The sequence below is a fragment of the Streptomyces stoeckheimensis genome, assembly GCF_045822005.1.
Taxonomy (GTDB): domain Bacteria; phylum Actinomycetota; class Actinomycetes; order Streptomycetales; family Streptomycetaceae; genus Streptomyces; species Streptomyces stoeckheimensis.
The window spans coordinates 8,596,915-8,821,844 of record NZ_CP169550.1; the positions used below are offsets into that span (position 1 = coordinate 8,596,915).

Genomic DNA, 224,930 nt, shown 5'->3' on the forward strand with positions numbered 1-224,930 from the left:
CCTGGTACGCCATCGACCGGCTCGAACACCACGGCACGCCCTTCGTCGTGGCCTGCAACGACTTCGGCGGCCCCGAGCACACCCCGGAGCAGATCCGCGCCGCCCTGGACCTGCCGGACGCCATCCCGCTGGTGTTCTGCGACGCCCGCTCCCGGGAGTCCAGCAAGCAGGTCCTGATCTCCCTCGTCCAGCACCTCCAGACGGCCGCGCTGTCGAGCAACCGGCCGAGCCTCCAGCCGAGCCCCCTGTCCCAGACCCCGGAGCCCACCCCGTGACCTGCCCCGCCGCCCCCGAGCACCAGCCCGTCTACCTCGGCGGCCCCCGGTTCCAGACCGACCCCGCCGAGCTGTACCGGGAGATGCGCCGCGACCACGGCGCCGTCGCCCCGGTCGTCCTCGACGGAGACGTACCGGCCTGGCTGGTCCTCGGCTACCGCGAACTGCACCAGGTCACCAGCGACCCCGTGCTCTTCTCCCGGGACTCCGAGCTGTGGAACCAGTGGGAGCGCATCCCCGCCGACTGGCCGCTGCTCCCGATGATCGGCCGGCGCCAGCCGTCGATCCTCTACACCGTCGGCGAACGCCACCGCGAGCGGGCCGCCGTCATCTCCGAAGCCCTCGAAGCCGTCGACCCCTTCGAACTCAAGGGGCACGCCGAACGGTTCGCCGACGAGCTCATCGACGACCTGTGCGGCAAGGGCTCCTGCGACATCGTCGGCGAGTACGCCATGCTGCTCCCGCTGCGCGTCCTCGCCCGCCTCTACGGGTTCTCCGACGCACAGGGCCCCGGCCTCGTCCACGCCATGAACGAGATGATCAACGGGCGGGAGGGGGCCCTGGAAGGCCAGCGCCACCTCGCCGAGTCGATGTTCGCGCTGCTCTCCGCCAAGCTCGCCGAACCCGGCACCGACGTGGTCTCCCGGATGCTCGCCAACCGGTCCGGCTTCACCGTGGAGGAAGTCGCCCAGGACCTCATGGTCATGATGGCCGCGGGCCACCAGCCCACCGCCGACTGGATCGGCAACTCCCTGCGCCTCATGCTCACCGACGACCGCTTCGCCGCCTCCCTCGCGGGCGGCCGGCACAGCGTCGGCGAGGCCATGAACGAGGTGCTGTGGGAGGACACCCCCACCCAGAACGTGGCCGGCCGCTGGACTTCCCGCGACACCCACCTCGGCGGACGGCGCATCGGCAGCGGAGACCTCGTCCTGCTCGGCATCGGCGCCGCCAACGCGGACCCGCACGTGCGCACCGACGCCGGAGAGCTGACCGGCGGCAACAACGCCTTCTTCTCCTTCGGGCACGGCGAACACCGCTGCCCCTTCCCCGCCCAGGAGGTCGCCGAGGTCATCGCGCGCACCGGCATCGAGGTGCTCCTCGATCGGCTGCCCGACGTGGACCTCGCCGTGCCCGCCGGGGACCTGGCCCGCCGCCCCTCGCCCTGGCTGCGCGGCCTCACCGCCCTTCCCGTGACCTACACCCCGACCCCCGCCCTTGGAGCCACCCGATGACGTGCCCGATCGACCACAACGGCCCCGCGGCCATCGTCCTGGACCCCTTCGTGGCCGACCTCGACGCCGAGAGCGCCGCGCTGCGCGCCGCAGGTCCCCTGGTCCAGGTGGTCCTCCCCGGCAACGTGGCCGTTTACGCCGTCACGCACCACGCCGAGGCGCGCAAGCTGCTCACCGATCCCCGGATCGTCAAGGACATCGACGTGTGGGGCGCCTGGCAGCGCGGCGAGATCCCGATGGACTGGCCGCTGATCGGTCTCGCCAACCCCGGCCGCTCGATGCTCACCGTGGACGGCGAGGACCACCGCCGGCTGCGCACCCTGGTCGCGCAGGCCCTGACCGTACGCCGGGTCGAGAAGCTGCGCGCCGGCATCGAGGCGCTGACCACCGGGATGCTGGACAAGCTGGCCGGGCTGCCGGCCGGCGAGACGGTGGACCTCAAGGCGCAGTTCGCGTACCCGCTGCCGATGAACGTCATCAGCGACCTGATGGGCGTGGACGCCGAGGAACACCCGCGCCTGAAGGCCCTGTTCGAGAAGTTCTTCTCGACGCAGACGCTGCCCGAGGAGGTGCCGCAGATGATGGCGGACCTCGGCGCGCTGTTCTCCCGCATCGTCGAGTCCAAGCGCGAGAACCCGGGCGACGACCTCACCAGCGCCCTCATCGAGGCCTCGGAGGACGGCGACCACCTCAGCACCGAGGAGATCACCAACACCCTCCAGCTGATCGTCGCCGCCGGCCACGAGACCACCATCAGCCTGATCGTCAACGCGGTCGTCGCCCTGGAGACCCACCCGGTCCAGCGCGGCCTCGTGCTCAAGGGCGAGGTCTCCTGGGAGAACGTGATCGAGGAGACCCTGCGCTGGTCCAGCCCCACCTCGCACGTCCTGATCCGCTTCGCCACCGAGGACGTGGAGGTCGGCGACCGGATCCTGCCCAAGGGCGAGGGCCTGATCGTCTCCTTCGGCGCGCTCGGCCGCGACGAGGCCCAGTTCGGCGAGACGGCGGGCGAGTTCGACGCCACCCGCACGCCGAACCGGCACATCTCCTTCGGCCACGGCCCCCACGTCTGCCCCGGCGCGGCCCTCTCCCGCCTGGAGGCCCTGGTCGCCCTCCCGGCGCTCTACGCCCGCTTCCCGGACCTCTCCCTGGCGGTCCCCGCGACCGAACTCCGCAACAAGCCGATCCTCACCCAGAACGACCTCTTCGACCTCCCGGTCCGCCTGGCCTGATCCGCGGCTGCCCCGCCCCCTCGAACCGAGCGCGGGCGGGGCGGCCTTTTAATCGGATGTGCTTACGGGGCACGGTTGTTAGGTTCATCGTGTGCCGAAGCTGAATCAGATCATCGCAGTCGAAAAGGGCGTCAAGTCCAAGGCCCTCCAGGAGCTCACCCAGGCTCACCAGGACGTGCAGAAGCCCGCCCTGCTGGCCGGCATCTCCCGGACCTACCAGCCCAAGGACGAGGAGGGCGAGCAGCTCCCGCCCGAGTCCACCCGGGTCCAGATCAAGGCCGAGGACGCCCTGCGGGCGACCGCCTCGACGCTCACCCGGCTCTTCGACGTGACCGCGACGAAGGACTGGGCGAACCGGTCCGCGGCCGCGGACGTGGTGGTCGACGGCCGGGTCCTGCTGCCCCAGGTGCCCGTCCCGTACCTGCTGTTCCTGGAGAAGCAGCTCACCGACCTGCACACCTTCGTGCGCAAGCTGCCGGTGCTCGACGCCTCCGAGTCGTGGAGCCTGGACCCCTCGACCGATGCGTGGAAGACGGACGCGGTGCGGACCATCCGCACGAAGAAGGTCCCGCGCAACCACGTGAAGGCCGAGGCCACGGAGAAGCACCCGGCGCAGGTCGAGGTGTACTACGAGGACGTGGCGGTCGGCTACTGGACCACCGTGAAGTTCTCCGGAGCGCTGCCCGCCCGTCGGGTCAACGAGCTCCTCGACCGGGTCGAGAAGCTCCAGCAGTCCGTCAAGTTCGCCCGGGAAGAGGCGAACAACACCGAGGTCACCGACCAGCGGATCGGCGACGCGGTATTCGGCTACCTCTTCGGGTAGCCCCACATTCGCCCCCCGTCGCGAGCGGGGGGTGCGCGATGAGCGCAAGCTGAAACTGATGTTGAAGCTGATCATGGGGTGTCAGGTGGGGGTTCGAATCCCTCCCCCCGCACACGTGCGGGGGTGGCCCAAGTCCGGTAGAGGCGGCCCCGTCAAACTCAGATTCTCGCTCCAGTCTCAGTATTCGCCGCCGAACACCGGATCGACCGAGCGCGGGCGAACATCGACGGATGGGGGTTCAAGTCCCCTCGGCGGCTCTCTCGTGCCGCTGTAGTTCAAAGGCAGAACACGTCGATCTCAATATGACCCGCGGCTCTTAAACGCCGCCGGTGTGCGCAAATGGGTGGCAAGCTGGAGCCCGGGAGCTGGACATGCTCCCGGGCTCCGTCACGTTCGCCGGCCCGCCGTCACGCGGGCATGGGCACCGAGACGAACGCCGTGCCCGACTCGTTCTCCACCAAGACCGCCCGGACGTCCGCCGGATCCACCGCCGCCGAGCCGTCCAGCGCCGCGCCCTTGCCCTCGCCGTGTTCCGCGGTGCCCACCACCCAGCCGCCCGCGGTGGTGCGCGTACCGTCCCGGGAGACCACGACGATCCGGCAGCGCTCGCCCGCCGGGATGCCCGCCACCGCGGCGTGCACTCGCACCCACTTGGCCGCCGGCGTCACCTGTACGGTCATCCGCGCGCCCGTGCCCGCATCCGTCGCGGAGGCCACCTTGGTCCCCGCCGCCGGGGGGGAGGGCTGGGCCGAGACCGTCGGCAGCGGCCGGGCCTCGACCTCGACGTTCTCGCCACCCAGCTGCGTACCGGCCCAGAAGACGGCGGTCAGCGAGGCCGCCACGGCCAGTCCCGTGAACGCGGTCCGGCGCCGGCGCGCCCCGTCCACCTCCTGGCGCATCTGGCGCAGGGTGCGCTGGAGCAACAGGTCCCCGCCCTGCGGCGGACCGTCGAGGAACGCCTCGGGGGGCACCTCGCCCAGCGCCGTCTCCATCTCGCGCAAAGCCGTCACCTCCTGACGGCACTGCACGCAGCCGTCCACGTGTTCCTCGACCCGGCGGACCTCCGCGTCGTCCAGGACGCCGAGAACGTACGGGCCGAGCAGTTCCTCCTCGTGCCGCTGCCCGTTCATGCCACCACCTCCTGCAGTCCGCCGGGCCGCGGAGACGGGCCGCCCGTGCGCGTGCTTTCCCTGAAGACTTCTCTGAGCGCCTTGAGCGCGTAGTGCGAGCGCGATTTCACCGTGCCGGCCGGGATGCCGAGGGTGTCGGCCGCCTCGGCGACGCTCTGCTGCCGGTAGTACAACTCCGTCAGCACGTCCCGGTGTTCCGGCGACAGCTGGTCCAGGGCCCCCAGCACGGTCATCGTGTCCACCACCGCGTCGGCGTGGTCCGCCTCCACCGGCGGATGCGCCGGCGATCCGGACACCTCCGGCGGCCGGGCCGCCTTCGCCCGGTACCGGTCGGTGACGATGTTGCGGGCCACCGTGAGCAGCCAGCCGCGTACGGAACCCTTCCCGTTCACCAGGACCTCGGAGTGGCGCCAGGCCCTGATCAGGGTCTCCTGGACGATGTCCTCGGCCGCGGCCCGGTCCCCGGTCAGCCGGGTCGCGTACGCGAGCAGGGCGTGACCGTGCTCTTCGTACACGGACTTGATCAGTGCTTCGTCGGTCGAGCCCCGCCGAGTGCGGGGCCACAGTGGTCCGGCCATCTCACCCTCTCCGTCTTCCTCGCTTACGTGGTGCGGTCACAACACGCCGGCCACGGGCACCGGGTTCACGTGACCTGCGTCACCCGGGAGCCGCCGGTGCGCGCGCCGCCGCTCAGGTCCGGCAGGTGCGGCCCTGGTTGAGGCAGTCCACGACCTCGTCCATGCGCGGGCCGGACATCACGTTCACGAACATCCCGTGGTCCGTCTTGGGGCTGTGCCGCTGCTCCGGGAAGGAGTCGAGGGCGATGGGCGTCCCCGCGGGCACCTCGTAGGCGAGGGAGATCCGCAAGCGCGGTACGGGGAAGGTGTCCTGCGGACAGACCCCGTTCGCCGCGGGGTAGCGCAGGTGCGCGCGGTGTCCCGGGGCAGTGGTGTCCAGGCCGTTCCAGCAGCTCGGGAAGGTGAGCGTACGGGTGATGCGCTCGCCCTGCGGGCAGCGCGGGTAGCGGGTGGTGGACCGGTCGGGGGAGCCCGAACAGCCCCATCGGGCCCGCACGTCCTCGTCGGAGTCCGCGGTGAGGGCCACCGCGTCGCCGGTCATCGCGCGCAGGAACCGGGGCATCGCCACCACCTTGCTCACCGGACTGCCGAGGAACTCCACCGACACCGCCGCCTCCGGCAGGATCGCACCCGCGTTCCCGTGGCCCGCGGTTTCCTCGTGCGGCCTTTCGCCCGGCCGGTCGGTGCGGCGCAGCACCGGCCAGTAGTACGTGGAACGGTCCCCGCCCGCACAGCTGGTGGCGGCCGCGTCCAGGGAGGCATCGGTGGAGAAGGCGTCGGTGGACAGGTTCCCGACGTAGCCGTGCGTGTGGTGGGCGCCGGAGCGCAGTCCGGGGGAGACGACGAGGTTGTCCTCGTTGTAGTGGCCCTCCGCGTTGCGGCCGCAATCCACCGACACCCGGCCCGCGGAGGCCTGCGGACCGGCCGCCGGGGGCTCGGCGGGTTCGGCCGGGACCTCCCGGAAGTCCACGAAGTCGCCGGGCACGGGACCGGCTCCGGTCGGCGGCGCGCCGGGCCCGCCGGTGCGCGCGGCCCCCAGCACGGCGGCGGTCAGCCCGGAGCCCAGTACCAGGCAGATCAGCAGCGTGAGCAGTCGGCGTTCGTTCCCCATGCGGGTCACGGTTGCCGCCCACCCCCGCCTCCGTCAACCGGGCGTCCGCAGGACGGTCACCGCCCGGCCGGGGCGCCGGAATCCGTCGAAGGCCTCGCGCGCACGGGCCCCGTGGCCCGGGGCCCGCAACCTTTGCCCCCGTTTGGCTGTTCCCACGGCAAAGCAACCTTCTCGAGCGACCCGCATCGCAAGGAAGGACCACCGCCGTGCCCGCTGCCAACCACCTCCTGCACCGCCTGATCAGGGAAACCGGCTGGACCTACGAAGCCCTGGCCCGGCGGCTCAACACGAGCGCGCAGGCGGTCGGCCTCACCACCGGCTACGACCGCACCTCGGTCGCCCACTGGCTGCGCGGCAGCACCCCGCGCGACCCCGTCCCGGGCCTCCTCTGCGAGATCCTCGCCACCCGGCTGAACCGGCCCGTGAGCCCGGCCGACATCGGCATGCACCGTCCCGCGACCGGCCCGCCCGGCCTCGATCCGGGCCCCGGACCGCACGCCCTGGCGGCGGAGCTCCTCGCCACCGTGCCCGGTCTGCACCCGCACCGCAGGCCCCGCGGCGGCGGCGAGGCGCACCGGGTCCCGGAACAGCGCGACCGCGTCGCGGCCCCGCCCGGCGCCGGGCCCGGGGCCGGCCAGGTGCCCGCCCTGTCCCACACCGAACTGCGGCGGGCCGCCGAGAGCTTCTTCACCGGCCAGGTCGACGCCCTCGGCGGGGACGCCACCGCGCCCGTACTCCTCGCGTACCTCCGGAGCACCTTCCGCACGGCCCTCACCGCCACCGGGGACGAAGGCTCCCTGTCCGCCCTGGAGATCGGCCATGCGGCGCGCACGGTGCTGCTCCTGGCCCGCAGCTACGCCGACCAGTGCTCCTTCGCCGAGGCGCGGCGGACCCTGGGCCGGGCCGCCGCCCTCGCGGAGCTGGCGGGGGAACCCTCCACCCAGGCCATCGCCCTGCGCATGCTCAGCCAGGACGCCCTCGACCAGAACCAGCCGGCCGTCGCGCTCTCCTACGTACGCCGGGCGCTGGAGATCGCCCCGCGCGCCCCCGACGCCGTCCGGGCCTTCGTCGCCGCCCAGGCGGCCCAGGTGCACGCGGTCCTGGGGCACCGCGGCGAGGCCCTCGCCTGGCTCGACGCCGCCGACCGGGCGCAGGGCGCCGCCGCGGGCGAGGCGGATCCCTTCCACACCTACCGCCCGGCCGCCCTGGAGTTCAAGCGCGCGGTGGTCCTCGGCCTGCTCGGGGACCATCCCGCGGCCCACGCCGCCCTGGACACCTCGCTGGCCTCCCGCCCCGCCCAGCAGGAACGCGCGATCATGCTCACCCACGTGGAACGGGCCCGGCTGTACCGGCTGGGCGGCCGGGAGCGGGAGGCCGCCGCCGCACTGCGGGATGCCGAAGCCCTCAACCGGGGCGTGCACTCCCCGCGCGCGGCCCGCGAGATCGAGCTGCTGGGGCCGGGCGGCGCCCGCCTCGGCTGAGCCTCGGGTCAACGGCGGCGCCTGCGATCCTCAGGCCAGCGGCGCCGCGTCGAGCTCGATCACCTCTGCGGGGCCCGCGCGGAACGCGGGGCTCGCCGCGTCCGCCTCGATCATGTGCGGGGTGACGTCGTGCGCGGCGAGGGCCTCCCGCGAGGACCACTCCTCGACGAGGGCGAACCGGTCCGGATCGCCGCTCACTTGGTGCATGTCGTAGCGGATGCAACCCTCCTCGGCCCGCACGGCCGGCGCGAGGCGCTCGTAGGCCTCGATCTGCTCCCGGCCGCGGCCCGGGAGGGTGGTGATGAGGATCAGGAGTCGAACAGTCGATGGCATGAGCCGCATGCTAGATCGACGAGGCCGGGGAACGGAAAGGCTTTTCCGCAGGACGGGTTGCACGGCCCGCCCCGCCCGTGGCCGTTCCGCCACGCATGGCCGGTCCGGTCCTTGCCCGGTACGGGCCGACCGCGCAGAGTGGCCCGGTATGACACCCGAAGACCTCTTGCAGGCACTCGCCCGTACCCGCGCCTCCCTCGACGGATCCGAGGTCACCTTCTGGTGGACCGGCGACGTCCACGCCTGGGCCCCCGGTGAGCCGTACCGGCGACTCTTCGGCTTCGAAGGCCTCAACGTGGCCCGGCTGGTGGAGGACGAGGCACCGGGGACCTACCAGCTCCTCACCCGTGAGGCCGCGTTCTACCTGGACCCGCTGACCCGGGAGATCCTGGAGACCTGGGAGGACAAGCCCGTGGTCCACGTCTGGAACGACCCCGCGAACCAGAAGTGGCGCCCCTTCCCCGTCCCCATGACCGCACTGGGCGACGAGCTCTGCTTCAGCCTGGAGATCCCGCTCGCCTACCCCTCCCCGCTGCCCGTCGCGCAGTACCCCGCGAACTCGGCCGACGACACCTACCGCGCCCTGGAGCTCTTCCAGTTCTTCGCCCCCGCCTCGGTCCTCGCCACCAGCGAGCCCAGCGTCCCGTCCACCATGTCCTGGACCCGGATGTCGCCCTGGCTCCCCTGGATGGAACAGGGTCCGCGCCCCGGCGGGCTCACCTTCCACTGTCGCGGCCGCAAACTCGCCTCCTACGCGGAGGTCCCGGAACGGACCCGTGCGTACATCGCCGCCCGCCACCCGGAGTTCGCCCACGCCCCCGAGAAGTGGACGGAGCCGAACGAGACCAGCTGGACGTACTTCCGCAAGCTCAACCCGCCGTCGGACCGGCCCGGCGCCTGAGCCGGTCCGGTCCGGTCCGGTCCGGGGCGGCTCGCGAGGCGGGTCCTTCCCGGCACCCCCGGCGAGGGCCCTCAGCCGGCGGCCGCGAACCGGTCCAGGGCGCCGAGCACGTGGCCGAGGGTGGCCGTTCCGCCCAGGTGCCCCGCCTCCTCCACCACGGTCAACTCCGCGCCGGGCCAGGCACGGGACAGCTCCCAGGCCGTGTCGAGGGGGCCGGCCATGTCGAGCCGGCCGTGGATCAGGACGCCCGGGATCCCGGCCAGCCGGTGGGCCCCGCGCAGCAGCTCGCCCTCCTCCAGCCACGCACCGTGCGAGAAGTAGTGCGAGCAGATGCGGACGAGGGCAAGCCGGGCCGCGGGCGGGCGGCCCGTGTACGGCTGGGAGGAGCCCTTCGTCTCGCCGGACAGCACGGCGTCCTCCCAGGCGCACCAGTCCGCCGTGGCCTTCGCCCGCACCTCCTCGTCGGGATCGGCCGCCAGGCGCGCGTAGGCCCCGACGAGGTCGCCGTCGCGCGGGGTGCCACCGGATCCGGCGACGAAGCGTTCCCACGCCTCGGGGAAGAACCGGCCGACGCCGCGGTAGAGCCAGTCGATCTCCGAGCGGCGGGTGGTGGTGACGGCCGCGATGACGATCTCCGAGACCCGCTCCGGGTACCGCTCGGCGTAGGCCAGGATCAGCGTGGAGCCCCACGAGCCGCCGTACAGCAGCCAGCGGCCGATGCCGAGGTGCTCGCGCAGCCGCTCCATGTCGGCGACCAGGTGCCCGGTGGTGTTGTGCCGCATGTCGGTCGCCGGGTCGCTCGCGTGCGGGGTGCTGCGGCCGCAGCCGCGCTGGTCGAACAGGACGACCCGGTAGCGTGCCGGATCGAAGAGCCGGCGGGCCTTCTCGGTGCACCCCGACCCCGGACCGCCGTGGACCACGAGGGCGGGCTTTCCGTCCGGATTGCCGCAGACCTCCCAGTAGACGGCGTTTCCGTCGCCTACGTCGAGCATCCCCTTGTCGTAGGGCTCGACGGGCGGGTGGAGCTCTCCCACGTCCGGACCTCCTCATCTCCCCGTCCCGGACGCCCGTTCACCGGGGCCGTCGGGGTCCCGCCACCCTACGGGGGGTCCGGCAGGGTGCGGACAAGGGTTTTCCCCGTATCGCGTTCATCCCCGCTTTGCCTACTGTCTGCCCACCGGCGATCCTCCCGTCCGAACAGCCCCCGCGCCCACCCCACATGGCGTGAAGCTCTAGGGCAGGTCCTTCACCGGTGCCACCGTTGCCCAGCCCCGACGCTGCGGCGGGCGACGACGTGGTGTGCAGCAGCGGTGGCCGGGCGGGTTTGACCAGCTCGTTCCGGTCCCGCCGCCGCCGGTCAACCTCCCACACTGCACCAACCGGCCGCCCCGGCCCGTTCTGTGGCGGCCCGCGAAAGGGAACACCGTGCACGCATCCAGACGACGCAGGCTCATATCCGTGGTGGCGATGTCCGTCACCCTGCTCGCCGGCTCCGCCACCACCTCCCTGGCGCTGACCGCCGCGGATCCCGCCCCCGCCTCGACCCTCCCGGCTGCCGGCGCCCCCACCGCCGTGGCCCCCGTCGAGAACCTCATCGTCGGGTACAAGTCCTCGGCCGCAGAAGCCGGCTCCAACTCCGCCGCCGCGGCGGACGCGGAGGCCAAGGGCAAGAAGGCCTCGAAGAAGGCGAAGTTCGACCGCCGCCTCGGCACCGGAGCCGCCCTCGTCTCCCTCGGGGCCCCGGCCGACGCGGCCGCCGTCATGGCCCAGTTCCGCGCCGACCCCGACGTCGCCTACGTCGAGCCCGACTCCCGCGCCTACGCCCTCGCCGTCACCCCCAACGACACCGAGTACGCCAAGCAGTGGGACCTCTTCGAGCCCACCGCCGGCATGAACGTTCCGGCAGCCTGGGACACGACCACCGGCTCGGGCGTCACCGTGGCCGTGATCGACACCGGTTACGTCGCGCACTCCGACCTCGCCGCCAACGTGGTCGCGGGCTACGACTTCATCTCCAGCTCCACCGCCGCCCGTGACGGCAACGGCCGCGACAACAACCCCGCCGACCAGGGTGACTGGAGCGCGGCCGGCGAGTGCGGCACCGGCTCCAAGGCCAGTGACTCCTCCTGGCACGGCACCCACGTCGCCGGCACCATCGCCGCCGCCACGAGCAACTCCAAGGGCGTCGCCGGCATCGCGTACGGCGCGAAGATCCAGCCCGTCCGCGTGCTCGGCAAGTGCGGCGGTGCCACCTCGGACATCGTCGACGCCATCACCTGGGCCTCCGGCGGCACCGTCTCGGGCATCCCGGCCAACGCGACCCCGGCCAAGGTCATCAACATGAGCCTCGGCGGCTCGGGTGCCTGCACCGCCACGTACCAGAACGCCATCAACGCCGCCGTCGGCCGCGGCACGACCGTCGTCGTCGCCGCCGGCAACAGCAACTCCGACGCGGCCGGCTTCTCGCCCGCCAGCTGCAACAACGTGATCAACGTCGCCGCCAGCAACCGCACCGGCGACCGCTCGTTCTACTCGAACTACGGCGCGATCATCGACGTCGCCGCCCCGGGCGGTGAGACCCGCCGCGCCACCGACACGCCCGGCACCATCACCACGCCCGAGAACGGCATCTGGTCCACCCTGAACACCGGTGCCACCACCCCCGGCGCCGAGAACTACGAGCCCTACCAGGGCACCAGCATGGCCGCCCCGCACGTCGCGGGCCTCGCCGCCCTGCTGAAGTCGGCGAACTCCTCGCTGACCCCGGCCCAGATCGAGTCCGCGATCAAGACGAACGCCCGCCCGCTGGCCGGCACCTGCACCGGCGGCTGCGGCACCGGCCTCGCCGACGCCGCCGCGGCCGTGGCGGCCGTGACCTCGACCCCGCCCACCCCGGGCTTCGAGAACACCACGGACTTCGCGATCGGTGACAACACCACCGTGGAGAGCCCGGTCACCGTCACCGGTGTCACCGGCAACGCCCCGGCCACCCTCAAGGTCGGCGTCAACATCGTCCACACCTACATCGGTGACCTGAAGGTCGACCTGGTCGCCCCGGACGGCACCGTCTACACGGTGCACAACCGGACCGGCGGCAGCGCCGACAACATCAACCAGGTCTACACCGTGAACGCCTCCTCCGAGGTCGCGAACGGCACCTGGAAGCTGCGCGTCAACGACAACGCAGGCGGCGACACCGGCAAGATCGACTCCTGGAGCCTGACCTTCTGAGCCGGGCCTACTGAGTCCCCTCCGGGCCGGATCCCCACCGCAGCCCAACTCGGCCTGACGGGGCGATAGTACGGACCAACAGCCCGTCCGACCTGCTGATACATCGTGTATCGGCAGGTCGGGCGGGTTTTCCTGTCACGTGACTGAATTCTGCGTCACAATCCCGGCCCGCCGGGCATCCGACCTCGTATTGTCGCGTCTCACAGGAAGGGCACAGGGATCGGGCAAGCGAGAGGCTGGTGGCTGTGCGTGGTGGTGGCGACGGGGAACGCCGACACGACCGTCGGACACGGTGAACTGATCAAGGCGGTCGACCGCGCGCTGACCACGCACGGACGCGCCCTGCTCACCGGGCCCGCGGGCTCCGGAAAGACCGAGGTACTGCGCGCCCTCACCGAGGCCGCCGCGCTGCGCCACGAGACCGTGCTCCAGCTCGCCCCCGGAGCCGCCGACCGGTGGATACCCGAGGCGGCCGCCGCCGCCCTCCTCGCTTCCGTCCCGGCCGCCGCGCTGGAATGCCTCTCCGGACCGCAGCGCACCGCCATCGCCCTGCTGCGGCGGGAAACCGACGCACCCCGCGTCGGCCGCGACCACGTCGCCCTGCGCCTCGCCGTCGTCGAAGTGCTGCGCACCCTCGCCGCCCGCGGCCCCGTCCTGCTCGCGCTCGACAACGCCCAGTGGCTGGACGCGGAGAGCACCGACCTGCTCCGCTTCGCCCTGGGCCTGACCCCGCCCCGGGTCCGGGTCCTCGCCGCCGAATGCGTCCAGGGCGGAACCCCGCTCTCCGAGCCCCTCTGCGGACCGGACACCCCACAGATACGGGTGCCCCCGCTCGGCACCGACGAGATCGCCGAGCTGCTGATGCGCCGGGGCCTTCCGGCCCGTCTCGCCGGCCGGATCCACCAGGCCAGCGGAGGCAACCCGCGCCTCGCCCTGGCGCTCGGCCGCTCCGTCGCCGAAGCCGCCGGGTCCCGCGACGGCGGTGCCCACCACGCCGATCCGCTGCCCGTCTCCGGGCAGGCCCGCGAGGTGGCCCGCCGCCTCCTCGGCGTCGTGCCCGTCCAGGCCCGGCGCACCCTGCTCTACGCCGCCCTCGCCGCACGCCCCACCACCGCGCTGCTGCGCCGGGCCGGCCGACTGGCCGCGGAGGCCGAGCTCGCCGTGGCCGAGCGGGCCGCGCTGGTCACCGTAGAAGAGGACGGCACGATCCGGTTCATGGCCGGGGCCCTGCCGACCGCGCTGGCCGCCGACGCGGGCTGGCCCGAACGCGCCGCCGGGCACGCCGCGCTGGCCACCGCCGTGGACGACCCCGTCCAGGCCGTACGCCACCGGGCGCTGGCCGTGGATGCCCCCGACCAAGCGCTCGCCGCCGAGGTCACCGAAGCCGCCGCGTCCTGCAGGCGCCGTGGCCAGCGGGCGCTGGCCGCCGAACTCGGCCTGCTCGCGGCCGACCGGACCCCCTACCACCTGCCGGGAGAGGAGCTCGCCCGGCTGGTCGCCGCAGCCGAGGACGCGGGCTGGGCCGGCCGTGCCGACCTGGCCCGCCGCGCCACACGCGCCGTGCTCGCCCGCGACGCCTCGCCGGGCGACCGGGTGCGGGCCCGCCTTGCCGTCATCGACGCCGCCGGTCAGGCACTCGGGGCGCTCGACGAGACCTTTGCCTACGCCATGGCCGATGCCGAGGGCGACCCCGCCCTCCAGGCCGCCGTGCGGCTGCGGACCGCCTGGAAGCACAACCTCAGCGACGGCGACCCCGTCCGCTCGCGGGACGCCGCCGCGGAGGCCGGCGTACTGGCCCGCAGCGGCGGAGACCAGGTCGCCGAAGCCATGGCGCTGACCGTACGGGCCCGCATGGGCCGCATCCTCGGGGACCCGGACGCCGAGGAGATCCTCGCCGAGGCACTCGCCCTGCCCGCACCCGAAGTACCCCTCGGCATGCGCAACGCCCCGCAGTACCTCGCCGTCCGCCACGCCCTCTTCGACGACCGCAACGCCGACGCCCGGCGCCAGCTGCTCGTGCTGCTGCCCGCGGTACGGCGCACCGGCTCCGCCGAGGACGTCTTCGAGGTGCTGCGCAGCCTCACCGAGGTGGAACTGCGCCGGGGCAGGTGCGCGGCTGCCACCGCGCACGCCCGTGACGCCCTGGAGCTGACCGTCGAGGCCGGCCTCTCGCCCGGCCCCGCCTGGTACCTGGCCGCCCTGGCCGAGGCCATGGGCGGGGGATTCGCACGGGCCGCCGGATACGCCCGGCGCGGCATCCAGGCTTCCGAGGAGGAGCACGACCAGGTCTTCCTCTCCCGCGGCCTGTACGTGCTCGGCCTGGTCGAACTGGCCACGGGCGAGGCCGCGAAAGCCGTCACCACCCTGCGCCGCGTGGCAGAACTGGAGGCCGCCCAGCAGGTGGTCGACCCCTCGATCCTGCGCTGGCACGGCGAGCTCGCCGAGGCCCTGGTTCTCGCCGACGTGCCCGAGGAGGCTGCCGATCTCCAGGCCAGGGTGCGTACGACGGCCCTCGCGCTCGGCCGCACCAGCGTGATCGCCGCCCTAGACCGGGCCCGGGGCCTGTGCCTGTCGGCGCAGGGCGACGCCGATGCGGCCGTAGCCCTGCTGGAGGACACCGCGCAGCGCTTCGAGCTCCTCGACCTGCCCCTTGAGCGGGCCCGTACGCTGCTGGCCCTCGCCCGGGTGGAACGCCGCCGACGTCGGCGCGCACCGGCCCGCGCCGCACTGGCGGCGGCGGCCGAGGCCTTCGCCCGGGCCGGCGCAACGCCGTGGGCCGAGCTGGCGCGGGAGCCGTCGCCGTCCTCGCCCGGGAGCGAGGGCGGCGGCGGGGCCCGGTCCCTGGCCGCCCTCACCGAGGCGGAGACCCGCCTCGCGGTGCTGGTGGCCCAGGGCGCCAGCAACCAGGAGGCGGCCGCGAAGCTCTTCGTCAGCGTGAAGACAGTGGAGGCCCGGCTGACCCGGATCTACCAGAAGCTGGACGTCCGGTCCCGGGCCCAGCTGGCCACCATGCTGCGGGTGGGCTGACCGGAGCGGTGAAGAGCCGCCTCAGCAGCTCAGGTTGTTCCCCGGGGTCACGCCGAGGATCTGGGTGAAGCTCTGGTACTTGTTCACCCGGCTCTGCACCTGAGCCGGGTTGCCGCCGTTGCACTCCAGGGCGCCGTTGATGGAGCGGATGGTCTCGCCGAAGCCGGCGCCGTTCACCATGGCGGCGTGGGCGGTCATCGTGCCCGGGCCGTTCTGCGTGTTCCAGTACCAGAGCGCCGTCTTCATCGCGACGGCCGGGTCCTGCTCCACCAGGTAGGGGTTGGCCAGGAGGTTGATGCCCAGGGCGTCGCCGGCCGCCTTGTAGTTGAAGTTCCAGCTCAACTGGATGGGACCGCGCCCGTAGTAGGCGGCCTGCCCGGCGGGACAGCCGTAGGGCTGGTTCGCGTCGCAGTAGTGCGGGTAGTTGGCGGTGTTCTGCTCGACTATGTGCACCAGCCCGCCGGTCTCGTGCGAGACGTTGGCCAGGAAGGCCGCCGCTTCGCGCCGCTTGACGGTGTCGTCGCCGGTGGTGGCGAAGCCGGGGTAGGCCGACAGGGCCGCGACCAGGCCGTTGTAGGTGTAGAAGGGGTTCCGGTTCGGGAACATCTGGTTGAACTGGGCCTCACTGACCACGAATCCGGAGGGGTTGGGGGTGGTCGGATCCGGGTTCGGAGTCTGTCCGCCTCCGCAGACGCCCTGGTCCGACCAGACGCCCCACTGGCCGGTGGTGCCGGGGGTCTCGCCCTGGGTCCACCACTTGGCCTGCCAGTTGTGGCCCCCGTACGAGGCGCTCGTGCCGCCGGTGTAGACGGCGGAGGCCGCCCACGCCCCGGCGCAGGCGGGAGCCGCGGCGGCGGGGGAGGAGGGAAGGGCGATCGCGAGGCCGAGGGTGACGGCCGCGGTGGCGGCCAGCGAGAGGGCGCGGCGGCGCAGGGTGCGCTTCACGGAAGTTCTCCTTCAGTGGGGGGAGTTGCCGTGGGGGCAACGGGCAACGGACAACTGCGCCCACTGAAGCGAGGATGGTCTGGACCTGTCAAGGTCTAGACCAAAACGAAGCGCCGGTGCGCCGCCCCGAAGGGCAGTGCACCGGCGCTCCGTTGGGGGGTCAGCTACCGGCGGAGAGGTTGCCGGAGAGGACCGGGATGTTGTCCAGGATGTGCGAGGCGGTCTCGTCACCCTTGGCCTGGGTGGAGTTCTCGGCGCACTGCTGGTTCTGCGGGTTGGACGCGATCGGGATGTCCTGGACGCCGACGTTGATCAGCGCCAGGATCGACTGCGCGTTGACCTTCGCGGGCAGGCCGACACAGAGCTTGTTCAGGGAGCCCTGGATGGCGGCCATCTGCGGGCTCATGGCGCCCTTGGTCTCCTGGTTGCCGTAGAGCTGGGAGGACTCGTTGCCGTTGACCGTGTTGACGCCGTTGTCGTTGCCGATCGCCATCGCCGGGGAGGCTACGGCGGCACCGGCACCCAGAACGGCGGCGGTGGCGGCTGCGGTGGCCATGAACTTCTTGAGCATGTGGGGGATCCTTCTTCTGTCGCACTGTCGCATGAGATAGCTGCCCTCGGCGGGACGAGCTGCTCAACTGCCGTGGACACCGGGGGTTATCACCCATCACCCGAGTGGCTCAACCTTGCACTCCACGGGTGCGGTCCTGTGTCGGCCGATTGACCGAACGCCGACGGGCGCGACAGGCGGGCGGATCTCATGCCCGGAGTGCGTACGTGCGCGTGCGCTCCGGGTTCGCGCCCCGTGCGCGGGGCGGAGGTGCCGCCCCCGACCGGATCCGGACCGTGGTGCAGGTCCCGGACCCGGCCGGGGCCGGCAGGGGCGGTGTCGCGGCAACGCGACGCCGCCGCGGTCAGCCGGTCTTGCGGCGGACCTTCTTGTTCTTGCCCCCGGGGTTGCCGCCGGCGCCCTGGATCTTCGCCCGGCTCTGGTGTGCCTGCTGCGACTGAGCATTGGCGGCGTTCCGCTCCAGGGCCTCCTTGAACTTCCGCTTGGCCTCCTCGGCCGGCGATTCGTTCTGCGGGGTGTCTGATTCTTCTGACATGCGTCCTCCTGGAATGTTCTGAAGCCGTTGCAGTCTGTCAGGTGGCGTTTCCCCTGGCCAACGTGTTCGCGCGGAGCGGCCTCGAGTCGGGTCCTGAGTAACTCGGGGGCAGGTCTGGAGTAGCCCCGGAGAAGCTCCGGGGCGGTCTCAGGCGTCCTTCTCCAAGGTCGGGCGCAGTCGCTCCAGCAGGGCGTGGAGGGTCGCGCGCTCGGTGCCGTCCAGGACGTCGAGGGCGCCGTGCGTGGCCTGCATCTCCTCGCGCACCCGGCGGATCACCTCGCGGCCCGCGTCCGTGGCCACGACGTTCTTGACGCGCCGGTCCGCGGGATCGGGCTCGCGGCGCACCAGCTCGCGGGCCTCCAGCCGGTCGACGATGCCGGTCACGTTCGAGGCGTCGCACACCAGCAGGGTGGCGAGGCCGCGCATCGGGAGCGGTCCGTTCAGCTGGGCGAGGACCTTCGCCTGGGTGGAGGTGAGGCCGTGGTGGGCCGCGGCCGCCGCGAAGTCGCGCCACTGGGCGGTGCCGATCGCGGCGAGCAGCTCCAGCAGCTCCAGCTTGGTCGGGACGGCGTGGGGGGTGGTGGCGCTCATGCCCCGGAGCGTACTCAAGGTGCTTCACATTATCAACCTTTTACTTGACCACCTTAACTATTGAGGTCTACCGTCTGCTGGAGTCGAAGTACTTGATGACGTCAAACATCTGCGATCTGAAGCACTGAGAAGGTCTTCCCTGCCATGAGCACCACCACCTCCGCCACCGCCCGGGCCGGCGGCCACCGGAACGAGACGGTCATCGTCTTCGCCCTGAGCCTGGCCGCCATGGTCGTGTCGATGATGCAGACGCTGCCGGTCCCGATCCTGGGCCTGATCCGCAGCGATCTCGGCACCACCACCGCCAACGTCAGCTGGGTGACCACCGCCACCCTGCTGTCCGCCGCCGTCTTCACCCCGCTGCTGGGCCGCTTCGGCGACCAGCACGGCAAGAAGCCGACGCTGGTGGCCGTACTCGGCGTCATGGTCGCGGGCTCCGTCATCGCGGCGCTGGCGTCCTCGCTGCCCTTGCTCCTCCTCGGCCGCGTCCTGCAGGGCGCCGCCACCGCGATCTTCCCGCTCGCCCTCTCCGTGCTGCGCGAGGAGGTCCGCCCGCAGAAGCTCCCCGGAGCGATGGCCCTGGTCAGCGGAACCCTCGCGTTCGGCAGCGGCCTCGCGCTCGTCGCCACCGGCCTGCTGACCTCCGGCAGCGACGCCGACTACCGCAACGCCTTCTGGATGGCCACCGGCTTCGCCGTGCTCGCGCTGCTCGCCGTCGTCTTCCTGGTTCCGGCAACCCGGCACAAGACCGGCGGCCGTACGGACTTCCTCGGTGCGCTCACCTTGGGCATCGCCCTGCTGCTGCTCCTGCTGCCGATCTCCCAGGGCCACGAGTGGGGCTGGGCCTCCGGCCGCACGCTGGGCAGCTTCGCGGGCGCCGTCGTCATGACCGCCGTCTGGGTGTTCACCGAGCTCAAGGTCCGCGAGCCCCTCGTCGACATGCGGATGTTCGTCCACCGTCCGGTCCTGATGGCCAACCTGGCCGGCATCCTCGTCGGCTTCGGCATGTTCGCGAACTTCCTGGGCGTCTCCTACCTCGTCCAGATGCCCAAGGCCCTGACCGGCTACGGCTTCGACGCCTCCATCCTGCGCGCCTCCGTCGAGTTCCTGCTGCCCGGCGCGATCGTCTCGCTCCTCGCCTCGCCGATCGGCGGCCAGCTGGTCCGCCACCGCGGACCGCGCGCCGCACTGGCGGTGGCCGCGGCCCTCGGCGCCGCCGGCTTCGGCTGGCTGGCCCTGGACCACGGCCACACCGCCTCGGTGATCGGCGCCGGCCTCATCGTCGGCGCGGCCGTCAGCTTCGGCTACGCGGCCATGCCCGCCGTGATCATGGCGAGCGTCCCGCACCACCAGAGCGGCATCGCCAACGGCATCAACTCGATCTCCCGCTCCACGGGCAGCGCGATCGGCAGCGCGATCGTGACCACCATCCTGGCCTCGAAGACGATCGAGCACCTCCCGGCCGGAGTTCCCGCCCTGCCGGCCGAATCCGGCTTCACCCTCACCTTCGCCATCGGCGCGGTGGCCTTCGGCCTGGTCGCGGTCATCAGCGGAATCGGTCTGCGCGGAACCCACGGGCCGCGGACGGCCGCCACGGGTGCCGCCGCGCCGGTGGCCGCCTCGACCGGCACCGCTCCTGCGGCAACCGAGCCGGCCGCCGCTGCGGCGTCCGCCGCGAAGGCCGACGCCTGACCGGTCCGCACCGCATCAGCGGAGCGACGCTTTCACCGAGCCGCCCCCGGGTCCCGCCGCACGCACGGCGGGACCCCGGGGCGGCTCCACGCGTTCACACGCCGGACGTCCCCGCACCGTCGTGGGCCCGAGGCCCCCGGATAGGCTCGACCGGGCCCGGAAAGGATCTCCCGGGCCCGGAAGGGTGCCATGACCAGCGAAGAACCGATCCGGATCCTGCGGGCGGCCGACCGCCCGGCCGCCCGGTGGAAGAACGGCGGGGGAGTGACCCGCGAGATCGCTGCCGGACCCGAGGGCTCCGGGATGGACGACTTCGGCTGGCGGGTCAGCCTCGCGGAGGTCACCGCGGACGGCGCCTTTTCCGTGTTCCCCGGCGTCGACCGCACGCTCACCCTCGCGGAGGGCGCCGGCATGGACCTGGAGATCGGCGGCGTACGACGCCTCGTGGACCGGCGGTACGTCCCCCAGCGCTTCCCCGGTGACGAGCCCACCGGCTGCCGGCTGCTGGCCGGACCGGTGGTGAACTTCAACGTGATGTACCGGCGGGGCGCGGTCAGCGCCGAGACCGCCGTCGTACGGGGCGACCTCACGCTTGCCGTCCGGCCCGGCGAGAACCTGCTGGTCGTGGCCCTGGAGGGGACGGCCGAGCTGGCGGGCTCCGCGGAACTGGGCCCGTACGACGCTGCCCTGGTCAGGGTCCCGGGCGAGATCGGCCTACGGAGCGCAGGTCGCGCGGCGGTGGTCCGCCTCGCCCCGGCTCCGCGGCCGGCGGGCTAGGCGGCCGCGGCCCCGGAGCGCGGGAAGAGTACCTCCTCGTAGGGGGCGAGGGCGCCCTCCGGGTCCCCGGGACGGGCCGCGAGGGCCGCGGCGAGCTCGGCGCCGTCGAGCACGGCCGGGTGGTGCCCTCCCCGGCGAAGGGGGACATCAGGTGCGCCGCGTCGCCGATCAGGGTCACCCCCGGGGGCACGGGTCCAGCGGTGGCCGACGAGCGGCGCGCGGACGGGCCGGGCCGCCAGCGGGGTGTCACTCCCGGCGACGAACGCAAAAAGGCCGCAACCCGTGAGGCCCTCGCCGACGCCGCCCTGCGGCTCTTCCTGGAGAAGGCTTCGACCCGGCGGCGGCCCGCTACGTCATGGAGATTCCCGATCTCGCAGGCATGCGTCCGGACCCGCGGCGCGCCCTGGACACCGCTTCGACCACCTGCAACGCGGCCGGCACGGGGTGTGATCGGAAGCCCGCTCCGAACTGCCCTCTGTGCGCGAAGCGTTGACAAAGTCGTCATCTGCTAGAAACCTGTGGCGCCATGACCGCATAACTGCGATCAGATCACTCAAAAAATTAATAACGGTGCGCAAGTTTGCGGCAGGCGCGGCTGCGTCGGGCCGGGTCCCCTCATGGAACAGAGGACAGCATGAGATGGAAGCAAAGCGGTCGGCTGATGGTGGCCGGCTCGGTGGTCGCGGGACTGGTGTCGGTCGGACTCCTCCCCGTCACCTTCGCGGCCGCCGCGGGCGGACCCAACATCGCCCTGGGCAAGTCGGTCAGCGCGAGCGGATCCCTCGGCGGGTACGGGCCTCCGGGAGTCACCGACGGCAACCAGGGCTCGTACTGGGAGGGGCCCTCGGGCACCTTCCCGACCTGGGTCCAGGTGGACCTCGGCAGCAGCGTCGCCGTCGACCAGGTGGTGCTGAAGCTGCCCGCCCCGTGGGAGGCCCGCACCGAGACGCTGACCGTGCAGGGCAGCACCGACGGGAACACCTTCACCACCCTGTCCGCTTCGGCGGGGCGGGTGTTCAACCCCGCCCAGTCCAACACGGTGACCATCGGGTTCACCGCGGCGACGGTCCGCTACGTGCGGGTCAGCGTCAGCTCCAACACCGGCTGGCAGGCCGCGCAGATATCCGAGCTGGAGGTGTACTCCGCCAACGGCAGCGGTGATCCCGGGGACCCGGGTACTCCGCCCCCCGTGGGCGTGAACCTCGCCAAGGGCAAACCGATCGAGGCCTCCTCCACCACCCAGTCGTTCGTCGCGGCCAACGCCAACGACGACAGCGTCACCAGCTACTGGGAGGCGGGCGGCCAGCAGTCCACGCTGACCGTGAAGCTCGGCTCCAACGCCGACGTCACCGGAGTGGTCCTCAAGCTCAACCCCGACCCCGCCTGGGGCAACCGCACCCAGAGCTTCGAGGTCCTCGGCCGGGAGCAGTCGGCGAGCGGGTTCACCACCCTGAAGGCCCGCGCCGACTACGCGTTCAGCCCGGGCGGAAACCAGAACACCGTGACGGTCCCCGTCACCGGCCGCCTCGCCGACGTCCAGCTGAAGTTCTCCGGCAACACCGGGGCCGGCGGCGGCCAGGCCGCCGAGTTCCAGGTCATCGGCGCCGCCGCCCCGAACCCGGACCTGACGGTCACGGACCTCGCCTGGTCCCCGGCCGCCCCCTCCGAGAGCGACGCCGTCACCGTCAACGCGACCGTCCGCAACGCCGGTACGGTCGCCTCCCCGGCCACCACCGTCAACGTCAGCCTCGAAGGCGCGGTCGCCGGCAGCGCCCCGGTCGGGGCCCTCGCCGCCGGAGCCTCGGCCACCGTCCCGGTCTCCGTCGGCAAGCGCCCGATGGGCAGCTACACCGTCTCCGCCGTCGTCGACCCGGCCGGAACCGTCCCCGAGCAGAACGACACCAACAACAGCCGTACGGCCGCCGCGAAGCTCGTCGTCGGCCAGGCACCGGGCCCCGACCTGGAAGCCCTCTCCATCACCACCAACCCGGCCAACCCGGCCGTGGGCGCCCCGGTCTCCTTCACCGTGGCCGTCCGCAACCGGGGCACCTCCGGGGTGAGCGCGGGCACCGTCACCCGGCTGGTCGCCGGCGCCACCACCCTGAACGGCCCCACCCCGGCGATCGCCGCCGGCGAAATCGTGAACGTGCCGATCAACGGCACGTGGACGGCGGTCAGCGGCGGAGCCACCCTCACCGCCACCGCCGACGGGACCGGCCTCGTCGCCGAGACCAACGAGACCAACAACAGCCACTCCCGGGCCGTGGTCGTCGGCCGCGGTGCGGCGCTCCCGTACACCGAGTACGAGGCGGAGGCCGGCAGTTACACCGGCACCCTGTTGCAGAGCGACGCCCAGCGCACCTTCGGGCACACCAACTTCGCCACCGAGTCCTCGGGCCGCGAGTCCGTACGCCTCTCCTCGGCCGGCCAGTACGTCCAGTTCACCTCCACCAACCAGGCCAACTCCATCGTCGTGCGCAACTCGATCCCCGACGCCGCGAACGGCGGCGGCGCCGACGCCACGATCAGCCTGTACGTCAACGGCAGCTTCGCCCAGAAGCTGAACCTCTCCTCGAAGCACAGCTGGCTCTACGGCAGCACCGACAGCCCCGAGGGCCTGACCAACACCCCCGGCGGCGACGCCCGCAGGCTCTTCGACGAGTCCCACGCCCTGCTCGCGCAGAGCTACCCGCCCGGTACGACCTTCCGGCTCCAGCGCGACGCGGGCGACACGGCCTCGTACTACGTCATCGACCTGATCGACCTGGAGCAGGTGGCCCCCGCGGCGCCCAAGCCCGCCGAGTGCACCTCGATCACCGACTACGGTGCGATCCCGAACGACGGCATCGACGACACGCTCGCCATCCAGAGGGCCGTGACGGCGGACCAGAACGGGCAGATCGCCTGCGTCTGGATCCCGCAGGGCCAGTGGCGTCAGGAGCAGAAGATCCTCACCGACGACCCGCTGAACCGGGGCCAGTTCAACCAAGTGGGCATCAGCAACGTCTCCATCCGCGGCGCGGGCATGTGGCACTCCCAGCTCTACACGCTGACCGAGCCGCAGAACGCGGGCGGCATCAACCACCCGCACGAGGGCAACTTCGGCTTCGAGATCGACGACAACACGCAGATCTCCGACATCGCGATCTTCGGCTCGGGCCGGATCCGCGGCGGCGACGGCAACGCCGAGGGCGGTGTGGGCCTCAACGGGCGCTTCGGCAAGAACACGAAGATCACCAACGTGTGGATCGAGCACGCCAACGTGGGCGTCTGGGTCGGCCGCGACTACGACAACATCCCGGCCCTGTGGGGACCCGGCGACGGCATCGAGTTCAACGGCATGCGGATCCGCGACACCTACGCCGACGGCATCAACTTCGCCAACGGCACGCGCAACTCCACCGTCTTCAACTCCTCCTTCCGCACGACCGGTGACGACGCCCTCGCGGTGTGGTCCAGCAAGTACGTGAAGGACCAGTCCGTCGACATCGGCCACGACAACCACTTCCGCAACAACACCATCCAGCTGCCCTGGCGCGCCAACGGCATCGCGATCTACGGCGGTTACGGCAACACCATCGAGAACAACCTGATCTACGACACCATGAACTACCCCGGCATCATGCTGGCGACCGACCACGACCCGCTGCCCTTCTCCGGGCAGACCCTGATCGCCGGCAACGGTCTCTTCCGCACCGGCGGAGCGTTCTGGAACGAGGACCAGGAGTTCGGCGCGATCACCCTGTTCCCGTCGAACCTGCCCATCCCGGGCGTCGTCATCCGCGACACCGACATCCACGACTCCACCTACGACGGGATCCAGTTCAAGACCGGCGGCGGGGTCATGGCCGACGTCAAGATCTCGAACGTGACCATCAGCAAGTCCAACAACGGGTCCGGCATCCTGGCCATGGGCGGAGCGCGCGGCAACGCCATCCTGTCCAACGTCACCATCACCGGATCCGCCCAGGGCAACATCCTGATCGAACCGGGATCGCAGTTCCTGATCAACGGGGGCTGACGGCGAGCGGGTTCACCGCTTGCCGAGCTTGACCCACTTCGCCGCGCCGGGGACACCCTTCGCGTCGAGGAGGAACAGCATGTAGTACCCGGGCGGGGCGTCGGCCGAGGTGGCCGGCGCCCGCAGCCCGATCGTGCGGCCGCGGACGCCGGTCATCCGCAGCTCCAGATGGCGCTGACTGGTGTTCACCGCGTGGGTGACGGTGGTCGGCGCCAGCAGCACGGCCCGCCGAACGCCGGTGGCCGTCGAGCTCTCCACGGAGAACTCCGCGTCATGGGCGATCTCGCCCGCCGGGACCCGGTCCAGTACGGGCCGGGCTCCCCGGTGCAGGTAGGCGGGCTCGTAGATCTCGATCGAGCCGTCCATGCCGTCCTTGATGTCCGGGTCGTTGGCGATCTGCTGGAGCTCGTCCCCGGTGACCATGACCCGGCCGTCCGGCAGCACCAGGGCATTGGAGTGGTAGCCCCGCGGCAGCCGCTGGGCCGGCCCCAGCCTCCACCGGCCGTCCGCACCCCGCAGTTCGGTCTGGCGGAACTTCAGGTCGGCCTTCGGGTTGAACGGCCCGAACCCGTAATCCCTGGTGTCCTTGGCCCCGTTGACCGTCAGCAGGGTCCCGCCCGGCAGGATCAGCGTGTCGTCCTGGGTCCGGCCGAAGGCGCGCGGCTCCTGCGCGGTCCAGGCGCCGCCCGACAGCCGGTAGGTGTTCGGGTCCAGCGGATCCCCGCCCAGCACCAGCACCGAGTCGGGCCCGCGGAACCCCGCCGGCAGCGGCACGGCGGAGCCGTAGCCCCGGAAGTCGGCGGGCCGTCTGGGCAGGTCCGTACGGGTCTCCGCGCGCGGGTCGAAGAGCCACTGCTGGTCGGCGTCGCGCCCCAGGCCGTAGATCATGCCGTCGCGCAGCGAGAACAGGTGCGGGTAGTCGTTGCGGAAGGGCGCGTCGGAGCGCATCCGCTGCACGGAGACGTCCAGCGGGATGTCGTACGGGCGCCAGGGCACCGGCTGCCCCAGCGCGGGGAACCGCTCCACCACCGGGGTGGGCGTTCCCGTACCGCGCTCCGACTGGCCCGACATGATGATCTGGCGGCCGTCCGCACCGGTCACCACCGACGGGTACCAACGGCCCACCGCCATGTCGCGGTTGCGGTACCAGCCCTCGGTCCACGGGTCGAAGACGAAGGACAGCTTCGCTCCGCTGCCGCCCTTGCCGCCCGTGTTGCCGCCGAACACCCCCAGCATTCCGTTGGGCAGGAAGGAGTGCCCGGCACAGAAGAACGGGGCCGGGCGCGGGGCGTGCGTCCGGTCGGGCATCAGCACGACGGGCGGGGTGACCTTCTTGAACGCTCGCGCGCCGGTCCCCTTCGCCGGATCCCAGAGGTAGGCGCGGCCCGCGTTCGAGGGTCCGATCCGGTCCGTGGGCCCGGTCTCTTGGTGGGGTCGGTCTCCACCCGCGAGAAGGAGAAGAGCAGCACCTTGCCGGTGGGCAGCTGGGCGACGTGCACGCCGAAGTCGGGGGAGGGGAAGTATTCGGCGAACCGCCCCGAAACCGCCGCCTGAAAACCGGAGTTGGCCTCGCGCTGCGAGGCGGCGAGCGAAGCCAGGCTCGCGTTCCGCCGGGACTGCGGGTACTCCACGGCGCCCTTGGCCGCCCGGCGCAGCTCGGCGTGGGCGCGCGCGTGGCCGACGCCGATCACGGCGGCCTCGGCCGGATCGGTCCCGCCGTCCGTTCCGTGTCCCGGCGCTCCGGCGGCGGGCGGTGCGGCCGCGAGGACCAGGGCGCAGACGGCCACGGTCGCGGAGAGCAGGGCGGACCGGTGCAGGCGGCGCATGGGGGCTCCTCGGCGCGGGCGGTTCCGTAGGGCGCTCATCATAGAAAATACCGGGAGGAATCGGGGCATCCCATGTGCTCGGCGCCCCGCCGATGAGCCGATCGGCCCTCCCCGAAGGGCTGCCCGAACGTTTCTCCGGTGAAAGGGCCCGGCCATCGGAGTGAGACCGCGCACCCGTTCACCGATCGGCGGGGTACGGACCGCTTCCATGGCCGGGTGATCAGAACACTGCGCACCGCGCTCGGCGCCGTCCTCGTGACCGGCGGCCTCCTCGCCCTCCTGCCCGCCTCCGCCGCCGGGGCGGCGGGCGGCCCGGCGGCCCCCGCCGCACCGGAAGACCGGGTGACCGTAGACGTCGCCACGGTCAACGGCTCGGGCTGCCGTCCGGGCAGCGCCACCGTCGCCGTGGCCGAGGACAACTCGGCCTTCACCGTCACCTACAGCGAGTACCTGGCCATGGCGGGCGGCAACAGCGCCCCGACCGACGGCCGCAAGAACTGTCTGCTCTCCCTGCTCGTCCACGTCCCGCAGGGATACACCTACGCCGTCGCCCAGGTCGACTACCGGGGATTCGGCAGCCTCCAGCAGGGCGCGATCGGCACCCAGAAGGCCAGCTACTACTTCCAGGGCATGAAGCAGACCGACTACCGCACCCACAAGTTCCAGGGCAGGCTCGACGACAACTGGCAGGCCACCGACACCACGGGCATCGAGGCCCTGGTCTTCGCCCCCTGCGGCGAACTGCGCAACTTCAACATCAACACCGAACTGCGCGCCGAGGTCGGCACCTCGGACCCGTCGACGACCAGCTACATGGCGCTCGACTCCACCGACGGCAGCATCAACAGCGTCTACCACTTCTCCTGGAAGAAGTGCCCGGCCCGCTGAGCCGGCCAGGCCCGTTCCCCGCGGGCGGTCGTGCGGGGCTCCCGTTCAGGAGTCGTCCCGCGCGGCCGCCTGCCGCTGCCGCTTGCTCATGGGGGCCAGCGTGAGGTCCTGGGCCTGCGAGCTGAGCCGCTTGAAGCCGTACCCGCGCTCCGTCAGCCAGGTCTCCGCGGCGAGCTCGGCGTGGGCGGTCGCGTCCAGGATGTCCTCCTCGGCCTCGCCCTCGGCCAGGAAGCGGAAGGTGAAGAAGGGCCGGGCCGCCACGTCGTACGTGAGGTGCCCCTCGGGGGTGAACTCGGCCGTCAGCATGTCGTGCCGGGCCGCGTCCGCGAGGAGCGCGGCGCGCTGCTCTTCGGTGAGGCCGTCGAAGGACCCCCGGACGGTGATGCGGAAGGTGCGGGTGCTCATCCCGTCACCCTAGGCCGGACGCCGAGCCGTCCGCACCGGGATTTCCGGGGGCCCGCCACTCCGACGGCCCAATCGGCGCGCGACCTCCGCGACCCCGACGTCACCCGGTCGACGCGGCTGAGACCTGGGGTTTCGCGCAACTGCCCGGCGTGCCGGGCGTGTCGCGCCCCGCTAGCGTCGGCAGCGTCCGGAGTCCTCGGATTCCGCGAGGGGGGTCCTGCTTTCCGCCTGTGCGAGAGGCCGAGCCGATGCTGAAGGACGCTCCGATAGCCCAGACGCCCCCGATAGCCAGCCTGATCCGCGTGGAGAAGGGCGTGGCCGCCCCCGAGGAACTCGCCGCGATCGCGGTGGTCGTCGCCTGCTTCGCCCGCCGCAACTCCGCCGGAGCGGAACCGGCCCCCGGAGCGGGAACGGCCCCCGCCGGTGCCGCCCGGCGCCGGCGCCCCGCGCACCACGGCTCCGGCTGCTGGGCGGGCTGCTGGGCCTGCGGCTGACGCGGACCGGCACGGGGTCCGCAGCCCCCATGAACGCCCCTGCCCCCGGCCCGCTTACGGGCCGGCGGCAGGGGGACCAATCGGCGAGGGCAACCAATCGGCGTACGGGCCGGTCGCCGGTCAGGACCGGCGCAGCACCGTGGACAGGGCCTCGGACAGCGCGGCCTCGGCGTCGTCCGCCGGACCCTGCGAGCGCCACGCGACGAACCCGTCGGGCCGCACCAGCACGGCGCCCTCCGGGGACATGGCGTGCACCTCGCTCCAGTCGGATCCCTCCTCCTGCACCAGATCGGCGCCCGCTGCGCCCGGCGCCCCGATCGCGTACGCGTCCAGCTTCACCGACAGCCGCTCGGCCACCCGGCCGGCGGCCGCCCGCCAAGGCGAGCCCGCACCGCAGAGCAGCACGAAGGCGCGCTCGTAGAGGTCCAGCGTGGAGACCCGCTCGCCGTCGGCCCGCGTCAGCCACATGTGCGGGGCCCGCGTACCGGGGTCGCCCTTCATGCGCATCCCCTCCGGGATGACGGGCCGGTCCGGAGAGCCGCCGACGAAGGCGCCGCTCGGGTACGCGTAGGCCATCGCCGTCGTCAGGACCCCGCTGCCCGGTCCGCCGCCCATCGTGGGCGGGGGCGCGTACCCGGGGTGGCTGTGCTCCGCCGAACGGGCAGAGGCGCGCTGGGCGGTCGCCACGGCCACCGGGTGCCGCTCGGCCCCGTAGGTCTCCAGCAGTCCCGCGCCCGCCGATCCGTTCAGGACCGCCGCGATCTTCCACGCCAGGTTGTGCGCGTCCTGGATGCCGGTGTTGGAGCCGAACGCGCCGGTGGGGGACATCTCGTGGGCCGCGTCGCCGGCGAGGAACACCCGACCGGAGGAGTACTGCGTGGCGATCCGTTCCGCCGCGTGCCAGGGGGCCTTTCCGCCGATCTCCACGTCCAGGTCCGGCACGCCGATCGCGGCCCGGATCTGCTCCCTGCACCGCTCCTCGGTGAAGTCCTCCAGGGTTTCCCCCTGGTCCGGGTGCCAGGGGAGGTGGAAGACCCACTGGGTGTCGTTGTCCACCGGCAGCAGCGCCCCGTCCGCACCCGGCTTCATCAGGTAGCAGACGATGAACCGCAGATCGCCCAGCACCTCGACGAGCCGACGCGAGCGGAAGGTGACGCTGACGTTGTGGAACAGCTCGCCGCTGCCCGTCTGGGGGATGCGCAACTGCTCGCGCACGGGGCTGCGCGGGCCGTCCGCCGCGATCAGGAAGTCGGCGCGCACGGTGATGTGCTCACCAGTCTCCCGGTCCTTGACCAGCGCGTTCACCCCGGTCTCGTCCTGGTCGAAGCTCATCAGCTCGGTCGAGAACCGCACGTCGGCGCCCTGGGCACGGCTCTGCGCGGCGAGGATGGGCTCGATGTTGTTCTGGCTGCACACGCACCAGCCGGTCGGACTGAACTTGCTGAGCGCTCCGGACGGGTCGATGGCCTTGACCAGCCACTTGTGGTCGCCGCCGAGCAGGGACTCCGTCTGCAGGATGCCCATGTTGTTCTCCAGCGCGGACGCCGCCTGCCGGATGGCGCCCTCCGCCCCGGCCACCCGGAACAACTCCATGGTCCGGGCGTTGATACCGCGCCCGCGCGGGTGGTCCGAGGTGCCGGCGTGCTTCTCCACTACCAGGTGTCTGATGCCGTGGCGGCTCAGGAACAGCGAGGTGGACAGACCCACGAGGGAGCCGCCCACGACGAGAACCGGTACGCGAACATCTGCCGTGTCTTCCATCAGCTGCGAGCTCCTGAATTCTGTGTGGGGGGAGTGCACTCTTTTATGCCCCCGATCGCCGCCCAAGCCCAGGAGATACGCCGGTTGTCACCCGCTTGATCCGGAGATGTAGCGGTACGTCCCCACCCGGATGACGATGAGCGACAGCGGTTCCCCCGAAGACACGCCGGCCTGCCGTCCCCGCGACGGCCGCCGGTCCGGGCGGTCACCGCCGATGACGGACGAGGGGTCCGTACGCGATGAACATCCCCGCCCTCCCCCAGGGCCCTCACGAAGGAGTGAGCAGATGACGACCACCCTGTCCGAACGGGTGTCACAGTCCGCCTTCGACGGATCCATGCTCCGGGTCGTCCTGCTGATGGACCTCCACGAAGGAGCCCAGCAGCGGTTCTTCGAGGCGTACGAGCAACTGCGCCACGACATCGCGTCGGAACCGGGCCACATCAGCGACCAGCTCTGCCAGTCCTTCGAGAACCCCTCCCAGTGGCTCATCACCAGCGAGTGGGAGAGCGCCCCGCAGTACCTCGCCTGGGTCAACAGCGAGCACCACGCCGAGCAGGTGCGCCCGCTCGGCGCCTGCGCCCGCGCCATGCGCCCGCTCAAGTACACCGTCCTGCGCGAGACCGGCCGCGGCTACCAGGACGCGCAGCGGCCCACGGGTGCCCGGCTGCAGGAAGCACCCCGGCTCGGCGCCGGCGTCGTGCGCCACGCCCTGACCTTCACGGTCAAGCCCGGCAGCGAGAAGGACGTGGCCGCGCTCCTCTCCAGCTACGCCTCCCCGGAGGCGAGGGTGGACGGACACACCCGGCTCCTGCGGACCTCGCTCTTCATGCACGGCAACCGGGTCGTGCGTACGGTGGAAGTCCGCGGCGACCTGATGGCAGCCCTGCGGCACGTTTCCGAACAGCCCGAGGTACGGGCCGTCGAAGAGGCCATCAACCCCTACCTGGAGCAGGACCGCGACCTCGGCGACCCCGAGTCCGCCCGGATGTTCTTCATGCGGGCCGCACTCCCCGCCGTCCACCACGTCGCCGCGCGGGAGGCCGGCGAGGTCGACCGCTCCGACGTACGGCGCCACGCGCTGTTCTACCCGGCCAAGCCCGGCTGCGGACCGGCGCTGGCCCGGTTCCTCGCCCGGCAGGACGAGGAGGCCGCCCACCGGTCCGACGCCCCGACCGTGAGCAGCAGCATCTTCCAGCGCGACGACATCGTCGTACGCCTCATCGACGTGCGCAGCCCGCACGGCGCCGGGCTGGAAACCGCCTTCGGCATCCGGGGACCGCGCAAGGCGGCCGTCCTCGCCCGCCTGATGGCAGGCCCCGTCAGCAGCGCGGACGGCTCCGACGGAGCCGTCTCCGCCTCCGCGGTCCGCCACACCATGAGCCTGATCACCGACCGCCGGGCCCCCGCCGAAAGCTGACGCGCAGCGGCCTTCCGCACCGGCCCGCACCCCTGGACCACTCATCTCCGGACGCTCCGGCTCCGGACGCCTCATCCCTGGACCCCCCACCCATCAGCCCCGTCCAGGCTCCCCACCGCCAGGAGGAACCCCCGCCATGACCAGACAACGCCCACCGCACATCGTGGACCTCAGCGAGACGCAGCCCAACACGCGGCGCGGCGGCGACCTGAGGGCCGTCCTGACACCGACCTCGGTGGGCTGCACCAGCGGCTTCATGGGGCTGGCCGTCATGGCGCCGGGCGAGCACATCGCCGAGCACTACCACCCGTACTCCGAGGAGTTCGTGTACGTGGTCGCCGGCGAGCTGGAGGTCGACCTCGACGGCGAGGCCCACCCGCTCCTCACCGACCAGGGGCTCCTCGTCCCGATGAACGTGCGCCACCGCTTCCGCAACGTCGGCGGCACCGAGGCCCGCATGGTCTTCCACCTCGGCCCGCTCGCCCCCGACCCGAAGCTCGGGCACGTGGACACGGAGGAGGCCGTCCACCCGGAGGGCTCCGCCTGGGAGCGGCCCCCGGACCGCGCGGGAGCGGTCTCGTGACCCGCCGACGCGTGGCCGTCACCGGGGTCGGCGTCGTCGCCCCCGGTGGGATCGGCGCCTCCGCCTTCTGGGAGCTCCTCTCCAACGGGCGTACGGCGACACGTGGCATCACCCTCTTCGACCCGACCGGCTTCCGCTCCCGGATAGCCGCGGAGGTCGACTTCGACCCCGCCGCACACGGCCTCGGCGCCGACGAGGCGGCCCGCGCGGACCGGTACATCCAGTTCGCGCTGGTCGCCGCAGCCGAGGCGGTGCGCGACGCCGGACTCGACCTCACCACGGACGAAGCCTGGCGCACCGGAGTCTCCCTCGGCACCGCCGTGGGCGGCACCACCCGCCTGGAGCACGACTACGTGGCCGTCAGCCAGTCGGGCGACTGGTGGGACGTGGACCACCGGCTCGCCGCGGCGCACCTGCACCGCGCCTTCACCCCGGCCACCCTGGCCTCCGCCGTCGCGGAGAAGACGGGAGCCCGCGGGCCGGTCCAGACCGTCTCCACCGGCTGCACCTCCGGACTCGACGCCATCGGCTACGCCTTCCACTCCATCGCCGAGGGCAAGATGGACGTCTGCATCGCCGGCGCCTCCGATTCACCCGTCTCGCCGATCACCGTGGCCTGCTTCGACGCCATCAAGGCCACCTCGCCCAACAACGACGACCCCGCCCACGCCTCCCGGCCCTTCGACGCCGACCGTGACGGCTTCGTCCTCGGCGAAGGCGGCGCCGTCCTCGTCCTCGAAGAGCTGGAACACGCCCGCGCGCGCGGTGCGACCGTCTACTGCGAGATCGGCGGCTACGCCACCTTCGGCAACGCCCACCACATGACGGGGCTGACCACCGAGGGCCTGGAGATGGCCCGCGCCATCGAAACCGCCCTCGCCCAGGCCCGCACCGACGCCCGCGACATCGACTACGTCAACGCGCACGGCTCCGGGACCAAGCAGAACGACCGCCACGAGACCGCGGCGGTCAAGAAGGTCCTGGGAGACCACGCCTACAAGACGCCGATGACCTCCATCAAGTCCATGGTGGGGCACTCGCTCGGCGCCATCGGGGCGATCGAACTGGCCGCCTGCGTCCTGGCGATGACCCACCAGGTCGTCCCTCCCACGGCCAACTACGAGACCCCCGACCCCGAATGCGACCTGGACTACGTGCCGCGCGTCGCCCGCGAACGCACGCTGCGCAACGTGCTCTCCGTGGGCAGCGGCTTCGGCGGCTTCCAGTCCGCGGTCGTCATGACCCGCCCCAAGGAGGAGGTGGTCTCGTGAGCGTCCGTACGGTCATCACGGGCATCGGAGTCGTCGCGCCCAACGGCATCGGCGCCGAGGCCTTCTGGAAGGCGACCGAGTCGGGCGCCTCGGTCCTGGGCCGCGTCACGCGGGAGGGCTGCGAACACCTCCCGCTGCGCGTGGCCGGCGAGGTACGGGGCTTCGACGCGGCCTCCATGGTCGAGGAACGCTACCTCGTCCAGACCGACCGCTACACCCACCACGCCCTCGCCGCGGCCGACCTCGCCCTGGAGGACGGCCGGCTCGGCCGGGCCGACTACGAGGACGACCCCTTCTCGGTCGGCGTGGTCACCGCGGCCGGATCGGGCGGCGGCGAATTCGGCCAGCGCGAGCTGCAACACCTCTGGGGTCAGGGACCGCGCTACGTCGGCCCGTACCAGTCGATCGCCTGGTTCTACGCGGCCAGCACCGGGCAGATCTCCATCCGCCGGGGCCTCAAGGGCCCCTGCGGGGTCGTCGCCGCAGACGAGGCGGGCGGCCTCGACGCCTTCGCGCACGCCGCCCGGGCCATCCACCAGGGCAGCAAGGCCATGCTGGTCGGAGCCACCGAGGCGCCCCTGGCCCCGTACTCCATCGTCTGCCAGCTCGGCTACGAGGCCCTGAGCACCCACGAGGACCCGGAGCGGGCCTACCGGCCCTTCACCGAGAAGGCCTGCGGCTTCGTCCCCGCCGAGGGCGGCGCCATGTTCCTCGTGGAGGAGGAGCAGGCGGCCCTGCGCCGCGGCGCCTCCGTCCGGGCCCTCCTGGCCGGGCACGCGGCGACCTTCACCGGCCCGCACCACCCCGAACGGGCCGACGCCTCCGCCGAAGGCCTGGCCCACGCGATCAAGGGCGCCCTGCGGGACGCGGGCCGCGCCCCCGAGGAGATCGACGTGGTCTTCGCCGACGCGCTCGGCACCCCGGAAGCAGACCGGGCCGAGGCGGCCGCGATCGTCTCCGCCCTCGGGGCACACGGGCGCAAGGTGCCGGTCACGGCACCCAAGACCGGGACGGGCCGGGCCTATTGCGCGGCCCCCGCCCTCGACACCGCCGCCGCGGTCCTCGCCCTGGAGCACGGCATCGTCCCGCCCACGCCGAACGTGTTCGACGTGTGCCACGACCTCGACGTGGTGACCGGCAGCGCCCGTCCGGCGCAGCTGCGCACCGCGCTCGTACTGAGCCGGGGCCTCATGGGCTCCAACGCCGCGCTCGTCATCACCATCCCCTCCTAGAGACAGAAGGAGCCGCTCATGTCCGAACGACTGACCGTCGAGGAGCTGGCCGCCCTGATGAAGTCCGGGGCCGGCATCACCGTGGACCCGGCCGACATGAAGAACCGCCCGGACTCCCTGTTCGACGACTACGGCCTCGACTCGCTGGGCCTGCTCGGCATCGTCGGGCTGCTGGAGAACCAGCGCGGCCGGGCCCTGCCCACCGACGCGGACCGCTGCAAGACCCCCAAAGAGTTCCTCGACCTCGTCAACACCAGCCTGATGACCGGAGCTTGAGATGGCAGGACACACCGAGAACGAAATCGTCGTCAAGGCGCCCATGGAGACCGTCTGGGAGATGACCAACGATCTCCCCAGCTGGCCCGGGCTGTTCAGCGAGTACGCCTCGCTGGAGGTCCTGGAGGAGGACGGGCCCACCACCCGCTTCCGCCTGACCATGCACCCCGACGAGAACGGCACCGTGTGGAGCTGGGTCTCCGAACGCACCCCCGACCCCGTCACCCGCACCGTGCGCGCCCGCCGCGTCGAGACCGGCCCGTTCGAGCACATGGACATCCACTGGCAGTACTTCGAAGTTCCCGGCGGCACCCGGATGGTGTGGACCCAGGACTTCGCGATGAAGCCGCAGGCACCCGTCGACGACGCCTGGATGACCGACAACATCAACCGCAACTCCAAGGTCCAGCTGCAACTGATCCGGGACAAGATCGAACAGCGCGAACGCGAGAGCCGCACGCCCGCGGCCAGTCGCGTCTGAGACGAAAGGCGGCACACCGGATGCACCGCGCTCTCATCGTGGCCCGCATGGCGCCGCAGTCCGCCCCCGACATCGCCGAGCTCTTCGCGGCCTCGGACGCGGGCGAGCTGCCGCACCTCGTCGGGGTCACCCGCCGCAGCCTCTTCCAGTTCGGCGACGTGTACATGCACTTCATCGAATCGGACCGGCCCCCCGGCCCGGCCATCGCCGAAGTGACCGGCCACCCGGAGTTCCGGGAACTCAGCGACCGGCTCACCGCCTACGTCAGCCCGCACAACCCGGAGACCTGGCGCAGCCCCAAGGACGCCATGGCCCAGGAGTTCTACCGCTGGGAGCGTCCGGGCACCTCCCGTACGGGCTAGCCGTACGGAGCGCCCCGCGCCACGGGCAGGCCTCGGGCCCCGCACCCACCCGGGTGCGGGGCCCGCCACCATGCCACCGCCCCTCAGGCCGAGCCGCGCACCACCAGCGAGGTCGGGGTGATCACGGATCCGGGCACCCGGTGCGATTCCTGTGCCGGGTCCAGGGACCTCAGCAGCAGCCGGACCATCAGGCGCCCCATGCCCTCGATGTCCTGGCGCACGGTCGTCAGCGGCGGAACGGCGCTCTCCGCCACCAGCTCGGCATCGTCGAAGCCGACCAGCGCCACGTCCCCCGGCACGGACCGGCCCCGCTCGCGCAGCACGCCCAGCGCGCCGGTCGCCATCAGGTCGTTCGCGGCGAACACCGCGTCGAGATCCGGGCAGCGCTCCAGCAGTTCGGCCATCGCCCGTGCTCCGCCCGCCGGGGTGAAGTCCCCCTCGGCGATCAGCGCCGGATCCGCGTCGACCAGCACGTCCCGGTACCCGTCGAGCCGGTCGGTCGCCGACGTCTGGTCCGGCGGCCCGGCGATGTGCGCGATCTGCCGCCGCCCCCGGGACACCAGGTACCGTACGGCCTCGCGCGCGCCCCCGCGGTTGTCGGCGTCGACGTACGACAGCGGACCGTAGGGCGCGGCTCCGTCGGCCTGCCCGGTCCAGCCGGGCCGCCCTCCGTAGACGGTGGGCATGCCGATGCGGCGCGTGATCGCCGGCAGCGGGTCGTCGGTGTGCAGCGAGAACGCGAGCGCGCCGTCGACGTGACCGCCCGCCAGGTACCGCTCGATCCGGCCGTAGTCCCCGCGGTGCTCGACCAGGAGCAGTACCAACTGCGTGTCGTGCGCGGTCAGTTCCTTGCTGATGCCGCGGATCTGCCGGGAGAAGAAGGGGTCGGAGAAGATCCGGATCTCCGGCTCGGCGATGATCACGGCGACCGCGCCCGTGCGCCGGGTGACCAGCGTGCGGGCCGCGTGGTTGGGCACGTAGCCGAGGTCCAGGACGGCTGCGCGGACCTTGTCCACCAAGTGCGCACGGACACCGTCGCCGCCGTTGACCACCCTGGACGCGGTGGCCCTGGACACCCCGGCGCGCGCCGCCACCGCTTCCAGGGTGGGCCGGCCGGCGGGAACCTGTTCGGTCACGGGCGCTCCTCGTGCGTGTCCGGGGTCGGCGGCCCGGGCCCTGGGGGCCCCGGCCCTGTCGGACAGCAGGGTAACCGGTACCGCCGGGATCGCTGAGAGCGCTCCCGGCGGTACCGTTCCGGAGCGGGGCGGCGGCCAAGGACCGCGCATCTTTCGGTCGTTGCGGGCCAGAAGGCATCCATGAAGCGAAGCTGCGGTTCCTCCGTGCGCGGTGTCGGACCGATCCTGCTCCTTCCCGTGCAGGCGGCCCTGATGGTCGGGCTGGGACGGCTGGTCACCGGACCGGCGGCGGACCACTGGCCGCTGTCGGCGGAGGCCTCGATCGGGGAGGACTTGGCGGAGGGCCGGGACCCGTCCACGTCCGGAGTCGCGGAGTTCTTCTCCGTACTCGCCGGCACCCAGGCCGTCATCGGAGCGACCCTGGTCTGCATCGTCGTCCTGCTCGTCATCCCGCGCGCCGCCCTGCGCACCGAGGCGCTGTTCCTCGGCGTCTCGGTGGCCGCGCAGTCGGCGGTGTTCGTGGTGGTGACGGCCTTCGTGGACCGCCCGCGGCCCGCGGTTCCCCACGAGGACGCCGCGCCGCCCACGTCGAGCTTCCCCTCCGGGCACGTCGGCGCTTCCCTCGCGCTCTACGGGGGACTGGCCGTCATCGCCGCGCTGCGCATGCGCGGCCCGTGGCGCCACGCGGTGACGGGAACCCTGCTGCTGATCCCGCCGGCCGTCGGCCTGTCGCGGATGTACCGCGGCATGCACTACCCCAGCGATGTGGCGGGCGGCCTGCTCAACGGCACGCTGACCCTGCTGATCACCGGGTTCGCGCTGCTCTACGGACGACGGCCCGCCGCGGGGCCCACTGCGGGGCCCGACGGAACCGAGCGATCCGCCCGGGAGGTGCCCGCCCCGCGCAGCACCGGTGGTCCGGTCCTCGTCGTGCGCCATCCGTACGGCTGCCCCGACGAGCTCGCCGACCGGCTGGCCGCCGTCCTGCGCGAGCACGGCCACCGTGACCTCCGGTGGATCCCGACCTCCGCCGAGCTCCCCTGCGGCGCCCTGGCGGAGGAGCTGCGCACCGTCCGCCCCGCCCTCGTGGTGGTCTGCGGAGGCGACGGCACCCTGCGCGCCTGCGCCGAGATCCTGGCGGGCACGCGGATCCCGCTGGCCGTCGCACCCTGCGGCACCGGAAACCTCCTCGCCCGCAACCTCGGCCTCCCGATGGATCCGGCCGCCGCCCTGGCCGAGTCCCTGTCCGGCGAGAGCTTCGGCATCGACGTCGGCCGGGTCCGGGGCGACGGGCTCGAGCCGATGCGGTTCACCGTCATGGCAGGTGCCGGATTCGACGCCGCGATGGTCCGGGACGCCTCCCCGCGCCTCAAGTCGCGGATGGGCTGGGCCGCGTACGTCCTGTCGGCGCTGCGGCACCTGCGCGATCCCGGCGTCCGCCTCACGGTCCGCGTCGACGGGGGCCGCAGGCTGCGGCGCCGGGCCCGCATGGTCGTCATCGGGAACGTCGGCACGCTGCAGGGCGGCCTGCCGCTCCTGCCGGAGGCGCGGCCGGACAGCGGACGCCTGGACGTGGTGCTCTTCGACCCGCACGGCCCCGCCGGATGGCTCACCGCGGCCGGGCACCTGGCGGCCCGCCTGCTGCGCCGGCGCCCGCCGCCAGGCCCCGGCCCGGCCGCCCCGGACGGGCGCAGCGAGGCCGGGGGAGCGCTGGAGTACTTCAGCGCCACCCGGATCGACGTCCGCTGCGCCGTGCCGCAGCCGCGCGAGCTCGACGGTGATGCCGTGAGCGAGGGTGTCCGCCTCACCGCCGAGATCGAGCCGGGAGCCCTGCGGGTGTACCTGCCCCGCGCGCCCGGGGCGCCGCAGGACCCATCCGTCGAGCAGCTTCCGACGGCGGCCCCCGGCCCGCCGACCTGAAGTCCGGCGGCCCCCCCCCGTTATCTTTTTCGCGGTCCTGCAATGGGGCCGCTGGCCTCCGGGCCCGGTATGACTGTGTCCCCTCTGTCGAAGGCATGACCTGGGGGGTGGTGTCGCCGGGTCCGTGGGGTGCCGTCACAGACGCTGATGAGAGACCCGGCCACCGCCCGGCCTGGCGCAATGCCGGACAGTTCGCGGGCGGCAGGTCTGCATAACGTGGATGCGCGAGCACGGTGCCGCCGCCGAGGCCGGCAGGATCCAACCACCCTGGAGGGGTGCGATGTTAGACACCGGCGATGTGGCCGTCTTCCTGGGTATGGACGTCGGCAAGAGCGCCCACCACGGCCACGGGCTGACGCCGGCGGGCAAGAAGGTCTTCGACAAGCCGATGCCCAACAGCGAACCGAAACTGCGGGCCGTCTTCGACAAGCTGATCGCGAAGTTCGGCACGGTGCTGGTGATCGTGGACCAACCGGCCTCGATCGGCGCTCTGCCGCTGACCGTGGCCCGCGACGCGGGCTGCGAGGTCGCCTACCTTCCCGGACTCGCGATGCGGCGGATCGCCGACCTGTATCCGGGCGAGGCGAAAACCGACGCGAAGGACGCGGCGGTCATCGCGGACGCCGCCCGCACCATGCCGCACGTCCTGCGTTCGCTGGAGCTGACCGACGAGATCACCGCCGAGCTCACGGTGCTGACCGGCTTCGACCAAGACCTCGCCGCCGAAGCCACCCGCACCAGCAACCGAATACGCGGTCTGCTCACGCAGTTCCACCCCAGCCTCGAGCGCGTGCTTGGGCCCCGGCTGGACCACCCGGCCGTCACCTGGCTCCTCGAGCGCCACGGATCTCCGGCCGCTCTGCGCAAAGCGGGCCGCCGCAGGCTCGTCGAACTCATCCGCCCGAAAGCCCCGCGCATGGCCGCCCGGCTGATCGACGAGGTCTTCGACGCCCTGGACGAGCAGACCGTCGTGGTCCCGGGAACCGGCACCCTCGACATCGTGATCCCGTCCCTGGCCGCCTCGCTCGCAGCGGTTCACGACCAGCGCCGGGCGCTCGAAGCCCAGATCAGCACCCTGCTGGAGGCCCACCCTCTTCACCCGGTCCTGACCTCGATGCCGGGAGTCGGAGTCAGGACCGCTGCCGTCCTGCTGGTCACCGTCGGCGACGGCACCAGTTTTCCCAGCGCCGCCCACCTCGCCTCCTACGCCGGTCTCGCCCCCACGACCAGATCCTCGGGGACCTCGATCCACGGCGAACACGCACCACGAGGCGGAAACCGGCAGCTCAAACGCGCCATGTTCCTCTCCGCCTTCGCCTGCATGAACGCTGACCCGGCCTCACGCGCCTACTACGACCGGCAAAGAGCCCGCGGCAAAACCCACACCCAGGCCCTCCTCCGACTCGCCCGCCAACGCATCAGCGTCCTGTTCGCCATGCTCCGCGACGGCACCTTCTACGAGTCCAGAGTCCCCACCATCACCCTCGCCGCATGACCATCCCAAACAGCCTCATACCCGGCACCACGTCCTTGACGAAGGACATAGAGACACCCCCCCGCAACACCGGCCGACCGCAAGCCCCGTAGGTCCGCGGGCTCCACGACACACCGGAAGGCAGGAACACGATGGGCACCGCGAGACGGGTACCGCAACGCCACGACGTGAGCGGCGAGGAGCTCTCCGCCGACGAGGCGTGGACCGCCCTGCGCCGCTACGGCGGCTGGAGCCTGGCACGGGACTCCTTCGTGCGCTTCCGCTACGCCGACGGCTTCAGCCACGCCCGCGCGCTCGCCCTGCAGACCGTCCTGTCGATCGTCCCGCTGGCCATCGCGGCCATCGGCCTGTCCGGGGTGCTGCACACCGAGGACGTGGGCCGGGTCGCCGAGCTCACCATCCGCGGGCTCACCAGCGGCCCGGGACAGGCCGTCGTGGACGACGCGCTCAGCGAGAGCAGACGCCACGCCGGTGACGGCGGCCAGGCCGCACTGTGGCTGGGCCTGCTGTTCTCCCTGGCCAACGTCACCACCGCCCTCTGCCAGGTCGAACGGGGTGCGAACCGCATCTACGGCAACGAGCGGGACCGGCCCTTCCTCGCCAAGTACAGCCGGGGCCTGGTGATGGCGGCCCTCGCGGGACTCCCGCTGGGACTCAGCTTCATCCTCACCGTGCTGGGCACCCACCTGACCCGCGCGCTGGCCGAGGTGTACCGGATCCCTCCCGACACCGTGCGGGCCTGGGAACTCCTGCGCTGGCCGCTGGGCATCCTGCTCGCGGTCCTCGCCACCAGCGCGATCTTCCGCCTCTCCCCGCGCCGGCGCCAACCCGGCTACACCTGGCTGGCCTTCGGGGCCGTCGTCCACCTGGTGCTGTGGAACCTCGCGACCTGGGCGCTGAGCCTCTACATCGGCGAGAGCAGCTCCTTCACCAGCGTTTACGGGCCCCTGAGCGCCATCGTGTCCCTGCTGCTCTGGTCCTACCTCACCTCGATGGCGCTCTTCCTCGGCCTCTCCTTCGCCGCCCAGCTGGAAGCCGTACGGGCGGGGGTGAGGGAGCCGGTCATGAACGACCCCGGGGTCTGACCGCCCCAGCCACCGGCGGCCGGCCGTCCTCGGTCGGAGGCCCGCCACCCCACGCACGCACGAGGGAGCCGGCACCATGGCACGGCGCACGGAAGGTGATCGACGCGTTCACCGGGATCCGCGAGGACCCGGGCACCCGCACGGACCGCGTCATCCGAGAGGACCGCTACGGAGCCTGCTCGCGCGGCACGCCGGACCCGACGCCACCTTCGGCGCGAGACTGCTGCTCGCCGCGGCCGCGACGGCCCTGGCAGCGGTGCCCTTCTCCCTCGCCCTGGTCGTGGTGGAGTCCCAGTGGGCGCCGCTGCACCGTCTGGACCGGGGCGCGGCCGAGCGCCTCCACGCCGCCGCGCTCGCCCACCCGGACCGGGTGGGCCTCCTGCGCGTGCTCTCGGACCGGGTGTGGGACCCGGTCACCATGCGCCTGCTGGTCGCCGTACTCGTGGCCTGGCTCGTGAGCCGGCGCGCCTGGCGGCTGGCGGCCTGGGCCGGCGTCACGGCGGTCGCGGGCGGTCTGATCGGGCTCCTGGTCAAGAGTGCGGTGGAGCGGGCGCGGCCGCACCTGCCGGACCCCGTCGCCCAGGCGCCCGGCTTCTCCTTCCCTTCCGGCCACGCGATGACGGCGACCACCTCGTGCGCCGTCCTGCTGCTGGCCCTGCTGCCGGTGGTTCCGCGGGTCTGGCGTCCGCTGCCCTGGGCGGTCGCGCTGGTCACCGTGGTGGGCGTGGGCTACACGCGGGTCGCGCTAGGAGTCCACTGGGTCAGCGACGTCGTGGGCGGCTGGCTGCTGGGCCTCGGGGTGGTCACTGCGACGGCGCTGGTCTTCGAGGCCTGGCGGTCCGACACCGGACGGCGCCGCGGGGCGGTGGCCGACGGCCTGGAGCCGGAACTCACCGGACCCGAACCCGAAGCGCCCCCGACGGACCCGCCCGTTCCCGCCCCGCCTGCCGCCTGTCGGCCAGGCGCCGACGAGTTCGGGCCATTGAGCTCGCGGCGCGGGCCCGGTGGGGGAGCGGCGCCCGATCAGGGGCAGGCGAGTCCACCGACAGCCTCGACATCCGAAGGAGAACGGCCATGCTGATCACTGTCAGTCGCTCCGGGGGTTTCACCGGCGTGGACACGACGCGGAAGATCGACACCTCCGGCCGGCGGGACGCCGCGGAATGGGAGGGCCTCGCGCGGCGCGCCCTACGGCCGGTCGCGGACGGCTTCCACTACCGGATCACGATCGACGGCCAGGCGGTCGACATCGACGAGGCGGGCCTGACCGGCGACCAGCGGGCACTCATCCGAGCGGTCCTCGACCAACGGGCCTGACCTGCCCCACCGGGCCGGAAGAAGAAGTCTGCGATCCGACCGTTTGGACTCCCGGAGACCGGCCAGAAGAAGGGACAGGGGAGCCCGCGGCAGTGAGCGGCGCGGGCTCCCCAGCGGGCCCGAGCCGCGTGGTGGCATCCCCCCCCCGCCATCACGCGGCCGGGGCTCCGCGGTCGCGCCGTCCGGTCGGCCGGTCAACCGGTCATGGGTTGCCGTCCTGAGGCGTGACCACGGTGAAGAGCGCGCCCTCGGGATCGGAGAGCACCATCCACCGGCTGGTGACGGAGGTCTGTACGGGTGAGGCGGCTCTCGCGCCGAGACCAGTGGCGGCATCGATCGCGCTCTCGAGGTCGGGCACGTGGAAATGGACGTGCCAGCGGGGGCGTACCTCGGGGTCCGGAGCTTCTTCGAGTGCGCCGCCGCTGATGCGGGCCACGGTGTCGTGGCCGTGGCGCAGGACGACGTGGTCGTGTTCGTAGGAGACGGTGCAGCTGCCGGGTCGCTCGCTGTCCCAGTCCAGCACCTCTCCGTAGAAGATGGCGGCGGCGAACGCGTCCCGGGTCCGCAGTTCCAGCCAGGCCGGGGCGCTTCCGCGGCCCATCGACCAGTCGGGGACGGCCTCGCCGTGCCAGAAGCCGAAGACGGCCCCGGCGGGGTCCGCTGCCAAGGCGGCTCGTCCGGTGCCGAAGGCCAGCGGGCCGACCGCCATGGTCGCACCGCGTTCACGGACCCGTGCGGCCGTCGCGTCGGCGTCCTCGACGGCGAAGTACGGCGTCCACACCACGGGCACGCCGCGATTCCCGGTAAGTGCGCCGATGCCCGCAACGGGGGCCCCGTCGCGGAAGGCGACGACGACGCCGTCCCCGAGATGGGTGGGGCGGAAATCCCAGCCCAGCACGGCACCGTAGAACCGCTGGGCCGAATCGAGGTCCCGGGCCAGGAGGCTGACCCAGCACGGGGTACCGGGGATCTCACGGCTCGACGTCGACACAGTTGCCGGCCTCATCTGCTGCTCACGGGGACGGGACCCTTCCCACATTAGACCGGACGGCAGCGAGGGGCAGGCTCAGCCGAAACCGCTGCCCGCCCTGCGAGACCTGTGAGCCCCTTGCCGCCGCGGTGTCTGGGAGGGGGCGGGCGGGGCAGGCGGTGGGTATGAACGAATCCCTTGCGAACCTGTCCAGCAGCTACTACGTGACCGTCCGAGGAGAGCGCTTCACCTGCGGTGACGTGACGGGCCTGGGTCCCCAGGGGGACCTTGACCTGCCCGGGCAGGTGCTCACCCTCACCCTCGACGAGTGCGTCCTCACCGACGTGCCCGGGGCGCGGGAATGGGCTCTGTCCACCGAGGCCTCCGCCGAGCCGTGCAACGTCAAGATCGAGGAGATCAGGGCGGGTTCGACGGCCCCGCCCACCACGTGGTACCTCACCGACGCGAGGCCGGACTCGGTCACCGACCACAGCACGACGGCGACCAGTCACGAAACGCGGATCGGGCGGCTCACCATGCACGCCGCCAAGATCTCTCCGGCCATGCCGTAGTGATCCCGTCCGGGCGTCGGAGGCCGGGAACGACCCGGCCACCCCCGTCGCGCTGCGATCTGCCCTGGTGCCGACTCTCGTAGGGCGTACCGGGTCCGGCGCGGACCGAACGGCGGTACGTGGTCGCTTCCGACCGGCTGTTCAGCAGAGCGCGGGTGTGGGAGCGGGCAGGTAGGGGGCGATGTTGTGCCAGGCGCGCTCGACGTACTCGTCCTTCTCGCCGACCGGGGCGACGTAGTGCAGCGCGCTCTCGGCGGCGTCCTTGCCCTCGAGGCGGGCGATGATCCAGGCGGCGAGGTAGGACGAGGCCAGGCAGCCGCCGGCGGTGGCGATGTTGTCCTTGGCGTGGAAGGGCTGGTTGAGTACCTCGACTCCGGCGGCGACGACCCAGGGCTTGGTGGTCAGGTCGGTGCAGGCGGGGACGTCGCCCAGCAGGCCGAGCCTGGCCAGGACGAGCGCGCCGGAGCACTGTGCCGCGATGAGTTGGCGTGAAGGGTCCAAGCGGCGCAGGACGTTCATGATCGCCGGATCTTCGACGACCTCGCGGGTGGCGATTCCGCTGCCGACGATGACGGCATCCGCGGCGCACGCCTCTTCCAACGTGGACATCTGCTCGATGACCACCCCGTTCATCGACGTCACCTTGGGGCCGGGTGTCGCGATGGTGACGCGCCAGCCGTCGGTCTTGATGCGGTTGAGCACACCGAGCGCGATCAGGGAGTCGAGCTCGTTGTAGCCCTCGAAGGTGAGGATGGCGATGTGCACGGCGGCTGTCCTTCCGGGTGGGTGGCTGGGTTCTGACGGTAAGGACCCCCGAACAGGACAGTCAAAGAATTGTCATGCATACAATCCGGTGCATGGCAGCTCCGCGCTACAAGATGCTGGTCGACGTGCTCGCGGCCGATATCCGGAACGGGCGGCTCGCCCCGGGCACGCGGCTGCCGACACACCGCGGGCTGGCCGCCCGTGAGGGGATCGCCGTGGTGACCGCGACTCGGGTGTACGCCGAGCTGGAAACGATGGGCCTGGTGAGCCGGGAACAGGGCCGCGGTACGTTCGTGCGTGACATCGCCGTGCCTGCCGGTCACGGGATCGAACAACAAGCCGCCGCCCCCGACATGGTCGACCTCAACTTCAACTACCCGTCGCTGCCCGGGCAAGCAGATCTCCTCCGACAGGTCCTGCGAGAACTGGCCACCGCCGGCGATCTCGACTCCCTGCTGCGCTACCAGCCGCATCGAGGGCGTCCCCAGGACGGAGCCTCCGTCGCACGGCACCTGAGGCGTCGAGGAATCACCACCGACGCGGACCGGATCCTCATCGTCAGCGGTGCGCAGCACGGCCTGGCCGTCACCGTCATGGCCGCGCTCAACGCCGGCGACGTCGTCGCGGTCGACGCGCTCACCTATCCGGGTTTCAAGGCGCTCGCGCACGCCTTTCATCTCGACCTGGTACCCGTACCCACCACCGCAGACGGGCCGAATCTCGATGCCCTGGAGAAGCTGTGCGCGACCCGCCCCGTGCGCGCGATCTACACCATGCCCACCTTGCACAACCCGCTGGGCTGGGTCATGTCGGCAACCGACCGAAGCCATCTGATCAAGATCGCCCGGCAGCACGGTGCGCTCATCATCGAGGACGCCTCCTACGCCTACCTGGTCGAGGCCCCACCACCACCGCTGGCAGCAACCGCGCCGGACATCACGGTCTACGTCTCGGGAGTCTCCAAGAGCGTTGCCACCGGCCTCCGGATCGGCTTCGTCGTCGCCCCGCCCTCGGTGGTGCCGTCCGTCGAACGCGCGATCCGGGTGACGACCTGGAACACGCCGGCCCTCACCACCGCCATCGCCTGCCGCTGGCTCGAGGACGGCACGGTGGACCACTTGGAAGCGCAGAAGCGAGCCGACGCCCAGACCCGCCAAGCACTCGCCAGGCAAGAGCTGGCAGGTCTGCCGGTCATCGGCCACCCCTCGTCCTACTTCACATGGCTGCCGCTGCCCGACGACGCGCGCGCCGATCGCCTGACCGCCACCCTCGCGCGTCAGCGCATCTCGGTCTCCACGGCCGAGCCGTTCACCACCTCGCTGCACACACCGCAGGCGATCCGCCTCGCTCTGGGCTCGACCGATCTGGACAGTCTCCGATCGACACTGCGCACGGTGCGACGAGTCGCGGTCGAGGACGCCCATGCTTGATCGGCCCCGAGCGTGCGCCGGACGTACGCCGCCGGCGTGATGTGGAGCTTCTCACTGGCACTCGCGTACAGGATCAGCCGCAGGCTCGCTGAGACGGCCTGCCGCGATCTGCTCCGCCACCCCCACCACGGTGGGCGGATAGGCGCCGACCCCGGAGCGGTGGACGTCTTCCCGGCCGACGAGGCGGCGTCACAAGTCCGATTACGGCCGTTCCTTTGGAAGGCCCGAACTACCAAGGCCCTCTTGTGAGTTGGGTCCCGGGTCCTAACAATGCGCATGACAACCGAAGGATCTTCGGTCGCATTGTCACCCAGAGGGGAACCCCCACATGAACAAGCCTCTCGCCGGCGCCGCATTCGCCCTGCTCCTCACCGGAGCGGCGGCCTCGCCGGCCGTGGCCCAGGCACCCCGGGACACGGTCGCACCCGCCGTCGCGGTCAACTTCGCCGGCACGGTCGCGCTCAGCAACTGCTCCGGCTCCGTCGTCCGCGTGCCGAACTCGCTGCCGTCCGACCCCGCGCTCGTCCTGTCCAACGGCCACTGTCTGGAGTCCGGCATGCCGGCGGCCGGACAGGTCGTCAAGGACAAGGCGTCCAGCCGCTCCTTCTCGCTGCTGAACGCCTCGGGATCCAGGGTCGCGACGCTGCGCGCGAGCAAGATCTCGTACGCCACGATGACCGACACGGACATCTCGATCTACCAGCTGACCAAGACCTACGCGCAGATCAGCAGCCAGTACGGCATCAGCGCGCTCACCCTGAACGACGCCCACCCGGTGCAGGGCACCGCGATCAAGGTGGTGTCCGGGTACTGGAAGCGAACCTACAGCTGCAACGTCGACGGGTTCGCCTACCGCCTCAAGGAGGGCGAGTGGACCTGGAAGGACTCCCTGCGCTACACCTCGTCCTGCAACACCATCGGCGGCACCTCCGGCTCCCCGGTGATCGACACGACGACGGGCAAGGTGGTCGCCGTCAACAACACGGGCAACGAGGACGGCGGGTCCTGCACGATGAACAACCCGTGCGAGGTGTCCGAGAGCGGCGCCGTGACGGTCCGGCAGGGCATCAACTACGCGCAGCAGACCTACATCGTCGTCCCCTGCGTGGGCCCCGGCAACACGATCGACCTGAACCGCCCCGGCTGCACGCTCCCCAAGCCGTAGCGTGAACGCGTCGGGGCCCGCCCGGAATCCGGACGGGCCCCGACGTCAGGGCGTGTCAGCCCTTGGGAACCACGATGACGACGGTGCTGCACACCTTGTCGGCGAAGGTCTGCTTCTTGGCGTCCCACAGCGGCCACAGGTAACCGAGGTAGCAGGGGATGCCGTCGAGGATGTGCGCCAGCTTGCGCACGAAGGCCATGCCGAAGCCGAGGACGTTGCCGTCGACCTCGCGGCGCACGCTGATCCCGACGACCTTCTTGCCGATCGACTGGCCGGTGGAGCCTTCCTTGTAGAGCTGGAAGATGCCCATGCCGACGGCGTAGAGCCAGCCGATCAGGAAGAAGACGCCCGGGCCGGAGGCGCCCGCGTCGTCGCTCATGGCGAGGTCGATGAAGCCGAGGGCGTACATCGGTCCGGCGATGATCAGGCCGTCGAGGAGGGTCGCGCCGAGGCGCAGGCCCCAGTGCGCCAGCGGCGGCATTCCGGTGCCGGGCATGGGCGGCATGCCGGCCGGCGGGTACGCACCGTACGGCTGCTGCGGGGGGACGCCGCCGACGGGCTGCTGCGGGTACCCGTACTGCGGGGGGACACCCTGCGGGGCCTGCTGCGGGTAGCCGGGCTGGCCCTGGGGGTAGCCGGGCTGACCCTGCGGCGGCTGCTGCTGGCCGTAGGGGTTGTTCGGGTCGCCGAAGCTCATGGCGAAGTCTCTCCAGGGGTGTGGCGGGGACGAGCGGCCCGCGCGGAGGGACGTGGAACGAGCGGTTTGCCCCCCTGCGCAGCCGCGAACTTGCGGGGCCATGGTGTTAGTAACATCGGCCACTTGTCCAATCCGCCGCCCCGTGTGCCCACCAGGTGATGAGCCGGTAAACACGGCATGGAGTCCCGGACCCTGAGGACGGGTCCGGGACTCCGGGGGCCACTTCGCTGACCGCTTCTACAACGACCGGCGCCCCTGCGGGTCACCGGTCCGGCGGCACGGCTACTTCGGCATCAGGACCGTGTCCACGATGTAGACGGTGGCGTTCGCGGTCGGGACGTTGCCGCAGACCACGTTGGACGTGCCGTTGACCTTGTAGGACTCGCCCGAGCCGGCGGTGGTCACCTTCCCGGTCTCCAGCGTGGTGAAGGAGCCGTTCTCCAGCTGCTTCGGCGTCAGCTTCTCGCCGACCACGTGGTACGTGAGGATCTTGGTGAGGGTGGCCTTGTCGGCGAGGACCTTGTCGAGGTCGGCCTTCGGGATCTTGGCGAAGGCGTGGTTGGTCGGCGCGAACACCGTGATGTCCTTGGCGTTGTTGAGCGTGTCGACGAGCCCGGCCTGCTTGACGGCCGCCACCAGGGTGGACAGCGCCGGGTTGTTGGACGCGGCGGTCGCGACCGGGTCCTTGGCCATGCCGTCGAAGCTGCCCGCGCCCTCCTTCGGGACACCGGCGCACGCGGCGCCGAAGGGCCCGTCCGCGGTCATCGGCGCCGAGGCGTCCGCGGCCGGGGAGGGGGTGTCGGCGCTCGCCGCGGCGTCGGCACCGGCGGCCGAGTCCTTGCCGGAGCCGGAGCCGGAGCCGGAGCCGGAGCAGGCGGCCAGCGCGAAGGGCAGTACGGCTGCGGTGGCGACGGCGAGGGCGGTACGGCGGAAACGAAGGGTGTTCATGGTGTTCTCCATGGATGGGGTTGGTGCATGCGGAATTCGGAAGGGGGGAAAGTGTGTGAAGTGGTGTGGAACCGGGGTCGCTCCGGTCAGCCGACCGTGACGAAGACGCCGTGCCGGCCGCTCGCGCCGTCCGGGATGGTGCGGGTCCGCAGCTCGGTCTGGACCTCGCCGCGGCCGTCCGTGGCGCGGACGGTCAGGCGGTGGCCGCCCGAGGAGGCCTTCCAGTCGAAGGACCACTGGCGCCAGGTGTCGGTGGTGGCCTGCGCCGCGAGCGAGGCCTCCTGCCACGGCCCGTCGTCGACCTGGACCTCCACGCGCTCGATGCCGCGGTGCTGCGCCCACGCCACCCCGGCGACCGTCACGGTCCCGGCCGGGATCCGGGCGAAGGGCTTGGGGGTGTCGATCCGGGCCTGCGTCTTGACCGGCGCCCGGCGGGCCCAGCCGCGCTTGACCCAGTAGGGGTCGTAGGAGTCGAAGGTGGTGAGCTCGATCTCCCGGATCCACTTGCAGGCGGATACGTAGCCGTAGAGACCGGGTACGACCATCCGGACCGGGAAGCCGTGCTCGAAGGGGAGCGGCTCGCCGTTCATGCCGACGGCCAGCATCGCGTCCCGGCCGTCCATGACCTCCTCGACGGGGGTGCCCAGCGTCATCGCGTCCACCGAGCGCGCGATCAGCTGGTCGGCCCGCCCGCCCCGCGAGGGTGCTTGAATACCCGCCTCCCGCAACAGGTCCGACAGGCGTACGCCGAGCCAGCGCGCGGATCCGGCGTAGGGGCCGCCCACCTCGTTCGACACGCACGTGAGGGTGATGTCCCGCTCGATCAGCGGGCGTTGGAGGAGTTCGGCGAAGGAGTAGGAGCGCGGGCGGGAGACGCCCTTGCCGTGGATGCGCAGCCGCCAGGTGTCGGCGTCGACCTTGGGTACCACGAGGGCGGTGTCGACACGGTAGAACTCCTTGTTCGGTGTGGTGAAGGCGCTGACCCCGGGAATCCGCAGGGCCGCCCCTGCCGGGATCGGCGCGGCGGGCGAAGCGGGAGCGGGCAGGCGAACGGCGGTGCGGGAGGCGGTGGCGCCCTGGCCGCGCCGGCCGGTCAGGGCCCGGCCGAGGGCGCCGGCACCGGTGGAGGCGATCGCGGTGACGCCTGCCGCGAGGAGGAAGCCCCGCCGGTTCCATGCGGCGGGCGGTTCGGTGTCGTCGGCGCCGGCTCCGGCGGGCCGGGCGGTGGCGCCGCCCACCGTGCCCACCAGCAGGTACAGCACCAGCGCCCCGGCAACCGCCCCCACCAGCGAGGGCAATGCGTCCCACGGGCCGGCCGCGTCGGGCCGGCCGAGGGCGGCCGCCGCGCCGAGGACGCCGAAGGCGAGTACCCCGGCCGCCCCCGTACGGCGGTGGCGCAGGGCGAACACCCCGAGCAGGGCCGCCAGGAGGGCGACGGTGACGAGGATGCCGAGCTGGAGGACCAGCTTGTCGTTCTCGCCGAAGGTACGGATGGCGAAATCCTTGAGCGCCGCCGGAGTGCGGTCGATGGCCGCGCCGCCGATCACCGTGACCGGTCCCGCCTGCGGCCGGACCAGGGACGCGGTCAGCTCGGCGGCGGCCAGGGCCGTGTATCCCGCCAGCAGGCCGCTCGCCGCGGCGAGGGCGCCGCGCTCGACTGTCCTTCGGTTGATGCTCACGACCCTCATTCGGCGCGGGATCCCTCCCGGATGGGTCGGTCATCCGGTCAAGTGAACATCCGCTGGTGTGTTGACCTTTGTGCGGGGGAGCGGGGGCTGAATCCCCGTGCGGCCCCCGCACGCGGGCGGCGGCGCCGACGGCCACCGCCCGCGCGGTCCTCCGGGCCCGGCGGCGCTCAGGAGTGGCGACCCACTCCCCGCCGGTCCGGAGGACCACCGGCCCGCCGCCGCCCCGTTGCCGGCGGCGGGCCGGAGAGTGCGGGCCGGAGACTGCGGCCCGGGGCATGGGGGTCAGGCGTTGACGCAGGTGTTGCCGAACGCGGGATTGAGCAGCCCGATCACACTGACCGAGTTGCCGCAGACGTTGATCGGGATGTGGACGGGGATCTGGATCAGGTTGCCCGAGCCGACCCCCGGGGAGTAGGCGGCGAGGCCCTGGGCTCCGGCGTCGGCCGAGGCCACCGTGGCCCCGCCTACGAGAAGGGCACCCGAGGCGAGGGCGAGTGCGGCACTCTTGAGGACACGCGACACGACAGATCTCCTTGCTGGCTGTGCGGCGGCGGACTCCGGGGCCCATCAGCCCCGTGACCCGCCGCGCGGCGGCCCTTGGACCGGGCCCGCGACCCTCCTTCGGCCCGGACCCCCGGCGCGGTTTGGTCCAGGAGGGCCGGTTCCCCCGAACGGATGCCCTTTCGCGTGTATGTCGGCCAATCCGCACGCGGACCGGCTCCGAAGACAAGGTGAGACAGCAAGGACCCGGCGCGCACCGCGACCCCGGCGGACGGGGAACGGGTGCGCCTGCCACGAAGGATCGTTCATGCGATGGATGGACCGGCGAGAACCACTCGCGGCACCGCCGTGCCCGCCCGGGCCCGGCCGTACAAGGGGGCCGCTCAGGTGAACCCCGAGAAGCTGCGCTTCCCCGGACCGGGCCCGGGCAGCGGCCCCGGAACCGGCACCGGCCCCGGTTCCGCCGCGGCCGAACTCGCGGAATTGATGGCGCGCGTCGCGCAGGGGGACCAGGACGCCTTCTCCGCCCTGTACGACGCCGTGGCCGGAACCGTCTTCGGCATCGCGGTCAAGGTGGTGCGCGACCGCGCACAGTCGGAGGAGGTCGCCCAGGAGGTGATGATCGACGTGTGGCGCCAGGCCGCCCGCTACCGCCCCGAGCAGGGGAGCGTCATGGCCTGGGTGGCCACGATCGCCCACCGCCGGGCGGTCGACCGGGTCCGCTCCGCCCAGGCCTCGGCCACCCGCGAGCACGACGTGGGCGTACGCGGCCAGGAACGGCCCTTCGACGAGGTGAGCGAGCAGGTGGAGACCCGGCTCGAACGCGATCAGGTCAAACGCTGCCTGCGTCGGCTGACCGAGCTCCAGCGCCAGGCCGTCACCCTCGCCTATTACCAGGGGCTGACCTACCGTGAGGTCGCCGAGACCCTCCAGACTCCTCTTCCCACGATCAAGACCCGGATGCGCGACGGACTGATCCGCCTGCGCGACTGCATGGGGGTGACCACGTGAAGCACGACGAAGAACTGCACACCCTCACCGCGGCCTACGTACTGGACGCGCTCGGACCGGGTGAACAGGAGGCCTTCTCCCGGCACTTGGCTCGCTGCGCACCGTGCTCCGGGGACGTCGCGGAGTTCTCCGCCACGGCCGGCCGGCTGGCCGCCGCCGTGGCCCTCGTGCCCCCGCCCCAGCTGAAGGCGGACGTGCTCGCCCGCATCGAGACCGTCCGCCAGCTGCCCCCGAGGGTCGGCGTCCGCCGGGCGGCCGGCCTCCTCGACCGGCTCCCGCGCAAGGCCGGGGCCTTCGTCGTGGCCGCGTCCCTCGTCGGGGCGGCTCTCTTCGGCGGCGCCGCGCTCCACGAGAGCGGGCAGGCGGACCGGGCCCGGCAGGAGGCCCGGCAGACGGAGGCGCGCAGCCAGGAGCTGCGGGCCGTGGTCACCGCCCCGGACGCCCGTACCGTCCACGGCCGCACCAGCGGCGGAGCCGCCGCGACGGTGATCACCTCCGCCGCCCGGGACCGGGCCGTGTTCCTCGCCGACCGGCTGCCGGCCGCCGGGGAGGGCCGTACGTACCAGCTCTGGCTGGCCGACCGCGGCACGATGCGTCCGGCCGGCTTCCTCGCCGGGGACGGGGCGGCCGTACTGGACGGCGGCCTGGGTACGGCCACGGCGGTCGGTCTGACGCTGGAGCCCGCCGGGGGATCACCGCAGCCGACGACGAGCCCGCTGGTCCTGCTCGCCCTCCCGGCGAGGGCGTAGGGCGCACGGCGCACGGGAACCCCGGGCGGGTGGCCGGGTTCACCGGCTGCCGGGCTCACGGCCCGCCGAGCAGCGCCGCCGCGTTCGTGTCGAGGATCGCGGCGGCGTCCCGCGGGGGCAGCCCCGAGTCGGAGACGTAGGAGACCGCCCGCACGAACACCTCCCCGTCCTCATGCGGTGCCCGGTGATCAGCGGGCTGCCCGCGCCCTCGCCGGCGGGGTGGACGTACAGAACCGCTCCGCGCCGGTCGAGTTCCTCGTACAGCGGGCGGAAGAGCGGATCGGCCAGGGTCAGGTCGCGCACGGTCGTGGTGACGGCCGCCCCCGCCATGCCGAGCTCGTCGAGGGCGTACGCGAGCTCGCGCAGCGCGGCGTCCACGTGGGGCAGCGGCAGCGCGGCGAAGGCCCGGAAGCGCCCGGGCCACCAGCTCGGCGTAGGACTCGTTGACCGCGCGGGCCAGCTCCACCGCGTCGGCCTCCCGGGGCAGGTGCGGCGACTGAGGGGGCACGGAGAGCACCTGCACGGAGATCCCCGTCCGGTCCATGAGGGCGAAACGGTGGTCGAGGTCGGCCGGTCCGGCGTCCGCGCCGATCCCGCGCTGGGTGCCCGTGTCGGTCCGGCCCAGCCGCTCCAGCCGGTCCGGATAGGCGGGGGTCCAGAGGTGGGCGTGCACGTCGATCCGCCCGACCGGTCGCACGGGCGGCGGCGCCGTAGAGGGGCTCACCCTTCGATGGAACGCCCTGCCCGCGGGCCCGGCCCATCGGGGCCGCCGCATCGCGCCGTCGGGGGCTGGTCCCGTCCGCGGGGCACGTGGATCATGAGGGGGCGCGTCGGAGCAATGGGGCCCTGGCGCCCGCCACCGAGCCCAGGGGGTCCACGTGCCGTCCGTGCCGTTCGCGTATCCGTCGTCCGTGCCGTCCGTCGAGCCGAGTTACGCCTCCGGGGCCGGCGAGGTGCCGCTGCTGGGCGACACCATCGGCGAGAACCTGGACCGCACCGTCCGCAGGTTCCCCGGCCGCGACGCCCTCGTCGACATGGCCTCCGGGCGCCGGTGGACGTACGCGGAGTTCGCCGCGGACGTGGACGATCTCGCGCTCGGCCTGCTGGACCTCGGGATCGTCAAGGGGGACCGGGTCGGCATCTGGGCCCCCAACCGCCCCGAGTGGACGATGGTGCAGTACGCCACCGCCCGGATCGGCGCGATCCTCGTCACCGTGAACCCGGCCTACCGCGCCCACGAGCTGGAGTACGTCCTGCGCCAGTCCGGGATCCGGCTCCTGGTGGCGGCGGACCGGTTCAAGACCTCCGACTACGCGGCCATGATCGAGGAGGTCGGGCCGCGCTGTCCGGACCTGGAGTTCACCGCCCTGCTCGACGGTCCGGTGTGGAACTCCCTGCCGGAACGCGGCCGCCGCGCCGACCGGACGGAACTGCTGCGCGCCCAGGCCGCGCTGAGCCCCGACGACCCGGTCAACATTCAATACACCTCGGGGACCACCGGCTTCCCCAAGGGAGCGACCCTCTCGCACCACAACATCCTCAACAACGCCTACTTCGTGGGCGAGTCGTGTCACTACAGCGAGCAGGACCGGGTCTGCATCCCGGTGCCCTTCTACCACTGCTTCGGCATGGTCATGGGGAACCTCGCCTGCACCAGCCACGGCGCGGCCATGGTCATCCCCGCGCCCGCCTTCGACCCGGGCGCCACCCTGGCAGCCGTCCAGGCGGAGGCCTGCACCTCGCTCTACGGGGTCCCCACCATGTTCATCGCCGAGCTGGCCCACCCGGACTTCGAGACCTACGACCTCTCCAGCCTGCGCACGGGCATCATGGCGGGCTCGCCCTGCCCGGTCGAGGTGATGAAGGAGGTCATCGACCGGATGGGCATGCGCGAGGTGTCCATCTGCTACGGCATGACGGAGACCTCGCCGGTCTCCACCCAGACCCGCGTGGACGACTCGGTGGAGCGCCGCGTCTCGACCGTGGGCCGGGTCGGACCGCACCTGGAGGCCAAGGTCGTCGACCCGGCCACCGGCCGGACCGTCCCGCGCGGTGAACCGGGCGAACTGTGCACCCGGGGCTACTCCGTCATGCTCGGCTACTGGGACCAGCCCGAGCGCACCGCCGAGGCCGTCGACGCGGCCCGCTGGATGCACACCGGAGACCTCGCCGTCATGGACGGGGACGGGTACCTGAGCATCACCGGCCGGATCAAGGACATGGTGATCCGAGGCGGAGAGAACCTGTACCCGCGCGAGATCGAGGAGTTCCTGCACGGCCACCCCGACGTCATGGACGTCCAGGTCATCGGCGTGCCCGACCCGAAGTACGGGGAGGAGCTCATGGCGTGGGTGCGGATGCGCGAGGGCGCCGAGCCGCTGACCGCGGAGGCCGTGCGCGCGTACTGCGACGGCCGGCTGGCCCACTTCAAGATCCCGCGCTACGTCCACGTCGTGGAGGAGTTCCCCATGACGGTGACGGGCAAGATCCGCAAGATCGAGATGCGGGAGACGGCGACCCGGCTGCTGGGCCTTTCCTCCTGACGGAGGTTCACCGGCGTCCGTCCGTCCGGCTGTCCGGCTGTCCGGCTGTCCGGACGGTCCGGTCCGGTGTCCCGTACCGCCGTCGCCGCGGTACGGGACACCGGGCGGGCGGAGCCCGCACGAGCTCAGCGGGCCGCTCCTGCGCCCTTCCCCGCGACCGTGTTGCTCGTGACCGCGCCGTCGGCGCCGGCCAGGGTCACGGCGTGCCGGACCCCGTCGGAGCCGAGGACCACCACGCGCCAGGCACTCCCGCCGCCCTCCTGGGCGATCACGCGCAGCGCCTCGGCCTTCCCGCCGGGCACGGCGGCCTCCGCCTTCTCCAGGGCCTGGGCCGCCGGCAGCGCGGGCAGCGGTACGGGGGCCCGGCCGGGCCCGTCCACGACGAACCCCTCCTCGCCCTCGGTCGTCCCGGGCATCCCCGGTCCGTCCGGCGGGACGACGCCCCGCTCGCCCTTGTGACCCCGCAGGCCGGGCTTGCCGGGCTCGCCGGGCTCGCCCGGCTTCCCGGGGCGCGCGGGCAGCGGAGCCGTCATCGCGCCGCCCCTCTCCCGCTCGACGTCGAACCGGTCCCACAGCCGCTCCGCGCGCGTGCGGCGGACGTCGTGCTCGTGGTCCGTCACGACCACCGCCGCCGCCCCCACAGCGCCCACTCCGGCGGACGCCACCACCACGAGCCCGAGCGCCACCCAGCGTCCCCGGCCCTCACGGGCGAACCGGGTGAAGCGGGCGACCCGGGCGCCGCGCCCCGCCGCCTTGCCGGCCGGGTCGCCGTTGCCCTCGCCCTCGCCGCCGCCCTCCCCGGGAACAACGGCCGGGGGGAATTCGGGCGGCTGCGGACTGGACTGAGTCATCTGAAAGCTCCTCGCGTTCTCCGGGCGGCGTGCCCGGCTCGGCCGATCCTGCGAGCAGGATGCTGAAGCCCCGCTGAAGCGAGCTGAAGAACCCTTCAGCAAGCCGGCGGCGCGACCTGAGAACCTTGCCCCATGCGCGTACTGGTGGTCGAGGACGAGCGGCGGCTGGCCGTCGCCCTGCAACGTGGTCTGCGGGCCGAGGGCTTCACCGTGGACACGGCACACGACGGCCCGCAAGGCCTGTGGATGGCCGGCGAACACGACTACGACGCCATCGTGCTCGACATCATGCTGCCCGGCCTCAACGGCTACCGGGTCTGCGCCCGGCTGCGTGCGGCCGGCTGCGAATCCGGCATCCTCATGCTCACCGCCAAGGACGGCGAGTACGACGAGGCCGAGGCGCTCGACACCGGGGCCGACGACTTCCTTTCGAAGCCCTTCTCCTACGTGGTTCTCGTGGCCCGCCTGCGGGCCCTGATCCGGCGCACTGGCCGCCGCAGCCCGCAGGTCATGGAGTTCGGCGACCTCCACGTCGACCCGGCCCGGCAGCGCTGCACGCGCGGCGGCGTCGAAGCCCGGCTGACCGCGCGCGAGTTCGCCGTCCTGCTGCACCTGGCGCGCCGGGCCGGTGAGGTCGTCCCCAAACGGGACATCCTCGACCACGTCTGGGACACCGCCTACGAGGGGGACCTCAACGTCGTGGAGGTCCACGTCAGCGCCCTGCGCCCTGCGCCGGAAGATAGACGCGCCCTTCGGCCGGGCCGCGGTGGAGACCGTCCGGGGCGCCGGATACCGACTGGCGGCCGACGGTGGCTGAGCCCGGCCGGTCCCACGCCCACCGGCTGCGCAGGGCCGTGTCCCGGCTCCGCCCGCGGTCCGTCCGCGCCCAGGCCACCCTCGGTGCGTCCGCCGTGGTGGCCCTGGCCCTGGGCCTCGCCTCCTTCGCCCTGCTCGGGGCCCTGGAGACCAACCTGACCATGAGCGCCCAGGCCGATGCCGAACGGCAGGCCGTCAAGGTGGCCGCGCTGGCGGCCACCGGCCGGCTGGAGCCCGTACCGCCCCCGGGCCACGGCACGGACTTCGTCCAGGTCATCGATGCGCAGGGCCGCGTCATCGCGGCCAGCCCCAACCTCAGAGGCCGCCCCGCCCTCGTCCCCGAACCGCCCGTCGCACCCGGCACGGTCCGCGGCACCTGGAAGGGCGGCCGGGTCCGCCAGGAACACCGCCAGCGCGTCGTGCAGGTCACCACCGTCACCGCCAACGGCCTGGTCACCGTCTACGCAGGGACCTCGCTGCGGGACGCCGACACCGCCGACGAGACCATCGTGGCGGTATTGGCCGTCGTGGTCCCGCTGCTCGTCCTGGTCGTGGCCCTGATCACCTGGCGGGTCACCGGCTGGGCCCTGCGCCCCGTCGAGGCGATCCGTGCCGAGGTCGCCGAGATCGGCGACCGCGAACTGCACCGCCGGGTGCCCGTTCCGGCCACCCGCGACGAGGTGGCCGGGCTCGCCGTCACCATGAACGCCACCCTGGACCGGCTGGAGGCCGCCGGCATCCGCCAGCGCCGCTTCATCGCGGACGCCTCGCACGAACTGCGCAGCCCGATCACGGTGCTCCGCACCCAGCTGGAGGTCGCGCAGGCCCACCCGGATCCCGAGCTGTGGGGCGATCTGGTCAGCGGCGCGCTGGAGGACACCGTACGGCTCCAGGACCTGGCGGCCGACCTGCTCCTGCTCGCCCGCCTCGACACCTCGGAGCCGCCGCCGGCCGCCGTCGTCGACCTCACCGAGGTGGTCCGCGAAGCGGCCTGTACGCGCAGGGGCGAGCGGGTCCCCGTCCGGGCGGACATCGCCCCCGGGATCGCGGTCCGCGGCAGCACGATCTGGCTGTCGCGGCTCGTCACCAACCTGCTGGACAACGCCGGCCGGCACGCCGAGCAACACGTCACCGTGGTCCTGCGCGTGGACGCGTCCCGGGGTGAAGTCGTCCTCGAAGTGACCGACGACGGCGCGGGCATCGCGCCCGCCGACCGCGAACGGGTCTTCGAACGCTTCACCCGGCTCGACGACGCCCGCGCCCGCGACGAGGGCGGCACCGGCCTGGGCCTGGCCATCGCCCGCGACATCGCCCTGCGCCTCGGGGCACCCTCGCCGTCCGGGACTCCCCGAAGGGGGCCCGCCTGGTCGCCACGCTCCCCTACGGAACGGCGTAGCGGGCCAGGAAGAGGTCGACCCCCGAGGTGACGACGCGGGTCAGCTCCGCCGGGTCGGTCTCGGTGCCGGGGGCGAAGGTGTCCACCAGCTGCGGGACGCCGACGGTGGCGGCCACGAGCTGCCGGACGGCGAGCTCGGGGTCCGCGACCTCGAGCCTTCCGCGCCGCCCGAGTTCGGTGAGGGCCTCGACGAGGGGTCCGTTGAGCATGTCGTACGTGACCTGGTACCAGAGCCGGCCCAGCTGCGGGAAGCGGCCGGTCTCCCCGATCACCAGACGGCGCAGCGTCATGACGTCGGGGCGCAGCAGGAGCGTGGCCCAGTCGCCGGTGAGGGTGATCAGGGCGGAGCGCAGATCGGCGGCTTCCGCGAGGGCGGAGCCGTCCGGTTCCAGGCCGGCGCAGGTCTCGCGCAGGATGCCGCCGATGGCGGCGAGGAACAGCCGCTCCTTGGTGCCGAAATGCTTGTAGAGCGTCGCCTTGGAGACCCCCGAACGGCTGGTGATCGCGTCCATGGAGGCGGCCGCGTACCCCTCGGCGAGGAACTCCGCGGCGGCCGCGTCCACGATCGCCCGGCGCTTGCGCCGGACGGCGTCGGAGGAAGCGGGGATGACCGGGATGCCGTAGGCGTCGGTGGCGTTCGCCGTCTCGGCTTCCATGGGGGAGTCCTTCGTACCTGCGGGGTGGCATGGGGGCGGTGCGTGCCGGAGCAGGGCCAGTGTAGGAACCGAACCGCCCGGTACGCACCGCGTACCCGGCCCCGGCGCGCGTCAGCCCTGCGCCGCGCCGCCCTCCTTGACGGCCTCGGTGATGTCGGCCGTGTCGGCGGCCGGGGGGATGGCGATGTCCTTGGCCACGCCGAAGGACAGGAAGTCGATGTTGACGGTGACGTTCCCGAAGACCTGGTTCAGCCGCGAGGGCATGCCCTTGTCGTCGACCCAGATGTCCGAGACGAGCTCGGTCGCACCGCCCCCGCCCACTGCGCCGAAGACCGCCTTGGAGTCGCCCATCTTGTCCACCGGAACCGTGGCCCGGTAGTGGACGGAGCTCTTCCCGTTGACGTCCTCCCGGCCGACCTCGGTGACGTTGCTGGCCCACTTGAGCGACTTCAGCCCGGCCGTCGGGTCGTTGTTGCCCGCGCTCATCCCGGCGGCGCCCTGCTCGCCGAGCACGGCCGAGGCCTCGAGCTTCAGCCAGGTCTTGCCCGCGAAGGGGCCGCTCGGCGCCGGGTCGATGCCGTAGTAGTACGCCCCCCGGACGAGCCGGTACGTGATCGTGCCGTCGGCGACCAGGTCCTGCATCTGCAGGTCCGCGGCCGGCATCTCGGCCTCCATCGCGAGGCCGTTGCCCCAGGAGTAGGTGCCGTTCACCTGGACCGGCTTGCCGCCCGTGTCGGGCATCGTCACGCTCATCTCGACCTCGGCCGAGCCCGCCTTGGAGGCCTCGTCGGAGGCCCTCGTGAGCCTCGCGACCAGCGTCTCCGCCGAGTCCGCCGCCTTCTTGCCCACGGAGGCCCCGGCCGTACAGCCGCTCAGGCCCGCCGTCACGATCACGGCCGCAGCGATGCCCGTGGTGACTGTTCCTGCCTTCATTCCCCACCCCTTGTTCGGTTGTCGTCCCCGTCCCCCCGGACAGGACCGGTCGCCCCCACGCTCGCACAACTCCCGGACGGGAGACGAGGATTTCGGCCTCCACCGCTCCGGCGCGAGGGCCCCGGGAAGCCCCCTGGGGAAGCCCTTGGGAGGCCCCCGAAAATTCGCGGCGCCCGTCCTAGCAGCCCGTATATCCTGCCCGGCATGCTGCGACTCGAACGCCTGCGGGCCGATCACGAAGACGCCCTGCTGGCCTTCGAGCGGGACAACCGGGCGTACTTCGCCCGCTCCGTACCCGACCGCGGGGACGCGTACTTCGCGGAGTTCGCCGACCGGCACCGCGCCCTGCTCGCGGAACAGGACACGGGCGCGTGCCGCTTCCACGTGGTGCTGGACGGTGCCGGGGAGCTGATCGGACGCGTCAACCTGGTGGACCTGGCGGACGGCGCCGCCGACCTCGGCTACCGGATCGGCGAACGGGCGGCGGGCCGCGGCGCGGCCACCGCGTCCGTCCGGGAGGTCTGCCGGATCGCCGCCACGGAGTACGGGCTCGGCGTCCTCACCGCGTCCGCGGCCCTGGACAACCCGGCATCGGCGGCGGTGCTCCGGCGGACCGGGTTCACGGTGGTGGGGGAGACCGTCCTGGACGGCAGCCCCGGGCTGACCTACCGGCGCGCGCTCACGGCAGAGGGCTGACCGGCCCCGTCCGGGCAGCCCGTCCGGGCCGCCCCCTGCCAGGCCGACCCTCCGCCCCGCCGGCCCCCGCCCCGCCCCGACGGGGCGACAGCCCCGGGCCTGGTGCGTACGGGTGACGGTCCGCCAGGGACCCGTCACCCCATCGGTGGCCCCGGCGCGCGCGCACGGCGTTGATCACCGAGTGTGTTGATCACCGGCAGCGCGCGCTGCCCGTCGGCCCCCGCACTGAGGAGTCCCCGGCCCCATGGCTGTCGCCGCCGTCCTCTCCGTCTTATGCGCCGCACTCATCGCGATGGGCGCCGCGAAGCTCGGCCACCACGTGGCACGCAACCGCACGATGCCGGACGTGGGTCCCGCCGTCGGCACCGCCGCGGGAGTGGTCTTCTCCTTCTTCATCCTCACCCTGGCCTTCCTGATGGTGAGTTCCGCCCAGGAGCTGGCCGTCGCGCGCAAGGGCAACTACGCGGAAGCCGGCGCGCTGATAGACCTCTACCTCGCCGCCGACCGGATGCCGGCCCCCACCAAGGCCGAAGTGCGCGGCCACTCCGAGAAGTACGCCCACATGGTCATCGACCGCGAGTGGCCCCGGATGCGCGACGGCGAAACCGACGAGGAGACCTGGGCCATGGCCTACGGGCTCTACCAACTGGTCGCCAAGGTCCCCGCGGAGACCCCGCCGAAGGCCGTCGACGACGCGCGCGACGCGGTCACCCGGCTGCTCGCACAGCGCCGGATCCGGGTGGCGGACATCCAGGGCGGGCTGCCGGTCATCATGGTGGTCACCCTGATCGGCGCGGCCGTCCTCTCGGTGGCCTTCCTGGTTCTCATCGGCTGGCCCAAGGGCGTGCGCGGGGTACTCGGCATCGCCGCGCTCGGCGGCATCTGCGGGTACGGCGTCTGGCTGGTCCTCCAGCTCAACCACGCCTACGCCTCGGGCGTCCACGTCGAGCCCGACGCCTTCCACGAGGCCCTGCGCCGGATGGCCTTCGTGACCGCCCACGGCATCTGAGACGCCCCGCCTCCCCGCGTCCCCCCTTCCTGGTTCCCCCCTCCCCCCACGTAAGGGTTCCTCATGTCCCGTCCCGGAGTCGCCCGCGCCCTGGTCGCAGGCACCCTCCTCGGCCTGCTCCCCGGGGGCCCCGCGGCCGCGCACGAAGCGCCGTACGATCCGGACTCCGCGCGCCCGGCACCGTACGTCGCCCCCGAGCGGGTGCGCCGCGAGATCGGCGCGGACGAGCGTCTGGTTCTCGGCGAGGAGCACGCCGAGGAGCACGCCCGGACCCGCCTCGCACTGCGGGACGCCGCCGACTACCCCGACACCACCCGCCGGGCCCGCCTGAAGGCCCTCACCGAGTCCCAGGCCGAGGCCAACGCCGCTCTGGCGCCGGAGAAGTACGGCGTGTTCAAGGAGTACTTCGACTCGCCGGACTTCGCCGCCCACATCGCACTCCTGCCCACCGGCAAGGTGCTGCTCTTCTCCTTCGAACGGATCGAGACCAACCCCACCAGGGAACCCGCCCCCACCAACATCATCGGCGCCACGAACGCCGGCCGCGCCTTCCTCTGGGACCCGGCCAAGGGCACCGGCGCGGATGCGTTCACCAAGGTCACCCCGCCGGTGGTCGACATGCCCGACGGGACCGATTCGCCGCGCCCCGCACCGTTCTTCTGCTCCGGCCACTCCTTCCTGCCCAACGGCATGCTCGGGGTCTTCGGCGGCAACCTCGGCTCCAACGGAGGCAGCGGCGCCAAGCTCTCGCTGGTCTTCGACCCGTGGACGGAGACCTGGAGCCGCAACCAGGACATGGCCACCGGGCGCTGGTACCCCTCCGTGGTGACCGCCGCGGACGGCCGCCAGCTCATCATGTCCGGCCAGTCCGAGCTGGGCTGGGGAACCCCGACCCCGCTCGTGGAGCGCTTCCCCGCCCTCTCGTACCCCGTGCCCCGGGAGAAGAGGGACGTCCCGCGCGACGCCCCGGTCGGCCCGTTCAAGGCCAAGGCCCCCTTCACCCGCGACTACCCCCACCTCTTCTCGCTCCGCGACGGCCTGGTCTACGGGCTCGGCCGGGTCCACGACGAACAGTGGGCCTTCGACCCCGTCAAGGAGTCCCGCACCGACCTGCCGCCCCGCCCCGACGGCAGCATGCGGCTGTACGGGGGAGCCGTGCCGCTGCCCGGCGGGTACGAGGGCCCCAAAGCGGCCCTGGTCATCGGCGGGGACCGCACCGACCCGAACACCTACAAGCTGTCCGGGGGCCGCTGGACCATCGACAAGCCCCGGGCCTTCGGCCGCACCCAGGACAACACCCTGCTGATGCCGGACGGAACGCTGCTGACGGCGGGCGGCGGATACGACATCCGCGACTACGGGAACGGGGTCCTGAACCCCAACGCCGACCTGAAGTACCGGCAGTTCGAGATGCGCGACGGGCAGGGGAACTGGAAGCTCGGCCCCGCCCAGCGGCTTCCCCGCGGCTACCACTCCAACGCCGTGGTGCTGCCCGACGGCCGGGTCGTGGTCACCGGTGACGAGCTCCAGCAGCTCGCCAACGACGCCGACATCACCGACGGGATGAACGGCACCATCGAGATCTACGAGCCCTCCTACCTCCACCAGGGAGCCAGGCCCGCCCTCGGCACGGTGCCCGCCGGCCCCGTCGGCCACGACACCCGCTTCGAGGTCACCACGAGCACGCCCGACCGGGTCCAGCGGGCCGTACTGCTGGCGCCCACCACCGCCACGCACGCGGTCAACACCAGCCAGCGCCACGTGGAACTGCGGATCAAGCGGCGCGCGGGCGACACCCTCACCCTGCAGGCCCCGCCGACCGCCGCCGCCGCGCCGCCCGGCTACTACATGCTCTTCCTCCTCGACGCCAAGGGAGTGCCCAGCGTCGCCCAGTGGATCAAGCTCGACTCCGGAGTGCCCGCTGTGCCGCGGCGCTGACCCCGGCCGATTTCCGTCGTTCTTCCCCCCTTCGCACCCCCGCACTCACTCCCCACCCCGCCCCTTCGCCACTTGGAGCAAGCCGATGGCCCTCGCCTCGCCGCCGCCCCCGGGCTGCCCCCACACCGGACCCGCCCGCAGGACCGTGGTCCAGGCGGCGGCCCTCGCCGCCGCCGGTCTCACCACGGGCCTCGCCTCCACGGCCCGGGCCGCCGAGGCCCCGGCCCGCCCGGCGGCGGGCCCGGCCGCGGAACCCGCGGCGCGGGACACCGCCCCCGAAGCCCTCCCGCTGCGCACCGACCGCAACGCGCAGGGCGACATCCTCGCCGGGTTCCGCAAGGACCACGCCTGCTTCCTGTTCCTCCACTTCGACGACGCCGACAAGGCCAGGCGCTGGCTGACCGGCCTGCTGCCCTCGATCTCCACCACCGAGGAAGTGGCCCGCTTCAACCGGGCCTTCAGCAGGGCCCGCCGGCGCAGCGGCGGCATCGACCCCGCCTCCATGGCCACCCTGTGGACCGGGATCGGCCTGACCCATCCGGGGCTGCGCCTGTTCGCGGGCAAGGAACCCTTCCCCGCCGCTCCGCCCGGATCCAGCGCCGAGGCCTTCACCCAGGGTTCCGCCGCCCGCGCGCAGCAGCTAGGCGACACCGGCACCAGCGCCCCGCAGTCCTGGCTGTTCGGCGCCGAGGAACCCGGCCGCGCGGTGCACGTCGTCCTCACGCTCGCCGCCGACCAGCCCGAACGCCTCGCCGTCGCCGTCGCCGAACACCACGCGGGCATGGCCGCGGCCGGCGGGACGGTCCTGTTCCGCCAGGACGGGGCCACCCTTCCCGGCGCGCTGCGCGGGCACGAGCACTTCGGCTTCCTCGACTGCATCAGCCAGCCCGGCGTACGGGGCTTCGACGAGCCCGATCCGGCCGACCCCGCCAGCGTGCTGGGCAAGCCCGGAAGCCGGCTGATCCCCGCCGGCGAGTTCGTCGTAGGCCCCGAGCGCGTGAACAAGCGCCCCCCGGGCCTGCCCGCCTGGGCCACCGGCGGCGCCTTCCAGGTGGTACGCCGCCTCGCGCAGGACGTGCCCGGCTGGTGGACCCAGGTCGCCCTGCGCCTCGCCGAACTCCAGCGCGCCGGCGCCGCTCCCGCCGACGCCGGCCGGGAATGGCTCGGAGCCCGACTGATGGGCCGCTGGCCGGGCGGCATGCCGGTCGCCCTGTGCCCCGCGGCGGAGGAACTGCCCGTGCCGGGCAAGCACCCCGACGTCGGACTCGACTACAGCCAGGACCCGCAGGGCTGGCGGATGCCGCTGTTCGCGCACATCCGCAAGGGGAACCCGCGCGACGGCCTCGTCCTCACCCCGGGCCGTCCCCCCGTGACCCAGGCGGAGCTCGACGCGCGGCGCCTGATGCGGCGCGGAATCCCGTACGGCCCCGTCTACAAGCCCGAACTGGGAGAGGAGCACGGTCCGCAGGCCCCGCGCGGGCTGGTCTTCGTCTGCCACCAGTCGGACCTGGTCGGGCAGTTCGAGCTGGTGATGCGCAAGTGGGTCAACGACCCCGAGTTCCCGGCCGGCCGCACCCCGCGCACCGGCTGCGACCCGGTGATCGGCCCCGATTCGCCCATCGCGTTCGAAACCCCCTCGGCGGACGGCACCGGCAGCCGGGCCAACACCCTCTACTTCGGCCGGTTCGTGCGCACCGAGGGCTCGGTCTACGCCTTCAGCCCCTCCCTCGCCGTCCTGCGCGGCCTGGCCAAGGGGGAACTCGACGCGTCCATCGAGTTCCACACCGGTTCCGTCCTGCGCCCCGGCGACGTCCTCGACGCGGGGAAGGCCCGGCTGACCCTCGACGCCTCGGGCGACCTCGCCCTGCTCGACACCGCGGGCACCCGTACCTGGCACACGTACACGGGTGGCGTCGGCCACGACGCCGTGCTCACCCAGGACGGCGACCTGCTCGTGCGCGACGCCGACGGCGCCACGGTCTGGTCCAGCGGGACCGGCGGCCACCCCGGCGCGCGCCTGCTGCTGCGCCCCGCCGGAGAGCTGGTGATCCTGGACGGGAAGCGGGTGCTGTGGAAGGCGTCCGCCTCGTAGGGTGACCGCATGGCGATCACGGCACCAGTGACAGGCGACACCCGGCTGATCTACGGCTGCATGGCTCTCGGCGGGAGCTGGGAGCCCGGCCCGTACCGGGCCGAGGACATCGACGAGGCGGAGGCGGTGATCGAGGCCGCCCTCGACAGCGGGATCACGATGTTCGACCACGCCGACATCTACCGGCACGGAAAGGCGGAAGGCGTCTTCGGCGAGGTCCTCGCCCGCACCCCCGGCCTGCGCGAGCGCATCACCCTGCAGACCAAGTGCGGGATCCGGCTCGCCGACGGCGACCGCCCCGGCATCTACGACCTGCGGGGCGCGAGCATCCTCCGCCGCGTCGAGGAGAGCCTCACACGGCTGCGCACCGACGTGATCGACGTCCTGCTCCTGCACCGGCCCGACCCCCTGGCCGACCCGGCGGACATCGCCGAGGCACTCGCCTCGCTGCACCGCCAGGGCCTCGTGCGGCAGTTCGGCGTGTCCAACATGAACGCCGCCCAGTGCGCCCACCTGCAACGCCACCTCGACCTCCCGCTCGTCGCCAACCAGCTGGAGATGAGCCTGCACCGGCGGGACTGGCTGGAGGACGGGGTCCTCGTGAACACCCCGGCCGCGGCGGCCGTCGGCTTCCCGGCCGGCACCGTCGAGTACTGCACGGCGAACGCGGTCCGCCTCCAGGCCTACGGGGCCCTGGCCCAAGGACGCTTCACCGGACGGGAGTCGAGCGTCGGGGAGCACGCGACCGCCGAGCACCTGCGCGCCCTGGCCAAGGCGAAGGAGACGACGCCGGAGACGATCCTGCTGTGGTGGCTGCAACGCCACCCGGCCCGGATCGCCCCCGTGATCGGCACCGGCCGCCCCGAGCGCATCCGGGCCTGCCGCGACGCCGCCCTGCGCGCCCCGGACCTGAGCCACGAGGAGTGGTACTCCCTGTGGCTGACGGCCCGGGGCGGTCCGCTTCCCTAGCGCGAGGCGATCTCCGCGGGGCCGTAGAGGGCGGCGGGCGGTCGACGGCCGCGCCGGCACTGTGCGGGGCGATGTCGGGCACGAACAGCAGCCGCAGGCCCTGCGGGAGCGCTTCCTGGGCCTTGACCGGCCGGCGCCTATCCGGGCGAGCCGACCGCGCACACCAGGATCGGGGTGGCCCGGCGCGGGTCCAGGGCGTTGCGGACCATGTGCCAGACGTTGAGGTCGTAGGCCTCGCCGATGTGGCCCACCGGGTCGAAGGGGCAGAAGTCCTGCACGTACTGGTTCTTGACCCCCGGCTCGCGGACGAACGCCGTCTCGGTCGGGGTCACCAGTTCGTCGTAGCGGGAGGTGATGATGGTGTACGCGATCCCGGGCTGGGCCACCGGACCGTCGTTCAGCGCCAGGATCGCGGGACCACCGGGGACCTCGTCGGCGAGCACCGGGATGCCGATGGTGGTCACGATCTTCTCCATGGTCGCCCGGCCGATCAGCTTGTCGCCCAGGTCCAGCAGCCCGGCGGCGTTCGTGCCGTGGGTCGGGGGAGCGATGGCCACGACCGCCTTGATGTGGGGCTGGATGCCCTGCATCTTGGCGAGGTAGAGGGCCTGGAGCCCGCCCTCGGAGTGGCCGACGACGGAGACCTTGTCCGCGCCGGTCGCGCCGCGCACCTTCTCCACGTACTCCTTGATCTCCAGGTTCGAGACGGCCACCGGCTTGAGACCGCCGACCAGCGGGAAGCCGTCGTAGGCGCCGTAGGTCAGGGCGAAGGTGCAGTAGCCGCGGGCGGCGAGGTCGAGCTGGAGGAAGTTGAGGTCCTCGTACCAGGTGGCGAAGGTGCCGTGGAGGAGCACCACGGGCTCGGGGTGCGCGGCGCTCGGCCGGCAGGAGAAGTCGTTGACCCCGCCTCCCGTGACGCCCTCGGTGGCGGCGTTCGCCGGGAAGGCAGCGCCGAGCAGGAGGGCCAGCGGGAGGGCGGCCCTGGCGAGCAGGGTGCGGGTGCGCGACGCACGGGTACGGGGAGCCATACGACATCTCCTGACAGGGGTCTGACGGGGGCTGACGAGAAGTCAGCACTGGTCGGACTGCACAGAATGCTCCGGTGCGCCGCCCGTGTCCCCTGGCGGTACGCGCAGAATGCTTCCTCCCGCGTTTGTGCACGGTGACAATGCGGGGATGGACGACGCGGGCGGGACGGCGGGCGCGGCATCGGGCGCGGCACCGGACGGGACGGCAGGCGGGGAGGTTGCGGCCGCCCAGGAGCTCGCCGCCGCGCTGCTGCCCCGGATACCGGAGATGGCGGCCGAGACCGTCGCCCGGCTGACCGCCGACATCCCCGCCTACCGGCTGCTGCCCGACAGCGTCCTCGGCGGAGACCTCGTCGCGAACACCGAAGCCGTGCTGAACCTGTTCTTCACCACGGTCGCCGAAGGACGGGCGCCCACCGAAGCGGAGCTGGCCGCCCCCGTTGCCTGGGGCGCCGAGCGGGCCCGGGACGGGGTCCCCCTGGAGGCGGTGCTACGGGTCTACCCGCTCGGCGCCCGCCGGGCCTGGGAGCTCGCCGCGGCCGGACCGGACCCCGTGGCCGATCCGTACGCCCTGGTCACGGGCCTGCTGGCGTTCCTCGGCGAGGTCATGCCCAAGGTCGCCGAGGCCTATCTGCGCGAACAGGCCGACCTCGACTGGGAGCAGCGCGAACACGGCCGGAACCTCGCCGGAGTCCTGCTCGCGGGCCGCCCGGCGCGCCGCGCGGCCGAACGGTACGGACGCACCCTCGCCGAACGGTACGAGGTGGTCGTCCTGCGCCTGCCAGAGGCACCCGGCGGCGCGACGAACCGGATCCTGCGCGCCTTGCGCTCCGAACTGGACGGCAACCCGGAGGTGCTGGCCACCTTCAAGGGCGAAGGCGGCGTCCTCCTGGTCCCGCTCGGCCCGCCCTCCTCGCCCACCCCGCCCTCCCCGCCCTCCCCGCCCTCCCCGCCCGGCGCGACCCGGCGGCTGCTCGCGCGGCTCGACACCGCGGCCGAACTGCGGTGCACGGCGGCGGCCGCCGTCGCCGAGGACCATGGGTCGATCCCGCGGGCCCAGGCCGAGGCCTCCGAAGTACTGTCCCTGGCCGAGGACTTGGGGCGCCCGCCGGGGCTCTACCGGCTGGCCGACCTCGCCGTCGAGTACCAGCTCGTGCAGCCCGGCCCCGCCCGCGACGCCCTGGCCCGCGTCCTGGCCCCCCTCGACGACCAGCCCCATCTGATCGCCACGCTGCGGGAGTTCATCGCGGCCGGCTACCGGCGCGCCGAGGCCGCCGAAGCCCTCACCGTCCACCGCAACACCCTGACCTACCGTCTGGGCCGCATCCGGCTGCTCACCGGCCACGACGCCACCGACCCCACGGGAGCCCGCCACCTCGCGGCCGCCCTCACGGCATACGGCGCAGCCCGCCGCACCGGCCCCTGAGACACCCGGGCGGGCCGGTTCCTCGCCGGGTCGGTCAGAGGACCGGAGGCCGGCCCGCGGCCGTGAGGCGGGCCACGGTGCGCCAGCGGAGGGGCCGCCGCAGCTGGTCGTGCCGGGTCGCCCATCCTTCGCGCAGGCCCTGGAGCGAGTCCCGGATTCCGCCGCCGCGCAGCCCGCGCAGCGCCGTGACCGCCGTCCAGATGCCGAGGTACGCGGGGATGAGCGGCGCGGGGAGGTTGCGGTAGGCGAGCCAGACGCGGTTGCGGGCCGCCAGCCGGTGGAAGAGCGCGTGCCGGGTGGGGCTGGTGACCGGGTGGTGCATCCGGACCTCCGCCGCGTACCAGCCGGTGCCGCCCTGCTCCCAGAGCCGGTACGCGAGGTCGATGCCCTCGTGGTACAGGAAGAAGTCGGGCCAGCCCCCGGCCGCGTCGAAGGCGTCCCGGCGGACCATGACCACGCCTTCGGTCATGGTGGCGATGGTGCCGGGCCGCCCCGGATCGCCGGTACGCAGCCGGGGCACCCAACGCCGCGGCGTCGTGGTGTCGTCGGGCCCGGTCAGCCGCGGCTGGACGTACGCGGCCTCCGGGCGCCGTCGGGCTTCGGCCACCAGCCGGGACAGGACGTCGGGCCGGGGGAAGGAGGCGTCGTTGTCGAGGAAGAAGAGGAACTCGCTGCCCCTGTCCCGCAGGGCGAGCGCTCCGCGGTTGCGGCCCTCGGGGATGCCGAGGTTCTCCGGGAGGGTGACGACCGTGGCCCCGTCCACCGAGAGCGAGGGGTGGCAGCCGTTGCCGACGATGACGACGCGGAGCTCGACGTCCTCCTGCGCGAGGAGCGTGCGGACGGCCGCGGCCTCCTCGTCGGGGCGGTCGTTCATCGTCAGCAGGACGACGTCGATCCCGGTCGCGGCGGGGGAGGGGGAGGCGGGGGAGGGGAACGTGGCGGAGGCGGGCACGGAGCGGATGCTATCGGAGCCGCCGTGCCCGCCCGCGCGCCCGCACCCTCCAACCGCCCCCGCCGGGAAGCCGGGACGGTTCAGGTGAGGGGGACCAGCCGGGACGGGCCGTGTGCCGACGCGAGTGCGGAGGCGGACGCGAGCGGGGCGTCGGTGGCCGCGCCCAGCGCGCTGCCGGCCAGCCAGGCGTCCCAGCCGAGGTTCCAGTCTCCGAATCCGTTGGCGAAGGGGGCCATCGGCTCACCGCCGCTGTTGACCACCGCCACCACGTCCCCCTCCCGCACCGTGTCGAAGAACCAGGCCGCGTCGGCGGTGCTCATGCCGGTGCAGCCGTGGCTGACGTTCTCCTCGCCCTGCGCGTCGACCGACCAGGGCGCGGCGTGCACGTACTCCCCGCTCCACGTCACCCGGGTCGCGTAGAAGACGGGCAGGTCGTAGAACTCGCTCGTGCCGCGCTTGATGCCCACCGTGTCCCCGCGCATGCGCACCTTGCGCTCCTTGCCGAGCACGACCTTGATCCCGGTGCGCGTCAGGAAGCCCGCCTTGCCGGTGGTCACCGGGATGGTCCGGACGGTCCGGCCGTTGCGCCGTACGGTCATCTCGTGCGCGGCGGCGTCGGTGACCGCCTCGATCCGGTCCCCGATGGTGAACCGCAGGGACTCCGAGGGACCGCCGTACTGCCGTTCCCCGACCTCGACCCCGTCGAGACCGCTGACCACATGCACCACGGCGTGGGCGGGCCAGTAGGTGCGCGGCCGGTAGTGCAGGGTCGAGTCGTCGACCCAGTGCCAGGCCCCCTCGACCGCCGGTTCCGAGGTGACCTGCAGGGCCCGCTCCAGCCGGGCCCGCGCCGCCGGGTCGGCGGCCGGGACGGGGTGGCTCAGGGAGGCCGTCACGATCTGCCCGGCCCCGTACGTGCCGGGCCGGGGTCCGAACTCGGCGGTGAGCCGGTCGTCCGTCGCCGTCTCGGTCGCCGCTGTCCGGAACGCCATGGTCACGCCGACCGGGGTGCCCGCCGCGTCCTGGGCGCCGACCCGGACGGTGTAGGTCTCACCGGCCCGCAACGGCTCGGTATTGCTCCAGTGGTGCCCCCGGGCGCCCAGGGCGCCGCCCACGTAGCGGCCGTGGCCGTCGTGGACGGTGACGTAGGTGAGCAGTCCCGGTCCGGCGAGGGAGATCTCCAGGGGGCCGGCCGCGTCGGTGGGCAGGACGACCGTGTGCGCCGCCGCCCGGGCCGCGCCGCGGGAGGAGGGATCGCGGACCACGGAACCGGCTCCGCTGGCGGTGGCCCGCACCAGCTGCTCCTCCAGTCCGCCGCACAGCCCGGCCCGGTAGGCGTCCATCGCGCACCGACCGCCCCCGTCGTCCAGCACCCGGCCGACGAGCAGCTCGACGGAGCCCGCTTGTGCGCCGCCGGCCTGCGGCCCGACACCGGACCGCGACGCCGCCTGCGGTGCGGCGGCGACGACGAAGACCACCCCGACCACCGCCCCGGCCACGCTCCACGTCCTGCCCCGTCGCCGGAGTCCTCCACGGTGTGTCGATGACAGCATGCGCGCCACGCAGCCCTCCCAGATCGCCTTCGGCCGGATGGCAGCATCAAAACGATTTCCGGGCAGCCCGATGATCATGAACTCGGCCCATGGGGCCGAACGGGCGCCGAAGAGGGCTCGTACGGAGTAGGGGAGGAGTGCTTCAGGCCGTTGCCGTGGCGTCGGTGACTGCCTTGGCATCGGCGACGGCCGTGACGTTCGCGACGGCGGTGACATTGGCAATGAACCCGGCGAGGTTCGCGACCGTCCGCTGGATCTTCTCCTCCAGCGTGAGCGACTCGTGGAGCCGTCCGTCCGGGCCCGCGTTCTTCTTGCCCCGCACGTAGAGCGAGCAGGCGAGGTCCCCGCAGATGTAGGCGCCCACCGTGTTGCCCTGCTGACCGGCCTTGCCCGCCTTCGGCGCGACCATCAGTGAGACGCCCCCGGTGTGGGTGGTCAGACACAGCGAGCACATGCTGCGCCGCGCCTGGGAGGGGGCGACGCCGGAGGAGCGCAGCGCGAGGGCGACCGGGCGGCCGTCCAGCTCGGTGACGAGGTAGGCGCGCTCGGGGGCCTTGGGGTCCCACCAGCCCAGGAAGTCCAGGTCGGCCCAGGGGCGTTCGGCCAGGTCGCGGGGGACGGACAGGCGCTTGGCCTCGCCCTTGGTGCAGTTCACGAAGGCGGCGCGGATCTCTTGCTCGGTCAACGGCTTCATGCGTGGCAGGCTAATTTGCCTAAAGCTTTTAGGCAAATGCATAATGGCTATCGCCAGCTAGGAGGCACATGATGGTTCGAGCAGGACTGACCGCCGAGCGGCTGACCCGGGCGGGGGCGGAGCTCGCCGACGAGGTCGGCTTCGAGCAGGTGACCGTCTCGGCGCTCGCCCGGCGGTTCGACGTCAAGGTTGCGAGCCTCTACTCGCACCTGAAGAACTCCCAGGACCTCAAGACCCGGATCGCCCTCTTCGCCCTGGAGGAGCTCGCCGACCGGGTGGCGGCCGCCCTGGCCGGGCGGGCCGGTAAGGACGCCCTCGCCGCCTTCGCTGCCGCCTACCGGGACTACGCCCGGCAGCACCCCGGCCGCTACGACGCCGCCCGGCTCCGGCTCGACCCCGAGACGGCGGCCGCCAGTGCGGGCGTCCGGCACGCCCAGATGACGCGGGCGATCCTGCGGGGCTACGACCTGACGGAACCCGACCAGACGCACGCGGTCCGGATGCTCGGCAGCGTCTTCCACGGCTACGTCAGCCTGGAGCTGGCCGGCGGCTTCAGCCACACCGCCGTGGACCCGCAGGAGTCCTGGGACTGGATCGTGGACTCGCTCGACGCGATGCTGCGCAAGCCCGGAACCGCCTAACCCCGGAACCGCGTAACCCCGCCGCTCTGCACCCCCGTAAGCCCATGGCTTTGCACCCCGTAACCCCGATCACCCGAGGCTGAGGCGATGACCACCGACCACGACCGGATCACCACGCCGATCACCGAAGACCTCCTGCGCGGCGCGGCCGACGTGGAACGCACCGAGCGCGGGCTGCTGCCCCACCGGCTGCCCGCCCGGGCCCGCCCGCAGATCCCCGACGACCAGCTGGCCACGGCCGAGGCCCGTCCGTCGGGCGTGCGCCTCGCCTTCCGTACCCGCGCCACCGTCATCGAGCTGGACGCCCTGCCCACGAAGAGGGCCTACCGCGGCTTCCCGGTCTCGCCGGACGGTGCGTACGACCTCGTGGTCGACGGCGTGCTCACGGACCGGGCCACCGTGCCCGGCGGCCGGGTCCGCACCCTCGACCTGGCCACCCAGGCGGTCGAACTCGCGGAGGGGCCGCCCGGCACCGCCCGTTTCGCGGGTCTGCCCGCGCGGGACAAGGACGTCGAGATCTGGCTGCCGCACACCGAGATGACCGAGCTGATCGCGCTGCGCACCGACGCCCCCGTCACCCCGGCGCCGGCCGACGGTCGCAGGGTGTGGCTGCACCACGGCAGTTCCATCAGCCACGGCTCGAACGCCGAGCGTCCCTCCGGCACCTGGCCGGCACTGGCCGCGGCGCAGGGTGCGGTGGACCTGCGCAACATGGGGTTCTCCGGGAGCGCCCTGCTGGACCCCTTCACGGCCCGCGCGATGCGCGACACCCCCGCCGACCTGATCAGCGTCAAGGTCGGCATCAACATCGTCAACCTGGACGTGATGCGGCTGCGCGCCTTCGCCCCCGCGGTCCACGGCTTCCTCGACACCCTGCGCGAGGGCCATCCGACGACGCCGCTCCTCGTCGTGTCGCCCATCCTGTGCCCGATCCAGGAGGACACCCCCGGCCCCCTCACCACCGATTTCAGCACCGGGACCCTGCGGTTCAAGGCGCTGGGCGACCCGGCCGAACGGGCCGCGGGGCGCCTGACGCTCAACGTCGTCCGCGAGGCGCTCGCCGGCATCGTCGCGCAGCGGGCGGCCGAGGACCCGCACCTGCACTACCTCGACGGCCGTGCCCTCTACGGCGCTTCGGACCACGCCGAGCTGCCGCTGCCGGACGATCTGCACCCCGACTCCGCGGGCCACGTGCGCATCGCCGAGAACTTCGCCCGCCACGCCTTCGCCGCCGGGGGGCCGTTCGCCCCGTCGGCCGGCTGAACCACCTCGCGCCGCGGTCCGGCGGGGCGGCCCCACGGGGCTCCGCCGGACTCGCCGCACGCGCGACCGCGCGTCACAATGACGGCACGCCCGCCCGGCGCCCGGAGCGTCGGCGGCCCGCCATTTTGCATGATCATGCATCATCGCGCATACTCATCCCATGTCAAAGGTTCTCACCTCCCTGCCCACCGGCGAGCGCGTCGGTATCGCCTTCTCCGGAGGCCTCGACACCTCCGTCGCCGTCGCCTGGATGCGCGACAAGGGTGCCGTCCCCTGCACCTACACCGCCGACATCGGCCAGTACGACGAGCCCGACATCGCGTCGGTGCCCGCGCGGGCCACGGCGTACGGTGCCGAGATCGCGCGCCTGGTCGACTGCCGTGCGGCGCTCGTGGAAGAGGGCCTGGCCGCTCTCGCCTGCGGCGCGTTCCACATCCGCTCGGGCGGTCGCGCCTACTTCAACACGACGCCGCTCGGCCGCGCCGTCACCGGCACGCTGCTGGTCCGCGCGATGCTGGAGGACGACGTCCAGATCTGGGGCGACGGGTCGACCTTCAAGGGCAATGACATCGAGCGGTTCTACCGCTACGGCCTGCTCGCCAACCCGCACCTGCGCATCTACAAGCCCTGGCTCGACGCGGACTTCGTCACCGAGCTCGGCGGCCGCAAGGAGATGTCGGAGTGGCTGCTCGCCCACGAGCTGCCTTACCGCGACAGCACCGAGAAGGCCTACTCCACCGACGCCAACATCTGGGGCGCCACCCACGAGGCGAAGACCCTGGAGCACCTCGACACCGGTGTGGAGACCGTCGACCCGATCATGGGCGTCCGGTTCTGGGACCCCTCGGTCGAGATCGCCACCGAGGACGTGACCATCGGCTTCGAGCAGGGCCGCCCGGTCACGATCAACGGCAAGGAGTTCGCCTCCGCCGTCGACCTGGTCATGGAGGCGAACGCCATCGGCGGCCGCCACGGCCTGGGCATGTCGGACCAGATCGAGAACCGGATCATCGAGGCCAAGAGCCGCGGCATCTACGAGGCTCCGGGCCTGGCCCTGCTGCACGCCGCGTACGAGCGCCTCGTCAACGCGATCCACAACGAGGACACGGTCGCCCAGTACCACAACGAGGGCCGCCGCCTCGGCCGCCTCATGTACGAGGGCCGCTGGCTGGACCCGCAGGCGCTGATGATCCGCGAGTCCCTGCAGCGCTGGGTCGGTACGGCGATCACCGGTGAGGTGACGCTGCGCCTGCGCCGCGGCGAGGACTACTCGATCATGAACACCACGGGCCCGGCGTTCAGCTACCACCCGGACAAGCTCTCCATGGAGCGCACCGAGGACTCGGCGTTCGGCCCGGTGGACCGCATCGGCCAGCTCACCATGCGCAACCTCGACATCGCCGACTCCCGCGCGAAGCTGGAGCAGTACGCGGGCCTCGGCATCGTCGGCACCACGCACCCGGCCCTGATCGGCGCCGTCGAGGCGCCCGGCTCCGGCCTGATCGGCGCCATGCCCGAGGGCGGCGCAGAGGCCATCGCCTCGCGCGGCGAGGTCTCCGGCGACGACGAGCTGCTGGACCGTGCCGCGATGGAGTTCGGCACCGACTAGTCGCTGCCGGCAGCAGGACGTGACCCGCCGCCCGTGGTCCCCGTGGGGACCGCGGGCGGCGTTCGTCTTCGTCACGAGGTCGTGGTCATCCAGGGGCCGACCGCGCCGCCGCGGACCCGGCACACCTCGCCCCGGGAGGCCAGGAGCCGGAGGTCGCGGTGGATGGTCATCGCGCTGACGTCCAGTTCGCGGACGAGCCGTTCGAGGGAGACGTAGCCCTCACGGCACACGGTCTCGACGATGTGGTGCTGCCGGGAAGCGGTGGTCAGCTTGCCCGTCGCCAGACTGATCCGGCGCACGTGGTCCGGGACGGGTCGAGGCCCGCGTGTTCGCCGCCAGGGTGCGCCCGGCGGACTTCGAGGAGGCGGAGACCCTCCACGTGCTGCCCGGGGCGGAGATCTTCGAGCTGGACGGGGTGCGGCTCTTCGACGACGCGGTCAGGTGCCACTCGGTCACCCTCGTCCCGGCCGAGCGCGCCCCGGGCCTCGGCGAGGCCGACTACACCACCGCCTCGCTGTACACCGAGCTCGCCGCACGCGGCATCGTCCCCACCCGTGCGCGCTACACCGCCCACTCCTCCCTCGTCCCGCCCGACGAGGCCCCCCTGCTCGACCTGGACGGGGGTGCTCCCGCACTCCACATCGAACAGCTCACCTACGACCAGTACGGCCGCCCCTGCGAGTACAACCGCGTCGTCTACCGTGCCGACCGCTACCGCTACCGCTACCGCTTCCACGCCACCCTGACGGCCGGCCCCGGCGAGGGCCGGATGGCGCCCGGAGTGGGGACCTAGGTCCCTGGCAGGGGATCGAGGCGGCCGTAGTTTGGACAAAAGGGAAGTCTGAACGGTCGAGGGAGAGGGCGGAAGCGATGACCGAGGTGCACTGGGAGGTCGGCTCGTACCGGATGACGGTGTCGTTGCCGGAGACGGACGCGCCGTGGGCGGTCGAGGGGACGAAGGGACTGAGGGGCATCCGCCCGGTGTTCGAGGGGCGGGGGCCCGAGCCCCGGCCGCTCCCCGAAGTGGAGAGCGGGATGAGTCCCGCGCTGCTGGGCGCGCTCGGCAAGGGATTCTGACGGCGTCCTGGCAGGATCGCGGCATGGAACGTGTGCTGGGAATCGGTGGATATTTCATGCGGGCCGCAGATCCGGCGGCCCTGGGCGCCTGGTACCGGGACTGCCTGGGGCTGGACTCGGACGAGCACGGTCTGTGGCGTCAGGGAGCCGGACCGACGGTGTTCGCGCCGTTCGAGTCCGGGACCGACTACTTCGGTTCCCCCGCCCAGCAGACCATGCTCAACTTCCGCGTCCGCGACCTGGACGCGATGCTCGCGCAGCTGCGTGCCAAGGGGGCGGACGTGGCCCCGGAGACCCAGGACATGGACGGGGTCGGCCGGTTCGGCTGGGTCGCCGATCCCGAGGGCAACCGGATCGAACTGTGGCAGCCCGCCTGATCGCGGCCTCATGGAGAGGGCCGTGATCGGGCGGGCTGCGGGCTCTCGGCGGGGGAGCGCGTCCCTCAGGCGGTGGCCGTGGTGGCCGGCTCGCGGGTGGACGCTTCCGTGCCCGTACCCGTGGCCGGAGCCGGGGAGGGTGTCGCGGACGGCTGGGATGCGTACACCGCCTCCGCCGGGAGGTGGCGTTCCAGCCGGGTCAGGGCGAGCGCGGCGCCCAGCGCGGCGACGGTCAGGAACGCCCAGGGCAGGCGGCCGTCGAGCGCGAGCAGTCCCGTGAAGAGGGACGGGGCCAGCGCGGTGGCCAGGGAGTACGACAGCTGGTAGGTGGCGAGGTAACGGCCGCGTACGGCCTCGGGCGCGGCGGAGACCGACAGGGCGCCGCCCGAGGGGCTGTGGATCAGTTCGCCGATCGTGTAGACCACCACGATCACCAGCAGGGCGACCAGCGTCGCCGTCTGTCCGGGCCGGACCGTGCCGAGCACGATCTGCCCCACGAAGGCTGCGGCGAAGAGCAGGGCCCCGAGGGCCGCGGAGCGGGTGCGTCGGGCTCCGGAACGGCGGACGCGACGTGCGATCAGGACGCCGATCCCGGCGCAGAGGGCGGTGTTGACGGTGAAGGCCGCACCGGTGAGCGAATCGGGTCCGTGCAGCCAGGTGCTGATGTAGAGCGGGAAGAGGACGGACAGGGCCGAGTACCCGAGCGCGGTCAGGAAGTTGGTGGCGGTCAGGCCGAGGAAGGGCCGGTCGGCGAGCACCATCCGGTAGCCCGCGGGCGGACGCTTGGCCGAGGCGGGTGCGCCGCCGCCCGTGCCGGGCTCGCCGTTCACGTGGTCCCGTACCGGCTTCACGCGGGTGACGAGCAGTCCGGCGAGCGCGAAGGCGACCGCGTTGCCCCAGGCGGTGTACGTGAACCCCTCCGTGCCCCACAGGGCCAGGACCCCGGAGACGATCAGGGCGCCGGCGCCCATGCCCGCGTTCTGCAGGGCCCGGATGGAGGCCTGGAGCCGGTCGCGGGCGCCGCCCCGGGCCACTTCCCCGATGAGCGACTGCTGCACGATGGGGAAGGAGCGGTCGGCGAGGGCCGTGATGAGCGCGACGGCGGCGAAGGCGGGAAGCGACCCGGCGAGCGGGTAGAGGGCGAAGCCCAGGGCCCGTACCGCGTAGAGCAGCAGGTTGACCTTCCTGGCCCCGAAGCGGTCGACGGCCGATCCGGCGAGCGGCATGACCGCGAGCCCCGCCAGGCCGGTCACCGTCAGCACGATGCCGACGAGGGCGAAGGAGAGGCCGGTGACGTGGTGGAAGAAGACGAGCGAGAAGGGGATGTACATCCCGATCCCGATCGCGCTGATTCCCACTCCGAGGAGCAGCGACCGTTCGCCCGCCACCCGTTCCTCGCGCATGCCCTTGATCACGTCGATCTCTCCCCCGATTAGATTGCTAGAAAGTAGCTTAGCGCTAAGCGGCTTTGCGTCAAGAGGTTTCTTTGCGGTCGCGAGCGGAGGTCGTCCGCCGGTCGCACGGCGGTCGTCCGCGTGTCGTCCAATGGTGAAGCGGGGGAGGGGTGTTGAGGTTCAGTCCTCCCAGTGGTCCGCCCCGGGCTCCTCCCCGTCGCCGAGGTTCCACGCCTCGATGTCGCGGTAGTGGATCGGACCCGGGCCGCGGCCGATGTTGCTGCCGACCAGGTGCAGGCGCTCCGTCCGCCAGCGGCGGCCGGCGAACCCGGCGAGGCCGACGGCGGACTCCACCGCCGAGGAGACGTCGTTCCGGCGGGCGCGGGCCAGCGTCAGGTGGGGTCGCAGCGGCCGGTCTTCGAAGGGGATGCCGCACTCCTTGACCACGGTGCGGACATCGGCGGCGAGCCGGTGGAGACCGTCGAGATCCCCGTCGACCCCGCTCCAGAGCACCCGCTCACCGAAGTGGCCGCCCCCGCGCAGGGCCAGGTGTACGGGACCGCGCGCCGCCGCGAGCTCCGCGAGGGGCGGCCGCAGGAGCGGGACCGCCTCGACCGGCAGCTCGCCGAGGAACGCCAGGGTGATGTGCCAGTCCTCGATGCGGTTCCACCGCATGTGCGGGTACGCGGCGTACGCGGGGCCCAGCTCGCGCGCGAGTTCCTCCTTCGCGTCGTCGGGCGGGGCGAGGGCGATGAACACGCGAACGGTCGCGGGCCCGGTCTGTTCGTTCACATCGTTCACAGGAGACTTCGTACAGTGCTTCGGGCGGTTCGGTCCTTCAACGTGATCAGGTGTAATCCGCCGTGTTGCGCACGTCACCGAACCTGGGGAAGGTGCGCTCCACGGCGAACTCGTGCTCGTCGGCGGCGAAGCCGGACATGGCGTCGGCGACGAACTCCAGCTCGTAGCCGAGGTCGCTCGCGGCCCGCGCCGTGGACTCGACCCCCATCGTGGTGACCAGCCCGCCGAGCACCAACGTGTCCACGCCCAAGCCGCGCAACCGGTCGTCCAGGCCGGTGTCGTGGAACGCCCCGACGGTGTGCTTGACGATCAGTACGTCGCCCGGCCGCACCAGACCGTCGGCGAATCCGCTGCCCGGCGGCTGCTCGGCGACGCCGGGCCGGTCCACTCGGACGAGCACCACCGGGCGCCCGTTCGCCCTGAAGGCCTCGGCCAGCCGGAGGCAGCGGGCCAGCACCTCTTCGCCGGAGTGAGGGGCGACCGGCATGGCGATGATGCGGGGCATCAGGTCGATGAGGATCAGTGCGGAGGTCACGGGAACGATCATAGGACAGGGCCCTACCGGTGGCAGAGGCCTGACCGGCAAGACGCCACCCCCCTAGGTGTATTGATCACGAGCGTTGTTAACGGTGCAGGTCTTGATCATGGCGAAGACCTCCGGTGTGGTGGAGGTGTCTAGGCTCCACACCACACACGGAGGTCTTCGTGTCCCACCGTAATGCCCGCCTGACCGTTCACGGCAGGCGGATCCTGGTCGAACGGGTTCTGGCCGGACGGCCGGTCGCGCACGTGGCGGCCGAGATGGGGATATCCAGGCCCACGGCCCATAAGTGGGTCCGCCGGTGGCGGGCCGAGGGCGAGGCCGGACTGTGGGACCGCTCCAGCAGGCCCTGAACAACCCCGCACCGCACACCGGCCGTGGTCGAGGCACAGGTCTGCCGCCTGCGAACCGGCCGTAAGCTCGGCCCGGCCCGGATCGGCCCCATCGTGGGCCTGCCGGCCTCCACCGTCCACCGGATCCTGGCCCGCCACGGCCTAAACCGGCTCGCGTTCCTCGACCGGCCCACCGGCCGGGTCATCCGCCGCTACGAACGCTCCCGGCCCGGCGAGCTCGTCCATGTCGACATCAAGAAGCTCGGCAACATCCCTGACGGCGGCGGCCACCGCGTCATGGACCGCCGGACCGCGATGGACAACAAGCTGACCACCACCGGCGAGCGCAAAAGCTGCAAGCCGGTGATCGGCTATTGCTTCATCCACTCCGCTGTCGACGACCACTCCCGGCTGGCCTACAGCGAAGTCCTGGCAGATGAGCGACAGCACACCGCGATCGGCTTCTGGCAGCGGGCGAACGCGTTCTTCGCCGCCCACGGCATCACCGTCGAGCGGGTCCTGACCGACAACGGCTCCTGCTACAAGTCAAAACTGTTCACCCAGGCCCTGACCGCGGCTGGCACCGCTCACAAACGAACCAGGCCCTACCGGCCGCAGACCAACGGCAAAGTCGAACGCTTCAACCGCACCCTCGCCGAGGAATGGGCCTACCAGCGGCCCTACGCCTCAAACGACGAGCGGACAGCGGCCCTGGCAGACTTCCTCCACACCTACAACCACCACCGCTCCCACACCGCACTGGGCGGACACCCACCCATCAGCCGCGTCAACAACCCTGCGGGTCAATACATCTGGAACGACCAGGCCAGGCCGTTCAAGTGGACCAAGACCGCCGACCAGATCCTCGACCGCATCTGCCGCTACTGCGACAGGATCTCCAAACCAGGTCACTAGGGCGTGCTCGTGAAGGAGCGGCGGTAGGAGCGGGGCGGAACTCCCCTGCGCCGCACGAACTGTTCGCGCAGGACCGCCGCGCTGCCGTAGCCGACCCGGCGGGCGATCTCCTCGACGGGCAGGTCCGTGCTCTCCAGGAGCTCCTCCGCGCTGCTCAGCCGCAGGTTCCGCAGCCAGGCGTGCGGGGTGGTGCCCGTCGCGGCGGTGAACCGGCGGGCGAAGGAGCGTTTGCTCATCATGGCGCGGCGGGCCAGCTCCGTGACGGGAAGCGGCTCGTGGAGGTGGTCACGGGCCCAGGCGAGCACCTCGGAGAGCCGCTCGTCCCGGCAGTCCTCGGGGACGGGTGCGGCCAGGTACTGGGCCTGCCCGCCGTCGCGGTGCGAGGGCAGCACCATGTCCCGGGCGACGCCGTTGGCCATCGCGGCCCCGTGCTCCCGGCGCAGCAGGTGCAGGCACAGATCGAAGCCGGCGGCGGCTCCGGCGCCCGTGACGATCCTGCCCTCGTCGATGTACAGGGCGTCCGCTTCGACGGCGACGTCCGGATGGCGGTGGGCCAGCAGCTCGGCGAACCGCCAGTGCGTGGTGGCCCGTAGCCCGTCGAGCAGCCCGGCCTCGGCGAGTGCGAACGTGCCGACGCAGTGGGCCGCGAGCACGGAGCCGCCTCCGTACGCGGAGACCAGCGCCTCGAGTACCGCGGGACCCGGCGGCGTACGGAAATCCGCGCCCGGCAGGGCGATGACCAGATCGGCGGAAGCCAGCCGGTCGAGACCGTGCTCGATCGCGAGCGGCACGCCGATGTCGGTGGGGACCGGCCCCGGCCGCTCGGCGCACAGGGCGAAGTCGAAGCCGGGCAGGCCCTGCCCGTGCGGGCCGAAGACCTCGGAGACGATCCCGACGGCGAGCATGCCGACACCGGGCGGGACGTACGCGGCGACGGTCGTGAAAGGGGGCACGGGGGCAGTCTGCCACCTGTGGCACGAATCCTGCGATCACTGGCAGGTGTGCCACTCGTACGCCCCCGGCCGCCCCGGCAGGATTACGGCCATGACGAACACGACGACGGACTTCGCGACCGACACCACGACCGGCACCACGACCGACATCACCGACGCGCCGCTCGGCCGCAGCGCCGTCTACAAGATCCTGACCACCGGCTACGTCGGCTCCACCGGCCCCGGGGTCGCCGCCACCGTCTCCTACGTATCCGATGCCGGCCGGCACTTCATCTTCGATCCGGGCATGGTGGCGAGCCACGCGGACATCCTCGGCCCGCTCGCGGAACTGGGGCTGGGCCCCGAGGACATCACCGACGTGGTGCTCAGCCACCACCACCCGGACAACACCATGAACGTGGGCCTGTTCGGCGGGGCCCGGGTGCACGACCACAAGGTGGAGTACCAGGGCGACCAGTGGACGAACCGGGACGCCGAGGGCTACGAACTCACCCCCTCCCTGCGTCTGATCCGTACGCCGGGACACAGCCACGAGGACATCACCCTGCTGGCCGGGACCGAATCGGGTGTGGTGGCCTTCGCGGGCGACCTGTGGTGGCACGCGCAGGGCCCCGCCGACGACCCGGTGGCCCCGGACCGCGAGGTGCTGCGCGCCTCCCGGCTGCGGGTGCTCGCCGCGGCGGACCTGATCGTCCCCGGCCACGGCGGCCCGTTCGAGGCCGGCGACACCGTGCCGGTCTAGGGAGTCTGCAGTTTTGCGTCAACTCTCCTCTCATTTAGGTGAGTTGTTGTCATGCTGACCTATCTTCCATGGGGTATGCCGGTTCGCCCCATGGAGGTCAGATTGCAGTCCAGGCGCTTCCTCGCCCTACCCCGCGCACTACGCCGATCCCGTGTGCTCATCGCCTTCGGCCTCGGTGCGCTGCTGATCGGCTTCACGCCGTGGCTCGGGGTCGCGAGCCAGGCCGCGGCCGGCCGGGGCCCGGATCCCCGATCCGCGTCCGTGCCGTCCCCCGCGCCCTTCGGCGATCAGGCGGCGAAGCAGTCGCCGCACCACGGCATCGCACCGGCCAACGCCATGGAGCCGACGGCCCCCGTCCTCGACCGGACCGGATGGACGGCCGTGGCGAGCGACGAGGAGACGGTCCGCGAGAACGGCCGTGCCTCCCAGGTCCTCGACGGTGACACCGCCACCATCTGGCACAGCCGGTGGTCGGGTACCCCGGCCCCCCTCCCGCACAGCATCACCATCGACATGCACCGTACGGCGGTCGTCTCGGCGCTCGTCTACACCCCGCGCACCAACGGGGCCAACGGGCGCGTCGGTGAGTACACCCTCAGCCTCAGCGCGGACGGGGTGAGCTGGCCGGCCCCGGTCGCCGGCGGCACGCTCGCGGACGACGGGAGCGCCAAGACGCTCGGGTTCGCCCCGCAGGGGGCCCGGTTCGTCCGGCTGACGGCGCTCACCGAGGCCGGCGCTCGCGGCCCGTGGACCTCCGCCGCCGAGATCAACCTGCTCGGCGACCCCGGCACCCCGGAAGCCACCGTCGACCTGGCCCGGACCGGATGGACGGCCGTGGCGAGCGACGAGGAGACGGTCCGCGAGAACGGCCGTGCCTCCCAGGTCCTCGACGGTGACACCGGCACCATCTGGCACAGCCGGTGGTCGGGTACCCCGGCCCCCCTCCCGCACAGCATCACCATCGACATGCACCGCACGGCCGCGGTCTCCGCACTCGTCTACCACCCCCGCACGAACGGCATCAACGGCCGGGCGGGCGCGTACACCGTCACCACCAGCACCGACGGAACCGGCTTCGGCGCACCGGTGGCCGCGGGTACCTGGCGTGACGACGACACCGTCAAGACCGCCACCTTCACCCGTACCGCGAACGCCCGGTTCGTACGGCTGACCGTGACCACCGAGGCCGGCGCCCGCGGCCCGTGGACCTCCGCCGCCGAGATCCGCCTGAGCGGGCCGGCGGCCCCCGCCGTCCACGGATCCTGGGGCCGGATCACCGGCTTCCCCCTGGTCCCCGTGGCCACGGCCGTGCTCCCCGGGGACAAACTGCTGGCCTGGTCCGCCTACGCGGTGGACCGCTTCGGCGGCAGCAACGGCTACACCCAGACCGCGATCCTCGACCTGAAGACCGGCAAGGTCACCCAGCGCCGCATCGACAACACCGGGCACGACATGTTCTGCCCCGGCATAGCCATGCTGGCCGACGGCCGCGTGCTGGTCACCGGGGGCAGCAACGCGGAGAAGGCCAGCATCTACGACCCCGCCACCGACACCTGGTCGGCCACCGCTGCCATGAACATCCCCCGCGGCTACCAGGCCATGACGCTCCTCTCCACCGGCGAGGCCTTCGTCCTGGGCGGATCCTGGAGCGGGCCCGCGGGTGACAAGGCCGCCGAGGCCTGGTCGCCGGTCACCCGAACCTGGCGCGGGCTCCCGGGAGTCCCCGCCCTCCAGGCCTCCACGGCCGACCCGGCCGGGCCCTACCGCGCCGACAACCACATGTGGCTGCACGCCACTTCGGGCGGCAAGGTGCTGCAACTGGGCCCGAGCAAGCAGATGAACTGGATCTCGACCACCGGTACGGGCAGCATCACCCCGGCCGGCACCCGGGCCGACAGCGCCGACGCCATGACGGGCAACGCCGTCGCCTACGACGTCGGCAAACTGCTCACCCTGGGCGGCTCGCCCGCCTACCAGAACACCCCCGCCACGAACCGCGCCTACACCGTGAGCATCGCCGGCAGCCAGGTCGAAACCGCGCGTACGGGAGACATGGCGTACGCCAGGGCCTTCGCCAACAGCGTGGTACTGCCCGACGGCAAGGTGATCGTCTTCGGCGGACAGAGCTACCCGGTCCCCTTCAGCGACGCGACCTCGGTGATGACCCCCGAGCTGTGGGACCCCGCGACCGGTGTCTTCACCCCGCTCGCCACCATGGCCGTACCGCGCAACTACCACAGCGTGGCCAACCTGTTGCCGGACGGCAGGGTCTTCTCCGGCGGCGGGGGCCTGTGCGGCGACTGCGCCACCAACCACGCCGACGGCGCCGTCTTCACACCGCCGTACCTGCTCAAGCCGGACGGATCGGCGAAACCCCGCCCCGAGATCACGGGCAACGTCCCCACCCGAACGTCCCCGGGCACCTCCCTGACGCTCACCACCGCCACCTCCACCCCGGCGGCATCCTTCGTCCTGATGCGTGCGGCGGCCGCGACCCACTCCACCGACAACGACCAGCGACGGGTCCCCCTCGCGTCCACGGCCACGGGGACCGGCACCCACACGGTGTCCATCCCCGCCGACCCCGGCGTGGTCCTGCCGGGGAACTACATGCTCTTCGCCCTCGACGCGCAGGGAGTACCGAGCCAGGCCCGCTTCCTCACCATCTCCTGACCCCGTACGCCGCCCGCCCGGCCGGAGCCTCCACGCTCCGGCCGGGCGGGTCTTTTGCGCTACGGGGCTTTCGCGGGGGCGGTGAGGGTCGTGGTGAGCCAGTCCGTGGTGGTGGGGAGCCAGTCGGGTTGGGCGTTGCCGAGGAGGTGGTCGCCCTGGGGGATCAGGAGGCGGTCGCCGTGTGGTGCTCGGCGGGCCAGTTCGGAGCCGTTGGTGACGCCGGGGACGCGGTCCTCGCCGCCGTCCACCACCAGGAGGGGGCATGCGATGCGCGGCGCCAGGGCCGACAGGTCGACCTCCGCGGTGAACTCGCGTGCTGCGTCGGCTCCTCCGGCGCGCCGGGTGAGCAGGTCCTGCAGGGGCGGCGGCAACGCATCCCAGTCGAGCCGGTGGGGGCCGCTCACCACCGCCGCGGCTGCCACGCGCGGTTCGAGGGCCGCGGTCCGTGCGACGTAGTAGCCGCCCAAACTGAGGCCGATCAGGCCGACGCGGTCGAGGCCGAGGGCGTCGATGACCCGGCCGATCACCTGGTCGTAGTCGGCGCGGAGGGTCGTGGAGGCCGCGAGTGCCCCCTGCCCCGGGCCGTCCATGGTGAACACGGCCGAACCCCTGCGCAGCAAGGCCTCGGTGACCCGGTGGAACTCCTCCTTGCCGGAGTCGAGTCCGGGGACGACGATCACCGTGGACGGCGCGTCGGCGGGGCCGCGCAGCCAGCCGGTGAAGGCGGGGCTCTCCAGCCGTCGGGCGCCGGGCTCCAGCAGGGCCAGGGCACGGCCCATGGCGGCGTCCGCCTCCGCGGCCGCGTACGCATGGTGCGTGGAGCCGGCCGTCTGCGGAGCCAGGGTGGCGAAGTGGAACCACCGCGCCGCCGCCTGCTCGTACTCGCCCGCAGAGACCGCAGAGACCGTCGAGATCCCCGACACCGTCGAGATCCCCGACACCGTCGAGATCCCCGACACCGTCGAGATCCCCGACACCGTCGAGATCCCCGACACCGTTGATCCGGACGGCGCCGCCTGCCCTGCGCGCGCGACGTACTGCCGGGCGGTACGGATCAGCGCCTCGCTCCATGCGCCGACGGAGGCGGCCCCCTCCGTGGCGCGCAGGTACGCGTGCGGATCGAGCCCGGCCCCGGTGGCCCGGGTGAATTGGGCGGCGGCGAAGGCTGACGCGGGGCCGGTGGACTCCGTGCTCATCGTGCCGCTCCCGTCGTCAGGACGGCCTTGCCGCGGATCCGGCGCTCCCGCAGGTCCACGAGGGTCCGGGAGGTCCGTTCCCAGTCGTCGACGCGGCCGATCTCCGGATGCAGCCGCCCGCGGTCCACCAGGCGGACCAGCGTCGCCAGATCCTCTCCGTACGGGGCGCCGGCGTAGTGGAAGTGCCGGATCGAGGCGCCTTCCGGACCCGCGAAGAAGTCGAAGAAGTCGAGCGTGACCGGTGTCCGGCTCGCCTGGCCGAACCAGATCAGCGTGCCGCCGGCGGCCAGTCGGGCCAGCGCGTGCGGCAGGGCGGCGCCGCCGGTGGACTCCAGCACCAGGTCGAACGGCCCCCGGGCCTCCGTGACATCGCGTACGACGGCGGTCGCGCCCCGTTCGAGGAGCCTCTCGCCGCGCGCGGCGGTGGCGGTCACGGCGGTGACGTCCGCGCCCGAGGCGGCGGCGAGTTCGGTCACGTAGTGGCCCACCCCGCCCGCCGCACCGGTGAGCAGGACGCGCCGGCCCGCCACGCTGCCGGCCGTGCGCAGCAGCCGGAGGGCCGTGATGCCGGCCAGCGGCAGGGCCGCGGCCCGGACGGCGTCGAGGCCGTCGGGGAGTACGGCCAGGGAGTGCGTGGGCACGGCGACGTACTCCGCCCAGCCGCCCTGCGGCGGATGGCCCACGACGCGGGTGCCGATCGACGGCCCGGACCCGTCGGCGGCCGCCTGCACCACGAGCCCCGCGACGTCCTTCCCAGGAAGCAGCCCCGGCCGCGGGTCCTCCAGCAGAAAGGTCTCACCGCGGTTCGGCGCGAACGCCTCCACCCGGACCAGGGCCTCGTCCGCGGCCGGGACGGACTGGGCTACGTCGGCGAACTCCACCGGCCGCGCCGGATCGCCCGTGGGAATCAGTCTCTTCATGTGGATCATGGAAGCGGCAGCACCCGCGAACCGTCCAACAGCCCCCGGGACCAGGCGACAACCAAAGGTTGTCGCCTAAGGTGAGGGACGTGGATCTGGACCTCGCACAGGTGCGTGCCTTCGTACTGACCGCCCAGGAGCTGCACTTCGGACGCGCGGCCGCGACCCTGTCGATCTCCCAGCAGGCCCTGTCGAAGCGGATCGCCCGCCTGGAGTCCGGGCTCGGTGCCGAGTTGTTCCACCGGGGCGGCCACGGGGTACGGCTCACCGAGGCCGGCCGGCGCTTCCTGGACCCGGCCCGGCGGGCCCTGGCCGCCGCCGAACGGGCCGTGGCCGCCGTACGGGACGAACGGCGGCCGCTACGGGTCGACGTATGGGGCCACCTCTACGCACCGATGCGGACCCTGGCCCAGGTGGCGGCGCACGCTCCGGAACCGGCCATGGAACTCGGGCACGGGCGCGATCTGCCCGCGGTGGCCGCCGCGCTGCTCCGGGGGGACGTGGACGCGGCCTTCGGCCGGGTCCACCCGCCCCTGCCCGAAGGGCTGACGCACCGTCTGGTGCGGCTGGAGCCGGTGGACGTGATCCTCGGCGCGGACCATCCCCTGGCGGGAGAAGCCGCGCTCCGGCCCGGTCACCTGGCGGAAAGCGTGCTGTGGACCCCCGGAGCCCTCGACCGGCTCGACTTCCTGCACCGCTTCGCCGAGCGGTTCGGCGTCCGCGCGCACGCCGAGGGCCCGAACCTGGGGGCGGAGCACTTCCTGGCCGGCCTGTCCGGGGACGTACGCCGCTTCGCGCTGATGCCGGCCGACGTGCCGCTCCCACGGATTCCGGGCATCAGGTCCGTTCCGCTGGTGGACCCCACACCCCTCTACGCCTGGTCGCTCCTGTGGCGCGGAGACGGCGGGCGCCGCACAGGCGCCGGGCACCCCTTCCTGGACACCCTGCTGGAAGCCTTCGCCGCGGAGGCCGGGCGCGCCCGCTGGCTGGAGTACGACCCGGCCCGCGACTGGCTGCCCGGACCGGACTCCTGATCAGCCCAGCGGCTCGCGCTGCTTCTCCGGTGACGTCCGGTCGCGCCGGGGGAGCAGGAGCGGGGTGGCCATGGCCAGGAGGCCGGCGGCCGCAAGGGCGGTGCGGGGTCCGGTGAAGGCGGCCAGCAGGCCCCACAGAGCGGTCAGTGCGGCGATGGACGCCTTGCTGGTGACCGACCAGGCGGACAGGACGCGGGCGACCCGGTCGGGCGGGGTCCGGGTGAGCCGGCGGGTGGCGAACACCGGGTTGAACACGCCCATGCAGGTGATCAGTCCGAACTCGACGGCCATGACGAGGAGGAGCCCGCCGGGCCCGGAGTGGACGAAGGCCAGCCAGGGCAGCCAGCACGCCCGCAGCCATCCGGCGGTGATCATGACCCGGTGCTGCCCGAACCGCTCGACGAGCCGCGGGGCCAGCCGTGAGCCGAGCAGGCCGCCGGCGCAGGGCACGGCGAAGGCGAGCCCGTACTGCCAGGGCGAGAACCCGAGCGGGCCGAGCATGAGGACGGCGAGCAGCGGTGCGGTCGCCATGATCAGGCCGTTGAGCAGGATGGTGTTCGCGAAGAGCGGGCGCAGCTCGGAGTCGGCCAGGATGTACCGCCAGCCTGCGAACAGGTCGCGGAAGCGCAGCCGCGCCGGAGCTCCCGCGGGCGAGGCCGATGCGGCGGGGCGCGGCTCCTCGCCGCCGATCGCACGGATCCCCGCCGCCGAGAGCAGGTAGCTCACCGCGTTGCCCACCACCGTCATCACCGGCCCGAACGCGGCGATCGCGACGCCGCCGAGCGGGGGGCCGAGCATGGTGGCGGTCCAGGTGGTGGATTCGAAGCGGCCGTTCGCGACGATCAGGTCCTCCGGCCGGACGAGCGCCTTCACGCAGGCGCCGCTGGCCGCCGTGAAGGCGATGTCCGCGGCGCCGACGACGACCGCGACGACCAGGAGCTGGGTGAGACCGAGCATCCCGAGCGCGTACGCCGCGGGCACGCTCATCAGCGCCGCGAACCGGATCAGGTCCATGGTGATCATCACCGGCCGCTTGCGGCGGAACTCCACCCAGGGGCCGAGCGGCAGCGCCACCACCGCGGCGACGGCCGGTCCCGCGGCCGCCAGCGCGGACACCTCGGCCGGTCCGGCGTGCAGGGCGAGGATCGCGATCAGGGCGAAGGCGTCGAACGCGAGCCAGGTGCCGAGCGTGCTGACCGCGTACGCCGCCCAGAGCCATCCGAACTGCCGTCCCAGCGACCGCCCGGTCCTCGTGATCGGCATGATCGGCGCAGCCCTCGCTCTCTCGCGCACACGGTTCCACGAACAAGCGTACGAATCTACTCGTGTCGACCGGAGCAATCAAAGCGAGCGGCACACCCCGGGTCAAACGACGCCCCGAGCACCGCACTGCTTGGTGCCGCACACGGCCCGGAACCGGTCCGGCCCGGCACCCGCGCGATGCGGGGCCGGGCCGGAGCGGTGTACGACCGGCTCAGGGAGCGAGCAGGTAGGCGTTCGTGATCGTCTCCCGCACGGTGTTGCCGGCCTTGTCCTTCAGGTCCACCCGGAACGACACGGCCTTGGCCCCCGCCGGGTGCTGCACGGTCACCGAACGCGCCCCGTCCGCGTCCGTCGCCACCGGTAGGAGCCGCCAGGTGGCGCCCCCGTCGAAGGAGACCCTGACCGCCAGCGCGGCGACCTGTCCCTCCCCGGCGGCCACGCCGGCCAGCCGCAGCGGCACCTTCAGCGCGCCGCCCGCGGGCGCCGTTCCGCTGAGGCTCAGCTTCGGCGCGAGCCGCACCGTGGACAGCGGCAGCCCCACGGCCTCGTCCGTCGCCGGACGGGCCGAGGTGAACGTCCAGATCGCGTTCACCTTCGTGCTGGTCGAGGTGTCCTTGGGGGACCGGCTCGCCTCCTTGGTCAGCCGGTACGTCGCCTTGCCGGCCGGCACCTCGGCGCTCAGCCACTCGTTCGGCGAGGTCTCGACGATGACCCGGCCGCCGGACTCCAGCCGGGTGAAGCCGCCGGTGGTGACGGACGAGCCCGGGTGGCCGCCGCCGTCGTGGAAGAGCCCGACGTTGAAGTCCAGGTAGTCACCGATGCGCCTGGCGGCCTGCTCCCTCCCGGCCGCCAGGTTGGGGCCGACCACGCCGGTGTTGAAGTTCAGCGTGTACCGCCGGCCCGGCTGGTACGACCCGACGTCATGCGTGTAGACCATGCTCGGCTCGCCTTGGGGGTTGATCTGCGAGGCGGCCCAGGACCAGCGCACCCCGCCTTCGGTGCTGACGTACTGGGTGCTCGCCAGCGGCAGGCTCTGCTCGGTGGGGTCCTGTACTCCGGAGGTGTAGCCGCTGGAGTCCGTCGGCGTCGCGTAGATCAGCCCCTTCGCTCCGGTGACCGAGGCGCCGAAGCCGAGCTTCACCTCGGCGACGTCGGCCTTGGTGAGCTTGCGGTCGAGCCCGGTGAACCAGCTGCCCGAACGGTTGAAGGCCAGCCGGTAGTCGACGTTCTTGCCCGCTGCCCCCGGCGTCTTCCACAGACCGTTGTACTGCCCCCGCAGTGAGGAACGGGCCGGCCCCAGGTGCTGGGTGAGGATCTTCGTGAACCCGTCCGTGGCCCACATGTCGGACACCATCGCGGCCTCGTCGTAGAACCCGGCGAAGGCGCTCACCAGCTTCGCGGTGGGATCCGGCGGGGTGACGGCGAACGGCTTGGCCTTGCGGGAATCGAAGGTGACCGTGGTCGTCCCGGTGAGCTTCAGCAGCGGCTGGACGAAGAAGCCCAGGGTGGAGTCCGGGCCCCAGACGACGCCCTCCAGCAGGTAGTTGCCCTTGGGCAGCCGCTGGACGACCGTGCCGCTCGGGTCGTACGGGACCTCGAAGCGGCCCTCCATGCCGGTGCCGAGCTTGGTGACCGTGGTGTAGTACGTCGCCGGGTTGCCGCCCTTGACGTCCAGGTGCTTCAGGGTGACGTCGTAGGACTCCACCTCGCGCTCGACCACGAGACCGGTGCGCACCTGCTGCCCGTCCCCGGAGGCCAGCACGGTTCCGCCGAAGGCGCCGTCGACCGTGCCCTTGCGGGTGTCGGCGGTGACGGTGGTCGTCGCGGTCCCCCCGGCGGGGACGGTGAGCTGGGCGTCCTTCACGGTGAACATCCCGGCCGGGGCCGGTCGTCCGGACGGGTCGGTGCCCGCCGTGGTCAGCTTCAGGGTGACCGGCTTGGTCCCGTGGTTGCGGTACGTGAGGGACTTGGACACCGGCTTGTCGTCGGCGTGCGGCCAGAGCTGCGTACCGAAGGCGAGGGAACCGGGATCGGCCGTGACGACGGCCTTGCCGGCCCGGACGAGGTCGACGCGGCCCGCGCCCTGCTGGTAGGCGTTGTTCTTCGGGTTGGGCGTGGCCGAGGCGGTCAGCAGGGCCTTGATCCGGGCCCCGCTCCAGTCCGGGTGCTGCTGCTTGACCAGGGCCGCGGCGCCCGCGACGTGCGGGGTGGCCATCGAGGTGCCCGACATGCCGACGTAGCCCTCGGGGGGACCGGGGTAGGTGCCCTGCGTGGTCGCGGCGGCGGTGATCTCGACGCCCGGGGCGGTGATGTCCGGCTTGGCCAGTCCATCGGCGGTCGGACCGCGGCTGGAGAACTCCGCGAGCTGGTCCTGCTTGTCCACCGCGCCGACGGTGAGCGCCGCCGCAGCGCTGCCGGGCGTGCGCATCGTGCCGGCCTTGTCGCCCTCGTTCCCGGCGGCCACCACGAACAGCGCCTTGCCGGAGAGCTGGGCGACCGCTTCCTCCTTGGGGTCGATGCCGGGATCGTCGGCAGAGCCCACGCTCATGTTGACCACCGTCGCGCCCTGGTCCACGGCCCACTGCATACCGCTGACGATCTCGGAGTCGCTGCCGAAGCCGTCGTCGCCCAGGACCTTGCCGTCCAGGAGCTGCACATCGGGTGCCACGCCCTTGTAGAGGCCGCCCGACCGCGCGCCCGACCCGGCGATCGTGGAGGCCACGTGCGTGCCGTGCCCGTACCGGTCCTTGGAGTCGGGCGAACTGCTGAAGTTCTTCTGCAGGGTCTCGACACCCTTGAGGTCCGGGTGGGTCTCGTCGACCCCCGTGTCCAGGACCGCCACCTTGACACCCTTGCCGGTGAAGCCCGCCTTCCACATGGTGGGCGCGCCTATCTGCGGCACGCTCTTGTCCAGGGTGGCGCTCACCTTGCCGTCCAGCCACAGGTGGGCGACGGGCGGTACGGGCGCGGAACCCAGCGTCCGGGCGTCCTTCCGGCCGGTGACCGCCGTCCACAGGGCCGCGGCGTCGGCCTTCGGCGCGTTGAACGCCTCGCCCGCCACCGCGGGCAGGTCGCGGCGGTCACGGGCGACCGCCGCCAGCGTGTCGCCGCCGGCCCCGAAGGTCTTGGCCCCCGCGGCGTCGCGCCGGTAGCCGACGATCAGGGGCAGCGTGGTGCGGTGCGCGTCGTCGTACCCGTCCCTGACGAGCCCGGCGACGTCGAACAGCCGGCGGTCGAGCACCCCGTCGGCGACCAGGCGCAGGGCGTCCTGCGGAATGACGTACGTGTGCGCGCCCTCGCGGCGCACCGAGAAGGCGGTCCCCTCACGGCCAGCGCCGCGCAGCAGTTGCTCGACGCTTCCGTCGCCCTTGACGACGACCCGGTCGCCGGTGATCAGGGTCACCGTCGCCGACGGCTTCGATTCCTTCTTCGCCCGGCCCTCGGCCGCCGGACTCCCCTTGCCGTCCTGTGCGGTGGTGCCCGCGGCCAGCGCCGGTGTGACGCCGGCCGACACCGTTCCCGTTATCAGCGTGCCCGTCACCGCTGCGGCGAGCGCCGCAGATCGGGCCTTCCTCGTGAATCCCACCCGTGTTCCCCCGCGTTCGTGTGCATGCCAATGCGTGTGGTGTCGGGTATCACGCCGGACGGGCCCGTTCGGTTCTCCGTCGACGCGGGAAATGTCAACGTGCACCCGAACCCGTCCGCGCAGGTCACCAGGTGACGGGCAGCTCCCGCAATCCGTAGACGATGGCGTCCCGTTGGAACACGAGCCGCTCCTCGGGCACGGACAGCCGCAGACCGGGCAGCTTGCGCAGGACCGTTTCCAGCATGATCTGGAGCTCGACCCGCGCCAGGGTGTGGCCCAGACACTGGTGGGCGCCGTGGCCGAAGGCCACGTGGCGGCGCGCGTCCCGGGTCACGTCCAGCTCGGCGGGGCAGGGCGCGGCGCCGTCCGCCGAGCCGAAGAGCTCCGGCTGCCGGTTGGCGGTGGACAGCATGCAGATCACCCCGTCCCCGGCCCGGATCGCCGCTCCGCCGACCGTGACGTCCTCGGTGGCGGCGCGGCCCAGACCGAGGTGGATGATCGTGAGGTAGCGCAGCAGTTCCTCCACCGCCCCGGGAACCAGGGCCGGTTCGGCCCGCAGCCGGGCGGCCTGGTCGGGACGGCGCAACAGGGCCAGGACACTGAGCGCCGCCATGTTGGTGGTGCTCTCGTGGCCGGTGATCAGGAGCATGAACCCGAGCGAGGCCGTTTCCCGCGCGGTCAGGTCGGGCCGGACGGCGAGCCGGCTGAGGATGTCGTCCCCGGGATCCCGCCGCTTCCGCTCGGCCAGCCCGGCCAGGTAGCCCATCAGCTCGCGGTGCGCCTCGGCGGCCCGCCCGGGGTCGGTGGTGTTGTCGAGCAGGGTCCGGCTGAGGGACTGAAACAGCGCGTGGTCCTCGTACGGGACCCCCAGCATCAGGCAGATGACCAGCGACGGGACCGGCAGCGCGAAGTCCGCGACGAGGTCGGCGGCCCGGCGGCCGTCGGCGGTCATGGCCTCGACGGCGGTCTCGACCACCTCCTCGATGGCCGGGCGCAGTTCCCGGACCCGGCGAGACAGGAAGTCCTTGGCGACCATCCGGCGCAGCCGGGCGTGTTCCGGGTCGTCCATCCGGATGAAGCTGGGCCGAGCGGTGGCCAGTTGACGCTGTCCGGGGGACAGGAAGGGGAACCCGGGGGTGCGCGCGTCGGCGCTGAAGCGGGCGTCGGCGAGCACCGCCCGCACCTCCGGGTGGCCCGTCACGAGCCAGCAGGGGGTGCCGTCGGGCAGCTCGGCGCGGCTGACGGGCCCCTCGGCGGCGGCCTCCGTGTAGCCGGGCGGCGGGTCGTAGGGGCAGGAGCCGTACGGGGCGGGCAGGGCGAGCGGGACCGTGGCGGGGCTGCCGGCGGCAGCGACGGCGGAGCCGGAGGCGACGGTGGAGGCGTTCGGCGTGGTGGCGGCGGTGGCGATGGCGATGGCGGTCATGGTGGCGGATCTCATCCGGAGGGGGTTCGGCCGCCGTCGGGCGGGGTGTGGAGGGCGCCGAGCGTGGCGCACATGGTGGCGCACTGCCCGGCCAGGATCAGGAGTTCGACCAGCTGGTCGGGACGCAGCCCGCCCGCCAGCCGGTCCCACAGCGGCTGCGGCAGCGGCTCCCCGGCCGCGAGCGCGTCGGAGGCCTCCAGCAGGGCCAGATCGTGTGCGGACCAAGGGTGTTCGGCAAGGGGCGAGGCGGTGGCCGCCACCTCCCGGGAGTCCAGACCGGCGTCGGCGGCGACCGCACGGTGGCGGTCGAACACGAAGGAACTGCCGCGGCGGTGCGCGGTGCGCAGGACGACCAGCTCCCGCTGGCGTCCCGTCAAGGTGCCCTCGTGGGTCAGGACCCGGGCGAGGGAGAGCCAGGCCTGGGCGAGGCCGGGATGGTGGGCGAGGGTCCCGAAGAGGTTCACCCGGCCCGGTCCGTCCTTGGCGGATCCGGCCAGCAGTGCGCGCAGCGCGGGTGTCCACTGCTCGGGCGGCAGCGGGGTGATGCGTACGGGGTGCTCGGGCAATTCGGCGGTCATCGGGCTCACCACCGGCAGATGACGACGCCGGCGCTCGCGCCGCTCGCGAACCCGAACATGCCCACCAGGTCGCCCGGGTGGAGCCGGTCCGAGTTCAGGGCGGTGGCCAGTTGCAGGGGGATGGTGTTGGTCGCGACGTTGCCGTGAGCGGGGAAGGTGGACAGGATCCGCGAGGGATCCACGCCCACCCAGCCGCACGCCACCCGGGTGAAGGGCACGGACGGCTGGTGCACGCAGACGAGATCGAAGTCCTCGACGTCCACCCCGAGTTCGCGGACGGCTCCGCGCACCTTGGCCGGCATCCCGTCGAAGGAGGCCACGAGCCGGGCCGAGTCGATCTCCAGGCGGCCCATCGTGCGGTGGTTCGCGTACGGATTGGGCAGCGTCGCCGCCTGCCAGCCCCAGGAGTTGGCGAAGAAGCGGCTCCCGAGGATCCCGGGCCTCGTGCTCGCCGAGACCAGTACCGCCGATCCCATGTCTCCGGTGCTCAGGCTCGGCAGGGCCCCCAGTACCTCGTCCGGGTCGGTGACGCTCCAACGGCTCTCCCGGGTGCTGACCTCCGCGCTGGTGATCAGCACCCGCCGGTACTGTCCGGTCCGGACGAAGGCGTCGGCGACCTCCAGCGCGTTCAGCACGCCGTTGCAGGCGTTCTTCAGGTCGAACACCGGGCAGTCCAGGCCGAGTTTGGCCGCCACCACATGGGCGGTGGCCGGCTCCTCCATATCGGCGAGGATGCCGGCGTACAGCAGCAGGTCCACCTTCCGGGCGGGGGTGCCGCTCTCCTCCAGCAGACTGCGGGCGGCGTGCACCGCCAGGTCGGAGGGCTGCTCCTCGGGCGGGGCCACCGTACGCTGGGCCAGCCCGTACATGTGCTGGAGCACACCCCGGGACATCGGAATGCCGGGGCTGGCCGCCCGGAAGCGGTCCTCGACCGCGGAGACGCTCTGACGCTCCTGCGGTACGTGGACGGTGGCGTGGACGACGGCACTGTGAACGGCCAAGAGTACGGAGCCTTCTGCTGGTGGGGGACGGTGGCGGTCAGGGTGCGGTGAGGAGGAGCACCACGTTGTGCCCGCCGAAGCCGAAGGAGTTGCTGACGGCGGCGGAGACCCGCTGCTCGCGCACCGCGCCGGTCACGCAGTCGATGGCGTAGGGAGAGCCGGAGGCACAACCGGAACCGCCCGCCGCCAGGTTGGCGATCGGCGGCACCCGGGAGTCCCGGATGGCGAGTGCGGTCAGCGCCGCCTCCACTGCGCCGGCGGCACCGAGCGTGTGGCCGAGCACCCCCTTCGGGGCGGTCACGCTGGGGCCGTGCGGCAGGACGCGTGCGATGAGCGCGGCCTCGGTGCGGTCGTTGAGGGGGGTGGAGGTTCCGTGGGCGTTGACGTGGTCGACGTCGGCCGGGGACAGTCCGGCTTCGGCGAGCGCCGCCCGCAGGGCCGCCTCGGCGTGTTCCCCGCCGGGGGACGGCGCCGTCGGATGGTGTGCGTCCGAGGTGAGACCGGCCCCGGCGAGGTGCGCGTACCCGCGCCGCCCGCGGGCCGCCGCGTCCGCCGGCCGCTCCAGTACGAGCACTGCGGCTCCTTCGGCGATGACGAAGCCGTCCCGGTCCGCCGCGAACGGCCTGGAGGCCAGGTCCGGCCGGTCCACCCGCCCGGACAGGGCTCCCATCCGGGCGAATCCGGTGGTGACCACCGGGGTCACGGCGGCCTCCGAGCCGCCGGCGATCGCGATGTCGCAGGCGCCGGAGAGCAGCAGGTCCCGGGCGACGGCCAGGGCGGTGGCCCCGGAGGAACAGGCCGTCTCGGTGGCCAGGGAGGGGCCGTGGGCGCCGAGGTCCGCCGACACCTCGCCCGCGGCCATGTTGGGGATGAGCATCGGGATGAGCGAGGGCGAGACCAGCTCGGGTCCCCCCTGGTGGTGGCGCAGGGTCTGGGTCTCCAGATGGGCCGCCCCGGCCAGTCCCGAGCCGATCACCACGGCCACGCGCGCCCCGTCCCAGGAGGCGGGGTCGAGCCCCGCGTCGGCGACGGCCTCCCGGGCCGCCAGCACCGCGAGCTGCGTGAAGCGGCCCATCCGCCAGGCCTTGCGGCCGCCGATGCGTCCTTGTTCGGCGGTCATGGCGGGGATCCGGCAGGAGAAGTCGACCGGGCAGTCCTTCAGCTCGGGATCGGTGTCCGCGGTCGACCGGCCGCGGAGCACTCCGGCCCAGGTGTCCTCGCGGCCGATCCCGGCCGGGGTGATCAGCCCCAGGCCGGTGACGGCGACGGCGCGGGGGTGCGCGGAGCCCGTCACAGGGCGTCCTGCTCGGTCCGCTTGGAGTGGAGTACGGCCACGAGCTCGCTGATGGTGGTCCGCTTGGCGGCTTCGTGCTCCTCGACCTTCACACCGAGCTCCTCCTGGAGGGCGAGGGCGAGTTCGGCGAGGGCGAGCGAGTCCAGGTCGAGGCTTTCCAGGGTGGCGCCGGGCAGGACGCTCTCGGGGGAGACTTCGAACTTCTCGGTGAGCACGGTGGTCAGGACGGTCTGGACCGGGGGCATGGCGTGGTGTCCTTCCGGGACGGGTGGCGATCGGCGAGCGGGCAGGGTGAATCGGACAGGGGGAAGCGGCCAGGGTGAAGAGGGCACGGTGAAGCATCCAGGCGGCAGCAGGGCGCCGGCGCCGGAGTCGGGTCGCAGGTGAGGTGGGGGCCGGGACCTGGTGGGGGAGCCCGGTGGCGTGAAGAAGAGGTGCTGCTCAGGGCGCCGGTTCGATGCCGGGCACCGCACGGTCGAGCCGCGGCCAGAGCACGGCCGCCGACCCCCACGTGAGCCCGGCGCCGAAGGCGGTGAGCAGCACCCTTTCCCCGGCGTGCAGTTCGCCGCGCGAGGCGGCGTCGGCCAGGGCGAGCGGGATGGACGCGGCGCCGGTGTTGCCGACCCGCTCGATGTTGGTCACCCGGCGCGGACCGGGGACGGGCAGACGCTCCCCGACGGCCTTCACGATGCGGGCGTTGGCCTGGTGGGCGCAGAACCGGTCCACGTCCTCGGGCGACCAGCCCGCGTGCTTCAGTACGGTCTGCGAGGACTGGGTCATCCGGATCACCGCGTGCTGGAACACCTCGCGCCCCTGCATGCGGAAGTGCCGGTCGCCGGGGCCGTAGGCGCCCGGGGCAGACCGCTCCCGGGCTCCGCCGCCGCGCACCTCGATCAGCTCGTCGGCCGAACCGTCGCTGCCGAGGTCGAAGGCGAGGATGCTCCCCGGTTCCCCGGAGTGGCCCCGGCGGAGTACGACGGCACCCGCGCCGTCGCCGAAGACGATGCCGGCCGTGTGGTCCTCGGGGTCCAGGAGGGTCGAGTACAGGTCGGCCGCCACCAGGAGGACCCGGTCCGCACAGCCGGACAGCAGGGCGCCGGCGGCGGTGGCGAGCCCGTACAGGAAGCCGCTGCAGGCTGCGTTCACGTCCCAGGCCGCAGCGCCTCCCAGGCCCAGACGGGTGGCCAGTTGCGGGGCCATGGCCGGCATGGGCCGGTCCGGGGTGGAGGTGGCCACGAGCACGGTGTCCACCGGAGCGCCGCCCGCCACGGCCAGGGCGCGCCGCCCGGCTTCGAGGGCGAGCTCGCCGGTCGAGACGCCGGGGCCGGCCCGGCGCCGCTCGCGGATCCCGGTGCGGCGGTGCACCCAGGCGTCGTCGACGCCCCAGGCCGAGGGGAGTCCGGCATTGGCGACCACCCGGGGCGGAACGTATCCGGCGATTCCCTCCAGCACCGCCGCGGGCGGGGCGGACCGGGTGTCCGGGGACGTCAACTGGTCTTCTGAGCAAGGCAAGAGGGAGGTCACGCACGTCTCTCAGGAGGGATCTCGGGGGAGCGGCACGACTGTAGGGCGGGTCAAGATCACGGCGGGCGTGGAGGCGAAGGGGAACGAATGTGCGGGACGCCTGGTCCGGCGGCATCGCCGCAGCTCAGGGGGTGTGGAGGAAGAAACGTTACAGCCGATGGGCCATCGGGGTATCGCCCCAAAGGCTGAACCGGGTGCGGCTGTCCAGGCGTCTTGCTGACGCAGGCGTCCGGTGGGCAGGTGTCCGGCGGACGCAGGTGCCCGGTGGTCGCAGGTGTGCTGCCGCCGCAGGTGTGCTTCCGCGGCCCTCGGGTCCATCAACCGCTTCCGAGGCCCGAGGGCAACGGTGGGGAAGGGGCGCCGCTGTTGAACGTGTTGCACGCGCACCCCTCCCGGGCCGCTCCGTGGCACGCGATGCCGGGTGCGGCCCGGGGGAGGGGGGCCGGGTGTGAAGTGGCGCGGGCCTGTCGTCAGTCGACCTGGAGCTCGCCCATCCGGCTCCAGCCGGTCGCGCCCTCGATGGTGGTGCTGACGATCTCCGGCGTCCGGGTGACCAGCGGGCGCATGGTCTCCAGGGCCTTCTGGAAGTGCGCGGAGGTGACGTGCGCTTCGGCGGCGTCGTCCTGGAACGCCTCGACCAGTACGTAGGTGTCCGGCTCCTCCAGGCTGCGGGACCACTCGAACCACAGGTTGCCCGCCTCGCCACGGGTGGCCTGCGTGAACTCCGCGACCAGCTCGGGCCACTGGTCGACGTACTCGGACTTGACGGGGAATTTGACCACAATGAAGATCATTCGAGCATTGTAGGCGCGAGCCTGCCGGGGCCTACGGCGCCGCCGCCGGCGCCGGGAACGCGGTGGCGGTGAGCGCCGCCGCGAGCTCCTCCTTGCGCATCCGCTGGTCGACGTAGAGCAGGGCGACGACCAGCTGAGGGAAGCTGAACTGGAACAGCGCGCTGATGACGCCGCCGAGCAGCATGGCCGCGGCGTAGACCATGAATCCGAAGATCAGGGTGCTGAGTTCCGGGGTGGGATCGCCCGCCCCCGGCAGGGTCGGGAAGAGTCCGAACATGCCGACGAAGCCGAACGGCATCTGGATGGCGTACCCCACGGCCATCGCCACGACGTAACCGAGCAGCGAAACGCCGAACACCCTCCACCAGCCGTCGCGGACCAGGCGCGAAGAACGCCGCAGGGCCGCGACGGGGCCCAGCCCTTCGCACACCGCCGCTGCGGGCGCGAGGCTGAACCGGACCATGAGCCAGATCGAGAAGGGCACGCACAGGAGCAAGCCCAGGAAGAGCAGGCCGAAGGCGGCCGGCGGGCCGGAGCCGTCCGGGTCCGTGGACGTGATGATCAGCGGGATGCAGATCGCGTACAGCACGAGCATCGGTCCGCCCGCCATCAGTGCGGTGAGCAGTACGGTGCCGAGCACCGACGGCAGTCGTGCACAACTGCGGCGCCAGAGCGAGCCGAAGGTCACGGTGCGGCCGAGCACCGCTTCCTGGATCAATGCGGGGCACAGGGCGCTGAACATCGCGGCGCCCACCGTCATCGTGATGAGCAGCACCACGCCCGCCGGTACGAAGGACAGGAAGAAGGCCGCCACGTCCGAGCCCCGGGGATCTTCCCCCGGGGCGACATCGAAGACGGCGCAGAAGCGGTCGTGGGCGACCGCGAAGGTGACGGCGAGAGTGGCGGCAACGAGCAGGATTCCGATCCCCTGTACGACGGCCATGACGCCGATCAGGGGCTTCCAGTACCGCCGGAAGGTCCCGAAGGCCCCGCTCAGCACGTCGCCCGTGGCGAGCGGGCGCAGCGGTATGACTCCCGGCTGCGGTGCGGGAGGCGGCATCCAGCCACCTCCCCACTGCGGTGGTACGGGCTGACCCGGGTGGTGACCCCACCCAGTGTGATGCGACATCGCTGTTCCCCCTCGAATGAAGGGATACGGTAACCCGCCCGTGAAACCCCTGGTCAAGGCAGCCTGCCAAGGAGCGCAGTCAACCCCGCCGCGAAGGCCCCCGTCACGTCGCTCCGGTCCTCAGCGGGCGTCCCCGTCCAGGGGGACCACGAGTCCGATGCTTTCGGCCGCCACGGCGACGGCGTAGTCGAAGAACGCGGCCTCGTCCCGGACGCTGTCGTGGGTACGGCTGAAGACCTGGAACACCAGGAGTCCGATCAGGCTGCTCCAGAGCACGATCCCGCGCTCGATGACGTCCGAGTACGGTGCCGGGGGCAAGCCGCCGAAGGCCTCCACGGCGGCCGGCAGCAGCAGCGGCGGCCCGGGCACCGTCCGCCCGGACGGGGTGAGTTCGCCGCCCTCCAGGGCCGCGCCCACGATGCGGGCGAGGACGCCGGGCGTGCGGGAGGCGGGCAGGACGGTGTCCTGCGGGGCGTGGTAACCGGGTACGGGCGATCCGTAGAGCAGCGTGAACTCGGCGGGGTGGTCGAAGGACCACTTCCGCAGCGCACGCGTGACCGCGAGGAGCCTCGCACCCGCAGGTCCGCCGGCGGCGGCCTCGTCGGCCTGCTCCATGGCCGCGCCGGACGCGTCGTAGGCATCGATGACCAGTGCGGTCAGCAGGTCGTCCCGGTGCGGGAAGAGGGCCTGCACCTCACCGGCGGCACGACCGCAGTCCTGCGCGACCGAGTCCAGGGACAGTCCTGCGCCGCCCAGCTTCAGCAGGTGCACCCGCGCGATGTCTTTGATCGATTCTGACAGGATCGCAGCGTCGGATGTCGAATTCGTTGCGTAATCGTCCATGTCGAAACCGTACCTGTCATCGACAACTGCCTTGCGTGCGGCCTCCGTAGGGCACGGACCGAGGCCCCGGCCGACCGCGGCGCCCGAGTGCGCTGATGTCGTCGTACGCCGCCCCGCCCCGGGTGCGTGAAGATCGCAGGTGGGTACGACCGCAGACGGAGGGCTCCATGGCATCCAGGGATACGGGCACGGACACGGACCGGCCCGGTCGGATCGAGGCCCACGGCATCGACCACGTTCCCGACCGGGAACGCCACGGACGGGCCCGCGAGCTGTTCGCCGTCTGGGCGGCGGCGAACGTGAACTACCTGAGCATGGTGGTCGGCGGCGCCCTGGTCCTCATGGGCCTGAGCCTGGGTCAGGCCGTCGCGGTCATCGTGGCGGGCAGCCTGTTCTGGGCGCCGATCGGCCTGCTCGCCGTCTCGGGACCGGCCTCGGGCACGCCGAGCGAGGTGGTCGCGCGGGCGATGTACGGCATCCGCGGCAACCGGGTGAACATCGCCGTCAACGGCTGGCTGCTCTGCATCTGCTACATCGCCCTCAACCTGGCCGCCGCCGCGGTCGCCGCCTTCGTCCTCGTGGAGAAGGCGGGCATCGACGCCGACAGCGGTGTCAAGGTCGCCGTGGTGATGGTCATCGCCGCCCTCACCCTGGCCATCGGCGTCTACGGACACGCCACCATGGTGAAGCTCTACCCGCCGATCGCGATCGCCCTCACGGTCACGTTCGCCGTCGTCGCCGTCTTCGTGTGCACCCGCGCCGACCTCGGCCACCAGCCCGCGGAACCACTGACCGGCGGCGCCCTGTGGGCCACCCTCGCGGCCGGCCTCACGCTCGTCGCCTCGGGGCCGCTCTCGTACACCAACAGCGCGGACTTCTCCCGCTACCTGCCGCGAACGACCTCCCCGACTGCCGTCGCGGGCTGGACCGCGCTCGGCGGCTTCCTGCCCGGTGTCCTCCTCACCTCGCTGGGCGCCCTCGCCGCGACCGTCGTGGACATGGCCGAACCGCAGGCGGGGCTGGAGGGCATCCTGCCCTCCTGGTTCTCACCCGTGTTCCTGGCGGCGATCGTGCTCGGCACGATCGCCAACAACGCCATGACCGCCTACAGTTCCGGCCTCGCCCTCCAGGCCGCCGGCGTCCGCGTCCGCCGCTCCCTCGGAGTCCTCGTCGACGGAGCGCTCGGGGTCGCCGTGACCTTGTACGCGCTCCTCGTCTCCGACTTCCTCGACACGGTCGCCAACCTCCTCCAGCTGACCGTCGTCGTGCTCGGGCCCAGCACGGCCGTCTACGCCACCGACATCCTGCTGCGCGGCGGCCGCTACGACGGCCCCGCGCTCACCGACGAAACCCCGGGCAGCCCCTTCTGGTACACCGGGGGCGTCAACTGGGCGGGCGCACTGGCCCTGACGGCGGGCATCGCGGCCTCCGTCCTCTGCGTGGACACCCTGTACACGGGCCCCGTCGCGCGGGCGCTGGGCGGCGTGGACCTCTCCCTGCCCGCCGGGATCATCGTGTCGGCCTCCGTGTACGGGCTCCTGATGCGCCGTTCCCTCCGGGGCCGGGCCGCCGCACCGCCGGCCTGACCGCCGATCCGGCGTCCCGCCCGACCCGATCCTCCTCAGTCCACGCGCGGAGCTTCGAGGCGGCCGACGAGTTCCTCGACGAACGCCTCCAGGTGGGGCGGGCGGGCGCCGGTCCGGGTGGCGACGAACCACGTGCGGGTCAGCGGCTTCGCACCCATGCGGACCAGAGCCAGATCGTGCGAGGCCGCGTAGGGGGAGGCCACCCAGTTCGGCAGGACGGCCAGGCCCTGGCCGCCCGCCACCATCTCGATCACCAGGTCGGTCACCACCGGCATCGTGGTGATGCGGGCGGGCCGCGCCCCGGCGGGGATCGGCAGCGGCATCGACGGGATGCGCTTCTGGTCGTAGAAGTCGTAGAGGACCAGGTCCTTGCCGTCGAAGTCGCGGGCGGTCACGTGCGCGCGGGACGCCCACGGGTGCCCGGCGGGCACGACCGCCACCATCTCGTCTTCGAACAGCCTGGTCAGGGACACCCGGTCCATCTGCAAGTCCGGCTTGGTCACCAGGGCCACGTCGACCAGATCGGCGAGCAGGGCCGGGATCGGGGCGTCGTCGGCGACGGTCTCGATCCGGACCTCGATGTCCGGCTCGCGCGCCCGGAAGGCGCGCAGGACCGGCGGCAGCCACGGGAAGGTGGTGCTGCACTGCGCGGCGAACCGCACGCGCCGGTCCCGCCCGTCGCGGAGCTCCCGCAGATCGCGCGAGGCCGATTCGAGTTCGCCGAGGACGTGGCGGGCGGCGACCAGGAGCCGGCGGCCGGCGGCGTTCGGGACCAGGCGGCGGCCCTTCCGGTCGAAGAGCGGCATGCCGAGACGGGCCTCGAGCCGGGTGAGCCGCTGGCTCAGCGCCGGCTGGCTGACGTAGAGCAGCTCGGCGGCGGCGGTCAGCGAGCCGGCCTCGGCCGTGGCCTCGAGGAGCTCCAGGTCGCGCAAGTCCACATCCATAACGCTGGATTATCACATGCTCCATATTCCGTCGTGGTGTTATGGATCGAGGGCTCCTAGGTTTCTGGTGTCGGCCACCGGAACTCCCCGGTCGCCGCCCACGAAAGGGACACCCTCCATGAGCGTCACCAGCACCACCACGGCCGGCGTCACCGGCACCACGACCGCCATCGTCACCGGCTCCTCCAGCGGGATGGGCCTCGACATCGCCCGCGCCTTCCTGGCGGCCGGCGCGAACGTCGTCCTCAACGGCCGCGACCCCGACCGTCTCGCCAAGGCCGCCGCCGGACTCGGGCATCCGGAGCGCACCGCCTGCGTCGCGGGCAGCACCGCAGCCCGGGAGACCGGCGAGGCACTCGTCCGCACCGCGCTGGAGCGCTTCGGGCGGATCGACGTCCTGGTCAACAACGCCGGCACCTTCGAGCCGAAGCCCTTCGCCGACGTGACGGAGGACGAGCTCGACGGCTATCTCACGGGGAACCTCAAGGGCACCTACCTCACCACGCAGGCGGTCGTACGGGCCCTGCGCGCCCAGGGCGAGGGCGGCAGCATCGTCAACATCGGCACCGTGCTGGTGGACCACGCGCTGGCGGGCTTCCCGGCCACCGCGCCCGTGGTCAGCAAGGCCGGTGTGCACGCGCTGACGACGAGCCTCGCGGCGGAGCTCGCCGCCGACGGCATCAGCGTCAACCTGGTCGCGCCGGGCATCATCCGCACCCCCCTGCACGCGGGCGCCGACGTGGACGCCTACGGCGGCCTCGCCCTGCAGGACCGGGTCGGCGAGGTCGCCGAGATCTCCGACGCCGTGCTCTACCTCGCGGGCGCCGGGTTCGTGACCGGCCACGCCCTGCGGGTGGACGGCGGCCACGTCACCGGACGTCGCATCTGAGGCCGGCCCCCGCCTTCGCAGGGCATCCGCCCTCGCCCGCCACTGTCGCCGCCACGCCACCGCCACGAGAAGAGGAATCCCCGTGCCGTACGTCAACGTCAAGATCACCCGTGAAGGCGCCACCGCGTCGCAGAAGGCCGAGATCATCGCAGGGGTCACCGATCTGCTGGTCAAGGTCCTCGACAAGGACCCGGCCACCACGTTCGTCCTCATCGAGGAGGTCGCCCTGGAGGACTGGGGCGTCGGCGGCGTCCCGACGGAGGAGTACCGCCGTCGGAACCGCGCCTGAACCCCGGGCCTGAACCCCGCCGTCGGCCCTCGCCGTTGACCCTGCGTCCGGCCAAGGCTCCGTCCGGCCGACGGCGCCGGTCAGGCGGGGCGCAGGTCCGCCGCGCACAGGTCCGGGCCGATGAAGGGCAGGAGCCGCACCGTGGTCCCGCTGGACTCCAGCAGGCCGTCCAGGACGCCTTGATGGACGGCGCACACGACCTCGGGCCGGGACCGGGCCAGCTCCCGGTACGGGCACGCGTTCAGCAGTACCCGACGGGTGTCGGGGTCGGGCCCCGCTCCGTCCCGGGGTGCGAAGCCCATCCGGGCGGCCGCGGCGAACACCCGCTCCGCCGCGGGCCCGCTCCCGGCCATTCGGCGCCCCCAGCCGAGGCCGGCCTCACGGGACGCGCCGGGGCCGCCTCCGACCGCCTCGGCCAGGGCCTGGGCGAGCTCCCGGAAGGGGGTGTCCGCCGCTTCCTCCCGGGAATCGGGCCGGGTGGCCGCGTACCGCAGCCGAGGGCGGCCCCGGCCCGGCCCGGCCGAGGCGGTGGCGGTGACCAGGTCCGCCCCGGCCAGTGCGGCCAGATGGTGGCGGACGGTGGCGACCGAAAGCCCCGTGGCGGCGGCCATGTCATCCACGCCCAGCAGGCCGTCTGCCTCCCGCAGCAGGGACATCAGACGACGGCGCGACGGTACGGCCAGGGCGTGGTGGACACGCTGGGCATCCACATCACGGGGCATTTCGGTCATGAATCAAATATAATCGATGCCCATTGCTTAAAAGCTGCCGGTCCTCCCTCAGGTGCCCGTCCGGACGGTGAGGGACCACTCGTGCAGCACCCCGGACTGCGAGGCGACCGCGTCGGCGATCTTGAGCTTCCAGCTCCCCGGCACGGAGTCGCCGATCAGCGGGGCGAGCAGGGAGGGCGGCTGTGAATCCAGGGTCACCCGCAGGTTCTTGGCGTCTCCGCCCGTGCGGTTGTGGATCACGGCCCGACGCCCGCTCGGCGCCATCAGGATCACGCGCAGGTCGCCGATGCGGGGGTGCTCGATGTCGAGCGTCACCGTCAGGTCCCGGACCGTGCCCTGGCCCTCGAGGGTGATCACGTCGGTCAGACCGCCGGCGTCGTCCTCGGGAATCACGGCGCCGGGCGCCGAGCCGCCCGTGACCAGGGTCCCCGCCACACCCTGCTCGCCCGTCCGGAAGGTGAGGACCGGGCCCGGCGCGGAGATGCCCGAGATGGTCAACCCGGACTCGGTGCCGTCCCACCACAGGGACGCGGGGCAGCTGCTGTGCGAGACGGCGGTGCCGAGCGTGGGCCCGAACAGGTCCGAGCCGTCGCCCTGGTTCAGGTTGGTCTCCAGGTCCATGTGACCGTCGGCCTGGAGGAGCGCGCACTGGTAGTGGCCCACCGGCGTGCCGTTCTGGAACTCGTTCGACCCCTTGATGTCGCAGTGGTAGACGGCGAGCCCGCTGGAGGTGAGGCGGGAGTCGAAGCCGGTGCGGGTGCGGTTCTCGACGAGGTAGTACTCGATGTCGCGCCGCTGCGGGTTCTGGTAGATCAGGGCCTCGTCGTACGCGCCCTGCCGGGCCTGGTGGACGCCGGGCAGGGAGATGTCGACGTCGTGCGTCCAGTTCACGAGGCGCCGCAGGTAGACGCAGACCGCGGACGGGACGAACCCGTCGCCCAGGTTGTTGCCCGCGGCCATCGCGCAGTACGTGCCCAGTCCCGCGCTGGTGAAGTCGTCGCCCTCGCGCTCGGCCGTTCCGTAGTCGTAGAGGTCGGGCCACCGGCACAGCAGGTGGCCGCTCTCGTGGCAGAAGGTGCCGATCCTCAGGTCGGAGGCCGTGTCACCGATGCTCGTGACGGTGTACAGGTCCGTCCGCACGCTGCCGATCTGCGCGGGGAATCGGGAGTTGTGCGGCCAGAGGTCCTCCCTGAACTCCGTCCGGCCCGCGTACATGATGCAGAGGGAATCGACGACGCCCCGGCCGAGCGAGTCGAACCGGCTGAAGTCCACACCGGCGTCGACGGCCGCCTGCAGCGCCTCCGGTACGAGCCGGCCCCGGTTCGCCTTGAGCCCGTAGGCGAGGCGGGGCAGGCTCAAACGGAGCGGGCCGACCACGGTGTTGGTGAAACGGAGCCGGCCCGTCGACATGGTGCGGAAGAACTCCTTGACCGAGCAGCTGTTTCCGTTCGCCGTGAAGTTCGGGCTGTTCAGCAGGGCGGAGACCTCGTCGACGGTGACCTCGGTGGGCTTGTCCGGGAAGTCGACGAGGATCGTCAGGCCCTGGACGTCGCCCTCGCTGAGGACGAAGCCGGGGAGCAGACCCTGGTTGGGGCCGAAGGTCAGGAGGGTGTCCGGGTCGGTGGTGGCCCGGTCCTCCTCCGGGACCGTCTCCATCAGCCGCTCCTTCACCACGTCGCGTCGGTGGATCTGCCCCTCCCGCAGGTGCCGGGGCAGCCCGTCGGGCGCCGGTCGGGAGATCGGCGTACCGCTGGAGAGGAAGCGGCGTCCGGCGCCGCGGCCGTCGGCCTCGGCGAAGCAGTAGAGGCCCCGGGCGTCGTCGTAGACGACCGAGTAGCCGTCGAGCGTCTCGTACCGTGCGTACTTGTCGTCGCCGAAGGCGACGAGCCGCACGTCACCGCCCTCCTCCTGGGTGAAGGTGAGGGTGTCGCCGAAGATGCCACTCATCGCGAAGCGCCTCCCGGATCCGGGCACACGAGGGCTGTCGCCTTCAGTGTCCGGTGGATCTCGGGACGGTCACAGGGCAGAAGAGCCCACGCCGGACGGGGCAGGGTTACCCCGGAACCGAGGTGGCGGTGATGAGGTCGTGCGTGAGGGCGAAGCGGGTCAGGTCGGCCCGGCGCCGTGAGCCGATCTTGTCGCGGAGCCGGTCCAGGTGGGAGTGCACGGTGTGCTCGCTGATGCCCAGCCGCACGGCGATGCCGTGGTCGGTCTCCCCGTGGGCGACCAGCTCCAGGACCTGCCGCTCGCGGTCCGTGACGTGGCAGGGGGGTGCCGCGTCGGGGACCGCCCCCACGGCGAGGTCGGCGGAGACGTAGGAGCAGCCGTCGGCGACCAGCCGGATCGCGGCCAGCAGTTCGCGCTCGCCGGCCCGCCTGCTCACACAGCCGCGGGCTCCGGCGCGCAGCGCCGCCCGGGCGTCGTCCGGCGGGCCGGAGGAGAGCACCAGGACGGCGAAGCCGAGTCCCGACAGTCGTGCCACCACCTCCGCCAGGCATCCGGGCGACAGCCGGAGGTCGACGAGCAGGACGTCCCCGGCCAGCGCCTCCCCGTGCTCCAGTGCGGCGGTCACCTCGTCGACCGATCCCGCGCCGAGCACGAAGGCCGGACCGCCGGCCGCTTCGAGGACGCGGGCCACGCCGTGGCGCAGCAGCGGGCAGTCACCGAGGACGGCGACCCGTCCCGCGTCCGCACTCATGCGCGCCCCTCTCCCGCAGGGATCCGCACCCGGAGGGTGCGCTGCCCCTCCCCTCCAGTCTTGGCCCTGGGCGGCCGTCCGGCATGCCGGAGAGGTGCCCAGAGGGATGCCGGAGGGCCCGTACGTGCCCGTCCCCGCCGGGGGGCGGTTCCGGCGGACTGTTATCGTCCGGACATGCCCGAGCTGATCACACCCACCCCCCGTCTGTACGCCTCCTGGCTCGCCGCGCAGGAGGAATGGGGGCCCGACGCCCACATGGACGGCGCGGGGCTCGGCTCCGAGGACGACGTGGACAGCCCGGAGGGGTTCGCCGCCTGGACGCAGCGGCTGCGGAGTTACGGGGACCGCACGGTCCCGCTCGAACCCGGACGCGTCCATGCCACGTACTGGTGGATCGCCGAGGGGGACGAGTACCTGGGCGCCATCGACCTGCGGCACTACCTGAACGGGTTCCTGCTCGATGCGGGAGGCCACATCGGATACAGCGTGCGCCCCTCGGCCCGCCGCCGGGGACTGGCCACCTGGGCCCTGGGCGAGGTCAAGCACGAGGCCCGGCTGCTGGGCATCGACCGGGTGCTGCTCACCTGCGACCCCGGGAACCGGGCGTCGATCCGCACGATCGAGGGCAACGGCGGCGTGCTGGAGGACGTCCGCGAGACCCTGGTCGGCCCGAAGCGGCGCTACTGGATCGACCTCTAGACCGCTACCGCGACGCCGGATGGTGTGGGTGGGGCGGATGGTGCGGGAACGCCGGCGCCGCGGGTGCCGGGCCCAGGGTGGTCGTGCCCGGAGCCGCACGGTGGCCCAGGCCCGTGCGGTAGGCGTCCAGCGCCGCCTCGGTGCGGCCGGCCCGGCGCAGCAGATCGCCCAGGAGCCGGCACAGGTCCGCGAGGTCGCCCGTCGCTCCGCTGCGCTCCAGCAGCGCCAGGGCCTGCACGTAGTGCTCCTCGGCGGAGTCGCACGCGCCCCGCTCCTCCGCCATGAGGCCGAGGAGCCGGTGCGCCCCGCCCGCGTGGACCGCGCCGTGGCTGTCGCCGAGGGCCAGCAGCGCCGAGAGCAGCCCGGCGGCCTCCTCGTACCGGCCGAGCCGGCGCAGTACGTCGGCCAGCTCGACCTCCACCTGCGCGGTGTACAGGGCCGCCCGCCCGGCCGAGAGCATGTCCCGGGCCGTGCGCAGTTCCCGCTCGGCGGAGGTCAGGTCCCCGTTCTGGGCGTGGACGTAGCCGCGCATCCAGTGGCAGTGCGCCAGATCGGTCCGCAGCTGTAGCTGCCCGTAGATCGCCTGGGCCTTGGCCAGGGAGGCGTCGGCATCGGCCACGCGCCCCTCCGTCAGGAACGTCCGCGCGACCTGTCGGTGCATGCCCGCCACCAGGGCCGGGTCGGTGACCCGGGGGGCCAGTGCCAGGGCGAGTTCGGCGGCGTGGGCGGCCCGGGCGTGGGCGCCCATGTCGATGTACGGCCCGATGACCGCGGCGTAGAGCAGGACCAGCGCCTCAGGGTCGGCCAGCCCGCTCGCCCCCAGCTCGTCGATGGTGGATTCGAGCAGGTAGCAGGCGTAGCGCAGTTCCCCGGCGAGCAGGTGCGCCACGGCGCGGCCGCGGATCGGGCGGGCGCGGCGGGGGAGCGGCTCGTCGGCCAGGAGCCGTTCGGCCGCCTCGAAGTGGCCGATGGCAGCGGGGAGTTCACCCGTCTCCAGGGCGCAGTCGCCGAGTCCGAGCAGCGCCCCGACCCGTTCGTCGGTGAGCCCGAGGTCCTCCGCCTCGGCGAGCAGTCGCCGGTAGTGGACGGCGGCCTCGCCCGCGGCGCCGGAGGCCAGGATCTGCTGCGCGTCGGTGAGGGCCAGGCGCAGTTCGGTGGCCAGTCCGGCGGGGCGTCCGGTGGCCAGTTCCTCGTAGGAGGTGCCCAGCCGCCCGGCCAGGTAGCGCAGCGCGGCCTCCGAGGGGCGCACCTTGCCCGCCTCCAGCGTGGAGACGTAGGCCGGGGTGTAGGCGGGCTCCGCCAACTTGCGCTGTGTCAGGCCGAGTTCGGTGCGCATGCGCTGAACCCTGCGGCCGATCTCGGCCGGTTCGTCCATGGGATCCCCCTGGTTGCTCGAACTGCCCAGTATTCAGGGACGGCAGGGCATTGCGCACCCGTCGTGCGCCGCCTAATTTAAGCAACTGATTCAGTGCACTTACATCTTGGCTTAACTCCCGTCACCACAGGAGGACTTCATGCACCACGTCAGACGCCCGGCCGCCCCCCGGGTGGTCCTGCGGGCAGCCGTCGCGGCGGCCTGCGCGACCGCAGCGCTGCTGGCCGCCGGTCCCGTCCGCGCGGCCGACGTCCCGGTCGCGCCCCGACTGGTGGTGGAGATTCCGGGTCCGGAGCAGGGTGATGACGCCGGATCGGGCCACACCCGGGTGCCCGCACGGGGCGACCGGCCGGCCGGGACGGCCGCCCGGCTCTCCGAAGCGGAGCGCGCGGCGGACGGCGAGGTGGCCAAGCTCGTCGACAACGGCCCCACCGCCGACCGGCTGGACGTGGTCGTCGTCGGTGACGGCTACACGGCGGCCGAGCTGGCGAAGTTCCACACCGACACCCAGGCGAAATGGGCCGAACTGACGGCCGTGGAGCCGTACGCCACGTACCGCAACCTCTTCAACGTCTGGACGGTCGACGCCGTCTCCCGGGAGTCGGGCGTCTCCGGCGACCCCGACCGGGCGACCGTCCGGGACACGGCCCTCGGCGCGTACTTCTGGTGCGAGGAGATCGAGCGGCTCCTGTGCATAGACCAGCCCAAGGTGGACTCCTACGTGGCCAAGGCGCCCGAGGCCGACCTGGTCATCGTCCTGGCCAACAGCGCCAAGTACGGCGGCGCCGGCTACAACGAGCCCAGCGCCACCCTCGGCTACGAGGGCATCTCCACCGCCTCGGCGGACAACGCCAAGTCCGGCCAGGTCGCCATCCACGAGACGGGCCACTCGCTCGGCAAACTCGCCGACGAGTACTTCTACCCCGGTGTCCCGGACTACGAGAAGTACACCGGGCCCGAGCCCGCCGAGTCCAACTCCTCCAAGCTGTCAGCCGACCGGATGGCCGCCCGGCGGACCAAGTGGCACCGCTGGCTGGGCGAGACCTCCCCGGACGGCGGCACCGTCGGCGCCTACGAGGGCGGCGGGTACTTCGTCGCCGGGCTCTACCGGCCCACCGACAACTCGTTGATGCGGGTCCTGGGCAAACCCTTCAACCTGCCCGGGGTCGAGGCGATGATCGCCGGCTTCCACCAGCACGCGAGGAGCGTCACCCCACTTACCCCGACGGACCGCACCCTGCGGACCCGGCACACCGCGAAGGCGGCCGTACCCCTCCTCACCGGCAGTGACGGCCGCCAGCTCGCGGTGCGCTGGTACCTCGACGGCCGGGAGGTCAAGCGACTGGCCGGCCGGACCGAGGTGACGGTCGCGGAGCTGCGGCTCCCCGACCTCCGCACCCACACCCTGTCGATCACCGCCGAGGACCGCACCCCCTCCGTCCGCGACCCGGAGATCGCCCGCACGCTGCGCTCCACCGTCGGCTGGACCGTCCGCCGGTAGGCAAAGTCCCGGGCGGGCGGCACGCACGACGACGGCGCGGGAGCCCACGGCTCCCGCGCCGCCACCGGGCACCACCTCCACGGCACCAGACGCCGCGGGCTCGGCCGGCAAGATCCGAAAGAGACGGCCTAGACCGGCTCGCCCACGGGTACGTCGGCCGGGGCACCGGCCCGCTCACCGCTCTGCGGCAGGCGGCGCAATGCCACGGCCAGGGCGGCCGCCGTGTAGGCGCAGAGCACCGCGACCCCGGCCCACCAGGGCAGCGGGAAGTACCCGGCGGAGGGCGCGTAGTGGGCGGTGACCTGCGGATGCTCCACCAGGGTCTGCTGGACGGCGAAACCGGCCGCCGGAGTCACCCGGAGCAGCCACTGCGCGAGTCCGTCGCTCAGCAGGGGGACGGTGCTCACGGCGTACGGGACCACCACCGCCGAGACGGCCACGAGCACCGCGAGCAGGCGGCGCCGGAACACCGCGCCGAGGGCCAGGGCGAGCACGGCCGTGAGGGCGAGCGCCGCGGAGACGCCGACGACCACCCGCGCTCCGGTGAGGGCGGACAGCCCCACGACGGGAACCCCGTTGGACTTCAGGACCGCGAGGCCGACCGGAATCGCGATGCCCACGGCGAGCAGCCCGGTCACGAAGGTCACGGCTCCCACGACGACGGCCCTCGCCCCGAGCACCGCCCGGGTGATCGGCGCGTCGTCCCCCGGCTGCCGACTGCCGGACCCGCCGCGTGCGAACCGCACCGCCACCACGAGCACGATGAGCAGGGCGAAGCTCAGGCCGCTCAGCATCCCCTCCACGGGGCGGCCGCCCGAGGTCGCCGCAGGCGCGATGTCACCCACGCCGGTGACGGTGATCGTGCCGTCCTTCTCCACCGCCCCCGACGCCTGGTGGTACTTCTCCCAGTCGGTGGTGTTCATGTCACCGAGAGTGGTGGACCGCCAGCTCCCGCCGGCGGCCGCGCCCTCCAGGCCGATGTGGTCGAAGGAGCCGGCGGCCTGGGTGAAGCGGACCTGTTCCGTGGCCCCGCCGAGGCCGCCGACCGGACGCAGCGTCAGGTCGCCGGGGGAGGTGGCGAACATCCCGACCTGCGCGGTGTCGGACAGCCCGGCGAGCTTCACCGCGGCCACCTCGACCCACCGCTCGCCGTCGGAGGACTCGTAGCCCGTGACGGTGTCGCCCGCCCGGGTCAGCCGGAGCCACACCGGCGCCTGCTCCGAGACGGAGCCGCCGTTGACGGAACTCCCGGCGATGTCCCGCCCGTAGTCGTACTGCATCCGCACGCCGTGGTCGCCCGTGACCATCAAGGCCGCGTACGAGGACCCCTGGCGGACCCCGTCCTTGATGACGATCCCGGCCTTCGCCCACGGCACCAGGCCCGGGACGATCTGGTCGTGGTGGGGCGGCGGATAGGTGATGGTGCCCGTCATCGACGTCATCCGGACCGTGATGCCGCCTTCGCGCGGCAGATCCCGGTGCATGAAGGCGAACTGGTCGCTGACCGCGGTGCCGTCCGGCCCGATGGGGTCGACCGGGCACGGGCCGGAGCAGGACGCGTGGTTGCCGAACGCATAGAGCAGCCCGAGGGCGAGGACCATCAGGGCCGCCGTGACCAGGGCGACCAGCCGGGCCGGACGCAGGAAGCGGGTCCACTCCCGCCGGAGGAGTTCGTTGTGTGTGAGCATGCTCCGGTTCTACGCAGCGGCCCCTAACGGGGTCCGAACCGTCGCTGTCATGACGTTGTTAGGTGCCGCGGGGCATGCTGGACGCCATCGGACGGGACGGGGAGAGAAGCCATGGCCAGACTGCGGAGCAGGACCGTCGGGCGGCGGTTCACGATTCTCTACGCCACGGTGTTCCTGCTCTCCGGGATCGGGCTGATCGCCCTGATCTACCTGTTCTCCCGCTCGGACCTGACCCTGTCCGCTCCCGCACAGCCGCCGCCGGGCGGGCCGGCCACGGGCGTCGCACAGCACGTCCTCGACCTCGAACGACAGCTCGCGGACGTACACGCCCAGCAGTCCAGGCAGCTCCTGTTCGGGTCGCTGATCGCGATCGTCGTGATGGCCGCCGTCTCGCTCCTGCTCGGCCGGATCCTCGCCGGGCACGTCCTGCGCCCGCTGCGCCTGATCACCGCGGCCACGCGGCGGATCTCCGCCGACACCCTGGACCAGCGGCTCGCCGTGGCCGGGCCCGAGGACGAGGTCAAGGAGCTCGCGGACACGGTGGACGGCCTCCTGGCGCGCCTGGAGGCCTCGTTCGCCGCGCAACGCCGCTTCGTGGCCAACGCCTCGCACGAACTGCGCACCCCGCTGACGACGATCCGGGCCTCGCTCGACGTGGCCGTGGCCAAACCGCAGCCCGCGGCGCAGACCGTCGCGCTGGCCGGCCGGGTGCGTACCGAACTCGACCGGGTGGACCGCCTGTTGGAAGGCTTCCTCGTGCTCGCCCGGGCCCAGCACGGCGTCCTCCCCGACCGGGTTCCCGTCTCGCTCGCCGAGCTGGCGCAAGAGGCGCTGGCCGCCAGGGCCGCCGCCGTCGCGGAGAAGGACCTGACCGTCGAGGGCGGGCTGACGCCGCAGGCGTGGACGCGGGGCAGCCCGGCGCTGCTGTCCCGGCTGGTGCAGAACCTGATCGACAACGCCATCGTGCACAACCAGCGGGGCGGCTGGATCCGGATCGCCACCGAGGACGGCGCCGGCACCCACGGCACGGGAGCGGACGAGGCCTCCTGGGCCCGCCTCGTCGTGGAAACCGGCGGGAGCGTCCTCGACCAGGAGCAGGTGGACCGGCTGACCCAGCCGTTCGAGCGGCTCGGCACCGACCGGACCGGATCGCAGGAGAGTTCCGGACTCGGGCTGTCCATCGTCGCCGCCATCGTCTCCGCGCACGGCGGCCGCCTCGACCTCCGTGTCAGGCTGGAAGGCGGACTGAAGGTGACGGCCGCGATGCCGTCGGCCCAGGGCCCGGACGGCCCGGACGCCCCGCACGGCCCGGACCACCTGATCGGGGAGGCGCCGTGAGGATCCTGGTCGTCGAGGACGCGCGCTCGCTCGCGGAGGTCGTCGCCGAAGGACTGCGCGACCAGGGCATGGCCGTCGACCTCGCGTACGACGGGCTGGCCGCCGCCGCCAAGCTCGACGTCAACGCGTATGACGTGGTGGTCCTCGACCGGGACCTGCCCGGCATCCACGGCGACACGCTCTGCCGGATGATCACGGAGCGGGAGGACCGCGCGATGGTGCTGATGCTGACCGCGGCCGGCTCGCCCGGCGACCGGGTCAGCGGCCTCACCCTGGGCGCCGACGACTACCTCGCCAAACCCTTCCACTTCCCGGAACTGATCCTGCGCATCCGTTCCCTGGCCCGCCGCAGGCCCGCGGCCCGGCCCCGCACCCTGCACGCAGCCGGGATCGAACTCGACCCGGTGCACCGCACCGCCCTACGGGACGGCACGCGCCTCGAACTCTCCGTCAAGGAGTTCGCGGTCCTGGAGGCCCTGCTCCGGGCCAGTCCGGGCTTCCTGAGCGCCGAGGACCTGCTCGAACAGGTGTGGGACGAGAACGCCGACCCGTTCACCAATACGGTCGCGGTCACCGTGGGCCGCCTGCGCCGCAAGCTGGGCGGCCCCCAGATCATCACGACGACCCCCGGCGTGGGCTACCGCATCGCCGCTCCCGCGGCCTAGAGGGGGTTCAGCTCTCCCAGCCCCAGCGTGCGCAGGGTGTGGTTCGCCATCCGCAGGTGACCGACCGCGTTGGGGTGGGCGGCGTCGTCCAGCCAGGAGATCGGGTCCGACGTGCCGTGGTGCTCCAGCCAGTGGGCCTCGTGGTCGACGAGCAGCGCGCCGGTGTCCTTCGCGATCTCCCGTACGGCCCGGCAGTACGCGGGGAGTGACGCGCGCCGCTCCCGGCCCGCCAGCCCGACCAGCGCCGGTGTGTGCAGGACGACCTGCGTCCGCGGAGCGGCTGCCGCGATGATCCGCCGCATCGCCTCGTGGAACCCGGGGAGTCCCTCCTCGCCGTCGATGCAGTCGTTGGTGCCGAGGGACACGGACAGCACGTCGGGATCGAACCGGCCGATGAGGTGGTCGTGGACCGCGAGCACGTCGGCCGCACCCCATCCGGAGACTCCGGTGTTGACCACGATGTCGGTGGGCCGGTTCAGCTGCCACCGGATCCGCTCGTGCACGTGCTCGACCCAGCCGCGGGCTCCATGGGTGTGCAGCACGGCCTGGGTGATGCTGTCCCCGGTCGCCACCCAGGTCATGGGGCTCTCCGTCAGGCGGATCATCGGTGTGTCCCTTCCACGTCCGGTCGCCGCGCGCCTCCGTCGACCGCGGTGCCCCGTCGAAGGGTCATGCTGCCCGCCCAAGATCATTCGTACAATGCCCGCCGGCCGGCGGGGCCGCGCGGACCGGGACGGATAATGGCACGGCACGTACCGAGCGGAGAGTTGAAGAAACGATGACGCTGAACGAGGGTCGGCGGGTGAGGCTGGCGGCCGACACCCGGCTGACCGGCTGGGTCGCGATGACGGAGGACCCTTCGGGTGCGGCGGGGGCCGTCGCCGGTTCGCTGTCGCTGGCGGCGGGCACCGAGGGCACCGTGGTGCGGGTGGTCGAGCACGACCGGCAGACCGAGGAGTCCCGCGAGTACGAGAGGCTCAAGTCGCTCCTCGACGCCTACGGCGCGGGCATGCCGGCGGAGAGCAAGAAGCAGCTGGAAGAGAAGGTCGCCGGCCTGGAGCCCGCGTGGGACGCCTACCGTGCGGAGCCGCTCCGGGTGACCGTCCGGGTGCGCTTCGACAACGGGTTCATCCTCGACGACGCACGCGAGGACGTCTTCGTCCCCGCCTGACGGACTCAGGGGGACAGGGCCGCGTCCACCGCCGCCTCGGCGTGCAGCCGGGCGGTGGGGAAGAGCGGTACGGGGCTGTCCGCGGGACCGATGAGGAGCTCGATCTCCGTGCACCCCAGGACGACTCCCTCGGCGCCCCCGGCGACGAGGTCCTCGACGACCCGGCGGTACGCGGCGCGCGATTCCTCGCGGACGACGCCGAGGCAGAGCTCCTCGTAGATCACCCGGTGGACGAGCGCACGTCCCTCGGGGCCGGGTACGAGCACGTCGAGCCCGCCCGCGGCCAGGCGGCCGCGGTAGAAGTCCTGTTCCATCGTGAACGCGGTGCCCAGGAGCCCCACGCGGCGCAGTCCGGCGCCGCGGACGGCGGCGGCCGTGGTGTCCGCGAGGTGCAGGAGCGGGACGGAGACGGCGGCCGCGACCGGGTCCGCGACCTTGTGCATGGTGTTGGTGCAGATCAGCAGGAGCTCGGCGCCCGCCGCTTCCAGTGACCGGGCGGCACCGGCCAGTACCTCGCCGGCTTCCTCCCAGCGGCCCTGGACCTGCAACCGCTCGATCTCCGCGAAGTCCACGGAGTAGAGCACGCAGCGGGCGGAGTGGAGTCCGCCGAGGCGCTCGCGGGTGCGCTCGTTGAGGATCCGGTAGTACTCCGCCGTCGACTCCCAGCTCATACCGCCGATCAACCCGATCGTTTTCATGCGCCAAGCATAAGGGGAAGTTCGCTATGGGTGTCCATTCATAAGTCAGCCTTTGGGGTCCTGTGGGCGGGGCTCCAGTGCGTCGAGCACCCGGTGCAAGGGCCGGCGCAGCGCGACGGCGACGGGCCGGGGATCCGTGCGGGCGTAGGCGGCCAGCCCGTCGCGGGCGGCGGCCACGGCGGCCGCGGGATCGTCTCCCGACAAGGCGTCCTCGACGGCCCGCGCGGTGAGCGAGGCCAGTTCGGGAACCCGGAGCCGGGCCCGCGCGAGCTCGGGAGCGAGCTCGTCCCGGCAGGTGAACGCGTCCACCTCACCGGCCAGGGTCGCCACGTGCACGGCGAGCCCGTCGGCGGTGGCGATGCGCTCCGCCCGCAGGCGTACGGTGCCGCGCTGACGGCGGCGCATGGGGTTGAACCGCAGGGCGCGTTCGGCCTCACGGGCACGGGCGGCGCCCGCGTGCACCGCTTCGACGTGGGCGTGCACCCGGGCGAGATTGTCGCGGGCGGCGGCCGGACCGCCGCCCAGCACCGCCGCGGTACCGGTGAGGGAACGGCTCAGGCGCGCGGCGCAGTCGCCGGCGACGGCCGCCAGGACGCGCTGGGGGTCGGGCGGCCACAGCAGGGGAGCGAGGATGATGGTGACCGCCGCGCCGGCCGCGGTCTCCCAGATGCGGTCCAGCGCGTAGGCATCGGGGGAGGTGTTGGCGAAGACCAGCAGCGAGGACAGCGCGACCTGGATGTTGCTCGTGCCGCCGGCCCGCAGGGCCATGCCGACGCCCAGGCCCAGGGCCACCACCAGGGCCAGGGTGAGGGGGGAGGGCTGCCAGAGGTTCAGGACGGCGATCGCGATCAGCACGCCCGCCACGACCCCCAGGATCCGTTGCAGCGAGGTGCCCAGCGCCGTCATCGGATCGCCGCGCAGGGCCACCAGCGGGACCATCGCCGCGAACACCGGCGGCTGGTCGGCGCCCAGCCACAGCGCGGCCTGCCAGGCCACGGCCACGGTGACGACGATCCGGGCGGCGGCCGGACCTTCGGTGCGCAGGAGCTCCCGGGCCCGATGGGCCCGCCCGGCCCGACCGTCGCGGTGCGCCGTGGCGGCGGCGGGACCGGTCATCCGTGCTCAGCCGCGGTGGATGCGGTCGTCATGGGAGCCCCGATCGCAGGTCGAGTGGGGTGGGACGGTGTCGGACGCCGGCCCCGGCCGGGCCCCGGCGCGATCCGCCGCCATCGTCGCCCGCACCGCTCAGCGCTGCCACCCGGAGCTCGCGCGGTAGCCCGGTCCGCCCGCCGCCGGCGGGACGGCCGGGTACCAGGGGGAGGAGGCCGGACGGCTGCCGAGGGGTTCGGAGCCGCCGGGGGGAGCGGTCGTGACGTGCAGAGCGGCGTCCAGGCCGAGGACGGCGCCGACGGCCGTGCCGTCCTGCGCGGTCAGGGCCGCCGGGGCTCCCGTGTAGTGCATCTGGGACTCGTACCAGGACGGTCCGCCGTCCGTGTTCGCAACGCCGACCGTGCCCGCGCCCGCGCGGCCCGCGAGCAGGCCTCCCGCGACGCCGACGGGGCCGTAGCCTCCCTCGCCGCCCACCTCGGTGACCGGGGAGAACTCCGGTACGGTCCCGCCCGCGGTGGCCAGGCTCGTGGCGACGGCACCCGTGCCGGGGTGGCGGAAGTACAGGGCGACGCCGTCGCCCTTGGCGCTCGCCGAGAGCGCGGTGGTGGCCGGCAGCCCGGTGGGGACGGGGGCGTCGAACGGGGCGTCCGGGGTCTGCTGGACCCAGGCCAGCACGCTCTGGGCCGTGGCCGCGTACACGTGGCGGCGGCCGGCCGCGTCCGTCGCGGTGACCGGGTCGCCCCGCAGGCCGGAGCCGCCCAGGGACTCCCACGCTCCGAAGGCGCCGTCGGGCGCCGACTGCGCGGCGGCGCGCAGGGTGCGCTGGGAATCGCGTACGTAGACGGTCATCCGGCCGGTCCGGTCCAGAGCCACGGCCGGCGTGCTGATCGCCGAGGTTCCGGACAGGTCCTCCGTGTCCGGGGTGCCCAGCGACAGCCACGGGCCGAAGGCGCCGTCGGGCGCCGCCTGCACGGAGTACACGAGCTCGCGTCCGTACTCCTGGGGCGTGGTGCCCAGCGTGGTGCGGGTGCCGAAGACCGCGACCCTGCCGTCGCGGAGCCGGACCGCCGTCGATCCCGTGTCCATCCCGGTCCCGGCGAGGAACCGGGGCCCCTGCCAGGGGGCGTTGGGGCCGCCGCGCGACCAGTAGGCCATCCGTCCGTCCAGCACTCCGAAGGCCCACAACCGGCCGGAGACGCCCTCGGTCATCCAGGAGGTGACGTCGCCCCGGCCGTAGCGGATGGTCCGGTTCCAGCCGGAGCCGGCCGGTCGGGTCGCCGTCTTGCGGTCGCCGCACCCGGCGGGGCTGCCGCACCAGTTCTCGTGGTCGGACCAGGCGTAGGTCTTGAGGTAGCCGAGCTTCTCCTCGGCGGCCTGCGGGTCCAGCACCGGGGGCAGGGAGCTGTTGGGGTAGCTCACGTAGTTCTGGACCGAGAAGTGCGGCCGGTCCGTGGACTTCGCGTAGCGCTCGGCGGCGGCCTGCACGAAGCGGGCGCCGTATATGTGGTCCTGGTGGTCGAAGAAGACGCCGCCGCCGTGCACCCGGCCGGGGGTCGGGTCCTGGGTCCGTATGGTGGTCGGCCGGTACAGGGCGAGGACCCCCGCGAGGGCCTCCACGACCTGGTCCTTGTCGTACGAGAACCCGGGCTTGACCGGCGTCCCCGAGCTGAGCTGGGCCTCCAGGGCGGGGACCCGGCCGTCCCACAGTCCGCGCAGGCTGTCCGGGCTGTCCCCGGAGATGGTGCGGGCTTCGCGCAGCTGCATCCACACCAGATTGACCTCGGGCCGCGCCACGAGGACGTCCACCTCGGCGCTCCCGCCGCCGACGGTGGGTATGGAGCGGCGCTGCCAGGCGCTGGTGCGGTCCCCGGTGGCCATCTGCGCGTAGGCGGCCCGTATGCCGTTCTGCCGGGCCTCCGCGTACGAGGCGTGGTCGGCGGGGCCCGCGGGGTCCTTCAGGTGGGGGCTGTGGGCCTCGTTGCGGCCGTCGGACTCGCCGGAGGTGAGATAGACGGTGGTGACCTTGATGCCCGTCGATATGGAACGGCTCAGGTCGGGGTTCATGAAGTAGAGGTCGTCGTCGGGGTGTGCGACGACCTGGAGGACCGTGCCCTCGGTCACGCTCGGGCGGCGCGCCGCTTCGGGGGCCGCCGACTCCGGCGTCGTCCCGTACCCGTAGGCCCAGGTCGTCACGCCGACGGCGCCGACGGTGAACGCGGCGAGCAGGCCCGCGATGCGGGTGCGGCTGGCCAGGGACATCTGCAACGCCTCGGGGCTCGGTCGGTCAGGTGCGGAACTGGGCTGCGGGGCGGGTCCGTGCCCCGTTGGCCCCACCGCTTTCCGGAGACGACCGGGCCCGATTATGCCTCGCGCGCGTGCGCCTGACACACCGTCGGGTTGAGTATCGGGGGGTATGGGACATCTCGCATCGATCACCCGAATCGATGCGGTTTGTCCAGATAGGTCGGGGTGAAATCCCCTACTGTGCCCGCCGGTCCGGGCGGTTCGCGTGGCTGTCGCGCTCCTGGTGTGATCGGCCGTGCGCACAGCCGAGGCCCAGGTGGGCGCCGTAGGAGGCCCGGTCCTCACACCTGACGAGGAGTCGGCGGCCGGGGGCGAACCGTCCGGGGTGGCCGTGCGAAGGCGGGCGGCTCCCGTGTGAGCGGATCCACACGGCGGGCGCCGGTCGTGAGACTCGCAGGCGAAGGGTGCCCGAGGCGCCGACGACGCGCCGGGTCCGTAGTGCCGTCCGTCGCGCGCGGCGTGCCCCGCCGGCTGGCAGGTCGCGGCGTCGAGCCGGTTCCGGCCGGCAGCCCGGTGCGCCCGCTGGTGACCTCGGTGACGTCCGGATCCGCGGAGGGCCTCGCGCAGCGGGAGGCGGACCTGATGACCGCGCAGTTCGACACGGTCGCCGCGGCGGCCGAAGGCGCGGACGCACTGGTGGCGACCGGCCCGCTGCCGGTCACCGCCGGCGCGCGGTCGGTGGCCGAGAAGCTGGGCCTGCGCTTCGTGCACGCGAGCCACCAGCCGGTCAGCCTGCCGGCGCTCCACCGGCGCCCGCCCGCGCGGCGGGGCCGTTCCCTGCCGCCGGACGCCACCGACAACCGGGCGTTGTGGGACGAGGACGCCGTCATCGCGCAGACCATGTTCGGCGAGATGCTCAACACCCTGCGGGCGGGTGCCGGCCTGCCGCCCGTGGATTCCGTCCGGGACTACGCCGTCACCGCCCACCCGTGGCCGGCCACGGACCCGCTCCTGTCCCCGTGGCAGCCGACGGGTCTCGGCGTGGTGCAGACCGGAGCGTGGTGCGCACCGGACGAACGCCGTCTCCCCGCCGAACTGGTGGCGTTCCTGGACGACGGCCCACCGCCCGTCCACGTGGGCTTCGGCGGCACTCCCCTGGCCGCCCCCGAAGAGGTCGCCGCGCGGCCGTCGCCGCGATCCGCTCGCAGGGGCGCCGTGCGGTCGTCTCCCGCGGCTGAGCCGAACTGGCCCTGGCCGACGGGTGGCCGCCGTCGTGCACCACGGCAGCGCGGGCAGCACGATGACCGCCGCCCTGGCCGGGGTGCCCCAGGGAGCCGACCAGCCCTACTGGGCCGGCCGGGTCGCCGACCTGGGCGTCGGCGCGGCCCACGAGGGCCCGGCCCCGGCCGCCGGGTCCCTGTCCGCCGCGCTGCACACGGCGCCGGCCCCCGAGACCCGCGCCCGGGCGGCCGAGGTGGGCGCAACGGTCCGCACGGACGGGACGACGGTGGCCGCGCGACTGCTCCTCGCAGGGGGCGGCCGGACCGCTTGACCTCAAGTCGGGTCGAGGTCCTACCGTCGGCCCCGTTGATCGTCACCCGACGGCAACGGCATGTACGGCGTGCACGGCGCGCACGGCACAAGACGAGGGGCGGACCCCGTGAACCCTGAAACCGGAGCCACCGCGGAGCGGGCGCTCGTACTGGGACCGGGCGGCCCGGTCGGCACGGCCTGGATGGCGGGCCTGGCCGGTGGACTGCGCCGCGCCGGGGTCGATCTCGGCGGAGCCGATCTCGTCGTCGGTACGTCGGCCGGTGCGATCGTCGGCGCACTGCTGGCCACCGGCCGGGACCCCGGGCGGCTCGCCGCCCTCGCGGCCGGGACCGGGCCTGCCGCCACCGGAGGCGCGGCGGACGCGGCCCGGCTGGGTTCGGTGTTCGCCGTGCTCGGGGAAGCCGGCCTGGAACCGGGAGAGGCCCGGCGCCGAGTCGGCCGGATCGCCCTGGACCACGCCGACTCGGCATCCGGCCCCCACGCCGAGCGGGCGCTGCTCGCGAGCCGGGCCGCGCTGATCGGCGCCGACGGCTGGCCGGACCGCCGGTTGCTGATCACCGCGGTGGATGCGGCCAGCGGCGAGCCCGTGGTGTGGGACCGTACGAGCGGCGTGCCGCTGGTGCGGGCCGTGGCCGCGAGCAGCGCCTTCCCCGGAGCCGAACCGCCCGTCGCCATCGGAGGGCGGCGGTACATGGACGGCGCCCTGCGCGCCGGGACGAACGCCGACCTCGCGGCCGGGGCGCGCACGCTGGTCGTCGTAGCACCCATGGCGCACCTGTTCCCCGGCGAGCCGCTCGACGACCAGCCGGAGTCCCCCGGGGAGCCGACCGTGGTGACCCTCGGACCCGATCCGGACGCCGTTCGGGCCTTCGGACCGGACCTGCAGGACCTGACGCAGTGGGAGCCGGCGTACCGGGCGGGCCTCGCCCAGGCGAGCGCCGCCGCCGAACGGCTCCGCCCGGTGTGGACCACGGGAACCGGCACGGCCTGACCACGGCCGGCGCCCCGCTCGCGCGAGCCCCTCTCCCGCGCCGTCCGCACGCCCCCGGCGAACCGGCTGCCGGGCCCGCGGTCAGCCTGTCGGCCCAGCCGGACGAGGGGCCCGCCGGGCCGAACCCGCTGGCCGGGGCCGTGCGTTCCGCATCCCGTCGACGACGCCGTCTATCCCGCCCGCCCCACGGATGGGAACCTGAACCTGCCGCTCAGCCGAGCGCGGGCGCCCACACCCTTCCCCCCGGACCAGTGCGCGCCCCTGCCGTCGACCTGCCACCAAGGGAGCTCACCGCATGCAGACCCGTTTAGCCGATGATGCGCGCAAGCGAGTGGTGTGGGGGATAGCCCTCGTCCTGATCGCCGTCACCGCGCTGCTCGGAGCCGGGCCGGGGGCCGCCACGGCCACCGCCGTGCCCGCCCCGCCCGTACCCGTCCTGTCCTGGGGGCCCTGCTCCGACGGACAGGGCGACGGCTTCGAGTGCGCGACCGCCCAGGTGCCGCTCGACTACCGCCGGCCCACCGGAGCCACGATCCCGCTGGCCGTCACCCGGCGGCTCGCCGCCGACCCGGCCCACCGCACCGGCGTGCTGGTGCTGCACCCCGGCGGCCCCGGCAACTCGGGCGTGAACTTCGCCCGCAACAGCTACGCCGCACTCCCCGCCGCCCTCCGCGACGGCTTCGACGTCGTCGGGTACGACATGCGGGGCGTGGCACGCAGCGGCCAGGTGGAGTGCTGGAACGACGCGGAGTACTCGGCCGCCGTCGACGCCGCGCGCGGCGTCCCGGGACCGGGCGCGCTGCAGACCGCCGTCCGGCAGGGCCAGGAGTTCGCCGCCGCCTGCCGCGAACGCTCGGGCGGCCTCGTGCCGTTCGTCGGCACCGCATCGAACGCCAAGGACCTCGACCTGTTGCGCCAGGCCCTCGGCGAGGAGACGCTCACCTTCTACGGCCGTTCCTTCGGCAGCTACGTCGGCACCGTGTACGCCGCGCAGTTCCCCAAGCGCGTGCGCGCCATGGTCCTGGACGGGGGCTACGATCCGCGCCGCTACGCCGACGTGCCCTACGCCTACGACGCCGCGCAGTTCACCGCCCTGGACGCGGCGGTCGGCCGGTTCCTCGACTGGTGCGCACAGAACGCCACCGCCTGCGGATTCGGCGAGGGCAAACCCCGCCAGGCCTTCGAACAGCTCAAGCGGGACCTCGACGCCGATCCCGTCATCACCGCGAGCGGACGCCCGGCCACCGGCTACACCCTCGCCTACCGCCTGATGTTCAACATCAACTCGGGCAAGGAGATCTGGCCCTACCTGGGTGAGGCCCTGGCCTTGGCCCAGGCCCACAAGACCTCCTTCCTGCTGTCACCCCCCTCACCCGCGTCCTTCGACTTCCTCAACGTCAACATGGCCGTCGAGTGCGCCGACCGCGTCTACCCGACCAGCCGGCTCCTCCTGGGCGCCCTGGTCGCCGCGGAGGCGGCCTCGGCGCCCCTGCTCGGGCCGCCCATCGGCCTGGGACCGCCCACCTACGACCACAACCACGCGCCCACCTGCGCGCAGTGGCAGGCGGAACGCCCCAGCCGCTACGAGGGCTCCTACCGGGCGGCCGGTTCCGCCCCGATCCTGGTCCTCGGCACGACCGGGGACCCGGACACCCCGTACCGGGACGCAGTGGCCCTGGCCGACACGCTGGACGCCGGACGGCTCCTGACCTTCTCCGGCGAGGGGCACACCGCCTACAACCGGAGCGCGTGCGTCAGTGCGCTCGTCAACGACTACCTGGCCACCCTGGCCCTGCCCGCACGGGGCACCGTCTGCGCGGACGAGACGCCCGCGGAGGCACTCGGCCGGCGCGCCACCGGGCCCGTGGAAGTCGACGAGACGAACGATGTGATTCCCACCCTGCGCTGACGGGGGATCCGCCTCAGCTCCCCGCCGCCGGGGAGCCGGGGCGGGTCAGGCGGGCGAGGTAGCGGGGCAGTCCGGTCGCGTCCTCGCCCGCCCAGCCCACGTACCCGTCGGGCCGGACCAGGAAGAGCCCCTTGCCGTACGGCTCGTACGCCCCGATCCGGTGGACGTGCAGGAACTCCGTGCTCACGGGCGGCAGTTCGGCATCGGTGCCGACGGCGAGCAGGGTGAAGTGCGGTCCCCGGAACAGGTCGAAGAGCCTGCGGCCGTCCGGCAGCGGGCCGTCGGGGGCGCGGTCCCCGGCTTCCAGGGCGCCCGCGGCTCCCTGGGAGAGGGGGCCGCCCCGGTAGCCCAGGCCGAGCTGGCGGGTGGCGCCGCCGCGCTCCTCCTGGCCGCGGTGGATCCGTGTGGACAGGCCCAGTACGTGCGCGGCGACGGGCCGGCGTTCCTCCTCGTACGTGTCCAGGAGCGCGGGGTCCGCGCCGTGGCGCAGTACCTGGCCGAGCTTCCAGCCGAGGTTGTAGGCGTCCTGCACGCTGGTGTTGAGGCCCTGGCCGCCGGCGGGGGAGTGCACGTGCGCCGCGTCGCCCGCGAGCAGTACCCGGCCGGCGCGGAAGCGGTCGGCCATGGCGGCGCGCGGCCTGAAGTCGGAGGCCCACCGGACCTCGGTGACGTCCTGCGCGCTCAGGTGGGTCAGGTCGGCGACCACGGCGGGGATGTCGAGGTCTTCGGTGCGCGCGACGAACTGGTGCTCGTCGGTGCCGGGCAGCGGGCACAGCGCGGCGAAACCGCCGTCCGGGCCCGGGAACAGGTGCCAGTGGTCGCGGTCCAGTGCTCCGGGGCGCAGCCGGACGTCGGCCACCACCATCGGGGCGGGATCCACGGCCTCGCCGGTCATTCCGATGTCCAGGGCCTTGCGGACGGTCGAGCGGCCGCCGTCGGCGGCGACCAGGTAGGCGGCGCGCAGCGTACTGCCGTCCGAGAGGTACGCGCTCACCCCGGCGGGGTCCTGGTCGAAGCCGGTCAGTGCGGTGCCGAAGCGGACCCGGCCGCCCAGCCCGGTGAGGCGCTCGAAAAGGATCTCCTGGGTGCGCCACTGGGGCAGGAGTCGGGCGCGCGGATGCGGCTCGGTGTCCGTGGGGCCGCCGACGCCGCTGTCGCCGAGCATGTCGTGCTCGCCCACGGGCCGTCCGTCCTGCCAGATCTGCCCGATGGGCGCGTGGGCGCTCGCCTCGCGGACCGCGTCCCCCACGCCGAGGTCGTCGAAGAGCTCCAGGGTCCGCGGCTGAAGACCCTTGCCCCGCGAGCCGGGGAAGAGGGTGTCGGCCCGCTCGACGACCAGGGCGTGGACGCCCCGGCGGGTGAGGTCCAGGGCCAGGGTCAGTCCGGTGGGGCCGGCGCCGACGACGAGCACGTCGGGAGCCCCGTTTTCCTTAACGCCGTTAAGTTCGGTCATGGGTACGAGAATGTGCTTAACGCTGTTAAGTTGTCAAGGTGGTGAATGAAGAACGAGAAGCGAAACCCGAACGGGCCCGGCTCGACCGGGCGACGGTGGCCTCCACCGCCCTGCGGCTGCTCGGAGACGTGGGGCTGGAAGGGCTGACCCTGCGGGCCATCGCCAAGGAACTGGACGTCAAGGCACCCGCCCTGTACTGGCACTTCAAGGACAAACAGGCGCTGCTCGACGAAATGGCCACCGAGATGTTCCGCAGGATGACGGCGGACCTGGACGCGGCCCGTCCGTCCGGCGACTGGTCCCAGGCGCTGGAAGCCGCGATGCGGGGGCTGAGGGGACACCTGCTGCGCTACCGGGACGGAGCCAAGGTCTACAGCGGCACGCATTTCACCGACACGAGCTACGCCGCTCCCATGGAGGCCCACCTGCGCACGCTCGTCGCGGGCGGCTTCACGGCCGCGGGGGCCGCCCGGGCCTGGTTCACGGCGTACAGCTACACCATCGGGTACGTGATCGAGGAGCAGTCGATGGGACCGCTGCCCGGCTCGGACGGCGAGGGCTACGACCTGGAGGCCCGCGCCGAACGGCTCGCCGGCTACCCGCTCACCGCCGAGGCGGGCCCGGAGATGTTCCGCGATCAGGATGCCGGCTTCGAAGCGGGCCTCGCGGCGGTACTCGCCGGCATCGCCACGACCCTGCTCCCGCCGGCGGCGCGGCCGGTCCCGCGGGCCCCGTAGAACAGCCGCGTCCCGTAGGCCCCGTAGGCCTCGCCGACCCCGTCAGGGCGTCGGGGCCGCGACCGCCGCGCCAGGCGCCTCGCGACGGGGCGCGGGCGCCGGCGCGGTGACCAGGACGGCGGCCGCGGCGGCGCCCAGGAGCATGATGCCGGCCGCCCACCAGAGCGCGACCCCGAAGCCGTGCACCACGCCCTGGGCCTCGATCAACCGCTGCGTCGCGGCCGCGGAGGCGCCGTGGGCCGCCTGCGCCGGTCCCGCGAGGTGCGCGGCGAGATAGGCGGTCGCGGCCGTGCTCGCGACGGTGTTGAGGAGCGCCGTCCCGATCGCCCCGCCCACCTGCTGGGCCGTGTTGACCGTGGCCGAGGTGACCCCGGAGTCCTTCCGCGCCACGCCCTGGGTGGCCGTCGACATCACGGGCATGAAGACCAGGCCCATGCCGAACCCGAGGACCAGCATGGCGGGGAGCACGTGGGTCGCGTACGAGGAATCGACCGTCAGCCGCGAGAGGAGGATCAGGGCCAGGGTGGCGAGGAGCAGCCCGGGGACGATCAGCGCGCGGGGTGCGAGCCGGTCGAGGAAGCGAGCGGAGACCTGGGTCGCACCGGTGATGATCGCCAGGGTCAGCGGGAGGAAGGCCAGCCCGGTCCTGATGGGGGAGTAGCCGAGGGCGAGCTGGAAGTAGTAGCTCAGGAACAGGAGCACGGGGAGCAGGGTGATGGTGGCCAGCATCATGGTGGCGAGGCAGCCTGCCCGCGTCCGGTCCCGGATGATGTGCGGAGGGAGCATGGGGTCGCTCGCCCGCACCTGCCACCAGGCGAACGCGGCGAGCAGGGCGGCCCCGCCGATGAGGAGGCCGATGACCAGGCCGTCGGACCAGCCGCGCGGCTCGGCCGCGCTCAGCCCGTAGACGACGGCCAGGAGTCCGCCGCACCCGAGGACCGCTCCCGGGACGTCGAGCTTCGCTCCCGTACGTCCCGAGGTGCGCAGGACGGCGAAGGTGCCGAGGACCGCGACCGCGGCGATGGCCACGTTGACGTAGAGGCACCAGCGCCAGTTCAGGTACTCGGTGAGCAGGCCTCCGGCGATCAGGCCGACGGCCCCGCCGCCGCTCGCGATCGCGGCGAACACGCCGAAGGCCTTGGCGCGTTCCCTGGGGGTGTCGAAGGTGGTGGCCAGCAGCGACAGGGCGCACGGCGCGAGGAGCGCCGCGAAGACGCCCTGCAGGCCCCGGGCCGCGAAGAGCATCCCCGGTGTGCTCGCCGCGCCGCCCAGGGCGGAGGCGAATGCGAAACCGCTCAGGCCGATGACGAAGGCCCGCCTGCGGCCGATGAGGTCAGCGATGCGTCCGCCGAGCAGGAGCAGTCCGCCGAAGGCCAGCGAATAGGCGGTGATCACCCACTGCCGGTTGCCGTCCGACATCCCCAGGTCGCGCTGGGCGGAGGGGAGCGCGATGTTCACGATCGTGGCGTCGAGGACGACCATCAGCTGGGCCAGTCCGATGACGGCGAGCGCCCACCAGCGCCGGGGGTCGGGCGGAGCCGACGGTGCGCCGCCGGCGGGCCGGGCTGCGGCGTCGGGCATCGGGCCGGATGGGGTTCCGCTGGCGGACGTCATGCAGTCAGCCAAACACGGATCGTGATGTTCAGCCCGCCTGGAGATCCGGCGGTGGTACCCGGCGGCCCCGGCCGGAACGGCCGGACGGGTGAGCCGGACCGTGGTGCCGGTGGAGGCGGGGAAGCCGGTGGTGCCGGTGGGCCCGGCCGGGGCGGACGGGGCGGCCGGGCCGGCCCGTCCTTGCGCCCGGCACGGAGCCCCGTACCGTACGCACGGCGTCCGGCACGGCCGCCGCCGCCCGCTGCCGGCGGACGTGGAGACGGCGCAGGGCCGCGTACAGGGCGACAGTGGCCACGCTGGCGGCGCACCAGGCGCCGAGGATGACGAGGATCGTGCTGAGGACGGCCACGGGGACTCCTCGGGTGTGAACGGCAGCGCCGGGACGCTGCCGGGCAAGGTGGTGCTCACCGTGACCGACCAGTACCCGGAGGAGGCGGACTTCACGCCCGCCGCCACCGACGCGGACGGCCGCTACGGCGCGATCGGCAGCTGCCGCTTGTGCTCGGTCAGGCGGTAGCGGCGGACGATCGTGTCGAAGGCGCGCTCCCCGACCGGCTTGCCCTCCAGGAAGTCGTCGATCTCGTCGTACGTGACACCCAGCGCGTCCTCGTCGGCCTTGCCCGGGTCGAGGGTCTCCAGGTCCGCCGTCGGCGTCTTCCAGACCAGCTCGGCCGGTGCGCCCAGGGCGTCGGCGCAGGCCCGCACCCGGCGCTTGGTCAGCCCGGTCAGCGGCACCAGGTCGGCCGCGCCGTCGCCGAACTTCGTGAAGAAGCCGGAAACCGCCTCGGCGGCGTGGTCGGTGCCGACGACCAGGCCGTCGTGCGCGCCGGCCACCGCGTACTGGGCGATCATGCGCTGGCGGGCCTTGATGTTGCCCTGCACGAAGTCCTGGTGGTGGGCGTCCCGGAAGACGGTCCCGCCGGCCAGGGAGGCGGCCAGCGCGGCGTCGCTCGCCGGCTTCACGTCCACGGTCAGCACCCGGTCGGCGTTGATGAAACCGAGGGCGAGCTGCGCGTCCCGCTCGTCGGCCTGGACCCCGTAGGGCAGCCGCATGGCGTAGAACGTCGCCTCGTGACCGGCCGCCCGGGCCCGCTCCACGGCGAGCTGGCAGAGCCGGCCGGCCGTGGTGGAGTCCACCCCGCCGCTGATCCCGAGCACCAGGGAGCGCAGGCCCGTGGACGTGAGCCGCTCGGTGAGGAACGCCACCCGGCGCTCGATCTCCCGCTCGGCATCGAAGCTTTCGGCCACCAGGAGCTCCCGGGCGATCTCCTGCTGCAGGGCGGTGGACGCCGGCTGGCTCACGGTTGCTCCTCATGGTGGTTCGTCGGTTCGCGGTGCGATGCGCGCTCCCGCCGACCCTAACCGAGCGCGCGGGTGAGCCGTGTCTCACCCTCGTGGCGGCGCTTGTCTATGCAACGAGTTGCATAGAAAGATCAAGGCATGGCACTTGAGCACGCGATCCTCGTCTCCCTGCTGGAGCAGCCGGGGTCCGGATACGAACTGGCCCGCCGGTTCGACCGGTCCATCGGCTACTTCTGGACCGCGACCCACCAGCAGATCTACCGCGTGCTGAGCCGCATGGAGGGCGACGGACGGCTCGACGTCCGCGAAGTTCCGCAGCGGACCCGTCCGGACAAGAAGGAGTACTCCGTCACCGCGGCCGGCCGCGCCGCCCTCTCGGCCTGGCTCCACGAGCCGATCCAGGCCGACACGGTCCGCCACGAGCTCGCCGTGAAGATCCGCGGCGCGGCCTTCGACGATCCGGCCGCCCTGATCCGCGAGGTCGAGCGGCACCACCGGACGCACGCCGACCGGCTCACGCACTACCTGGCGGGCGAGCTCCGCGACTTCACCGGACCGCAGGCTCCGGCTCCGGATCCCTCGGACGCGGGGCGGGAACTCCAGCACGTCGTGCTCCGGGGCGGCATCGCCTACGAACGCATGCAGCTCGCCTGGCTGGAGGACGTACTGACCACCCTCCACCGCCTGGCGTCCCCCTGACCGGCGCTGCCGAGCACCCCCTCCTCCCTCCTCCTGCTCCCTAGTCACCCCTCATCCTCCGACCGGAAGGCGAACGCCCATGAGCGACCAGCTGCTGTTCAACCCGCGCACCTACGACCCCGCGCACTTCGACCCCGAGACCCGCCGGCTGCTGCGCGCGACCGTCGACTGGTTCGAGGAGCGCGGCAAGCGCCGGCTGATCGAGGACTACCGCACCCGCGCCTGGCTGGGGGACTTCCTCGCCTTCTCCGCGAAGGAGGGCCTCTTCGCGACCTTCCTGACCCCGGAGCCGGCCGCCGGCCAGGACGGGCCCGACAAGCGCTGGGACACCGCGCGCATCGCCGCCCTCAACGAGATCCTCGGCTTCTACGGGCTCGACTACTGGTACGCGTGGCAGGTCACCATCCTCGGCCTCGGCCCCGTCTGGCAGAGCGACAACGCCGCCGCCCGCGAGCGCGCAGCACAGCTCCTCGACGCGGGCGAGGTGTTCGCGTTCGGCCTGTCCGAGAAGACCCACGGCGCGGACATCTACAACACCGACATGCTGCTGGAGCCGTATACCGATGCCGACGGTGCCGACGGCTTCCGGGCCACCGGCTCGAAGTACTACATCGGCAACGGCAACGCCGCCGGACTCGTCTCCGTCTTCGGCCGCCGCACCGACGTGGAGGGCCCGGACGGCTACGTCTTCTTCGCCGCGGACAGCCGCCACCCCGCGTACGACGTGGTGAAGAACGTGGTCGACTCCTCCAAGTACGTCAGCGAGTTCCGCCTCACGGACTACCCGGTCGGCCCCGAGGACGTCCTGCACACCGGCCGCGCCGCCTTCGACGCCGCCCTCAACACGGTCAACGTCGGCAAGTTCAACCTCTGCACCGCCTCGATCGGCATCTGCGAGCACGCGATGTACGAGGCCGTCACCCACGCACAGGGCCGCATCCTCTACGGCCGCCCCGTCACCGCCTTCCCGCACGTGCGCCGCGAGCTGACCGACGCGTACGTCCGCCTCGTCGGGATGAAGCTGTTCAGCGACCGCGCCGTCGACTACTTCCGCTCCGCGGGCCCCGACGACCGCCGCTACCTCCTCTTCAACCCGATGACCAAGATGAAGGTGACCACGGAGGGCGAGAAGGTCATCGACCTGATGTGGGACGTCATCGCGGCCAAGGGCTTCGAGAAGGACACCTACTTCGCCCAGGCGGCCGTCGAGATCCGCGGCCTGCCCAAGCTGGAGGGCACGGTCCACGTCAACCTGGCGCTCATCCTCAAGTTCATGCGCAACCACCTGCTGGAACCGGCCGACTACGCCCCCGTCCCGACCCGCCTCGACGCGGCCGACGACGGGTTCCTCTTCCGCCAGGGCCCGGCCCGCGGCCTGGGATCCGTACGGTTCCACGACTGGCGCCCGGCCTACGACGCGTACGCCGCGGTGCCCAACGTCGCCAGGTTCCGCGCACAGGCCGACGCCCTCTGCACGTTCGTCGAGACCGCCGCCCCCGACGAGCAGCAGAGCCGCGACCTGGACCTCCTCCTGGCGGTCGGCCAGCTCTTCGCCCTGGTCGTGCACGGCCAGCTCGTCCTGGAGCAGGCCCGCCTGACCGGTCTGGACGAGGACGTGCTCGACGAACTGTTCGGAGTCCTCGTACGGGACTTCTCCGCGCACGCCGTCGAACTCCACGGCAAGGACTCCGCCACCGCGGACCAGCAGGCCTGGGCCCTGGACGCGGTCCGCCGCCCGGCCGTGGACGCGGACCGCTCGGCCCGCGTGTGGGCACGGGTGGAGGCCCTGGCGGGGGCGTACGAGATGAAGGCCTGACGCCCGGCCCCCCGGCCCGGTCCTGGCGCAGGCCGGGGCCGGGCCGGCGAGGCCCGGTGGCGCGGCCACACCGAAGCTGCGCCTCCTGACCGGAGAATGAACCGGCCGCCCGTCTGGCGCGGTGCTCCCGCGCTATGCGATGGCCTCGAAGGAGGCGACGAGGTCGGTGGGTGAAGGGAGCGCGTCGATCTCGGACCGCGTGGCGGCGGCCCCCTTGCGGAGGGCCTCGTCGGTGAGCAGGCGGCCGAGCAGGGCGGCGTCCACCTCGGCGCTGGTCGCACGCAGGGCGAAGCCCAGGCCGGTGGCGGCGTCGGCGTTGATGAAGTGGTCCGCGCCCTGCGGGAGGATCAGCTGCGGGACGCCCAGGGCGGCGGCGGTGAGCATGGTGCCGGATCCGCCGTGGTGCACGATCGCGTCCGCCGTGTCGAGCAGCTGCGCCAGGGGCACCCAGGGCAGCACCCGGACATTGTCCGGAAGCGTGCCCAGCGGGCCCAGATCGGTGTCGCCGACCGCGAGCAGGAAATCGGCGTCGACGGAAGCGGCCTCGGAGACGACCCGGGCCACCGGGTTGACGCCCGCGAACGCGGTCACCACGGTCCCGAGGGTGATGGCGATCCGGGGCCGGGCACCGCGGGCCACGAGATCGCGTGGAACGGAGCCGCCACCGTTGTGCGGCACGTAGCGGACGCGCCAGCCGGTGCCGTCCCCGCCCAGGGAGGCTGGGATGACGTCGAGGACGGTGTGGGTGGCCGGACCTTCGACCCCGCGGGCCGCGTACTCGTCCGCCAGCAGGCCGCCGAACCGGCCGACCATGCCGAAGCCTGACATCACGCCGAAGTTGTGGACCACGGCCGGTATGCCGAGGGCCGCGGAGACCAGGGGCGCGGCGGCTTGGAAGGCGGCGTGGACGATGACGTCCGGCCGCCAGGACCCGGCAAGGGCCAGGAGGTCGTCGATGGTGACCCGGCCGTGTTCGGCGAAGCCGGCCGCGGCGAGCCGCTCGGTGTCGTCGGGGCTGTTGCCGTCCGTGACGAACTGGAGGTCCGAGCCGTTCTGGGCCCGCTTGAAGGCCTCCAGCAGCGTCGAGCCGTCACCGATCTCGACGGTGGGCAGACCGGCCTGCCGCATCTGGTCGTACGGGGCCGAGACCGCGAACAGCACCTGGTGCCCGGCGGCCTGAAGGGCCTGGGCGGTCGGCACCATCGGGAACAGATGGCCCACCGAGGCGGGGCCCGTGAAGAGGAAGCGCACGGTATGACTCCTTGGGTGGAGCCCTGAATTTCCGCTCGGTCAGGGCCCCTTGAGGGTTCTGGCACCTGTTCGAACGCTTCCGCCCTCGCCTCGGTTTCCGATGAGATGGTCGAGTTTCGGACGATTCTGGCTCGCATTCGACCTTCCGGAGACACGCCGCAAGGACCTGCCGGCCCCGCGGTCCCCGGCCGTCAGTCCTGGGCCGGGCCCTGTACGAGGAGACGGGCCGCGGCGTGATCGGCGCGGTCCACCTCGTCCGAGGCGTCGATGTAGCCGTAGGCGTCGTCGCCGACGGGGATCCGCAGCGGCGTGGGGCCCTCGGCGCCGACGATGTCCAGGACCCGCGCGGCGAAGTACTCGGGGCGTCCGGTCTCGGGGCTGTCCGCGAGGCCCCGGGCCCCTTCGAGCATCTCGCGGTTGGTGACGTCGTAGGCGGGCACCCGATGGGCGGCTTCGGCCATGGAGGTGCCGTAGCGGGTCGCGAACATGCCCGGTTCGACGACGGTGACGCGGATGTTGTGGGGAGCCGCCTCCATGGCGAGGGTCCTGCTCATGCCCTCGAGGGCGTGCTTCCCGGCGGTGTAGGCCGCCAGACCGGGGAAGGCCATCCGGCCCACCACGGACGAGACGTTGAGGATGTGGCCGTGCCCCTGGGCCCGCATCAGCGGCAGCACGAGCCGCGCGAGCCGCCAGGGGCCGACGACCAGGGTCTCCAGCTGGTCGCGGAGTTCGGCGTCCGAGACCTCCTCGACCGCGCCGAACAGCCCCACGGCGGCGTTGTTGACGAGGATGTCGATGCCGCCCAGGCGTTCCACCGCAGTGCGGACGGCCTCCTCGCAGGAAGCTCCGTCCCGCAGCTCGAGCGGGACCGGGACGATGCGGCCGGGCCAGGCCGCGGCCAGATCCTCCAGGTCGGCGGTCTTGCGGGCGGTGACGGCCAGTTCGTCCCCGGCCCGGGCCGCCGCGGTGGCCAGTGCGTGCCCGAGCCCCGAGGAGCATCCCGTGACCAGCCAGCGTCGTCCCATGGTTCCCCCGTGATGGCCGAGTTGCCCCGGATGGTGGGGCAGTTCATGTTCGGGGCGGCTCCGGTCCGGGGTCATCCCCGCTGCGGGGGCGTGCGGAGGCGCGCAGGCGCACGTCGGGGCGCGCGCACGCGCCGGGCGGGGCCCGGGTGGGACCCGGGGACCCGCGCGCCGGCGGGTTCGCCGTGCCGGACGCCTGCCCGTGACGGAGCCGGAAGCCTACGTGGCCGGGGTGCCGCCGCTCGCCCGGGCGGCGCGGCGGAGCCGGGAGCGGGCCGGATCCTGGGCGGAGTGCGAGCCCGTGGCGGTGTGTTCCCGCGGGTTCGGGCGGACGAAGAGGGTGACCGTGACCTTCTCGGCGAACCCGTTGCGCCGCATCATCGCGGCGGAGGCCGCGTTGCCGCTCTCCACGTCGGTGATGATCCGGGACGCTCCCGCCGCGAAGAGCGCGGCGCAGCAGCGCTCGACCAGGGAGCTCGCGACGCCGAGGCCCCGGGCGCGTTCCTCCAGGGCGATCCACTCCAGGTAGCCCCAGTCCTCCCGCTCGTCGTAGGACAGCGACCCGAGGACGAATCCGAGCAGCCCCTCCTCGTCGCGGGCGATCCAGCAGGCGTCCGGCTGGGCGTCCCAGTGCGCGGCGACCGAGGACAGGGACCAGGAGGTGTAGGGCATCGCCTTCACGTCGAAGGACCGGTAGCCGAGGTCGAGAACGGCATCGAGGTGGGGCAGTTGCAGCGGGAGGATCTCGACTTCACTCATACAAGGGATGATGACATAGCCGCATATGTCTTCCCGTCACCTCGTGGAGACGACCTCGGGGTCCGCTTGCGACTCCCGCGCGGTCGCCGGGAGCGGGTTCTTCGGGCCGCGGGCGAGGACGTAGAGGAAGAGGACGCCCATGACGGCCACCCCCGCCCACATGGCCTGCTGCCAGCCCTCGACGAAGGACTGCCGGGCGGCGTCGGCGAGGGCCTGTGCCCGGGGGCCCGCACCGCCCGCGGCCGCGACGGCGTTGGCGACGCCCTCCCTCGCGGCGTCGGCGGCGCCCCGGGGAACGTCGTGGAGCCGCCCGTCGATGGCGTCGCGGTAGCGGGCCGACAGCAGCGCTCCGAGCAGGGCCACGCCCAGTGCGGTGCCGAACTCGCGGGTGACGTCGTTGAGCGCGGAGGCTACGCCCGAGCGCGGCCAGGGTGAGGGTGTAGAGGTTGATGATCCACAGGACGGTGCCCTGCGAGGCGCCGAATTCGACGGCGAGGTCGGGCGCAGCGACGTTCAGTCCGGAAACCGAGGCGATGACGGCCATCAACGCGATGCACGCCGGCAGCGCCGGACCGGGTCCGGCGCTGCCAGTAAGGGAGGGGGGAGGAGGAGCGGGGCCCGCTCCGCGTCAGGCGGTGGCGGCGAGTGCCGCGACCGCCGCGTCGGTGTCGGCGACGGCGAGGAGGGCGTTGATGTGGGCGCCCGCCAGCGCGCCGGCCGCGGCCGAGGCCCCGACCTGGGCGATCGGGTCGGTGACGTTGCCGGCCACCCACACCCCCGGCACGTCGGTGGCGCCGGCCGCGCCGGAGACGAAGCGGCGGCCGCCGCCGGGCAGGTCCTCCACCGGCAGGCCCAGGCCCGCCAGGCCCTCGGTCCGGGCCACGAGCGTCGTCGCCACCGCGAGGACGCGGCGGGCGACGACCCGGCCGTCCGTGAGGCGGACACCGCCGATGCCGCCGTCGCGGTCCTCCACGACCTCGGCGACCGGGGTGTCGATGACCCGGATGCCGCGTGCGGAGAACCGGGTACGGGTCTCGTCGTCGAGCTTGGTGCCGTGCGCGAAGTAGACGAGGTCGTCGGTGAGCTGACGGAACAGCAGGGCGTGGTGGATCGATGCGGGGCCGGTGGCGAGGACGCCGATCGGCTCGTCGCGCACCTCCCAGCCGTGGCAGTACGGGCAGTGCACCACGCTGTGGCCCCAGTGCTCGGCCAGTCCGGGCAGCTCGGGCAGCACATCGCGCAGACCGGTGGCCACCAGCAGGCGGCGCGCCGTCAGGGCGCGGCCGTCGGCCAGGGTGACGGTGAAGCGCAGGTCGCCGTCGGCGGAGGGAGTGGCGTGCTCGGCGGCGGAGACCTCGCCGGAGACGACGCGGCCGCCGTAGCGGCGTACGTCCTCACGGGCCCGCCCGTACAGTTCCGCCGGCGGGGTGCCGTCCAGGGCGAAGAGGCCGTGCACGCCCTCGGCGGGCGCGTTGCGGGGGGTGCCGCTGTCGATCACGACGACCGAGCGGCGGGAGCGGGCGAGCATCAGCGCACCGTTCAGACCGGCGGCGCCGCCGCCGATCACCACGGCGTCGACGGTCCCGTCCGGCAGTGCGTCGGTCGCGTAGGCGGTGGTCGCGGTAGTCGCGGTAGTGATCGCGGTCATGTCGTCGGTTTCCTTCCCGGGTGTTCCTTCGTACCGGCCCGGTGGTCCGGGGCCGTCTGCACACGACGCTAACCGCGACTTGCAGCACGGGCATACGATGTTGCCTATGACGCAAGAAGACGGCGACCTGGACAGCCTCGTACGCAAACGCATCCGCGCGCTGCGGGTGGCGCAGGGCTGGTCCCTGGAGGAACTGGCCGTGCGTGCGCGGCTCAGTCAGTCCACGCTCAGCCGCATCGAGAACGGTCAGCGCCGGCTGGCCCTGGACAGTCTCGTCACGCTCGCCCGCGCGCTGGACACCACCTTGGACCAGCTCGTGGAGACCGCGACCGACGACGTCGTCACCAGCCCGATGATCGACGCCGCCCGCGGGCAGATGCGCTGGCCGATCAAGGGTGAGCCGGGCATGACGGTCATTCGCCAGCGCATGACCGAGCCGCCGCCGGACAACCCCTCCCGTATGCGCGCGCACCCCGGGCGCGAATGGCTCGTGGTCCTGTCCGGCACCGCGATCCTCCTGCTGGGGAACCGACGCTTCCGTATCGAGGCCAACCAGTCCGCGGAGTTCCCCACGATGATGCCGCACGCGATCGGCGCCGAGGGGGGACCGTGCGAGATCCTGGGGATCTTCGACCGGGACGCCCGCCGCGGCCACCAGCGGGACGGCGGCGTCGGTGGCGCGGGAGGCGACGGGGGCGCGGGAGGCGACGGGGGCGACGAAGGCCCTGCTCAGGGGTAGGGGTGCGGGGTCTCCGGCCCGGGATCTTGCGCGTCCGGGGGTCCACGCGGCCATCTTCTTGCCTAACCGGCAAGATTCGATGCTGCAAGCGCATGAGCGTCCTACCGTGGACCCATGACCCACGCACAGCACGCACCCCAGCACGGCACCACCGCCCACGACGGGCACGCCCACGACGGGCACGCCCACAACGGGCACGCCCACGGCAGCCAGGCGCATGCCCCCCACGGCCAGGCCGGGCACGGCCATGATCACGGCCATGCCCGCCAGGACCTTGAGGGCCAGGCGGAGATCCTCGACCTGGACGCGGAGGTCCTCGCCGAGCACATCACCGACATCACCACGTGGCTGCCCCTGGCCGAGCCCCCTCGCCACATCGTGGATCTGGGCTGCGGCACGGGAGCCGGCACCTTCGCCCTGCTCGACCGGTTCCCCGACGCGCACGTCACGGCCGTCGACTCCTCGGCCGGACACCTGCAGCGCCTGAGGGAGAAGGCGTGCGCCCGCGGCGTCGAGGACCGCGTCCGCACCGTGCAGGCCGACCTCGACGAAACCGAGTGGCCCGACCTCGGCGCGCCCGACCTGGTGTGGGCCTCGGCCTCGATGCACCACATGGCCGACCCGGACCAGGCCCTGCGCACGGTCCGTGAACTACTCGCCCCCGGAGGGCTGTTCGCCGTCGTCGAGCTGGCGGGCTTCCCCCGCTTCCTGCCCGAGGACGCCCCCGAAGGCCGGCCCGGACTGGAAGGGCGCTGCCACACCGCGAGCGAGAGCTACCACGCGGAGCACGTACCCCACCGGGGCGCCGACTGGGGACCGAAGCTCACCGCGGCCGGATTCACCCTCGACGGCGACCGCGTGATCGACGTGAACATCGAAGGTGCCCGCAGCGAGGCGGTCGGCGCGTACGCCCTCGGCAGCCTGCAGCGCCTGCGCGGCAGCATCGCCGAGGTCCTCCCGCCCGAGGACCTCGCCGCACTCGACCGGCTGCTCGACACCGACGGCCCCGAAAGCATCCTGCGCCGCGAGGACCTCGCCGTGCGGACCGAGCGCACCGTCTGGGCCGCACGCCGTACGAACTGATCCGTGCCGGCGGGCCGCCCTCACCCTCGTCGGCCCGGTGAGCCGTCCAGGAGGGCGGCGGTGAACGTCGCGCGGTGACGTACCAGCCAATCCTGGATGCGGTCCCAGCGCTCCCAGCCCCCGTGCTCGGCCAGTGCCCGGAGAAGTTCGGCGCGTTCCCGCGGCGAAAGGCCGTAGCCGTCGGCAAGGATCCGGAGCCGCGTAGGGGCATCCAATCCGACAGGGTGAAGGGCGCTCGCCGATGCGGGGTCGAGCATGGGGACCCAGTAGCGGGCGGTCATGGCGACGTCCCACAGGGGGTGCCCCGGGGCCGCCATGTCGAAATCGATCAGTGCGGCGGCGCGGCCGTCACGGAAGACGACGTTCTCCGGGCAGACGTCGTTGTGGCAGAGCACCGTCCCTCCCTTCGGATCGGCCAGATCTCGGGGCCATGCGACGTGGACGTCGCCGGGAAGAAAGGTCAGCTGTTCGCATGGCGCGGTGCGTCGGGTCGTCTTCGGCCGTCATGCCGATCACGCTAGCGTCCAACCAGCTGTGCGAGACCCGGTGTTGAGGGGGAACCAGGGCCTTCTACGGCCCGAAGGGGGATCACCCCTGTGGTCGGCGTAGCAGTGGGGGAGCCGGGTGGGGGAGCGGGCTGGCCGCAGCCGGGCTCAGTCCGTCCATGACCAGGGCCACGTAGCGGCGCCAGCCCTCCTCGGCCGGTTCCATGGTCCACAGCACGCTGACCAGCATGCTCATGATCCTCTTCAGGTCGTCGGGCACCAGGTCCCCGCGGATCACACCGGCCTGCTGCCCCCGCGCCACCAGCGGGTCGAGCGCGTCGAAGAACCGGGCGCTGACCTCCGCGGAGAGGACTCCGGCGTTGCGGGCGGCGGTGAGGACGTGGTGCTCGTCGGCCGCCGAGGCCAGGGCGGCTTCGAGTACGACGGTCAGGCCGCGGCGGGGGTCCTCGTCGGCCAGTCCGCGGTCGATGACGGGCAGCACGTCCTGGGTGAACTGCTGGTCGAGCACGGCCCGGAGCAGGGCGGCCTTGTCGGGGAAGCGGCGGAAGAGCGTGGCGATCCCCACGCCGGCCCGCCGCGCGATCTCGTCGAGCGGCGCATCGGGTCCCAGCTCGGCGTACACGTCGCGTGCCGCTCTGACGATCTTCTCGATGTTGCGCACGGCGTCGGCGCGCAGGGGTTTGGGGCTGTCGGTCCGCACACTGCCGACAATACAACTGATAGTCGACGATCGGATCTGGTTGACACGTCGCCCACAGCGAACTGATAGTTGACTACTGATTGTGGGGTGCGCCGACCCCCGGCAAGACACCACCTAGGACCGTATCCATGCAACAGCCGCCCACGGCCGCTCCCCGCACCGGCAAGGTGATCGCGACGCTCGCACTCGCGGGCATCGCCGCAGCCGTCATGCAGACGCTGGTCACGCCGCTGCTGGCCGACCTGCCGAACATCCTCCACACCTCCCACTCCAACTCCGCCTGGGTCGTCACGGCCACCCTCCTGGTCGCGGGCGTGTGCGTACCCATCAGCGGGCGCCTGGGCGACATGCTGGGCAAGCGCCGCATGCTCCTGGCCTGTTGCATACCGCTGATCATCGGCTCGGTGGTGTGCGCGCTGGCCGGCGGCGTCGTCCAGATGGTCATCGGGCGGGGCCTGCAAGGCGTCGGCATGGGCATGATTCCGTTGGGCATCGCCCTGCTCCGCGACATCCTCCCCGCCGAGAAACTCAGTTCCTCCATCGCCCTCGTGAGCGCCTCCATGGGCATCGGCGGCGGCATCGGCCTCCCGCTCTCCGCGGCCGTCGCCCAGTACACGAGCTGGCGCTTCCTGTTCTGGGGTTCCGCGGCGCTCGCAGGCTGCGTCGCCGTCATGATCGTGGCCTTCATTCCCGAGGTCCCGGCCGCCGCCAAGGGGCAGCGCTTCGACGTGATCGGCGCGCTGGGCCTCGCGGCCGGCCTGGTGTCGCTGCTGCTGTTCGTGTCCAAGGGCGCCGACTGGGGCTGGGGCTCCGCCACCACCCTGGGCCTGATCGCCACCGCCGTCGTGGTCCTGGCCGCCTGGGGGTGGTTCGAATGGCGGACCACCGACCCGCTGGTCGACCTGCGCACCACGGTCCGCCCGCGCGTCCTGCTGACCAACCTCGCCTCCGTCTCCATCGGCTTCGGCATGTACGCAAGCATGCTGGTCATCCCGCAACTGCTGCAGTTCCCCGCCGCCACCGGCTACGGCCTGGGCCAGTCCATGCTGGCGGCCGGCATGTGGATGCTGCCCGGCGGGCTGATGATGATGGCCGTGTCCCCCCTTGGGGGCAAGCTCACCAACCTCCACGGCCCGAAGCTCACCCTCGTCTGCGGAGCACTCGTCCTGGCCGCCGGTTACGGCGTCGCGCTCCTCTTCTCCGGAACGGCCGTCGGGCTCATGGCCGCCGTCATGGTCATCAACAGCGGTGTCGCCCTCGCCTACGGAGCCATGCCCGCTCTGATCATGAGCGCGGTGCCGCTGGCGGAAACCGGCGCCGCCAACGGCTTCAACGCCCTCATGCGCTCCCTGGGCACCTCCGTCGGAGCCGCCGTCGTCGGTGTCGTCCTGGCCCGGATGACCACCACGGCGGGCGGATTCACCTTCACCTCCGAGGCGGGCTTCCGCACCGGCCTGCTCATGGGCGGCGGTTTCGCCTTGCTGTCCGGGGCCATCGCCGCCCTGATCCCCGCCCTCCGGCCGCAGCAGCTCGAACTGCGGGACCAGTCGGGCCCCGCGACCGAAACGGCCCCCACCTCGGTGAGCAAGGGGCGGGGCGCGTAGCTTCGCCGCTCAGTTCATCCGGCCGTTTCGAGGTACGACGCCAGGTGGGCCAACGAGGAGGCGATGCCCGCCTCGTGGTCCGCCTGGTCGATGCCGGGCGGAACGTCGGTGGCGGTGACGGTCACCGCGGTGCCCCCGTCGGCGGCGGCGAGGTCCCAGGTCATCGTCATGGTGCCGGCGTACGACGGGTCGTCGGACTCGAACACGGCCTGCTGCACCACGCGCTCCGAGGGCACCAGGCCCGTGTACCGGACGTCGACGACGTCGGTCGCGTCCGAGGTCTTGCCGGGGCTGCCGGCCGGATCGACGGAGGCGCCGAGGTAGGTGAGGACCATCCGGAACCCGCCGCCCGGCCGCGGGTCCCACCGCTCGATCCGCCCGCTCATCCCGTCCGGCGGGAGCCAGGCTTCGAGGGACGCGCGGTCGAGGAGGGCGGCGTAGACGGCCGCCGGCGGCGCCGCGACCGTCCGGGCGGCGCGGTCGGCCCTGCCGGTGGACCGGTTCCCGGCCCCGCCCCGCTTCGTCGGCGCTTCGTCGGCGGGAGACTCCAGGGTGCGGAGGTGGGCGGTCACCGCCGCCGTGGTGCGCTGCTCGTCCCGGCTGGCCAGGAGGTCCAGCAGCGCCCCGCGCAGGACCGAGAGCAGCAGGGTGCGCTCGGCGAGGCCCTCGGGCGTGTCGCGGTGGGCCGGCGGCTGGGCGGCGGCGAAGACCTCCAGCCAGTCGGCGATCGTCCGCTCCGCGAACCCCGCCCAGGGCCCCGCACCGCCGCTCAGTGAACGCGAGTATCCCTCGACCCACAGGGTGAGGACCTTGCGGTGACCGGGGTCGGAGAGCCAGCTCCACACCAGCTCGCCCGTGCGCGCGAGCCCGTGCTCAGGCCGGGCCCGGTGCACGGCTTCGAGCATGCCCGTCTCATCCTGCCGGGCCCGCGCGAGCAGCGCCTGCACCAGGGCGTCCTTGCTGCCGAACAGGAAGAGGAGGACGCGCGGACTACTGCCGATCGCCTCGGCCAGGGGCCGCAGGGACATGTCCGCCAGCCCGTGGTCGAGCACGTGGGCGTAGGCCAGCTCCAGGAGCTGCTGCTTGCGGGCGGAGTCGGCCCGGTCGGAAGGGGTCACCCGGACATTATGCTTTACTGAAACAGTCGTTTCAGTAACTCGATGGATCGGAGAGAGGGGCCCCATGAACGAGGTCCGTGCGGTGATCCGGCCGCTGGGGGAGCCGGGCGATCTCGGCTGGGTGGTGATGGCCCACGGTGAGCAGTACGCGAGGGAATTCGGCTGGGACAACAGCTTCGAGGCCCTGGTCGCAGGGATCGTCGCGGAGTGCGCGGCCGGCCACGATCCCGCCCGCGAGGCGGCCTGGATCGCCGAACTGGACGGCCGCCGGGTCGGCAGCGTGTTCTGCGTGGCCGACGAAGACGCCGGCACCGCCAAACTACGGATCCTCCTGGTGGACCCCGCCGCCCGCGGCCACGGTCTGGGTGCACGCCTGGTCGCACGGTGCGTGGACTTCGCCCGCGAGGCGGGATGCGAGCGGATCCGGCTGTGGACGAACGGCGTCCTCGTGGCCGCGCGCGGGATCTACTTGTCCGCCGGTTTCCGGCTCGTGGAGGAGGAGCCGCACCACAGCTTCGGCGCCGATCTGATCGGTCAGGTCTACGAACTCGACCTGTCGGCCTGAACGGCGCCCCCACCCGGCGCGCGGTGGCCGGCCCGTGCAACTGTCACGACGTAATGTCCCACTTGTGCGACTGTGTGGGCGGTGAGCAAGGCCCGCCGAGTGGCCGACGGTCTGGTCTATCCGTCCATCGATGCGGGGCTGGGCAAGCTGCACGCGGCTGTGGCCGCCAAACTCGGCGCGCATCCCGCCCTGGACGATCTGGCCGAGGAGGCCGCCACCGATGAGGGGCAAGTCAGCGAACTGACCCGTCAGCAGGTGGAGTTGGCGGTCACTGCTGCAGCGCTCAAAGACAACGAGTTCGGCCGGGCAGTCAACGAGTTGGTGGCCCAGCTGCGTGCCGCTGAACAAGCAGGCGGCACCTCGGTGGTGACCGGCGCCGGGTCGGCGGTGCCGGAGACGCCCACGCCCGCGCCAGCGGTGACGGGTTCGCTTTCGGGCAGGTCGGCGGGAACGTGACGGTCTACAAATATGGGGAGTCTGCCGTGCCGCGGCCGGTGCGCTCGGCGTACCAGCGGCAAGTGGAGCGGATCGCCCCACCGCGGTTGCTGGGCCGGGAGGCCGAGCTGGCCGAGCTGGCAGATTTCTGCCTGGACGAGCATCGCGGTCCCTACGTGTGGTGGCAGGCCGGGCCGTGGGCGGGCAAGTCCGCGCTGATGTCCACGTTCGTGCTCAACCCGCCTGCCCCGCCTGCCGCAGGCGGAGTGTGGCTGGTGTCCTTCTTCATCACTGCCCGGCTGGCCGCGCAGGACACACGGGAGGCGTTCACCACCGCGCTGACGGAGCAGCTGTGTGCACTGCTCCGCCAGGATCTACCGGCGGGCGGAGATGAGGCGGCCAGGGAAGCCGCATTGATGGATCTGCTCGCTCAGGCCGCGGCCATGAGTCGGCAGGCCGGTGGCCGGCTGGTGCTGGTCGTTGACGGGCTGGACGAAGACCGCGGCGTGACAACCGGGCTGGGGGCACACAGCATCGCCGGACTGCTGCCCGGCCGCCCGTCGGCCGGGATGCGGATCATCGTCGCCGGACGGCCCAACCCCCCGATCCCCGACGATGTGCCCGACTGGCACCCACTGCGTGACCCGGGCATCATCCGCCTGCTCAGTGACTCCCCGGATGCCAGGGATCTGCAACGACTCGGCCAGTCCGAACTCAAACGTCTCCTCGCCGGCAGCCCCATCGAGCAGGATCTGCTGGGCCTGATCACCGCCGCCCGGGGCGGCCTCTCCGGCTCCGACCTGAGTGAGCTGACAGGTGCGGACCTGTGGACCATGGAGGAGATATTGCACACCGTGGCCGGGCGCACCTTCACCCCCCCGTGTCACCTCCTGGAGACCGGACGACCAACGACAGGTCTACCTGCTCGGCCACGAGGAACTGCACAACGCGGCCGGCCACTACCTCGGCCATGACCGCCTGGCCCGCTACCGGGACGATTTGCACAGGTGGGCCGAGGGCTACCGCACGCCCGTCGACGGCCATCCGCCGTGGCCGCCGCACACCCCCGAGTACCTGCTGACCGGGTACCCCCGCATGCTGGCCACCGTCGGCGATACCCACCACCTGATCACCCTGGCCATCGACCCGGCACGCCACGACCGGATGCTCGACCTCTCCGGTGGCGACACGGCCGCCCTCACCGAGATCAAAACCTGCCAGGACTTGCTCCTGGACTGCCCGGAACCGGACCTGTACGCCCTGGTCAGGCTGTCCCATCACCGCCATCAACTCGAATCCCGCAACGCCCACATGCCCACCAAGCTCCCCGCCTTGTGGGTCGCTCTCGGCCAAACCAACCGGGCCGAGGCCTCACCGACCCGCAGAAGCAGGTGCGGGCGGTGATCGGGGTGGCTGGGGCGCTGGCTGAGGCCGGTCACGATGAGCGGGCTGCCGGGCTCGTCGCAGACGCCATGCACATCGCCCTCGCCATCACCGACCCGCTGCAGCAGGGGTACGGGAGCGCGGAGATCGCCGTGGCCGGGGCGTTGGCCGCGACCGGTGACCACGAGCGGGCCGAACAGGTCGCCCGCATCGTCCCCAACCCGCACGGCCAGGCAGAGGCGCTGGCCCGGGTGGCTAGGGCCGCAGCTGAGGCCGGTGACCATGAGCACGCCGAGCACATCGCCCGCACTGTCCCCAACCCGCATGGCCAGGCACAGGCGCTCGCCGAGGTGGCCAGGGCAGTGGCTCAGGCCGGCGGCTATGAGCGGGCCGAGCGAATCGTCCACAGCCTCACCAGCCCGTACGAGCAGGTGGGGGCGCTGGCCGGGGTGGCTGGGGCGGCAGCCGAGGCCGGTGATCATGAGCGGGCTGCCGGGCTGCCGGGCTGCCGGGCTGCCGGGCTGCCGGGCTGCCGGGCTGGCCGCAGAGGCCGAGCAGATCGCGCTGACCCTCACCGACCCGTACGAGCAGGTGGGGGCGCTGGCCGGGGTGGCCAGGGCGGTGGCCGCGGCGGGCGACCATGAGCGGGCCGAGCGGATCGCCCGTAGCCGTACTACGCCGCAAGAGCAGGCATGGGCGCTCATCGATGTGGCACAGGTGGTCGGCCCGCCGCACGCCGGTCGCTTGTTGGGCATGGCATTCGCGCTGGGGTTGTGGCGTACACCTCTGCCGGCGTTGGCAACGCCCTACCCGCAGGCGGCAATTCGGATCGCTGACGCGGTGTACGCGAACGACGGCTCTGCAGGGCTGTTGGAAGAACGAACACACGTCACGGAAACGGACCGTCCCACCACCCTGCAAGCCCGAGCCCGCCTCGCCTACGAGACGGGAACGGCCGGAGATCCAGCCGGCGCGGCGACCATACAGGAGGAGCTCCTGGATGCGTGCCTGCGCATGCTCGCCCCGTCCACACCGACACCCTCACGACGCTGGGCATCCTGGCCCACTGGCTCGACGAAGCCGGAGATGACTCGGGCGCCGCAACAGCGTGGAAGAAGCTTCTGACGGCTCGCGTGCGGGTACTGGGGCCCGACCATCCCGACACGATCACAACCTGGGACCAGCTGGCGTCGTCCCGGGCCAAGGCCGGTGACGCGGAAGCCGCCGCGGCCGCCACGGCAGAACTGGCAGCCGGGCGTGGCCGCCTCCTGGGTCCGGACCACCCCCACACGCTTTCCGCACGAGGCCACCTCGCCTACCTCCAAGGCATGGCAGGCGATGCTGACGCGGCGGCGAGCGCGTTCACTCAGCTGCTGGATGACTGCCTCCGCGTCCTGGGCCCGGACCACCCCGACACCCGCGCCACCCGGGAAGGCGCTGCTTACTGGCAGGCCAGAGCCGACGAAGAGGCTTCCTGAACACGGCCGCTGCGACGGCACAGAACTATGGGGGGCCGCCCTTCCATTTCAGGAGCAACTCAGCTGTGTCGTATGCCCGTTGCGGGGTATCCGCGCAGCACGCCCGTCAGGCAGGCGGAGTACTCGAAGGAAGGGAACCCGATGACGACGACCGGATTGCACGGAATGAAGACCCTCCCCGGCGCACAGGCGCTCCGCCGGCAGGCCGTCCGGACCCGGAAGGAACTCGGCCGCCTCGTGGAGGACGGAAAGCTCGACTCCGCTCGGGGCAAGGCCGTGCGGGCCGCGACCACGGTACGGAGCCACCGGACCGCGTGGGTCACTGGCGCCGGGGTACTGGCCGCGGCCCTGCTGGCCCGGCGGAGCCGCCGGGCACGACGCGTTTGAGCCCCGGCACCCGTGAAGGGAGCGGCCCCCGAACACCGGGGGCCGCTCCCCTGCGTCATGCCACCGCTTGTCGCGCTCTCAGCAGGGGCGGACCGGCTGGAGGTTGTGGACGTAGCGGGCCGAGACCCAGCCCTTCGAGCCGTGCAGGCGGTACCACACCGGGTTGCCGTCCACCCAGCCCCCGCGCTTCTGGCACACCAGGAGCACCCGCTGGTTCGGATGCAGCTTCTTCACCACGTCCGAGTACACGGTCGGCTTTTCGCGGACGTTGAGCGGTGCGCGGGTTTCGACCACGCCCACGGGGCCGGAGTTGCCCTGCGCGTAGCCGGAGGCGAGCCCGTCGGCCGCCCAGCCGGCCGTGCTCAGCGGCCCGATCAGTACTCCGGCCGCCAAGGCGTACGTCAGCAATGCCTTCTTCACCATCGGATCCACTCTCCCTGTGTCGCCTGGGCGCGGGGTCGGCAGCCCGTGCGGCCGACCGCCCCGACCGACTATCCACCGCCCGGGCGGTGGATAGTCGGTCGGGGCGGAGGGAACACGCCCCCGTTGCTCCGGATGGCCCAGAGCCGTGTGCCCAGGCGACACAGGGAGAGTGGATCCGCGTCGGTCCGCGCCCGCGGGTCAGATGATGCGGCCGCCGAAGCCGCCGATCGAGTAGTAGGTCCCGATCTCCTCGCGGTACCCGACGTCGTCGAGGTGCTTTTCGCGGTGGAACTCCGGAGCGTTCTTGATCTGCTCCTTGGTGCCGTCGACGTAGATCTTCTCCCGGTTCGCATCGACGATGATCACGGTGCTCGCCGGGAGCAGCACTTCCTTGCCGAAGATCCAGATCCCTGTGTCCACGACCAGGTAGGCGTCACCGGCCTCGTCGGAGTGCTTGTCGACCTTGCCGATGCTGCCGTCGGTCGCCTCGACCGTGTAGCCGATCAGGTCGGTGCCGGTCAGGTGGCCCGCGGTCGACCTGTAGCTCCACACATGCTCAGTCACGCGAAACAACTCCTTCGCCAGACAGGGGGCGGCGGGGCAGTGCCGGCCGTCCCTCTCTTTCGATGTCGTACGCGGCGCGGTTGGCGCCCCGCCCGAACTCGCCTGCCCCGGCTCCGGACCTTCATTCGCCCCCGGAGCGCCGACGTCGCGACGGCACGCAGGTCCGGACCCGGCTCGCCCGCCGGGCGCGTACCCGACTGTTCGCAGGGCAGACGAGCCGCCATGACATGGAGACACGCGCTGCGGCGCGGTGAGAGCCCCGAGATCGGGCCCGTAGCGGCCGCCCGGCAACGACGCCGCCCGGCGCACCCGGCCGTCCGGGCGCTGGCCATGCTGGCGGCCTTCGTAGGGACCGTGCTGTTCAGCGTGGTCCTGGCACGGCTCACGCTGGAACCCTCCGCCGCCTCGGTGGACCTGGTGCACAGCAACGTCCGGCCCGGCCACTCGATCAGCGCCTACCTGGACGGCGCGTCGACCGCACAGGCGGTGCGCCAGCTGGGCGGGAACCTGCTGCTGGGCCTGCCGTTCGGGGTGCTCCTGCCCGTCCTCATGCTCCCGGCCCGAGGGCTGCTGAGGGTCGCCGCGGTGACGGTGTGTCTGATGACGCTGGTGGAGCTGATCCAGGGCGCCCTCGTCACGGGACGCGTCTTCGACATCGACGACGTCATCCTCAACACGACCGGAGCCCTCCTCGGCTACCTGCTGATCGGCCGCCGCCTGGGCCGGGCCGTGCACCCCCGCCGCAGGCACTGGTGGCACCGCCGCCCCCGGCAAGCCCATCCCGCGCCCTCGCCGAGGCCGGAACAGGAGCCGGAGCCGGAGAAGAAGCCGGAGAAGAAGCCGACGCCGAGCGCGAAGCCGGCAACGAAGTCGATCGCGAAGCCGAGCCGCACGGGTTGGCGGAAGGCCTTCCAGCGCGGCAACTGACCCGCTCGCCTCGGCCGGGCCTCCGGCCTCGGGACCCCGTGCAGGTGGAGGGCGGCCTCGGCGGTGGTCGCACAGACCGGCGGGCGGACTCCCCGTGTCAGGTCCCTGCCGTGGGGCAGGCGCGGGGATGTCCGTGCCGCTACCACCCACTGGGGAGACATGAACAGCGCCCTTCGCCTCCTGGCCCTCCTGGGGGCCTCGATCCTGCTCACCGCCGCGGCCGGCTGGGCCGTCGACCGACTGCTCCGCCACGCCGACGCACGTCACCCCGAAACGCCCTGGTGGAACCTGCTGCGCCGCTGCCGCCACGCCCTGCAGATCGTCCTGCTCGCCGCACTGTTCAAGGGCGCCTGCCGGCACACGGCGTGGCCGCCGCTGCGGGACAACGCGGCCGTCACGGGCCGGATCCTCTCGCTCGCCCTGATCGGCGCCGGGGCCTGGCTGATCGTGGTCGTGGCCTCCGCCGCCGTCGAGTCGGGGTACGCCCGCTACGCCACCGGCACCCGCGACCCGGCCCGCGTACGCAGGGTCCGTACCCAGGTGACGCTGATCACGAGGGTCGTGACGGTCGTCGTGGCCGTGATCGCGGGCGCCGCGATGCTGCTCACCTTCCCGAGCTTCCGCGCGCTCGGCACGTCCCTCCTCGCCTCCGCCGGGATCATCGGCATCGTGGCGGGCGTGGCGGCCCAGTCCACCCTCGGCAACCTCTTCGCCGGCTTCCAGATCGCCTTCGGCGACATGGTGCGCATAGGCGACACGGTCGTGGTCGCGGGCGAGTGGGGGGTGGTCGAGGACATCACCCTCACCTTCCTCGCCGTACGCACCTGGGACGAACGCCGCATCACCATGCCCGTCTCGTACTTCACCACCAGGCCGTTCGAGAACTGGTCGCGCGGCGGAGTCCAGATGACCGGCACGGTCTTCCTCCACTGCGACCACACCGCGCCCGTGGACCTCCTGCGGGACAAGGTCCTCGAGATCTTGCACGCCTGCCCGCAGTGGGACGGCCGCGGCTGGGACCTCGCCGTCACGGAGACGACGCCCTCCACCATCGTGGTGCGGGCCATCGTCACGGCCAAGGACGCCGACGACCTGTGGACGGTGCGCTGCGCCGTACGCGAGCAGCTGATCGCCTGGCTGGCGGAGAAGCACCCCGGCGCCCTGCCCCGCATCCTCCTGGACCCGGCTCCGACGGCGCACGGCAATACACCTAGGCCGTCCCTTTGACGGAACTCCCCGGCGGGCCGCACCCGTACGGTGCGGCCACGGCCGAGCGGAAGCGTTCCTACCGGTGACGGGCGAGGGTGTGCACGAGGACGATCAGCGCGAAGGCGATGACGAGCAGGTGCACCCAGGACGGGCCGATCGCCGGGGCCAGGGACAGGGAGGTCAACTGATGAGGGGTCATGGGGCGCTCCTGCCCCCGGACGCCGGATCGACGCCCTCCCGCGCGGGACGGCTCGGGACGGCCGGGGCCGGTCGGGAGCCGGCCGGCCGGCCGTGTCCCGGTCCCGTCAGCGCGGCGCGGGCCTGCCGGACACCAGCCGGCCGGCCTCGATCTCGGCCCAGACGGCCTTGCCGTGCTCATGTGACTGCGTGCCCCAGCGGTCGGACAGGCGCTCCACGATGTGCAGACCGTGACCGCCGGGCATGCCGCGCCGCGGGGCCGGGTGGAGCCGGGGCAGGTCCGTCGTGCCGTCGCAGACCTCGATGCGCAGCGTTTCCCCGGCCGTGAGCACGAGCTCCCGGCAGCCGTCCGCGTGCAGGGAGGCGTTGGTCAGCAGCTCGGACACGAGGAGCAGGGCGTCCTCGGCGGTCTCCGTTCCGTCCCAGCCCCAGTCGCGCAGGGCCCGGCGCGTGAAGTCGCGTCCCTTGGCCACCGCGCCCCCGACGCCCGCCAGTGCGAGGCGACGCCGTTGGCCTCCTCCGGGAAGGCCGCCGGGAAGGCCGGCGCTCACTGGATCTCCCGTCTTCGGTCCGATGGTCTCCACCGTGCTCTCGCACCCCCGTGCCGACGCTGCTTGGTTCGCTGCTCCCGGGACTGCACGACGAGGTCGTGGTCGGGGTCCCGGACTGTTCGTATGCCCCCGAGCGGCCCGAGGACACCCGAGCCCGACCCCGAGTGTAGGTGACCTCGGGTGTCAGGGCGTTGCCATGTGGAGCCGCAGCGTGAAGCCGTCGTCCACGGCCCGGACCTCGACGAGATCGCAGAGCTGGTGGATCATCCACAGTCCGCGGCCGCCGTTCGCCGAGGCGAGGGAGGGGCGGCGGCGCCCCGCCAGGGGGTCGGCCAGACGACCTCCGTCACGGACCTCGGCCACGACTCCCGCCCGTGCGCCACTGGTGGTCCACAGGCGCAGCGTGCCCTTCCCGCCCCCGTGGGACAGGGAGTTGGCCGCGGCCTCGCTGACGGCCAGGACCAGGTCGCCGCGCCGCGCCGCGCTCAGAGCGGTCCCGCGGGCCCAGGTGTCGGCGTACTCGCGCACCTCGGCGAGTCCTCCGTGGGCGTACGCGAACCGGGGCGGCTCGCCCTCGGGTTCGGGCAGCGGCAGGTCGCAGTCCGCCGAGACCCGCACGGCGTCGGTGTACGCCGGGCTCGGCAGGTCCTGGCCCCCCTCGATGAGGGTGGGGTGCGTGCGCCGGGCAGCGGCCAGCACGTCGGGCGCCAGCCCCCGCACGTCGTACGGGCACAGGATCGTGGCGGGCCGGCCGGTGAAGGCCGTGTTGATGAGGGCCTCGTGCCGGGTGGCCTCCAGGACCTCGGCGGGGGAGCGGCCGGGCCAGATCGGCTCTCCCACGATCCGGACCGCCCGGCTGACGTGCAGGTCGGCGAAATCCTGCAAACCGGCCAGGATGCGGCCGGGATTGCGCCCCAGTCCGGTCATGTCCGTCCAGGTGACCGCGGCCGCGCTCCCGTCGAGGCTCTCGCGCAGGGCGTCCAGGTGCGGGCCCGGTACGGCGACGAGCACCGGTTCACCGGCCGACAGGGCGCTGCGCACGAAGCCGCCCACCCCGGACACGTACGCGTCGAGGTCCTCGTAGAAGAGGGCGGGGTGGACGAAGGCCCCGGGCCCGGCGGGCGCAGGAACAGTGATCATGCTGCGACCTCCAGCGCGGCGCATTCGTCCGGGAACATCTCCACGACCTTGCGGAGCGAGTACGGCGGGTCGTGGAGCAGCAGGCGCCGCCCCTGCCCGCTGAGGGCGGCCGCCGCCCGTACGAGGGCGGCGACCGCGGCCGTGTCCAGGAAGACCACGGCGGAGAGGTCGAGGTGGACGACGGGGCCGGGCATCGCGGTCACGACGCCGATCGCGGCGGACAGGCACTGCCGGGTGTCGAGGTCGCAGCTGCCGCTCAGGCGCGCGCCGGGACGGTCCTGCCACGGCCGGGCGGTGAGCGGCGCGCACGCGTCCGCTCCCGATGGGGAGTTCATGACCCCTTCCTACACCGCGAGCATGCCGTCGCGCAGCCGTGCCAGCGTGCGGGACAGGATGCGGGAGACCTGCATCTGGGAGACGCCGAGTGCGGCGCCGATCTCCGCCTGGGTCTTCTCCTGCCCGAAGCGCATCCGCAGGATGAGCCGGTCGCGTTCGTCCAGCTGCTCCAACAGGGGGGCGAGGGTGTGGAACTCCTCGAAGAGTTCCATGCCGGGATCGACGGCGCCGTGGCGCTCAGCCGCCGGCCGGGCGGTCCGGCCCGCCGCGGGCGACGCGTCGCCGTCCACGGGGGTGGCGTCGAGGGAACTGCTCGTGTAGCCGTTCGCGGCCACCAGCCCCTCGATGACCTCGTCCTCGGACAACTCCAGGTGGTGGGCGATCTCCTTGACCGTCGGCGCCCTGCCCAGGACATCGCTCAGGGCGTCCTGGGCCTTGGCCAGCTCCGTACGCAGCTCCTGCAGCCGGCGCGGAACGTGCACGGCCCACGTGGTGTCACGGAAATAGCGCTTGATCTCACCCGTGATGTACGGGAGGGCGAGGGTGGAGAACTCGACCTCGCGCTCCGTGTCGTAGCGGTCGATCGCCTTGATCAGGCCGATGGTCCCCACCTGGATGATGTCCTCCATGTCGAGACCGCCGCCGAGCACCCGGGCGCGGAAGCGCCGCGCGGCGAACTGGACCAGGGACAGGTTCATCTCGATGAGCGTGTTGCGCGTGTACTGGTACTCGCGCGTTCCCTCTTCCAAGGTGCGCAGCCTCGCGAAGAAGAGCCGCGAGAGCTCCCGTGCGTCACCGGGCGCCATCTCCCGGGCGTTCTCCACCCGGAACAGGTCCGCGTCCTGCGTGGGCGCTCCCGCGGACTCCAGGTCACCCGCAGGTACTTCAGCGTCTGCTGCACGAATGGGGCCTACAACGGTGGCCGAGCGATACATGGTGGCCGCTCCCTCCCGATTGACTGACGGCTGCCGGGGGCGCTTCTGCCCCGCCTGGGAGGGTCTACACACCTCGATGCCCGATTCTTTTCCGGGACGGCCCTGCCGACGGGCGCCTGCGACGAGCAGAAGGCCGGTGGATAGCGTGGGGGCATGGTGATGACGGGGAAGCAACGGGTCTTGTACCGGCAGGGCAGCGGGTTCTGGCGGATGACGGCGAAGTGGGCCCTGTTCTTCGGTGCCTTGTCCCTGCTGGACGGCGGGCTGCTCCGGTCGTGGGGCCACGCGGTGATCTGGCCGATGGTCGGGATCCTGCTGTGGGCGCCGTTCGGAATCGGCGTCGTCTGGTACCCGAACAAGGACCAGTGGGTCCGACTGACCGCGCGTGAACTGCGGGTGCGGCGCAAGCGGCTGTCCATGGAGAAGGTGAACCTGCTGCACGTGGCGCGCTTGTGGCTGGAGGGGCGGTCGACGGCGGACGCCGAGCCGGTGTCGGCATGGACGCGGTCCGTCCGGGTGCTGTGGGTGCCGCTGCGGGACGGCCGGGCCGTCGGCGTGGAGTTCCGCGACCCGGCCGCATTCGCCAAGGTCTTCGGGGCCTTCGCGGTCGCTGCGTGCGGCGGCCCCGACATCGTCCGCGCGAGGGCCGCGGCGGAGACCTACCCGGATCCGCGCCCCCTGCGGCCCCGCCGCTCCGCCGACGACTCGGGCTCCTGGCTGGACGTCCTGGACGTCTTCAACTGAGAGCCGGAGGCCGCACGGCAGGGGGACCCGGGCCGGGAGGCTGTGGTGCCGGAGCGAGGAGCAGGCATACTCCCTGGGAAGAACGTACGACGGACGATCCGGGGAGGCGGACATGACCGGAGCAGGAGACGGACACGGGCAGAACGTGGTCGGGGACGGCTACCCGGCCGGCGCCGGCTGGGTGGTGGTGGCCCGGGGAGAACTGGACCAGGACACCCTGATTCCCCTGGAGGAGGCCCTCACCGAGGCGGCGGGCCTGCATCCGCTGGTGATCCTGGACGCCGGTTCCATCACCTTCGGGGACTCCTCGTTCCTGAACCTGCTCCTGCGGCTGCACCACCTCACGACCCTGCGCATCGCCGCCCCCGGCGAGCAGTTGCGCCGGCTGTTCGCGGTGACCGGGGCCGATACGGTCCTGTCCCTGCACGAGAGCGTCGAGGCCGCCGCCGGGGCGTGACCCGCTCCTGGTGCCCGGCCGCTCAGCCGGTGTCCGGGCCCTCGGAACGCGAGTGGTGCGGGTCCGGTCCGCCGCCGGGCCGGAAGCACGCGGTGATCGCCTTCCCACCGTGGCACGCGTGGACGTCCAGGGAATCGGCCAGGGCGTTGACGATGCCCAGCCCGCGGCCCGACGTGGCGTCCGCATCGGCAGCGGGCTCCCGGTGGCGGGGCAGCCGTGGATCGGCGTCCGCCACGCTCACGTGCAGGCAGCAGCCGTCCCAGGTCAGCACGAGATGCGCGGTGCCGGCCGCGTGCAGGTGCGCGTTGGTGACGAGTTCGGAGACGCAGATCAGCACGGAGTACACGGGGTCGGCCACCGAACCGCTCCACGGCAGCGACGCCAGGTGGTCCGCCGTCCACTCCCGCGCCGCCCGGACACCCTCCGCGACGGGAAACGACCGGGCCCAGCCCACAGCCTTGACCGCCATCCCCTTCACCCCCGTTTCCTCCGTGGTGTGCGAGTATCACCGGTTCGTCTACCCGGAACCCGCCGGGTCACCCGGGAGTTCGCCAAAGCGCCGTGCCCGTGGGTGAGTTCGGGACGGGAGCGGAGGGCCTCGCGCCCCCTTCCCCTTCCCGCAGGCGGGATGCACTGTCCCCGGTGTGATCGACCGTGCCTTATCGTCCCTTCGGCGGCGCTAGCCTTCACCGGACCGGAGGTGCGGCGAAGGCGGATCCCCACGGAGCCGGGCGCATCGGTGCGCCCCGAAACCGGGGGTCCTTCTTGTCCCGTTCGTCGGAGTGTCGGTTTCGAGTGTGAGGTTGGGGCGGATGGCCGAGCGGGCGGGCACGGGTTCGGCGGGCGAGGAGCCTCCGCTTCCGGGCGAGGGCGAGGGCGGGATCGGCGAGGCGGAGCTGCGCAGGCTGCTGGCCGGGCTGACCGCCGTACGCGACGGGGACTTCCGTACCCGGCTGCCCGATGCGGCGGACGGGCTGCTCGGGGAGATCGCCACCGTCTTCAACGGGATGGTCAACCAGCTGTCCCTGTTCACGTCCGAGGTGACGAGGGTGGCCCGCGAGGTGGGCACCGAGGGGACGCTGGGCGGCCAGGCCGACGTACCGGGAGTCGGCGGCGCCTGGCTGGACCTCACGGATTCGGTCAACTTCATGGCGGGAAACCTCACCGCCCAGGTGCGCTCCATCGCCCAGGTCGCGACCGCCGTGGCCAAGGGCGACCTGTCGCAGAAGATCACCGTCACCGCGCGGGGCGAGATCCTGGAGCTGAAGGAGACCATCAACACGATGGTCGACCAGCTCTCCGGATTCGCCGGCGAGGTGACCCGGGTGGCCCGCGAGGTCGGCACCGAGGGCCGGCTCGGCGGCCAGGCGGACGTGCAGGGCGTCTCCGGTACGTGGAAGGACCTGACGGAGTCGGTCAACGTCATGGCCGACAACCTGACCGCCCAGGTGCGCTCCATCGCCGAGGTCACCACCGCCGTGGCCCAGGGCGATCTGACCCAGAAGATCCGCGTGGACGCGCGCGGGGAGATCCTGGAGCTGAAGGAGACCATCAACACGATGGTCGACCAGCTCTCCGCCTTCGCCGACGAGGTCACCCGCGTGGCCCGCGAGGTCGGCACCGAAGGCAACCTGGGCGGTCAGGCCACGGTCCGGGGCGTCTCCGGCACCTGGAAGGACCTCACCGACAACGTCAACGTCATGGCCTCCAACCTCACCGGCCAGGTGCGCTCCATCGCCCAGGTGGCCACCGCCGTCGCCCGCGGCGACCTCTCGCAGAAGATCATGGTGGAGGCGAAGGGCGAGGTCGCCGCGCTGGCCGGGGTCATCAACACGATGGTCGACACGCTGTCCGCCTTCGCCGACGAAGTGACCCGGGTGGCCCGTGAGGTGGGCACGGAGGGCCGGCTCGGCGGTCAGGCGCAGGTGCCCAATGTGGCGGGCACCTGGAAGGACCTCACCGACAACGTCAACTCCATGGCCAACAACCTCACCGGCCAGGTCCGCAACATCGCCCTCGTCACGACGGCCGTCGCCAACGGCGACCTGTCCAAGAAGATCGACGTGGACGCCCGTGGGGAGATCCTGGAGCTGAAGACCACCATCAACACGATGGTCGACCAGCTCTCCGCCTTCGCCGCCGAGGTCACCCGCGTCGCCCGCGAGGTCGGCAGCGAGGGCCGGCTCGGCGGCCAGGCCGAGGTCGAGGGGGTCTCCGGCACCTGGAAGCGGCTGACGGAGAACGTCAACGAGCTGGCCGGGAACCTGACCCGCCAGGTCCGGGCCATCGCCGAGGTCGCCAGCGCGGTCGCCGAGGGCGACCTGACCCGCTCGATCACCGTCGACGCCTCGGGCGAGGTCGCCGAACTCAAGGACAACATCAACTCCATGGTCGGCTCGCTCCGCGAGAGCACCCGCGCCAACCAGGAGCAGGACTGGCTCAAGTCCAACCTGGCCCGCATCTCCGGCCTGATGCAGGGCCACCGGGACCTGGCCGCCGTCGCCGAACTCGTCATGGACGAACTGACGCCGCTGGTCGCCGCCCAGTACGGAGCCTTCTACCTCGCCGAGGACCGCCCCGGCGGCACCGTCCTCACCCTCGTCGGCTCCTACGGGCGCTCCGCCGCCGCGGAGGAGGGCGCCGCCTTCGCCCTCGGGGAGTCCCTCGTCGGACAGGCGGCCCGCAGCCGCCGGATCATCGCCACCGACCAGGTCCCCGCCGGCTACGTGATCTCCTCCGGGCTCGGCCACACCACCCCGGGCAGCCTGATCATCCTGCCCATCGTGGTCGACGACCAGATCCTCGGCGTGATCGAACTGGCCTCCTTCTCCGCCTTCAACCCCGTCCACCGAGACTTCCTGGCCCAGCTGATGGAGGCGATCGGCGCCAACGTCAACACCATCGTGGCCAACGCCCGCACCGACGAGCTCCTCGGCGAGTCCCAGCGGCTGACCGGCGAGCTCCAGGCCCGCTCGGAGGAACTCCAGGTCCAGCAGGAGGAACTCCAGCGCTCCAACGCGGAGCTGGAGGAGAAGGCGGCCCTGCTCGCCAGCCAGAACAGCGACATCGAGGCCAAGAACCTGGAGATCGAGCAGGCCCGGCAGGAGCTGGAGACCCGCGCGCAGCAGCTGTCGCTGGCCTCCACCTACAAGTCCGAGTTCCTGGCCAACATGAGCCACGAGCTGCGCACACCGCTCAACAGCCTGCTGATCCTTGCCCAGTTGCTCGCCCAGAACCCCGCGCGCAACCTCACCCCCAAGCAGGTCGAGTACGCCGGCATCATCCACTCCGCCGGCTCGGACCTCCTCCAGCTGATCAACGACATCCTCGACCTGTCGAAGGTCGAGGCCGGCAAGATGGACATCAACCCCGAGCGGGTGCACCTGCCCCAGCTCCTGGAGTACGTCGACGCCACCTTCCGGCCGATGACCACGCAGAAGAGCCTCGACTTCACCGTCACCACGGCCCCGGGCGCCCCCGACGACCTGCTCACCGACGACTCCCGGCTGCGCCAGATCCTGCGCAACCTCCTGTCGAACGCCGTGAAGTTCACCGAGCGCGGCGGCGTCGAACTCCGCATCGAACCGGCCGCGGCCCCCGAGATCCCCTCCGGACTCTCCCGGCGCGGTCCGATACTGGCCTTCCGGGTGCGCGACACGGGCATCGGCATCCCCGAACAGCAGCTGGAGTCGGTCTTCGGGGCCTTCCAGCAGGCCGACGGCACCACCAGCCGCAAGTACGGCGGCACCGGTCTCGGGCTCTCCATCAGCCGCGAGATCGCCCAGCTCCTCGGCGGCGCCGTCACCGCGGAGAGCACCCCCGGCCAGGGCAGCACCTTCACCCTCTACCTGCCGGTCAGCCGCGCGGACTACGAGGACGCCTCCTCCTCCGATGCTCCCGCGGCGCTCCCGCCGGGGGCCTCGTACCGAGCGGCGAAGGCGCAGGGCGGCCGTCCGGGCGAGCCCGTCCTCCCGGAACAGCGGCGGTCCCGCCGCCTGCTGGTGATCGAGGAGCGGACGCACGGCCTGCTCTCCCTCGTCGCCGAGAGCGCCGACCGGGACTTCGCCCCCGGCCACCGGGGGGCGGGGGAGCGGGGCGGCATCCACGTGGTCCACGCCACCGGCTCCCGCGAGGCGGCCGCCGCCCTGGCGGCGCACTCCTTCCACTGCGTCGTCCTGGAACTGGACCTGCCCGACGGCGAGGCGCTCCGCTTCCTCGACGCCCTCGACGGAGACCCGGCCCTCGCCTCGCTCCCCGTCCTCGCCCACAACAACCCCCGGGTACGGGCCGGCCAGGAGGAGGCCCTGCGCGGGCGGTCCGCATCGCACCGCGTGGAACTGCTCTCCAGCCTGGACGAGCTGCGCGAACGCATCGCGCTCCACCTCTCCGCCGAACAGCCGGGAGACGTCCTGCCCCTGGTGCACGGGGACGCGCGCCGCCGGACCTCCGATCACGTGCTCGAAGGCGACCTGGCCGGACGCACCGTCCTCGTCGTCGACGACGACGCCCGCAACCTCTTCGCCCTCAGCGGGGTCCTGGAGCTGCACGGCATGCGGGTGCTCCATGCCGAGGACGGCCGCAAGGGTATCGACGCCCTCGTCCGCAACCCCGGGGTCGACATCGTCCTGATGGACGTGATGATGCCCGAACTGGACGGCTACGCCGCCACCGCCGAGATCCGGCGGATGCCGCAGTACGCGGGCCTGCCCATCATCGCGGTCACGGCCAAGGCGATGCCCGGGGACCGGGAGAAGAGCCTCGCCGCGGGCGCCAGCGACTACGTGACCAAGCCGGTGGACGCCGACGACCTCATCGCCCGCATCCGCCGCCGGCTCACCCGGTGACCGGGGACACGCGCCGGCACGACGATGCCCGCCGGTCGGCAACACCGGACGCCGACCGGGCGGCGGGCCTCGTCCCGCAGCAGGCTCCGACGCCCCTCGGACGCCTCGTCGCCACCGTGGAACGGCTGCGCCGCGAAGTGCTGGAGGCACAGGCGGCCGCCGACGGGCGGGCCCTGGTCGAACTGGCGAAGGGCATCCTGATCGGGCAGCTGAAATGCACCCCGGCCGCAGCCGCCCGCCAGCTCGACGTCCTGTGCCGCGAGAGCGGCATGTCCCCCCTCGAACTCGCCGCGGACATCGTCAACCAGGCCTCCCGCGACCACGTCAGCGAGATCGCCGCCGAGTTCGTCGAACGCACGGGGGCGGGCACAGGCGCTGGCGCGGGTACGGGCCCGGGCGCCGGCGGGGCCGACCCGGCCGACCGGCACTCCACGGTGGCGGTGCGCCTGCGCACCGCCGAGAGCGGGGTGCTCGCCGTCGCCGCCGACACCCAGACGGTCGCCGAGTCCCTCCTGACGAACGCCCTGGGGCCCCTGGGAGCCGTGGCGGTGGCCGTGTGGGCCGCGGAACCCGACGGTTCGCTGGCCCTCGCCGGCCACGCCGGATTCCCGCCCAGGGAAGCCGCCCGCTGGCGCCACGTGCCCCCGGGCGTCTCCACCGTCGCCCGCCGCGCGCTGGAGGAACGCCGGCTGGTCACCCTCACCGACCTCGACCGGGAAGGGCTCCCCTCCATCGGCCGTGCCGAGTGGCCCGACGGCGGGCGGATGGCGGTGCCCACGGGGACGGGCGGACGCATCCAGGGCGTCCTGGAGATCTGCTGGCCGCTGCCCCTGGAGCCGCAGGCACCCCAGATCGAGCGTCAGGTCGAGGCCCTCGCCGAGCTGTGCGCCCGCACCATGGAGGCCTCGCCCCCGTGCGACCCCGCGGCGGCCGACGCGGTCCTCCCGGACGTCGCCGAGCTCATCGACCTCGCCGAGGGGCTCCAGGACCCGGCCGTGGTCCTCACCCCGGTCCTCGACTCCGACGGCCGGCTCGCCGACTTCCGGATCCGGCACACCGGCAGCCGCTTCGTCGACCCGGTGGGACGGCCGCGCGGCGACGTCAACGGCGCCCTGCTGCTGGAGGCCTACCCGCTGGCCGCCGGGGAGAGCGGGCTGTTCGACATCATCGAGCGCGTGCACGCGACGGGCGAGCCCTTCCGCGCCGAACGCATGAGCCTGACCGCGCTCGTCGACCAGATCCCGCTCACCTCGGTCGCGAACATCAGCGTCAGCCGCCACGGCTCCGCCGTCCTGCTGATCTGGCGGATCCAGGACGAGACGGCCCGCCTGGCCAACCTCCTCCAGCACGCCCAGCGCCTGGGCCGCATCGGAGGCTTCGAAGAGAACCTCGTCACCGGCGAGACCACCTGGAACGCCCAGCTCTACGCGCTCCACGGACTCCCGCCCACCGCGCCCCCGGTCCGGCTGCGCGAACTCCCCGGATACGCGCACCCCGACGACTCCGCGGCCCTCGGCCGCTTCCTGCGCGCGGTCCTGCGCCACCGCCGCCCCGCCTCGGTCAACCTGCGCCTGCGCAGATCCGACGGCATCACCCGCCACATCCGGGTCGTCGCCGAGCCGGTCCTCGACGCGGACCAGCGGCTGCACGCCGTGCGCGGCGCCTACCAGGACATCTCCGCCCAGCACTGGACCGAGGTGGCTCTGGCCGCGACCAGGGACCAACTCGCCCACACCGAGGCCGAGTCCGCCGAACGCAACCGGCTGGCCCTCCAGCTCCAGCACGCCATCATGCCCCCCACGCCGCAGGCCATCGAGGCGCCGGGCCTGCGGGTGGCCGTCCGCTACCGGCCCGCGGAGATCGAGGCGCTCGTCGGCGGAGACTGGTACGACACCGTGGTGCTGCCCTCCGGGCTGATCATGCTGTCGGTGGGCGACGTCGCCGGGCACGGCATCGAGGCGGCCACCGGCATGGTCGTCCTGCGCAACGCCCTGCGCGGCCTCGCCGTCACCGGGGCGGGCCCCGCCCAGCTGCTGTCCTGGCTCAACACGGTGACGCACCACCTGGCCAAGCACGTGACGGCCACGGCCGTCTGCGGCCTCTTCGACCCGCGCACGAGGGTGATGCGCTGGGCCCGCGCGGGCCACCTGCCGCCCGTACTCGTCCGAGGCGGGGAGGCGGAGGCGTTCCCGCTCATCGAGGGGCTGCTCCTCGGAGCCCTGCCCGACGTCGCCTACGTCGAGCGGGAGGTGCAGCTCGAACCGGACGACACGCTGCTGATGTACACGGACGGGCTGGTGGAGCGCCGGGACTCCTCGGTGCAGGAGTCGCTCGGGCACCTCGTGCGCGTGGCGGCCTCCGCCGCCGGGGACCTGGACGGCCAGCTGGACCGCCTCCTCGCCGAGAGCCGTTCCGACACGGACGACGACACGTGCGTCATCGGCATCCGCGTCGGCTGACGGCCCGGCCGGTCCTCTACCGGGCGGCGATCCGAACGGAGTCGACGGTCACCTGCTGCCGGGGCGCTCCGTCGCTCCCGCCGTCCCTGGTCCCCTTCTTCGCGATCTCGACCAGCATCCGGGCGTTCCGGGTGATCTTGCCGAACGGGGTGTAGTGCGGGGGCAGCCGGGTGTCCCGGTACACGAGGAAGAACTGGCTGCCGTTGGTTCCCGGCCCCGCGTTCGCCATGGCGACGGTGCCGGCCGGATAGACGGCTCCCGTCAGGTTCTCGTCCCCGAACCGGTAGCCGGGCCCGCCGGAGCCGGTACCGGTCGGGTCCCCGCACTGCAGGACGAAGATGCCTGCGGTGGTGAGCCGGTGGCACGTGGTCCCGTCGAAGTACTTCCGGCCGGCCAGGTACGCGAAGGAGTTCGTGGTGCACGGCGCCTTCGCCGTGTCGGCTTCGAAGACCACGGCCCCGTGGTTGGTGTGGAGCGTGGCCGCGTACGGGCGCAGACGGCTGACGTCTCCGGGCGGGGTCCCCACGCTCCTGGCCGCCTTCCCGTCCGGCGTGTACGCACAGCCGGCAGCGGCCGAAGCCGGCCCGGTGGGCCCGGTGACCAGACCGGCGGTGAGTGCGGCGCCGACGGCCACACGGAGAACGTTCGAGAGCATGGGGGTTCCAATCCAAGAGCAGGGACCGGCCCTTGATACCGGTGTCCCGCTCCGTCCCGGGGAGAAACGCCGTACGGGTCCTTCGATCAGCGGATCCGGGCAGCTCGCCTCCACGGGTCGGCCATCGACAGAGGAGCTGCACGTGAACCATCGGCCCGAGCCCTTCGAGATCCTCCCCGGCGCCGCCACGTCGCCGGTGATCCTGCACGTGCCGCACTCCTCGCGGGTCATACCGGCGTCCGTCCGCCGGGGAATCCGCCTGTCCGACCGTGCGCTCGACCGGGAGCTCGACCACATCACCGACTCCCACACCGCCGAGATCGCCGCGGCGGCCGCGGCCGCCTCCGCCGTCACGCCGTGGCGGTTCGTCAACGGGCTGTCCCGGCTGGTCGTCGACCCGGAGCGGTTCCCCGACGAGCGCGAGGAGATGCTCGCCGTGGGCATGGGCGCGGTGTACACGCACTCCACGAACCGGGAGCGCCTGCGCCCCGAGGGGTTCGACAGCCGCCTCTTGCTCGACCGCTACTTCCACCCGTACGCGGAGGCGATGACGCGGGCCGTGGAGGACCGGCTGCAGGCCGCCGGGCGAGCGGTGATCATCGACGTGCACTCGTACCCGACGGATCCCCTCCCGTACGAACTCCACGGTGAGGGCAGCCGGCCGCCGATCTGCCTGGGCACGGACCCCTTCCACACCCCGCCCGCCCTCCTGGCCGCCGCCGAGAAGGCGTTCGAGGGCTTCGGCGGCACCGGGCTCGACAGTCCCTTCGCCGGCACGTACGTGCCGCTGAAGTACTACGGCAAGGACGACCGGGTCGGCGCGCTGATGGTCGAGATCCGCCGGGACGCGTACATGTCGGAGCCCGGCGGCCCCGCCGGCCCCGGCCTCGCCGTGCTGGCGGCGGCCCTGACGGAACTCGTGGACGCGCCGACGACCTGATCCGGTCCGGGCGGTGGATCGCGGGGTCCCGAGGCGTGTCGGTCCCGGTCCGGGCCGCTGCCGTCCGGCACGGTGGGCGCGGCCGGTGGCCGTCCGCCACGACGGCCCCAGAACCGTGCGAAGGGGTGCGCATGACGGAGAACGGCAACTCCCGGACCAGCCGCCGCACCCTCCTGCTGGCCGCCGGATCGGCCGGCGCCGCCGCACTGGCGGCGGCCTGCTCGGGTCCGGCGACCACCCGGGGGGCGGCAGGCCGGCCCGAGGGCCCCGCGTCCCCGGCCTCGAACGCGACCCCGACGGCGCCCGCGGCCGCAACGGGATCGTCCAGCCCGGCGTGCGTGCTGACCACGGAAGCCGGCGAGGGCCCGTACTACCTCGACCTGGACCGGGTGCGGTCCGACATCACGGAAGGCCGCGCCGGCGTGCCGTTCCGCCTGGACCTGACCGTGCTCCGGGCATCGGCCGGCTGCCGCCCGGTCCCCGGCGCCGCGGTCGACGTCTGGCACGCGGACAGCTCGGGCACCTACTCCACCGGCAAGGACACCTTCCTGCGGGGCACCCAGCTCACGGACGCCGCCGGGCGGTGCACCTTCCGCACCATCGTGCCGGGCTGGTACCGGGGCTTGGCGCCCCACATCCACTTCAAGGTGCGCCCCGACCGGGACACCGAGACGACCTCGCAGTTCTTCTTCCCCGAGGAACTCCTGCTGCGCGTGTACGCGCTCCAGCCCTACGCCCGCCGCAAGGCCCCGGCCCACCCCAACACCCGGGACGGCCGCTACCGGGACTCGGGCGCCGCGATGACCCTGAACCCGTCACCGGACGCGGCCGGCTACCGGGCGGCGTTCACCGTCGGCATCAGCTGACGTCCGCGGACGGTTCGTACCAGAGGCTCGTCATCGGGGAGTGCGCGGTCCAGCCCAGCGCGGAGTAGAGCGCCCGGCCGTCGGGCGTTCCGACCAGGAGGCCGGTGCGCGCCCCGGCCTCGTACGCGGTGTTCTGGAGCGTGCGCATCACCAGGCCGCCGAGGCCCTTGCGCCGGTGCTCGGCGGCGGTCTCGACCTGGTCGACCACGACGTGGGAGCCGACGTGGGCGATCTGTCCCCGGGCGGCGAAGTGCCCCTCGCGCGTACGGACCAGCACCCGGCTGACACCACCCCGGGTCCAGCGGGTGAGCGCGTAACCGGCCGGCACCTCGGGGTGCTCCGGTACGAGGTGACAGGTCATCAAGAAGCCCGGGATGTCGCTCCGCCACCCCGGACCGACCCAGGGCAGGACCGCCTGCTCCTCGGCGAACAGCTTCAGCCAGGTCCCGGGCGCGCTCGTCGCGGCGGCGATCTTGCGCACATCGGCTTCGGAGGGTTCCGGCAGCACGTGGCGGGCGACGTGCTTGGGCTGCCCGACGTCGATCGTCCACCCCCACGGCTCGTCGATCGGGTCCGAGCTGCCGCGGGAGACCACCCAGCCGCTGATCCACATCCGCACGAGCTCACTGATCCCGCTGTCCGGCATCGCTGCCATCCCCCTCGGTAGGTAATAAGTGATAACCCCAAAGGGACCTTACGTAACGAGGGTGAGTCTTGGCCATAGACGGGGTGATACCCGCTTGCGCAAGATCGCCACGCGGGGCAACGTGGCCTGACACCGCACGAAGGCAGGAAACAGGAAAGATGACCGCGCAGGCTCACCCCGCAGACCACGAACTAGTCCAGGCCGCGGCCGACGTCGCGCGCACCCGATGCCGCGGCGACAACCACACCATGGCGGCCGCGGCCCGGGCCCGCGACGGCCGGATCATCACCGCGGTGAACGCCTATCACTTCACCGGAGGTCCCTGCGCCGAGCTGGTCCTCATCGGCGCGGCAGCGGCGCAGGGCGCCTACGAGCTGGACACGATCGTCGCCGTGGGCGACCGCGACCGGGGGGTCGTCCCCCCGTGCGGCCGGTGCCGGCAAGTCCTCCTCGACTACTTCCCCGCCCTGAAGGTCATCGTCGGCCAGGGCGACCGCGTCCGAACCGTCCTCATCGCCGACTTGCTGCCCGAAAGCTACGTATGGGCCGACCACCAGCTCGACGCCGGGTAGGTGCTCCCGGTCGGCTACTGCGTGAGGAACGCGCGGAGCACGGCGACCGTCTCCTCCGGCAGCGCGAGCGCGGCCCCACCATGGCCTTCCTCCGGTGCGACCGCGGCAGCCTGCCGGCGGACCACCACACCCTCGCCCTGCACCTGGGCCCCGACACCGGCTACGTCCACTCCGCCTACCAGGTCGCGGACTTGGACGCCCTCGCGGCCGGCGGCACCTACCTCGCCCAGCGCGGCTACCGCCGCTCCTGGGGCATCGGCCGTCACATCCAGGGCAGCCAGATCTTCGACTACTGGCGCGATCCCGACCGCTTCCTCGTCGAGCACTTCACCGACGGCGACCTCTTCGACCACACCCTCGAACCCGGCTGGGCCGCCATGTCCGCCTCGGGACTGGCCCAGTGGGGACCGCCCGCCACCCGGGACTTCCTCGGAGCCACCCCCTCACCCGCCCTGCTGCGCACCGTGCTCACCGCCCTGCGCCAGGACAACGAGCTCGACCCGGCCCGACTGACCGCCCTGATGAAAGCCATGAACTCATGACCCGCCTCCCCGGCGAACGCCGGGCGGCAGGCCCGGTCGCCGTCATCGGAGCGGGCCCCGTAGGGCTGGTGGCAGCCCTCCTGCTGGCGGGATACGGCGTGCCCTGCGAGGTGTTCGAGCGACACGGGGCCCCCTACCCCCTGCCCCGCGCCGTCCACATGGACGACGAGGTCGTGCGGATCCTCCAGGCCGTCGGAGCGGCCGAGCCCTTCGCCGCCCGCAGCCGCCCGGCCCTCGGCATGCAGCTCGTGGACTCCCGGCACCGCGTCCTGGCCCGGTTCCTGCGCGATGCCCCCACGGGAGCGCACGGATACCCCCAGGCCAACATGTTCGACCAGCCCGAACTCGAAGAAGCCCTCCGCGACCTGCTCGAAGAGCACCCCTCGATACGCCTGCACGGGAACACAGAGGTCCTCGGCCTGACCCTGCCGCCCTCCGGTACCGGCGGTCCCGCAGCCCTGCGCGTCAAAGACCTCGCCACCGGGGCCGAACGCACCCTGCACGCCGCCGCAGTCCTCGGATGCGACGGCGCCACGAGCCTGACCCGCCGGGCCATCGGCTCCCGGTCGCAGGTCCTCGGCACGCCTCAGCACTGGTTCGTGGTCGACGTCCGGTGTCCCGTCCCGCTCCCCGCCTGGGACGGCGTACACCAGGTGTGCGACCCCGCGCGCCCCGCCTCCTACATGCGCATCGGCGAGGACCGCTACCGCTGGGAGTTCCGCCTCGCCGACCAGGAAGCCGAAGCGGCCATCGCGGACCGTGCCCGCACCCTGCGGCTCCTCGCGCCGTGGACCGGGCCGATCCCCGAGCGCCATCTCGATGTGGTCCGCACGGCCCGCTACACCTTCCGCGCGCAGGTCGCCGACCGCTGGCGCCACGACCGCGTCTTCCTCCTCGGCGACGCCGCCCACCTCACTCCGCCCTTCATCGGCCAAGGCCTCGGTGCGGGCCTGCGCGACGCCCACAACCTGGCCTGGAAACTCGCACGGGTGCTCAACGGGCACAGCCCCGAATCCCTCCTCGACACCTACGAGAGCGAACGCCGCCCGCACGCGGTGCACCTGGTCCGCACCGCGGTCCTCATCGGCGGGGCCATGACCAGCGCTCACCCCGCCGCCCGGATCGCACGCCGCGCAGGTCTCGCGATCGGCCGCCGTGCCCGGCTGCCGGCCCGCGCCGTGCCGGCCACCCTCAGCCCCGCCCTGCGCGGAGGAACGCTCGTCGGGCGAACCCCCGTCCCCACGCGGAGCCCGCGCCCGGGCGACCTCGCGCCCCAGCCCCCGATCCGTACACCCGACGGACGGCCCGCACGCCTCGACGACCTCCTCGGCGACGGTTTCGCGCTCCTCGCCTGCCGCCCCCTCACCCCCGGCGAGGACCGTCTCGCACGTGCCGTGCCCGCCCGGATCCTCACCGTGCTCCCGCCCGGCGCCGCATGTCCGGGCACCGAGAACACCTCGTACGCGATCGACACCACGGGCGCGCTCGACAACTGGCTCCGCGGAGGCGCGGTCCTGCTCCGCCCGGACCGGGTGGTGCTCGCCGCCCAGTACGGAGAGGGGGAGTCGCTCGTAGAGTCGGCGCACGCGTGGGCCCGGGTACTGGCACCGCCCGGCCCCACCGCGTAGGAACGCAAAGTGTTCGTCCGATAGCGGTGCGTGAGAATCCAGGTGTACGGGGGCTCCTGGCGGGCAGATAACCCGCATGCTCTCGGACATGATCGAACGTCTCAGGCTCCTGCCCCGCCCACGCCGAACTCCCGTCTTCACCGCCGACTTCACCTCGCCCACCCAGTGGATCGCCGGCCGCTCCTGGGCCTATCCCGACGGCGGCCCCGTCAACCCGGGCGACAACAAGCTCGACCACCTCACCGACGACCCCGCCTACAGCCGCGGCGGGGTCTTCCGGGCGACACCGCGCTCCGACGGCGACTGGGACTGCGGGCTGCTCACCACCGAGGGCAGTGACGAGGGCTTCCAAGTGCGCACCGGAGACGTGCTGGAGGCCCGGGTGAAGCTGCCGGTACAGCTCGGCGCCTGGCCCGCCATCTGGACCTGGCGCGACGGCGGCCAGGAGATCGACGTCTTCGAGTACCACCCCGACAACCCTGACCTCCTCGAACTCTCCAACCACGTCCGGGAGGCCCACCGCTACCACCGCGACCCGGCGGTCCGGCCCGGAGCGTGGATCGACGTGAAGGTCGAGTTCGGGAAGGGCTCGGTCGTCTGGTGGGTCAACGGCGACCGGGTCTTCAGCGACGGCAGGGGAGTGGGCCGTCGCTGGTCCGCCTACCTCATCGTCAACCTCTCGGTCTGCGCGGGCCGGTACCACCCGGCGCCGGAGTCCGGGGTCACGGAGCTGTCCTACGAGGTCGCGCAATTGCGGGTGTACCGGACGCTCCGGGGGGTGCTCTAGAGCGGCGACGCAGCGGCGGCGGCCGGATCCGAGGGGCAGGCGGTGGCCGGGACACGCCCTGGACGCCGAATCCGGGGTGCGTTAGCTTCCGGCGCCATGAGACTTCTGGGAGTTGGCATGTGCGCGGCGGCTCTGCTGCTGGGGGTGGTGGCCGCCCCGGCGCAGGCCGCAGACGGGTCACGGGACCTCCGCAGTGCGCGCTGGGCGCTGAAGGAGACCGGCAAGGACGCCCGCTTCCGGGGACTGGCGGCCGTGAGCCGGTCCACGGCCTGGGTGGCCGGCTCGAAGGGGACCGTCCTGCGCACCTCGGACGGCGGTCGAAGCTGGCGCGACGTCTCACCGCCCGCGGCCGTCGCGGAAGGGCTGGAGCTGCGGGACATCGAGGCCTTCGACGGGCGGCGCGCCGTGGCCCTGTCCATCGGCGAGGGCGAGGCCTCCCGGGTGCTGCGCACCGAGGACGGCGGCGCCACGTGGACGGAGACCTTCCGGAACCCCGACCCGCGGGCCTTCTACGACTGCCTCACCTTCTTCGACTCCCGCCACGGGCTCGCGATGAGCGACCCGGTCGACGGCAAGTTCCGCATCCTGTCCACGGACGACGGCGGCCGCAGCTGGCGGGTGCTGCCGAATGCGGGGATGCCGGACGCGCTGCCGGGTGAGGCGGGCTTCGCGGCGAGCGGCCAGTGCCTGGTGTCCGCCGGGCCGCGCGACGTCTGGCTGGCCACCGGCGGGGGCCCGGTCGCGCGGGTGCTGCACTCCGCGGACCGCGGCCTCACCTGGCAGGCCGCCGAGTCCACCCTTCCCGCGGGCGACCCGGCGCGCGGCGTCTTCGCCCTCGCCTTCAGGGACCGTACGAGGGGCCTGGCGGTCGGCGGCGACTACCGCACCGGGCAGGCCTCCCCGCAGGCCGCCGCCGTGTCCTCGGACGCGGGCCGGAGCTGGCGCCCGGCGTCGACCCCGCCGCCGGCCTACCGTTCGGGCGCGGCCTGGTTCCCGTACGGGACCGGCGCGGCCCTCGCGGTGGGCCCGACGGGCACGGACGTGACGGGGGACGGCGGCCGCACCTGGCGGGCGCTCGACCCGGGTTCCTTCGACACGGTCGCCTGCACGGCGGACGGCGCCTGCTGGGCATCGGGGGAGAAGGGGCGGGTCGGGCGCCTGGAAGGGGCGCGCCGGGGCTGATCGGCCTCACCTGCCGCCGTGCGCCGCCCGCAGGCGTGCCAGATAGGCCTCGGGTTCGGGGCCGTGTGCCTGGTCCTGGGCTCCCCGCCGGACGTGCTCCAGGTCTCCGCCGGAGCCGATGCGCAGCATGGTGGTGGCCGCGTGGGGAGTGCCGGGGCGGCGCAGGGCCTCGGCGTCGACGACCGGGATGCCGGGCCCGAACATCGCCGTGGCCCGGGCCGCGGTGTCCGCCGGGGGCTGCCCGGTCCGGTTGGCGCTGCTGACGTAGAGCTGCGGAAAGCCCGTCAGCAGGGCGGACAGCGGCCCCCACTGTGCGCCGAACAGCAGGAGGTGGCCGTCGCGGAGGGCGGGTCCGGTCCAGGGCGACGGCCGCGCGTCTGCGCGTACGGGCACCAGGAGCGTGACCCGTTCCTCGCGCAGCAGGGCGAACGCGGTGCGGAGCGCGGCCGGTGTCAGGGACAGTTCCGTGGCGAGGGCGCGCCAGACGGCGTCGTCGTGGACCCAGAGGGCGACTTCCTGGCCGGTAGGGCGGCCCTTCGCGTCGTTGACGGCCCCGGGGGCGGTGGCGGCGACGACGTAGGTGAGCGGGCTGGGGTTGGGCAGGATGACGGCCCTTCCGGCCCGCAAGGCTTCGGCGGCGGCGCCGGTGTCCGGAAGGCGGGTGTCCGACATGGGGTGAGTCCGATCAGGGTGCGGGCGTTGGCGTGGGCGTGGTGGTGGTGAGGGCATCGAGGTACGCGGCGAAGTCCGCGTCGGGGACCTGGGCCTGGTTCAGGCGGTAGGCGCGGTCCTTGACCCAGGCCAGGGCCTCGCCGGTCTGGTCCGGATCCAGGTGGTGGCCCAGGCGCTCGGCGACCGCGCGCAGCACGCGCCGGCTGGCGAGGTGGGTCAGCACCACGGTCGGTGCGAGGCCCAAATGGTGCTCGGGGTCGTAGGGCTGGAAGGTGCGCGGGTGGGTGAAGGGGGTTCCGGTGGAGATCGTGGCGACCCCGCTGCCCACGATCGGAGTGGTGACGGTGAGCGGTACCCCGGTCTCCGCGGACACCATCCGGGCGATGCCCGGCAGCCGCGTCAGGTCCGGTTGCGTCCACCACGGCTCGCAGTCGGGCCCCAGGACGTGCGCGGCCTTGGCCCGGTCGTGCGCGAGGAGGAAGAGCAGCTGCTCGGTGGCGACCATGCCGCTGCGCTCGGCCATGCCCAGCCAGGAACAGGCCGCGACCCGCGCACCGCTCTCGAGGGCGGCCAGGGTGTTGGCGAGGCCGAGGCCGAGGTCGTTGTGGAGGTGCGAGACCAGGACCGTGTCCCGACCGGCGCCGTCGGCGACCCGCCGGAAGAGGTCCCGGGTCTGGCCGGGCAGCAGGTCGCCGACCGTGTCGGCCACCACGATCGTGGCCGCCCCCTGCGCCGTCATCCGGCCCGCGTACTCGGCCACCAAGGCGTGGTCCGCGCGGGGCGCGTCCACCAGGCACACGTCCACCGCCGTACCGTCGGCGCGGTCCACGGCCTCCTTGACCACGTCCAGGCCCCGGTCCAGGGCCGTGCGGGCGTCACTGTGCACCAGGGCGCGGGCCGTGGCCTCCGAGGCGGCCACGATCACCATGATCCGCCCGTGCGCCGCACCGCGTACCGCGCTCAGCGCGAGCCGTACGTCCTCCACCATGCCCCGGCAGATCGCGGACTCACCGACTCCTGTGCTTCCAGCGCTACTTGCCGGGTCGCCTCGTACTCCTGACCGCACACGGAGGGGAACCCCGCGGCGAAGACCATGTGCCGGGGGCCGTCGGCCCCGAACACCGCCCCCTGCTCGCGGGCGAGCCGCACGCGGAAGCCGGCGCTCATCAAGGTCTTCGCCTGTGCGCCGTCCCGTGCGGACTCCTCGAAGAACACGACCCGTCCGGCCCGTGCCGACTCCCGCACCACGTCCACGCCCACGTCCGTCTCTGACAACGGTCAAGCTCCCTTTCAAGCGCGGCATTTGAGCGCCCGCGCGCGCCGTGGAGATCCACTGGGAGGGATCGCACGGGTCCGGGCATCCCCGGATGTGTCATACACGGATGTTCGAGTCCGTGATCGAAAGGGAGATGCGTCCGACCTCCGGGTGCCGGCAGGCTGCGCCGGTGAACCGTGAACAGATCTCCGGGATCGCCCATGTCGATCACCCGATAAAGTCCCCGCGCGGCGACGAACGCGTGCTCGATGGGGTCACTGGCCTCATGGGCCCTGGACCACCCCGCCGATCCGGACAGCGGGCACGTGCCGGCGACGGCCACCGCCCGCCGCACCGAATGGCTGCGCACCTACCGGGACACCTGGGGCTTCGTTTCCCTGGTACTGCGTCAGACGTCAATCTGAAGGCGCGCGTTCGGCGGCGTCACACGTAGCCGACCGTGACCTCCTGGAAGCCCAGGGAGCGGAGCAGGCCCTCCAGCATCGTCGTGGTGTTCTTCTCGGTGCGCTCCACGAGCCCGCTGTCGCGCGCCGCTTCCGTGATGTGCTGAACGGCCAGGCGCTGTACGGCCTGTTCACCGGCCGGATTGTCGGTGAACAGGTCGCCCAGCCGGTCCAGCAGGCCCCGCTGCTTGGACACGGCGTAGGAACGGTCCAGATCCAGCGCCGCCGTGCCGAGGACGGCGTGGGGCAGGCGGAGCGAGACCTTGGTGCGCTCCTCGTTCACGGTGACGGCCTGCTCGCCTAGCCCGCCCAGGTCCACGTAACCGCTCACGGAGCCCGCTCCGACGTAGAGGGTCCGCGTTCCCCGGACGGAGTCCGGCAGGAAGGCCGCGTCCTTCTCCAGATCCACCACGACCTGGAAGTTGCCGGCGGCTCCCTCGTAACGGTGCATGTCCTGGATGGACTTGAGCAGGACCGGCCCCGAGCGGTCCACGGTGTCCTCGCGGAACAGGTCGCCGAAGCCGGGCAGAAGACTGAAACGGCCAACCAGGACCAGGACCACCGCGAGCACTGCCAGCCCACCGACGGCCCGTCCCCACCACGGCAGCCGCCGCGGCTCTCTTCGCGGTGCGGGTTCGCGCTCCGCGTCGTGCGATGAGTTGTCCATGTCCTGCGGATGCCCAACGCGCGCGGCCCCACTCCCCGGAGCCGGCAGCGGCCTGCGTCTACGATCAGGGGATGGATCGTTGCGAGGGGACGGCGCGGCTGGAGTGGTGGGCCAACGCGTCCACCTGCCTGGTGCGCGTCTCCGTCGAAGTGACGGCCACCAGCGCCGACGCGGGTGCGTGGGAGGCCGTGATCTCGCCGCCTCTCGATCTCGCAGCCCGCGAGATCCTCGAGCAACTCATCGATGCGGACCCGTGCTTCACCCTTCGGTTCGACGGGTTCGAGGGGGCCGACGCCTCGGTCGTCCTCGTACAGGCAGAGGGCTTCGACGGCCTCGGCCTCGACCACCTCCGGCTGGTCCTGATCCCCGGGCTGTGACGGGTCCATCGACAGGGCGGACAGGGCTACCAGGTGCCGCCCGGTGCGGCCTCGGCGTGGGCGGAGCGGCCGGGGGCGAAGGACATCCGGTTCCAGGTGTGGCGGCGGCCGCGGATGGCCACCGAGTAGGCGTACATGACCTCGGGGTCGCACATGCCGGGGAGGTAGGAGTCGCCGAAGTGGTGGGCGTCGAAGCCGGCTTCCTTGGCGTTGAGGGCGAGCTGCGGCACCACGTTCGCGTGCGAGCCCTCCTGGCTGGTGCCGATGGCACCCATGACGATCGCGCCCGCGTCCTGGACCGCGGCGACGGCCGTCGCGGCCAGCTCGCGGGTCATGCCGGGCAGCGTCCCCGGCAGCGGGGCGACCACGCCGTCCGCTCCGGCGTCGACGAGGGCGGTCAGCCGGGCGGGCGTGACGCGTTCGGGGCAGCCCGCGTGGTGCATCTTGCCCGACCACAGGGCCGCGTCGTCACCGAGCCCCTTGCGCAGTTCCTCGGTGACCCGGGCCATGCCGTCGTAGGTGCCGCCCGTTCCGGGGTTGGCGGTGATGCACAGCAGTGCGGCGCCCATGTCGATGAGGCGCCGGGCGTGCTCGGAGGTGGCGCGGCGGATCTCCGGGACGTCGCCGGGCTCCAGGTTCACGCCCACGGGGCGACCGATCAGGCGGGCGAGATCGGTGAAGGACGTGAAGGTACCGAGGCCGGGCATGACGAGCCGCTCCCCGTCCCAGGCCCGCTCGATGAGGTTGAGGATGACGATGTCGGCGCCGAAGGCCGCCACCAGCTCGGCGTTGTGCACGCCGCGGCCGTCGGGGTGCGGGGAGAGCGCGGCGCGCTCGGCGAAGACCTCGGCCACCATGGTCCGGCCCTCGGCGGCGGCCACCGCCCGGGTCAGATCGCGGCCGCGCAGGGCGGAGAGCGCGTCGCGGTCGAGGTCGAGGATGCGCTGAGTGGTCATGCCTACGACCCTAGCCAGGGGGAACCCCACCCCCGAGCCGCCGATGGTCCCCCCGAACAGGGCCCTTGGCCCCGGCCCCGGTTCCCCCTGCCGCACGGCCCCTACGGCACTTCAGCCCCGGGCGGATCCCGCTCACGCGGACCCGCCTTGCGGAATCCGCCTCCGCGAAGTCGGGCTCCGGAGTCGGCCTGTGGGGCACGCCTGTCCGGAGTCCATGTGCGTCGAGCCCGCCCCCGTGGAGTCCGTCGAGGTGTCTCGGTGTGGGCGCGGGGCCGTTCCCGTCCCGTCCCGCTGCGGGGGAGGCGGGACGGGAACGGTCTGGGGCACGTGGCGCGCGGCGGCGTCAGAGGGGTTGCCCCTCAGGTGCGTTCCCACGTCGTGAGGGCCTCGTCCGCCGCGTCGCGGACCTCCGGGACGGAGTGGGCTCGCAGGTCTCGCAGCACCCTTAGCGCCGGGCCGAGTTCACCGCCCGTCGACGCCGCCCGGCTCGCGTGGTCCTCCGCCAGGGCCACCGCGTACAGGCCCGCGAACAGCCCGTCCCGGGGCGGGAGCGTGCCGTTCCGGCGCCGCGTGAACCACCGCGTCCCCGACGCCCCGATCGCCAGCGCCGCGTCCCGCGCCTCCGCCAGCTCGGCCGGGGAGACCCGGGGCGAGCGGCGGGACATCGCCACCGCCGTACGGGCCGCGAGCAGCGGGCGGTCGTGTACGGCCCGGGCCTGTGCCCGAAGCTCCCGGGCCCGCTCGGCCGGCGGCGCGGCGGGGTCCCACAGCGCCGTCCGGGCCGTCACCGCCCACCGCAGGCTCGCGTCCTGCTCCGCGATCAGCGCGACCGCGTGCTGCCAGACGGGCCGGCAGGCCTCGGGCAGGCTCTGCCCGGCCGTTCGTTCCAGGCACCCCGCGAGCACCGCGATCCGGTGCAGGGCGTTGCGCGGGTCCTGTTCCGCCGGTTCGGCCGGCGCGCCGCGCCCCCGCGCCCGGGAGTCCGCCCGGGCCTCCCGTCCGTGCCGGGCCAGCAGCGCCGCCGTGACCGCTTCCAACGGCGGACCGTACGTGTCCGGGTCGACCCGTGCCGCGTCCACGACCGCCTCCACCGCGGCCCGCCACACGGCCTCGTGGCTCCCGGGCTCGACCGCCAGACGCGGCAGCAGGCCCGCGTCCACGGCGGACGGCACCACGAGGGCCCAACGGCGCAGCACCCGGCAGGCCTCGGCGACCGTCCGCGCGTCCGGCGCCTCCTCGGGCGCCCCGTCGGGGGCCCGGCCCGCACCCTCGGGGGAGGCGCCGTGCGCGGGCTCCTCCGTGAGGAACCGGCGGCACACCTCGGCCACGAGCTTCCCGTACGGCTCCCGCGCCGCCGTCGGCAGGGCGAGCGGGTCCACCCGCAGCAACGCCTCCCGCTCCGCCCTCGAACCCTCCCGTGCCGTCGTACGGAGGCACGCCTCCACCGGCCCCAGCGTCACGAGCTGCGCCGCCCGCGTCACCGCCGCCGCCCGGACGTCCCGGTGCTGCCCCGGCGCCGAGAAGGCCGCCACCAGCAACTCGCCCGCCAGCGCCGCCGGCAGCCGGTCCGCCGCCAGCCGGACGATCTCCTTGCGGCTCGTCACCTTCGTGCCCGTGGCCCGCTCCAGCACGGGCCGGAACCGCTCCGCGAGTTCCGCCGGCGGCACGTGCGCGCAGACCCGTCCGATCCCGTACACGGCGACCCGCGCCCGGTCGCCGTCGGCCCGCGCCAGCAGGTCGGGCAGGACCAGGCCGGGCCGGTCGGCGCCGGGCAGCGCGGCGAGGGCCGCCTCGGCCGTCGGTACGTGTTCCGATTCCGCGGCCTCCCGCACCGCAGACAGCCCGCCGCCGCCCGGCACCGCCGCGAGCTCCCGCAGGAGCGCGTCACCGGGGGACCGCTCCGGATGCGCCCGCGCCCGCAGCCCTGCCGCGAGCCAGTCGGCCACGGCTGCGCACGTCGCGTCGGTCCACCGGTGCGCGTACCCCCGTACCGGGGGCAGGACCTGCCGCAGGGACCCGCCCACGATCCGCTCCGGATCGTGGAACCGGCCGCGTGGCGGCGAGTCCAGGGGCGTGGAGGCGAAAGCGGGCAGCAAATCGTCGGCCTGCCGCGCCACGAGCTCCACCACACGCGGCAGCACGACGGCGGACGGATCCGCGGCGAGCAGGGTGCGGATGCGCTCGGCACGCGGGCCCGCCGAGGCCAGCCACAGCACACAGGCGCGTTCCGCCGGCCCGCGCGCGCCGGTCAGCGCGATCCGCTCCACGACCTCCGCCAGCCAGGGCTCGGCCCGCTCCCAACACGGGTCCGACGAAAGGGACTCGGCGAGGGAGAGCGCGGGGACGGGATCGCCCGCGTCGAGGGACTCCGTCACCACGGGACGCACGGCGTCGAGCAGCGCCCGGGCCGCGGTGGCCGGGGGCTCCGTACGCAGGGCCTGCGTCACGAACCTGCCGAACCCGCCGCCGGGCGTGTCGGGGCCGTCGGCGCGGACCAGCGTACGGACCGCCCACGCGGCGAGCGCCGGCAGCTCGCCGCCATCCGCTACGGAGGGCTCCGGAGCGGAGTGCGTCCCGTCCGCAGTCGTGTGCAGCAGACGCCCCGCGAGATGGGTGAGGGCGGCGAGCGTGCCGTACGAGAGGTCCCGCGCGGCGAGCGCGTCCGAGGCGATCCGCTCCAGCGCCGGCACCGCGGCCGCGGTGAAGGTCCGCGTGGGCAGGGCGCTCAGAGCGCCCAAGGCGGTCTGGCGCACCGGGTCCTGCTCGGAGCGCAGGCGGGCCAGTTCCGTCAGTACCTCGGTGGTCACCTCCGGACGCCGGGCCCGCGCGGCCGCGTGCACCAGAGCCCGCCAGGCTGCCGCGCGCCCCTCGGAGTCCGCCCGTCGGGTGTCGCCCCGGAGCGCCTCGGCCTCGTCCTCGTACGGAAGGAAGGCCCTCAGCGCCAGCAGCTCGACCGGCTCGGCGCCCCGGGTCCGCGCCCGTTCGAGGGCGTGGAGAGCGAAGGGCGCGGCGTCCCGGGCGGGCAGTACGCGCATCAGCTCGGCCGGGAGCACCGCCGTCTCGGAGCCCGCGGAGGCGGCGGGTGCGAAGCCCTCTTCGGCCCGGACCGCGTCCAGCACCGCCCGGCGCCGACCGGGCGGGAGCGCGGGCAGGAGCACCGCGAGCACGGGCGCGGGGACCGCCGCCGCACGCACCGCCGCGACGAGTTCGTCCTCGGGGACGGCGGCGGCGAACCGGCGCGCCCCGCTTCCGGACAGGGTCCTCGCCGCGAGGACGAGACGGCCCCGCCCCCACAACCGCGCCGCGAGCCGGGGCCGGTGGGCGACGAACGCGGGCAGATGCGGGACCAGCCCGGCCGGGAGCCGCTCGGGGCCGACCCGCTCGAACAGGTCCAGCGCCGCACCCGGGCTCACCTGCGCCAGCGCGGCCAGCGGGTCGCGGGCCGCCAGCAGCCACCAGAGCTCGCGGGCGGCCGGTGCCTGCGACTCGGCCTCCCGTACGACGGTCTCGTACACGACCTCGGGCACCCGGCGCGCCAACGGCAGCCAGGAGTGCAGGGCGTGCCGGAGCTCCGGCAGCAGACGCCGCACCGTCGCGGGGGAGCAGGCGGGCAGCAGCCGGGCCGCCTCGCGGTCGCCCCAGGTCGCGCGGACGGAGTCGATCAGGGCATCGGGGAGCGAGCCCGGGGTGCGGTGGAGGGCGGCGACGAGCTGTTCCCGGGCCGCGGCCGTGACCCGGTCGGTCACCAGGACCTCGGCGGTCGGGCGTATGCGGCCGGTGCACAGCGCGGCCAGCGCCTGGGCGCGTACGGCCCCGTGCGGGTCGGTGAGCCCGGCGACGAGCAGGTCCGCCAGCCGCTCACCGTGGGCCGGGTCGGAGGGGACGGCACGTGCGCAGATCAGTGCGGTGGCCCGGGTGTCGGGCACGTGCCGGTCGGGGTCGGCGAGCTCCGCGAGCAGGCCGGGCACCTCGGCCGGGGGCAGCGCACGCACCTGGGCGACGGCAGCGCGGATCCGCTCGCGGTGAGCGAGGGGAGCGAGCGAGGCGAGGAGCCGGACCGCGGCCTCCCGGCCGGGCCGGGAGGAATGGTGCGGGGGCTGCGGGGAGGTGCTCATGCGGCCATCGTGCAACAAGGGGTGGACGAGGAGCGAGGCAATTGAAAGACACCGGCCGCAAGCACCACGAAGAGTGCAACTCTCCCCAACCATGATGATTTGACCCGTCCGCTGCCGTGCAGCAAGGTCGGGGCATGGATCAGATCTTCGAGAAGTTCCGGACCCTGCCCGTCGAGGAGCAGCTCTCCCCGGCGCTCACCCGCCGCAGGTACGCGGACTTCCCCGTCCTCGTCGTGGACCACCCGCGCGCCGGACAGGCGTGTCTGAGCCTCCAGGGCGGACAGCTCGTCAGCTGGCGCCCGGCCGGCGCCCGACCCGACGACCCCGGCGTGCTGTGGTCAGCCGACCCCGACCTGTGGCGGCGCGGAACGGCCGTGCGCGGCGGAGTCCCGCTGTGCTGGCCGTGGTTCGGCCCGTCCGGTCCCGCCGGGTCGCCCTCGCACGGGTTCGCGCGGACCACCGACTGGGAGCTGACGGGGTGGGAGGAGGACGCGGACCGGGTCGTCGTGGAATGCACGCTGCGGCCTTCGGAGGCGACCCGCGCACTGTGGCCCGAGGAGTTCGTCCTCGTGGTGCGGTACACCCTGACCGACAGCTGCCTCATCGAGATCGAGGACCGGGGCGACCACACCGCCACCGCCGCGCTCCACACCTACGTACGGATCGGCGACCTGGGACGGGCGCACCTCGCGGGCCTCGGCCCCGAACACACCGACGGCATCACCCGGCGCCGCTACGAGGACGAAGACGGCACGCTCACCCCCGTCGACCACGTCGAGCGGTTCCAGACGGCGCCGGCGCCCGTCACCACGGTGCGCGACGAGGTGCTCGGACGAATCGTGGCCCTCGCCCACCACGACCACAGCGACGTGGTGGTCTGGAACCCGGGCGCCGAACTCGCGCGGGGAATGGCGGACCTCGCGCCGCAGGAACACCGGCACTTCCTGTGCGCGGAGACCGCCCGGGTGGGGCGGCCGCTGGTGGCGGAGGAGGGGCGGCCGGGCCGGCTGGCGGTCGAGCTCCGGATGACGGAGCTCTGAGAGCGGGGCCCGACCCCGAGCGGCTCGGGTGTCGGCTCGGCCGTGGATCACTTCGCGGTCAGCGCCGTGGCCAGGAGAGCGGCGGTCCGGGCGATGAGGGGGTTGTCGGGCGTGGCGTCGGATCGGGGCTTGGTCGTCAGGACGGCGATGACGAGAGGAGGCCGGCCGGGTGGCCAGGCGACGGCCACGTCGTTGTTGGTGCCGTACGCGCCCGCGCCGGTCTTGTCCGCCACGGTCCAGCTCCCCGGCAGTCCGGCCCTCAGCCGCTCGCCGCCCGTGGTGTTGCCCAGCAGCCAGTCGGTGAGCCGCCGCCGGTCCGCCGCATCGAGCGCGGTGCCGAGGACGAGGCGCTCGTAGGTCCGCCCGATCGCGTACGGAGTGGTGGTGTCGGTCACCCGCCGGGGTTCGGCGGTGTTCAGGTCCGGTTCCCACCGGTCCAGACGGGTCACCCCGTCCCCGGTCGAGCGGGCGAAGCGCGTGACGGCAGCCGGGCCGCCCAGCTCGCGCAGGAGGAGGTTGGCGGCGGCGTTGTCGCTGAAGCGGATCGCGGCATCGCTCAGCTCCGCGATGGTCATCCCGCGGGCGAGGTTCTCCGCCCGGCCGGTGATCGGGGCGTGCCCGGAGGCGGAGGCCTCCTGCGCGGTGTAGCGGACGCGCTTGGCCAGGAACTCCCCGTCCCGGTCGAGGTCGCGCAGGACGGCGGCCACGGCGAGGGTCTTGAAGACCGAGCAGAGGGGGAAGCGCTCCTGCGCCCGGTACCGCACCGTGCGGCCGGTGGCGGTGTCATGGGCGTAGACGCCCAGACGGGCGGAATGCTCCCGTTCCAGTGCCGCCAGCCGGTGCGCGACCGCGTCGCTGCCGCCGGGGGACGCGGTCGCGGCGAAGGCGCTCCCGCCCGCCGGCAGCGAGGCGGCCAGTGCCGCTCCGGCTCCCAGGGCGAGCACGGTGCGCCGGGACGAGGTCTTCCGTGTGGTGTTCACAGTTGTCCTCTTCCTCTCCGGGCCAAGATCTCAACCCTCGCTGGGCCTGTGGCCTTCGATCCGGGGGTCGCAAAGCACCCCAAACCTTCCTCCGAAAGGGGTACGGCTGGGAACGCAGGGTGAGATTCGGGGCTGTCGGCGGTGACCCGCCCCACAGGACCTTGGTCACATATGAGGCGGGATAGTAGTCCTTGGACGGCCCTTACCGGTCCTCTCGAACCGTCCCTGACCTGCGCTGATACCGGCCCGGTCTCTGGGGGGTCGTTGCGCCTCGGCTGCGAGGGCCACTAGTAAGAGGGGTCGTTGCCAGGCGGGCTCTACCCCCGTAGAACTGGATGTGTCGCAAGGCGGACGGAGTTCCCCCGGGTTCTCCCGGGTTCTCCCGCTCCCGCCGACGATCCCCTCTCCCTCGCGTGAGTGGCTCACGCACGTCTTCGGCGTGTCTGCGACTGCCCTTGTTCCCTTCGGAAGGTTCGTCCGTGTCCAACGCCGTCATCCGCCGCATCGCCGCTTCGAAGAAGACCCTCGCGGGTACCGTCCTCGCCCTGGGCGTTGCCGGTTCCATGCTGGCCGCGGTTCCCGCGCAGGCCGCCCCGATGAGTGCCAAGGCGATCGCCCAGCAGATGATCAAGGACCCGGCGCAGTTCGCGGCGTTCAACAACATCGTGTCCCACGAGTCCGGCTGGGACTACACCGCCACGAACTCCGCTTCCGGCGCGTACGGCCTGGTCCAGGCCCTGCCGGCGTCGAAGATGGCCTCGGCGGGCTCGGACTGGAAGACCAACCCGGCCACCCAGATCAAGTGGGGCCTGGACTACATGAACTCCCGCTACGGCAGCCCCGCCGGCGCCTGGACGTTCTGGCAGAACAACCACTGGTACTAAACCACCAGCGGAACACGAAGACACGAAACGCCCGACCGGTATCCCTCCGGCCGGGCGCTTTCGCATACCCCCACCCCTCACGGCCGCGCGCTGCCCCGTTCGGCCCGGTCCACCAACCGGGAGAGCTCCGTCCGCGAACGCACTCCGAGCAGCGCGAAGACGTTGCGCAGGTGGTGGTCCACGGTGCGCGGGCTGACGGAGAGGCTCAGCGCCACCTCCCGGTTGGTGGCGCCCTCGGCCACACAGCGTGCGATCCGCAATTGCTGCGGTGTCAGCAGGGCCAGCCCGCCCTCCGCTGCGGGGGCGGGTGCCTCACCGGTCGCCCGCAGTTCGGCACGGGTCTGCTCGGCCCAGGCCGGGGCCCCGCAGCGCTCGAAAGTGACCAATGCGTCCCGTAGCCGGTTCTTCGCCTCGGCCGGACGGCGCCGACGGCGCAGCCACTTCCCGTACAGCAGTTGGGTGCGGGCCCGCTCGAAGTCACCGTGCACCGCCTCGTGTCGGTCCAGTGCCAGGGCGTAGAGCGCGTCGGCCGAGTCGTCCGGCGGGGCGATCAGGGCGCGGCACCGGGCCAACTGCGCCGGTGCCTGCGGGTCGGTGCCCTGGGCTGCCCAGAGGGCGAACTCCTCGACGGCCGCCTTCGCTTCCGCCGAAGCCCCTGACTGTACGGCCGCTTCCACGAAGCACGGCAGGGCGAGCATGCGGACGGCGAAGTGGCCGCGCCCGGGCCCCGGCCGGGTCAGCGGGCCGAGCCGGGCGGCGGCCTCGAAAGGACGGCCGCGGCACAGGTCGGCGCGCGCCGAGGCCCACTCGGCCAGGGTGACGGCTTGGAGGAGCCCGTGCGGGCGTGCGATCGCGACGGCTGCTCCGGCGTGCGCGGCGACGGCGGCCGCGTCGTCCTCGACCGAGGCGACCAGGGCCAGGATCGCGTGCTGACCGGCGGCCACGTTGCGCTGGCCGGCCCGGTGGGCGGCGCGGAGGCCTTCCTGCGCGTGGGCCCGGGCCCGCGCGTGCTGGCCGGCCCGCAGCTCGGCGTACGCGAGGTGTTCGAGGATCCGCGGGGTGAGGGAGGCCAGCCCCCGCGACCGGGACACGGCCAGGGCCCGCGCATTGGTCCGGCATGCCGCCGCGATGTCGCCGAGCACGAGCGCGGCGACCCCGGCCCGCAGCAGGCGGGTGGGGTCGTCGTCGTGCTGCGCACGGTCGAGGACCCGGCGCAGCGGCGGTTCGGCCTCGGCCGGGTGCCCGTCGATCGCGGTGCGCAGCCCCGCTCGGTAGTCGAGCATCGGATGCCGGGGAGCAGCGGCGGGATGGGGCTCGGTCTGGGTCTGGGTCTGGCGGTGCGGATGGGGGCCGGACCGTACGGACGCCATCCGCCGGACCGGCGAGAACGGGGCGGCCGGCCCCGTCGGCGCGTAGGCGAACGCGGTGTCCCGTGGTGGAGTCGTGAGCGGGGCCTCGGTGAGGGCCGCGATGCAGGCGGCGGCGTCGCCCGCGGCCCACGCGGCGTCCATCGCCTCCATCCTGGCTTCCAGAGCCGCCTCCGCGTCGGTCGGGTCGAGGTGCTCCGCGGCCATGAGCAGCGCCTGGTAGGCGTCACCGACCGGGCCGTCCCGCAAGGCCATGCTGCCCCGGACGAGTTCTGTGCGGCCCTGCACCGCATCGGGGGACGCGCCCTCCCGGGTGGCCGCCAGAAGCCGGCGCGCCCTGCGGGGATGTCCCGACAGACGGGCGTAGTCCGCCGCGGCGGTGAGGCGTGCGGTACGGGCACCCTCGTGGGCGGTGAGCTCGGCGGCCCTGGACAGGGCGGCCGAGCGTTCCATGCCGGACGTCGGCGTGCCGGGAGCGGCCGCCTCGTCGAGGCCGGCTGCGAGCACGGCGTCGGGCCCTTGCACGGCCAGGGCGAGGTGGAGGAGATGGCGCAGACGGAAGCGGTCGGCGTCGATGACCGAGGCGAGCAGGGCATGGGCGGCACGACGCCGCGAGGACGGCGCGCCGGAGTAGACGGTCCGGCGGAGCAAGGCGCCCGTGAAGGTGATGCGGTCCCCGTCGTGGTGCACCAGTCTCGCCGCCTCGGCGGGGTCCAGCGCGGCCGGGTCCAGGCCGGCCTTGCGGGCGGCACGCAGGACCAGGGAGGCATCCGCGCCCGCCGCGTCGGGATCGGGCTCCTGTGCGGCCGCCGCGAGGAGCAGGAGCTGCCGGGCGGGGGCCGGCAGCGGGGCGAGGCGGCTCCCGAAGGTGGCCCACAGGGCGCCGCCGTCCATGAGCGGGCGGGGCAACGGCCGTCGGCCGCCGAGCTGATCCGGCGTCAGGCGCTGTGCGAGGGACGTCAGAACGGCGGGATTCCCTTCGGCCTCGGAGAGCAACTCCGCACGCACGGCGGGATCCAGGCATCCCCCGGTGAGGTCGCGGAGAAGGGTGGTCGCCGCGTCGTCGTCCAGCGGGCCGAAACGGACCACGGGCCACCCGCTGAACTCGAGTTCCTCCGAACGGTGTTCCGGCAGCGAGAGCAGGAGTCCGATCGGGCGCCCCGGGTCGGGGTGCCGCACGGCGGCGCCGAGAACGGCCCGCGAGGGCGCGTCCCACAGGTGTACGTCGTCCACGCAGACGAGCAGCGGCTCTCCCCCGGGGAGGAGCTGCCGCAGCAACGCGGGCAGTTCGTCCGGCCGGCCCGCTCCGAACGAGACCGGCGGCGGTGCCCCGCCCCGTACCCCGGCCGCCTCACCCAGCAGCGCGCGCAGGCCGTCGTAGGATTGGAGGTTCCGGGGGAGGGGTCGGGGGCGCAGGACGGGCCCGAGCGTGAACTCGCGGGCGGCCCGGGCCAGCAGGGTGCTCCGGCCCAGTCCGGGCTCCGCCGCGAGCAGGAGCGCTCCGACGCGTTGGGGCAGGAGCTGGTCCGACAGGGCTGCCACCGCGGCCAGTTCGGTCGTCCGGCCGTATATCCGGCAAGGACTGTCCACACGCGTGTGTCCGGTCACGCCGTGAGGTTACTGCCGTGTAAACAGCGGCGGAAGACCGGACGCAGCAGGTGGGAGGCCGAAGCGTACGGGCGGCCTCCCACCTGCCGGGGTCGGCTCAGGAGGTATGGGGGCAGTTGCCCCGGTACTCCTCGATGGCCAGGCTGGGGCTCGGCACCGGGCAGAGGAACTGCTCGTAGCGGCTGTCGTTGTCGATGAACCGCTTGAGCCACGAAATGCTGTACTTCGCGATGGTGGTGTCCGAGCTGTTCGGGGTGAAGTGCGTGGCGTTGTTGAGTTCCAGGTACGCCTTGTCGAGGGAGCCGGGGAGGCTCGTGTAGAAGGGCTCCGAGTGCGTGAGGACCGGTGCGACCGTGTCGCCGTCGGCCCCGACGATCAGGGTCGGCGTCTGGATCTCGGGCCAGGACTTGTCGGTGTTCCAGCCCGTGAGTGCGATCGCCGCCTGCAGCGAGGGCCGGCTCTTGGCGGCCTCCAGGGTGCCGCCGCCGCCCATGGAGTGGCCCATCACCCCGAGCCGGCTGCTGTCGATCCTGGTGCGGACTGTGCTGCGCTCCGTCAGGTAGTCCAGGGCGGAGAGCAGTTGGCGCCCCCTGCTGTCGGGCTGGTCGAGGGTGGTGAGCGTGTCGATGGTCAGGACGACGAAGCCCTGGGAAGCCAGGCGGGGGCCCAGCCAGGCGATGGACGACTGGTAGGCGGTGAAGCCGGGTGAGATCACCACGGCGCCGAAGGTCCCGTCCGCGGTGGAGGTCGGGTAGTAGACGGTGCCGCCGCCGAAGCCGGTGACCCCCAGGGAGGAGACGGTGGTCTGCGACACCGCGTAGGAGCCGCGGAGGGCCTCGATGCTCGACCGGGTCGGCGCGGGGCCGCGCTCGTACGGGTTGGCCGCGGCCTGCGCCCCGGAGGCCGTGAACGTGGCGAGTGCGCCGATGCTCACGAGCGCCGCCAGTGCGGCCACGAGCGAACGGAGCCGCGTTCCGCCGCCGGCGGGGTCGACGGGGCGCCCCTTCCTGGCGGGGGCGCCGTGGTCGGTGGTGGCCTGGTGGGTGTTCTCGGTGTGTTCCTGCTGCACGACGGAGTCGTCCTCTCGGTCGTGGCGGAGCCGTCCCGGCGGCGGCCGGTACCCGGCTGCTTGCCGAGGTCCGTGCCGCCTGACGGTGGGTCCCGCCGCTGTCGCTGGCCGGACCACTGTCACGGCGCACCCCGCGACCGCACATCGGTGGAATCACCGGTCTCGCCGAGGGAAGCACCGGTCACGTCGGCGGACGTACCGGGGCGCCGCCGGACGTACCGGCCTCGTCGGCGGCGCACCGTCCGCCTCGACGGTGGCGGACTGCCCGGCGCCCGGCGGTGGGCGCACCGTCCGCCTCGACGGTGGTGCACCACCCGCCGGCGGGTACCCCGCCCGCCTCGTCGCCGGCGCACCGTCCACCAGTCGGCGCCCTCAGCCGCCCGACAGCCGGTACGCGTCCCGTGCCAGGGTCAGCGCGATGAGGTCCCGGGGGCGGGACAGGGACTTCGACGTCAGGTGTTCCAGGCGGCGCAGGCGGTTGAAGACCGTGTTGCGGTGGCAGTACAGGCGGCTCGCCGCGCGGCCCGCGGAACCCTCCGCCGCCAGCCAGGCGTCGAGGGTCTCCAACAGCATCGCCCGGTCCGCCGGGTCCAGCTCCAGCAAGGGGCCGAGCACCGCCTGGACCAGCTCGGCCGACAGCTCGGGCTGGCGCACCACCAAGGCCGTGGGCAGCCGGTCGGCCAGCCGCACCAGCACCCGCTCGTCCTGCCCGCAGGTCCGCAGCGCGGTCTCCGCCAGCCGCCGGGCCCGGCCCAGCTCGGCCAGGCCGTCGACCACCGGGCTGATTCCGCCCGGCCCCGGGCAGCGGTCCGCGAGCTCCGCCGCCAGATCGGCCGGCGAGGAGTCGCCCAGGGCCACCACGGCCAGCTCCCGCTCCGTGCGCATCCGCCAGAACAGCCGCATCCCGCCCGCCGCCACCACCCGGTGCACCGCATCGCCCCGGTCGGCCGGCAGCACCACCACCGCGTACCGCCCCTGCTCCGGCAGATCCAGGGCCAGCGCCACCTGGGCGGCCAGGGCCGGCGCCGTGTCCCCCTCCAGCAGGGCGTCCAGCAGGGCCTGGGCCCGCTCGTCGCTGCGTCGGCGCATCTCCAGCTCCGCCGTGCGGTACGCCTCCGCGGTCGCGGCCGCCTGCTGCTCGATCCCCGCCCACATGGCCCCGGCCGCGCGGGCCAGTACGGGCAGCGCCTCCGGATCCTTCTCGGTGACGATGTCCAGCAGCGCGTCCCAGGTGAGCCGGCCCGCCCTGCGGTACGCGTAGAGCAGCAGGTCCAGCGGCAGGCCCTGCTCGGCCCGGCGGCGGCCCAGCTCCTCCGCGTACACGAGGTCCTTGCGCGGGCCGGACCGGGGCGCGGCGAAGGCCTCGATCCCGTAGTGCATGGCCTCGCTGACCTGTTGCCAGTGCTCGTCCCGCGGAACGGCCAGGTCGAACAGCGGCGAGTGCTTCGCCAGGTCCCTGATGAGCTGGTCGGTGAGTCCGGGAATGTCGGCGATCAGTACGTCCGCCGCCGACACCAGGACCGACCACTCCTGTTCCGTGCGCGATCTGCGTCCACCCATGGCCGCTGAGGATGTCACCCCGCCTCCGTTGCCGAAAGGGGCCCGCGCGCGAGGTCTGTGCGCGTGCACAACACGCTCCTGTCCGGGCTGGTCATCGGCAGCGATTCCGCATCGGCCCGTGGACGCCCGCCCCGGCCCGGTGCTGGTGTGTGCGCCAGCACAAGGCCGCCCAGAGGAAGGAGAGGACGTGGGTTCGCTACACGTGCGTGAGCTGTCCATCGGCTACGGGCCGGTCCGGGCACTGCGCTCCGTATCGCTCGACGTGCCCGCCGGCGCGGTGGTCGTCGTACTCGGAGGGAACGGCGCCGGGAAGTCGACGCTGCTGCGCGCGGTGTCCCGGACGCTCGGGTTCCACCGGGGAGCCGTCACGGCCGGGAGCATCAGTTTCGACGGCCGGCCGCTGGACGGGCTGACCCCGGACCGGGTCGTCGCCGCGGGAGTGGTGCAAGTACCCGAGGGGCGCAAGGTGTTCACCCGGATGACCGTGGCGGACAACCTGCGCGCCGGGGCCCTGGGAGGCCGCGCGGGATCCCGCGCCGACACGGCCCGCTCCCTGGCCCGGGTGCACGAGCTGTTCCCCGTACTGGCCCAGCGGGCTCGGCAGCGGGCCGGACTGCTGTCCGGCGGCGAACAGCAGATGCTCGCCCTCGGCCGGGCCCTGATGGCCCGCCCGCGGCTGCTGCTGCTCGACGAACCCACCCTCGGGCTCGCGCCCAAGATGGCCGCCACCATCGCCGAGACCATCACCGAGATCAACGCCTCCGGCGCCTCGGTCCTCCTCGTGGAACAGAACGCCGCCCTGGCGCTGCGGCTCTCCTCCCACGCCTACGTCCTGGAGGTCGGCGAGGTCACCCTCGACGGCCCCGCCCCCGAGCTGGCCGCCTCGGACGAGGTACGCCGCCGCTACCTCGGCATCACCGACGAGGCGGCGCCCGACCCGGCCGCCGCCGGGGCGCGGCGGGAACTGCGCAGGTGGTCGGCATGAACGCCAACGCCAACGCCAACGCCAACGCCAACGCCAACGCCAACGCCAACGCCGACACGAACGCGGGCGCCTCCCCTCCGCCGCTCACCGTCACCGACGTCACCGTCCGCTTCTCCGGGCTGACCGCGCTCGACGCGGTCTCCTTCACGGTGGACCCCGGGAGCGTGCACGCCGTCATCGGACCCAACGGAGCGGGCAAGTCCACCTGCTTCAACGTGCTGTCCGGGGTGTACCGGGCCACCGGCGGAAGCGTCCGCTTCGGCGCCGCCGAACTCACCGGCCTCGCCCCGCACGCCGTCGCGGCCCTCGGCATCGCCCGCACCTTCCAGAACCTGGCACTGCCCCCGCACACCACCGTCGCCGACAGCCTCCTGCTGGGGCGCCACCGGCTGATGCGGACCGGCTTCCTGGCCGCAGGACTGCGCTTGCCCGTCGCCGCGCGCGAAGACCGTCGGCACCGCGAACGGGTCAGGGAGATCGCCGAGTTCGTCGGGCTGGAGGGCGACCTCGCGGCGCCCGCCGGCTCCCTCCCGTACGGAAAGCAGAAACTCGTAGAGCTGGCCCGGGCCCTGTGCATGGAGCCCCGGCTGCTGCTCCTCGACGAACCCGTCGCCGGCATGACCGCCGACGAGAGACAGCGCACGGCCGCCGTCATCGCGGGCGTCCGGGACGGCCTCGGCATCTCGATCGTGCTGGTCGAACACGACATGGGGGTGGTGATGCGGCTCGCGGACGCGGTGACCGTACTCGACTTCGGCAAACGCATCGGCGGCGGGACTCCCGCGCAGGTGCAGAACGATCCCGCGGTGGTCCGCGCGTACCTCGGAGAGGAGGAGCCGGCCGCATGACCACGTTCCTCGAACTGCTCCTCGGCGGGCTCTCCATGGGCTCCGTCTACGCCCTGATCGCCCTCGGCTTCGTGGTCATCTTCAAAGCCACCGAAGTGGTCAACTTCGCCCACGCCTCCCTGCTCCTGGCCGGCGGGTACGTCACCGCCACCCTGCACGAGGAACTCGGATTCTGGGGTGCGCTCCTGGCCGGCGCCCTGTCGGCGGCCGCCGTGGGCGCGGCGATCGAGTTCCTGGTGATGCGGCGCTACCGGGGCCAGGACCAGAGCGTGCTGGCCATCGTCACCATCGGCGTCGACATCCTCCTCATCACCGACCTCACCCGGCGCCTCGGCACCGACGTGCTCCCGCTCGGCGACCCGTGGGGCGACCGCGTCGTCCACCTCGGTGCGGTCACCGTGCCCCAGACCCGGATCGCCGCCATCCTCGCCGCCGGGCTGCTGATCACCGTGTTCCTGCTCGTGTTCCGGCACACCTCCTGGGGCGTGGCGATGCGCGCCGCCGCCGAACAGCCGGAGACGGCCGCGCTGATGGGCGTACGGCTGGGCCGGGTCTCGCTCGCGGCGTGGGCCGTTGCCGGGGCGCTGGCCGCCGTCGCCGCCCTCTTCCTGACCGTCTTCCCCACGCCCGGCCTGGAGCGGGCCACCTCCCTCGCCGCCCTGAAGGCCTTCCCGGCCGCGATCCTCGGCGGCCTCGACTCCACCTCCGGCGCGTTGGCCGGAGGCCTGATCGTGGGCGTCACCGAGGCCCTGGCCACCGGCTACCAGAGCCAGTTGACCTTCCTCGGCCGGGGCATCGGCGACCTGGCTCCGTACCTGGTGATGGTCGCGGTCCTGCTGATCCGTCCCGCCGGACTCTTCGGCACGAAGGAGCTCGCCCGTGTCTGACACCCGCAGCCCCGTGCTGCACCCCGAGGCCGTCGCCCCGGCGGCGGCCTCCCGGCCCGGGCTGCTCACCGCCCGCAACGCGGCGGCCGCAACCGCCGTCCTGGTGCTCCTCGCGCTGCCGTTCTACCTCGACCGGTTCTGGCTGCAGGCCGGGCTGTTCGCCATCGCCGCAGCCATCGGGGCCATCGGGCTCAACCTGCTCACCGGAGCCACCGGCCAGCTGTCGATGGGCCACGCCTTCTTCCTCGCCGTGGGCGCCTACGGGTACTGCGCGCTGGCCGGGGACGGAAGTACGGCGGGCGGCCACGAGCTGGTCGGACTCGGCCTGCCCAGCTGGCTCGCCGCGGTCCTGGCCGTCGCCCTCGCCGGGGCGGCGGGTGGCCTGTTCAGCCCCATCGCCGGCCGCCTGCGCGGCGCGTACCTCGGCATCGCCACGCTCGCGCTGATCTTCATCGGCCAGCACGTGCTGTTCAACGCCACGAGCGTCACCGGCGGGTTCAACGGGCGGGAGGTGGAGCCGCTGTCCCTCTTCGGCTTCACCTTCGACGACACCGAGACCGTCATCGCCGCCGTCCCCTTCCAGTCCGCCGAGAAGCTCTGGTACGTCGCCCTCGCCCTCCTCCTCGGCGGCGCCCTGTTCGCGCGCGGCGTCCTGCGGGGCCGGCCCGGCCGGGCCATGAACGCCCTGCGCGACCACAGCATCGCCGCCGGGGTGATGGGCGTGCCGGTCGCCCGGTACCGGGCCGCCGTCTTCGTCCTGTCGTCCATGTACGCGGGGCTCGCCGGTGTCCTGCTGGCCCTGGTCTTCCAGCGCACCGTGCCCGACTACTTCGGCATGGTCCTGTCCCTGGAGTACCTCGCCATGATCGTGATCGGCGGCCTCGGCACCGTCTCGGGTGCCGTCGTGGGCGCCGTCTTCGTCTCCCTCCTGCCCCAACTCCTCACCCGCTACAGCGACGCCCTGCCGCTGGTCTCCGCCCCCGGAACGGGCGGGGTCTCGCCGGGCGAGGCCTCCCGCTACCTGTACGGAGCGGCCGTCGTCGTGGCCGTCCTGTTCCTGCCCGGCGGTCTCACCGGCATCACCCGGATCCTCCGGACCCGAACCCGCACCACACCCCCGAAGGAGCGAACGTGAACAGAAGAAGGCACGCTGCCGCGGTCCTGGCGGCCGCACTCGTCCTGACCGGCGCCGCCGGGTGCAGTGGCAAGGCCAAGCCAGCCGAGGGCGACAAGCCCGCCGCGGGCGGGGTCAAGGCCGGAGCCGGGGTGAGCGACAAGACGATCAAGCTCGGCGCGCTCACCGACATGACCGGCGTCTACGCCTCGCTCGGCAAGAGCGTCACCCAGGCCCAGCAGTTGTGGGTGAAGCAGACCAACGCGGCGGGCGGCATCTGCGGCCGCACCATCGAGCTGACGGTCCGTGACCACGGCTACGACCCGCAGAAGGCCCTCGCCGCCTACACCGAGCTGGAGCCCTCGGTGCTGGGCTTCGCCCAGTTCATCGGCTCCCCGTTCGTCTCCGCCGTCAAGCAGCGGATCGACGGCCAGGACAAGGGGTTGGTCATCCCGCAGGCCTGGTCCGCCTCCCTGCTCGGCAGCCCGTACATCCGCACGGTGGGCGCGACGTACGACATCGAGACCATCAACGCGGTTGGATACCTCCTCGACCAGAAGCGGATCGCCTCGGGCGACAAGATCGGGCACGTCTACTTCGAGGGCGACTACGGCGAGAACGCCCTGACAGGGGCCAAGGCCATCGCCGCGGAGGCCGGGCTGACCGTCGTCGAACAGAAGATCAAGCCGACCGACAACGACATGACGGCCCAGGTCGCCGCCCTCAAGCAGGCCGGGGTCAAGGCCGTGGTCATCAGCGCCGGCCCCCGCCAGGCGGCCTCGCTCGTCGGAGTCGCCGCGGCCGGTGGCTGGAACGTCCCGATCGTCGGCAACAACTCGGCCTTCTCCCCGCAGCTCCTCGCCACTCCGGCGGGCGCGGCCCTGCAGAAGGACTACTACGTCGCCTCCTCGGCCCTGCCGATCGGCTCGACCGAGGCGGGCCCGGCCGCGCTGGCCGCCGCGTACAAGGCGGAGTACCCGGACTCGGGCCTGGACAACGGCGTGGTGGCCGGCTTCACCGCCGGCACCTTGTTCGGGGAGGTGCTGAAGAAGGCCTGCGCCGACAAGGACCTGACCCGCGAGGGCATCCGGGCGGCCCTGCTGAGCCTGAAGTCCTACGACAACGGCTTCGGCATCACCCACGACTTCTCGGACCCGAAGGCCCCTTCCACCCGACAGAGCGTGATCATGAAGCCCGATGCGACGGTCCCGGGCGGCATGAAGGTGGTGAAGGAGGCCACCGCGGCACCCGCCGCGACGAAGTTCACGCCCGCTTCCTGAGCGGCGCGCCGGAACGGACGCCGCCGCCCCGACCCGCGTCGGGGCGGCGGCGTCCGTCTGCGCGGGTCCGGTGCTCCCGGCAGGCTCGTCCTCCCCCGATGAAACGCTTGAGGTGCCTTCGGCCAAGTACTGGATGAGGGAGCCATCCGGGATCCCTGTGCAAGGGAGGATCCGGGTGCTCAGCCCACGACACGAGACCGGACCGCCGGGTCTCACCACACCTGAGGGATTCGGCGCGTTCTACGAGGAACACATCGACGCCGTCCTCGGATTCGTCACGCGCCGGGTCGCCGACCCGCACCTGGCGGCCGACCTCACCGCGGACATCTTCCTCGCCGCCATGGGAGCGGCCGCCGGCTACCGCCCCGGCAGGAGGGCTCCGATCGTCTGGCTGTTCGCGATAGCCCGCACCGTCCCGTCGGGCGCGCGTGAGCCGGCCCGCGACGGCGGAGCACGGGCGCGGCTCAGCGGACGGGGCCTCCTCGACGGCGAGGACCTCGCCGCGCTGGAGGAACGCATCGACTCCCAGCGGGCCTCCAGACAGCTGGCCGAGCGCCATGCCGTCCTGCCCGAGCCGCTGCGCGCGGCCCTCGATCTCGTGGTGGTCGACGAACTCACCCCGGCCGAGGCCGCGCAGGTCCTCGCCGTCACCCGGGCGACGATCCGCGTCCGCCTGCACCGTGCCCGGCGCGCTCTGGGCGCCGTCCAGGGCTCTGTCACCGAAGCCCAGTTGGAGGTATCCCGATGAGCGATAGGCCCAGTGGTTTCGAGGAGCGCCTCAAGGCGGCGCTCATGGCACGTCTCCCGGAGGTGCCGCCGGCACCCCCCACCCGATCCCTCACCCGGCAATACGGCATCCCGTTCGCCGTGGGCGCCGCGACGGTGGCGGTCGTCGCCGTGATGGCCCTGCCCGGCAGTACCCACGACGGCTCCCGGCCCGCCCACGGTCCCTCCGGCTCGCCGAGCCCTTCGGCCACGGACGAGCCCGAGATCAAGCGGGACCCGGACGGCTCGCTCCGGTTCGACCTGCCCGAGAACCACCAGGTCCCCGCGCTCGTGGAGCGGCTGAAGGCGCTGGGCGTGGCAGTCGTGGTGGTCCCGTCGAAGCCACGGTCGCAGTGCTCCGAGGTGGGAGGCGGGTACCGGGGTCCCCAGGCCGATCCCGAGGCCGAGGTCATGCCGAGGCGCGGTGACGGCGGCATGGACCTGAAGGTCAACGCAAAGACGGTCCCGCCGGGCTACACGCTCACGTTCGGGTGGTCGGACTACTACCCGTTGGGTGAGCGGGGGAGCAGCTTCGGCGTGATCGAGACCTCCAAGGTCCCGTCCTGCTCGATCGACTTCTCCGAGGGACTGGAGGAACTGCTGGCATCCCGCGCCGCCAGCCCGGCACCGTAACCCGCATCCACCCGGCAGCACGCTCCCCCCGCCCCGCATGCGGCCGCCCCGGCCCCTCACAGGGCCGGGGGCGGGCCGGCCCACCGTTCTCCCTCACGGACTTCCCTACGGACGTGCCGTGAAGAGCGCTTCGGTGAACTCGGTGACCTCGCTGAAGCCGAGCCGGCGGTAGAGGCGGACGGCGGTGGTGTTGTCCGCACGGACGTTCAGCCCGATGTGGTCCACCGTCTCTCCCAGCCGTCGGCACAGCGCGGCGACACAGGCGGTGCCGGCGCCCTGGCCGCGTACCCGGGGATGCGTGGTGACGTTCCCGATCGCGGCGACCCGGTAGGCGGCCGAGTGCACGTGCACGCCCGCCACGGCGACCAGCTGTCCGGCCTGCCGGGCGCCGAGGTACTGGCCCGTGTCGAGCATGCGGTCGTCGAACCAGTTGCCCGGGTAGGCCTGTTCAAACAGTTCGAGGAGTTCCGGGAGGTCGGCCCGGCTCAGCGGGGCGGGCTGCCAGGGTCCGGCGGGATACCGGTCGGCAACGTCGGGCTCGGTCAGCGCCATGCGGAGCAGGGTGGAGTGCGACTGGGCGACGTACCCGGATTCCAGAACCTTCGCGGCGTTTCCGGTCAGATGACCGAGAAAGCGCCGGGGCAGTACGGGGAGCAGCGCCTCGGCGAGCTCCTCCAGGGCGGCCGCTTGCCCGGGGCGGGTGAAGCCCAGCAGCGTCGGCACGTCGCCGACCGCGTAGAGCAGTGCCACCGGCCCGTCCGGAGAAACGGTGTACCAGCTGGTGTGGGGCCACGGCAGGTCGTCGAGGTCGCCGAGTTCCATCAGGTTCATGGCGGGATCGCGTACGAAGCGGGCGGCCAGGTCCGGTCGGTCGTGAAGGCTGTGCAGGATCACCCGGACAGAGTACGGCGGGGCCCGGCCCGGTTCGACGGCGAGGTGGGGCGGGGTCGCCGGAGGCGGACGCAGCGACGCCCCGCACCGGTACGGTGCGGGGCGTCAGGCTGCTACGCCTCAGAGGGGACGGATGTCCTCGGCCTGCGGGCCCTTCTGGCCCTGGGTGACCTGGAACTCGACCTTCTGGCCCTCCTGGAGCTCACGGAAGCCCTGGGCGTTGATGTTGGAGTAGTGGGCGAAGACGTCGGGGCCGCCGCCGTCCTGCTCGATGAAGCCGAAGCCCTTTTCCGAGTTGAACCACTTCACAGTTCCGGTGGCCATCTTCTGCTCCCTGTCGGGGACGAGGGTCCTCGCTGCTGAGGACCCTTGGGTGTGGGGTGTGGTGCTTGCCCTGGTCCTCCGACGCTTGGTGAAGCGGTACTTCGGACGCACGACTGCCGATCACGAGGCATGATCTACCCACTTGCACGAGGAGGGCAAACCGATGATCGTTTTGCCCTGGCATGGGCACATCGTCTCCGGCCGATCGAGCCCGCCACCGTGCGGGGCCGAGGGTGGTCAACGGGCCCGCGATCTCATGCCCGTAGGGTGGTGCTCATGGAGTCGTACACGATGGGACAGGCTGCCGACCTGCTGGGTGTGAGCGTCGACACGGTGCGGCGGTGGGCCGACGCGGGCCGCTTCCCGACCCACCGGGAGGGCGGCCGGCGCATCGTGGAGGGCCCCGCCCTCGCCGGGTTCTGCGTGGAGGTCGCCCAAGAGGGCGCCGATGACGGGGACACCCCGTACACCTCGGCGCGCAACGCGTTCCCGGGGATCGTGACGGCCATCAAGCTGGGCGACGTCTCGGCGCAGGTGGAGGTCCAGGCGGGCCCGCACCGGGTGGTGTCGCTGCTGACGCGGGAGGCCGTCGAGGAGCTCGGCCTGGAGCCGGGCGTGACGGTCACCGCCCGGGTGAAGTCGACCAGCGTGCACATCGAACGCGGCTGACCTCCCTTGGAATGGGAGACGGGCCTCGCCGGCCTGGCCACCGGCCTGCTCATCGCGGTGATCACCGCACCGGTCGGAGTTTCCGGCGCGGTGTTCCTGCTGCCCGTACAGCTGAGCGTGTTCGCGGTCCCGAGTCCGGCGGTCACGCCGACCAACCTGCTCTACAACGTCGTTGCCGGCCCCGGCGCGCTCCTGCGCCACCACCGCACCGGCACGCTGCACGGGCAGTTGGTGCGCCGGATGGTTCTCGGAACCCTGCCCGGCGTCGTCCTCGGAGCCGTCATCCGGGTGTTCGCGATCCCGGGCCCGGCCGTCTTCAAGGCCCTGGTGGCCGGATTCCTGCTCCCGCTCGGACTGTGGCTGATCGCCCGCACGCTCCTGCCGTCCCGGTGGTCCGGCCGGGCCCGTGAGCCGCTGTCGCCGCGGGCGGTGACCGCCCTGGCCCTGACCGTCGGCGTGATCGGCGGGATCTACGGCATCGGCGGCGGCTCCCTCCTGGGCCCCGTCTTGGTCGGCCGCGGCATGCCGGTCGCCCAGGTCGCCCCGGCGGCCCTGGCCTCGACCTTCGCCACCTCCGTGGTCGGCGCCGCCACCTACACCCTGCTGGCGTTCTCCGGGTCCGGCGGCATCGCGCCGGACTGGTTCCTCGGCCTGGCCTGCGGCGCCGGCGGCCTCATCGGCGGCTACCTCGGCGCCCGCCTCCAGCCGCACCTCCCCGAGACGGCCCTCAGGCTCCTCCTGGGCACCCTGGCCACTGCCGTAGGCGCCCTCTACGCCGCCCAGTCCCTCGCCTGAGTCCCTCACCGGATGCCTCAGGCGCGGCGGCCCCGCCAGAGCCATGCAGCCGTGCCGGCCAGCAGGGCGAGCGTCGCCAGGTTGGCCAGGTTGGCCGGGGTGTCGCCCATGGGGGCGGCGCTGGACCAGATCCAGACGCTGATGGCGAGGGTCGGCAGGACGGCGGTGAGCAGGACGCCGGTCGTCTTCTGGACCGTGCTCCAGTGCACTGACGTGCAGAGGAGCACCGCGCCGATGACGCGGAACAAGGTGCTGCAGAACCCCGCGGCGGGGACGTGGGGGAAGACCGAGGCGACGAGGAAGGGGAGGGTGAGCATCAGGAGCGGAACCATCGGGTGCACCTTGCCGCGCCGGACGGGTGCATCGGCCCCGCTGCGGGCCGCGGCCCCGACGACCCCGTCGCCCGCCTCGGCCAGTGCCGTCGCGGCGATCGCGCGGGGGTCCCCGAGTTCCGCCAGGACCTCGCCGATCGTGACGTGGGGACGTTCGGCGCGGGTCACCTCGATGTGTTCGGCGAGGTCGGCGAGGAGCTCCCGGCGACGGTCGGCGGGCAGTGCGGAGGCCTCGCGCTCGACGGCAGAGAGGTAGTCGCGTGCGGGGTCGGCCGAGGTCTTCATGCGGGGTCTCCGGTGGCGTGGTGCGGGGTGGCGAGGAAGTCGTCGACGGCGTTGCGGAAGCCGGGCCAGACACGGGTGAACTCGTCGAGCGCGGCGCGGCCGCTGTCGGTGAGCGCGTAGTAGCGACGGGGCGGTCCGGAGGCGGACTCCTGCCAGGTGGTGGTGACCAGGTCGTCGCGGCGCAGCCGGGAGAGCAGCGGGTAGACCGTGCCCTGGCTGGTGGCCAGGGTGCCGGAGTCCTCCAGGGCGTGCAGGAGCTCCACCCCGTACCGGGGGCGGTCCCGCATGAGGGCGAGTACGCAGTACTCCAGGACCCCCTTGCGCAGCTGGGCGGCCGCCCGGGCCTGCTTGGTCGAATCACCTGGTTCCATGCGATGCAAGATACCTGGTGAGGCAATTGGGCCGGAAGGGGCCCCCGGTGTCACGGTCGCCGGAATCGAGTGGCCGATACTTGATCACGTGACGGGGGAAGCACGGCTGTGGGTCAACCGGTAGGGAACTGGTTCACTGCCAGGTCAAAGGGTGTGGGTGATCGCGTGGGCTCGTCGGTGGCATCGGAGACCGTCGTGGAGCGCGAGGACAGGTTCGATTGGTTCTGTGAGGCGGTGTCCAGCGATGTGATGCCCGTCATGCTCAGCACCCGGCACACCGCCGACTTCCGGGCGAAGATCACGGACCTGGATCTCGGCGTGGTGCGGTTGTCCGCCTTGAAGTGCTCGCCGGTGCTCTCGCGCCGCACGCTGGCCCATGTCCGGCGTGGTGACCCCGAGCACGTGCAGCTGGCGCTCGTCACCCAAGGTGCTTTCAAGATCTCCCAACGGGGCAGCGAGTCGGTGGTCGCGGGGGGACTCGTGCTCACGGACACCTCGCGGCCGAGCGAAGGAGTCAGCGCCGGCGGGCAGGGCGAGGCGATCGTGCTGCAGATTCCCCGCCCGGCCCTGGCGCTGCGCCCGAACCGCGTGGACCGCCTCCTCGCACAGAACCTGGCCGCGGACAGGGGGTCGGGGGCCGTCTTCGCCGACTTCCTGAAGACCCTGCTCACGCACGGCCCGCGCTGTCGCCCCGAGGAACTGCGCGGGATGGGCTCCATCGCCCTCGACCTGGCCACCGCCTGTCTCGCGCAGCAGCTCGGCGACCTGGGCGAGGCACCCGCCGAGGTGCGCGCGCAGGAGACCCTGCAGCGGATCCACCGCTTCATCGAGAACAACCTCGGCGACCCGGGCCTGACTCCCCAGGTGATCGCCGATCGGCACAACCTGTCCCTACGGGCCCTGCACGCCCTCTTCGCCGACCAGGACCTGAGCATCGCGGCACGTATCCGCGCGAACCGGCTGGAGCGCGCCCACGCCGACCTCGCGCGCGCGGAACTGAGCGGACAGCCCGTCCAAGCCATCGCGGCACGCTGGGGATTCTCCAGCGCCACCGCGTTCAGCCGGGCATTCCGCGAGGCCTACGGAATCACCCCGACCGAACACCGGGCCGCGTCCCTGAACGCCTGAGGGTGCGCCTTCCCGAATCCGTGGGGGGCGGGCGAGGGTCATCCGCGAGGGTGTTAACTTCCTGCCCATGGTGGATCATCAGACCGAGACCAGGACGGCCTACGACGGGGTCGTCGACCTGTATGCGTCGATGTTCGCCAATCGGTTGGAGACGCAACCGTTCTCGCGGAACATGATCGGCACCTTCGCCGAGCTGGTGCGCGGAACAGGGAACCCGCGGGCGGCCGACGTGGGATGCGGCCCCGGACACCTGACGGCCATGCTGCACGATCTGGGACTGGACGCCTTCGGGCTCGACCTCTCCCCGGCCATGGTCGACCACGCCCGCCGGGCCCACCCGGCGCTGCGCTTCGACGAGGCACGCATGGAGGCCCTGCCCGTCGAGGACGCAGCGCTGGGCGGCGTACTGGCCCACTACTCGATGATCCACACGCCGCCCGGGGAACTGCCGGACCTGCTCGCCGAGCAGGTCCGTGTCCTGGCGCCGGGGGGCCTGCTCCTGGCCTCGTTCTTCGCGACCGACGGATCGGAGGAGCCGGTCCGCTTCGACCACAAGGTGACGCCCGCCTACAGCTGGCCGGTGAACCGGTTCGCCGAGCTGCTGTCCGCGGCCGGCCTCGTCCCCTTCGCCCGGCTCGTCCACGACCCGGCTTCGGAACGCGGCTTCCTCGACGCCCATTTGCTGGCCCGCCGCCCCTAGGGGGTGGGACCAAAGGCCCTGAAATGACGCAGCACGTCGGCGCTGTACTCCGTGGGCAGTTCCCGGTGTTAAGATTTTGTTTGATCGATCTCGATCGCAGGATTGTTACTCCCCGAGGGCATCACCTTCGTCGCCACGCGACGCCAAGGCGGTGCGCCGCTTGAGGGGAGGCAAGGCCTGGGTAGCGCCGCGTGCGCGACCCGGGCCTTTTTTGTTGCCCGGATCCGGGCGTGAGAGATCGCGAACCGAAGCAGGATGGCAAGCGCCCCAGGATGCAAGGACGCATCATGAACACACCCGTAGCCGGACCCGGCACGCTCGCGGAGCAGATCCTCCGCGGTGTCGGCGGAGCCGAGAACATCGAGAGCCTCACGCACTGCGCGACGAGGCTGCGTTTCCAGCTCCACGACGGTGCGAAGGCCGACACGGCCGCGCTCGATGCCCTCGGTGGCGTCATGGCCACCGTGCCGCAGTCCGGTGACCGCCTCCAGATCGTGATCGGCGGAGCCGTCGCACGCGTCTACTCCGAGATCATGAACCTGCCGTCGATGGCGGGGGGCGGCACGGCGGGCCCGAAGTCCGACGCCGACGTCAAGGCCGCGATGCGGGCGAAGAGCCGCGGCCGCTACGCCTGGGTCGACAACTTCTTCGAGTACCTCTCCGACTCGTTCCGCCCGCTCATGGGCGTCCTGCTGGGCTCCTCGCTGATCATCGCGATCGCCTCCGTCCTCGACGCCCTGGGTGTGGTCGACTTCCGCGCCGCGGACAAGTCCGCCACCTGGGTCTTCGTCGACGCGATGTGGCGCTCGGTGCTCTACTTCCTGCCGGTCATGGTCGCCTACAACGCGGCCAAGAAGCTGAAGATCGACCCGTGGGTGGGTGCCGCGGTGATGGCCGCGGTCATGACCCCGAACTTCACGGGCATGCTCAACCCGAAGTCCGGGATCCCCGGCATCACCTGCACCACCAACGGGACGCTCGGCACCCAGGAGTGCGTGGCGCACGTGTTCGGCCTGCCGATGCAGCTGAACGACTACGGCGGCCAGGTCTTCGTGCCGCTGCTGATGGTCGCCGTGCTGGCCCTGGTCTACAAGGGACTGCAGCGGATCTTCCCGGAGACCGTGCACCTGGTCTTCGTACCGTTCTTCAGCATGTTGATCATGATCCCGATCACCGCCTTCCTCATCGGTCCGATGGGCGTTTGGGCCGGCAACGGCCTCGGTTCCGGCCTGTCGTGGCTGAACGGCAACGCCCCGATCGTCTTCGCGATCATGATCCCGCTGCTGTACCCCTTCCTGGTGCCGCTGGGCCTGCACTGGCCGCTGAACGCGCTCATGCTGGTGAACATCAACACCCTCGGCTACGACTTCATCCAGGGCCCCATGGGCGCATGGAACTTCGCCTGCTTCGGCGCGACCGCCGGTGTGCTGCTGCTCTCGATCCGCCACCGCGAGAAGGAGATGCGCCAGACCTCCGTCGGCGCCCTGGCCGCGGGTCTGCTCGGCGGCATCTCCGAGCCCTCGCTGTACGGCATCCACCTGCGCTTCAAGCGGATCTACCCGCGCATGCTCGTCGGCTGCCTCGTGGGCGGCGTGATCGTGGGCGTCCTCGGCGGTGTGGACACCAAGGCCTTCGCCTTCACCTCCCTGCTGACCATCCCGGTCTTCTCTCCGATGGGCACCTACGCCATCGCGATCACGGCCTCCTTCTTCGTGTCGATGGCGCTCGTGTACTTCTCCGACTTCCGCACCCCGCAGGAGCGCGCCGAGGCCAACGCCGAGCGTGACGCCGCAGAGGCCGCTGCCCGCGGCGAGGTCGTGGCGGCCGATGACCGCGAGCTCGTCACCGTCGGCGCGACGGCGGGCGCCGCGGGCGCTTCCTCCTCCGCCCCCGCCCCCGGCGCCGTCTCCGCCGCAGGTGCTCCCACCTCCACCGCCGGGAAGGCCATCGAGCTCGCCGCGCCCGTCGCGGGCCGCGTCGTCGGCCTCGACGAAGTCGGCGACCCCGTCTTCGCGTCCCGCGCGCTCGGCGAAGGCGTGGGCATCGAGCCGGCCGACGGCCGCATCGTGGCCCCGGTCGCCGGAGAGCTGATCATCGTCGCCGCCACCGGCCACGCCTTCGGCATCCGCACCGCCGACGGCGTCGAGGTGCTCATCCACGTCGGCATCGACACGGTGAAGATGAAGGGAGAGGGCTTCGACGTCCGTGCCCAGGCCGGCCGGCAGGTCTCCGTCGGCGAGCTCCTCGCCGAGGTCGACCTCGACGCCGTCCGCGCGGCGGAACACCCGACCGTCACCCTCATGACGGTCACCAACACCGCCGACCTCACCTCGGTCGAGCCGCACACCGGTCAGACCGTCGCCGCCGGTGCCCCCGTGGTGACCGTACGCCGGTAGCGAGCCGCCACCGGTCCGACGCGGGCCCGCGCCACTTCGGTGGTGCGGGCCCGCGTCGGACCGGATCCGGGGAGGGAGTGGCGCACGGGTGGCAGACAATGCGGGATCATTGGTCAGAATCGGACCGCGAAAGAGAAGGAGAGCAGGCGTTGAAGGCGCTGCGTGTCCTCAATAACAACGTGGTCCTCGCGCGCGACGACAAAGGCCAGGAGGTCATCCTCACCGGGCGCGGCATCGGCTTCAGCTCCCGCCAGGGAAAACCGGTCGACCCGGCACTGATCGTGCGCGTCTTCGTACCGGCCGACGGCCGCGACCCCGACCACCTGAGCGAGGTCCTCGCCCTCATCGACGAGGAGGTCCTGCGGGCCGTCGTGATCGCCCTCGACGAATCCGGGATCGAGGGACGCGAATCCACCCGGCCGACCCTGGCCATCGCCGTCGCGGACCACGTCGCCGGCGCGCTGGACCGGGCGGCGCGGGGCATCGTCATCGAGTACCCGCTGCGCGCGGAGGTCCAGGCGCTGTATGCCGCCGAGTTCGCCCAGGCGCAGCGCCTGCTGGAGGCGATCAACGAGCGCGTGGACCCGAGACTGGATCCCTCCGAGGCGATCGCGCTCGCGCTGCACCTGGTCAACGCAGGATTCGCCACGGGCGATCTGTCCTTCACGTACACGATGACCGGGGTCATCCAACAGATGCTCGCCGTCGTGCGGGAGCGGTACGGGCTGTCCGTCTCCCAGGAGTCCCTGAACGCGGCGCGTTTCATCACCCACGTGCGCTACCTCTTCGTGCGCATCCAGCAGCACCGGCAGCTGAAGGGGCACGAGTCGACGATCGGCGAGGGCATCCGGCGGCACTACCCGGAGGCGACCCACACCGCCCAGCAGCTGGCGACGATCGTCGAGCTGCGGCTGGGGGAGCACCTGAGCGAGGACGAGGTCTCCTACCTGGCACTCCACGTGGCCCGCATGACCCTGGAGTCGGACGGCGCCACCGCATAGGCCCGGGCCAGGTCCGCGTACCGGGCCGGACCTGCCCGCCCGGCGAGCGGACGCGGCGTACGGACCGGGTGGGCCCACGTACACTCGGCCCATGAGCCGCACACGACGTGTCATGGGGGAGTGCCTGCCGCAGGCCGGCCCCGACGCGCCTGCGGTCCCTGCGGGCCGGGCGGGCATCAGCCTCCGGACCGCCCCCGACGGTCAGGCCCCCACGGTCGGCCGCGGCGTCCTGCACGGCCACGGCTAGCGCTTTCCCACCGCGCCCGGGCCCCTTTCCTCCCGCCGCACCATCCTCAGTGACGGTCCCTGCCCCGGCAGCCCGCGACCGGGCCCGATCACCGTGTCCGATCACCGGGTCCGGTCCGGCCCCCGTCGTCTCGGGGGCGACGCATCGCCCTCCCGCAGTACCACCGCAGTCCCGACGCTCCGTCGGCGCTGCCACCAGGTTAGGGCCGTGCGCCGGGCCGTAGCCGCCTCCGAAGGGACCACCGTGAAGTTGAGCGGGTTGCTGACCGGCCATGAACACCACGTCATCCAGGGCGACATCGAGTCCACGGGGATCACCGCGGGAACCACCTTCGACGTCGACCGGGTCGTGCCGGGCTCGCTCTTCATCGCCGTACCCGGCCACCGCGGAGGCGGCCCCGCAGCCATCGGTGCGGCGCTCGCGCGCGGGGCGGTCGCGGTGCTCGTCGACGAGGCGGGAGCCGCCGCCGCACCCCCCGGGCAGGAGCTGCTTCCGGCGGTGTGCGTCGTACGGGTCCGCGACACCCGCAAGGCGGCGGCCGTCGTCTCCTCCCGCTACTTCGGCGAGCCGGGCCGGCACATGGACGTGGTGGCGGTCACCGGGACGAACGGGAAGACCTCCATCTCCTACATGGTCGAGTCGCTCCTCAAGATCTCCGAGGGCGCCTCGGTGGGCGTGATCGGGACGGCGGGCAGCCGGATCGGCGACGAGATGATCCCCATGCCGCCCACGGTGCTGACCACACCGGAATCACCGGACCTGCAGTACCTGCTGGGCCGCATGCGGGACCAGGGCACCGGCAGCGTGGTGCTGGAGGCCACCTCGATGGCCCTGCAGACGTACCGGGTGGACAGGACCTTCGTCGACGTCGGCGTCTTCACCAATCTGACGCAGGACCACCTGGACGACCACGGCACGATGGCCCACTACACGGACGCCAAGATGCGGCTGTTCCAGGGGCTGTGCCGGCATGCGGTCGTCAATGCGGACGACGCGGTGGGAGCCGGGATCCGGGCGATGATGCCCGGCGCCGTGACGACGTACGCCCTCGACGAGGACGCCGACTTCCGGGCCACGGACCTGATCGCGGACGCCGCAGGCACGCGGTTCACGCTGCACCACGCCGGCCTGGAGTACCCGGCGTCGATCCCGGTCCCGGGCCGGTTCTCCGTGTCCAACGCACTGGCGGCCGTTGCGGCCTGCCGGGTGCTGGGTCACGACCTGCACGGACTCGTCGCCGCACTCGCCCAGATGCCGCCCGTACCGGGCCGGTTCGAGCGCTTCGTCACCCCCGCCGGCACCTCGGTGATCGTGGACTACGCGCACTCGCCCGACTCCCTCGACAAGGTCCTGACCGCCATCCGGGGCTTCGCCCGGGGCCGCGTCATCACGGTCTTCGGCTGCGGCGGAGACCGTGACACCACCAAGCGCGCCGAGATGGGCCGCATCGCCGGCGCCCACTCCGACCTCTGTGTCCTGACCTCGGACAACCCCCGCACGGAGAACCCCGAGACGATCCTGGACCAGATCGCATCCGGCATCGAAAGCACCGGCACACCGTACGAGCGCTCCGCCGACCGGCGCCGGGCCATCGCCTTCGCGCTGTCCGCGGCGCAGCCCGAAGACGTCGTCCTGATCGCGGGCAAGGGCAGCGAACCGCACCAGATCGTGGGCGAAGACCTGCTCCCGTTCAGCGACATGGCGACCGTGCGCGACCTCGCCTCCCGTCTGCTCCCCTGAGCCCGTACGCCGGACGGCGGCGCGACGGCCTCCTAGTCGGGGATCCCGGGCATGCCCCAACGGGCGCTCCTGTCGCCGACGTCGGCTTGCGGACACGTCCTCCGCCAGGTCGTGAGCGCCGGGGGGCGGCCTGGACGGCCGAAGAAGTAGGCCACGGCTGCCAAGACCGCCCACCGGACGTCGGATTCGGCCCACATCACCAGGCCGAAGAAGCCGAGACAGCATGCCGCCACCGCCATGCGCCGTAGCCGTGGAACGGTCCGCATGCCCTTGTCCGCCGCGTCCCAGAGCGCATCCTCGCCGGCTGCCATCCCGTCATCGTGGGCCCCGGCCATGCCTCTTGAGAAGCCTCGCCCGATCCCGCTATTGGTCCAGACCTATTGACCGGCCGTGTCGTTGCTCCTACGATCCGGTCGGCACAGCCCCACCTGTCCCCACCTCACCCAGAGCCGGGCGTCACGCCCCCACGCGTCGGTCATGTCCATGACGCTCGGCCTGAATGGAGCACACCATGTTCCGTCGGAGATCACGTACTCCGCGCCCGCCGGCCGACTTCGGCCCTCGTGTGAACCGGACCGGCCGAACCAAGCACGGGGCGACCGTTCTGAACCGTTCCCTCGCCGGAGTGAGCGCCGCCGCCGTCATCGGTGCCGGCATCGCCGCGGCGGGTGCCGTCACGGCCGGCGCCGCGACGAACGAGGCCGTCGCCACCAACCCGGTGGTCAACCCCGGATTCGAGAACGGCCTCTCCGCCTGGACCTGCTCCGGAGGCTCCGGGGTGGCCGTCAGCAGTCCGGTCCGTTCGGGGGCCTCCGCACTCAAGGCCACGCCGTCCAGCCAGGACAACGCCCAGTGCGTCCAGACCGTCAGCGTGCAGCCCAACTCCCAGTACACGCTGAGTGCTCACGTCCAGGGCAGCTACGTCTACCTGGGCGCCACCGGCACCGGCCTCACCGGAACCACGTCGACCTGGACGCCGAGCAGCCCGTCCTACGGCCAGCTCAGCGTCGGCTTCAGCACGGGGCCGAGCACCACCTCGGTGACCGTCTACCTGCACGGCTGGTACGGGCAGCCCGCGTACCACGCGGACGACGTGTCGCTCGTCGGTCCGGGTGGCAGTAGCCCCACCCCGACCGTGCCGCCGACCACGACGCCTCCCACCACCGCGCCCCCGACGACCACCCCGCCGACCACGGCGCCCCCGACCACGGCGCCCCCGACCACCGCCCCGCCCGGGGAGACCTGCCCCACGAAGCCCAAGCCGGCCGGCAAGGTCCTTCAGGGCTACTGGGAGAACTGGGACGGCGCCGCGAACGGCGTCCACCCGGGCATGGGCTGGGTCCCCATCACGGACAGCCGGATAGCCGCGCACGGCTACAACGTCATCAACGCCGCGTTCCCGGTGATCCTCTCGGACGGCACCGTCCAGTGGCAAGACGGCATGGACACCGGCGTCAAGGTCGCCACCCCGGCCGAGATGTGCCAGGCCAAGGCTGCCGGAGCGACGATCCTGATGTCGATCGGCGGCGCCACCGCGGGCATCGACCTGAGTTCCAGCACCGTCGCCGACAAGTTCGTGGCGACCGTCGTGCCGATCCTCAAGAAGTACAACTTCGACGGCATCGACATCGACATCGAGACGGGCCTCTCCGGAAGCGGCAACATCAACACCCTGTCCGCGTCCCAGGCCAACCTGATCCGCATCATCGACGGCGTGCTGGCCCAGATGCCCGCGGGCTTCGGCCTGACGATGGCCCCCGAAACCGCGTACGTCACCGGCGGCAGCGTCACCTACGGGTCGATCTGGGGCTCCTACCTGCCGATCATCAAGAAGTACGCCGACAACGGCCGGCTGTGGTGGCTGAACATGCAGTACTACAACGGCAGCATGTACGGGTGCTCCGGTGACTCCTACCAGGCCGGCACCGTCCAGGGCTTCACGGCCCAGACCACCTGCCTGAACAACGGCCTGGCCATCCAGGGCACCACCATCAAGGTGCCGTACGACAAGCAGGTCCCCGGCCTGCCGGCCCAGACCGGCGCGGGCGGCGGCTACATGACGCCGAGCCTGGTCGGCCAGTCGTGGAACGCCTTCGGCGGTTCGCTGAAGGGGCTCATGACCTGGTCCATCAACTGGGACGGCTCGAAGGGCTGGACCTTCGGCGACAACGTCAAGTCCCTCCAAGGCCGTTGATCGCATCCCGCTGACTCTCAGGGGGATGCGGCAAGGAACGGGCGGGGCCCCGAGGGCGCGTAGAGCGCCCCCGGGGCCCCGCTCCGGTTCGGTTCAGGAGGCGGTGCGCAGGCGGGTGGCCGCGGATTCCGCTTCCCGGACCACGCGGTCGGTGTCGATGTCGACGAGGCGGCCGTTGAGCTTGAGGGGACGGCCGTCCACGAAGACCGCGCGGACGTTCTCCGGGCGGCCGTTGAAGACGATCTGGTTGATCCAGTCGAATCGCGGCGCGAAGTTGAGGGCGGCCGGGTCGATCACGATGACGTCGGCGCGCTTGCCGGGGCTCAGGGAGCCCACCCTGTCGGCCATGCCGATCGCCTCGGCGCCGCCGAGCGTGGCGAGGCGCAGGACGTCGTGCACCTGGGGGAACACCGAGGACTCCAGTGCGCGTGCCCGTTGGAGACCGATGGCCGCCTTCATGAGGCCGAAGAAGTCCGAGGTGTCGTTGGTCCCGCCGTCCTGGCCGAGCCCGGCCTTGACGCCGCGTCGGCCGAGGTCCGGCAGCCGCATGATCCCCGAGGCGAGGCGCATGTTGCTGAGCGGACAGTGTGCGACCCGCACGTCGTGCGCGGCGATCGCGGCGATCTCGTCGTCGGTGAGGTGGATCGCGTGGTTCATGAGGAGCTGCGGACCCAGCGCGCCGATGTCCGTGAGGGTGCCGACCGGGTCGTCGGCGCGCTGCTCGGAGCGCTCGAGGACATGGCTGTTGAGCATGACTCCGAGGTCGCGGGCGATCTCCCAATGCAGCCGGTTGAGGCCCCGGATGGCCCGTGCGGCATGGGTGGCGACCTGGGCCGAGGCGAGGGGGAGCGGGTCGAGGAGTTCCTTCTTCGTCCGGGCGATCAGTGCGGCTTCCCGCTCGGCCTGGAACATGGCGTAGGTGAAGCGCACACCCGTGTCGGCCAGGGCCCGCACGTACTGGACCGTCGTGTCGTACGGGAGGGCGTCCACCCAGTCCACGAGCGTGGTCACGCCGGACTGTACGGAGTCGAGGGCGCCGAGGCGGACGAAGCGGTACATGTCTGCGGGCGCGATCCGGGAGAACGTCGCCCGGTTGCAGTCGGCCAGCCACCCGAAGAGGTCGCGGTCCGCGCAGCCGCCCCGCATCGACGACTGCCACAGGTGGGTGTGCACGTCGACGAATCCCGGCATCACCAGGTGGCCGGTGGCATCGATCACCTGAGTGCCGGGCGGGGTGGGCAACCGTCTGCCCACGGCCGCGACGGCGCCGCCCCGCATGTGGACGTCCGCGTGCTCGACCGTCCCCAGAGGGCCGTCGCCGAGGGCGGGGTCCATGGTGAGCACGAGGGCGGCGTTCCTGAGGACGACGGCTTGCCCCGAGGGGGTTCCGCCGTGCGGCCGGCTCCTCCCGGCGCCCACCAGGAGCGGGGCGGCCGCGGCCATTCCGAGGCCGCCCAGGACGCCGCGACGGCTGGGTACCCCTGACGCGGGCGAGGGTGAGCGGAGTTCGGGTAACGAGGGCGGGACGGGTTCGGGACACTCGCTGAGCGGGTTCATGGCGTGTGGCCTCCCAACGAACGAGGGCGGGATCGCCCTTCCCCGCGCTGACGGTCGGTCACATGAAGGCGGGGGAGGGTAGGTGAATCGTCCGCCGGGCCGGGGTCTTTCCGATAGAGGTGCGTCAACATTCTGTAGAAGTTTTATCCGTGGCGCCGCCTCCACCCGGGAGAACGTGCTGCTCCTACGGCCCTTCGTCGTAGGTCCCCGCCTCGATCTCGAGGGCGAGTTCCTGGAGGACCTCGATCGCGGACACGTCCGTACGCCCGCCGTCGTGGGCGATCGCCAGGCTGGTGAACGCCAGGCTGAATCCGGAGACCATCGTGTGCAGTGCCGGGCCGAGGGCCTCGGCCACCGCCGTGGCGACCTGCTGCGGAGTGGCGTCGGCCGGCACGCTGATCGACGGCAGCATCTCGTTCAGGAGGGTCGAGGCCACTTTCGCCGTTGCCTCGACGGCGTCACCGTGACCGTCTCCGCCGTCTCCGCCGTCTCCGCCGTCTCCGCCGTCCGGGTTGGTGTCCCGTTCGGTTTCGACGGCCCGGCGGATGTCCTGGGCTTCGGTGAGGATGCCGATCACTCGCTTGAGGACCTCAGTGCGTTCCATCCTGTGGAGCGTAGCCCCGCACGCGACCATGCGCGGCTCATCACGTCTCTCGCCCCATGGAGCCGGCGCCGCGCAAGGATTCCACGGGCGGCCGCTCCCGCAGCGCCCCGTAGCCGATGAAGTAGGCCGGCACCCGGTTCAGCCATCGCGAGTCGGTGACGAGCTCCGTCAGCCGCTTCGCCACCTGCGGGTGGCCGAACGCGGTCCGCCCGGCCAGCAGGGGTTCGATGACCCGGGCGTGGGCCAGGCGTTGCAGGCCCTGGGTCGTCACCGTCGTGGGCATGCGGCGGCGTTGTACGCGGCGTACGTCGTGCAGCCCCACCGTCCCCGCGCGCAGTGGTCCCACGAGGTGGCGGGCCGCCGCCACCGCGTCCTGTACGGCGAGGTTGATGCCGATGCCGAAGACCGGCGACATCGCATGGGCGGCGTCGCCGATGCACAGCAGCCCCGGCCGGTGCCATCGGCGCAGCCGCTCCAGCCGTACGTCGAGCAGCTTGACCTCGTCCCAGGAGGTGACCGAGTGCGCCCGGTCGGCCAGCCACGGGACGGCCTGCGTGAACTGGTCCATGAACTGGTCCAGACCCTCCGCGCGGCGCTCGGCATCGGTTCCCTTGGGGATGAGCCCCGCGCACTGCCAGTAGTCACCGCGGTCGATGAGCGCGCTGAAGAACCGCTCGCCCAGGCCCCCCACGAGCCCGCTGGGATCGCTCTCGTGGCGCGGTAGCCGGAACCACCAGGCGTCCATCGGGCACGGGAAACCCTCCAGGCCGAGTTCCGGCAGCTCCCTGGCGAAGGATCCGCGGCCGTCGCAGGCCACGGTCAGCGTGGCCCTGAGCTCACCGGCGACGCCGTCCGCCGTGCGGTACCGCACGCCGGCGACCCGGCCGTGCTCCATCAGGAAGGACGTCGCCTCGGTGTCCATGCGCAGCCGGAAGGAGGGTTCCTTGCGCGCCTCGTCGGCGAGCAGGTCGAGCAGGTCCCACTGCGGCACCATCGCGATGTAGTTGTACTTGCCGGGCAGCGCCCCGATGTTCCCGACCGTGACGAGGGAGCGGTCGGGCCCGATGGGCAGCTGCACCGAGGTCACCCGCCGCTGCGGCAGCCGGGCGAACCGCTCGGCGAGGCCGATGTCGTCCAGCAGGGACAGGGTGGACGGATGGACGGTGTCGCCGCGGAAATCGCGCAGGAAGTCGCCGTGCTTCTCCAGTACGGTGACCTCCACCCCGGCCCGGGCGAGCAACAGGGCGAGCACCATCCCGGCGGGCCCGCCGCCCACCACACAGCAGGTCGTACGCTCCACGGCAACCCTTCCCTTCACCGCCATCGGCCGACCCGACGACGTATGCACCCCACCAGCTTGCTCGTCGCTGCTCCGTGCGGGGCGGCGACGCGCGGTGTCCTCAGGGCAGACCCCTTGCCCGGGCGGCCGGCCTCCCCGACGATGCTGCAAGGCCCCTTCTGCCCGCGTTCTGCCGGGCCCTTGGCGGGTCATCGAACAACAGGGGGATGAAGTGACGAACCATCACGCTCCGAAGAAGCGTTCCCGTGGGGCGATGTCCACACTGGTACCGCTCCTCGTGCTCGCCGGGCTGCTGCTGGGCCCGGCGGCGACCGCCACGGCGGCCGCGCCGGCCGCCCGGCAGGCTCCCGCGGCCGTGGCCCTCCAGCAGAGTCCCCTCTCGGCCGGCGCCGGCACGGTGACCGTGCTTCGCGCACCGACGTCGTCCCGGGTTCAGGCCACCACCGGCAACAAGAAGAAAAAGAAGAGCAAGAAGAAGGGCGGGATCTTCAAGACCCTCGTCATCGTCCTGCTCCTGGTCGTCGTGGTGCTCGCGATCTTCCTCGTCGTACGCATGCTCCTGCGCCGCAGGTCCTAGGACGGGCCGGAGAAGGTTCGGCCTTCGCCCCCGCGGGCCGAGGGGGCGGAGCGCTCCGTGACGTGCGGCGGTCGGGCCGTGGTCCACGGGAACGGGGCGCGATCGGGTTCCGTCCAGCCCGTTCTGGCTTGCCGGCCGGCCAGGGTGGCGGGGTCGTAGAAGCGGGTGAGCAGCCGCTTGTCGAGGAGTGCCGGGTGGCGGGCGGCGAACGCGTCGAAGTCGTCCTCGTCGCCCTCGGCGGCGTGGTGGCCGACGAGTTCGACCCAGGCCCGGCTGACGGTGGCGTTGTACTTCTGCGGTGCGCCCGCGTAGCGGGCGGTGCGCCGGATGCCGTCGCTGACGAGGTCGACGGCCGCGGTGGTGCCGTGGGAGCGGACGGCGAGCCAGGTCAGATGGATGTGTTCGCGGTGGCCGAAGCCGCATGCCGTGGCCATGACCTCGCGCATCACCTCGTCGAAGGCGGGGTCGTGGCCGGTGGGTGCCTGCGGGGCGTGGGTGTTCATGAGCGGACCTCCGTGAGGGCTTGCAGGCCGGCCCGCAGACCGGCGATCTCCTCGGCGCTCAGCCGGCCGAGCGCGCGGTGTTCGAGGTCGGTGACGGCCTGGACGATCGCCGCTGCGGTCGTGCGCCCGGTCTCCGTGAGCGCGATGAGAACCACCCGGCGGTCGCCCTGGCGCGTGCCGCGGGTGATGAGACCGCGCCGGACCAGGCGGTCGAGGACGCTGGTGAGCGTGGTGGGACGGGAGCCGACCGCCGCACCCAGCTCCGACACGGTCCGGGCGTGACCGTCGGCGAGGTTCGCGAGCGCGTTGATCTCGGACGGTGTCAGGTCCAGGCCCACGAGCTCTGCCACGAGGACCTGGAGCGTGGAGTGGGTGGCCCGCTGGAGCGCGAGCAGAGCGGACCATCCAGATGAAACGGAATCGGACTTCATACATCTGAACTCTACGATTTCGTTGTACCTGCCGCAAGGTTCGACCCCTCTCCCGACTCCGGGGTGCAAAGCTCTTGCTCAATGGTCAAGAGTCGTTGACCATTGAGCCATGCCTGCCGATGATGTTCCCGAGACGTTTCACGTCACCACCGACGAACAGCTGCGCGCCGTCTCCAATCTGGCGCGCCACCGGATCATGTCCGTGCTCCGCTTCGAACCGGCGACGATCACGCAGATCGCCACGCGGGTGGGCCTGGCGAAGGGGAGTTCCAGCTATCACGTGCGGCTACTGGAGCGGGCCGGCCTGGTGAAGGTGGTGCGGACGCGGAAGGTGCGGGGGGTCACCGAGCGGTACTACGCGATGGCCGCGCGGTCGATCGTGCTGCCGGACCCCGGCGAGGGAGGGCCCGACCTTCTGATGCGGCACGCGGTCGCGGACCTCGAGGCGGCGCCGCGCGAAGGTGAGCGGCACGTGGGGATGGCGCACCTGCGGCTCACCGAGGAGCAGTTCGCGGAGCTGGGGGCGCGCTTGGAGGCGCTGGCGGACGAGTACCGGAAGCTGTCCGATCCGGCGCTGCCGGACGTGTCGCTCGTCTTCGCACTGTTCCGGCCGACATCGCAGGTGCAAGCGGAAGGGGACGCCAAGTGACCTCAGACGTCAAGAAGTTGCCGACCGGGTTCGGACGGCTGTGGACCGCGCAGACCGTGTCCTCCCTCGGAGACGGGGTCACGCACGCAGCGCTGCCGCTGCTCGCGCTGACCTTGACGCGGGATCCGATGGCGCTCGCCGTCGTCACGGCCGCCGGGACGCTGCCGTGGCTGCTCTTCGGGATCCTCGGCGGTGCGCTGGTGGACCGCTGGGACCGCCGGCGCACGATGTGGGTCGCGGACGCGGCGCGTGCGGTGCTGCTCGCGATACCGGCGGCAGCGGCCGTGCTCGACGTACTGAGCATTCCGCTGCTCGCGGCCGTCGCCTTCCTGCTCGGCGTCGGCGGACTCTTCTTCGACACGGCCGCCACGGCCTATCTGCCGGACCTGCTCGGCCGCGACCCCGTACTCCTCGAGCGTGCCAACTCCCGCCTGCGCGGAGCCCAGACCGCCGCGTCCGGCTTCGCCGGGCCGCCCGCCGGCAGCGCGATGCTCGCGCTCGGGAGGGCGGTTCCGCTGCTCGCCGACGCGGTGTCGTTCGCGCTCTCCGCTCTGCTCGTACGATCACTGCCCGCCACGCCCCGGCCCGAACAGACGAAGGGCCGCGAGTCGCTGCTCCGGCAGGCGCGGGCCGGAGCCTCGTACGTCTTTCGGGACCGGTTGCTGCTCGGGCTCGCACTCCGTCCGGCGGTCGGAAACATCGCCTTCGTCGCCGTCGAAACGGTGCTCGCCCTCTTCGCGCACGACCGTCTCGGCATCGACACCTTCGGCTTCGGCCTGCTCCTCACGGCGGAGGCCACCGGCGGCCTGCTCGGCGCGGGCATCGCTTCCTTCCTCGGCCGGCGACTCGGCACCGGCACCGCACTGGCCTGCACGGCCGCGGTCGAGGGGCTGGCCGTTCTGGGGCTCGCCACGGCCCAGAATCCGTACGTGGCCGGTTTCGCGCTCGCGGTCTGCGGCGCCGGCATGGGCGCCACGATGGTGCTCGCGCCCTCCCTGCGGCAGGCGATCGTCCCGGCCCACCTGATGGGCCGGGTCGCCTCGACGTCCCGCATGCTCGCCATGTGCGCCGCCCCGTTCGGCGCGTTCTTCGGCGGCTGGCTGGCCACCGCCTACGACGTGCGCACCCCGCTCTACGCCGCCTCCGGCCTCCTCCTCGCCATGACCGCCCTCACGGCGACCATGACCAGCAACCGCCGGGTCGAGGCGGCACTGCGGGGCGCTGCCGAGACGGGCAGTCCCGGTGACCCGGAATCCGAGGACCCCGTCCGGGCGGGTGCACCCGAATCTTCGTGACGGTTTCGCGGAGTGGCGGTCGGCATGGTCGGCAGGATCTTGGGCGCCTTGCGCACGCGGCGGTTAGCCTCCCAAGGGATCGGCAGGGGCCGACCCTGGGGGAGGGGTGGATCGTGGCCGATGGGCAGGGCTGGGAGCGGCGCAACGAGCACGCGTACGGGATGGTGGCGTGGCGGCGGGCCGTGATGACCTGCGGGGCGCTGGTGGTGTGGTCGACCGGTTACGACAACCGGGCGGAGCCGGGCCCGAGGGGACCGCGTCCGGGCCGGCCGGACGCGCCGGGCGCAGCGGAGTTCAACTCCATGTGGATGCGCGTCGTCGCGCTGCTGGCGCTCGCGGCGTGCCGCGCCGCCCGCGAGGCGGACGTCCTGGTCGACGACGTCGAACTGCCCACCCTGATCGGCTGGGTCTACGGCGCCCACACAGCGTGCCTCCACCGGGGGTCGCTGGAGACCGGCGAGGCGCGGGAGCGCACGGAAACGGGCTGGCTCGAGCTCGTCGGGGACGAGAGGCGTCAGCGCCTGGCCCGCCAAGTCCTTGCCGACCACGTCGCTGCGCACACGGCCTGCGAACGGGAGCCGGGGGACACCGGCGACGGGACCGAGTCGCCCCCGCTGACGATCGGAGACCGGGCCCGCGCCGTGCGGGCCGCCGGGATCCCGGACCTCGAGCCGGATTGGGCGGGCCCCGTGTCCCACGCCCGGGCCCGGATCGAGCGGCTCGAACTGGCCCTGCACGGGGGACTGTGGACGCCCACCCGCGAACACCGCAGGTTCGCGGAGATCCTGCACCACACGTTGGTCGCCGAGCCGGACTATCCGAGCCTGCCCGAGGGACATCACGGCCCGGCCTGGGTGCAGCGGGTGCTGCGGATGCCCCACATCGGCTCCACCTACCTCGCCGTCACCGAGCTGCCCGAGTTCGTGGCGTACGGCCCGCTGGGGAACGCCGGAGACCCGCTGGGCAACGCCGTCGGCTCCGTCGCGACCGACGCCGTGCAGACGACGGCGAACATGGCGGTCGACCTCGAGAAGCTGTGGGCGGCCCGCCCCGCGGATCAGCCGGTGGCCCTGTGGGAGCGAGCACACTTGCCCGCACCGGTCCGCACGCAGGTCCTGGCCGTCGAGAAGGTGGTGCAGGAACTGTCCGTCATCCTCTTCGACGTCTGCCGCCGTCCGTGAGGTCGATGCGGCGCAGGGTGCGGATGGCCGGGATCGAGAGCAGGGCCACGCAGCCCGCCAGGCAGGTGCCCGCCGAGACCAGCAGCAGCGTTTCCGGGGAGGCCAGTCGGGTGGCCGGGCCCGCCAGGATCTGGCCGAGCGCGATGCCGGACACCGAGCCGGCCAGCTCGTACGCGGTGACCCGGTTGAGAACCTCCGGTGGCGTGTGGGTCTGGACGCTCGTCGCCCACATCACCGACCAGAACGCCCAGGCGCCGCCGCCGATGACGTGGCCGGCCAGCAGGACGGGCAGTCCGGCGCCCAAGGCCACGCAGAGCGGCAGCACGGTGAACAGGACCATGGCCACCGCGCCGGCTGCCAGTGGCCGGGCAGGGCGCAGTCGTAGCGCCAGCATGCCGCCGAGCACCGTTCCGACACCGAGGAAGGAGACGGCCAGGCCGTAGGCGTTCGGGCCGAGCCGGGCGCCGATCAGCGCCGAGTTCAGCGGCACCAGCGGGCCGAAGAGCAGGACGCCGTAGGCCACCCAGATCAGGATCACCGCCCACATCCAGGTACGCGAGCGGAACTCGTGCCAGCCCTGGCGCAGGTCGCGGCGGAGCGAACTCTTCTTGCCGACGGCGGAGTCGGCTTCGGCATGGGCATCGGCGTCGGCATCGGTATCGGTACCGGCATCGACCACGGCTCCTGTGGCCGTGTCTGCCGGAGCGAAGCGGATGAGTCCCAAGCACAGGGCGCTGAGCACGAAGGTGCCCGCGTCGATCGCGTAAACGGTCCCGGCACCGGTCAGCACGATCAGCAGCCCCGCCAGCGCCGGGCCGAGCAGTTGGGCGAGCGCGTCGGCCACCTTGAGCGTGGCGTTGGCCCGCTGCGGTTCCCGTGCGACCAGCGGGACCATGCCGTTCACGCCCGGCTGGAACATCGCGACGGCCGCTCCGGCCACCGCCGCCATGGTCACCAGCAGCCAGAACGGCGGCGTCCCGGCGAAGAAGGCGGCAGCCAGCACGCCCTGGGTGAGCACCCGGACGAGGTCCGCACCGACCATCATCCGGCGCGCGCCCACCCGGTCGGCGAAGACGCCGCCGAACAGGACCAGGAGAACGAACGTGCCGGTCCAGGTTCCGAGTACCAAGCCGACCCCGGAGATTCCGTACAGCGGGCCGACCGCGAGCGCGGCGGCCACCGGCATCATCGCGTCGCCGACCAAGGAGACCGCACGGGCGGTGAAGTAGAGCGTGAACCGTCGGTCCCACAACGGAGGTCTGACGGTGGGCGGATCGGTCCCGACAACGGGACGGCCGGCCTGGTTCTGTGTCTGCGCGGTGGTCACAGGACCGATGCTGGACTAGACCAATCGACCACTCCAGTGTCCTGAACGACACGATGGGGTACTTTCGCGCCATGACGCCTCGTACGCCGCCGAACTCCCCGGTGCTCCACCGGGTCGTGGCCGTGCTCCAGCCCCCGCAGTCGACCTTCCCGCTGGCCTGCGCGACCGAGGTGTTCGCCGACCACAGCCCGGCCATCCCCTCCCGCTACGCGTTCGAGGTCTGCACCGAGCACCCCGGCCCGGTACGAACCCAGGCCGGATACGACCTCCTGGTCACGAAGGGCCTGGACGCCCTGGAGCGCGCGGACACCGTCCTGGTCCCCGGCTGGCACCAGCCCGTCGGCACCGAGGTGTCGACGACGCTGATCGCGGCGGTCCGTCGGGCACACGCCCGCGGTGCCCGCGTCGTCGGCATCTGCTCGGGCGCCTTCGTGCTCGCTGCCGCCGGACTGCTGGACGATCGGCGGGCCGCCACCCACTGGGCCCAAGCCCGGGAACTGGCCGCCCGGTTCCCCAGGGTCCGGGTCGACCCCGCCGTCCTGTACGTGGACCACGGCGACGTCGCGACCAGCGCCGGATCGGCGGCCGGGGTGGACCTCTGCCTGCACCTGGTGCGCACCGACCAAGGTGCCGCGTACGCCATGCGCATCGCCCGCCAGATGGTGATGCCCCCGCACCGCGAGGGCTGCCAGCTGCAGTACGCCGAACTCCCCACGTCCGGACCGGTCGCCGACTCGCTGGCCCCGCTGCTGGAATGGCTGACCGGACGGCTGGACCAGCCGGTCAGCGTCGCGGAGATGGCGGTCCACGCCCAGGTGTCGGCCCGCACGCTGACCCGGCGGTTCACCGAGCAGGTGGGGATCAGCCCCGGACGCTGGCTGCTGGACCGGCGGATCGCCGCCACCCGGGCCCTGCTGGAGGAGACCGACCTGCCCGTGGAAACCATCGCGCACCGGGTCGGCCTCTCCTCGGCCGTCAACCTGCGCCGACGCTTCCACGAGGCCCTGCGCACCACACCCGCCGCCTACCGTCGAGCCTTCCGAGCGGACGGGGCCGACAGCCGCATGCCCTAGGCCGGCTGGTGTTCGGCGCAGTCCACGCGCAGGTCCGGGTCGCCGATCGGGGCTGAGCCCGTGCGCGGTGGCCTGGGTCCAGATCAGCGTGCGCAGCGCGTGGCCCGCGCGTCGCGCGCCGAGGCGAGGCGCCGGTCCAGGTCGGACGGGCCTCCCGGCCTCCCGGGCAGTTCCTGCGCCGCCAGATCGGGCGGCAGCTGCGGCGCCACCGGACCTTCGGTGTCGGCTGGGTCGGCTGCCTGTCCTTCGGGGGCGCCCTGTCCAAGGGGCTGCTGCCCGGCCCGCACCGAAGCCGATTTCCCGGCCGTCGACCTGCCGGTCACGGCCTGAGCCCATCCTCCGGACCGGACCGGGCCCAGTCGGCCCGGGCCGGTCCGCTCACGGGCCCGCCCCCGACCCCCGGCACCTCGCCTCGTACTGTCAGGGCATGAACATTTGCGTCTTCCTCTCGGCCGCCGAACTCGACGAGCGCTACACGCTCCCGGCCCGGGAGTTCGCCGAGCTCCTCGGCAGAGGCGGACACACGCTGGTGTGGGGCGGTTCCGAGAGCGGCCTGATGAAGGTGGTTGCGGACGGCGTCCAGGCGGCGGGCGGGCGCCTCGTGGGCGTCTCGGTCGACTTCCTCGCGGCGAAGGCCCGTAAGAACGCAGACGAGATGGTGATCGCGGGCGACCTCGCCGAACGCAAGGCGCTGCTCCTGGCCAAGGCCGACGCGGTCGCCATCCTGGTCGGCGGAACCGGGACCCTGGACGAGGCGACCGAGATCCTCGAGCTCAAGAAGCACGGCAAGACCACGAAGCCGGTGGTCATCCTCAACACGGCGGGGTTCTACGACGGCCTCGAAGAGCAGTTCCGGCGCATGGAGGAAGAGGGCTTCCTCCCCGTGCCCCTGACCGATCTGGTGTTCTTCGCCGAGGAGGCCGGCGCGGCGCTCGCCTACCTGGAGGGGAACGCCGGCGCGTAGCCGTCAGCGTTCCGACAGCTCCGAGGGTGCTTCCTGGACCACCCAGCCGTTGCCGTCCGGGTCGGTGAAGGTCAGGAAGGAGTTCCAGGTGTCGCCCTTGCCGTCCTCCCAGCCCTTCTCGCCGACGTGCCGCACCGGCGACACCTCCACACCGCGCTCCGTCAGCTCCTTGCGCGCGGCCTCGATGTCGGTGACGCACAACTGCACGCCTTGCAGCATGCCCGGTGCCATCTGGCGCGTACCGGGCGCCGGGGGCATCCCGTGCTCCAGCGCGATCGAACAGCGTGAGCCGGGCGGGGTCAGCTGGATGATGCGGATACCGGGTGCGACCTCGGTGTCGAGATCGACCGTGAAGCCGACCTTGTCCGCGTAGAACTCCTTCGACCGGTCCATGTCGGTGACGGGGACCAGAACCACTTCGAGCGTCCAGTTCATGACGGTTCTCCTCGGAACACGAGTGCAACAGGGCAGGTCCACCGTCGCCCACGGGGTGCCGGTGTGCGAGCCGAAACGCGGCATGCCGACAAAGAAGTCGGCGGTGTCAGGGCGACTGCTGACCGTCCTCGCGGGCGAGGCGAAGGGCTAGTTCCTGAAGGATCGCGTCGGTTCCGGGTTCCGCGCCGGTTTCGTCGTACGCGTAGGCGACGGCCGCGAAGGCGGCGATGAACCCGTTGACCAGGGCGCTCAGCGGCTCGGAGAGCTGATCGAGCACGGCGCCGCCGACTTCCTCCGGGTCTGCGCCCGCCGGTACCAGGAAGTGACCTGGGGTCACTTCGGCGAGCAGCTCGGAGGCGAGGCCTTCGCCGACGTCCGCGCGCAGGGCGGTGAGCGCGGCGATGGCTTTGAGTTTGATCTCGTTTTCGTGCACGGCCCGAGCGTACGGCTCGTGGGTCAGCGGGCAACGCCGTTCCCGTTGCCCGGATCCCGGGTCGTACGCCCGGCTCGACGCCGACGGCTCAGCTCCGCTCCAGCCCGCCCCGCGCGATCACCTCCGCGTACCAACGCGCGCTGTCCTTCACCGTCCGGCGCTGGGACGCGAAGTCCACGTGGACGATGCCGAAGCGCTTGCTGTAGCCGTGCGCCCACTCGAAGTTGTCCAGCAGGCTCCACAGGAAGTAGCCGCGTACGTCCACGCCGTCGGCGATCGCCCGGTGCACGGCCGTCAGGTGCGCGTCGAGGTACGCCACCCGCTCCGGGTCGTGGACCTGCCCCTCCGGGTCCGCGTAGTCGTCGTACGCGGCCCCGTTCTCCGTCACCAGGAGCGGCAGGTGCGGGAGTTCGTCGCGCAGCCGGGTCAGCAGCTCGTACAGCCCGTTCGCGTCCACCGGCCAGTCCATCGCCGTGCGCGGGCCCGGGGCCGGGGTGAACGCCACATGCTTCTCGGCGCCCGCCCAGGGGGCGGGGGACGGGGAGGAGCCTGCCGAAACCACGCTGGGGGAATAGTAGTTGATGCCCAGCGAGTCGATCGGGGTGGAGGTGATCTCCAGATCGCCGTCCCGGACGAACGACCAGTCCGTCACCCCCGCCGTGTCCTCCACCAGGTCCTGCGGCAGCCGCCCGTGGAAGACCGGGTCCATGAAGATCCGGTTCGCCACCGTGTCGATCCGGCGCACCGCGTCCCGGTCCGCCGCCGTGTCCGTCAGCGGACGCAAGGCGTGGAGGTTCAGGGTCAGGGAGATCTCGGCGGTGGCCGGGAGGCGGTCGCGCAGGACGCGGGCCGCGCCGCCGTGCGCCAGGTTGAAGTGGTGGGCCGCGCGCAGCGCGGCGAGGTCACTGGTGCGGCCTGGGGCGTGGACCCCGTTCCCGTACCCGAGGAACGCCCCGCACCAGGGCTCGTTCAACGTCGTCCAGGTGGGCACCCGGTCGCCCAGCGCCCGGGCCACCAGGCCCGCGTACTCCGCGAACCGGTGTGCGGTGTCCCGTTCCGGCCATCCGCCCGCGTCCTCCAGCTCCTGCGGGAGGTCCCAGTGGTAGAGGGTCGCGACCGGCCTGATGCCGTTCGCCAGCAGCTCGTCGACCAGGCGGCGGTAGAAGTCCAGGCCGCGCTCCACGGCCGGGCCCCGCCCCGTCGGCTGGACCCGGGGCCAGGAGACGGAGAAGCGGTAGTCGGTGACGCCGAGCTCCTTCATCAGCTTCACGTCGTCGGGCATCCGGTGCAGGTGGTCGGCGGCGATGTCACCGGTGTCACCGTTGCGGACCTTGCCGGGCGTGCGGCTGAAGGTGTCCCAGATGGACGGCGTCCGGCCGTTCTCGGTGGCCGCCCCCTCGATCTGATAGGCGGCGGTGGCGGTGCCCCAGCGGAATCCGGCGGGGAAGCGGAGCCCCGTCCCGGTCTCGGGGCGGGTGCCCGTGGAGGTCGCCGGGCGGGCATCGACAGCGGTCATGAGACGGACACTCCAGGAGGTAGGAGGAGGGGGGATCGCGTGGGGCCGGCCGTTGCCGCGAGGCGGGAACGCGCTCAGCCCTTCACCGCTCCCTGCATGATGCCTCCGACGATCTGCCGGCCCAGCAGGCCGAAGACGAGCAGCACCGGCAGGGTGCCGAGCAGCGTGCCGGCCATGATGACCGACTGGTCGTTGACGTAGCCGCCGCCGAGCTGCCGCAGTGCGACCTGCACGGTCGGCTCCTGTGAGGACAGCGCGACGACCGGCCAGAAGAAGTCGTTCCAGGCGGTCATGAACGTGAGCATCCCGAGCACCGCCATCCCCGGCCGCGCGATCGGGATCACGATCGACCAGAAGATGCGGGCCGTGGAGGCCCCGTCCACGCGGGCCGCCTCGATCAGTTCGTCCGGCAGCGACTGGATCAGGTACTGGCGCATGAAGAACACCCCGAACGCCGACACCAGACCCGGCAGGATCACCGCCTGGAGCTGGTTCACCCACTGGAGTTCGGCGATCAGCATGAACAGCGGAATCACGCCGAGCTGCGGCGGGATCATCATCGTCCCGATCGTCAAGGTCAGCAGGGCGCCGCGCCCCCGGAACTTCAGCTTGGCGAAGGCGAAGCCGGCCAGCGTGCAGGAGAGCACCGTGCCCACGGTGATGGAGCCGGAGACGATCAGCGAGTTCAGGAGCGCCTTGCCGATGTCGGCCTCTTCGAGGACGGCCTCGAAGTTCTTGATCAGGTTCGGGCCGGGCAGCAGGCTCGGCGGCACCCGCGCCAGGTCCGCGTTGGACCGGCTTGCCGCGACGATCGTCCAGTAGAAGGGGAACGCCGAGATCAGCAGCGCGATTCCGAGAACGAGGTAGCTGATCCAACCGCCCGTCATCGTCCTCCCGGCCCCGCCGCCCTTGCGGAGCCAGTGGCGCCTGCCGGGCTGCTCCCGCGGAGGGCGGCGCCTCTCGGGCGCGGTCGGCGGTGGGGCGAGCGCGGTCATCGGCCGGCCTCCTTGCGTGCTCGGCGGCGCGCGATCAGGGCGTTGACCCCGACGAGCACCACGATCAGGACGAACATCACCCAGGCGATGGCCGCGGCCCGCCCCAGGTGGAAGAAGCCCCAGCCCTGCTCGTACATGTACAGGCCGAGGGTCTGGTACTGGTGTGAGATTCCGCCGGACATCGACCCCTCGAACAACAGCGGCTCACCGAAGAGCTGGGTCGCACCGATCGTCGAAACGATCACCGTGAAGACGATGGTCGGCCGCAGCCCGGGCAGGGTCACGTGGAGGAACTGGCGCCAGCGGGAGGCCCCGTCGATCTCCGCGGCCTCGTACAGCTCGTGCGGGATCGACTGCATGCCCGCCAGGTAGATCAGCGCGTTGTAGCCGGTCCAGCGCCAGATCACGATGGACGATACGGCGATCTGCGAGGCGACCGTGCCCGTCTGCCAGTCCACCGGGTCGACGCCGATGAGCCCGATCACGTAGTTGATCAGCCCGAAGTCGCGGCCGAAGAGCTGCGCGAAGACGAGCGTGGCGGCGGCGACGGACGTCGCGTAGGGGAGCAGGACCGCGGTCCTGATGAAGGTCCGCCCGCGCAGCTTGTAGTTGAGCAAGTGGGCCAGGCCCAGAGCCATCGCGAGCTGCGGCACGGTGGACAGCACGCCGATGGTGAAGGTGTTGCGCAGCGCGGTCCAGAAGTACTCGTCGGCGAAGAGCGCGGTGTAGTTGGCGATGCCCCGCCATTCCATCTCGCCGCTCGTCTGGAGCTCGACGCGGTAGAGGGAGACGAACGCCGTGTAGAGGAGCGGGAAGAGGCCGAAGGCGAGGAACAGGGTGAAGAAGGGGGCGACGTAGGCGTACGGGGAGGCCTTGCGCCAGCTGCGCCGGAGAGCGGCCGCCGGGCCGTCGTCCGGGTCGGCCCCGGAGCCGGCCCCGGATCCGGTTCCGGGGCCGGCCCCGGCCGGGCGGGGACCGGCCTTCGCGGTGGAGGTGGGGGACACGATGCGGCCCTTCGGGATCGTGGCGGGAGGGATGACGAAAGCGGGAGGTGTCAGCCGGTCACGTTCGCCACGCCCTTCTTCGCCGTCTCCCACGCCGTCTCCGACGAGACTCCCTTGCGCTCGACCTCGCCCAGCGCGTTCGTCAGCTGCTGCATCACGTTCTGGTCGTGTACGCCCAGGACCTGGACCGGGGACTCCTTGGCCGCGTCACCGAAGATCCGGCCGATCGGGGCGCCCGAGAAGTACGGGTCCTTGGCGTCCGCGATCTTCGCGATCGTGCCCGTCGAGGAGGGGAAGTTGCCCTGCTTCTGGAACACCTTCGCCTGCTGCTCGGGTGCGGTGAGCCACTCGATCAGTTTGTACGCCTCCTCCTTGTGCTTGGCCGCACGCGGGATCGAGAGGTACGAGCCGCCCCAGTTGCCCGCGCCGCCGGGGAGCTTGGCGATGTCCCACTTGCCCTGGCCCGCGGCACCGGCCTGGGCCTTGACGTAGCCGAGCATCCAGGCCGGGCACGGGATGGTGGCGAACGAACCGGCGGCGAAGGCCTGGTTCCACTGCGGCGACCACTGGTCGAGCTTGGCGCTCAGGCCGGCCTCCGCCGCCTTCACGGAGGTGTCCCAGGCCGTTCTGACCGCAGGGTTCTTCTCGTAGATCATCTCGCCGGACGCGTTGTAGTACCGCTCCTTCTCCTGGCCGATCATGATCCCGTAGAGGGAGCCGATGCTGTCCAGCCAGGCGCTCTGGGCGGGTGCCTTCTTCTTGTACTCCTTGCCCAGCTCCAGGTAGCCCTCCCACGTGGACCACTTCTTCGCGAGCTCCTCGCGGTCGGTGGGGAGACCGGCCTGCTGGAAGAGGTCCGTGCGGTAGCACATGGCCTCGGGGCCCACGTCCGTGCCGAGGCCCAGGATCTTGCCGTCCTTCGTGGTCGCCGCCGACCACTTGGCCTCGGCGAACTGGCTCTTGAGCTTGTCGGCCCCGAACGCCTTCAGGTCATGGAACTTGTCGGACTGCTGCTGGGTGACCGAGGCGATCCGGCCCACCTCGACGCCCTGCACGTCCGCGAGACCGCCGCCGCCCGCGAGCCGGGTCTGGAGCGACTTCCAGTAGTCCG

General features: G+C 72.6%; 210 protein-coding genes and 10 pseudogenes (2 of these 220 only partly in view). 114 read left to right on the top strand and 106 right to left on the bottom strand.

Features of this window, described 5'->3' with window-relative positions; translation table 11 throughout:
* From ACE1OC_RS38955 to ACE1OC_RS38975, 5 genes and pseudogenes are all read left to right on the top strand, one after another.
* Nucleotides 1–275: the 3' end of a GTP-binding protein gene (locus tag ACE1OC_RS38955; RefSeq protein ID WP_407841015.1), read on the top strand. Its footprint begins 442 nt before the window's first position; 275 of the gene's 717 nt are visible here — the last part of the coding sequence; its start codon lies off the left edge, out of view; its stop codon occupies nt 273–275.
* Entirely contained in the window at nt 272–1,510 is a 1,239-nt protein-coding gene (locus ACE1OC_RS38960) for a cytochrome P450 (protein WP_407841016.1), read from the top strand. The genes ACE1OC_RS38955 and ACE1OC_RS38960 overlap by 4 nt, the downstream gene beginning before the upstream one ends.
* Complete coding sequence (locus tag ACE1OC_RS38965) at nt 1,507–2,742, top strand: cytochrome P450 family protein (protein ID WP_407841017.1); 1,236 nt, start codon at nt 1,507–1,509, stop codon at nt 2,740–2,742. The genes ACE1OC_RS38960 and ACE1OC_RS38965 overlap by 4 nt, the downstream gene beginning before the upstream one ends.
* A gap of 91 nt (nt 2,743–2,833) precedes the next feature.
* On the top strand, nt 2,834–3,565 hold the full coding sequence (locus ACE1OC_RS38970) for a hypothetical protein (protein WP_250743246.1): 732 nt from the start codon (nt 2,834–2,836) through the stop codon (nt 3,563–3,565).
* Between the two features lie 24 nt (nt 3,566–3,589).
* Nucleotides 3,590–3,677: pseudogene (locus tag ACE1OC_RS38975) on the top strand.
* 295 nt (nt 3,678–3,972) lie between these two features.
* Here the strand turns inward: ACE1OC_RS38975 and ACE1OC_RS38980 are convergent.
* The 3 genes from ACE1OC_RS38980 to ACE1OC_RS38990 all read right to left on the bottom strand — a co-directional run bounded on the left by ACE1OC_RS38980 (nt 3,973) and on the right by ACE1OC_RS38990 (nt 6,384).
* Nucleotides 3,973–4,695 carry a zf-HC2 domain-containing protein gene (locus ACE1OC_RS38980; protein ID WP_407841018.1) on the bottom strand — a complete coding sequence of 241 codons (723 nt, stop codon included), beginning with the start codon at nt 4,693–4,695 and terminating at the stop codon, nt 3,973–3,975.
* Nucleotides 4,692–5,273 carry a sigma-70 family RNA polymerase sigma factor gene (locus ACE1OC_RS38985; protein WP_250743242.1) on the bottom strand — a complete coding sequence of 194 codons (582 nt, stop codon included), beginning with the start codon at nt 5,271–5,273 and terminating at the stop codon, nt 4,692–4,694. The genes ACE1OC_RS38980 and ACE1OC_RS38985 overlap by 4 nt, the downstream gene beginning before the upstream one ends.
* A gap of 112 nt (nt 5,274–5,385) precedes the next feature.
* Complete coding sequence (locus ACE1OC_RS38990) at nt 5,386–6,384, bottom strand: DUF1996 domain-containing protein (RefSeq protein WP_407841019.1); 999 nt, start codon at nt 6,382–6,384, stop codon at nt 5,386–5,388.
* A gap of 206 nt (nt 6,385–6,590) precedes the next feature.
* On the opposite strand from ACE1OC_RS38990, the gene ACE1OC_RS38995 reads away from it, so the two are divergent.
* Complete coding sequence (locus ACE1OC_RS38995) at nt 6,591–7,865, top strand: tetratricopeptide repeat protein (protein ID WP_407841020.1); 1,275 nt, start codon at nt 6,591–6,593, stop codon at nt 7,863–7,865.
* Between the two features lie 30 nt (nt 7,866–7,895).
* Here ACE1OC_RS38995 and ACE1OC_RS39000 read toward each other — a convergent pair whose 3' ends face one another.
* Nucleotides 7,896–8,198, bottom strand: a complete 303-nt coding sequence (locus ACE1OC_RS39000; RefSeq protein WP_382975472.1) for a putative quinol monooxygenase — start codon at nt 8,196–8,198, stop codon at nt 7,896–7,898.
* Nucleotides 8,199–8,346: 148 nt separating this feature from the next.
* On the opposite strand from ACE1OC_RS39000, the gene ACE1OC_RS39005 reads away from it, so the two are divergent.
* Nucleotides 8,347–9,099 (top strand): DUF1838 family protein, encoded by a 753-nt coding sequence (locus ACE1OC_RS39005; RefSeq protein WP_407841021.1) that lies wholly within the window; start codon nt 8,347–8,349, stop codon nt 9,097–9,099.
* 71 nt (nt 9,100–9,170) lie between these two features.
* Here the strand turns inward: ACE1OC_RS39005 and pip are convergent, their stop codons facing one another.
* Nucleotides 9,171–10,133 carry a prolyl aminopeptidase gene (gene pip / locus ACE1OC_RS39010; protein ID WP_407841022.1) on the bottom strand — a complete coding sequence of 321 codons (963 nt, stop codon included), beginning with the start codon at nt 10,131–10,133 and terminating at the stop codon, nt 9,171–9,173.
* A 433-nt stretch (nt 10,134–10,566) separates the two neighbouring features.
* Between pip and ACE1OC_RS39015 the strand changes: the two genes are divergently transcribed.
* Both ACE1OC_RS39015 and ACE1OC_RS39020 read left to right on the top strand, forming a co-directional pair.
* Nucleotides 10,567–12,330, top strand: a complete 1,764-nt coding sequence (locus ACE1OC_RS39015) for a S8 family serine peptidase (RefSeq protein ID WP_407841820.1) — start codon at nt 10,567–10,569, stop codon at nt 12,328–12,330.
* A 249-nt stretch (nt 12,331–12,579) separates the two neighbouring features.
* On the top strand, nt 12,580–15,357 hold the full coding sequence (locus tag ACE1OC_RS39020; protein WP_407841023.1) for a helix-turn-helix transcriptional regulator: 2,778 nt from the start codon (nt 12,580–12,582) through the stop codon (nt 15,355–15,357).
* Nucleotides 15,358–15,378: 21 nt separating this feature from the next.
* Here the strand turns inward: ACE1OC_RS39020 and ACE1OC_RS39025 are convergent, their stop codons facing one another.
* The 4 genes from ACE1OC_RS39025 to ACE1OC_RS39040 form a co-directional block, all read right to left on the bottom strand.
* Nucleotides 15,379–16,290: a glycoside hydrolase family 19 protein gene (locus ACE1OC_RS39025; RefSeq protein ID WP_407841821.1), complete on the bottom strand. Its 912-nt coding sequence runs from the start codon at nt 16,288–16,290 to the stop codon at nt 15,379–15,381.
* 172 nt (nt 16,291–16,462) lie between these two features.
* On the bottom strand, nt 16,463–16,873 hold the full coding sequence (locus ACE1OC_RS39030; RefSeq protein ID WP_250743234.1) for a rodlin: 411 nt from the start codon (nt 16,871–16,873) through the stop codon (nt 16,463–16,465).
* Between the two features lie 343 nt (nt 16,874–17,216).
* Nucleotides 17,217–17,408: a DUF5302 domain-containing protein gene (locus tag ACE1OC_RS39035; RefSeq protein WP_243333056.1), complete on the bottom strand. Its 192-nt coding sequence runs from the start codon at nt 17,406–17,408 to the stop codon at nt 17,217–17,219.
* Between the two features lie 147 nt (nt 17,409–17,555).
* A complete protein-coding gene (locus ACE1OC_RS39040) occupies nt 17,556–17,999 on the bottom strand; it encodes a MarR family winged helix-turn-helix transcriptional regulator (protein ID WP_407841024.1) in 444 nt (147 codons plus the stop codon).
* Nucleotides 18,000–18,143: 144 nt separating this feature from the next.
* Between ACE1OC_RS39040 and ACE1OC_RS39045 the strand changes: the two genes are divergently transcribed.
* Both ACE1OC_RS39045 and ACE1OC_RS39050 read left to right on the top strand, forming a co-directional pair.
* Complete coding sequence (locus ACE1OC_RS39045; protein WP_407841025.1) at nt 18,144–19,691, top strand: MFS transporter; 1,548 nt, start codon at nt 18,144–18,146, stop codon at nt 19,689–19,691.
* A 189-nt stretch (nt 19,692–19,880) separates the two neighbouring features.
* Nucleotides 19,881–20,468 (top strand): HutD family protein, encoded by a 588-nt coding sequence (locus ACE1OC_RS39050; RefSeq protein ID WP_407841026.1) that lies wholly within the window; start codon nt 19,881–19,883, stop codon nt 20,466–20,468.
* Between the two features lie 2 nt (nt 20,469–20,470).
* Here ACE1OC_RS39050 and ACE1OC_RS39055 read toward each other — a convergent pair.
* Nucleotides 20,471–20,728, bottom strand: a pseudogene (locus tag ACE1OC_RS39055) (FAD-dependent monooxygenase); the annotation flags it as partial.
* Between the two features lie 374 nt (nt 20,729–21,102).
* On the opposite strand from ACE1OC_RS39055, the gene ACE1OC_RS39060 reads away from it, so the two are divergent.
* Complete coding sequence (locus ACE1OC_RS39060; RefSeq protein WP_407841027.1) at nt 21,103–24,489, top strand: CARDB domain-containing protein; 3,387 nt, start codon at nt 21,103–21,105, stop codon at nt 24,487–24,489.
* Nucleotides 24,490–24,501: 12 nt separating this feature from the next.
* On the opposite strand, the gene ACE1OC_RS39065 is transcribed toward ACE1OC_RS39060, so the two are convergent.
* The gene (locus ACE1OC_RS39065) at nt 24,502–25,797 is read right to left on the bottom strand and encodes a galactose oxidase-like domain-containing protein (RefSeq protein WP_407841822.1); all 1,296 of its coding nucleotides are present in this window, start codon (nt 25,795–25,797) and stop codon (nt 24,502–24,504) included.
* Nucleotides 25,797–26,315 carry a hypothetical protein gene (locus tag ACE1OC_RS39070; protein WP_407841028.1) on the bottom strand — a complete coding sequence of 173 codons (519 nt, stop codon included), beginning with the start codon at nt 26,313–26,315 and terminating at the stop codon, nt 25,797–25,799. Before ACE1OC_RS39070 ends, ACE1OC_RS39065 begins: the two co-directional genes overlap by 1 nt.
* A 216-nt stretch (nt 26,316–26,531) precedes the next feature.
* Between ACE1OC_RS39070 and ACE1OC_RS39075 the strand changes: the two genes are divergently transcribed.
* On the top strand, nt 26,532–27,203 hold the full coding sequence (locus ACE1OC_RS39075; protein WP_407841029.1) for a DUF4360 domain-containing protein: 672 nt from the start codon (nt 26,532–26,534) through the stop codon (nt 27,201–27,203).
* 45 nt (nt 27,204–27,248) lie between these two features.
* Here the strand turns inward: ACE1OC_RS39075 and ACE1OC_RS39080 are convergent, their stop codons facing one another.
* A complete protein-coding gene (locus ACE1OC_RS39080; RefSeq protein ID WP_407841030.1) occupies nt 27,249–27,608 on the bottom strand; it encodes a DUF6204 family protein in 360 nt (119 codons plus the stop codon).
* A 248-nt stretch (nt 27,609–27,856) separates the two neighbouring features.
* Between ACE1OC_RS39080 and ACE1OC_RS39085 the strand changes: the two genes are divergently transcribed.
* Nucleotides 27,857–28,102 (top strand): acyl-CoA carboxylase epsilon subunit, encoded by a 246-nt coding sequence (locus ACE1OC_RS39085; protein ID WP_407841031.1) that lies wholly within the window; start codon nt 27,857–27,859, stop codon nt 28,100–28,102.
* A 120-nt stretch (nt 28,103–28,222) separates the two neighbouring features.
* Here the strand turns inward: ACE1OC_RS39085 and ACE1OC_RS39090 are convergent, their stop codons facing one another.
* Nucleotides 28,223–29,863, bottom strand: a complete 1,641-nt coding sequence (locus ACE1OC_RS39090; RefSeq protein WP_407841032.1) for an FAD-dependent oxidoreductase — start codon at nt 29,861–29,863, stop codon at nt 28,223–28,225.
* A 286-nt stretch (nt 29,864–30,149) separates the two neighbouring features.
* Here ACE1OC_RS39090 and ACE1OC_RS39095 point away from each other — a divergent pair, with 286 nt between their 5' ends.
* The 7 genes from ACE1OC_RS39095 to ACE1OC_RS39125 all read left to right on the top strand — a co-directional run bounded on the left by ACE1OC_RS39095 (nt 30,150) and on the right by ACE1OC_RS39125 (nt 35,488).
* Entirely contained in the window at nt 30,150–31,283 is a 1,134-nt protein-coding gene (locus ACE1OC_RS39095; protein ID WP_407841033.1) for a SchA/CurD-like domain-containing protein, read from the top strand.
* A gap of 136 nt (nt 31,284–31,419) precedes the next feature.
* Nucleotides 31,420–31,866, top strand: coding sequence for a cupin domain-containing protein (locus tag ACE1OC_RS39100; RefSeq protein WP_243333070.1), 447 nt, complete (start codon nt 31,420–31,422; stop codon nt 31,864–31,866).
* The gene (locus tag ACE1OC_RS39105; RefSeq protein ID WP_407841034.1) at nt 31,863–33,137 is read left to right on the top strand and encodes a beta-ketoacyl-[acyl-carrier-protein] synthase family protein; all 1,275 of its coding nucleotides are present in this window, start codon (nt 31,863–31,865) and stop codon (nt 33,135–33,137) included. Before ACE1OC_RS39100 ends, ACE1OC_RS39105 begins: the two co-directional genes overlap by 4 nt.
* Nucleotides 33,134–34,369 carry a beta-ketoacyl synthase N-terminal-like domain-containing protein gene (locus tag ACE1OC_RS39110; protein WP_407841035.1) on the top strand — a complete coding sequence of 412 codons (1,236 nt, stop codon included), beginning with the start codon at nt 33,134–33,136 and terminating at the stop codon, nt 34,367–34,369. Before ACE1OC_RS39105 ends, ACE1OC_RS39110 begins: the two co-directional genes overlap by 4 nt.
* A gap of 18 nt (nt 34,370–34,387) precedes the next feature.
* The gene (locus tag ACE1OC_RS39115) at nt 34,388–34,645 is read left to right on the top strand and encodes a phosphopantetheine-binding protein (protein WP_250743221.1); all 258 of its coding nucleotides are present in this window, start codon (nt 34,388–34,390) and stop codon (nt 34,643–34,645) included.
* Nucleotide 34,646: 1 nt separating this feature from the next.
* Nucleotides 34,647–35,126, top strand: coding sequence for an SRPBCC family protein (locus ACE1OC_RS39120; protein WP_274546617.1), 480 nt, complete (start codon nt 34,647–34,649; stop codon nt 35,124–35,126).
* A 20-nt stretch (nt 35,127–35,146) separates the two neighbouring features.
* Entirely contained in the window at nt 35,147–35,488 is a 342-nt protein-coding gene (locus ACE1OC_RS39125) for a TcmI family type II polyketide cyclase (RefSeq protein ID WP_407841036.1), read from the top strand.
* A gap of 83 nt (nt 35,489–35,571) precedes the next feature.
* Here ACE1OC_RS39125 and ACE1OC_RS39130 read toward each other — a convergent pair whose 3' ends face one another.
* Nucleotides 35,572–36,624, bottom strand: coding sequence for a LacI family DNA-binding transcriptional regulator (locus ACE1OC_RS39130; protein ID WP_407841037.1), 1,053 nt, complete (start codon nt 36,622–36,624; stop codon nt 35,572–35,574).
* Nucleotides 36,625–36,804: 180 nt separating this feature from the next.
* On the opposite strand from ACE1OC_RS39130, the gene ACE1OC_RS39135 reads away from it, so the two are divergent.
* The 5 genes and pseudogenes from ACE1OC_RS39135 (at nt 36,805) to ACE1OC_RS39155 (ending at nt 42,441) form a co-directional block, all read left to right on the top strand.
* Nucleotides 36,805–38,544: a diacylglycerol kinase family protein gene (locus ACE1OC_RS39135; protein ID WP_407841038.1), complete on the top strand. Its 1,740-nt coding sequence runs from the start codon at nt 36,805–36,807 to the stop codon at nt 38,542–38,544.
* 280 nt (nt 38,545–38,824) lie between these two features.
* Nucleotides 38,825–40,039, top strand: a complete 1,215-nt coding sequence (locus ACE1OC_RS39140) for an IS110 family transposase (protein WP_407836926.1) — start codon at nt 38,825–38,827, stop codon at nt 40,037–40,039.
* 131 nt (nt 40,040–40,170) lie between these two features.
* Nucleotides 40,171–41,124, top strand: a complete 954-nt coding sequence (locus tag ACE1OC_RS39145) for a YihY/virulence factor BrkB family protein (RefSeq protein WP_407841039.1) — start codon at nt 40,171–40,173, stop codon at nt 41,122–41,124.
* Nucleotides 41,125–41,299: 175 nt separating this feature from the next.
* A pseudogene (locus ACE1OC_RS39150) lies at nt 41,300–42,043 on the top strand (phosphatase PAP2 family protein); the annotation flags it as partial.
* Between the two features lie 155 nt (nt 42,044–42,198).
* Nucleotides 42,199–42,441 (top strand): protealysin inhibitor emfourin, encoded by a 243-nt coding sequence (locus tag ACE1OC_RS39155; RefSeq protein ID WP_407841040.1) that lies wholly within the window; start codon nt 42,199–42,201, stop codon nt 42,439–42,441.
* A 202-nt stretch (nt 42,442–42,643) separates the two neighbouring features.
* On the opposite strand, the gene ACE1OC_RS39160 is transcribed toward ACE1OC_RS39155, so the two are convergent.
* Nucleotides 42,644–43,381, bottom strand: a complete 738-nt coding sequence (locus ACE1OC_RS39160; protein WP_407841823.1) for a VOC family protein — start codon at nt 43,379–43,381, stop codon at nt 42,644–42,646.
* A 215-nt stretch (nt 43,382–43,596) separates the two neighbouring features.
* Here ACE1OC_RS39160 and ACE1OC_RS39165 point away from each other — a divergent pair, with 215 nt between their 5' ends.
* Nucleotides 43,597–43,983, top strand: coding sequence for a hypothetical protein (locus ACE1OC_RS39165; protein ID WP_407841041.1), 387 nt, complete (start codon nt 43,597–43,599; stop codon nt 43,981–43,983).
* A gap of 141 nt (nt 43,984–44,124) precedes the next feature.
* Here ACE1OC_RS39165 and ACE1OC_RS39170 read toward each other — a convergent pair whose 3' ends face one another.
* The gene (locus ACE1OC_RS39170) at nt 44,125–44,748 is read right to left on the bottom strand and encodes a DJ-1/PfpI family protein (protein ID WP_407841042.1); all 624 of its coding nucleotides are present in this window, start codon (nt 44,746–44,748) and stop codon (nt 44,125–44,127) included.
* Between the two features lie 92 nt (nt 44,749–44,840).
* Between ACE1OC_RS39170 and ACE1OC_RS39175 the strand changes: the two genes are divergently transcribed.
* On the top strand, nt 44,841–46,178 hold the full coding sequence (locus ACE1OC_RS39175) for a PLP-dependent aminotransferase family protein (RefSeq protein WP_407841043.1): 1,338 nt from the start codon (nt 44,841–44,843) through the stop codon (nt 46,176–46,178).
* A gap of 328 nt (nt 46,179–46,506) precedes the next feature.
* The gene (locus ACE1OC_RS39180; RefSeq protein ID WP_407841044.1) at nt 46,507–47,343 is read left to right on the top strand and encodes a S1 family peptidase; all 837 of its coding nucleotides are present in this window, start codon (nt 46,507–46,509) and stop codon (nt 47,341–47,343) included.
* 55 nt (nt 47,344–47,398) lie between these two features.
* On the opposite strand, the gene ACE1OC_RS39185 is transcribed toward ACE1OC_RS39180, so the two are convergent.
* The 4 genes from ACE1OC_RS39185 to ACE1OC_RS39200 all read right to left on the bottom strand — a co-directional run bounded on the left by ACE1OC_RS39185 (nt 47,399) and on the right by ACE1OC_RS39200 (nt 51,198).
* Nucleotides 47,399–48,040 (bottom strand): RDD family protein, encoded by a 642-nt coding sequence (locus tag ACE1OC_RS39185; RefSeq protein ID WP_407841045.1) that lies wholly within the window; start codon nt 48,038–48,040, stop codon nt 47,399–47,401.
* Nucleotides 48,041–48,322: 282 nt separating this feature from the next.
* Complete coding sequence (locus ACE1OC_RS39190; protein ID WP_407841046.1) at nt 48,323–48,988, bottom strand: fasciclin domain-containing protein; 666 nt, start codon at nt 48,986–48,988, stop codon at nt 48,323–48,325.
* An 86-nt stretch (nt 48,989–49,074) separates the two neighbouring features.
* A complete protein-coding gene (locus tag ACE1OC_RS39195) occupies nt 49,075–50,676 on the bottom strand; it encodes a molybdopterin-dependent oxidoreductase (RefSeq protein WP_407841047.1) in 1,602 nt (533 codons plus the stop codon).
* Between the two features lie 282 nt (nt 50,677–50,958).
* Nucleotides 50,959–51,198: a chaplin gene (locus ACE1OC_RS39200; RefSeq protein WP_407841048.1), complete on the bottom strand. Its 240-nt coding sequence runs from the start codon at nt 51,196–51,198 to the stop codon at nt 50,959–50,961.
* 465 nt (nt 51,199–51,663) lie between these two features.
* Between ACE1OC_RS39200 and sigK the strand changes: the two genes are divergently transcribed.
* Both sigK and ACE1OC_RS39210 read left to right on the top strand, forming a co-directional pair.
* Nucleotides 51,664–52,188: an ECF RNA polymerase sigma factor SigK gene (gene sigK / locus ACE1OC_RS39205; protein ID WP_250743295.1), complete on the top strand. Its 525-nt coding sequence runs from the start codon at nt 51,664–51,666 to the stop codon at nt 52,186–52,188.
* Nucleotides 52,185–52,937: an anti-sigma factor gene (locus tag ACE1OC_RS39210; protein ID WP_407841049.1), complete on the top strand. Its 753-nt coding sequence runs from the start codon at nt 52,185–52,187 to the stop codon at nt 52,935–52,937. The genes sigK and ACE1OC_RS39210 overlap by 4 nt, the downstream gene beginning before the upstream one ends.
* Before the next feature lie 261 nt (nt 52,938–53,198).
* Here the strand turns inward: ACE1OC_RS39210 and ACE1OC_RS39215 are convergent.
* Nucleotides 53,199–53,315: pseudogene (locus ACE1OC_RS39215) on the bottom strand (amidohydrolase); the annotation flags it as partial.
* A 533-nt stretch (nt 53,316–53,848) separates the two neighbouring features.
* Here ACE1OC_RS39215 and ACE1OC_RS39220 point away from each other — a divergent pair.
* Nucleotides 53,849–55,480 (top strand): AMP-binding protein, encoded by a 1,632-nt coding sequence (locus ACE1OC_RS39220; protein WP_407841050.1) that lies wholly within the window; start codon nt 53,849–53,851, stop codon nt 55,478–55,480.
* 125 nt (nt 55,481–55,605) lie between these two features.
* Here the strand turns inward: ACE1OC_RS39220 and ACE1OC_RS39225 are convergent, their stop codons facing one another.
* Entirely contained in the window at nt 55,606–56,331 is a 726-nt protein-coding gene (locus ACE1OC_RS39225; RefSeq protein ID WP_407841051.1) for a PepSY domain-containing protein, read from the bottom strand.
* Between the two features lie 132 nt (nt 56,332–56,463).
* Between ACE1OC_RS39225 and ACE1OC_RS39230 the strand changes: the two are divergent.
* Nucleotides 56,464–57,148: pseudogene (locus ACE1OC_RS39230) on the top strand (response regulator transcription factor).
* 37 nt (nt 57,149–57,185) lie between these two features.
* Nucleotides 57,186–58,574 (top strand): sensor histidine kinase, encoded by a 1,389-nt coding sequence (locus ACE1OC_RS39235; protein ID WP_407841824.1) that lies wholly within the window; start codon nt 57,186–57,188, stop codon nt 58,572–58,574.
* Here the strand turns inward: ACE1OC_RS39235 and ACE1OC_RS39240 are convergent.
* Nucleotides 58,528–59,199: a TetR/AcrR family transcriptional regulator gene (locus ACE1OC_RS39240; protein ID WP_407841052.1), complete on the bottom strand. Its 672-nt coding sequence runs from the start codon at nt 59,197–59,199 to the stop codon at nt 58,528–58,530. The genes ACE1OC_RS39235 and ACE1OC_RS39240 overlap by 47 nt on opposite strands.
* A gap of 111 nt (nt 59,200–59,310) precedes the next feature.
* Nucleotides 59,311–60,132, bottom strand: coding sequence for a hypothetical protein (locus ACE1OC_RS39245; protein WP_407841053.1), 822 nt, complete (start codon nt 60,130–60,132; stop codon nt 59,311–59,313).
* 204 nt (nt 60,133–60,336) lie between these two features.
* Here ACE1OC_RS39245 and ACE1OC_RS39250 point away from each other — a divergent pair, with 204 nt between their 5' ends.
* The 5 genes from ACE1OC_RS39250 (at nt 60,337) to ACE1OC_RS39270 (ending at nt 66,836) form a co-directional block, all read left to right on the top strand.
* Nucleotides 60,337–60,828 carry a GNAT family N-acetyltransferase gene (locus ACE1OC_RS39250; RefSeq protein ID WP_407841054.1) on the top strand — a complete coding sequence of 164 codons (492 nt, stop codon included), beginning with the start codon at nt 60,337–60,339 and terminating at the stop codon, nt 60,826–60,828.
* A gap of 244 nt (nt 60,829–61,072) precedes the next feature.
* Entirely contained in the window at nt 61,073–61,837 is a 765-nt protein-coding gene (locus ACE1OC_RS39255) for a hypothetical protein (RefSeq protein ID WP_407841055.1), read from the top strand.
* A gap of 63 nt (nt 61,838–61,900) precedes the next feature.
* On the top strand, nt 61,901–63,775 hold the full coding sequence (locus ACE1OC_RS39260; RefSeq protein ID WP_407841056.1) for a galactose oxidase-like domain-containing protein: 1,875 nt from the start codon (nt 61,901–61,903) through the stop codon (nt 63,773–63,775).
* Nucleotides 63,776–63,860: 85 nt separating this feature from the next.
* Complete coding sequence (locus ACE1OC_RS39265) at nt 63,861–65,867, top strand: peroxidase (RefSeq protein WP_407841057.1); 2,007 nt, start codon at nt 63,861–63,863, stop codon at nt 65,865–65,867.
* Between the two features lie 9 nt (nt 65,868–65,876).
* Entirely contained in the window at nt 65,877–66,836 is a 960-nt protein-coding gene (locus tag ACE1OC_RS39270; protein ID WP_407841058.1) for an aldo/keto reductase, read from the top strand.
* A 137-nt stretch (nt 66,837–66,973) separates the two neighbouring features.
* Here ACE1OC_RS39270 and ACE1OC_RS39275 read toward each other — a convergent pair whose 3' ends face one another.
* Nucleotides 66,974–67,864, bottom strand: coding sequence for an esterase/lipase family protein (locus ACE1OC_RS39275; RefSeq protein WP_407841059.1), 891 nt, complete (start codon nt 67,862–67,864; stop codon nt 66,974–66,976).
* Between the two features lie 148 nt (nt 67,865–68,012).
* Here ACE1OC_RS39275 and ACE1OC_RS39280 point away from each other — a divergent pair, with 148 nt between their 5' ends.
* Nucleotides 68,013–69,290 (top strand): PucR family transcriptional regulator, encoded by a 1,278-nt coding sequence (locus ACE1OC_RS39280; RefSeq protein ID WP_407841060.1) that lies wholly within the window; start codon nt 68,013–68,015, stop codon nt 69,288–69,290.
* Between the two features lie 34 nt (nt 69,291–69,324).
* On the opposite strand, the gene ACE1OC_RS39285 is transcribed toward ACE1OC_RS39280, so the two are convergent.
* The 3 genes from ACE1OC_RS39285 to ACE1OC_RS39295 all read right to left on the bottom strand — a co-directional run bounded on the left by ACE1OC_RS39285 (nt 69,325) and on the right by ACE1OC_RS39295 (nt 72,489).
* The gene (locus ACE1OC_RS39285) at nt 69,325–70,242 is read right to left on the bottom strand and encodes a glycosyltransferase family 2 protein (protein ID WP_407841061.1); all 918 of its coding nucleotides are present in this window, start codon (nt 70,240–70,242) and stop codon (nt 69,325–69,327) included.
* A gap of 80 nt (nt 70,243–70,322) precedes the next feature.
* The gene (locus ACE1OC_RS39290; protein ID WP_407841062.1) at nt 70,323–71,741 is read right to left on the bottom strand and encodes a L,D-transpeptidase; all 1,419 of its coding nucleotides are present in this window, start codon (nt 71,739–71,741) and stop codon (nt 70,323–70,325) included.
* A gap of 196 nt (nt 71,742–71,937) precedes the next feature.
* Nucleotides 71,938–72,489: an FBP domain-containing protein gene (locus tag ACE1OC_RS39295; RefSeq protein ID WP_407841063.1), complete on the bottom strand. Its 552-nt coding sequence runs from the start codon at nt 72,487–72,489 to the stop codon at nt 71,938–71,940.
* A 71-nt stretch (nt 72,490–72,560) separates the two neighbouring features.
* Between ACE1OC_RS39295 and ACE1OC_RS39300 the strand changes: the two genes are divergently transcribed.
* The 3 genes from ACE1OC_RS39300 to argG all read left to right on the top strand — a co-directional run bounded on the left by ACE1OC_RS39300 (nt 72,561) and on the right by argG (nt 76,002).
* Nucleotides 72,561–73,130, top strand: a complete 570-nt coding sequence (locus tag ACE1OC_RS39300; protein ID WP_407841825.1) for a TetR/AcrR family transcriptional regulator — start codon at nt 72,561–72,563, stop codon at nt 73,128–73,130.
* A gap of 87 nt (nt 73,131–73,217) precedes the next feature.
* Nucleotides 73,218–74,393 carry a GDSL-type esterase/lipase family protein gene (locus tag ACE1OC_RS39305; RefSeq protein WP_407841064.1) on the top strand — a complete coding sequence of 392 codons (1,176 nt, stop codon included), beginning with the start codon at nt 73,218–73,220 and terminating at the stop codon, nt 74,391–74,393.
* 160 nt (nt 74,394–74,553) lie between these two features.
* Nucleotides 74,554–76,002 carry an argininosuccinate synthase gene (gene argG, locus ACE1OC_RS39310; protein ID WP_250743176.1) on the top strand — a complete coding sequence of 483 codons (1,449 nt, stop codon included), beginning with the start codon at nt 74,554–74,556 and terminating at the stop codon, nt 76,000–76,002.
* A 71-nt stretch (nt 76,003–76,073) separates the two neighbouring features.
* On the opposite strand, the gene ACE1OC_RS39315 is transcribed toward argG, so the two are convergent.
* Complete coding sequence (locus ACE1OC_RS39315) at nt 76,074–76,301, bottom strand: DeoR family transcriptional regulator (RefSeq protein WP_407841065.1); 228 nt, start codon at nt 76,299–76,301, stop codon at nt 76,074–76,076.
* A gap of 26 nt (nt 76,302–76,327) precedes the next feature.
* Here ACE1OC_RS39315 and ACE1OC_RS39320 point away from each other — a divergent pair, with 26 nt between their 5' ends.
* The 3 genes from ACE1OC_RS39320 (at nt 76,328) to ACE1OC_RS39330 (ending at nt 77,456) form a co-directional block, all read left to right on the top strand.
* On the top strand, nt 76,328–76,795 hold the full coding sequence (locus ACE1OC_RS39320) for a UTRA domain-containing protein (protein ID WP_407841066.1): 468 nt from the start codon (nt 76,328–76,330) through the stop codon (nt 76,793–76,795).
* A gap of 77 nt (nt 76,796–76,872) precedes the next feature.
* On the top strand, nt 76,873–77,079 hold the full coding sequence (locus ACE1OC_RS39325; protein ID WP_407841067.1) for a hypothetical protein: 207 nt from the start codon (nt 76,873–76,875) through the stop codon (nt 77,077–77,079).
* Nucleotides 77,080–77,102: 23 nt separating this feature from the next.
* Nucleotides 77,103–77,456 carry a VOC family protein gene (locus ACE1OC_RS39330; protein WP_407841068.1) on the top strand — a complete coding sequence of 118 codons (354 nt, stop codon included), beginning with the start codon at nt 77,103–77,105 and terminating at the stop codon, nt 77,454–77,456.
* Nucleotides 77,457–77,521: 65 nt separating this feature from the next.
* On the opposite strand, the gene ACE1OC_RS39335 is transcribed toward ACE1OC_RS39330, so the two are convergent.
* From ACE1OC_RS39335 to ACE1OC_RS39345, 3 genes are all read right to left on the bottom strand, one after another.
* Nucleotides 77,522–78,871, bottom strand: a complete 1,350-nt coding sequence (locus ACE1OC_RS39335; protein WP_407841069.1) for an MFS transporter — start codon at nt 78,869–78,871, stop codon at nt 77,522–77,524.
* Between the two features lie 159 nt (nt 78,872–79,030).
* Nucleotides 79,031–79,642: an RNA 2',3'-cyclic phosphodiesterase gene (thpR, locus tag ACE1OC_RS39340; RefSeq protein WP_407841826.1), complete on the bottom strand. Its 612-nt coding sequence runs from the start codon at nt 79,640–79,642 to the stop codon at nt 79,031–79,033.
* 55 nt (nt 79,643–79,697) lie between these two features.
* A complete protein-coding gene (locus ACE1OC_RS39345; RefSeq protein ID WP_407841070.1) occupies nt 79,698–80,198 on the bottom strand; it encodes an isochorismatase family protein in 501 nt (166 codons plus the stop codon).
* Between the two features lie 158 nt (nt 80,199–80,356).
* Here ACE1OC_RS39345 and ACE1OC_RS39350 point away from each other — a divergent pair.
* Nucleotides 80,357–81,439 (top strand): annotated as a pseudogene (locus ACE1OC_RS39350) (IS481 family transposase).
* Here ACE1OC_RS39350 and ACE1OC_RS39355 read toward each other — a convergent pair.
* On the bottom strand, nt 81,436–82,344 hold the full coding sequence (locus ACE1OC_RS39355) for a GlxA family transcriptional regulator (RefSeq protein ID WP_407841827.1): 909 nt from the start codon (nt 82,342–82,344) through the stop codon (nt 81,436–81,438). The pseudogene ACE1OC_RS39350 and the gene ACE1OC_RS39355 overlap by 4 nt on opposite strands.
* A 196-nt stretch (nt 82,345–82,540) precedes the next feature.
* Between ACE1OC_RS39355 and ACE1OC_RS39360 the strand changes: the two genes are divergently transcribed.
* Both ACE1OC_RS39360 and ACE1OC_RS39365 read left to right on the top strand, forming a co-directional pair.
* Nucleotides 82,541–83,134 carry an MBL fold metallo-hydrolase gene (locus ACE1OC_RS39360; RefSeq protein WP_407841828.1) on the top strand — a complete coding sequence of 198 codons (594 nt, stop codon included), beginning with the start codon at nt 82,541–82,543 and terminating at the stop codon, nt 83,132–83,134.
* Nucleotides 83,135–83,287: 153 nt separating this feature from the next.
* Nucleotides 83,288–85,807, top strand: a complete 2,520-nt coding sequence (locus tag ACE1OC_RS39365) for a discoidin domain-containing protein (RefSeq protein WP_407841071.1) — start codon at nt 83,288–83,290, stop codon at nt 85,805–85,807.
* Between the two features lie 59 nt (nt 85,808–85,866).
* Here ACE1OC_RS39365 and ACE1OC_RS39370 read toward each other — a convergent pair whose 3' ends face one another.
* On the bottom strand, nt 85,867–87,003 hold the full coding sequence (locus tag ACE1OC_RS39370) for an alpha/beta hydrolase family protein (RefSeq protein ID WP_407841072.1): 1,137 nt from the start codon (nt 87,001–87,003) through the stop codon (nt 85,867–85,869).
* Complete coding sequence (locus tag ACE1OC_RS39375; protein WP_407841073.1) at nt 87,000–87,923, bottom strand: zinc-binding dehydrogenase; 924 nt, start codon at nt 87,921–87,923, stop codon at nt 87,000–87,002. The genes ACE1OC_RS39370 and ACE1OC_RS39375 overlap by 4 nt, the downstream gene beginning before the upstream one ends.
* Nucleotides 87,924–88,012: 89 nt before the next feature.
* Here ACE1OC_RS39375 and ACE1OC_RS39380 point away from each other — a divergent pair, with 89 nt between their 5' ends.
* Nucleotides 88,013–88,957: a LysR family transcriptional regulator gene (locus tag ACE1OC_RS39380; RefSeq protein WP_407841074.1), complete on the top strand. Its 945-nt coding sequence runs from the start codon at nt 88,013–88,015 to the stop codon at nt 88,955–88,957.
* Here ACE1OC_RS39380 and ACE1OC_RS39385 read toward each other — a convergent pair whose 3' ends face one another.
* The 11 genes from ACE1OC_RS39385 to ACE1OC_RS39435 form a co-directional block, all read right to left on the bottom strand.
* Nucleotides 88,958–90,220, bottom strand: coding sequence for an MFS transporter (locus ACE1OC_RS39385; protein WP_407841075.1), 1,263 nt, complete (start codon nt 90,218–90,220; stop codon nt 88,958–88,960). It abuts the gene before it with no gap.
* A 211-nt stretch (nt 90,221–90,431) separates the two neighbouring features.
* The gene (locus ACE1OC_RS39390; RefSeq protein ID WP_407841076.1) at nt 90,432–93,806 is read right to left on the bottom strand and encodes a S8 family peptidase; all 3,375 of its coding nucleotides are present in this window, start codon (nt 93,804–93,806) and stop codon (nt 90,432–90,434) included.
* Nucleotides 93,807–93,930: 124 nt separating this feature from the next.
* Nucleotides 93,931–95,229 (bottom strand): cytochrome P450, encoded by a 1,299-nt coding sequence (locus ACE1OC_RS39395; RefSeq protein ID WP_407841077.1) that lies wholly within the window; start codon nt 95,227–95,229, stop codon nt 93,931–93,933.
* An 11-nt stretch (nt 95,230–95,240) separates the two neighbouring features.
* Nucleotides 95,241–95,807, bottom strand: coding sequence for a carboxymuconolactone decarboxylase family protein (locus tag ACE1OC_RS39400; RefSeq protein ID WP_407841078.1), 567 nt, complete (start codon nt 95,805–95,807; stop codon nt 95,241–95,243).
* Nucleotides 95,808–95,812: 5 nt separating this feature from the next.
* Nucleotides 95,813–96,808 carry a 3-oxoacyl-ACP synthase III family protein gene (locus ACE1OC_RS39405; protein ID WP_407841079.1) on the bottom strand — a complete coding sequence of 332 codons (996 nt, stop codon included), beginning with the start codon at nt 96,806–96,808 and terminating at the stop codon, nt 95,813–95,815.
* 37 nt (nt 96,809–96,845) lie between these two features.
* Nucleotides 96,846–98,102, bottom strand: coding sequence for a beta-ketoacyl-[acyl-carrier-protein] synthase family protein (locus ACE1OC_RS39410; protein WP_407841080.1), 1,257 nt, complete (start codon nt 98,100–98,102; stop codon nt 96,846–96,848).
* The gene (locus ACE1OC_RS39415) at nt 98,099–98,347 is read right to left on the bottom strand and encodes a phosphopantetheine-binding protein (protein ID WP_407841081.1); all 249 of its coding nucleotides are present in this window, start codon (nt 98,345–98,347) and stop codon (nt 98,099–98,101) included. The genes ACE1OC_RS39410 and ACE1OC_RS39415 overlap by 4 nt, the downstream gene beginning before the upstream one ends.
* Nucleotides 98,348–98,543: 196 nt before the next feature.
* Nucleotides 98,544–99,593, bottom strand: a complete 1,050-nt coding sequence (locus ACE1OC_RS39420) for a beta-ketoacyl-ACP synthase 3 (RefSeq protein WP_407841082.1) — start codon at nt 99,591–99,593, stop codon at nt 98,544–98,546.
* Between the two features lie 503 nt (nt 99,594–100,096).
* A complete protein-coding gene (locus tag ACE1OC_RS39425) occupies nt 100,097–100,420 on the bottom strand; it encodes a putative quinol monooxygenase (protein ID WP_407841083.1) in 324 nt (107 codons plus the stop codon).
* Between the two features lie 31 nt (nt 100,421–100,451).
* Entirely contained in the window at nt 100,452–101,480 is a 1,029-nt protein-coding gene (locus ACE1OC_RS39430) for a hypothetical protein (protein WP_407841084.1), read from the bottom strand.
* Between the two features lie 189 nt (nt 101,481–101,669).
* Nucleotides 101,670–102,392, bottom strand: coding sequence for a TetR-like C-terminal domain-containing protein (locus ACE1OC_RS39435; RefSeq protein WP_407841085.1), 723 nt, complete (start codon nt 102,390–102,392; stop codon nt 101,670–101,672).
* 167 nt (nt 102,393–102,559) lie between these two features.
* Between ACE1OC_RS39435 and ACE1OC_RS39440 the strand changes: the two genes are divergently transcribed.
* Nucleotides 102,560–103,978 carry a purine-cytosine permease family protein gene (locus ACE1OC_RS39440; RefSeq protein ID WP_407841086.1) on the top strand — a complete coding sequence of 473 codons (1,419 nt, stop codon included), beginning with the start codon at nt 102,560–102,562 and terminating at the stop codon, nt 103,976–103,978.
* A gap of 35 nt (nt 103,979–104,013) precedes the next feature.
* On the opposite strand, the gene ACE1OC_RS39445 is transcribed toward ACE1OC_RS39440, so the two are convergent.
* Nucleotides 104,014–104,922 carry a LysR family transcriptional regulator gene (locus tag ACE1OC_RS39445; RefSeq protein WP_407841087.1) on the bottom strand — a complete coding sequence of 303 codons (909 nt, stop codon included), beginning with the start codon at nt 104,920–104,922 and terminating at the stop codon, nt 104,014–104,016.
* A 118-nt stretch (nt 104,923–105,040) separates the two neighbouring features.
* On the opposite strand from ACE1OC_RS39445, the gene ACE1OC_RS39450 reads away from it, so the two are divergent.
* Nucleotides 105,041–105,811, top strand: a complete 771-nt coding sequence (locus ACE1OC_RS39450; RefSeq protein ID WP_407841088.1) for an SDR family NAD(P)-dependent oxidoreductase — start codon at nt 105,041–105,043, stop codon at nt 105,809–105,811.
* Between the two features lie 82 nt (nt 105,812–105,893).
* A complete protein-coding gene (locus ACE1OC_RS39455) occupies nt 105,894–106,100 on the top strand; it encodes a tautomerase family protein (RefSeq protein WP_407841089.1) in 207 nt (68 codons plus the stop codon).
* Between the two features lie 80 nt (nt 106,101–106,180).
* Here the strand turns inward: ACE1OC_RS39455 and ACE1OC_RS39460 are convergent, their stop codons facing one another.
* The 3 genes from ACE1OC_RS39460 to ACE1OC_RS39470 all read right to left on the bottom strand — a co-directional run bounded on the left by ACE1OC_RS39460 (nt 106,181) and on the right by ACE1OC_RS39470 (nt 109,529).
* On the bottom strand, nt 106,181–106,831 hold the full coding sequence (locus ACE1OC_RS39460; protein WP_407841090.1) for a helix-turn-helix transcriptional regulator: 651 nt from the start codon (nt 106,829–106,831) through the stop codon (nt 106,181–106,183).
* Between the two features lie 48 nt (nt 106,832–106,879).
* Nucleotides 106,880–108,778: a M6 family metalloprotease domain-containing protein gene (locus tag ACE1OC_RS39465; protein ID WP_407841091.1), complete on the bottom strand. Its 1,899-nt coding sequence runs from the start codon at nt 108,776–108,778 to the stop codon at nt 106,880–106,882.
* 106 nt (nt 108,779–108,884) lie between these two features.
* Entirely contained in the window at nt 108,885–109,529 is a 645-nt protein-coding gene (locus ACE1OC_RS39470; protein ID WP_407841092.1) for a response regulator transcription factor, read from the bottom strand.
* 174 nt (nt 109,530–109,703) lie between these two features.
* On the opposite strand from ACE1OC_RS39470, the gene ACE1OC_RS39475 reads away from it, so the two are divergent.
* Nucleotides 109,704–110,228: a GNAT family N-acetyltransferase gene (locus tag ACE1OC_RS39475; RefSeq protein WP_407841093.1), complete on the top strand. Its 525-nt coding sequence runs from the start codon at nt 109,704–109,706 to the stop codon at nt 110,226–110,228.
* Nucleotides 110,229–110,232: 4 nt separating this feature from the next.
* Here the strand turns inward: ACE1OC_RS39475 and ACE1OC_RS39480 are convergent, their stop codons facing one another.
* Complete coding sequence (locus tag ACE1OC_RS39480; RefSeq protein WP_407841094.1) at nt 110,233–111,603, bottom strand: helix-turn-helix domain-containing protein; 1,371 nt, start codon at nt 111,601–111,603, stop codon at nt 110,233–110,235.
* Between the two features lie 139 nt (nt 111,604–111,742).
* Here ACE1OC_RS39480 and ACE1OC_RS39485 point away from each other — a divergent pair, with 139 nt between their 5' ends.
* A complete protein-coding gene (locus ACE1OC_RS39485; RefSeq protein WP_407841095.1) occupies nt 111,743–113,104 on the top strand; it encodes a M64 family metallopeptidase in 1,362 nt (453 codons plus the stop codon).
* Between the two features lie 128 nt (nt 113,105–113,232).
* Here ACE1OC_RS39485 and ACE1OC_RS39490 read toward each other — a convergent pair whose 3' ends face one another.
* Nucleotides 113,233–114,792, bottom strand: coding sequence for a hypothetical protein (locus ACE1OC_RS39490; RefSeq protein WP_407841096.1), 1,560 nt, complete (start codon nt 114,790–114,792; stop codon nt 113,233–113,235).
* 111 nt (nt 114,793–114,903) lie between these two features.
* Here ACE1OC_RS39490 and ACE1OC_RS39495 point away from each other — a divergent pair, with 111 nt between their 5' ends.
* A complete protein-coding gene (locus ACE1OC_RS39495; protein WP_407841097.1) occupies nt 114,904–116,130 on the top strand; it encodes a sensor histidine kinase in 1,227 nt (408 codons plus the stop codon).
* Nucleotides 116,127–116,795, top strand: coding sequence for a response regulator transcription factor (locus ACE1OC_RS39500; protein ID WP_407841098.1), 669 nt, complete (start codon nt 116,127–116,129; stop codon nt 116,793–116,795). The genes ACE1OC_RS39495 and ACE1OC_RS39500 overlap by 4 nt, the downstream gene beginning before the upstream one ends.
* Here the strand turns inward: ACE1OC_RS39500 and ACE1OC_RS39505 are convergent.
* Complete coding sequence (locus ACE1OC_RS39505) at nt 116,792–117,400, bottom strand: SGNH/GDSL hydrolase family protein (protein WP_407841099.1); 609 nt, start codon at nt 117,398–117,400, stop codon at nt 116,792–116,794. The genes ACE1OC_RS39500 and ACE1OC_RS39505 overlap by 4 nt on opposite strands.
* Before the next feature lie 173 nt (nt 117,401–117,573).
* On the opposite strand from ACE1OC_RS39505, the gene ACE1OC_RS39510 reads away from it, so the two are divergent.
* Nucleotides 117,574–117,966: a hypothetical protein gene (locus ACE1OC_RS39510; protein ID WP_407841100.1), complete on the top strand. Its 393-nt coding sequence runs from the start codon at nt 117,574–117,576 to the stop codon at nt 117,964–117,966.
* 5 nt (nt 117,967–117,971) lie between these two features.
* On the opposite strand, the gene ACE1OC_RS39515 is transcribed toward ACE1OC_RS39510, so the two are convergent.
* The 3 genes from ACE1OC_RS39515 to ACE1OC_RS39525 form a co-directional block, all read right to left on the bottom strand.
* Nucleotides 117,972–118,664, bottom strand: coding sequence for an aspartate/glutamate racemase family protein (locus tag ACE1OC_RS39515; protein ID WP_407841101.1), 693 nt, complete (start codon nt 118,662–118,664; stop codon nt 117,972–117,974).
* A 45-nt stretch (nt 118,665–118,709) separates the two neighbouring features.
* Nucleotides 118,710–119,780, bottom strand: a complete 1,071-nt coding sequence (locus ACE1OC_RS39520) for an FUSC family protein (RefSeq protein WP_407841102.1) — start codon at nt 119,778–119,780, stop codon at nt 118,710–118,712.
* 129 nt (nt 119,781–119,909) lie between these two features.
* Complete coding sequence (locus ACE1OC_RS39525; protein ID WP_407841103.1) at nt 119,910–122,033, bottom strand: PIG-L family deacetylase; 2,124 nt, start codon at nt 122,031–122,033, stop codon at nt 119,910–119,912.
* A gap of 483 nt (nt 122,034–122,516) precedes the next feature.
* On the opposite strand from ACE1OC_RS39525, the pseudogene ACE1OC_RS39530 reads away from it, so the two are divergent.
* The 3 genes and pseudogenes from ACE1OC_RS39530 (at nt 122,517) to ACE1OC_RS39540 (ending at nt 126,472) form a co-directional block, all read left to right on the top strand.
* Nucleotides 122,517–123,570: pseudogene (locus ACE1OC_RS39530) on the top strand (glycosyltransferase).
* Nucleotides 123,571–123,678: 108 nt separating this feature from the next.
* The gene (locus ACE1OC_RS39535; RefSeq protein WP_407841104.1) at nt 123,679–124,563 is read left to right on the top strand and encodes a patatin-like phospholipase family protein; all 885 of its coding nucleotides are present in this window, start codon (nt 123,679–123,681) and stop codon (nt 124,561–124,563) included.
* A 295-nt stretch (nt 124,564–124,858) separates the two neighbouring features.
* The gene (locus tag ACE1OC_RS39540) at nt 124,859–126,472 is read left to right on the top strand and encodes an alpha/beta hydrolase (RefSeq protein WP_407841105.1); all 1,614 of its coding nucleotides are present in this window, start codon (nt 124,859–124,861) and stop codon (nt 126,470–126,472) included.
* A 13-nt stretch (nt 126,473–126,485) separates the two neighbouring features.
* Here ACE1OC_RS39540 and ACE1OC_RS39545 read toward each other — a convergent pair whose 3' ends face one another.
* Complete coding sequence (locus ACE1OC_RS39545) at nt 126,486–127,925, bottom strand: FAD-dependent monooxygenase (protein WP_407841106.1); 1,440 nt, start codon at nt 127,923–127,925, stop codon at nt 126,486–126,488.
* A gap of 38 nt (nt 127,926–127,963) precedes the next feature.
* On the opposite strand from ACE1OC_RS39545, the gene ACE1OC_RS39550 reads away from it, so the two are divergent.
* Nucleotides 127,964–128,662, top strand: a complete 699-nt coding sequence (locus ACE1OC_RS39550) for a TetR/AcrR family transcriptional regulator C-terminal domain-containing protein (RefSeq protein ID WP_407841107.1) — start codon at nt 127,964–127,966, stop codon at nt 128,660–128,662.
* Nucleotides 128,663–128,704: 42 nt separating this feature from the next.
* Here ACE1OC_RS39550 and ACE1OC_RS39555 read toward each other — a convergent pair whose 3' ends face one another.
* Both ACE1OC_RS39555 and ACE1OC_RS39560 read right to left on the bottom strand, forming a co-directional pair.
* Nucleotides 128,705–130,243, bottom strand: a complete 1,539-nt coding sequence (locus ACE1OC_RS39555; RefSeq protein WP_407841829.1) for an MFS transporter — start codon at nt 130,241–130,243, stop codon at nt 128,705–128,707.
* 61 nt (nt 130,244–130,304) lie between these two features.
* Entirely contained in the window at nt 130,305–130,625 is a 321-nt protein-coding gene (locus tag ACE1OC_RS39560; protein ID WP_407841108.1) for a hypothetical protein, read from the bottom strand.
* A gap of 15 nt (nt 130,626–130,640) precedes the next feature.
* Between ACE1OC_RS39560 and ACE1OC_RS39565 the strand changes: the two genes are divergently transcribed.
* Nucleotides 130,641–130,793: a hypothetical protein gene (locus ACE1OC_RS39565; RefSeq protein ID WP_407841109.1), complete on the top strand. Its 153-nt coding sequence runs from the start codon at nt 130,641–130,643 to the stop codon at nt 130,791–130,793.
* On the opposite strand, the gene nadE is transcribed toward ACE1OC_RS39565, so the two are convergent.
* The gene (gene nadE / locus ACE1OC_RS39570) at nt 130,748–131,578 is read right to left on the bottom strand and encodes an ammonia-dependent NAD(+) synthetase (RefSeq protein WP_407841110.1); all 831 of its coding nucleotides are present in this window, start codon (nt 131,576–131,578) and stop codon (nt 130,748–130,750) included. The two genes, ACE1OC_RS39565 and nadE, sit on opposite strands and share 46 nt — an antisense overlap.
* Nucleotides 131,579–131,716: 138 nt before the next feature.
* Between nadE and ACE1OC_RS39575 the strand changes: the two genes are divergently transcribed.
* Complete coding sequence (locus ACE1OC_RS39575; RefSeq protein WP_407841111.1) at nt 131,717–132,277, top strand: PadR family transcriptional regulator; 561 nt, start codon at nt 131,717–131,719, stop codon at nt 132,275–132,277.
* A gap of 79 nt (nt 132,278–132,356) precedes the next feature.
* Entirely contained in the window at nt 132,357–134,093 is a 1,737-nt protein-coding gene (locus ACE1OC_RS39580) for an acyl-CoA dehydrogenase family protein (RefSeq protein ID WP_407841112.1), read from the top strand.
* 132 nt (nt 134,094–134,225) lie between these two features.
* Here ACE1OC_RS39580 and ACE1OC_RS39585 read toward each other — a convergent pair whose 3' ends face one another.
* The 5 genes from ACE1OC_RS39585 to ACE1OC_RS39605 form a co-directional block, all read right to left on the bottom strand.
* Entirely contained in the window at nt 134,226–135,344 is a 1,119-nt protein-coding gene (locus ACE1OC_RS39585; protein WP_407841113.1) for a glycosyltransferase, read from the bottom strand.
* 191 nt (nt 135,345–135,535) lie between these two features.
* Entirely contained in the window at nt 135,536–136,369 is an 834-nt protein-coding gene (locus ACE1OC_RS39590) for an SDR family oxidoreductase (protein ID WP_407841114.1), read from the bottom strand.
* Between the two features lie 216 nt (nt 136,370–136,585).
* On the bottom strand, nt 136,586–137,125 hold the full coding sequence (locus tag ACE1OC_RS39595) for a GNAT family N-acetyltransferase (protein ID WP_407841115.1): 540 nt from the start codon (nt 137,123–137,125) through the stop codon (nt 136,586–136,588).
* Nucleotides 137,126–137,161: 36 nt separating this feature from the next.
* On the bottom strand, nt 137,162–137,488 hold the full coding sequence (locus ACE1OC_RS39600; RefSeq protein WP_407841116.1) for a hypothetical protein: 327 nt from the start codon (nt 137,486–137,488) through the stop codon (nt 137,162–137,164).
* Nucleotides 137,489–137,753: 265 nt separating this feature from the next.
* On the bottom strand, nt 137,754–138,773 hold the full coding sequence (locus ACE1OC_RS39605) for an NAD(P)/FAD-dependent oxidoreductase (protein WP_407841117.1): 1,020 nt from the start codon (nt 138,771–138,773) through the stop codon (nt 137,754–137,756).
* A gap of 97 nt (nt 138,774–138,870) precedes the next feature.
* Here ACE1OC_RS39605 and ACE1OC_RS39610 point away from each other — a divergent pair, with 97 nt between their 5' ends.
* Both ACE1OC_RS39610 and ACE1OC_RS39615 read left to right on the top strand, forming a co-directional pair.
* Nucleotides 138,871–139,512 (top strand): helix-turn-helix domain-containing protein, encoded by a 642-nt coding sequence (locus ACE1OC_RS39610; RefSeq protein WP_407841118.1) that lies wholly within the window; start codon nt 138,871–138,873, stop codon nt 139,510–139,512.
* A gap of 114 nt (nt 139,513–139,626) precedes the next feature.
* Complete coding sequence (locus ACE1OC_RS39615; protein WP_407841119.1) at nt 139,627–140,595, top strand: methyltransferase; 969 nt, start codon at nt 139,627–139,629, stop codon at nt 140,593–140,595.
* A gap of 20 nt (nt 140,596–140,615) precedes the next feature.
* Here the strand turns inward: ACE1OC_RS39615 and ACE1OC_RS39620 are convergent.
* Nucleotides 140,616–141,041, bottom strand: a pseudogene (locus ACE1OC_RS39620) (phosphotransferase); the annotation flags it as partial.
* Nucleotides 141,042–141,183: 142 nt separating this feature from the next.
* A complete protein-coding gene (locus ACE1OC_RS39625) occupies nt 141,184–141,801 on the bottom strand; it encodes a TetR/AcrR family transcriptional regulator (protein WP_407841120.1) in 618 nt (205 codons plus the stop codon).
* 128 nt (nt 141,802–141,929) lie between these two features.
* Here ACE1OC_RS39625 and ACE1OC_RS39630 point away from each other — a divergent pair, with 128 nt between their 5' ends.
* The gene (locus ACE1OC_RS39630) at nt 141,930–143,405 is read left to right on the top strand and encodes an MFS transporter (RefSeq protein WP_407841121.1); all 1,476 of its coding nucleotides are present in this window, start codon (nt 141,930–141,932) and stop codon (nt 143,403–143,405) included.
* A gap of 14 nt (nt 143,406–143,419) precedes the next feature.
* Here ACE1OC_RS39630 and ACE1OC_RS39635 read toward each other — a convergent pair whose 3' ends face one another.
* Nucleotides 143,420–144,523: an SRPBCC domain-containing protein gene (locus ACE1OC_RS39635; protein ID WP_407841122.1), complete on the bottom strand. Its 1,104-nt coding sequence runs from the start codon at nt 144,521–144,523 to the stop codon at nt 143,420–143,422.
* Nucleotides 144,524–144,587: 64 nt separating this feature from the next.
* Here ACE1OC_RS39635 and ACE1OC_RS39640 point away from each other — a divergent pair, with 64 nt between their 5' ends.
* The 7 genes from ACE1OC_RS39640 to ACE1OC_RS39670 all read left to right on the top strand — a co-directional run bounded on the left by ACE1OC_RS39640 (nt 144,588) and on the right by ACE1OC_RS39670 (nt 148,771).
* Complete coding sequence (locus tag ACE1OC_RS39640) at nt 144,588–145,088, top strand: GNAT family N-acetyltransferase (RefSeq protein ID WP_407841123.1); 501 nt, start codon at nt 144,588–144,590, stop codon at nt 145,086–145,088.
* An 81-nt stretch (nt 145,089–145,169) separates the two neighbouring features.
* A complete protein-coding gene (locus tag ACE1OC_RS39645) occupies nt 145,170–145,544 on the top strand; it encodes a hypothetical protein (RefSeq protein ID WP_407841124.1) in 375 nt (124 codons plus the stop codon).
* On the top strand, nt 145,541–146,497 hold the full coding sequence (locus ACE1OC_RS39650) for a hypothetical protein (RefSeq protein ID WP_407841125.1): 957 nt from the start codon (nt 145,541–145,543) through the stop codon (nt 146,495–146,497). Before ACE1OC_RS39645 ends, ACE1OC_RS39650 begins: the two co-directional genes overlap by 4 nt.
* Nucleotides 146,498–146,522: 25 nt before the next feature.
* The gene (locus ACE1OC_RS39655) at nt 146,523–146,927 is read left to right on the top strand and encodes a hypothetical protein (protein ID WP_407841126.1); all 405 of its coding nucleotides are present in this window, start codon (nt 146,523–146,525) and stop codon (nt 146,925–146,927) included.
* A 459-nt stretch (nt 146,928–147,386) separates the two neighbouring features.
* Entirely contained in the window at nt 147,387–148,031 is a 645-nt protein-coding gene (locus ACE1OC_RS39660) for a hypothetical protein (protein ID WP_407841859.1), read from the top strand.
* The gene (locus ACE1OC_RS39665) at nt 147,965–148,384 is read left to right on the top strand and encodes a tetratricopeptide repeat protein (protein WP_407841830.1); all 420 of its coding nucleotides are present in this window, start codon (nt 147,965–147,967) and stop codon (nt 148,382–148,384) included. Before ACE1OC_RS39660 ends, ACE1OC_RS39665 begins: the two co-directional genes overlap by 67 nt.
* 141 nt (nt 148,385–148,525) lie before the next feature.
* The gene (locus ACE1OC_RS39670; RefSeq protein ID WP_407841127.1) at nt 148,526–148,771 is read left to right on the top strand and encodes a hypothetical protein; all 246 of its coding nucleotides are present in this window, start codon (nt 148,526–148,528) and stop codon (nt 148,769–148,771) included.
* Between the two features lie 78 nt (nt 148,772–148,849).
* On the opposite strand, the gene ACE1OC_RS39675 is transcribed toward ACE1OC_RS39670, so the two are convergent.
* Nucleotides 148,850–149,194, bottom strand: a complete 345-nt coding sequence (locus ACE1OC_RS39675) for an SH3 domain-containing protein (RefSeq protein ID WP_407841128.1) — start codon at nt 149,192–149,194, stop codon at nt 148,850–148,852.
* A gap of 198 nt (nt 149,195–149,392) precedes the next feature.
* On the bottom strand, nt 149,393–149,758 hold the full coding sequence (locus ACE1OC_RS39680; RefSeq protein ID WP_407841129.1) for a PRC-barrel domain-containing protein: 366 nt from the start codon (nt 149,756–149,758) through the stop codon (nt 149,393–149,395).
* Nucleotides 149,759–149,980: 222 nt separating this feature from the next.
* On the opposite strand from ACE1OC_RS39680, the gene ACE1OC_RS39685 reads away from it, so the two are divergent.
* Both ACE1OC_RS39685 and ACE1OC_RS39690 read left to right on the top strand, forming a co-directional pair.
* Nucleotides 149,981–150,685: a VanZ family protein gene (locus tag ACE1OC_RS39685; RefSeq protein WP_407841130.1), complete on the top strand. Its 705-nt coding sequence runs from the start codon at nt 149,981–149,983 to the stop codon at nt 150,683–150,685.
* A 159-nt stretch (nt 150,686–150,844) separates the two neighbouring features.
* Complete coding sequence (locus tag ACE1OC_RS39690; protein WP_407841131.1) at nt 150,845–151,912, top strand: mechanosensitive ion channel family protein; 1,068 nt, start codon at nt 150,845–150,847, stop codon at nt 151,910–151,912.
* A 58-nt stretch (nt 151,913–151,970) separates the two neighbouring features.
* Here ACE1OC_RS39690 and ACE1OC_RS39695 read toward each other — a convergent pair whose 3' ends face one another.
* The 5 genes from ACE1OC_RS39695 to ACE1OC_RS39715 all read right to left on the bottom strand — a co-directional run bounded on the left by ACE1OC_RS39695 (nt 151,971) and on the right by ACE1OC_RS39715 (nt 155,054).
* Nucleotides 151,971–152,093: a hypothetical protein gene (locus ACE1OC_RS39695; protein WP_407841132.1), complete on the bottom strand. Its 123-nt coding sequence runs from the start codon at nt 152,091–152,093 to the stop codon at nt 151,971–151,973.
* 106 nt (nt 152,094–152,199) lie between these two features.
* On the bottom strand, nt 152,200–152,643 hold the full coding sequence (locus tag ACE1OC_RS39700; protein WP_407841133.1) for an ATP-binding protein: 444 nt from the start codon (nt 152,641–152,643) through the stop codon (nt 152,200–152,202).
* Nucleotides 152,644–152,826: 183 nt separating this feature from the next.
* Complete coding sequence (locus ACE1OC_RS39705; RefSeq protein ID WP_407841134.1) at nt 152,827–153,783, bottom strand: anti-sigma factor RsbA family regulatory protein; 957 nt, start codon at nt 153,781–153,783, stop codon at nt 152,827–152,829.
* Nucleotides 153,780–154,118: an STAS domain-containing protein gene (locus ACE1OC_RS39710; protein WP_407841135.1), complete on the bottom strand. Its 339-nt coding sequence runs from the start codon at nt 154,116–154,118 to the stop codon at nt 153,780–153,782. Before ACE1OC_RS39710 ends, ACE1OC_RS39705 begins: the two co-directional genes overlap by 4 nt.
* A gap of 9 nt (nt 154,119–154,127) precedes the next feature.
* A complete protein-coding gene (locus ACE1OC_RS39715; protein ID WP_407841136.1) occupies nt 154,128–155,054 on the bottom strand; it encodes a SigB/SigF/SigG family RNA polymerase sigma factor in 927 nt (308 codons plus the stop codon).
* Nucleotides 155,055–155,207: 153 nt separating this feature from the next.
* Between ACE1OC_RS39715 and ACE1OC_RS39720 the strand changes: the two genes are divergently transcribed.
* On the top strand, nt 155,208–155,798 hold the full coding sequence (locus ACE1OC_RS39720; RefSeq protein WP_407841137.1) for a hypothetical protein: 591 nt from the start codon (nt 155,208–155,210) through the stop codon (nt 155,796–155,798).
* A 112-nt stretch (nt 155,799–155,910) separates the two neighbouring features.
* On the top strand, nt 155,911–156,255 hold the full coding sequence (locus ACE1OC_RS39725; RefSeq protein WP_407841138.1) for an STAS domain-containing protein: 345 nt from the start codon (nt 155,911–155,913) through the stop codon (nt 156,253–156,255).
* Nucleotides 156,256–156,277: 22 nt separating this feature from the next.
* Here ACE1OC_RS39725 and ACE1OC_RS39730 read toward each other — a convergent pair whose 3' ends face one another.
* Nucleotides 156,278–156,724 (bottom strand): ATP-binding protein, encoded by a 447-nt coding sequence (locus ACE1OC_RS39730; protein WP_407841831.1) that lies wholly within the window; start codon nt 156,722–156,724, stop codon nt 156,278–156,280.
* Between the two features lie 343 nt (nt 156,725–157,067).
* On the opposite strand from ACE1OC_RS39730, the gene ACE1OC_RS39735 reads away from it, so the two are divergent.
* Nucleotides 157,068–161,099, top strand: a complete 4,032-nt coding sequence (locus tag ACE1OC_RS39735; protein ID WP_407841139.1) for a HAMP domain-containing protein — start codon at nt 157,068–157,070, stop codon at nt 161,097–161,099.
* The gene (locus tag ACE1OC_RS39740) at nt 161,096–163,558 is read left to right on the top strand and encodes a SpoIIE family protein phosphatase (protein WP_407841140.1); all 2,463 of its coding nucleotides are present in this window, start codon (nt 161,096–161,098) and stop codon (nt 163,556–163,558) included. Before ACE1OC_RS39735 ends, ACE1OC_RS39740 begins: the two co-directional genes overlap by 4 nt.
* A gap of 16 nt (nt 163,559–163,574) precedes the next feature.
* Here ACE1OC_RS39740 and ACE1OC_RS39745 read toward each other — a convergent pair whose 3' ends face one another.
* Nucleotides 163,575–164,213 carry a peptidylprolyl isomerase gene (locus ACE1OC_RS39745; RefSeq protein ID WP_407841141.1) on the bottom strand — a complete coding sequence of 213 codons (639 nt, stop codon included), beginning with the start codon at nt 164,211–164,213 and terminating at the stop codon, nt 163,575–163,577.
* A gap of 142 nt (nt 164,214–164,355) precedes the next feature.
* On the opposite strand from ACE1OC_RS39745, the gene ACE1OC_RS39750 reads away from it, so the two are divergent.
* Both ACE1OC_RS39750 and ACE1OC_RS39755 read left to right on the top strand, forming a co-directional pair.
* Nucleotides 164,356–165,153, top strand: a complete 798-nt coding sequence (locus ACE1OC_RS39750; protein ID WP_407841142.1) for an N-formylglutamate amidohydrolase — start codon at nt 164,356–164,358, stop codon at nt 165,151–165,153.
* A gap of 131 nt (nt 165,154–165,284) precedes the next feature.
* Nucleotides 165,285–166,019 (top strand): intradiol ring-cleavage dioxygenase, encoded by a 735-nt coding sequence (locus ACE1OC_RS39755; RefSeq protein ID WP_407841143.1) that lies wholly within the window; start codon nt 165,285–165,287, stop codon nt 166,017–166,019.
* On the opposite strand, the gene ACE1OC_RS39760 is transcribed toward ACE1OC_RS39755, so the two are convergent.
* Nucleotides 166,012–166,674, bottom strand: coding sequence for a GNAT family N-acetyltransferase (locus ACE1OC_RS39760; protein WP_407841144.1), 663 nt, complete (start codon nt 166,672–166,674; stop codon nt 166,012–166,014). The genes ACE1OC_RS39755 and ACE1OC_RS39760 overlap by 8 nt on opposite strands.
* 149 nt (nt 166,675–166,823) lie before the next feature.
* Between ACE1OC_RS39760 and ACE1OC_RS39765 the strand changes: the two genes are divergently transcribed.
* The 5 genes and pseudogenes from ACE1OC_RS39765 (at nt 166,824) to ACE1OC_RS39785 (ending at nt 171,376) form a co-directional block, all read left to right on the top strand.
* Nucleotides 166,824–167,237, top strand: a complete 414-nt coding sequence (locus tag ACE1OC_RS39765) for a cytidine deaminase (protein ID WP_407841145.1) — start codon at nt 166,824–166,826, stop codon at nt 167,235–167,237.
* Nucleotides 167,238–167,296: 59 nt separating this feature from the next.
* Nucleotides 167,297–167,779, top strand: a pseudogene (locus ACE1OC_RS39770) (2,3-dihydroxybiphenyl 1,2-dioxygenase); the annotation flags it as partial.
* Entirely contained in the window at nt 167,776–169,407 is a 1,632-nt protein-coding gene (locus ACE1OC_RS39775; RefSeq protein ID WP_407841146.1) for a bifunctional 3-(3-hydroxy-phenyl)propionate/3-hydroxycinnamic acid hydroxylase, read from the top strand. The pseudogene ACE1OC_RS39770 and the gene ACE1OC_RS39775, both read left to right, overlap by 4 nt.
* Nucleotides 169,408–169,495: 88 nt before the next feature.
* On the top strand, nt 169,496–170,194 hold the full coding sequence (locus ACE1OC_RS39780; RefSeq protein ID WP_407841147.1) for a glycoside hydrolase family 16 protein: 699 nt from the start codon (nt 169,496–169,498) through the stop codon (nt 170,192–170,194).
* 96 nt (nt 170,195–170,290) lie between these two features.
* Nucleotides 170,291–171,376 (top strand): WD40/YVTN/BNR-like repeat-containing protein, encoded by a 1,086-nt coding sequence (locus ACE1OC_RS39785; protein WP_407841148.1) that lies wholly within the window; start codon nt 170,291–170,293, stop codon nt 171,374–171,376.
* Nucleotides 171,377–171,382: 6 nt separating this feature from the next.
* Here ACE1OC_RS39785 and ACE1OC_RS39790 read toward each other — a convergent pair whose 3' ends face one another.
* The 3 genes from ACE1OC_RS39790 to ACE1OC_RS39800 are packed head-to-tail and all read right to left on the bottom strand — an operon-like array spanning nt 171,383 to nt 173,323.
* Entirely contained in the window at nt 171,383–172,048 is a 666-nt protein-coding gene (locus tag ACE1OC_RS39790; RefSeq protein ID WP_407841149.1) for a hypothetical protein, read from the bottom strand.
* A gap of 13 nt (nt 172,049–172,061) precedes the next feature.
* The gene (locus tag ACE1OC_RS39795; RefSeq protein ID WP_407841150.1) at nt 172,062–173,036 is read right to left on the bottom strand and encodes a 2-isopropylmalate synthase; all 975 of its coding nucleotides are present in this window, start codon (nt 173,034–173,036) and stop codon (nt 172,062–172,064) included.
* On the bottom strand, nt 173,009–173,323 hold the full coding sequence (locus ACE1OC_RS39800; protein WP_407841151.1) for a hypothetical protein: 315 nt from the start codon (nt 173,321–173,323) through the stop codon (nt 173,009–173,011). The genes ACE1OC_RS39795 and ACE1OC_RS39800 overlap by 28 nt, the downstream gene beginning before the upstream one ends.
* Before the next feature lie 252 nt (nt 173,324–173,575).
* On the opposite strand from ACE1OC_RS39800, the pseudogene ACE1OC_RS39805 reads away from it, so the two are divergent.
* A pseudogene (locus ACE1OC_RS39805) lies at nt 173,576–173,728 on the top strand (SAM-dependent methyltransferase); the annotation flags it as partial.
* Nucleotides 173,729–173,747: 19 nt separating this feature from the next.
* Here the strand turns inward: ACE1OC_RS39805 and ACE1OC_RS39810 are convergent.
* Nucleotides 173,748–174,434, bottom strand: coding sequence for a DUF4230 domain-containing protein (locus tag ACE1OC_RS39810; protein ID WP_407841152.1), 687 nt, complete (start codon nt 174,432–174,434; stop codon nt 173,748–173,750).
* A 71-nt stretch (nt 174,435–174,505) separates the two neighbouring features.
* On the opposite strand from ACE1OC_RS39810, the gene ACE1OC_RS39815 reads away from it, so the two are divergent.
* Nucleotides 174,506–174,811: a hypothetical protein gene (locus ACE1OC_RS39815; protein ID WP_407841153.1), complete on the top strand. Its 306-nt coding sequence runs from the start codon at nt 174,506–174,508 to the stop codon at nt 174,809–174,811.
* Nucleotides 174,812–174,837: 26 nt separating this feature from the next.
* Here ACE1OC_RS39815 and ACE1OC_RS39820 read toward each other — a convergent pair whose 3' ends face one another.
* Together ACE1OC_RS39820 and ACE1OC_RS39825 are read right to left on the bottom strand one after the other, a co-directional pair.
* Entirely contained in the window at nt 174,838–175,767 is a 930-nt protein-coding gene (locus ACE1OC_RS39820) for a hypothetical protein (RefSeq protein ID WP_254385107.1), read from the bottom strand.
* Nucleotides 175,768–176,126: 359 nt separating this feature from the next.
* On the bottom strand, nt 176,127–179,882 hold the full coding sequence (locus tag ACE1OC_RS39825; RefSeq protein ID WP_407841154.1) for a hypothetical protein: 3,756 nt from the start codon (nt 179,880–179,882) through the stop codon (nt 176,127–176,129).
* Nucleotides 179,883–180,016: 134 nt separating this feature from the next.
* Between ACE1OC_RS39825 and ACE1OC_RS39830 the strand changes: the two genes are divergently transcribed.
* Complete coding sequence (locus tag ACE1OC_RS39830) at nt 180,017–180,922, top strand: D-hexose-6-phosphate mutarotase (RefSeq protein ID WP_407841155.1); 906 nt, start codon at nt 180,017–180,019, stop codon at nt 180,920–180,922.
* A gap of 47 nt (nt 180,923–180,969) precedes the next feature.
* Here the strand turns inward: ACE1OC_RS39830 and bla are convergent, their stop codons facing one another.
* Nucleotides 180,970–181,902, bottom strand: coding sequence for a class A beta-lactamase (bla, locus tag ACE1OC_RS39835; protein ID WP_407841156.1), 933 nt, complete (start codon nt 181,900–181,902; stop codon nt 180,970–180,972).
* Between the two features lie 479 nt (nt 181,903–182,381).
* Between bla and ACE1OC_RS39840 the strand changes: the two genes are divergently transcribed.
* A complete protein-coding gene (locus ACE1OC_RS39840; protein ID WP_274551450.1) occupies nt 182,382–182,786 on the top strand; it encodes a transglycosylase SLT domain-containing protein in 405 nt (134 codons plus the stop codon).
* Between the two features lie 77 nt (nt 182,787–182,863).
* On the opposite strand, the gene ACE1OC_RS39845 is transcribed toward ACE1OC_RS39840, so the two are convergent.
* From ACE1OC_RS39845 to ACE1OC_RS39855, 3 genes are all read right to left on the bottom strand, one after another.
* Nucleotides 182,864–185,761, bottom strand: a complete 2,898-nt coding sequence (locus ACE1OC_RS39845; protein WP_407841157.1) for a helix-turn-helix transcriptional regulator — start codon at nt 185,759–185,761, stop codon at nt 182,864–182,866.
* Nucleotides 185,762–185,858: 97 nt separating this feature from the next.
* Nucleotides 185,859–186,716 (bottom strand): alpha/beta hydrolase family protein, encoded by an 858-nt coding sequence (locus ACE1OC_RS39850; RefSeq protein ID WP_407841832.1) that lies wholly within the window; start codon nt 186,714–186,716, stop codon nt 185,859–185,861.
* 486 nt (nt 186,717–187,202) lie between these two features.
* Nucleotides 187,203–188,390 carry a PucR family transcriptional regulator gene (locus ACE1OC_RS39855; RefSeq protein ID WP_250747803.1) on the bottom strand — a complete coding sequence of 396 codons (1,188 nt, stop codon included), beginning with the start codon at nt 188,388–188,390 and terminating at the stop codon, nt 187,203–187,205.
* Nucleotides 188,391–188,577: 187 nt separating this feature from the next.
* Between ACE1OC_RS39855 and ACE1OC_RS39860 the strand changes: the two genes are divergently transcribed.
* From ACE1OC_RS39860 to ACE1OC_RS39890, 7 genes are all read left to right on the top strand, one after another.
* On the top strand, nt 188,578–189,375 hold the full coding sequence (locus tag ACE1OC_RS39860) for an ABC transporter ATP-binding protein (protein WP_407841158.1): 798 nt from the start codon (nt 188,578–188,580) through the stop codon (nt 189,373–189,375).
* Entirely contained in the window at nt 189,372–190,223 is an 852-nt protein-coding gene (locus ACE1OC_RS39865) for an ABC transporter ATP-binding protein (protein ID WP_407841159.1), read from the top strand. Before ACE1OC_RS39860 ends, ACE1OC_RS39865 begins: the two co-directional genes overlap by 4 nt.
* On the top strand, nt 190,220–191,110 hold the full coding sequence (locus tag ACE1OC_RS39870) for a branched-chain amino acid ABC transporter permease (RefSeq protein WP_407841160.1): 891 nt from the start codon (nt 190,220–190,222) through the stop codon (nt 191,108–191,110). Before ACE1OC_RS39865 ends, ACE1OC_RS39870 begins: the two co-directional genes overlap by 4 nt.
* A complete protein-coding gene (locus tag ACE1OC_RS39875) occupies nt 191,103–192,245 on the top strand; it encodes a branched-chain amino acid ABC transporter permease (protein WP_407841161.1) in 1,143 nt (380 codons plus the stop codon). Before ACE1OC_RS39870 ends, ACE1OC_RS39875 begins: the two co-directional genes overlap by 8 nt.
* Entirely contained in the window at nt 192,242–193,504 is a 1,263-nt protein-coding gene (locus tag ACE1OC_RS39880) for an ABC transporter substrate-binding protein (RefSeq protein WP_407841162.1), read from the top strand. Before ACE1OC_RS39875 ends, ACE1OC_RS39880 begins: the two co-directional genes overlap by 4 nt.
* A gap of 175 nt (nt 193,505–193,679) precedes the next feature.
* Complete coding sequence (locus tag ACE1OC_RS39885) at nt 193,680–194,252, top strand: RNA polymerase sigma factor (protein ID WP_407841163.1); 573 nt, start codon at nt 193,680–193,682, stop codon at nt 194,250–194,252.
* Complete coding sequence (locus ACE1OC_RS39890) at nt 194,249–194,902, top strand: hypothetical protein (RefSeq protein WP_407841164.1); 654 nt, start codon at nt 194,249–194,251, stop codon at nt 194,900–194,902. Before ACE1OC_RS39885 ends, ACE1OC_RS39890 begins: the two co-directional genes overlap by 4 nt.
* Before the next feature lie 105 nt (nt 194,903–195,007).
* Here ACE1OC_RS39890 and ACE1OC_RS39895 read toward each other — a convergent pair whose 3' ends face one another.
* Nucleotides 195,008–195,796: a GNAT family N-acetyltransferase gene (locus tag ACE1OC_RS39895; RefSeq protein WP_407841165.1), complete on the bottom strand. Its 789-nt coding sequence runs from the start codon at nt 195,794–195,796 to the stop codon at nt 195,008–195,010.
* Nucleotides 195,797–195,913: 117 nt separating this feature from the next.
* Entirely contained in the window at nt 195,914–196,117 is a 204-nt protein-coding gene (locus tag ACE1OC_RS39900) for a cold-shock protein (RefSeq protein ID WP_243336897.1), read from the bottom strand.
* Between the two features lie 276 nt (nt 196,118–196,393).
* Here ACE1OC_RS39900 and ACE1OC_RS39905 point away from each other — a divergent pair, with 276 nt between their 5' ends.
* Nucleotides 196,394–196,786, top strand: a complete 393-nt coding sequence (locus tag ACE1OC_RS39905) for a TOBE domain-containing protein (protein WP_407841166.1) — start codon at nt 196,394–196,396, stop codon at nt 196,784–196,786.
* Between the two features lie 6 nt (nt 196,787–196,792).
* A complete protein-coding gene (locus ACE1OC_RS39910; RefSeq protein ID WP_407841167.1) occupies nt 196,793–197,581 on the top strand; it encodes a sulfite exporter TauE/SafE family protein in 789 nt (262 codons plus the stop codon).
* A 17-nt stretch (nt 197,582–197,598) separates the two neighbouring features.
* Here the strand turns inward: ACE1OC_RS39910 and ACE1OC_RS39915 are convergent, their stop codons facing one another.
* Together ACE1OC_RS39915 and ACE1OC_RS39920 are read right to left on the bottom strand one after the other, a co-directional pair.
* The gene (locus tag ACE1OC_RS39915) at nt 197,599–198,198 is read right to left on the bottom strand and encodes an HAAS signaling domain-containing protein (protein ID WP_407841168.1); all 600 of its coding nucleotides are present in this window, start codon (nt 198,196–198,198) and stop codon (nt 197,599–197,601) included.
* Nucleotides 198,195–198,569, bottom strand: coding sequence for a PadR family transcriptional regulator (locus ACE1OC_RS39920; RefSeq protein ID WP_250747775.1), 375 nt, complete (start codon nt 198,567–198,569; stop codon nt 198,195–198,197). Before ACE1OC_RS39920 ends, ACE1OC_RS39915 begins: the two co-directional genes overlap by 4 nt.
* Before the next feature lie 165 nt (nt 198,570–198,734).
* On the opposite strand from ACE1OC_RS39920, the gene ACE1OC_RS39925 reads away from it, so the two are divergent.
* From ACE1OC_RS39925 to ACE1OC_RS39955, 7 genes are all read left to right on the top strand, one after another.
* Nucleotides 198,735–199,697 (top strand): helix-turn-helix domain-containing protein, encoded by a 963-nt coding sequence (locus tag ACE1OC_RS39925; protein WP_407841833.1) that lies wholly within the window; start codon nt 198,735–198,737, stop codon nt 199,695–199,697.
* A gap of 67 nt (nt 199,698–199,764) precedes the next feature.
* Nucleotides 199,765–200,397 carry a class I SAM-dependent methyltransferase gene (locus ACE1OC_RS39930; RefSeq protein WP_407841169.1) on the top strand — a complete coding sequence of 211 codons (633 nt, stop codon included), beginning with the start codon at nt 199,765–199,767 and terminating at the stop codon, nt 200,395–200,397.
* Nucleotides 200,398–200,684: 287 nt separating this feature from the next.
* The gene (locus ACE1OC_RS39935) at nt 200,685–202,793 is read left to right on the top strand and encodes a glucose PTS transporter subunit IIA (protein ID WP_407841170.1); all 2,109 of its coding nucleotides are present in this window, start codon (nt 200,685–200,687) and stop codon (nt 202,791–202,793) included.
* Between the two features lie 149 nt (nt 202,794–202,942).
* Entirely contained in the window at nt 202,943–203,794 is an 852-nt protein-coding gene (locus ACE1OC_RS39940) for a PRD domain-containing protein (RefSeq protein WP_407841171.1), read from the top strand.
* A 91-nt stretch (nt 203,795–203,885) separates the two neighbouring features.
* On the top strand, nt 203,886–204,041 hold the full coding sequence (locus tag ACE1OC_RS39945; RefSeq protein WP_407841172.1) for a hypothetical protein: 156 nt from the start codon (nt 203,886–203,888) through the stop codon (nt 204,039–204,041).
* A 243-nt stretch (nt 204,042–204,284) separates the two neighbouring features.
* A complete protein-coding gene (locus ACE1OC_RS39950; protein WP_407841173.1) occupies nt 204,285–205,781 on the top strand; it encodes a UDP-N-acetylmuramoyl-L-alanyl-D-glutamate--2,6-diaminopimelate ligase in 1,497 nt (498 codons plus the stop codon).
* A 511-nt stretch (nt 205,782–206,292) separates the two neighbouring features.
* A complete protein-coding gene (locus ACE1OC_RS39955; RefSeq protein WP_407841174.1) occupies nt 206,293–207,975 on the top strand; it encodes a carbohydrate binding domain-containing protein in 1,683 nt (560 codons plus the stop codon).
* Nucleotides 207,976–208,068: 93 nt separating this feature from the next.
* On the opposite strand, the gene ACE1OC_RS39960 is transcribed toward ACE1OC_RS39955, so the two are convergent.
* From ACE1OC_RS39960 to ACE1OC_RS39970, 3 genes are all read right to left on the bottom strand, one after another.
* Nucleotides 208,069–209,310 carry an amidohydrolase family protein gene (locus tag ACE1OC_RS39960; RefSeq protein WP_407841834.1) on the bottom strand — a complete coding sequence of 414 codons (1,242 nt, stop codon included), beginning with the start codon at nt 209,308–209,310 and terminating at the stop codon, nt 208,069–208,071.
* 406 nt (nt 209,311–209,716) lie between these two features.
* Nucleotides 209,717–210,136, bottom strand: coding sequence for a hypothetical protein (locus tag ACE1OC_RS39965; RefSeq protein WP_407841175.1), 420 nt, complete (start codon nt 210,134–210,136; stop codon nt 209,717–209,719).
* 40 nt (nt 210,137–210,176) lie between these two features.
* Nucleotides 210,177–211,436, bottom strand: coding sequence for an FAD-dependent oxidoreductase (locus tag ACE1OC_RS39970; RefSeq protein WP_407841176.1), 1,260 nt, complete (start codon nt 211,434–211,436; stop codon nt 210,177–210,179).
* A gap of 253 nt (nt 211,437–211,689) precedes the next feature.
* On the opposite strand from ACE1OC_RS39970, the gene ACE1OC_RS39975 reads away from it, so the two are divergent.
* Complete coding sequence (locus ACE1OC_RS39975; RefSeq protein WP_407841177.1) at nt 211,690–212,013, top strand: hypothetical protein; 324 nt, start codon at nt 211,690–211,692, stop codon at nt 212,011–212,013.
* On the opposite strand, the gene ACE1OC_RS39980 is transcribed toward ACE1OC_RS39975, so the two are convergent.
* Together ACE1OC_RS39980 and ACE1OC_RS39985 are read right to left on the bottom strand one after the other, a co-directional pair.
* The gene (locus tag ACE1OC_RS39980; protein WP_407841178.1) at nt 212,010–212,516 is read right to left on the bottom strand and encodes a hypothetical protein; all 507 of its coding nucleotides are present in this window, start codon (nt 212,514–212,516) and stop codon (nt 212,010–212,012) included. The two genes, ACE1OC_RS39975 and ACE1OC_RS39980, sit on opposite strands and share 4 nt — an antisense overlap.
* Nucleotides 212,513–212,947, bottom strand: a complete 435-nt coding sequence (locus tag ACE1OC_RS39985) for a MarR family winged helix-turn-helix transcriptional regulator (RefSeq protein ID WP_407841179.1) — start codon at nt 212,945–212,947, stop codon at nt 212,513–212,515. The genes ACE1OC_RS39980 and ACE1OC_RS39985 overlap by 4 nt, the downstream gene beginning before the upstream one ends.
* Before the next feature lie 109 nt (nt 212,948–213,056).
* Between ACE1OC_RS39985 and ACE1OC_RS39990 the strand changes: the two genes are divergently transcribed.
* The 3 genes from ACE1OC_RS39990 to ACE1OC_RS40000 all read left to right on the top strand — a co-directional run bounded on the left by ACE1OC_RS39990 (nt 213,057) and on the right by ACE1OC_RS40000 (nt 216,072).
* Complete coding sequence (locus tag ACE1OC_RS39990) at nt 213,057–213,596, top strand: ArsR/SmtB family transcription factor (RefSeq protein WP_407841180.1); 540 nt, start codon at nt 213,057–213,059, stop codon at nt 213,594–213,596.
* Entirely contained in the window at nt 213,593–214,891 is a 1,299-nt protein-coding gene (locus tag ACE1OC_RS39995) for an MFS transporter (protein WP_407841181.1), read from the top strand. Before ACE1OC_RS39990 ends, ACE1OC_RS39995 begins: the two co-directional genes overlap by 4 nt.
* 113 nt (nt 214,892–215,004) lie before the next feature.
* Nucleotides 215,005–216,072, top strand: coding sequence for a hypothetical protein (locus tag ACE1OC_RS40000; protein WP_407841182.1), 1,068 nt, complete (start codon nt 215,005–215,007; stop codon nt 216,070–216,072).
* On the opposite strand, the gene ACE1OC_RS40005 is transcribed toward ACE1OC_RS40000, so the two are convergent.
* Complete coding sequence (locus ACE1OC_RS40005; protein ID WP_407841183.1) at nt 216,041–217,399, bottom strand: MFS transporter; 1,359 nt, start codon at nt 217,397–217,399, stop codon at nt 216,041–216,043. The two genes, ACE1OC_RS40000 and ACE1OC_RS40005, sit on opposite strands and share 32 nt — an antisense overlap.
* Nucleotides 217,400–217,470: 71 nt before the next feature.
* On the opposite strand from ACE1OC_RS40005, the gene ACE1OC_RS40010 reads away from it, so the two are divergent.
* Entirely contained in the window at nt 217,471–218,472 is a 1,002-nt protein-coding gene (locus ACE1OC_RS40010; RefSeq protein WP_407841184.1) for a GlxA family transcriptional regulator, read from the top strand.
* Nucleotides 218,473–218,555: 83 nt separating this feature from the next.
* Here the strand turns inward: ACE1OC_RS40010 and ACE1OC_RS40015 are convergent, their stop codons facing one another.
* Nucleotides 218,556–218,795, bottom strand: a complete 240-nt coding sequence (locus ACE1OC_RS40015; protein WP_407841185.1) for a hypothetical protein — start codon at nt 218,793–218,795, stop codon at nt 218,556–218,558.
* A 104-nt stretch (nt 218,796–218,899) separates the two neighbouring features.
* On the opposite strand from ACE1OC_RS40015, the gene ACE1OC_RS40020 reads away from it, so the two are divergent.
* Entirely contained in the window at nt 218,900–219,436 is a 537-nt protein-coding gene (locus tag ACE1OC_RS40020) for a TIGR00730 family Rossman fold protein (RefSeq protein ID WP_407841186.1), read from the top strand.
* A 3-nt stretch (nt 219,437–219,439) separates the two neighbouring features.
* Here ACE1OC_RS40020 and ACE1OC_RS40025 read toward each other — a convergent pair whose 3' ends face one another.
* The 6 genes from ACE1OC_RS40025 to ACE1OC_RS40050 all read right to left on the bottom strand — a co-directional run.
* A complete protein-coding gene (locus ACE1OC_RS40025; protein WP_407841187.1) occupies nt 219,440–219,871 on the bottom strand; it encodes a VOC family protein in 432 nt (143 codons plus the stop codon).
* Nucleotides 219,872–219,977: 106 nt separating this feature from the next.
* Nucleotides 219,978–220,304 (bottom strand): hypothetical protein, encoded by a 327-nt coding sequence (locus ACE1OC_RS40030; protein WP_407841188.1) that lies wholly within the window; start codon nt 220,302–220,304, stop codon nt 219,978–219,980.
* 88 nt (nt 220,305–220,392) lie between these two features.
* Nucleotides 220,393–221,820 carry a GH1 family beta-glucosidase gene (locus tag ACE1OC_RS40035; protein WP_407841189.1) on the bottom strand — a complete coding sequence of 476 codons (1,428 nt, stop codon included), beginning with the start codon at nt 221,818–221,820 and terminating at the stop codon, nt 220,393–220,395.
* A gap of 74 nt (nt 221,821–221,894) precedes the next feature.
* Nucleotides 221,895–222,815 (bottom strand): carbohydrate ABC transporter permease, encoded by a 921-nt coding sequence (locus ACE1OC_RS40040; RefSeq protein ID WP_407841190.1) that lies wholly within the window; start codon nt 222,813–222,815, stop codon nt 221,895–221,897.
* Nucleotides 222,812–223,819, bottom strand: a complete 1,008-nt coding sequence (locus tag ACE1OC_RS40045) for a carbohydrate ABC transporter permease (RefSeq protein WP_407841191.1) — start codon at nt 223,817–223,819, stop codon at nt 222,812–222,814. The genes ACE1OC_RS40040 and ACE1OC_RS40045 overlap by 4 nt, the downstream gene beginning before the upstream one ends.
* A 50-nt stretch (nt 223,820–223,869) precedes the next feature.
* Nucleotides 223,870–224,930: the 3' portion of an ABC transporter substrate-binding protein gene (locus tag ACE1OC_RS40050; protein WP_407841192.1), read on the bottom strand. Its footprint extends 244 nt past the window's final position; only the last 1,061 of its 1,305 coding nucleotides appear in the window; its start codon lies beyond the right edge, outside the window; the stop codon is at nt 223,870–223,872.

Coding starts and splice junctions, on each gene's coding strand:
- ACE1OC_RS38965 (WP_407841017.1), top strand. CDS start 1,507: ATGACGTGCCCGATCGACCACAACGGCCCCGCGGCCATCGTCCTGGAC.
- ACE1OC_RS38980 (WP_407841018.1), bottom strand. CDS start 4,695: ATGAACGGGCAGCGGCACGAGGAGGAACTGCTCGGCCCGTACGTTCTC.
- ACE1OC_RS38985 (WP_250743242.1), bottom strand. CDS start 5,273: ATGGCCGGACCACTGTGGCCCCGCACTCGGCGGGGCTCGACCGACGAA.
- ACE1OC_RS38990 (WP_407841019.1), bottom strand. CDS start 6,384: ATGGGGAACGAACGCCGACTGCTCACGCTGCTGATCTGCCTGGTACTG.
- ACE1OC_RS39000 (WP_382975472.1), bottom strand. CDS start 8,198: ATGCCATCGACTGTTCGACTCCTGATCCTCATCACCACCCTCCCGGGC.
- ACE1OC_RS39005 (WP_407841021.1), top strand. CDS start 8,347: ATGACACCCGAAGACCTCTTGCAGGCACTCGCCCGTACCCGCGCCTCC.
- ACE1OC_RS39015 (WP_407841820.1), top strand. CDS start 10,567: ATGTCCGTCACCCTGCTCGCCGGCTCCGCCACCACCTCCCTGGCGCTG.
- ACE1OC_RS39030 (WP_250743234.1), bottom strand. CDS start 16,873: ATGCTCAAGAAGTTCATGGCCACCGCAGCCGCCACCGCCGCCGTTCTG.
- ACE1OC_RS39035 (WP_243333056.1), bottom strand. CDS start 17,408: ATGTCAGAAGAATCAGACACCCCGCAGAACGAATCGCCGGCCGAGGAG.
- ACE1OC_RS39040 (WP_407841024.1), bottom strand. CDS start 17,999: ATGAGCGCCACCACCCCCCACGCCGTCCCGACCAAGCTGGAGCTGCTG.
- ACE1OC_RS39045 (WP_407841025.1), top strand. CDS start 18,144: ATGAGCACCACCACCTCCGCCACCGCCCGGGCCGGCGGCCACCGGAAC.
- ACE1OC_RS39050 (WP_407841026.1), top strand. CDS start 19,881: ATGACCAGCGAAGAACCGATCCGGATCCTGCGGGCGGCCGACCGCCCG.
- ACE1OC_RS39060 (WP_407841027.1), top strand. CDS start 21,103: ATGAGATGGAAGCAAAGCGGTCGGCTGATGGTGGCCGGCTCGGTGGTC.
- ACE1OC_RS39065 (WP_407841822.1), bottom strand. CDS start 25,797: ATGCCCGACCGGACGCACGCCCCGCGCCCGGCCCCGTTCTTCTGTGCC.
- ACE1OC_RS39070 (WP_407841028.1), bottom strand. CDS start 26,315: ATGCGCCGCCTGCACCGGTCCGCCCTGCTCTCCGCGACCGTGGCCGTC.
- ACE1OC_RS39080 (WP_407841030.1), bottom strand. CDS start 27,608: ATGAGCACCCGCACCTTCCGCATCACCGTCCGGGGGTCCTTCGACGGC.
- ACE1OC_RS39085 (WP_407841031.1), top strand. CDS start 27,857: ATGCTGAAGGACGCTCCGATAGCCCAGACGCCCCCGATAGCCAGCCTG.
- ACE1OC_RS39090 (WP_407841032.1), bottom strand. CDS start 29,863: ATGGAAGACACGGCAGATGTTCGCGTACCGGTTCTCGTCGTGGGCGGC.
- ACE1OC_RS39095 (WP_407841033.1), top strand. CDS start 30,150: ATGACGACCACCCTGTCCGAACGGGTGTCACAGTCCGCCTTCGACGGA.
- ACE1OC_RS39100 (WP_243333070.1), top strand. CDS start 31,420: ATGACCAGACAACGCCCACCGCACATCGTGGACCTCAGCGAGACGCAG.
- ACE1OC_RS39115 (WP_250743221.1), top strand. CDS start 34,388: ATGTCCGAACGACTGACCGTCGAGGAGCTGGCCGCCCTGATGAAGTCC.
- ACE1OC_RS39120 (WP_274546617.1), top strand. CDS start 34,647: ATGGCAGGACACACCGAGAACGAAATCGTCGTCAAGGCGCCCATGGAG.
- ACE1OC_RS39125 (WP_407841036.1), top strand. CDS start 35,147: ATGCACCGCGCTCTCATCGTGGCCCGCATGGCGCCGCAGTCCGCCCCC.
- ACE1OC_RS39135 (WP_407841038.1), top strand. CDS start 36,805: ATGAAGCGAAGCTGCGGTTCCTCCGTGCGCGGTGTCGGACCGATCCTG.
- ACE1OC_RS39140 (WP_407836926.1), top strand. CDS start 38,825: ATGTTAGACACCGGCGATGTGGCCGTCTTCCTGGGTATGGACGTCGGC.
- ACE1OC_RS39145 (WP_407841039.1), top strand. CDS start 40,171: ATGGGCACCGCGAGACGGGTACCGCAACGCCACGACGTGAGCGGCGAG.
- ACE1OC_RS39155 (WP_407841040.1), top strand. CDS start 42,199: ATGCTGATCACTGTCAGTCGCTCCGGGGGTTTCACCGGCGTGGACACG.
- ACE1OC_RS39165 (WP_407841041.1), top strand. CDS start 43,597: ATGAACGAATCCCTTGCGAACCTGTCCAGCAGCTACTACGTGACCGTC.
- ACE1OC_RS39175 (WP_407841043.1), top strand. CDS start 44,841: ATGGCAGCTCCGCGCTACAAGATGCTGGTCGACGTGCTCGCGGCCGAT.
- ACE1OC_RS39180 (WP_407841044.1), top strand. CDS start 46,507: ATGAACAAGCCTCTCGCCGGCGCCGCATTCGCCCTGCTCCTCACCGGA.
- ACE1OC_RS39185 (WP_407841045.1), bottom strand. CDS start 48,040: ATGAGCTTCGGCGACCCGAACAACCCCTACGGCCAGCAGCAGCCGCCG.
- ACE1OC_RS39190 (WP_407841046.1), bottom strand. CDS start 48,988: ATGAACACCCTTCGTTTCCGCCGTACCGCCCTCGCCGTCGCCACCGCA.
- ACE1OC_RS39195 (WP_407841047.1), bottom strand. CDS start 50,676: ATGAGGGTCGTGAGCATCAACCGAAGGACAGTCGAGCGCGGCGCCCTC.
- sigK (WP_250743295.1), top strand. CDS start 51,664: ATGGCGCGCGTCGCGCAGGGGGACCAGGACGCCTTCTCCGCCCTGTAC.
- ACE1OC_RS39225 (WP_407841051.1), bottom strand. CDS start 56,331: ATGACTCAGTCCAGTCCGCAGCCGCCCGAATTCCCCCCGGCCGTTGTT.
- ACE1OC_RS39240 (WP_407841052.1), bottom strand. CDS start 59,199: ATGGAAGCCGAGACGGCGAACGCCACCGACGCCTACGGCATCCCGGTC.
- ACE1OC_RS39245 (WP_407841053.1), bottom strand. CDS start 60,132: ATGAAGGCAGGAACAGTCACCACGGGCATCGCTGCGGCCGTGATCGTG.
- ACE1OC_RS39250 (WP_407841054.1), top strand. CDS start 60,337: ATGCTGCGACTCGAACGCCTGCGGGCCGATCACGAAGACGCCCTGCTG.
- ACE1OC_RS39255 (WP_407841055.1), top strand. CDS start 61,073: ATGGCTGTCGCCGCCGTCCTCTCCGTCTTATGCGCCGCACTCATCGCG.
- ACE1OC_RS39260 (WP_407841056.1), top strand. CDS start 61,901: ATGTCCCGTCCCGGAGTCGCCCGCGCCCTGGTCGCAGGCACCCTCCTC.
- ACE1OC_RS39265 (WP_407841057.1), top strand. CDS start 63,861: ATGGCCCTCGCCTCGCCGCCGCCCCCGGGCTGCCCCCACACCGGACCC.
- ACE1OC_RS39270 (WP_407841058.1), top strand. CDS start 65,877: ATGGCGATCACGGCACCAGTGACAGGCGACACCCGGCTGATCTACGGC.
- ACE1OC_RS39275 (WP_407841059.1), bottom strand. CDS start 67,864: ATGGCTCCCCGTACCCGTGCGTCGCGCACCCGCACCCTGCTCGCCAGG.
- ACE1OC_RS39280 (WP_407841060.1), top strand. CDS start 68,013: ATGGACGACGCGGGCGGGACGGCGGGCGCGGCATCGGGCGCGGCACCG.
- ACE1OC_RS39295 (WP_407841063.1), bottom strand. CDS start 72,489: ATGAAGCCGTTGACCGAGCAAGAGATCCGCGCCGCCTTCGTGAACTGC.
- ACE1OC_RS39300 (WP_407841825.1), top strand. CDS start 72,561: ATGGTTCGAGCAGGACTGACCGCCGAGCGGCTGACCCGGGCGGGGGCG.
- ACE1OC_RS39305 (WP_407841064.1), top strand. CDS start 73,218: ATGACCACCGACCACGACCGGATCACCACGCCGATCACCGAAGACCTC.
- argG (WP_250743176.1), top strand. CDS start 74,554: ATGTCAAAGGTTCTCACCTCCCTGCCCACCGGCGAGCGCGTCGGTATC.
- ACE1OC_RS39325 (WP_407841067.1), top strand. CDS start 76,873: ATGACCGAGGTGCACTGGGAGGTCGGCTCGTACCGGATGACGGTGTCG.
- ACE1OC_RS39330 (WP_407841068.1), top strand. CDS start 77,103: ATGGAACGTGTGCTGGGAATCGGTGGATATTTCATGCGGGCCGCAGAT.
- ACE1OC_RS39345 (WP_407841070.1), bottom strand. CDS start 80,198: ATGATCGTTCCCGTGACCTCCGCACTGATCCTCATCGACCTGATGCCC.
- ACE1OC_RS39355 (WP_407841827.1), bottom strand. CDS start 82,344: ATGCTCGCCGTCGGGATCGTCTCCGAGGTCTTCGGCCCGCACGGGCAG.
- ACE1OC_RS39370 (WP_407841072.1), bottom strand. CDS start 87,003: ATGAGCACGGAGTCCACCGGCCCCGCGTCAGCCTTCGCCGCCGCCCAA.
- ACE1OC_RS39375 (WP_407841073.1), bottom strand. CDS start 87,923: ATGAAGAGACTGATTCCCACGGGCGATCCGGCGCGGCCGGTGGAGTTC.
- ACE1OC_RS39385 (WP_407841075.1), bottom strand. CDS start 90,220: ATGCCGATCACGAGGACCGGGCGGTCGCTGGGACGGCAGTTCGGATGG.
- ACE1OC_RS39395 (WP_407841077.1), bottom strand. CDS start 95,229: ATGACCGCCATCGCCATCGCCACCGCCGCCACCACGCCGAACGCCTCC.
- ACE1OC_RS39400 (WP_407841078.1), bottom strand. CDS start 95,807: ATGACCGCCGAATTGCCCGAGCACCCCGTACGCATCACCCCGCTGCCG.
- ACE1OC_RS39415 (WP_407841081.1), bottom strand. CDS start 98,347: ATGCCCCCGGTCCAGACCGTCCTGACCACCGTGCTCACCGAGAAGTTC.
- ACE1OC_RS39425 (WP_407841083.1), bottom strand. CDS start 100,420: ATGATCTTCATTGTGGTCAAATTCCCCGTCAAGTCCGAGTACGTCGAC.
- ACE1OC_RS39430 (WP_407841084.1), bottom strand. CDS start 101,480: ATGCCGCCTCCCGCACCGCAGCCGGGAGTCATACCGCTGCGCCCGCTC.
- ACE1OC_RS39435 (WP_407841085.1), bottom strand. CDS start 102,392: ATGGACGATTACGCAACGAATTCGACATCCGACGCTGCGATCCTGTCA.
- ACE1OC_RS39440 (WP_407841086.1), top strand. CDS start 102,560: ATGGCATCCAGGGATACGGGCACGGACACGGACCGGCCCGGTCGGATC.
- ACE1OC_RS39445 (WP_407841087.1), bottom strand. CDS start 104,922: ATGGATGTGGACTTGCGCGACCTGGAGCTCCTCGAGGCCACGGCCGAG.
- ACE1OC_RS39450 (WP_407841088.1), top strand. CDS start 105,041: ATGAGCGTCACCAGCACCACCACGGCCGGCGTCACCGGCACCACGACC.
- ACE1OC_RS39460 (WP_407841090.1), bottom strand. CDS start 106,831: ATGACCGAAATGCCCCGTGATGTGGATGCCCAGCGTGTCCACCACGCC.
- ACE1OC_RS39465 (WP_407841091.1), bottom strand. CDS start 108,778: ATGAGTGGCATCTTCGGCGACACCCTCACCTTCACCCAGGAGGAGGGC.
- ACE1OC_RS39470 (WP_407841092.1), bottom strand. CDS start 109,529: ATGAGTGCGGACGCGGGACGGGTCGCCGTCCTCGGTGACTGCCCGCTG.
- ACE1OC_RS39475 (WP_407841093.1), top strand. CDS start 109,704: ATGCCCGAGCTGATCACACCCACCCCCCGTCTGTACGCCTCCTGGCTC.
- ACE1OC_RS39480 (WP_407841094.1), bottom strand. CDS start 111,603: ATGGACGAACCGGCCGAGATCGGCCGCAGGGTTCAGCGCATGCGCACC.
- ACE1OC_RS39485 (WP_407841095.1), top strand. CDS start 111,743: ATGCACCACGTCAGACGCCCGGCCGCCCCCCGGGTGGTCCTGCGGGCA.
- ACE1OC_RS39490 (WP_407841096.1), bottom strand. CDS start 114,792: ATGCTCACACACAACGAACTCCTCCGGCGGGAGTGGACCCGCTTCCTG.
- ACE1OC_RS39495 (WP_407841097.1), top strand. CDS start 114,904: ATGGCCAGACTGCGGAGCAGGACCGTCGGGCGGCGGTTCACGATTCTC.
- ACE1OC_RS39505 (WP_407841099.1), bottom strand. CDS start 117,400: ATGATCCGCCTGACGGAGAGCCCCATGACCTGGGTGGCGACCGGGGAC.
- ACE1OC_RS39510 (WP_407841100.1), top strand. CDS start 117,574: ATGACGCTGAACGAGGGTCGGCGGGTGAGGCTGGCGGCCGACACCCGG.
- ACE1OC_RS39515 (WP_407841101.1), bottom strand. CDS start 118,664: ATGAAAACGATCGGGTTGATCGGCGGTATGAGCTGGGAGTCGACGGCG.
- ACE1OC_RS39520 (WP_407841102.1), bottom strand. CDS start 119,780: ATGACCGGTCCCGCCGCCGCCACGGCGCACCGCGACGGTCGGGCCGGG.
- ACE1OC_RS39525 (WP_407841103.1), bottom strand. CDS start 122,033: ATGTCCCTGGCCAGCCGCACCCGCATCGCGGGCCTGCTCGCCGCGTTC.
- ACE1OC_RS39540 (WP_407841105.1), top strand. CDS start 124,859: ATGCAGACCCGTTTAGCCGATGATGCGCGCAAGCGAGTGGTGTGGGGG.
- ACE1OC_RS39545 (WP_407841106.1), bottom strand. CDS start 127,925: ATGACCGAACTTAACGGCGTTAAGGAAAACGGGGCTCCCGACGTGCTC.
- ACE1OC_RS39555 (WP_407841829.1), bottom strand. CDS start 130,243: ATGCCCGACGCCGCAGCCCGGCCCGCCGGCGGCGCACCGTCGGCTCCG.
- ACE1OC_RS39575 (WP_407841111.1), top strand. CDS start 131,717: ATGGCACTTGAGCACGCGATCCTCGTCTCCCTGCTGGAGCAGCCGGGG.
- ACE1OC_RS39580 (WP_407841112.1), top strand. CDS start 132,357: ATGAGCGACCAGCTGCTGTTCAACCCGCGCACCTACGACCCCGCGCAC.
- ACE1OC_RS39590 (WP_407841114.1), bottom strand. CDS start 136,369: ATGGGACGACGCTGGCTGGTCACGGGATGCTCCTCGGGGCTCGGGCAC.
- ACE1OC_RS39595 (WP_407841115.1), bottom strand. CDS start 137,125: ATGAGTGAAGTCGAGATCCTCCCGCTGCAACTGCCCCACCTCGATGCC.
- ACE1OC_RS39605 (WP_407841117.1), bottom strand. CDS start 138,773: ATGACCGCGATCACTACCGCGACTACCGCGACCACCGCCTACGCGACC.
- ACE1OC_RS39610 (WP_407841118.1), top strand. CDS start 138,871: ATGTTGCCTATGACGCAAGAAGACGGCGACCTGGACAGCCTCGTACGC.
- ACE1OC_RS39615 (WP_407841119.1), top strand. CDS start 139,627: ATGACCCACGCACAGCACGCACCCCAGCACGGCACCACCGCCCACGAC.
- ACE1OC_RS39630 (WP_407841121.1), top strand. CDS start 141,930: ATGCAACAGCCGCCCACGGCCGCTCCCCGCACCGGCAAGGTGATCGCG.
- ACE1OC_RS39640 (WP_407841123.1), top strand. CDS start 144,588: ATGAACGAGGTCCGTGCGGTGATCCGGCCGCTGGGGGAGCCGGGCGAT.
- ACE1OC_RS39660 (WP_407841859.1), top strand. CDS start 147,387: ATGAGCGGGCTGCCGGGCTGCCGGGCTGCCGGGCTGCCGGGCTGCCGG.
- ACE1OC_RS39670 (WP_407841127.1), top strand. CDS start 148,526: ATGACGACGACCGGATTGCACGGAATGAAGACCCTCCCCGGCGCACAG.
- ACE1OC_RS39675 (WP_407841128.1), bottom strand. CDS start 149,194: ATGGTGAAGAAGGCATTGCTGACGTACGCCTTGGCGGCCGGAGTACTG.
- ACE1OC_RS39685 (WP_407841130.1), top strand. CDS start 149,981: ATGACATGGAGACACGCGCTGCGGCGCGGTGAGAGCCCCGAGATCGGG.
- ACE1OC_RS39690 (WP_407841131.1), top strand. CDS start 150,845: ATGAACAGCGCCCTTCGCCTCCTGGCCCTCCTGGGGGCCTCGATCCTG.
- ACE1OC_RS39695 (WP_407841132.1), bottom strand. CDS start 152,093: ATGACCCCTCATCAGTTGACCTCCCTGTCCCTGGCCCCGGCGATCGGC.
- ACE1OC_RS39705 (WP_407841134.1), bottom strand. CDS start 153,783: ATGATCACTGTTCCTGCGCCCGCCGGGCCCGGGGCCTTCGTCCACCCC.
- ACE1OC_RS39710 (WP_407841135.1), bottom strand. CDS start 154,118: ATGAACTCCCCATCGGGAGCGGACGCGTGCGCGCCGCTCACCGCCCGG.
- ACE1OC_RS39715 (WP_407841136.1), bottom strand. CDS start 155,054: ATGTATCGCTCGGCCACCGTTGTAGGCCCCATTCGTGCAGCAGACGCT.
- ACE1OC_RS39720 (WP_407841137.1), top strand. CDS start 155,208: ATGGTGATGACGGGGAAGCAACGGGTCTTGTACCGGCAGGGCAGCGGG.
- ACE1OC_RS39725 (WP_407841138.1), top strand. CDS start 155,911: ATGACCGGAGCAGGAGACGGACACGGGCAGAACGTGGTCGGGGACGGC.
- ACE1OC_RS39730 (WP_407841831.1), bottom strand. CDS start 156,724: ATGGCGGTCAAGGCTGTGGGCTGGGCCCGGTCGTTTCCCGTCGCGGAG.
- ACE1OC_RS39735 (WP_407841139.1), top strand. CDS start 157,068: ATGGCCGAGCGGGCGGGCACGGGTTCGGCGGGCGAGGAGCCTCCGCTT.
- ACE1OC_RS39745 (WP_407841141.1), bottom strand. CDS start 164,213: ATGCTCTCGAACGTTCTCCGTGTGGCCGTCGGCGCCGCACTCACCGCC.
- ACE1OC_RS39755 (WP_407841143.1), top strand. CDS start 165,285: ATGACGGAGAACGGCAACTCCCGGACCAGCCGCCGCACCCTCCTGCTG.
- ACE1OC_RS39760 (WP_407841144.1), bottom strand. CDS start 166,674: ATGGCAGCGATGCCGGACAGCGGGATCAGTGAGCTCGTGCGGATGTGG.
- ACE1OC_RS39765 (WP_407841145.1), top strand. CDS start 166,824: ATGACCGCGCAGGCTCACCCCGCAGACCACGAACTAGTCCAGGCCGCG.
- ACE1OC_RS39775 (WP_407841146.1), top strand. CDS start 167,776: ATGACCCGCCTCCCCGGCGAACGCCGGGCGGCAGGCCCGGTCGCCGTC.
- ACE1OC_RS39780 (WP_407841147.1), top strand. CDS start 169,496: ATGATCGAACGTCTCAGGCTCCTGCCCCGCCCACGCCGAACTCCCGTC.
- ACE1OC_RS39785 (WP_407841148.1), top strand. CDS start 170,291: ATGAGACTTCTGGGAGTTGGCATGTGCGCGGCGGCTCTGCTGCTGGGG.
- ACE1OC_RS39790 (WP_407841149.1), bottom strand. CDS start 172,048: ATGTCGGACACCCGCCTTCCGGACACCGGCGCCGCCGCCGAAGCCTTG.
- ACE1OC_RS39795 (WP_407841150.1), bottom strand. CDS start 173,036: ATGGTGGAGGACGTACGGCTCGCGCTGAGCGCGGTACGCGGTGCGGCG.
- ACE1OC_RS39810 (WP_407841152.1), bottom strand. CDS start 174,434: ATGGACAACTCATCGCACGACGCGGAGCGCGAACCCGCACCGCGAAGA.
- ACE1OC_RS39815 (WP_407841153.1), top strand. CDS start 174,506: ATGGATCGTTGCGAGGGGACGGCGCGGCTGGAGTGGTGGGCCAACGCG.
- ACE1OC_RS39820 (WP_254385107.1), bottom strand. CDS start 175,767: ATGACCACTCAGCGCATCCTCGACCTCGACCGCGACGCGCTCTCCGCC.
- ACE1OC_RS39825 (WP_407841154.1), bottom strand. CDS start 179,882: ATGAGCACCTCCCCGCAGCCCCCGCACCATTCCTCCCGGCCCGGCCGG.
- ACE1OC_RS39830 (WP_407841155.1), top strand. CDS start 180,017: ATGGATCAGATCTTCGAGAAGTTCCGGACCCTGCCCGTCGAGGAGCAG.
- ACE1OC_RS39855 (WP_250747803.1), bottom strand. CDS start 188,390: ATGGGTGGACGCAGATCGCGCACGGAACAGGAGTGGTCGGTCCTGGTG.
- ACE1OC_RS39865 (WP_407841159.1), top strand. CDS start 189,372: ATGAACGCCAACGCCAACGCCAACGCCAACGCCAACGCCAACGCCAAC.
- ACE1OC_RS39870 (WP_407841160.1), top strand. CDS start 190,220: ATGACCACGTTCCTCGAACTGCTCCTCGGCGGGCTCTCCATGGGCTCC.
- ACE1OC_RS39890 (WP_407841164.1), top strand. CDS start 194,249: ATGAGCGATAGGCCCAGTGGTTTCGAGGAGCGCCTCAAGGCGGCGCTC.
- ACE1OC_RS39900 (WP_243336897.1), bottom strand. CDS start 196,117: ATGGCCACCGGAACTGTGAAGTGGTTCAACTCGGAAAAGGGCTTCGGC.
- ACE1OC_RS39905 (WP_407841166.1), top strand. CDS start 196,394: ATGGAGTCGTACACGATGGGACAGGCTGCCGACCTGCTGGGTGTGAGC.
- ACE1OC_RS39915 (WP_407841168.1), bottom strand. CDS start 198,198: ATGAAGACCTCGGCCGACCCCGCACGCGACTACCTCTCTGCCGTCGAG.
- ACE1OC_RS39920 (WP_250747775.1), bottom strand. CDS start 198,569: ATGGAACCAGGTGATTCGACCAAGCAGGCCCGGGCGGCCGCCCAGCTG.
- ACE1OC_RS39930 (WP_407841169.1), top strand. CDS start 199,765: ATGGTGGATCATCAGACCGAGACCAGGACGGCCTACGACGGGGTCGTC.
- ACE1OC_RS39935 (WP_407841170.1), top strand. CDS start 200,685: ATGAACACACCCGTAGCCGGACCCGGCACGCTCGCGGAGCAGATCCTC.
- ACE1OC_RS39945 (WP_407841172.1), top strand. CDS start 203,886: ATGAGCCGCACACGACGTGTCATGGGGGAGTGCCTGCCGCAGGCCGGC.
- ACE1OC_RS39955 (WP_407841174.1), top strand. CDS start 206,293: ATGTTCCGTCGGAGATCACGTACTCCGCGCCCGCCGGCCGACTTCGGC.
- ACE1OC_RS39960 (WP_407841834.1), bottom strand. CDS start 209,310: ATGGACCCCGCCCTCGGCGACGGCCCTCTGGGGACGGTCGAGCACGCG.
- ACE1OC_RS39965 (WP_407841175.1), bottom strand. CDS start 210,136: ATGGAACGCACTGAGGTCCTCAAGCGAGTGATCGGCATCCTCACCGAA.
- ACE1OC_RS39975 (WP_407841177.1), top strand. CDS start 211,690: ATGTCCACACTGGTACCGCTCCTCGTGCTCGCCGGGCTGCTGCTGGGC.
- ACE1OC_RS39980 (WP_407841178.1), bottom strand. CDS start 212,516: ATGAACACCCACGCCCCGCAGGCACCCACCGGCCACGACCCCGCCTTC.
- ACE1OC_RS39985 (WP_407841179.1), bottom strand. CDS start 212,947: ATGAAGTCCGATTCCGTTTCATCTGGATGGTCCGCTCTGCTCGCGCTC.
- ACE1OC_RS39990 (WP_407841180.1), top strand. CDS start 213,057: ATGCCTGCCGATGATGTTCCCGAGACGTTTCACGTCACCACCGACGAA.
- ACE1OC_RS40010 (WP_407841184.1), top strand. CDS start 217,471: ATGACGCCTCGTACGCCGCCGAACTCCCCGGTGCTCCACCGGGTCGTG.
- ACE1OC_RS40020 (WP_407841186.1), top strand. CDS start 218,900: ATGAACATTTGCGTCTTCCTCTCGGCCGCCGAACTCGACGAGCGCTAC.
- ACE1OC_RS40025 (WP_407841187.1), bottom strand. CDS start 219,871: ATGAACTGGACGCTCGAAGTGGTTCTGGTCCCCGTCACCGACATGGAC.
- ACE1OC_RS40035 (WP_407841189.1), bottom strand. CDS start 221,820: ATGACCGCTGTCGATGCCCGCCCGGCGACCTCCACGGGCACCCGCCCC.
- ACE1OC_RS40040 (WP_407841190.1), bottom strand. CDS start 222,815: ATGACCGCGCTCGCCCCACCGCCGACCGCGCCCGAGAGGCGCCGCCCT.